The organism is Pedobacter sp. MR22-3, assembly GCF_026240075.1.
Classification (GTDB): Bacteria; Bacteroidota; Bacteroidia; order Sphingobacteriales; family Sphingobacteriaceae; genus Pedobacter.
In genome coordinates, this window is sequence record NZ_JAPIVF010000007.1 from 1 (window position 1) to 230,686 (window position 230,686).

Sequence of the window (230,686 nt, forward strand, 5' to 3'; positions counted from 1 at the left end):
AGTAACACTTCCACCACCTAAAAAAGTATTCTGGCTGAATATACCTCCCTGAGCACCTACACTCCAGGTTCTTAAAGGTTGTTTACCAAATCTACCAGAAGTAGTTGGTGTTGATTCTTGTGCAAATAATTGTGATGATAATCCCAATAATGCAACCAACATTGCTGATTTTGTAATTCTCGTATTCATTTCTCTATTTTATATTTGTTAAACAGTATTTTGATCCTACTGTTTTGTCACTAGTTAGAAAAAACCTTGCCAAAGTCGAAATAATACGTCAATCATCAAGCAGTCAGAAGATTAGAAGGTAAAATTAATTACACAAGAATGTTACATTAAGATTAAGTTTAGGTTATCGGATGTATAGTTTTGTATACAATTTAGCATTTAGCCAATTATTTGAAGATAGAAGATATGTGCTGCTGGAGGATTGTCTATAACCTTAATTTAGCAAAGAAATCCCAGAAAACAATTCCGGCAGAAATCACAATATTGAAAGAATGTTTGGTTCCAAACTGCGGAATTTCAATACACTCATCAATTTGAGCCATTACTTCATCACTTACACCATCTACTTCGTTGCCAAAAATTAAAGCATACTTTTTACTTGGATCTGGTTTAAAGGTATTCAGCATCGTACTGTTTTCAGCTTGTTCAATGGCAACAATTTCATATCCCAGTGTTTTAAGCTCCTCCACCGCAGAAACGGTATCCGGGTAATGAAGCCAGTCTACCGACTGTGTCGCTCCAAGTGCAGTTTTTTCAATTTCACGGTGTGGCGGTTGTGCGGTAATGCCACATAAAATTACTTTTTCTAAAGCAAAACCATCTGCCGTGCGAAATATGGAACCCACATTATGCATACTTCTTACATTATCTAAAACCACAACCACCGGCAATTTTTCCTGTGCCTTAAATGCCTCAACATCCGGGCGGTTTAATTCATCTAATTTTAATTTTCTCATGCTCATCTTTGCCGTGCAGAGGTAAATCATCTTTCACGGCATTATCTAAATATTGAATTTTAATTTAAAGTTTTAGCGGGCCGCTACCAATTTCACTGATATAGATTGCAGCTGGGTAACCGATCCGCTCTACATAAAAATCTGTAAGTTTTTTGGAAAAGTCTTCCTCAAAACCCCTTTCAAGAATTGCAATTGCACATCCACCGAAACCAGCACCAGTCATCCTGGCACCAAGCACATGTTCATCAGTTAAGCAGTAATCAACCACAGCATCCAGTTCCATACCGCTAACCTCATAAAGCGTTCTGAGCGATTGATGAGAGGCATACATCAAACGACCAAATTCTTTCAGATCGCCATGATTCAATGTTTTGACCGCCTGATGCACCCTGTCATTTTCTTTAACTACATGAGTGGCACGGTTCAATACTATTTCATCTTTAATTAAATGACTGTGCAAGGCAAATTTTTCTGCAGTCAGTTCACAAAGATAATGAAGGGTAATTTCCTCATTCAATAAATTTAAAGCCTTCTGACATTCCGCCACACGTTCATTGTATTTGGAGTCTGCAAGTTCCCTGGGTTTATTGGTATTGATAATGGCTAAAACATGGTTTCCTAAGTCCAGATCAACCATTTTATATTTCAACGTTTCACAGTCTAACACGATGGCTTGATCTTTTTCACCAAAGGCCACAGCAAACTGATCCATAATGCCGGAGTTTAAACCAATGAAATCGTTTTCTACGTGTTTGGCCATCTTCACCAGATCAAGCTTATCGTATCCCAGGTTGAAGTAGTCATTTAAAGTAAATGCGGTAGCCATTTCAATGGAAGCGGAAGAGGAAAGGCCAGAACCAATTGGAATATTTCCAAAAAAAAGAAAATCCAGTCCGGGAATTTCCTTGCCATCTTTAAGAAATTCATTGATAATACCTATCGGATAATTTGCCCAATGGCCTCCCTCTTTGTCCTGTACTTCAGCACTTTTAACAGTTATTTTTTCTTCAAAATTTAAACTCTTCAACCGGTAAGAATCTATTTCATTTGTTGATATAGCCAGCCAGGTTCCCATTGTGATGGCACAAGGCATCACTAAACCACCATTATAGTCAATATGTTCGCCAATTAAATTTACACGTCCGGGAGTAAAATAAACTGCATCTGCAATTTTGTTGTATTCTTCAGCAAATTTTTGTGCGAGTTCAATTTTCATTTGGCTAAAAATATTTATTAAAAGCGAGTAATAATGGTATGTTTGTTTCAGAAACAAAAGCCCTAAGTTACAATTTATGAGCGTTCAGCAAATATCAACTGGTAAATTTATTGATGGTGAGGAAGTATTCGCCATTGAACTCACCAACAGCAAAGGCACTTACGTGAAAATATTCAATTATGGTGCAATTATTAATCAATTCATCGTCGAAAATATCAATGGCGAAAAACAGGATATTGTGCTTGGATTTGATACGCTTGAGCAATACACTGATCCTGAATATTTAAAAGAATACCCTTACATAGGTGCTGTGATAGGAAGATATGCCAACCGGATTAAAGATGGTAAATTTACTGTTGGTGCCGAAAATTATCAGCTGGCCCTGAATACTGCTGACAGCACCCTGCATGGTGGTTTGGTAGGTTTTGATAGAAAAGTATGGGATATCATCGAGATTGAGGAAGACCAGAACGCAGTTACCCTGCAATATGAAAGTATAGATGGTGAGGAGCATTTCCCGGGAAATTTAGTTGTCGATTTAACCTTTCAATTAACTGAAAATAATGAATTGATTTTAAGTTACGAAGCTGAAACCGACGCTGCTACTCCGATAAACTTAACCCATCATGGTTATTTTAATCTGTCGCCAACAGGTGGAAATGTCAGTAAACATCAGCAGCAAATCTTCGCTTCAAATTGCCTGGAGCAGGATGAGGGTTATTCTGTAACCGGAAAATTGATCCCTGTTGCAGGTACACCCCTTGATTTTACGTCGATAAAAGAGATTGGCAAGGATTGGAACGAAAGCACCGGATATGATCAATCTTTCGTATTGGATAAAATTTATGGCGATCTCTCTCTAGCGAGCAAAACAACAGAAATGCAAAGCGGTTTAACTTTAAGTGTTTATACGACAGAACCCATTGCACATTTATATACCGGCAAGTATTTAGAGGTGAAAAACGGAAAGGGTGGAAGAGACTATGGAAGTTTTGAGGGCTTTTGTGTAGAAACCCAGCATCATCCCAACGCGGTAAACATTCCTTCATTTCCAAATACCATTCTGCAACCGGAGGATCTGTATACACAAACCACTATTTATAAAGTTTCATTAAACAAATAAAATATGTTTACCAAAGAAGATATTCACGCAGCAATATCCAGGATTAAAAGTGGATCAGATTTTCCTCAGTTTATTCAAGAGCTTAAGGAAATGGGGGTAATAAGGAATGATGTATATGTTTCAAACGGATTATCTGCTTACTTTGCCAGCGAAGAAGAGGTGTTACAGATTAGTCCTGAAGAATATCCTGATTTGGTGATTAGCTTAGAACCTTCTGTAGAAAAGTTGAAGCATGCGTTGAAGATCCATCAAATCGGAGAAACAGGTTTCATTTCGTTTTGTGAACATGCTGCAGATGCCGGCGTGGAAAAATGGATTACAGATTTGAAAGATATGACCTGCACCTATTATGATACAGCAGGGAATGAGCTGGTTAAAGAAAAAATATCCGCTACCTGATCATATGATTTCCAAAATGGCTGTATCATCAATTTGAAATGTAATACAGCCGCTTTTATCACTTGATATCTTCCTGTTAAATCCGCTCCAAAACTAACCTGATGGCCTGATCTACAATTTGGTTTGGCGTCTGACTAAACTCAAATTTAACCCTGCTGGCCAGGATCGCATTGATGGATAAAGCCTGATGTCCGAGGACTTTAGCCAGGGCATAAATTCCGGCAGTTTCCATCTCAAGGTTGGTAATGCGTTGCTGACCGTTATTAAAGCTGTTGATGAGTTTAATAAAATCCGGGACTGCATTTTTTGCTCTGACCATTCTCCCCTGTGGTGCGTAAAAACCGGGTGCAGTCATGGTGATGCCTTGAGGCAAACCTTTTCCGATTGTATTTAATAATGTTTTACTGGCAGATGTGAGGTATGGATTAACTTTCTTAAGATGACTAAAATGCAATTGAACTGCCGTCAGCAATTCGTTTTCTTCTGCTGATGGTTCGCTGAGGTAAAAATTCATTAAGGCATCCATACCCAGGCCATATGAAGAAGCCAAAATGGTTCCCATGGGAAGATCTGGCTGAACAGCCCCTGAAGTACCCACTCGGATAATATTAAGTGAGGTTAATTTTTCTTTAACCTGCCTGGTATTAAAATCGATATTCACCAGTGCATCCAATTCATTGAAAACAATATCAATATTATCTGTGCCGATACCTGTAGAAATGACCGTAATCCTCTTTTCTCCAACATAGCCCGTATGGGTAATGAATTCCCGTTTACCCTTTTTGTATTCTATGCGATCAAAGTATTTACTCACATCGCTCACGCGGTCAGGGTCACCCACGGTGATGATATTATCTGCTATATCACCCGGTAATAAATTTAAGTGGTATATGCTACCGTCAGGATTAATAATTAAGTCGCTTTCTGCAATTTTCATCATGTTTGGGTTTTAAATGGTTTGCAGGTATTTTAGTTTTATATTGTCTATCTTTTCAAATCTACCTAAAACCTGGTTTAAATGAGATTTTCTAACTTCAAATTTAAGGCTGCAACTGGTATCAAACTGTTGTGCTAAAATCTTCAGGTTTTCATCTTTTACCAGCTTCATAATGTCATTCATTTGCAGGTGATCAAAACAGACCTCATACACATCGTTTACAGTATTAGTTATAATTTTACTTTCCTTAACTACTTCTAAACAAGCGTTTTTATAAGCATTAATTAAACCTGGCACTCCTAATAATGTTCCGCCGAAATACCTGACTACCACCACTAAAATATTTGTCAGGTCTGCTGATAATAAACAGTTCAGAATCGGCCGGCCAGCTGTTCCCGATGGTTCGCCGTCATCATTGATTCTAAAGACTGAACGATCAGGCGTTAAACGATAAGCATAGCAGAAATGATTGGCTTTACCATGCTCTGCTTTAAGTTTTAAGATAATAGGCTTCACTTCATCTTCCGATCGGATTGGATAAGCATAAGCCAAAAATTTACTTCCCTTATCACGGAAAATACCCGCTGCAGTACCTTCTATCGTTTTATAAGCATCATCGAATAACATTTTGTGATAAAGTAATAAATATAACAGCCACTAAGGCCAAAAAGATGCCAATGTAATTTAATTTGCTCAACTTCTCCTTAAAGATGATAATTCCGATTAAGCTGCCCACTACAATTACCCCCATATTCATGGCCGCAAACACCGTAGATGGATTTTCAGATAATGCCTTATGTGCTTTCATGTAAAATAAAATGTTTCCAAAATTAAAGCAGCCTAAAATTAGTCCGCAGGCCAGGTTAACCAGTTGTAATTTGGTTTTTTTGGTGATGACCATAAAAAAGACCAGCAAAATTGATACAATAAAAGCCAATGCAAAAACAGTAAAAAGCGAAGTGGTGTATGGCAAGGCTTTGTAAAGTGCAATTTGTTTAAACAATACATCAATAACACCAAAACCAATAAAGACTGCAATAGGATAAACCCACTGTTTGGATTGTGCTTCCTGATCTGATTTACGGATAAAGGTTAAAATAATGGCCAGAAAACCAATTGCTAATCCAATAATTTTATATTCGTTAAATCCTTCTTTAAAAATAAAATAAGCAGCTAAAACAGGAATGAATAATGATAAGCGTTGCGCTATATCAGTTTTAACAATGCCTAGTTTTTTTACAGATGCAGCCAATACCAGAAAGATAGAGGGGAGCAGGATGGCAAGTGTAATATAAACAGGCCATGGTGCAGATGTGCCAAGCAAATGTACATCAGGCTTAAAAAATAAAAAACAAAGCGTTAAAGCTGTAAAATAGTTAACAGTTACCGCTTGAATGATATTAATCTGATACCGCTTAGCCAACTTTAACAATACAGCCACAGTAACGCTGCAAAGAACACTTAAAATGATGTATATCATTTAATTAAATTATTTATGTAAATAGAAAGTTGATCTTTTTGAATCTGAGTCTGCTCTACCAGGTTGCCGTTAATTGCGGGTGAAACTACACCTTCATGCCAGCTGTTGGATGAGGTGAAAATCCGTGCTTCATCCCAAAGTCCGGCTTCCAGAAACTGCCGGAGAATTTGCGCGCCACCTTCGATAATAACGGATTGGATATCCATCAGGTAAAGCTGAAAAGCTATTTTTTGTGCGAGGTAAAAATGCATATCTTCCATTTGGATGTAGTGAATATTTTCGACCACATCTGTTTTAACCTCATTAAAAATAATGGTTTTAGCTGCTGCGTTATAAACATTATTTGATAAAGGTATTTGCAGATTCTTATCAATTACCAAGCGGATCGGGTTTTTCCCTGGAAACTCCCTTGAAGTAAGTTGAGGATTATCCATTAATGCGGTTTGTTTGCCAATCAAAATGGCATCTTCTTCCGTTCGCCACTGATGTGCCAACCGTTTAGCTAAAGCACCACTAATCCATTTCTGGTGACCATCTTTAGTGGCAAAATAGCCATTGGCAGTTTCTGCCCATTTTAAAATGATATATGGTCTTTTTTGCTCGATTCTGGTGAAAAACCTGCGGTTGAAATAGCGGCATTCTTCTTCCAAAACCCCGCTGACAACTTCAATACCTGCATTTTTAAGTTTTTCAATTCCTTTGCCATCTACACCATCAAAAGGATCACGGTTGCCAATTACCACTTTTTTAAGCTGATGTTTTACGAAAAGATCAGCACACGGCGGTGTTTTCCCAAAATGTGCACAAGGTTCCAGGTTAACATATGCAGTTGCCTTTTTAAATAAATCTGCAGCTTCGTCTCCAAACCTTTCAATTACATTTCGCACGGCATTAGGCTCTGCATGGGCCTGACCATATTGCTGATGATAACCCTCGCCAATAATTTTTCCTTCAGCTACGATAACACAGCCTACCATGGGATTGGGGTTAACATGTCCAATGGCCTGGGCCGCTAACTCCAGGCATCTTTTAAGATAAAATGCATCGCTCATTGTGGCAAAAGTAGTAAAAATGATCGATCGATTAGATGAATGTAGAAATGTTATGGTTGCAATTCTGTAATTTTACGCCCAATGAAAATAGGAGCATTAGCAGCCCACTATAAAACTGAACTGGAATTGATGTATGGCGGGGAGGAGGCGGAAGCTTTATTCAGTTTATCTGCAGAACATGTATTGGGCTTATCGCCGGTAAAGTTACGCATGGCGAAGGATAGTACACTTCGTTTTGTTGAACAACAGAAGTTATTAAGCATCCTGAACGATTTAAAAATCGGCAAACCCATTCAGCATATTATTGGGCTGGCACATTTTTATGGCAGCGTATTAGAGGTGAACAAACATGTTTTGATTCCCAGGCCTGAAACGGAAGAATTGGTAGACTGGATTATCCGGGATCATGCCGGAATAAGTAGGCCAGATATCCATATATTGGATATCGGCACAGGTTCTGGCTGCATCCCTGTTTCCTTAAAAAAATACCTGCCTGATGCCGTGGTGACCTCCATAGACATTTCTCCTGAGGCCATTGCGGTTGCTGCAAGAAATGCCGAATCCATTGGTGTGCAGGTAACGTTTGTAATGGCTGATGCGTGTAACTATCATACAGAACAGAAATTTGATATCATCGTGAGCAATCCACCTTACATCAGGGAACTGGAAAAAAGCGAAATGCATGCAAACGTTTTGATGCATGAGCCACATCTGGCTTTATTTGTGACTGATGAAAGTCCTTTGGTTTTTTATGAAGCCATTGCCGAACTAGGTAAGAATAATCTCCAGCATAATGGCGCATTGTATTTTGAGATCAATGAATACCTGACTAAAGAAATGTTGAATATGTTAAACGACAAAGGGTTTACCAACATTGAGTTAAAAAAAGACATGCAGGGAAAAGACAGGATGATCAAGGCTAAGCTCTCGGATGAAATTGTGTAATTACTTCATGTAAATAATCGCGGTCAATATGCGTATAAATTTCGGTAGTGGTGATGCTGGAATGTCCAAGCATTTCCTGAACTGCCCTTAAATCTGCCCCGCCTTCTATTAAATGTGTTGCGAAAGAATGCCTTAAAGTATGTGGACTAATGGTTTTCTTCAATCCTATGGCTGCCGCCAGGCTTTTAATCAGGTTAAAAATGGAAATCCTGGACAGTTTAGCGCCAAAACGATTTAAAAAAATAAAGTCCTCGTTTCCTTTTTTAATCTTCATGTGCACCCTGATCTGATGCATATAAATATCGAGCAGTTTCAAGGCCACACCTCCGATAGGAACTAAACGTTCTTTGTTTCCTTTTCCAATCACTTTAATAAATTCAATTTGCGGGTAAAGATTGGAAATTTTCAGTTCTGTCAACTCCGTTACGCGTAAACCACAACCATATAACACTTCTATAATCGCCTTGTTACGCATACCTTCCGGCCGGGAGGCATCTATAGCATCTATCAGTTCATTGATTTCATGAATATTCAGCGTGTCAGGAAGTTTCCTGCTTAATTTTGGTGCATCAATTAACGTTGCCGGATTATGGGTAATCAGCTCTTCCATCATGAGGTAAGTAAAAAAAGCCTTTAACCCTGAAATCACACGTGCCTGTGTACTGGCCAGCATGCCTAAATCATTTAACCAGGATAAAAAAGCCTTTAAATCGGCCACTGTAACCTCATTTAAACCGGGTGCCTGGTGGATGGATTCATAATATTGGGTGAGTTTACTGATATCACCCAGATAGGCTTCCACTGAATTGCCTGAAAGCGATCTTTCTAGTTTTAAGTAAGACCTGAAACCTTTAATATATGAATCCCACACAGTGTATAAATTTAATGGATTTGAAAACAGAAATGATACTCCATTTTAAATCCAAAGATAGTATGAATTGCTGGAGTCGTCGTATTCAATATAATATAACGAATAATTTTATTAGGATTCCGTATAATTGCAATTCAATAAGTGTGGGAGATAAATAATATTAGCTTTACAAGCTCCACAAGATAATATCAGCATGAAAGTACAAATTATAAACGGTCCCAATTTAAATCTGTTGGGTGTTAGAGAACCTTCTATTTACGGTAATACCAGTATTGAAGATTATGTTCAGGAATTAAAAGCACAATATCCGCATATTGAGATAAATTATTATCAAAGCAACGTAGAAGGGGAATTAATTAATAAGCTTCATGAGATTGGATTTAGTTTTGATGGAATCATATTAAATGCCGGTGGCTACACACATACATCGGTTGCTCTGGCAGATGCTATTGCCGCTATTAAAACGCCAGTGGTTGAAGTACATATCTCTAACATTTATGCTCGCGAAGAGTACCGGCATATCTCTTTAACAGGGAAAAATTGCCAGGGTGTATTAACAGGTTTTGGAATGAATGGCTATCGTTTGGCTTTGGAAAGTTTAATCATTAAAAAATAGTTGCCTGTAATAAAAAGTTTTTTTCCTTTGATAACAACTTGAACTTTACCGATCTATAAATTTAACTGTTAATTCAAATTAGAGAATGATTTGATTTTTTTTATAAAAAAGGCCCATACCACACTATTATTATAAACTCCGGCGTGTTGTATGTATGGTTTCTGATGCAATTTTCGCTTGGTATTCGTTTTATTGATTGATTTGATAAAATGCCAGTGTCCTTTACTTACCGCTAAGGTAAATTTAGGCTTTCCGCTGAGCAGGAAGTGCCACCAGGCAATAAAATCAATACACATCCTGATCGCAATCCTGAAAATGGCATCAGTTGCAGGGAGGTTTTTCTGCATAATGATCAGGTTATTTCTAAAATTAAGATAGGTTTTAAATGGGTTTTCGGTTTGTAAGGTACCGCCACCTACATGGTAAACTTCAGCATCCGGACAATACATGATTTTATAACCCAGGTTTTTCAATCTCCAGCAAAGATCAATTTCTTCCATATGGGCAAAAAGGTCGGCATCCAACCCGCCGGTTTCTTTCCAATATTGACTTTTAATAAAAAAAGCAGCACCACTTGCCCAGAACACTTCTGAATGTTCATTGTATTGTCCGCTGTCAAATTCATAAACATTAAATAAACGACCACGACAAAAAGGATAGGCATAGATATCCAGGTAGCCACCAGCCGCACCGGCATATTCAAACTGCTCTTTATTCAGCTGCCATTTGATTTTAGGTTGTGCCGCCGCAATTTTAACATCGCTTTCCATTATAGAGATAACCGGCTTAATCCAATTGGCAGTGACTTCCACATCCGAGTTTAGGAGAATGTAATAATCAGCTGATACGCGCTCCAGTACCTTATTATAGCCACCTGCAAAACCATAATTAATATCATTCTTTAAAATTTCAACCGTGGGGAAATGCTCCTCTAAGAAAGAAATGGAATCATCTGTAGAAGCATTATCGCCAACAATAACCTGCAGGTTATCATATTCAGAGCGTAATACTCCAGGCAAAAATTTTTCCAGAAATGCTTTTCCATTCCAGTTTAAGATCACAACGGCTACAGCGGGATTCATTGACATTATTCAGGTTTAAATTTCCAGCGTTTGTGGCTCCAAAGCCAGTATTGAGGCTGTTCTTTAATAATATTTTCTAAAAATTTGAAATGCAGGTTTGTAATTTCATAATCTTTCATTGCTGAAGGATTTAAACACATAGGCAGCACTTTGACATGGTAGTAACCTTTTTTTACAACGGTTACCTTAAAAAAATAAATCGGTCTGTTTGTCGATTTTGCAATCTTTTCTACGCCCAGCAAAGCCGCGGTGGACTGATGTAGAAAATCTACGAAATACCTGGTTTCCTCTCTTGTAGGTGCCTGATCACTGGCAAAACATAAAAGGGTAGGTTCATTCTTATACGCAGCCATACCTCTTAAGGTTTGTCGCATCGCGATAAAAATATTGCCGTATTGTGTACGGATTTTGCTAAACCATGATTCAAATATTTTACTGCTCATGGGTTTATAAATCACCAGTGTTTTGGCAGATAGGTTTAGGCCCAGGGCGAGCGTTCCCAGTTCCCAGTTTCCATAATGACCGGTACAGGCCAGCACACTCTCACCAGCTTTGAAATGCTTTTCCAGATGTTCCAAACCTTCAAAAGTGACTCTTTTCAGGGTCTCCTTTTTTGAAATGGTAGTCATTTTTACAATTTCGAAAATGAGTTCAGATAAAAATCTAAAGAATTTTTTTTCAATTTCAATAATTTCAGATTCAGATTTTTCGGGAAATGATTGCCTTAAATTCCCGCGAACCACTTTTTTTCGATAGCCGATAAGGTAATAAAGCAGATAATATAGTAATCTTGCAAAAAAAAAGAGCAGGGGCAGAGGCAGCAGCGAAATCAGAAATAAAAAAAATACGCCTATATGCGCAAATCCTCTTTTAATCATTATTTTTAAAACGTTTCAGCTACAAACATAAATCTTCAAATGCAGAATACAGCTATACTTCCATTATTTTATCTTCCGCCGGTAGGCTATTTTAGTTTATTGCAAAAGGTGGGGCAGGATTTTTTAATTGAAAAAAACGAACACCTGGCGAAACAAACCTACCGTAACCGGGCCAGTATCTATTCGCCCAATGGTAAGCTGGATTTAACTGTTCCGATCATTAAAGGGGCTAAAAACCATACTAAAATGAAAGATGTACGCATCAGCTATGATTTTAAATGGCAGCGTTTACATTGGCTCAGTTTAGAAACCTGCTACCGGAGTTCTGCCTACTTTGAATTTTATGAGGATGAGCTGGCACGTTTCTATCATGAAAAATTTGATTTCCTGTTTGATTATAACCTGGAATTACTGGCCTGGTTAAATAAAAAATTGAAACTTCCTTTCGAACTCGAAGTAACATCAGATTATCAGGATGATATTCCTGCTGAACTGGATTACCGGGGCATGATGAATCCGAAGAAAGCTGAACTGCAGGCAAACAATAAGCCTTATTATCAGGTTTTTGAAGACAGGCATGAATTTTTGCCAAATTTAAGTATTGTAGACCTGCTGTTTAATCAGGGTCCGCAGGCCAAATTATATCTGTAATGGGAAAAAGTAAACCACGCAACCGGCATAAACATTATAATGTACCTGTTCCAGGCACCAGTCCGGGGCTGTATGAAATTGATGATAATGCGTTAAAACCTAAAATAACACTGCATACCTATCATGAGGGAACCTATAAAAAGGAAGAATTACCCCACATCAATAACATCGACCAGCTGGTTAAGAATAAAGATTTTTATTATTGGTTTGATATAAAAGGCCTGGGAGATCCGAATATTTTTGAAACACTTTTTGAAAAATTCGATATCAGCAGGTTGGTTTTAGAAGACATTACCAATTCTTACCAGCGGCCAAAGCTGGATGAGTATGATAATGATAAATACTTATTTGCAGTAAGCAGGCATTTATATTTAGGAGATGAAGATGTTTTATGCAATGACCAGGTCTCCTTTATTTTGTCAGAACGCACCCTGATCACCTTTCAGGAAACTTATGCAGATTGTTTCGAACCGGTAAGAAAACGATTGGAAGTGGGGAAGGGCAATATCCGGATTGGCGGCAGCAGCTACCTGATGTATGCCATCATGGATGTGATTGTAGATAACTATTTTACCTTACTTAATTTCTGGGGAGAAGAATTAGATGCCATTGAAGATCGGCTTTATGATCATCCTGATAGAAGAATCATGTACGATACGCAGGCCATCAAGCGATCGCTGATCACCATCAGAAAAGTAGCCTGGCCGGAACGGGATAAACTCAATGATATCATCCGGACCGATAGCGCCTTGATTTCTGATTTAACCAAGACCTATATGAAGGATGCCTACGACCATTGCATCCAGATCATTGATTTTATAGAGTCGCTGAAAGAGATTGCCTCTGCAAATATTGATATGAACTTATCCATCACCAGCAACAGGATGAATGAAATTATGAAGGTGCTCACCATTATCTCTTCCATTTTTATTCCCTTAACCTTTATTGCCGGTATTTATGGAATGAACTTTAGTCGCGAAGATCCGGTCACCGGGAAAATTCTGCCACACAATATGCCCGAACTGTATAGTCCGCATGGTTATTTATGGACCTGGATTGTAATGGGGGTGATTGCTTTGGCGCAAGTCATTTATTTTTGGCGTAAGGGCTGGTTTAAATAAAAACACTGCATCCAACGTTAATTAATAATTTGTAAAATCTGATCAGGTTAAACATTCTGATGCTGCATTTCATTTGAATAATGCTTGTGAGTGGACATCAAAAGTTGAAAACCATTCGCATGATCTCTGAAATGATGGGCAAAGAATAGGTTTTAAAAACTTTTTATTAGTAGCTTTAGAAAGTTTTAGGTTAGGTTATAAATGCAGTCATTCGAAATTGATAAAAGCGACGTACTAAAGGTTAAAAATGCAATTTTAGCTGGTGATGAAATCTTAAAGGCGGTTTTAGATGATTATCATGCCTCTGAAATTGCCATACTTTTTGAGCGTTTAGATCAATCTGAGCAGCAGCATATTATTAACCTCCTTCCGGCAGAAATTGCATCTGAGATTATCTCAGAAATGGATGAGGAATCTCACCCTGAGAATTTACTTTTTCAGCTTCATCCGGATAAGCGTACAGAAGTAATCGAAGAACTGGATTACGATGATGCCACAGACATTATCTCGCAACTGGAAGATCACGAGCAAAATGAAATTCTGGAAGATCTGCAGGATGAACATGCTTCGGAAATCAGAAACCTCTTAACTTACGATGAAAAAACGGCTGGTGGTTTAATGAACACCGAGCTGATCTGCGTAAACATTAACCTCACTAAAAAGGATGCAATCGATGAAATTATCCGCCAGAGTGAGGAGATGGAAGAATTTTATACCATTTATGTCGTAGATGATGAGGACATTTTCAGGGGGATTGTTTCTTTAAAAGATATTATTAAGGCCAGGCATAATGCTAAAATTACCGAACTGGTTAAAATAGATGCGGTTTATGTGCATCCCGATACTGATCAGGAAGAAGTAGCCAACCTGATTTCTCAATATAACCTTACCAGTATTCCGGTAATTGATGAACATCAGAAATTACTCGGTAGGATCACCTTCGATGATGTGATCGATGTTATGGAGGCAGAAAGTACGGAGGATATCTTAAAGATTTCAGGGGTATCAGAAGATGAGGAATTAAGCGGGAATTGGGTGGAAGCTGTAAAATCGCGCTTGCCCTGGCTGGTAATCAATTTGGGGACAGCATTTCTTGCTTCATCGGTTGTGCGGTATTTTGACCCGACCATTCAGCTCATTCCTTCACTTGCGGCCTATATGACCATCATTGCCGGTATGGGTGGAAACGCTGCCACACAGGCACTTGCCGTTACTGTAAGGCGTATCTCCCTTTATGACCTGACGGATAAACAAGCGTACAGAACGGTATTAAAAGAGTTTACCGTTGGTTTAATCAATGGTGCCGTAAATGGCTTAATTGTATTTGTATTTGCCGTTTTTTTTGATGGCAATCCGATGCTGGGGGTAGTGATCTTCCTTGCCATGACGGGTAACCTCCTTATTGCAGGTATAACAGGTGCCGGCATTCCGTTAATTTTAAAACGGGTGGGAATTGATCCGGCTATTGCATCTTCCATCATCATTACTACCTTTACCGATGTTTTTGGCTTCATGCTGATTTTAGGCCTGGCCAGTAAACTTTTATTATAGATGATCAATGAAACTCTGATCCAATGAAAACGACGAGACACAACCGAAGCAAATAAGAAATCCTCGAAATTTATAACCGGCCATTTCTGGATCTGGTTTATGAAGCAGCTACCATCCACCGGGAAAATTTACCTGCTGGTAGAAATGACATGAGCACTTTAGAACAAGCATTTTGCTTTATGACCGGTGCCAGTTCCATTTTTGCAGGAGACAAATTGCTAACTACACCTAATCCTGCTTTTATTGATGATATGGCGATGTTTGAACTCTTAGGGTTAAAAACACGTGATGCGTTACCCACAAAAAGTCTCGACAAATCGGTATTGATTTGTCGAGACTCACATCAACTATAATAAGAGTGAATTGCTTATACGGCTGTTACCCTTACCTCAATATTGCCTTTTACAGCTTTAGAGTATGGACAAGCACGGTGAGCCTTATCTGCAATAGACTGAGATTCTTCCAGCGTAATGCCCGGGATATGAACATCCAAATCAGCAGATAATGCAAAAGCATTCCCGTCCTTATTAAACGAAACCAACACCTTAACATTTGCTTCACTTACATCTACGCCCTCACGTTCCGCAACAGAACCCAATGCGCCCAGGTAACATGGTCCCCAGGCAGCTGCAAATAGTTCTTCCGGATTTGTAGCACCACCCTGGCCACCCATTTCCTTTGGCTTTCTTAATTCAAAATCTAAAATTCCATCACTTGATTTAACGTGACCATCTCTGCCGCCTGTAGCTGTAACTTCAGCTGTATATAATTTTTCCATGATAAAATATGTCTTTGTTTTTAAATCTAACAAAGCATTGCGGCCATTGTTTGAGCCGCTCAGAATGGGGTACGTCGTTGAAAAGATGCAAGACCTTCTTTTTCAGAAGGTTTACCACTGGAAGTGCGCTGCAAGGAAATTATATTTTAATCTTAAAGGTCAGCTTATAAATATCATAGGCCACTTTCTGTATCAGATCAAATTGTTCCGGAATCAGGTCCTGTCCCTGATGAATTTTAAAACCGGTATCTGCCATTCTGATCAGTGGTACATTATCTAAGGTACCCTTATTTTGCTCCAGGTTTTCAATCGCCATATCAAATAGGTATTCCGTATTATTTGACATTGGCTTCAGGGCATCGAAACTCTCAAAAGTAAAGGCATGTTCTTTATTGTATAAGGATAATGTAGCCACGTAGGAAGACAATAAATGGTTCAGCGTGGTAAACTGGTGCACCTCTTTAATAAAAAGCTGTTTACTTTTAGGTTCAGAAAACATGCGCTGAAAGAGTGAGGCCAGGTTTGCTGTACTCACATAAACCTCTTTTCTGGCTAATTTATAATCTGTTCTGCTGTAGTTTTTTTCAAAATACAAGCCAGCCACCTGTTCATAATAAGCCTTGTTTGCCTTGATGATATTCAACATGGCTTCTTTTAACTTTTCACGCTCCCAGGTAGGGAATAGGGAATAACTTGCCAAAAGGGCTATGCCCGAACCAATAAAGGTATCGTAAATGCGCTCCCTTGCGAGCGCAATAGAACCCATGCCAAGAAAATCAAATAAGATCAGGATATAGGGCGTCATAAACAACACACTCACTACATAGTTTTTCCTTTGGAAACTATAACTGCCGATCATACAGATCAGCAGGATAAAAAACAGGGTATGGCGGTCATCAATATAAGTCAGTACACCCATCCCTATAAAAGCGCCTACGGTAGTGCCAATTAAGCGCTGATAATTGCGCTCTTTTGTTAAACTAAAGCCAGGTTTGGAAATCACCAGAATGGTTAACAGAATCCAGTAACTATGCGAAAAATTCAGGATTTCAGCCACCACAAAGCCCAGGAGCATCACTACTGTAACCCTCAGCGAATGCCTGAAAGTGGAGGAGCTGTAAGTTAAGTTTTCTGTAAAAAGTTTAAAATCGAATTTCTGCCGGGTGATAAACTTTTCAGTATCTACCTCCGCTTTGCGGATATCCTGACTCGTTCTTACCTTAAAGTAACTGAAGATCGTTTTTACCCGGGCCAGAATATTTTCGATGTTTACCTCAATATTTTTAAGTGCAATGATGCCCAGTGTATTATATTCCTGGTTGACGTTATTCTTTTCCAGTTCATTGATCTTAATTTTAAGCCTTTCAATCTCAATTAACAACCTTTTAGAAAGCACTGGTTTCCCACCACTTTTCAGGGCAAAAGCAATATCATCCAGCGCATAGGAGATCCGTTTGATGGCCATCTCATAATCTTTTAAAATCCCGGCTTTATCAAATTGTTCATGCAAATGTTCGTAATTGTAATAAGTTGACATGACCTGTTCAAAAAGGTCAACCATATCTACAAAAACCAACAACAAAAACCGGCCTTCCGGACTTGAATCACGAACAATTTCCCTCGTCCTGAACAATAATTCACGAACGGCATCCTGTTTCTCATGAACAGAAACCTGCAATTGAAGCAGTTCTGCGTAGGTTTTATCGTAATTGGCATGCTGATGATAAAATTTTGCCTTTTCTCTTAAAAATTCGGCCACCTCAAAAATAGAATCACTTAAAGATTGCTGCACCAGGCGGAAAGGGCGAAGTCTGTAAAAAAAATAGCTTAGTCCGGTATACCAAAGGCTTCCCGCCAGCACCATGAAGGCATATTTGAGCACTTCCTGCCAGGGGCGAAGATCATCGATACTTAAGACAATAATCAACAGAACAGCTGTACCCACAGATGCTGCACGAATGCCATAAATGTAAAACATTGAAAATACAAAACTCGAGACAGCAAGCAGGAAAGCGACAAAATACTCACTTTTATTGGTGAGGCCGGTTAAAATAGAAAACACAAAAATTAAAACGGTTGTAACCAGCATGGCATTGCGCCGGTGTACCATTGGACCCGGACTATCCACAATGCTCACACACAAGGCACCTAAAGATAAAGTCATGCCATATTTCAGCATGGAAAATTGCGCCAGGATAAGTGAGGGCAGGAGCACGCCCATGGTAATGCGCAAACCATCGGCAAAATATGTACTCAATAAAAAATCCTGAATATTCCGGATGGGTTGCCTGATCTGCATGTTACAAAAATAACATTATCAACAGCTTTTTGTTGGCGGAAAATGAAGTTTTTTGAGGTTTTCGATACTGCATTCAGGCACTTTCAGAACCGACAACATTTTCCATATCTATAATGTAAAAATGGTCAGAATATGATTTATGAAGTGAACGGTCATGATGACATATTTATGTCAATCGCATTTATTCCAGCGCTTTCTTAATCAGATCCTGCGCCTTATGAAAATGATTTAAAGGCCCCTTACCATTTCCCGTTTTAACATCAGCACCTGCGCTGATGGCTTCCTGCACAAAACTTTTCGCCCTTTGAATAGATTCGGGCAGATCATGGCCTAGCGCAATAAAAGCAGCAATGGCGGCAGAGAGCGTGCAGCCTGTTCCATGGGTATTTGGTGTTTGGATTGCCATTGAGCGGAAGGTTTTTTCTGTACCATTCTGATCAAGATAAACATCATAAAGGTCTGGTCCTTTCATATGGCCTCCTTTAATTAACACGGCTTTACATCCCGTTTGAAGGATACGTCTGGCAGCCTGTATCATATCATCAATGGTGTGGATTTTTATGGCGGCTAAGATTTCAGCTTCATCGATATTTGGTGTAACCAAATGACTTAAAGGAAATAATTCCCTTTGAAGGACTTTAATGGCGTCATTTTCGATCAGCTGAAATCCACTGGTAGATACTATGACCGGATCCAGGATGACCGGAATTTTTGGATAAATGCTTAAAATTTCTGAAATGGCATATACTTGAGCTGCATCAGGAATAATCCCGATTTTAATAGCTGAAGGCTGAATATCTTCCAATACAGCGATGACTTGTCCCTGAACAATTTCTGCCGGAATGGAATGGACTGCCGAGACACCTACAGTATTCTGAACGGTAACCGTGGTAATCGCAGAAGTACCATAGCACCCAAGCGCACTGACTGTTTTGATATCTGCCTGTATTCCAGCACCGCCACCACTATCTGATCCGGCAATGGTAAGTATAGAAACATACTTATAGCGCATATCCATCAATCCCATTTTTTACAGTAAAAATTTCTCCTTTAAAGAATGGCTTAACCATGTTTACCGCCATCTTGCTCCGCTGCCCTGTCTGGCAGATGAATACCAGTTTCTGATCAGCCGGAAATGTTGAAAGATGTTCGTGAAGATGGTATAAGGAAATATTTATGCCCCCAATGTTAAATTCTTCGAATTCGTAATCTTCACGCACATCAACCAAAAAAACTTCTGCTGGTGTTGCAGCTTGCCAGTTTTTAAGGCGGTTTATCGAAATTTCATGTTTCTCTCCATCATCCGGATTATTTTCAGCCGCTAGCGGCATGGAGCTGTTTTGCTTTTGCGTAGCAATGTTAAAGATATTCACGCTGCAATCGAGTGCGTTCATGGTGAGCAACCTGCCAGACAATGTTTCACCAAAGCCGCAAATCACCTTAATTGCCTCATTGGCCATTAGGGTACCGACGATACCGGGCAGCATACCGATTACGCCCACTTCATTACAGTTTGGTACTTCCCCTTCAGCTGCAGGCTCTTCAAAAATATCCCGGTAATTTGGTCCCTGCTGATGATTGAATACAGAGACCTGTCCTTCAAACTTATAAATAGAACCAAAAACCAGGGGTTTATTTGCAGATACGCAGGTATCGTTCACCAGGTATCGTGTAGGGAAATTATCTGAACCATCAATAATCAGATCATGGGAACTGATTAGCTTTTGTGCATTAGCCGCTGTTAACCTTTCCTGGTAGGCAGTAATTTTTACCAAGGGATTAAGCTGCGTTAATTTTTCCCTGGCGGTTAGTGCTTTGGGTTTACCTACATCTGCAGCAGCATATAAAATTTGACGGTGCAAATTGGTTAATTCAACCACATCATGGTCTACAATGCCAATATTGCCCACGCCGGCAGCTACCAGATATTGTAAAACCGGGCATCCCAAACCACCCGCACCAATCATCAATACTTGCGCAGCCTTTAATTTTTCCTGTCCATCCATACCTAATTCAGGTAAAATCACCTGCCGCTGATATTGTTTCAGTTCCTCTTTCGTAAGCATATTTGTTAATTAAGCTAAGCAATTATCCCAATCTTTCCATACGGCTTCGTACCCTTGTGCAGTAATGAGGCGGGAAATTTCGGCTGGACTTCGTTCATCACTGATTTCAAACTGCTCGAGTGATTCTGGTGCAACGGTATAGCCGCCAGGATTGGTTTTTGAGCCGGCACTGATGGACGTAATGCCAAGTTTAATAATGTTGTTCCTGAACGCTGGCGATTCACGGGTAGAGATAGACAGTTCTACTTCTTCATTAAACAAACGGTAAGCACAGATCAGTTGTACCAGTTCCCGGTCGTTCATTTCTACCTTAGGCTCCAGTCCGCCGCTGTAAGGGCGGAGTCTTGGAAAAGAAAGGCTGTACTTACTTTGCCAGTATTTTTTTTCGAGATAGTTGAGGTGGAGTGCTGTAAAAAAGCAATCTGTACGCCAATCTTCAAGACCGATCAATACACCAAGTCCCATTTTATGAATGTTTGCTTTACCCAGGCGGTCTGGTGTTTCCACTCGGTATTTAAAATTTGATTTTTTCCCTTTAGGATGGTGCTTTTTATAATCTTCCTGGTGATAGGTTTCCTGGTAAACCAAAATCGTATTTAAACCAAAGGGGATAAGTTGCGCATAGTCTTCCTCATCCATGGGTTGTATTTCCATAGAAATGTGCGCAAAATGCGGGCGAATGAGTTGCAGTACTTTTTTAAAATAATCTACATGAACATTCACGTTATCTTCACCGGTAACCAGCAGCACATGTTCATAACCCATTTCTTTAATGGCTGCCACCTCCTGCATCACTTCCATCATGGAAAGTGTTTTACGTTTAACCTTATTGTCATAACTGAAACCACAATACGTACAGATATTGTTGCATTCATTCGATAAATATAGCGGCACATACATTTGCAATACTTTACCAAAACGTTTCTGGGTTAATTGCTGACTTATCTGTGCCATTTGCTCCAGGTATGGTGCAGCAGCGGGTGAAACCAATGCTTTAAAATCTTCCAGCGTTCTTTTGGACGAGGATAAAGCTTGTTCTACATCGGCCGGAGTTTTGGCATAAATACTGGCTTTGGTTTCATTCCAATTATACGTATTGAAAAGATCAGTAAAACTATTCATCTAAAAAAGCGGTTAGGGGACTGCTGGCGACAGCATGTGAAACAGGTAAGGCTAATTTGGCTTCGAAAGCCATACGTCCGGCCGCTACAGCCATTTTAAATGCGGCAGCCATTGATGTAGGGTTAGCAGAGACGGCAATGGCTGTATTAACCAATACTGCATCGGCGCCGATTTCCATTGCCCGGGCAGCGTCAGATGGTGAACCAATGCCGGCATCAACAATCACCGGGACATTGCTTTGGCTGATGATAATTTCTAAAAAGTCGATGGTTTTTAAACCTTTGTTACTTCCTATGGGCGATCCCAGCGGCATTACTGCAGCAGTACCGGCATCCTCAAGGCGCTTACACAAAACCGGGTCGGCATGAATATAGGGCAACACGATAAATCCTAACTTAGCCAGCTCTTCAGTTGCTTTTAAGGTCTCAATAGGGTCGGGCATCAGGTATTTAGGATCGGGATGAATTTCCAGTTTGATCCAGTTGGTTTCCAGTGCTTCACGTGCCAGTTGAGCGGCAAAAACAGCTTCTTTAGCATTTCGGACACCAGAAGTATTGGGCAATAAATTGATATGGGGATACTTTAAACGAATTAATAAATCGTCATTTTCGTTGTTTCTGACATCCACCCGTTTGAGGGCTACGGTAACCAGTTCTGAGCCAGATGCGAGTAAGGCTTCTTCCATTAATGCAGCAGAACTGAATTTTCCGGTGCCGGTAAACAATCGTGAACTGAAGGTTTTATCTGCAATTTTTAGCATTGTTTTATCATTAAGCTTCTTTTAAAAATGCATTGTTGATTTGTGCATACATTTCCAGCACCATAGTTGCAGGATCAATGGCATGGGTAATGGCTCCTGAAACGGCTACACCATACAGGCCTGTTTGAATAATGGCATTGATATCATCCAATTGAATACCACCAATGGCAATAACCGGTATTTGAATGTTGGCGTGTTTGATCTGTTTAATGATTTCGGTATAACCTTCCAAACCCAATATCGGACTAAGTTTTTGTTTGGTTGCCGTGAAACGGAAAGGCCCCAGACCAATATAATCTGCCTGTTCAGCAACACGCTGGATAACGTGTTCAAAAGTGTTTGCGGTACCGCCGATGATCATGTTTTCACCCACTATTTTTCTGGCTGTCCTTATCGGCATATCCTCTAAACCCAGGTGCAAACCGTATGCACCTGACTCTAGGGCAATTTCAGGATGATCGTTTACAATCAGTTTAGCACCATAATCATCGCATAACGCAACAGCATCTAAAGCATAAGGTAAGATCTCTGCCTTCGGTTGGTTCTTTACCCTTAATTGAACCCACTTTATACCCGCTTCAAGTGCGGTTCTTATTGCCGTAAGGTGTGTGCCTTTTTCAGGCTGCTGTGAAATGTAGTGCAATCGGTCAATCATTTCTGTTTAATTATTTAAGATTTTATTTAATTTTTTAAAATTCATGACTGCCTTTTCTGGCTTATTCCAAATGGCTCCAAGTGCGGCGGCACCGTCAAAATTCATTTTTCTTATTGTGGTCAGGTTGCTTTCGTTTATTCCGCCAAGTGCAATCACTTTAGGCGGAATGTTAGCTTTGGCTAACATAAAATCATCTTGCAGCTGACCCTGATAACCTGGCTTAGAAAGACTATTAAAAACCGGACTGAAAAAGACATATTCAAATGTTTTCATTAAAGGTATTTCAGCAAGTTGATGCACTGATGTACTTCTGATATGATCATTTTGCTGTAGATCATTCCAATTCTCAGCAGCTGCACAGGCCCGAAGCTTTTCGGGATAATGAAAACGTTTGATATTGAAATGATCTCTAAGCATATGGTGTTGATGAATAGCGATATTAGGATGGTATTCCTGATCAATGTCTTGAAGTAGTTGGATGCATTGGCTGATATTCCACTTCGGCTTTCTCAAATGAAAACGGGTTAATCCAGCTTTAAAAAGCTGGTTAATGGTCACGGCTTCATTAGCGATAACATCAGGGGCAGAGATCACCATCAAATCCATTACAAGTAAATTTCACTGCCTTTTTGTGTAAATTCTTTTGATTTTTCGGCCATGCCTTTGGTTAAAGCATCTGCTTCTTCCATGCCATTTTCCTTGGCATATTCCCTAACATCCTGGGTGATTTTCATCGAACAGAAATTAGGTCCGCACATGGAGCAGAAGTGTGCTATCTTAGCGCCATCAGCCGGCAGGGTTTCATCATGAAATTCTTTCGCCGTATCCGGATCGAGCGACAGGTTGAACTGGTCTTCCCATCTGAATTCAAAACGGGCTTTGCTCAGTGCATTATCCCGGTATTGGGCACCAGGATGACCTTTGGCCAAATCAGCGGCATGGGCTGCAATTTTATAAGTAATTACCCCATCTTTCACATCTTTTTTATTCGGTAAACCGAGGTGTTCTTTTGGCGTTACATAACATAACATGGCCGTACCGAACCAACCAATCATGGCAGCACCAATGGCAGAAGTAATGTGGTCATAGCCAGGTGCAATATCTGTGGTTAAGGGACCCAATGTATAAAATGGTGCTTCAGCACAATGCTGAAGTTGTTTTTCCATGTTCTCTTTAATCAGGTGCATGGGTACGTGTCCAGGACCTTCGATAATGGTTTGCACATCATGCTTCCAGGCAATTTTAGTCAGTTCACCTAAGGTTTCCAATTCGCCGAATTGTGCCGCATCATTTGCATCGGCAATACAGCCCGGCCGTAAACCATCGCCTAAAGAAAACGAAACATCATAGGCTTTCATGATTTCACAAATCTCTTCGAAATGGGTATACAAGAAATTTTCCTTATGATGCGCCAGGCACCATTTTGCCATGATGGATCCACCACGAGATACGATACCTGTAATTCTTTTGGCGGTTAGGGGTACGTAACGTAATAAAACACCGGCATGTATGGTAAAGTAATCCACACCTTGTTCGGCCTGTTCAATCAAGGTATCTTTGAACAATTCCCAGGTTAAGTCTTCTGCCTTCCCGTTCACTTTTTCAAGGGCCTGATAGATCGGTACAGTTCCGATCGGAACAGGGGAGTTGCGGATAATCCATTCGCGGGTTTCGTGGATATTTTTTCCGGTAGAAAGATCCATAATGGTATCTGCACCCCATCTGCAGGCCCAAACTGCTTTTTCTACTTCTTCTTCAATGCTGGAGGTCACCGCTGAATTACCAATATTGGCGTTAATCTTCACCAGGAAATTCCTGCCGATAATCATGGGTTCTATTTCCGGGTGATTGATGTTACTTGGAATTACTGCCCGTCCGGCAGCCACTTCCTGCCGTACAAATTCTGGTGTAATTAAACCTTTTGGTGTATTGGCACCAAAACTATGTCCCTGATGCTGATGATTCATCACATCATGCTGCGCCTTAAGTTGTTCTTTTAAAAGATCAATCCGCTGATTTTCACGAATGGCAATATACTCCATTTCAGGCGTAATGATTCCCTGTTTGGCATAATGCATTTGCGTAACATTCCGGCCTGCCTTTGCCCGGAAAGGTTTGGAAGTATGGTTAAACCTGAGGTGATCAAGGCTTTGGTCATTTAGCCTTTGTTGTCCGTACTGAGAAGAGATATGATCCAATTGTGCTACATCTCCACGGTTGGTGATCCACTTCTCACGTAATCTTGGCAAACCTTTTTTTACATCAATGGTTGCATTTACATCAGTATAAGGGCCACTGGTATCGTAAATGGTTACCGGTGCATTGGGCTCAGTTTCTCCGAAACGGCCATGCAGTTTGGTATCGCTTAAAGTGATTTCCCTCATCGCCACCTGGATATCGTGCAATTCGCCCTGTACAAAAACTTTTTTTGAGGCTGCAAAGGGTGTGGTTGTTAAAACCTGATCTTTTGGAATTTTTTCGTGTTTCATTTTTTGAGGTTTATGTTTAGCCACCTGGTGTAGCTTTGATAATGATGACATGATCGCCGGGACAGAGAAGATGGTTTTCCCAGTTGGTTTTAGGAATAATGGTCTGATTCACCGCCACAGCAATGCCAGTAGCCGGTTTATTTAAGACTATGGTTATTAAATCCTGCATGCTGCAAGCTTCGGCAACCTGATAATGTTGTTGATTTACGGTGATTTCCATTCTATATCTAAAAAAATCAACTTTTAGGAATGGCCCCGTATGGAGGAAAGAAAAAACAACATCATATGCATGAGTTGTCATCACTTTTCCCTTCGGCAGTACTAACTGCATCAGGTTCAAAGGGTATTATCTCAGTCCGCAAAGGACACCCCTAAAGTTGCGGTAAACTTATAGAAAAGTTTCTAGAATAGCCAAATTATTCCCTAAAGAAAAATAAACAGGCCATTTAAATTAACCCTAAACTACATTGGTATTCGTACTTAAAATAGCTCTTTCACCTTCCTGGGTGTAACTTTTCAGACCAATAAAAGTATTTGTATAGGGTATTGATTTTTAAGAAATTTTTATTAATATCGTAGCTTGCGGTGATGATATTGTGAAAGAATCTCGGCCTTTAAAGAAAAATACATATGAAATCTGAAAGAGAAAAGATGCTTGCAGGTGAGCATTACAACATCAATGATCCTGAATTGGTTGAAATCAGATATCAGGTAAGGGAGCTTGTAGATTTATTTAACAATACCAGTCCGAGAGATACCAAAACGAAAGAAAACCTGCAGCGAAAAATATTTGCACAGGTTGGAGATAACGTTCATATTGAAAAAGCAGTCAGAATTGATTACGGATGCCATACCAAAATTGGGAGCAATGTGTTCATCAATTTCAATTTTGTGCTATTGGACTGTTGCCCTGTAACCATCGGGAATAATGTTTTCATTGCCCCAAATGTTCAGATTTATACGGCAAGCCATCCCATTAATCCGGCAGACCGAAATCAACACATTGGTTTTGCAAAACCGGTTACCATAGGCAATGATGTTTGGATAGGAGGAGATTGCATATTGCTTCCTGGTGTAACCATTGGTGATGGTTGTTCCATTGGCGCAGGAAGTGTGGTAACTAAGAGTATCCCACCAAATTCTTTGGCAGTTGGTTCACCTTGCAAAGTGGTGAAGGAGTTGAGTTTTGATCATTAGGTGAGCGGTTAATGAGGATGAATTTAGTTTCCATTCATTCAATATCATTACTGAGTAGCGTCTGATTATCATGATATTCGAATTGAATTTAAACACGTTCAATTTTGCAGATGTAACAACATGCGGCTGCATTTCTCGCATGTAGGTAGTCGATTTCCAGATGTTGATCGAAGATTTCACCAATTAAATGATCAACATCTGCATCATCCACTAATTTTGTAAAAATCATTTGTTGATCTTTTGAATAGCCAATTAACGATAATGGAAAATTTTCTTTATCGGCCTTAATTTCTGGTGGAAATTGATGAATATTATCATAGGACTCAACATTTGTTTTGTGTATAAATATAGGTCCGGGTTGATTAAACACATTATCAATGGTAAATGGGCTATGGGTAAATAATAACCGGATATCTGTGTCAACAGCGAAAGGTTTTAAGGAAACGCGGCAAGGCCCGAAACCAGTAGCGAGCTGCTCAATCACTTCGTGACCAAAATTATCATTTAAGGTTTGTTTAATTTTATTTGCATAGGCCACAGAGAGGGGAACAATTTTAAATTTCATCATATTTATCATTTTAAATGCAAATAAATCAAGTTTTGAGTAGCCAAACAATCCGAAACTTGCTGACTTATTAAAATCATACCTTTATCATTTCCATTAATTTTAGGCGTATTTGGTCCAATTTTAATATTGATTTTCCTGATCTGATCAACTCAAAAAACTTCACTATTATTTGTAAATAATAATTTAATTTCTGTAAATTCACCTTCAATTAACACTCTCAAAACATGAAAAAAGTAAGATTACTTTCTCTGCTGCTTGCAGTAGGGATTGGATTGACCTATATCAGTATAGGTTCATGGGGCTGCAAAGGTCGGCCTTCCTTCTCCGGTAAAGACAGTACGAACACTTCAGTAACTGATTCCGGTCAAACAACATTAAGTCCTAATTTGCCTTATGATGTCACGATCGCACCAACAGACACGGTTCTGCAAACTCAGATCAGAGCAGATTTTGACCTTTTCTCCTGGGAATCATTTATCGCACTGAACTGGTCGCCGGATAGCACTGAAATAATTGGGGCAAATGGAGACAATGCCACGGTGTGGGAAACCTGGAAAGAAAATGCAGAGGTTTTTCTTCCCGATGGCAGCAAGCCCGCACCTTGGAATGCTACCTTGCAGCAGAAAAACAAAGTACTGGTACAAGTGGGCAAAACACCAACGGTATTGCTTACAGATGTCACTCAGCCCTTCTTAACCGGTCCGCTGATCGATCAGAACGGACAATATACCCGTTTTGAAATCGTGATGAATGAGAAGATGTTTGATTACATCGATAATAACGTGTTGTACAACTATCAGGGACAGCAAAAGTTTACTGATACCATTGCCTTTCCATCCGGTAATAATGAAAAGAAAGCACATGGTGCGATTATGGTTAAAGCCTCATGGAAAATTATGGGTAAAGGAGATGATACCACCCGTTTCCATAAAACAAGGGCTACTATCCATGTTAATGCGATTCCAAAACAAGGTGTAAAGGATACCACTTATACAGCATTGGTCGGGTTGGTCGGACTTCACATTGGTACCAAAAGCCAGAATAACCCACAATGGATTTGGTCTACCTTTGAGCAGGTAGATAATGCACCAACTTTTAATGCAGTGAAAGATGTACATTATAACTTCTACAATGCAGCAGCAGGCAATAACAATATGAACAATGCGCCAGCACATCCCTGGAATCCAAGTATCCCGGGGCAAACCCCAAGCCAGATTGTACGATTAACGCCCATATTCGAAGGTACTCAGGCATTAAACGATGCTTTTCACAAAAAACTCATTGCTGTTAATCCGAAAACCGTTTGGCAGTATTATGAGCTGGTGGGTACCCAATGGCCTGTTCATGCCAAGCAATCTGCTACAGGAGATCCTTTTCCGGTATATATGGCCAATTCAACACTTGAATCTTATATTCAGGGCGTAGTAAGAGAAGGGAAAATATCATATGTTCCGGGTGTAACTTCAAGTTGTATCGGTTGCCATAACGGCGCTACTTCGTGGTCTGGCCGTACATCAGATTTTACTTATCTGCTCAGAACGGCCTCCGCCTATAAACAGGCTGCCGGAAACAAAAAGAAATAACGCTCAAATTATAACGCTCATGAATTTAGAACAATTTGCGGCACTTTCTCAGGTGCTGACAGGCTATGGACAAGAAGCCATATTGCCAAAATTAGATACACAACATCAGGCTGCTGAATACCTTGCAACTTTATACACCCCCGGATTGGTGCCCGTAGCTACTTTACAGTTGCTTACCGATACCTGGAATACGATTTCAGCTATGCCGCAACCTACTTATGAAATGCAGGTAAAAGAGCAGATCATGGGAAATACAGAACTTGCACCTGTTGCCAAAAACATCATTTACATGTGGTTTTTGGGGATATGGTATGATTTAACTGTTCCACCCGGAACTTCACCAAATAAGGATTTCGTTGTTTCTGCACAGGCCTATCAGAATAGTTTAGTATGGGACACCATGGGCGCACATCCAATGGGTTACAGTGAGGGTGTTTTTGGCTATTGGAATACGCCACCCGTAATTCCGCCACTCCATCCTCCAATTCAATAAATCCATCTATTTACTTTAAACGAAATTTGAAATGAGCAATACAGCTAAACAATATGATGTCATCATTGTAGGCGGTGGCTGGGCAGGAAGTGCCATGGCATACCGATTGGGCGAAGCCGGAAAAAAAGTACTGATCCTGGAAGGAGGAATACCTTTGCAGAGCAATAACCGGGAAGATTTTATGGAAACCTTTTTCCTGGCCATGGCTAAAACACCCGAAGCACCCTATGTACAAAATTATAACTCACCGAGGCCATCCGTACTAGATATCAAACAAATTACTCATCCGCCAGCACCATCTGTAGATTGTACTCATGTAACAGAATCAATAGATACGGATGGGTATTTTATTCAGAAAGGTCCAATGCCTTTTGGAAGTACCTATGAGCGTTTGGCTGGCGGAACTTCCTGGCATTGGCTGGGTACCTGCCTGCGCCTGGTACCCAACGATTTTAAAATGTATACTGAATATGGAGTAGGGGTAGACTGGCCCATTACCTATGACGATCTTTCGGATTATTATGACCAGGCAGAATTGGAAATTGGTGTTTCGGCAGATGTGGAGGAGCAGACGGTACATGGCATAACTTTTAGTGAAGATTATGTGTATCCCATGAAACGAATCCCACCATCTGTTCTTGATCAGATACTGACAACAGAATTAAAAGATGTAGTTATAGATGGAAATGCATTAACCGTTACGGGTACACCAGCGGGTAGAAATGGCGAATCCAATATCATGAAGGATGGCACCATCTATAACAATGGTCGCCGTCTTTGCCAGGGCAATACCAATTGTACGCCAATATGCCCGATACAAGCCAAATACGATGCAACAATCACTTTGAGTAAAGCGTTGGAAACAGGCAATGTGGATATTATGTATCAAACCGTAGCCAGCAATATTCAGATTGATGCCACTACTAAGGAAGTTACCGGCATTGATTATATTCAATATGAAACCCGAACAGGTCCGGCAACCGGAAAAGGTACCGTAACCGGAACAAAATATGTGATTGCAGCGCATGCCATTGAGGCTGCAAAGTTATTGCTCATGTCTAACAAACAAATTAGTACAGGTATCGCTAATTCTAGTGGTCAGGTGGGTAAAAATTTAATGGATCATCCGGTAAAACTAAGCTGGGGCAGTATGCCAAAGCCTGTTTATCCTTTTAGAGGACCATTGTCTACCTCAGGTATTGAAACTACACGTGATGGTTCATTTCGTTCTGAGCGGGCGGCCTACCGGATTGAGATCGGGAATGAAGGCTGGAACTGGCCAACCGGGGCGCCATATACACAGGTACAGAATTATGTAGGTAAGATGGGACTGATGGGAACTGCGCTGCGGCAACAGATCATTACTGATTTTACCAAACAGTTTAGACTTGGTTTTTTGGTGGAGCAGATGCCTTCTGAAGAAAATTATATCATTCCTTCTCCAACCTGTTCAGATAATTTAGGATTGCCACGTCCGGAGATACACTATAACCTGGATGAATATACCCGTGCAGGTTTCAAAGCTGCGGCAGAGGCAACTGGTATTATTTTCGAGGCTCTTGACGCTACTGAAGACAATTCTACGCCTTTAGGGACGGGGGGATTTTTTCAGTATGATGGTGAAAATTACTATTCAGAAGGTGCCGGACACGTCATGGGTACACATCGCATGGGGAACGATCCGGCAACTTCCGTTACTGACGCTGACCTGAAATGTTGGGATCATGATAACCTTTATTTAGTAGGCTGTGGTTCTTTTCCAACAACGGCCACAGCGAATCCAACTTTAACCATGATGGCGCTGGCTTTTAAATCTGCAGATGCTTTACTTAAAAGTTTAGCTTAATGGATAACTTGTCTATTGTTGAGTATAGCTTAAACTGGCCTGGTGGAATGATGGGGTCTACACATGAATTGGTGATTAGTGAAGAATTTATTTTTGTGAGTGGACAAAACATGCACCGGATAGCCAAGTTTAATCATCAGGGTGAGCTGCTTCAGTATTATATGATGCCGGAAGGGAGCGGACCGCATGGTCTGCTCATTGATAAAAAAGGAAAGTTATGGGTTTCGCTTGAATTTATTGGCTTTGTGGTGCAATTGGATGAAAATGGTCAAATCGTTCAAGAAGTAGATGTTAAGTTGCATGCTTCAGGCGCAACACCCATTAATACCGCTCCCCACGGTATTGGGCTTGATGCCGATGGATCTACCATTTGGTTTACAGGCAAACGGACCAGTACGATTGGTAAGATCGATGTTAACAAACAGGTTACCCATTTTCAATTGGATACACTTGCTGCATTGCCAATTTTCCTATCTGCCGGACCTGATGGAGGAATATGGGGAACAGAATTATTTGGGAATAGTATCTTAAATATATCCGCCGCCGGACTTTTTCGTGAATTTAAAATTCCAACTTCAAACAGCAGGCCAATAGCCATTATTCCTGATCCTTTAGCACCTTACATGTGGTTTACAGAAGAAGCAGGACAAAAAATAGGAAAAATTGATATGGATGGAAACATTATAGAATATCCTGTTCCGGTATTACAAAAGAACGATATTCTTGCTTCATTAACTTTTGATCTGGAGGGAAATCTATGGGTGCAGGTTTATGTTGATCTGAACAATCCTTTTCCAGCCGGAAACGATTACCTGATTCGTTTTGATAAATCCATCAGGACATTACCTGATGCGGATCTCTCCGGGATTTCTTTTAATACCTTTAAAATTCCAGGTAAAATGACGATGATGCATCGAATCAGAACTGATGCAGCAGGTAATATCTGGTTTACAGAAATGATGACCGACAAATTGGGTAAGTTATCTTTCAGCGCACCGTTGCTTTCACATTAATTAAAATAAAACTTATTATTGATTAATCAGGGCTTCTGTTCTGATTAATCTGTTTGTTATTGTATACAGTTAAGATTAGATTTGTATAATAAATAATTGCCGTTTACTCATTTTTGTGTGTTAAGTGGTATGACTATGCAACATCTGACTTCGTAAGCGGCTTAGCGTTTCAATTCGCATTCCTAGATAAGAAGCCAAATACTTGGAAGGAATTCTGTAGTATAAATCCGGACAGGTATCAATCATGCGATTTAGCCGCTTAATGGCACTGTTCAGCCGGATTAAATAATTTCTTTCCTCGGCTTCATGGTAGTGTAACCATAATAATTTTCTGCAAATGGTAGTCATTTCCGGAAATTCAGATAGCAAGGTTCTAACCAGCGCATTCGTAATGACGATGACTTTACAATCTTCCAGGGTCTCTACAAACTGTGACTTGTTATTGATGATCTGTTTTGGGAAATGGGTAAGGCCAACAATCTGACCTTCTGTTACAATCCACATGGTCACATCTTTACCATTGTCACGGGCAAAACCACGTACAGCTCCGGATAAGATGTAATACATATTCGGGTACAAATCCAGCGGACTAATTAAATGCTTTCGTTTCTTAAAAGCCATTATCTTCGTTCCTGAAGTTATCTGAGCGGCCATGCTTTTGGGCACCTTACCATGTTGCTCTAAATATTTGATAAGTTGTTCTACTTCTTCTACAGGATTTGCGTTCATATATGACGTTACAACATTGACTATTGCAGAAATGATGCCGTTTTAATGCCTGATATTTTTAGCACCAACTTTCTGGCTGAAGGCAAAGGTAATATTACGCAGCAGAATTAAAAACAATACAGTGTAATGACTTATTTATTTTATACAATTACCATTTTATCACATTTTTTCAGATCTGTTAGGATCGCTAATAACTGATCATAAGTTATAAAAGATGAAAACTAATTCTCTGTTTCATTTTTTAAATGGCTTTCTCATTTATTTCAATAATTTAATGGTAACCAAATCAGGGTGATTCCGATAAAAATACTGTAATATTTCTATAAAAACCGGATGTGCTTCTTCAATTCTTGAAAATAAAGTCATTGATGATTGCAATTTCAAGTCATCAGGTGAACCCAGGATGGCGTAGGCACTCTTATTGGTGTGTTTTAAAAGGACTTTAGAAATTTCTATTAAACGCTGACCTAAAATGGGATGTTTCAAATAGGCTTCAGCTTCCTTTATATCTTTTATACCGTAATACCGAGCCATCTCGCTTCTCCCTAAACCTGAAAGCTGAGGAAAGATATACCACATCCAATGTGTGGTTTTTCTTCCGTTTGAAATTTCATTTAGTGCCAGGGCATAGTTGCTTTTCTGGGCTTCGAGAAATCGGTCTAAGTGAGCTTCTTCCATATCAAATATAGTAACCTTCCCTAGCTGCTATTGGTTTTCAGAAACAATTAAACATAATTACTGATTTATAAAGCAAAAAAAAATGGGCAATTCATCGCCCATTCTATTTAAATCTTAGCAATCCGGATTTTTAAAATTATCCTTCATTGATGTTCCTGTGAAGATATTCTTCCACATTAACTAAATCATTATCTACCTGTTCCTTAGCAGTCATAGAGTTATAGTGAAGAGAATCCTCATCAAACTGGCTAAGTAAAGTGATCTTCAATTCTTCTTCTCCCGTATTGGATTCAACAGTCTGGCTCTGGCCAACAATCGTACAAATACCTTCAATGCCATCATGTACAAAACTATATTTTATTTCGAATGTATTTTCATCGGTCATGGGTATCTCGGCGATTTCGGTATACTCACGTTCTTCTACCGTTTCTAACCCTTGCTTTAATAATTTGATGGCCTGTTGTCTTTTATCTTCTGTCATGATTCGTATTTCTTAATTTAAAAGGATTAACATAAAACAGCATACTTAGTTTTAAAAATATGATGGTAAAGGACGTTCAAGTATTTCATTTTACTGATGAAAGCAATTCTTTTCTGATGCATTTATTTTTTAAACTTTATTAATGTGTACAAGGTTATCATGGTATGAATCTGACCGAAAATACCACCATGCTCCCGGTAACTAAAAGGAAGCTTTATTATTATCAGCAACAAGATATTGATCATCTTTTCAGTAAACTCAGTGAAACTAATAACAGCAAAGCGCGGTTATTGTATCAGCTTTCAACCGGTGGTGGAAAAACAGTTATTTTCTCAGAAATTGCGAAACGCTTTATCCAGAACTATGGCAAGAAAGTTATTGTACTGACCCATAGAACTGAACTTTGCCGGCAAACTACTGCTGCTTTAAAAGCCAGCGGTGTGATGAATAAGGTGGTAAACAGCAGTGTAAAAAAGATATCGAGAAAAGATACATTCGAATGTTATGTAGCGATGGTTGAAACGTTAAAACACCGGATAGATGATGGATTAATCAATACGGGCGACGTAGGATTGGTCATTGTAGATGAAGCACATCATAATTCCTTTCATAAACTGCTGGGCAGGTTTGAAAATGCTGCTGTTATCGGGGTAACGGCAACACCTTTTTCTGCAAACGCTGACCTGCCAATGAATAAGTTTTATAATGAATTAATAATAGGGGAGCCCATTTCATCACTGATTGATCAGGGTTTTCTGGCCAAACCTAAAATTTATGGATACGATGTAGAATTGAATACACTCCGAACCGGTATTTCAGGTGATTTTACGGTGAGCACTTCTGATGAACTTTACGGTTCACAGGTGATGCTTGATCTGTTGCTCCATGCCTATGAATCTCATTCCTTAAAGAAAAAAACATTGATTTTTAATAATGGGATATTCACTTCTAAAAGGGTGTTGGAAACCTTTACCAAAGCTGGTTATCCTATCCGGCACCTGGATAATAAAACTTCTCCTGCAGAGCGTGTAGAAATATTAAAGTGGTATAAGAAAACAAAAAGTGCCATTTTAACTTCAGTTTCCATTTTGACTACTGGTTTTGACGAGCCAAGTATTCAATCTGTGATTTTGTACAGGGCTACTACCTCCATTACACTTTATCACCAGATGATTGGCAGGGGTGCCAGAAGGCTGAATGGCAAAAAAACATTTAACATTATCGACCTGGGTAACAATAACGAACGTTTCGGGGAATGGAATGCACCGATAGACTGGAAGCATGTGTTTGAAAATCCGGATATTTACCATGAAAGCCTGCATAAATCAGCCAGCGTCATTCATCAGATTTCGCCTGATCTGCGTGCTAAATTTCCCAATTCGCTAGAGGTAGCCTTTGATGTATTGGCCGCCTATCAAACGGCAATGGAATCAGACCAGAAAGCAAAAATTGTGATCCGCGATTCTATTCGTCAGCATGCCCTGATGTGTGTAGATAATAGTAATACGATAGCGGAAGCACATCTGTTATGCAGTGAGCTGGATAAGGAAATAGATTTCAGGGTAAAACAATATGGCAAGTGTTTAGGAAAAGTAACCAAAGATTATATGAAATGGCTGGGCGAGGATTACCGTAGCCGGTTAAATAAAATGGTGTCGAAACTGATGGGCAAACGTCAGTTGTTGCGAACTGCAGTTTAAGTTTTTCAGATGATTGTTTGCTATGATAGTAAAGGCTGGCAGGTAATTACCCAACGGGCCCACGGCCTTCTTGCCGGACAGATTTGTGCCAGGTGGAAACTCGCCAATCAGCCTGCGCGGTGGGTAGATACGTTGATTGCGACTACAGAACATGATGATGTGTTTAATGAATTTGAGCAAAACCCGCTTATTGATGCAAATGGGGCACCCATTAATTTTAAAATGGCCAGCTTTGATGAGGAAGCTTCAGCGAGATTGATAGATATGTCACTCACCAAAAGCAGGTTTATCGCCTTACTGATTTCCCGTCATATAGCCTTTACCCATGGTCATGATGTTCATGCCAAAGATTTTTTGAGCGAGCTGAAGAAAAATGAAGCGAAATGGATTAAAGAAGCTGGAACGACAAAGGCTGAAATAAACCAGGCATATGAGTTGCTGGAGTTTTGCGATGCCTTCTCTCTATTAATTTGCCAGGCGCAAATTCCACCTGAAAATCGGAAAATTGAAATTAGTAATGGTCCGGATGGCACAGTGTATACTTTCTATCAGCTAAAAGAAGCACTCATAGTAGAACCCTGGCCTTTCGATGTGGATCAGTTCCAGATTAATTATGAAATCAGAAATATCGCTGAACTGAAGTTCAGGAATGATGAAGCTTTCCGTAAGGCATTAAAAACTGCAAAAGTAGATACCAGAAACCTGATGCTCTCAAAAGCAAAATAACATATTGGTTTCGGACAGTTATAATAAATAGTCAATCAGCTTTAAAGGTTCTTGACTGAATCTGAAAATAGCTGGTTATTCTGATCGTTCGATATATTCATGATCCCCTTCAGCAGATATTTCATCATCCTGGCGGTGATTGCTTTGATCTCTGCCATCAATAATTTGCTTTCTTATATTTTCAAATTTTGAATCATTCCCCAAGAGGGTAATTAAATCATTAATTTCCTCACTGCTGGCATATATTTCTAGTCTGTTCATCGTTATTAAAATTGATTATTACTCATTATTAAGTATAATACATCATATTTTTGTTCATTATTTAAACATCAGGGCTACGTCTTTGTTCGGTATACAAAATAAAAAATCTAATGATTAGAGCTAAACGCTGTATAAATTATTTTAATTCAATATGCAAGCATAAATGAGATGATTGGAAATGAGATCCGTGTGGTTAAAACTTCGGAACATGCTGAAGTGCTAAAACTTTGGGAAAATTCTGTAAGGGCAAGTCATGATTTTATAACGGAAACCGATATTGAGGATTACCGGCTGCTAATATCAAATAGTTTATGGGGTATGGAAGTTTTTTGTGTGGAAAATGCCAACCAGATGCAGGGCTTTATTGCATTGGCTGATCGTAAAGTTCAATTGTTGTTTGTCCATCCTGATGTTTTCGGGCAGGGAATAGGAAAAAAATTGATGCATTTTGCCATTCAGCACTGGCAGGCCTGGATGGTGGATGTTAATGCTCAGAATAAACGGGCTGTTATGTTCTATTTAAGCTTAGGTTTTGAAATTCATGAAAAGTTTCCGGTTGATGGCGCAGGAAAACCCTATCCGGTATGGAGTTTAAAATTACCTGAACATATGGCAAATCACAATACCTGGAAAAGCTGGAAGAAGTGGCTTTATTTTAATTTTAAATCAACTGTATAGCTGAAATGTTTCCTTAAATTGCCATCTGAAAACATTTGTTATTGATCATCAGTCAATTTAATTTATTTATGAAGATTACATTATTCGTTGCTACATTCTTTCAGTTATTAACGACAAATTCAATCCACCACATTCAGCAGCAGGATGAGGTACAGGTACCTGTCATTTTAAGAAAAAATATCCCGAAAGGTTATGAGGTGCTGGCTTTCGAAAAAGGCGATTTAAACCGCGATGCCTATGCTGACGTCATTCTGGTGCTAAAAAAGAAAGGTGAAGAGAAAACTTCTGATGTTAATGACCATCCTGAGAAAAGACCGCTGCTGATTTTACTGGGGCAGGCCGATAAATCTTATACACTCGCAGCCAGAAGTGATAACAGTGTGTATTGTGTAGATTGTGGTGGGATGATGGGCGATCCATTTACAGGAATCAGTATTAAAAATGGCTATTTTTCTGTGGAACATTATGGCGGGAGCGGTCAACGCTGGACCAGAATTGTCACTTTCAAGTATTCACCTGCTGAGAAAAATTGGTTTCTATTTAAGGATGGGGGCGACCGTTTCCATGCCACGGCTCCGGAAGAAGTAAAAACAGAAGTTAGAACAGTTAAGAATTTCGGTAAAATTCCTTTTCAAAAGTTCGATATTTATAAACATGAGGATTAACCTAACCTTTAATAAAAATTCAACCAGCTAAAGTATGCTCGGAAAAATAATGGGCTGCGCTGTATTGGTATTAGCCACACATATCACTTTTGCCCAGGATGAATTCAATGTGGAAGTGCCGAAAGATATTATAATTCTAAATAGTACGAGGGATTATAAACTGGCCCTGTCAACCGCTAAAAAGGCTTCTGCTGCTTTACATAAGAAATTAGATTTAAGAGGTTTAATGCCCAATCATAAAATAGGCTTATCTATGAGTAAAGGTGATTGTATGGAAGATGCTGGTGGCGACGAAAATGGTTATCCATGTTATCCTGCACGTGGCGATGGTGCTGCCATTAACGATGATTATATCTCTGTGGAGTATTCCAATGCATACAAAGGATTTGCAAAAGGCTTTTATATTGTTGTTGCAGCCATTACAGATGTAAAGTCAATGGATATGAAAAATAAACTGTCAGTTATAAGGAAAAAATACCCTGATGCCTATGCAAAATGTACCTATATCTGGCGGGGATGTATGCATTAGCTGCATCACGGAGTGAAAACTAACCCTTCCAATTAAATATTTTCTTTTAAAAGGTTACTCACAATGTCGATTTTAATGTGCTATTGAATTATCATAGGGGCTGAATACAGCAATATGTATGCTGGTCAATGAATATTAATTTAGCAGATTCAATAATGAAAAGCTTTTTTTTATCCATTCAATAAGTATTTCTAATGATACATAGTTAAGCAGAATTGATTTACGAATCTCAAAGGTAAATATACCCTTTCTGGAATAAATCAGATGTTGGGCATCAAAATTGTACATTATGATGCTGTTAGAATTAAATCAACGGGACGATTTATATGAATAACGTGATGAATGGATTAGAGCCATTCATCAAATAAAACAGCTATCTGGATGGATAGCGCTATGATAGAACAAACCTTGCAAAGATGCAGGGTTTGTTCGTTTTAATGATAAGCGGTCAAATTACTGATTTATACAAATACCTTAACCATTAATTTTTATGGTCGCATAAGGCTTAAATATAAGAATTGATCTGTATCTCATCCATTAACTATACCTAATTTTGAAATTGAAAGGTATTAAAAAAGAAAATTTACCTGAAAAAGTTTGTCCGGTTTGCCAGCGGTCTTTTTCCTGGCGGAAAAAATGGGAAAGAAACTGGAATACGGTGATTTATTGCAGTAAAAAATGCGGGCAGGCGAAACGCTATTTAAAGTAAAACCGAATTTTGGTTACGGTGAAGCATGGTCCGAAATAAGAAAGAAGATAAAAAGAAGTAGTTTCAGAAATCAGCGATGTCATTCGGATCCTGTGGAAGGACTTGTGACAACATATCCCTTTTGGCAAGCAGCGCATTGACCAATAAAAAAGCGCTGCATCATTTGCAGCGCTTTCTATATATGTTATAGTGATTTTAACCAGGTTACCACCTCATCACGGGTTTTACCTGTTTTTTGTTGTAATCTTCCATAAAGTTCTTCATCTTTACCCTCCTCATGTTTCAAATCATCATCTGTAAGATCACCATATGCCTGTTTGACTTTTCCTTTGAGCTCATTCCAGGCTCCTTTTAATTCTAACTTGTCCATATCAATTGAGTTTATTTTATCTCTTAAACAAGCTAATTCAGCTAATGTTTTCGATAGCATTTCAATTCATATTCCTGTTTTCTCTATTTCCTGATTTTACTTTTCAAGCTGTTTTTTTGCGCTATTTAAAAAACTAAATATTAATTTTTTAGTTAATGTATCTAATTGTCTGCGGTTTTCCGATTTGAAAATACTTACAATTAATGTGGCAATGGGGATAAGTTGGTATCCATAATACAAACCATCTATCCTTAATTGATAGCATAGACGAAGAGAATCATGAACATATATAAAAATGGAGAATATTCCTTCTCCAATAACGACATTCGACAGGATTTTGAGTTGCTGATACGGGCAATGGATGCCTCCATATCCGGGATTATCATTACCAATAATTTAGAACCAGACAACCCGATTATCTATTGCAACCTTGCCTTCGAAAAAATAAGCGGTTACACACGCGCTGAAATTATTGGACATAACTGCAGGTTTTTACAACGGGAAGATCGTTCACAACAAGAAAGGGCATTAATTCGTGAAGCCGTTTCCAAAGGTAAAAGCTGTACAGTAGAAATTCGCAATTACAGAAAAAACGGAGATCTTTTTTGGAATGAGCTTTTTATCTCGCCGGTGGTGGATCATGATGGAAATGTTACCCATTATATTGGTGTTCAGAACGATGTTTCCTTAAGGAAAAAGGCTGAACAGGATTTAAGGCAGCAACAGGAATCGATGGAAAGACAGATCGCCGAACGTACGCGCAGCCTGCGTGAAAGTGAACTTTTCCTCTCCAGCATTATCCAAACGGTTCGCGAAAGCCTGCTGGTTTTAGATCCTGAATTTAATGTGGTAAGCGCCAACGATTACTTTATTAAAACCTTCAAAGTTACTAAAGAAGAAACTGTAGGTACCAATTTATATAAACTGGGTAATCACCAATGGGATATTCCTAAATTGAAGGAATTGCTTATTGATATCCTTCCGACTAATAATCCAGTAGAGGATTTTGAAGTTGAGCATGATTTTCCACACATTGGCCGCAAGCTGATGTTGCTCAATGCTTACCGGATTGAACTGGAAGGGCAATTTAAGGATCAGATTTTATTGGCGATAGAGGACATCACAGAGAAAAGAGAAATTGAACGACGTAAAGATGATTTCCTGTCAATTGCAAGTCATGAACTGAAAACCCCGTTAACAACCATTAAAGGATATGTTCAGGCCATGGAAAGGCTAATGCCGGAAGGTGCCGGAGAAAGGTTCCGGAATATGCTGGCCAAAACCTCACAATACCTGGATCGCCTGAATAATCTTATTGCGGAATTGCTGGACGTTTCCAGGATCCAGACGGGGAATATCGAATTGCATAAGCAGCCTTTCCAATTTGATAAGATGGTGAAAGAAGCGGTAGAAGCGATACAGTCAGCAGCTAGTAACCACGAAATTCAAATTACAGGAACTTCCGGCATTACAGTTTCTGCAGACGAATCCCATATTGTACAAGTACTGAATAATCTTTTATCAAATGCCATCAAGTATGCACCTGATGCTGAAAAAGTGCATGTCCACATTTCAAAAGTGAGTGAATTTGTTAAAGTATCCGTAACCGATAAAGGGATGGGCATCAGTCCGGAAGACCAGAAGAGAATTTTTGAGCGCTTTTTCAGGGCTGGCGATATTCAGCAACGTTTTCCGGGTATGGGTATCGGACTTTATATCTGCGAGCAGATTATCAAAAACCATAATGGTACACTTTGGGTTGAAAGTGAGAAGGGTAAGGGATCTACCTTTAGTTTTACTTTACCAATTAATACAACAAATGAGCATGGAAATGAGTGAGAATAAAACAATTTTAATTTGTGACGATGATGAAGGAATCCTGGATATGCTGGAAATGGTATTTGAAGATTCACCATACACGATAATTGCCGAACAAAATAGCTTAAATATAAAAGGAATTATTGAAAAACAATCGCCGGATTTGGTCGTGCTGGATTTATGGATGCCGGTTTTGTCTGGTGATCAGGTACTTAAGATGCTGCGCAAAAATCCGAAAACTGAAGAGATTCCGGTTATTATTATATCAGCCAGCAGAGAAGGAAAGCAGATTGCTGCCAATGCTGGTGCAACAGGTTATATTTCCAAACCCTTTGATTTTGAAGAATTGATGACGATGGTAAACCGTCTGATTAATTAATAATGAGGTAAATATCTACCTGAAAAATCTATTCAGAAGTATAAATAGGAAAAGAAATGGAAGGGGCTACGCCAGAAGAAAATGACCAGGCTAAATATTTGGAGAACGAGGAAAGGTTCAGGAATATCTTTTTGCTAACTTCAGCGGCTACAAAAATCATTGATGAAAATCTGGTGATTGTAGAAGTAAATGATGCCCTGACCGAACTGATGGGCTACACCAGGGAAGAGATTTGTGGTAAAAAAATTCTTGAATTTGCGTATAAGCCTTATATCCAGTCATGGGAAAACCTGCAGCATGAAATGTGGTCGCACGGTAAGCCCTTTTTTAAACTGGACGCCTGCCTGAAAAAAAAGAACGGCGATCTGGTTTGGGTGCATGTCACCACCATCCAATATCATCAGGGAAATAAAAAATATGCCTATTCTATTCTGGATGATTATACTTTCATGAAAAGTTATCAGCAAAGTGAAAAGCGCCTGAATATGTCCCTGCAGTACTCCCGGATGGCTGTTCTTGAATTAAATATGGAAGATGGTCAGCTGGTGCATTCTGAAGGTTTTAATGAAATTTTTGGTATTCACCCAAGTGTACCTATTCTGGATATGGTCATGCTGATCAACTGCTTTATGGAAGAATCAGCACTTGAGTTGAGCAATTTATTTAGACAAATGCCTGATGAAAATGCCATTGATTTTGTTGGCCAGGTGAACACGGCATCATCACGGATGAAGTGGATTCGGTTGCAGGGACGGATAGAGCCTGATGAAAATCATACTAAAAGACTTTTAGGAACCGTTCAGGATATCAGCAGGGAAAAACAGGCAGATCAGTATAAAGATGATTTTATCAGCATTGCCAGTCATGAACTTCGCACACCCATTACCATTCTGAGTGGAACACTGCAATTACTTGATCGCAACAAGCCTGACGGTGATTCAAAATTATCAGCCCTGATCGAGCAAGCCAATAAAAGCCTCAGGAAAGTAACGATTCTGATTGAAGATCTGCTAAATGCCAGCAAAATGAACGAAGGTCAGCTACACTTAAATAAGCAGATTTTTAATATTGTGGAGGCAGTTAACGAATGTTGTGCGCACATCAATCGTGAAGGCATTTATCAGATTATGGTTGAAGGAGATCTTGAAACAGCTATTTACGGAGACTCCGACAGGATTCAGCAGGTAATTATTAATTTCGTTAACAACGCGATCAAATATGCACCCAACGAGAAAATTATCCGGATCAGGGCTATAGATCAAGAAGATGCGGTAAGAATTTCAGTTATTGATTCCGGACCGGGGATTGATCAGGAAAAAGCAGCACATCTCTTTGACCGGTATTATCGGGTAGACGCAAAAGGAAGCCAATATTCAGGTCTGGGTTTAGGCCTTTATATTTCAGCACAAATTATTAAAAAACACGGTGGTGAAATAGGCGTTTCAAACAATAACGGTGCTGGAAGTGAGTTTTGGTTTGTTCTCCCCAAAACCGTTATACCATAAAAGGGATCATGTGTATAACAGAAAGTCCTGAAAACATTCATATGGCTTTATACGTTGTTTAGCTTAGTTTTAAATTTTAAAATAATATTGATAGAAAAATATGCTTCTGAATAAAACGATTCCTGCTGCCTATATTTTAAGAAAAATAAAACTCGAAGTGCTTTATGTCCTGATTATTGGCCTGCTGGTGAACTATCTCACTGCTGAATTTAAATACCTGATTCCCCAGATGCCCATTGCTATACCAACATTTATAGGTACGGCGATTTCAGTAATCCTTTCTTTCAAAATTAACCAGTCATACGACAGGTGGTGGGAAGCCAGAAAAGTATGGGGCAGCATTGTGAACGATAGCCGCAGCTTTGTATTGCAGCTCCAGTCGTTTATATCCAAATCAAAAAGTAACGAAATAAAAGAACTGGCATACAGGCATATTGCCTGGTGTTTTAGTTTAGGGCAAAGTTTAAGAGGCAACGATGCGCTTGAAAATCTGGATCGCTATATCAGCCAGAAAGACATTGATTCCATTAAGCAGCATAATAATAAACCGCTTGCTTTATTGCAGTTAAACACACTACAAATAGCAGCTTTGAGAGAAAGCGGTAATCTTGAATTGTTTAGTCATATACAGATTAACAATACATTGGTTAATTTTTCTAATTCGATGGGAATGGCTGAGCGGATAAAAACAACCGTTTTCCCAAAAACATATCGCTTATTTCTACATTTTTTCATCTATATCTTCGTGGTTACGCTTTCTATAGCCTTAAATAATATAGACAGTTTTTTCGAAATTCCTTTATTATTGGTGATATCATCGGCGTTTTTTCTGCTGGAAAAGTCTGCAACCCATCTTCAGGAACCATTTAACAATAAACCCACAGATACCGCTGTTACCACAATTGCCACCACCATAGAGATCAATATCAAGCAATTGCTGGAAGAAGATCATGTTCCTGAGCCGTTAGCACCACATGGTTATTACGCCATGTAGTGGAAATTGCCGATGATCAGGATATGGCATGCATATCCTATAATATACTAAGGATTCATCACCATAAAATCAGCCTGTTTCCATGAAGAAAATCGAGTACCGTTATTTTACAAACGTTATGACTACGTTTGTAAAATAAATAAGTATATTTGGTCTGTCTGAATAATTGCATCACCGTCAGGTTAACTACCTGTTGCGCAATTTCAATTTAGGTTAACCAAATATATTAATATGAAATTAGCATTCTTACAGATTGTTATGCAATCACCGGCTTCAAATGATGGCCAATTCCAATCCGAATACAATCCGGAAAAAATAATTCTTTTTTCTTTCCAGCCATACCGGATAAATCCCTCCATATCGTAATGCTCAACTACCATTAAGCCAGCATCAGCCGGAACAGAAAAGGATTGCCTAATTCAACTTAAACCTTGTTGAGGATGCAATGTCTTGAATTTCAGGCCGAAATCGCCATTAAGATCCCTTCAGAATAGAAATTCTAATCATTAATTTATATAAACCAAACAACTACTTTATGAAAGTCTTTATTTACGAAAGGACGTTTTTTAAATTGATTTTAACCGTTGTAATGACTTTTATTTCATTTGTTGCGTTCGCACAGATTGCTGTAAAAGGAAAAGTTTTAGATGAAAAGGGCTTGGGAATGCCTGATGTGAATGTGCTTTTGAAAGGTACAACTACTGTTGTCAAAACAGATGCAACAGGTAATTATAAAATTACGGTACCAAATGCTCAATCAACACTTGTTTTTTCTTATTTAAGTTATGTTACACAACAAATTGTGGTGAACCAGCGTACCACTATTAATGTTTCTTTAGCTGCCCAGGATAATACATTGGATCAGGTGGTTGTAGTGGGCTACGGTGCTCAAAAAAGAGCAACAATTACCGGTGCAGTAAGTGATATTAAATCTGATGCCCTGATGCGCACACCTGCGATAACTACCTCTGGTGCATTGGTTGGTAAAATTCAAGGGGTAAATACCCGTCAAACCGATGCCAGACCTGGTGGTACCACTAATTTACAGATCAGGAACCTGGGTTCGCCGCTTTATGTAATTGACGGCGTACCGTCAGATGCCGGACAGTTTAATAATCTCGGTCAAAATGATATTGAAAGTATTTCAATCCTAAAAGATGCATCAGCAGCTATTTACGGCCTTCGTGCTGCGAACGGCGTGGTATTGGTTACTACTAAAAAAGGAAGATCAAATCAACCCACTACCATTAGCGTATCTTCATATTACGGACTTCAGAATTTCACCCGAATGCCAAAGCCAGCCAATGCAGGCGATTACGTACGGGCCCTGGCAGAGTCTGATCAAAACCTGAACAGGACGTCTATCTGGACGCGCGAATTGCTTAATAAATGGCAGGCAGGAACTGAACCTGGCTTTCAAAGTTTTGACTATTATGACTTTATTATCCGGCCGAATGTTCCACAGCGATACCTTTCTGCCAATGCATCAGGCGGATCAAACAATACTAACTTTTTTATATCTGCCACGCACCTTAATCAGGAGGCTGTTATCAAAGATTTTAGTTTTAACCGTACCAATGTCCAGGCCAATTTAGACGCCGGTTTAGCCAAGGGATTGAAGATAGGAACGCAATTGGCTGCGAGACTGGAACGCCGCCACCAAACCGGTGTACCGGGTTATGATGATTATTTTAATCCATTACTCAGCCTGTATACCAATTGGCCTACGGAGCGGCCTTATGCAAATGATAACCCGAATTACATTAATGCCACACACAATATCAATGTAAACCCGGCAACTTATGCAGAAGATGTTTCTGGCTATGCTGATAGCGACTGGAGGGCTTTGAAATCCAACTTTTATGCGCAGTATAGTTTTCCGTTTGGTTTGATAGCCAAAGCCACATATTCTTACAACTATACTACGAATGTTGGAGAGAACTTTGAGTATACTTATAATGCCTACACTTATGATCCGGCTACAAACACCTATAATATTAATGGTGGCAATCAAAATCCATTCAGGAGAAAAGAGCGTAGAGAAATCGAAGAAAATTTCGGTCAGTTTCAGTTAAACTACGCAAAATCGTTCGGTGAACATTCATTTGATGTGGTCGCCGCCTATGAGCGCTACGATTCTACCGATGATTACATAGAACTGATCAGTAATCCACCTAATAATACGGTGCCTTTGATGTATTTTGCAGATCAGACTGCTTTAGGAAATACTTATGGCGTTTCGGCCAGGGCAGGTTATATCGCCCGTATCAATTATAACTATAAACAAAAGTATTTATTGGAGGCGCTGGGCCGGTATGACGGATCATTTCTATTCAGAAAAGACAGCAGATTTGGATTTTTCCCCGGCGTATCTGCAGGCTGGATCATTTCAAAGGAAAAATTTTTCAACCGAATCAAATTTGTAGATAACCTTAAACTTCGGGTTTCTTATGGTCAGACCGGTACAGACCGTCAACCTTACGGCAATACTGATGATCCGTTGATTGCACCATTCAGCTATTTGCAGGGTTATGATTATGCCAATGGTGGAGCCGTGTTTAACGGTTCACTGGTAACCGGTGTTTCACCAAGGGGATTGCCCATTACAAATTTATCCTGGATCACCAGTATATCTAAAAATATCGGGATCGATTTTGCTTTATTCAATAATAAATTAACAGGTTCATTTGATTTTTTTGAACGTAAGAGAACCGGACTTCCGGCTCCGCGATATGATATTTTACTGCCTAGCGAGGTAGGTTATGCTTTGCCAAACGATAACCTGAATTCAGACGCTAACCGTGGGATGGAAGGTATCCTGACGTACCGCAGTAAAATCAGGGAAGTAGAATATTCTATCGGTGTAAATGCCACACTTTCACGCTTGCGCACCCTCGATTATTATAAACCACGGTTCGGAAATTCCTGGGATGAATACCGGAACAGTGGTGTTGACCGATGGGCTGACGTTAATTTTGGTTATCATGTACTTGGTCGTTTCCATTCGCAGGATGAGATTGATAATTATGCGATCAATAACGACGGACAGGGAAACCGCACTTTATTGCCTGGTGACCTTAAATTTGAAGATACCAACGGCGATGGTATTATCAATTATATGGATCAGCGCCCGATTGGCTATGCACAAGGTGGTTTGCCCTATTTAAATGTAGGTATTAACGGAAGTGTAACCTGGAAAGGGATTACCCTGCAGTTTGATTTTGCAGGTGCCAGCATGCAGACTTTTCAGCGCGAATATGAATTGCAGATTCCGTTTCAGAACAATGGAAATTCACCAGCCTATCTGTTGAATGACCGCTGGCACCGTGCCGATCCATTTAATCCTAACAGTGAATGGATTTCAGGTACTTATCCCGCCTTAAGAAAAGATAACCCAGGCTTATCAAACTTTGCCTACCGCAATGATTTCTGGATCACCAATGTTCGGTATCTCCGTTTAAAAAACTTATTAGTAGGCTATTCGCTACCCAAAAAATGGATAGAAAGCATTGGGTTTAAAAATGTATTTGTTTATGCGAATGGAACCAACATCTTCTCTTTAGACAATTTGAAGGAATTTGAAATTGACCCGGAGATTTCTTCAACTAACGGAGTCATATACCCTCAGCAACGCTTGTTTAATTTCGGTTTTAACCTAACACTTTAAAATTTTGCAATGAAAAATATTAACATTTATATCGGCTTAATCATTTGTACCATCACATTTAACGCCTGCAAGAAAGATTTCCTGGAACGTGAACCACAGAGTATAGTGGTTGAAGATCAGGTTTATGGTGACCCAAAATTGATTGAAGGCGTGTTAGCCAATTTGTATAATCGCATTCCAACCGATGCTTCCTTAACCAATCGCTGGACCGAACATACGGCATATGATGATGCAGTATGGTCTGGAAGCGGAAATGCCGGGGATGAATACCGGAATAATATCATTTCATATCCGGTAGACAGATGGAGACTTTGGGATTATGGCTTTATCAGGGATGTAAACCTCGGCATTGAAGGCGTACAAAAAAGCACCAAATTAACAGCCCAGCAGAAAGCCCAGTTTAATGCCGAATTTCGCTTCCTTCGTGCGTATGATTATTTTGAGATGGTAAAAAGAATGGGCGGTGTACCCTTGGTCACTACCCCTCTGGTTTATGATTATAGTGGAGATGCCACCAATTTGCAGTTGCCACGAAGTAAAGAAGTAGATGTATATGATTTTATCGCTACTGAACTTGATGCCATTGTAAATCATATTGAAAATAATGGCAGCACCTCTCGCGCAAATAAATATGCCGTATTGGCCTTGAAATGCAGAGCGATGTTATATGCAGGTTCCCTGGCCAAATACAATAATCTGATGGCCAGTCCGATTACGCTGCCAGGCGGTGAGGTGGGGATTCCGGCACAACGCGCTGCTGATTTTTACAATAAAGCACTCGATGCTGCAAAGCAGGTAATAGCAGGGCCGTATTCCTTGTACAAATCGAATGCGGCAAATTTAGGTGAGAATTTTTATGAAGCACTTACCAAGAAAACCGGTAATCCGGAACTGATTTTAATCCAGGATTTTTTACAGTCTAAAGGATTTAAACATGGTTTCAGTTATGATAACATTGCCCGCTCATTAAGGGAAGATAACCTGGCTTCATCTGCAATTGCACCAACTTTAAATCTGGTAGAGAAGTACGAGTACCTGGATGGTACTGCCGGAAACCTGAAAACCCGGAACGCAGATAATAGCGATTATGTTTATTATACCAATACCCAGGATATTTTCGCGAATAAAGATGCCCGCTTATACGGAACCATCATTTATCCCGGAACAAGTTTCCGCAATACGCCGGTGAACATCCAGGCCGGAGTGGCATTGTGGAATGGAACTAGCTATCAGATTATTGAAGGAGATTTAGGTGCCAGGTATACGGATGGGAAACTCCTTACCGGCCTGGATGGACCTCAACGTTCTGCGCTTGACTTATCGAATACAGGCTTTTACCTGCGTAAATTTATAGACAATACGCCATTAGCCAGTACCCGTACGAGGGGTACGGATATTGCCTGGATCAGGTTCAGGTTAGGGGAGGTATACCTGAATGCCGCTGAAGCTGCTTTTGAACTTGGCCAAACGGCAAGCGCTTTAAGCTATATGAATACCTTGCGTGAAAGAGCTGGATTTGGCGCTAACAGTTTAAGCACGCTAACCATCGATCGCATTCGCAATGAGCGCAGGGTAGAATTGGCCTTTGAAGACCACCGTGTTTGGGATCTTGCCCGCTGGCGAATTGCAGATCAGGTATGGAATGGCAGTACAAATAGTCCTGATGCCATGCTTTATGCTTTGTACCCGTACCGGGTAGTACGTCCGGGTGATGCTGCCCGCCATGATAAATACATTTTTATTAAGCAGGTTGCACCACGCTTTAAAGCACCACGCTTTTATCAGATTGGAAATTACTATTCATCCATTGAACAAGCTGTACTTAATAATAACCCTAAAATTATTCGTAATCCATTTCATTAATCAACTACCATGAAAAAGATAAGTTATATCGTATTATTCTGCCTGATGGCATTTTTCTCCTGCAAAAAGGATAACTATGATGCGCCAACATCCAGACTAACAGGTCGTATCCTTTACCAGAATCAAACTGTCGGCGTTCGTTCTGATGGTGTTCAGCTTGAGCTCTGGCAGCATGGCTATTCACTTTTTACTAAAATTCCGGTTTTTGTAGCGCAGGATGGAACGTTTTCTGCGACATTGTTTGATGGTGATTATAAGCTGGTACGCTTGCGCGGAAATGGGCCGTGGTTGGATAATCCTGATTCAATTGCGGTTAAAGTAAGTGGAAATACCCAGGTTGATGTTCCGGTTGTGCCTCATTTTACTTTTGGTAATGTGTCTTTTAACAAATCAGGCAATACCGTTAGCGCAACATTTACAGTGCAGCAAGTTACACCCACAAGCGTACTGGAACGTGTTAACCTGTATCTGGGTACCACCATGATTGTTGATAATACGCGGCAGGATGCCAGTGCAGAAAAACTGGCCGCAGATATAGTAATCGGACAGTCAGGTACAATTACAGTGAACATCCCGGCGGCACTTGCATCCAGAAACTTTATGTATGCAAGACTGGCGGTAAAAACAAATGGGGTAGGTGAAGCTTTATTTTCTGCTCCGCAACGAATTGAGTTTAAATAAAGCTAACATATAACCTGCTAGCAAAAAGAAGCTGCAACAGGATTAATTCAGCTTAAATTGGTGATCCTGAGTCTGTCGGAATACCCTTAAGAGTATTTTTCACAAGTCCTTCGACAGACTTAGGATCACATTTTAAATGACATAAATTTTGTCATCAATACCGGAGAATCTTTTATGAGGTAGATTACAGCCAGGAAAATAATTGAAATCAATAGTCCTTAGTCCAGGGATAACTAAGATCCAGGCTGAACAATTTTAAATGTGCTGGCATCAGCGTTGGAAGCCACTTTAATCGCATTTTTTGACCGTACATCCAGTCGTTTAATCAAAAAGATGAGTTCGATGCTTGCTATAAAAATCAGTAAATAACCATATGTTTCCAATGATTCTTCAGATATGTTTTTTACATCCCGCATGTAGCCGTTTTCCATGGCTGCCATCCAGAATATTCTTCTACCATACAATCTTGAAAAGATATAGGTAGTCAAAACGCCTGATATCATGATGCCGAAAGCAAATAATGAGGTGTATACTTTCAGGTTATCCATTAGTTTTTTACGCCTGATGATGGCAAAATAAATGGGGAAAGGCAGAGACAGGATGACAATGGTTTGCCATGCGCCATCAAAATAATGCAGATCCAGGTAAGCATCCTGTTCGCGCACCAGCGAAATAAAGAGGAATTCAGCTATTAATAAGAGCAACGGCCTCCAGTTTTTATAAATCACAATGCCATAGGTTAGGATGATACCGGAAAAGAGGAGCAATATACTTTGTAATGCTTCCACAGCAGATGCTTCAGAAAATTTCATTCCCTGTTGTTCCCTCGTCACCTGCCACATCAGAAACTGTGCGACACCAACTATGGCGATTCCATAAATGATGAATTTTATGAACATCGTGATCAAACCAGAAAAACTTAATGTTTCAGATTTGAATTGATTTTTAGAATTATACGGAATGTGAATATCGGGCTGACTGATCATGATAAAAATTTGAATCAAAATTCTTTAAAAACTGATCCACCATCAAGGTCAATATGTAGTGGAAACTGGCCTTTTTGTATGAAAATGCTGTAGCTTTTAAAATATATTTTGATGTGGAAGACGGTTTTCCATTCGGTAAACCGAGGGTGATATTCCGGTATTTTTCTTAAAATACTTTCCAAAAAAGGAAGCATTAGCAAAATTCAATGCCTCTGCAACACTGGATATGTTGTGTGAATAATTGTTCAGCAAGATTTTCGCTTCACCAATTACGATCTCATCAATCAGTTCTCCCGCAGTTTTTCCTGTTACAGATTTGACCACCTGCGACAAATGTCTTGGGGTGATGAATAATTTACCCGCATAAAAGATTACCAGCCTCTCTTTTTTAAAATGTAAGGAAAGCAGATTGAGAAACTTAGTTGTCATTTCAGACTTACTATCTCTTTTTGGCAGCTCAAAATGCTCCCGGTTATTAAAGTTTAGCAATAAATCGTAAAGAATTTCAATAAAACTATTTCTGATAATGTCATTTCTATAGGGCATATCAGCAGCAATTTTTAACTTCTTTTCCAGCGCGATTACATCATGATACAGGTCTTGGTATTCTTCGCGCTTTAAAGAAAATTTATGAATAGCCTTACTTTGAAATATGGTATAATGCTGCGCTGCAGTGAGAAAAATGCCCGATTTAGACAGGTAATCTTTATTAAATGTGATCTTGATAAAGGAGAAGTCTGTATGATCCGTCACTTCATATACAGTATCAGGAAAAACAAAAAATACATCCTTCTCTTTTAATGTTTCATTTATAAAGTTGGTTTTAATATGAATACGTCCTTTTACGACCAGTATAAACGCAAAGGACAAGGCTCTGAAAGGTTGGTTATTACAAATGCCTTTAGAAAGCTGATCAATTCTGGAAACTTCCAATCCCTCACCATCATCTGGCTTGTAAATTAACCCTATTTTTTGAGGGATATTATGATTTGAAGTTCTTTGCATGAAGGGGTTGGTTGTTAATATAGCCTTAACCTGTTATTCAAAAAGCACATATCTTATCTTGATAATTTAGCCTGAACTATTTTCTTAAAAGTTGCCTGGAATATCTGATTTTTTTGACCTCAGCAAATGTAATATTCTACCTCATTTTTTGATTTATTTATTTAAAAAATGACTATCCGCTGATTAGAATTCAATCTTTTGATTAATAATATTTTTAATCAATTCACTGATAAACAGAGAATTGATTGTTTGTGATCGGCAATAAACTCATTTTTAACTGTTTTACTTTTTTGCATTAAAAGTCAGTAAGTCGAAAAGTCAATTCATCTGAATGTCACATTTTGCACATCCCACATTTTGACCAATAATTCCCACATTTCAACCTTTTTTCAGGTGTTAATCTGGATTAAAATTGCGTTATCAAATTGTTTCGAAATGATGTCTTCTGTTGAACATTAAATTCAGCAGTCAGTTCGTACAATCTATTAGAATAAGGTTTTCCAGAATACGTGAACAAAGCAATCATTACCACATAGCATGCGCAAAAAATTAAGAGATAGGATCGACGCATTTAAAGATGCTACCCTGATTAAAGAACAAGGGTTATATCCATATTTTAGGTCTATAGAATCCGCACAGGATACAGAGGTCATTATCAACGGGAAAAAGGTATTGATGTTTGGTTCAAACTCGTATTTAGGTTTAACCAATCATCCTAAAATTAAAGAAGCGGCCAAACGTGCCATTGATAAATATGGAACCGGATGCGCTGGTTCGAGATTTCTTAACGGCTCGCTTGATATTCATATCCAGCTGGAGAACAAACTGGCCGAATACGTATCTAAAGAAGCCGCCGTATTGTTCAGCACTGGTTTTCAGGTGAATTTAGGTGTGATTTCCTGCCTGCTGGAGCGGAATGATTACCTTATCCTGGATGAATATGACCATGCTTCTATTATTGACGGCAGCAGACTCTCTTTTTCAAGAACGATCAAATATGCCCATAATGATATGGATGATTTGCGGAGGAAACTTAGCAGGCTGCCGGAAGATGCGGCCAAACTAATCGTTTCTGATGGTATTTTCAGTATGGAGGGCGATCTGGTTAACCTGCCCGAACTCGTGAAAATTGCTGATGAGTTTGGTGCCAATGTGATGATGGATGATGCCCATAGTTTAGGCGTGATCGGTTTTAACGGGTCTGGTACAGCCTCCCACTTTAATCTGAGTGATGGTGTTGATCTGATTATGGGGACTTTCAGTAAATCACTGGCCTCATTGGGCGGTTTTATCGCAGGTGATGCACAAACCATTGAATACATTAAGCACCGTGCGCGCTCGCTGATGTTCAGCGCCAGCATGCCACCAGCTGCAGTAGCCAGTGTGATCGCTGCCCTGGATATCATAGAATCTGAACCGGAACGCATTGATAAGCTATGGGACAATACCAATTATGCAAAAAAATTACTGATGGAATCTGGCTTTGATATCGGCCACAGCAATAGTCCAATCCTGCCGATTTATATCAGGGACAATACCAAAACTTTTATGATCACCAATATCCTGCAGGAAAACGGTGTATTCGTAAACCCGGTGGTTTCTCCTGCAGTACCTTCTGATTCTTCTCTTATCAGGTTTTCACTGATGGCAACACACAGTTTCGAACAGATCGAAACCGCAGTTGAAAAAATCGAAGCTGCATTTAAGGCCGTAAACATTGAATTAGATGGTGTAAAATTATGAAAAAGGTCATCGAAGTTTCCACTAAAAAGCAACTGGCATCATTTATAGATTTCCCACATGATCTGTATGTGAATGATGTAAATTATGTTCCGGAACTGTTTATCGCACAACGTGATCTGCTTACACTAGGTAAACATCCTTTTTACGAGCATTCTCAAATTCAGCTGTTCCTGGCTTATGAAGATGACAGGATAGTGGGTAGGATAGCCGCCATCAATAATACCAGTCACAATAAAGTTTATGGTGGCAAGGATGGTTTTTTTGGGTTTTTTGATTGTATTAATGATCAGGAAGTAGCGGCTTTATTAGTCAGTGCTGCTGAAAAATGGTTAACGGAAAAGGGGTTAACCAAAGTTTTAGGACCAACGAATTTCTCTACCAATGAAACCTGTGGCTTACTAATAGAAGGTTTTGATGGGCCGCCGGTGGCCATGATGCCCTATAATGCCGCTTATTACCTGACGCTCTTAGCGGAGGTTGGCTTTATCAAACATGTGGATTTACGGGCATACCGCTATACCACAGGAAATTACAATGACCGTTCAGTTGGTTTAATCGATAAGATTGAGGAGCGCCTGAAACGTAATGACATTACCATCCGTAAAATCAATATGAAAAACTTCAACAGCGAGCGTGAGGCCTTGCGTGAAGTATACAATAAAGCCTGGGATAAGAATTTAGGTTTTGTACCCATGACCGATAAGGAATTTGATTATACCGCTAACGACCTGAAATTAATTCTTGATCCCGATTTCTGTGTAATGGCCGAGCAAAATGGCCAGATTGTAGGATTTGCATTAGCCATTCCTGACATCAACCAGATCCTGAGAAAAATTAAACGTGGACGCTTGTTTCCAACGGGTTTAATTAAACTCCTCACCGGGAAAAAGAAGATTGATGGCATCAGGATTTTATTACTGGGTGTAGTGGATGGCTATCGCAAAATGGGCATTGAGGCCTGTTTGTATGGGCACATTATTAAAAGTTTTTCAGCAAAAAACATGAAATATGCGGAGGCCAGCTGGACCCTTGATCATAATGAATTGATTAATAAGCCTATTGAAGCGATTGGCGGAAAGCTGTATCGCAAATACAGGATTCTGGAAAAAACAATATGAAAAAGCGGGTATTGATTACGGGTGCAACAGGCTTTGTAGGTTATCATTTAATTGAAGCGGCCCTGGCAGATCATCTGGAAGTTTACATTAACGTTCGGAAATCAAGTGTAGTGTCACATCTTAAAGAATTTGATATCAATTACGTAGAACTGGATTTTGAATCAATATACCAGTTAAGACAGAACATCGATGAATATAAATATGATTATATCATTCATGCAGCCGCCACAACCAAGGCAAAAAACCGGGAACACTATTTTCATATCAACGCCACATATACCAGGAACCTGGCTGTAGCTTCCTCCTTATCTACACATAAAATTGAAAAATTTGTGTTTTTAAGTAGCCTGGCTGCCCGCGGCCCCATCACCAATGATCAGCAAAACCGCGCCAATCCGGTAACCAATTACGGCAGGAGTAAAGCACTTGCCGAAACGTACCTGAATCAGATCCTGGGGTTGCCCTTAATTGTTTTCAGGCCTACTGCGGTATATGGCCCACGTGAAAAAGATATTTTCATCCTCATCAAAGGAATTAATTCAGGTTTTGAACTGCATGCAGGTGCACAGGAACAGCAACTGAGTTTTATTTACGTCACTGATTTAGCAAAGGTGATGATTAAATCACTGTTTTCTGAGTTAACCGATAAAACATACCACATCTCTGACGGGCAGGTCTACAGCAAATTTTCGCTTGCCGCTTACGTACGCAAGGCTTTAAATAAAAGGCCATTTGTACTTAAAGTGCCTATGCCGGTTATTAAAGGGCTTGCCTGGACACTGGAAAAGACCCTGGGCTTTTTTGACCAGGTGCCTGCACTCAACATGGATAAAATTAATGAAATCACCGCCCTGAACTGGACCTGTAATATAGATCAGATACAAAAAGACCTTGGCTTCGTACCCCATTACCAGCTCGAAAGCGGGCTGAATGAAACCATTGCCTGGTACAAGGAAAATAAATGGTTATAAATTAAAAGCTTAAATAAAAATAGAATGAAAGAAGATGTAAAATCAGCTGATGGCAAGCTTGGCATATTAATGCCAGGGCTCGGTGCAGTTGCAACCACCATGATTGCGGGGGTAGCGGCCATTAAGAAGGGCTTGTCTAAACCAATTGGTTCTTTAACCCAAATGGGAACCATCAGAATTGGTAAAAGAACGGAAAAAAAAGAACCAAAAATTAAAGATTTTGTGCCTTTGGCCAATCTCGAAAACCTGGTTTTCGGTGGCTGGGACGTATATGAGGATAATGTTTATGAAGCGGCACTAAATGCAAGGGTTTTAGATGCAAACCTGTTGCGTGATGTTCGTGAAGAATTGCAGGCCATCAAGCCAATGCGTGCCGCATTCGATCATAACTATGTGAAAAATTTAACAGGTACTTATGTTAAAGACGCTGCAACCAGATATGAACTGGCCCAGGAAGTGATGCAAGACATCAAAAACTTTAAGGCCACCAATAACTGTGACCGGATTGTTCTGGTATGGTGCGGATCTACTGAAATTTATTTTGAACCATCTGCTGTTCATGAATCGCTTGCTGCATTTGAGCAAGGATTGATCGATAATGATCCGTTAATTGCGCCTAGTATGATTTATGCTTATGCTGCACTGAAATTGGGTATCCCTTTCGCAAATGGAGCACCCAACTTAACCGTAGATATCCCGGCATTAATTGAACTGGCTAAAGAAACCCATACACCGATTGCGGGTAAGGATTTTAAAACCGGTCAGACTTTAATGAAAACCATTCTGGCACCGGGTTTAGCCGCACGTTCATTAGGGGTAAACGGTTGGTTCTCTGATAACATTTTAGGTAACCGCGATGGTTTGGTACTGGATGATCCGGATAACTTTAAAACCAAAGAAGTTTCTAAACTGGGCGTACTGGAAGATATTTTCAAACCAGAGGTTAATCCGGATTTATATGGTGATATGTACCACAAAATCAGAATCAATTACTATCCGCCCCATGGCGATAACAAAGAGAGCTGGGACAATATTGACATTTTCGGCTGGTTAGGTTACAAAATGCAGATTAAGATTAACTTTTTATGTCGTGATTCTATCCTGGCTGCACCAATTGTACTGGATTTGGCTTTATTTATCGATCTGGCGAAGAGGGCAAATATGTCTGGCGTTCAGGAATGGCTATCATTCTACCTGAAATCACCTCAAACCATTCCAGGTGTACCGGCAGAAAATGACATTTTCAAACAGTTAATGAAACTGCAGAATACCTTGCGCTACATCATGGGTGAAGACTTAATTACGCACCTGGGGCAGGATTATGAAGAAGAAGTTATAGAAACGGTATAGTGCTTATTCATAAAATGATATCAACCAGCCTGGGAATCGGGTACATTGGGAAGGGTGCCGGCACCTATGCGGCCATAGCCACTTGCCTTTGCTGGTACTTTTTCCAGGCTGGTTACCAATACCCTGGACTTAATGCCATCCTGATCACGATATTGATCACACTTCAGGGCATTCGAAGTGCGGATGTGGTAGAAGAAGTTTGGGGCAAAGACCATCAGCGCGTGGTGATAGATGAAGTGGCGGGAATGTGCATTACTTTACTCTGTGTTCCGGTAAGATGGGAATATACGCTTTTAGGATTAGTTCTCTTTCGCTTTTTTGATATCCTGAAGCCCTTGTATATCAGAAAGATGGAAGAACTGCCTGGTGGTTTGGGCGTAATGGCTGATGATGTACTTGCCGGTGTTTATGCCAATGTGATCCTGCAGCTGGTGATCATTTTTAAAATACTATAAGTGATGCTCCGGTTTTTTAAAGCCCAGGCTTCATCGCTAATGGCCTCTGCAGCAGATTTTTTAGTTACCCTGGCTGCAGTAAAGCTTTTTGGTTTATGGTACCTGGCCGGAAGTATTACCGGAACCCTTACTGGTGGTGTGATCAATTTCTACATCAATAGAAACTGGGTATTTCAGGCACATGCCAAAGCATTAAGGTGGCAGGTAGTCAAATATATCATCGTATGGACAGGGAATTTAGCATTGCTTACCTCAGGCGTTTATCTGCTTACACATTTTTATCACCTCAATTACATGCTCTCTAAATTGCTCGTATCAGTTACGGTTGGTATCAGCTACAATTATATCATGCAAAAACAGTTTATTTTTTCTGTTAAATGAAACGTCAGTTTAGTATTCCATTCTTTATCTGCTTATTTTCAATATTAAATATATTGGGTATAGTAAATGTTCTTGCGCAATCTACTACGGTTTCGGGGACTGTTCGTGATGCCGGTACCAAAGAAACTTTACCTTATGTATCAGTTTTTTTTAAAGATACCAAAATCGGCACACAAACCGATCTCAATGGAAATTTCACCATCAGTTCCAATCTGCCACAATCTGCCTTGAGTTTTAATTATGTAGGTTACAGTATATTAACTAAAAATATAACACCTTCCCTCAATCAGACCATTAATGTGGTTTTATCGCCCAGTGCCAATTCGCTGGATGAGGTAATGGTTGTGGGCGGGAAAAAAGTAAGGTATCGCAATAAAGATAATCCAGCGGTTGAATTGATCCGCCAGGTGATTGCACATAAGGATGAAAACAGAATTAAAAGTTATCAAACTGTAGCTTACCAGCAATATGAGAAAATGCTGTTCTCGGTTAGCAATGTTTCAGAGAAGTTTAAGAACAAGAAAATGTTCCGCAATTACCAGTTCTTATTTCAGGAACAGGATTCCACTTTGATAGGCGGTAAAAACCTGTTACCGATCTACATCCAGGAAAGTTTATCTGACCAATACCTGAGTAAAGATCCGCAGAAATCAAAAACAGTGGTGAAAGCACAGAAACAGGTGGAGTTTGATAACCGCTACATTGACAATAAAGGGATGAAAACCTACTTTGACCGGATGTATCAGGACATTGATATCTATCAGAATAATATCTCTGTGATGAGCAACGATTTTTTGAGTCCGATTGCAAATGGTTCCCCCAATTTTTACAAGTTCTTTATTACCGATACATTAAAGAACCAGAAGCCGCAAATGATTGAGCTATCCTTTACACCAAGAAATACAGGCGACATGCTGTTTGAGGGCAAGCTTTACGTAACCAATGATGGTCATTATGCCATTACAGGTGCAACGTTAGGGGTAAATAAAAATATCAACCTGAATTTTGTCAGGGCAATGAAAATCGACTTAAACTTCGAACCAAATGCCTTAGGAAAATATAACCTCTCTAAAAGTAATTTGCTGTCTGATTTTGGACTGGGAAAAGGCAAGGGCATAGGTTTTACAGGTGAGCGCACGGTTACCTATAAAAATTATCAGTTTGACACCACCTTACCAGATACGATCTTTCAGGGAAAAAATAAAGTCGTTCTGGCTGATGCGGCGAAAAAGAATGATTTATACTGGAAGCAAAACAGGCTGGATACCATATCTGCCAGCCAGTTAAAAATTTATAAGAATATTGACACGCTTCAAAACCTGCCATCGTTTAAGCGTACCATGAAAATTGTCACGCTGCTTTTTGCAGGATACCAGAACCTGGGGCCTTATGAAATCGGACCGGTAAATACCTTTTACAGTTTTAATAATGTTGAAGGGCTTCGCTTGCGTTTAGGCGGAAGAACCACTCCTGAATTAAGTAAACGATACTATTTCGAAAATTATGCGGCTTATGGGTTTAAGGATGAAAAATGGAAATTCTTTCTTTCCGGTACCTATTCCATCAATAATAAATCCATTTATGAGTTTCCACAACATTACATCAGGGCCAGTTTTCAGAGAGACACCAAAATTCCCGGCCAGGAACTTCAGTTTGTACAGGAAGATAACTTTTTGCTATCCTTTAAACGGGGTGTAAATGACATGTTGCTTTACAACGATTTTTACCGGGTAGATTATGTGAAAGAGTTTGAAAATCATTTTTCTTACACTTTAGGACTGAAGAAATGGAGTCAGACACCTGCCGGCGGATTGTTTTATCAAAATGACGCAAACCAACTCGTTAATCGCTTAACCACCAGCGAAGTATCGGTACAACTGCGTTATGCACCCAATGAGAAATTTTACCAGGGAAAGATCTACCGAATCCCCATCGCAGACCGTTATCCGGTTTTCAATTTAAGGTATACTGCAGGTTTAAAAGGTGTGCTGGGGGGCGAATATAATTACCATAACATGATGGGCAGTATTGATAAAAGATTTTACCTTTCTCAGCTGGGCTATAGTGATGTTACTTTTGAAGGCGGCTACATTGCCGGAAAAGTTCCTTTTCCACTATTGGATATTCACCGTGCCAATCAAACCTATGCTTACCAGCTCAATTCATATAACCTGATGAACTTCCTGGAGTTTGTCAGCGATCATTACGTGAGCATAAATATCGATCACAATTTCAATGGCTTTTTCTTTAATAAGATCCCTTTACTTAAAAAATTAAAATTAAGGGAAGTGTTTTCATTTAAAGCTTTGTATGGTGGTTTACGTGATGAAAATAATCCGGCTTTAACTCCGGGATTATATCGTTTGCCTGATTATGAAGATGGCTCTAAACGTACCTATGCCCTTGGCCATGATCCTTATATGGAAGGCAGCGTAGGGGTAGGGAATATCTTTAAATTACTACGGGTTGATCTGGTCAAGCGATTCAATTACCTTAATCATCCGGAGGTATCAGAATGGGGCATCAGGGCAAGGGTAAAATTCGATTTCTAAAAATTGATTATGAAAGCAAACTTAAGAGACAGTTTACAACTGGGCATTTATAAAGTCATTAATCCTTTTGTGAGGGGATTAATTAAAATAGGATTAACGCCCAATGCGGTAACCACTATCGGTTTAGTTTTAAATATCGGGGTTGCGGTTATTTTCGTGGTGGGTGCCGAAAAATCCAATCGCGGCGACATGTCATATGTGGGCTGGGGCGGCGCCCTGGTGCTTTTTGCGGGTTTGTTTGATATGCTTGATGGCCAGGTAGCCCGACTGGGAAACATGAGTTCAAAATTCGGTGCATTATATGATTCAGTATTGGACCGTTACAGTGAAATGATTATGTTCCTCGGCATCTGTTATTACCTGGTATCACATCACTATTTTCTGAGCTCTCTTTTTGCCTTTATTGCCTTAATTGGCTCTATGATGGTGAGTTATACCAGGGCCAGGGCAGAAGGATTAGGGATAGCATGCCAAGGTGGTTTAATGCAGCGGCCGGAGCGGGTGGTTACCATTGGTGTTTTTGCCATCGCCTGCGGTATCACCGGCCATTTTATTGGTGGAGCTTATAAGATCTATGTTCCGGGCATATCTTTTCATGTTTTCGAAACCATGTCGGTTTTCACCATTCCCATTACCATGATGGCCCTTCTAACCAATATCACGGCGATTAAGCGGTTGCAGGAAGCCAAAAAAGGATTGGAAGCACAGGAACTGGCTGAAAAGAAAAGCAGCCACAAAGCTGCAATGATTATTGGCCTTACCTTTTCACTGGTTCTAATTGGTGCGGGTGTTTTACCTGCAACAGCACAAAACCCTTCGCCTCTTAGCTTTCCTGTACCGAAGAATATCAGCAATCAGTTGTTTTACCTGCAACGCGACCCCAATACCAACACCATTATCTGCCAGTTAAATGTAGATAAAAACGGAGAAGTGGTGGATCAAAATCCGGTAAATGTGTTCTGGATGCGCTATGGAGACCAGGGCGAAAAAAAGGAACTGGGATATATCCAGCGGAAATTTGCATACGGCATACAGACCAAGAGCCTCGGGAAAGATCAGTTTGAACTTCGCTTTGTCTCACATAAAAACCTGCCGATGTACCTGAATAAATCAGCCGCCGATAAAAAATACCATGTTTTTGTAACCGTAAATAATAAGAAAGTTCAAATCGAAAGAATTTTCCTCAGAATAGAAGGCGGATCTTTCTGGCTGCCTAATGTAAAATATGTGGAAATTAAAGGTTTGGATGCAAATAACCCTTCAAAAGCATTAACAGAGCGGATTAAAATTTAGCATGATGAAAAAGAATTTTGTTTCAAATTCGCCGGCATCCATCCGGATGTTTAAAAGCGATTTTATGGAAAGCCTTTCGAAGGTAAAGTATTATGTGCCGCTAATTGTATATGTTCCGGTAATTGCTTACCTGTTTTACAGATCCTTCCGGGAAGTAAATATGCCGGTAATCATTTTCGCCGGCTGGTTTTTAGCTGGTTTGGCCATCTGGACCATTACTGAATATGTTTTGCACCGTTTCGTATTTCACTTTGAACCTGAAGCCGAATGGGGTAAAAAAATTCACTTTATTTTCCATGGTGTGCACCATGATTACCCCAACGATGCCAACAGACTGGTGATGCCACCTTCGGCAAGTATACCCATGGCACTTGGATTCTATTTTCTTTTCGATTGGGTATTACCGGATACCAGGGTGTATCCGTTTTTTTCGGGTTTCATATTGGGTTACCTGTTCTATGACATGGTGCATTATGCTTTACACCATGCCAACTTTAAAAGTGGCTTTTGGAAAAGGCTTAAACAGCATCACATGCTTCACCATTATTCAGATGCAACCAAAGGTTATGGTGTAAGCTGGACATTCTGGGATAATATTTTCCAATCTAATTTCAACAAAAAATAAGATGCAGGATGATATCGCCCGGGCAAATTCGTTTTTCACGGTTAAAACAATTTATACCACCACACTGATTTCTCTGGCTTACCTGTTACTATCGGTTGTGCTGGTGGGTTTTAAAGCAGATCAGCTCATCCTGATATTGATTTTTAATTCACTGTTTTACATCTCTGCAGGAACAAGGAAGTTTATTCTTGGCTTTTCCATCTTCGTGGTCTATTGGATTATTTTCGATTATATGAAAGCCTTTCCGAATTATATTTTCAATACGGTTCATATCGCAGATTTATACCACCTGGAAAAAAAACTTTTCGGCATTCATTTTCATGGACAAGAGCTCACGCCGAATGAGTACTGGAAACTAAATACCAGTTCCTTTCTGGATGTGCTTACCGGCCTTTTTTATCTGATGTGGGTTCCGGTCCCGCTGGCCTTTGCCACCTATTTGTTTTTTAAAAACCGGAAGCAGTTTGTGTATTTCTCCCTTACCTTTTTATGGGTAAATCTATTGGGTTTCGTGGTTTATTACGCTTTCCCGGCTGCACCGCCATGGTATGTACAGGAACATGGCTTTCAGTTTATTTCCCATACTGCCGGAAACACTGCCGGTCTTTCCCGTTTTGATCATTTTTTTAATATCCACCTGTTTCAGGGGATATACAGCAAAGGTTCAAATGTTTTTGCGGCCATGCCCTCCCTACATTCGTCTTATCCTTTGATAGTACTTTATTATGCCCTGAAAAACAAGTTGGGTGCCATCAATATTTTCTTTTTCATTTTGGTTATGGGCATCTGGTTTGCAGCAGTATACAACAGCCATCATTATGTATTGGATGTTTTTGGGGGGATGATTTGTGCCGTTGTAGCCATCCTCAGTTTCAATTATTTAGTAAAATATACCCGTTTTAAAGACTATACCAGGCAGTTCATTAACAAAATCAGCAATCTGGCTGTTCAGTAATTTGTAATAACAAAAATGCCGCTTTCGCGGCATCTCTAATTACTGAATTTCTATTTGCCTTGAAACGGCTTTAGCTTCTTCTTTTTTCGGAAGGGTGAGTTTCAGAATCCCGTCCGCATAATTGGCCTGAATCCTTTCAATATCGGCACTATCAGGCAAGGTAAATGCCCTGGTGAATGCTGAATAATTGAATTCCTTTCTGGTGTAGGATTTTTCGTGATGTTCAGTTTCTGCACTTTTTTCAGTAGAAATGGTTAACATGTCTCTTTCCACGCTTACCTTAAAATCTTCCTTTTTAAGTCCTGGTGCGGCCAGTTCAATCTGGTAGGCATCAGGAGTATCTGCAATGTTTACAGATGGCAGGTTGTTGGTGCGGCGTCCTGAAAAAAATGTGTCTTCCAAAATTGATTCGAACATGTCATTAAAGCCTGGCATTAATACATTGTTCTTTTTCTCTGGATTAAATTTAACCAATGTCATCGTTTTTTCCTCCTTTTAATGTTTAAATGGACTATAAATCAATTAATGGTAGTGCTGCTATACCTGCTAGCACATCAGGGGTTAATCAAGTGCTGTGCCAATGGACTTTTTGAGTAATTAAAGCCTGAATGACTGAAAAAATTTCATTTTTGCTGCAATTTTTTCAGAAAGTAACTGTAAAATTTTCAGCTTCTGAAAGTTGTCAATAAGTCCTATAGGCATCTGCTATGATCACGGCGAACCTGATCTAAAAAAAAATCCTTTCTGTTGAATTATTCAGAAAGGATTTTTTTTACTCACTATTACTTTCATCCGAAAGGGAAAGATTGTCATCATTTATCTTTCAGGCTGAACTGCCTGACACAATATACTGATATTTAAATACAAAATCGCCATGTAACGATTAAGATAGAATAGGATAGACCTTTTACCGGAATCGATTCATATGCCAACAGCGAGGTCAAAGCAAGCCCCGATGTAAAACATTAAAATCAAATTTACACAAATAATACACAATTGTATTGTGTACAATATATATTTGCATCGTAACGATCAATAATGAAAGACCTCTTAAAATTAGAAAATCAAATTTGCTTTCCGCTATATGCCTTTTCCAGGGAACTGACAAATCTCTACAGGCCTTTTCTGGAGGAAATGGATTTAACCTATCCACAATATCTGGTGATGTTAATCTTATGGGCGGAAAAACAGCAAACAGTTAATCAGCTGGGTGAAAAACTTTATCTGGACAGCGGTACGCTTACCCCATTACTTAAAAGAATGGAGCTAAAAGGAATGCTGATGAGAAAAAGAAGCCAGATTGATGAGCGCATGGTGATCATCTCACTGACGGATGCAGGCGAAAAAATGAAAGAAAAGGCCAGCTGCATTCCGGGTAAATTGGTGGAGACATTAGGCCTTTCAATAGATGAGCTTATCCAGTTAAAGAAAATCGTAAATAAAGCGATGAAAAGATAGGCCCGTGGGATAGCAGGCAAAGCATTTATTTACCTTCATAATCATTAAATAATAGAAATGACATTAACAGATCAGCAACAGATTAACAGCATATTTCAAAACCAGAAGAGTTTTTTTGCCACCCGTAAAACACAATCTGTAAGCTTCAGGATAGAACAGCTTAAACAGTTCAGGGCAGTTTTTGTAAAACATACCGATGCCATTTGTGATGCCTTGATGGAAGACCTGGGCAAAAACAGGAAGGAAGCAGAATATGCAGAGGTGCAGCTGGTATTGGATGAACTGGATTATTGTATTGCAAATATTGAAGAATGGGCACAGCCGGTTGAAGTACCTTCAAAGCCCCGTCCCGGCGGTGAAAATGTAGTCAGTAAACTTACCCGCCAGCCATTTGGCGTAACGTATATTATTGGCCCCTTCAATTATCCGGTGCAGTTAACGTTTAGTCCGCTAATTGGTGCATTGATGACCGGTAATACGGTTATCCTTAAGCCCTCAGAAAACACACCAACCGTATCAAAAGTCATAGCCTCGATGATTGCAGAAGCTTTTCAGCCGGAATATGTAGCGGTGGTACAGGGTGGAATCGAAGAAAATACACTGCTTTTAACTTTCCCTTTTGATTACATTTTCTTTACCGGAAGTGCAAATGTGGGAAAAATCATTATGGCTGCAGCGGCAAAACAACTGATTCCGTTAACCCTTGAACTGGGCGGGAAATCGCCTTGCATTGTTCACCGGGATGCAGACCTTGATCTGGCCGCTAAACGGATTTCGACAGGGAAGTGGGCCAATTGCGGACAAACCTGCGTTGCGCCAGATTATGTTTATGTACATGAAGAGGTGAAAGGAGCTTTGATCTCCAAAATCAAATCCTATCTGAAAGAAACTTATCAGGACCAAAGCTTAGGAAAAATCGGGAAAATTGTTTCCCGGAAACAGGTGGAAAATCTGGCCGGTTATATCGCCGCCGCTCCCGAAAAATTGGTTTATGGTGGTGGCTATGCGCTGGAAAGCCGATATTTTGAAGCCACCCTGATGGATGATGTCAATTGGGAAGATGCGGTGATGCAACAGGAAATATTTGGTCCGATTCTGCCTTTTCTCAGCTATTCCAACATTGATGAGGCATTAAATGAAATTAACGGCAGGCCCAAGCCACTTGCCCTATATGTTTTTTCAGAAAATCAGGCCTTTGCAGACGATGTCCTGAACCGTACCTCCAGCGGAGATGCAGAAATCAACAGCACACTCATTCATGTAGGTTCGCACTTTCTTCCATTTGGTGGCGTAGGTGCATCTGGTTTCGGCAAATATCATGGCAAATTCAGCTTTGAAACCTTCAGCCACTTAAGGGCTGTTTTACAGATAAAAAAATAAATTCACAACAATTTTATATTCAAAATGAAAGTTTTATATACAGCAGAAGCAACTGCAACAGGTGGCCGTAACGGACACATTAAAAGCGATAATGGTATTTTAGACGTTGAGGTGCGCATGCCAAAAGCACTGGGCGGTGCAGACGATAATTATACCAATCCGGAACAATTATTTGCCGGGGGTTATGCGGCGTGTTTTGATAGTGCATTGAATTTAATCATCAAACAAGGTAAAGTAGCTACGGGGGAAACCAGCGTGAAGGCAGAAGTAAGCATTGGCCAGATCGAAAACGGTGGTTTTGGCCTGGCAGTTAAGTTAGCCGTAAACATCCCGCAGGTAAGTATGGAAGAAGCGCAGGCTTTAGCAGATAAAGCACATCAGATCTGTCCGTATTCTAATGCTACACGCGGAAACATTGAAGTAAGCATTTCAGTTACCAATCATTAATCAGAATCATTAATAAATTAAAACCAATAAAAATGGGATTATTAGAATCATTACAGTGGAGATATGCCGCTAAAAAATACGATCCGTCGAAAAAAGTAAGCGAAGAAAATATAGATAAGATTGTGGAAGCCGCCAGATTGGCACCAACTTCCTCAGGACTGCAACAGTTCAGGGTTTTGGTGGTATCCAACCAGGAACTGAAAGAAAAACTAAGCCATAATGCTTTAAACCCTGAAGTGATGGTGGATTGTTCTCATGTTTTAGTATTTGCCGCATGGGATAATTATACCGAAGAACGTATCGATGCCATCTATGACCGTACCACAGATGAAAGGGGATTGCCGCGCGGAAGGTTTTCCAGTTATACAGACAAGATCAAAGGCATTTATTTAAATGATGAAGCAGCTGAAAAAAACTTCATCCATACAGCACATCAATCCTATATTGGTTTTGCCATGTCAATTGCGATGGCTGCTGAATTGCGGGTAGACAGTACACCTGCTGAAGGTTTCGACAGTGCATTGGTAGATGAAGTATTAGGCTTAAAGGAAAAAGGATTGCGCAGTGTCACACTGTTGTACCTAGGTTATCGTGACCAGGAAGGCGATTGGTTAGCCGGAATGAAGAAAGTACGAAATCCGAAATCAGAATTTGTCATCGAGTACCGTTAGTTATTTTTATTGGAGGGAATTTTTATTTTTCCCTCCAATTGGTATTTAAACTGCACATTCGTTAATAAACCGGTCTGATCCGGTTCAGATTTAACCTGTAAAAGGAAAGCTTTGAATATGCTGCCACGGTCCGCCCAGGTACTTCCAGAGGTCGAGACCGGTTGCCACCGCAGTAAAAGGTACAAAGTGATGCTGAATATCAGAAAGTAAGGCCCTGGCCGCTGCAGGTTGAACCTTATTCTGAATGGTGATGTGTGGCCTGAATTTTTGCCTGTCCTGCGGAATCAAATCAGCCTTAAACAGATCAGCAAGATACTGATGCAGCCGCATAATTTCATCGCTGTTAATTTCATAGGCAACGCCGTTGCCCAAATGCATCGGCTTAGTGATCTCCAGCTCAAAAGCTGAACCTTTCAATTCAGTAATTTTTCCAATGGTACTATTTTCATCAGGTAATTGATGAAAAAGTGTAAGGTGTGCATCCAGGTAATTAATCGCCGGTGGAAAATGCTTTTTGCGTTCCCGGTTAAAAAATGCCTGACTTTCAGCATCTAATTGCAGGGTTAAAATGCATACACCTGCCATTATTCATTTTCTCCCTGATCAGGAAGAAGATCCGGATGGCGGTATTCCATTTCATCAGCCAGCAAACCAAGCAGCTTTTCATCAAAACCTGAATCATTTTTACAGATATGAAGTACATGACAGCTATCGGGCTCGAATGAAGCGACCATGTTGCCTTCATAAAACACGGTATACTTACAGGTTTCCCCATCGCGGAAAGGATACTGAGCCACTTCAAATTCATAGGTGTGCTGGTCTGCTTCGTGTTTTATCTTGTATTTTTCCATAATTTCAGGATGCCATAAAAAGCCCTGCATGTAGGGCAGGGCTAATATTTACGCTCTTGATGTTTTTAAAAAGGAGATTTCGGATAATGCTTTCTGGATGCCGTCTCGTTGCCTGGTTAATAAACCGATATGATCGGCATGTGTTTCCGGATGCCCGATCAAAGCATCATATTTTTCAATGGCTGCTTTTTCACCGGTTTCAACTGCGCCTAAAACAGCCACATCTTCTTTGCTGCTCAAGGCTTCCTTAATGTCGATCCAGGTTCTGTGGATCGCACCTAAAATACCACCCTCATCATTATCTGAAGATCCGCCGTGTGCGGCCAGGTGCGCCTTAAGTTCCAGTTCATAAGCCTTACGTTCGGCAGCAAACTGAAGAAAGATGGCCTTTAAATCTGCACTTTCCGTTGTTTCAGCAGCAGATTCGTATCCTTCTTTTCCATCATTTATAATCGATACCAGGCCTTTAAGGTCACTGATGATTTCTTGATTATTTTCCATTTTTTATAATTTATAGTTATAGGAGAAACTGATCTCTTCCATAATAGTTTGCGAATTTTATAAATAGCTGCATGATAAAATATGAGGAGGGATATTTAAATTGGATGCAATTTTTGCTTTCTGATCAGATCTGGTATAAAGAGCCGGCAAAAAACATGCACCTTTCCTGTTGCGTTAAGCTTGTTTTTCGTGTTCTTCAATATATTTGGCAATGGCTTGCCTGCCGCTCGTACCCGCTGCCTTAGCATATTCCTTATACTTTTCAGCGCTGATGCCGGCTTGCTGTGCCGCATATGAAATATCATTCGGATCGTTAAGATCTACTTTAGCATCATCACGACCATCGTCTTTTCTAATCTTATCCATATCAAATAAACAATATTCTGGACCATAAGGTTTAGCATTATCGCCATTGGGCAGCTATTTTCTGGCTATGTAACCGAAAAGAATCGCGCCGCATGCAAAAAATCCATTTTATCCTGAACAAATGTTAAATTTTTACTGTTGAAATAATAAGTAAGCCGCCGGAGTGCAGCATACTTTCCGGATGGATAGGCCTGGCCAGGTATCGATCCGGATGTTTAACCGGTCACAAAAATTTAACAAAATATGCTTAATCAAGATCAAAAACCATTGGTAAACCCCTTAAATAGATACCCTCAACCACCCTTTGAAAAACAGCCGCAGGAAGTTCCCGGTCTGGCTTCTAAAATGAATCCTGTTCCGGATCATGGTGAAGAAAGTTATAAAGGTTCAGGAAGGCTCGCCGGCCGCAAGGCGCTGATCACCGGTGGTGATTCGGGCATAGGCCGGGCAGCAGCCATTGCCTATGCCAGAGAAGGAGCAGATGTAGTAATTAATTATCTACCCCAGGAACAATCTGATGCAGATGAAGTGCTGACATGGATAGCAAAAGCTGGCAGAAAGGGTTTTGGAATTCCTGGCGATATCACCAGTGAAGCCTTCTGTCAATCACTGGTGGCCGAAGCCGCGGAAAAATTAGGCGGAATAGATATTTTGGTGAACAATGCCGGGCACCAGCAAGCTGTTGATTCACTCCTGGATATCAGTACAGAACATTTTGATACCACCATGAAAACAAACGTGTACGCCCCGTTCTGGATCACTAAAGCGGCATTGCCGCTGCTGCCAGAAGGTGCAGTGATTATTGCCACCAGTTCGGTACAGGCCTATGATCCTTCAGAAAATTTATTCGATTATGCCCAAACCAAGGCCGCCAATGTAGCCTTTGTCAAGTCACTGGCCAAACAACTGGGGCCAAAAGGTATTCGTGTGAATGGTGTCGCACCCGGCCCCGTGTGGACGCCCTTACAAACCAGTGGCGGGCAGCCGCAGGATGCCATCGTCAATTTCGGTGAGGTGACGCCATTGGGCCGACCGGGTCAACCGGCAGAGCTGGCCGCTATCTATGTGCAACTTGCAGACAGCGATGCCAGTTATGCCACCGGACAAATTTATGGTGCAGCAGGCGGAAACGGACATCCGTAGTGGAAATTTAGTTATCTGGAAATAGGCCGTCTCATCAGTTATCATGTGACGGCCTATTTTTTTGCCCATCACTTTTCGTGTTCAGGCAACCACCGGGCAAAAGCACTTATCGCCCTTCGGTGCCGCCAAACCTGTTGGTATTTGTCTGGTGCTTTAAAGACCGTTTTCCCGAAGGATAGTCGAAGCAGTACCGGAGGAAACTCATCCTTAACTTTTATGTTATGAAAAATAAGTGTATTATAGGAGGGCTTTAAACGAGCGCGCCAAATGCAAAATAATTCAGGGATAGATTGAAAGTAAAAAAGGTCTTTAGCAAACTAAAGACCTTTAAATGTACCCCGGAAGGGACTCGAACCCCTGACCCTCGGTTTAGAAAACCGACGCTCTATCCAGCTGAGCTACCGAGGCTCATTTTTTAATGAGCTGCAAATATAGAAGTTCTATCTATAAAGCAAAAATATATTTTAAAGAATTTTCAATGATTTTAAATTCGCAGGAATAACCAATTCATAGCGAATTAATTAGCCTTATTGCAGGCCTTGCAAATTCCCGAAACAACCAGATTCATATCTTCAATTTTAAAGCCTTTTTCAATTTTTAATGACGGAATCTTCACCTCATCCAGGCAATAAACCTGTAAACACTTACTGCAGTTGAAATGCACATGCTCATCATGGTGGTCATGTTCCGAACAGGAATTGGAGCAGATGGCATAATTAGCCGTACCCTGATTATCTAAAACCCGGTGGATAATGCCTTTCTCTTCAAAAGTTTTTAAAATCCGGTAAAGGGTTACCCGGTCAATTTCCTTGCCCACCACATTTTCCAGATAAGGCTGAGAGGTGGCAGAATCACGGTGAGATAAAATATCTAAAACCTGTAAGCGTGCGCCTGTCCTTTTCAGTCCGTTTTTAACTAAAAGATCTTCATATTGCTGTGTTTCCTTCTGGTTCATAATGTAAAATTAACGAATTACTTTGGCATTCTTAATGGATACAGGCGGTTCATAAGTGGCGTTGGTATTGGCCAGCTTCAAAATTCCTTTTACCCGGATGGGTTTATCGGTAAAATCAACCGGATCACTGAGTTCCACCATAATCATGATGGGCACACCATTCTGCCCGCAAAAAAAGCACTGATTGATGGGTAGGGTAGCCAATAAAAACCTTTGTTGTTTTTTACCGCTTTTGACCGGAATCAGGTAACCAGTCAAATCAAAATCGGCATCCTTAAAACGATTGATGGTTGGTCCGTAAATCGGGAGGAGCTCATTTTTATCGTTCAGTTCAAATTTAACGCTACCAATCACATCCCAGTTTAGCGACCGCAGTTCATCACCCGGCCGGTGCGGTTTCTGTTGTGCCGAACAAAAATTTACATAAAAAAATAAAATAATTACAGTCAGCTTTCTCATGGGATTTGTTTAGCACCTAATAAAAAGAATTCAGAACGGTCATCTCCAGAATTATTGATCACAAATTTCCCTTTTATTTTAATCGGCCTATCTGTAAAAGGGATGGCTGATACCATTTTCACCTCAATCATGGAGGGAATATCTCCACTGCCGCAGAACGGGCAAGATTCTATAGGTACAATAGACAGCATAAACTCTGAAAATTTTGCGCCCACTTTAGTAGGGTAGATGTAGCCCGGCAGTTCAATCACTTTGTTATTTAAGGCCATCAGTTCAGGAGGGAAGATACTTACCCATTTTAAGTGCTCTACCTGCTTGTCATAACGCAAACCGATTAAATTCCAGGTGGGTGTACGCATATCTTTATGTACTTTTACCTGGGCACGAAGTCCAGCGCAGCTGAAAAAAAAGAAGGCAATCAACAATACGTATTTCATTATTTATCTTTTGAAAGGGTACTGGCAATATCAACCCTGTAGGTTTGTATCGCCGGAATAATTGCTGCAATAATGCCTATAGCCATACCTGCGCCTATGAGGTATAATTCATCAGCCACAAAATAGACACCAGTAAGCCGTGCCTGGGCAGATTCCTGGAAATGACCAATCATACTTAAAGCCACATGGCCGATGACTAAACCCACTATAGCTCCTGTTAAGGTAATCAGCAAGCCTTCCAGCATCACCAGAAAAAAGATTTTGGTTCTGGAAGCACCAAGGCAACGCATAATGGCCAGGTCGTATTTTTTCTCTTTCATGGAATTAAATAAGCTGATGAAAACACTCAATGCAGATATGGCCATAATCAGAATGGCAAACCATTTCAAGGTATCAATACCCACACCGATCAAAGAAAATAACCTGGCGCTTTCCATAGCCGGAGAAGCCGCCTGCATATTTGTACTCTGGTTTACCATTCTCGGAAATACCACTACCGACATGGGCGAACGGTACTGGATCAGCAAGGAAGTAATTTCACGGTTGTTAATTTCCTTTTCCTCTTCGCCATGATGCGCTTTTTCTTCTTCATGACTGGGTTCGTGCATTTTATAAACACTGCCAATATTGGTCAGGATAAGATTATCCGTTACGTTACCCTGGGGTGCCAAGATGCCGGTAACTTTATAGGCATGTTGTTTATGCTCATCGTCGGAATTAGATAAACCGTGCGCCCCGAAAAATTTATCACCAACCTTTAATTTTGATTCCTGTGCTACCGCACTGCCAATAGTGGCATCAAGATCTTTATTCCAGAAAGTCCCTTCAGCTATTTTTAAACCATATAAGCCTGTAAACGTAGAATCTGTGCCCACGATCCGGTAACCCTGATAATTATCACCAAGTGCCAGCGGAACGGCACGTTTTACCATCGGGTTATGCATCAGCTCCTGCGCATCTTTAGCCGGAATATTGCCTGTCGGAAAATCAATATGATAAATGCTGCTTAAAATGAGCTGCAGCGGACTGCCTTTCGCGCCTACCACCAAATCAATATCTTTAGAATTGCTTTCCAGTTTATTGCCGATTTGTGTGGAGGCCAGAAAAAGTATCGACAAAATACCTACTCCAAACGCCACCAGGATGATATTTAATACGGTAGTGAGCGCATTTCCGGATAAGTTTTTTGTACTTAGTTTTAATATGTTCATGATAATAGATATTCTTGACTTAGACGGTTTCTCACTCTGTTATCATGTGTAGCCACAATTAAAGCCGCGCGGCTTGATGCAGCCTGTTCTGTTAACAATGATATCACATGTTCAGCATTTTCGTCATCCAGGCTGGAGGTTGGTTCATCAGCAATCAGCACCGAGGGATGATTAACCAATGCCCTTGCGATAGAAACCCGCTGCAGCTGCCCCTGGCTTAACTCACTTGCAAAATTTTTGGCTTTGCCAGCCAGCCCCAGCGTATCCAGCAACATCAGAATCCGCTTTCCGTCCACAGGTAAACCTGCAAAGGAAGAAGCAATAGCAATATTATCATAGATGTTTAAAGTCTTGATCAGGTGTGGCCGCTGGAAAACAACACCTATTTTCTGCCCCCTGAACTGATCGGTTTTTTTAGGAGACAAAGCATACAGATTGGTACCATCAATTTGTACATGTCCGCTCTTTGGTTTCAATAAACCAGCCAGGATATGAAGTAAAGTTGTTTTTCCGCTACCAGACGATCCAAGTAACAACCATTGTTCCTGATCTTTAATTTCCCAGTCGGGAAACTGCATCGATGGTGCCTGGTGATATTGATGAACTAGAGATTGGATGCTGATCATAATTTGTGGCGTGAGATTAAACGGATATTTTTAATGGCATAACGGCGATAAATTTCCTGCCCGTCGTTGGTTGCGTGCCGGCAGGCGGGGTTCATCATGCAGATTGCGCTCAGGGCAGTGATAAATAAAACTTTAATCTTTCTGTTCATGGCTGCAAATATATTTTGTTTTCTTTTTAGAAGGATGTTAAATCGAAATTGATACAAAAAATTAATGTGTACAACTCTTGCTCAGTCTGATGTTCAGAAAATGCGCAAAGGCAATGGCGAAACCTCCGGCCGGAATCAGTATGGGTTCCAGCACATCTATTCCCGCAAAATGCCCGGTAAAGATGAATATAAAACCCATAATCAGGATCATAATGGGTAGTTTCCGGCGATGCGTATTCCTGTATGATTTACTTAAAGACCATATGCCTAAAACCATCGAAAATAAAATCATGGAGATTTCAATAATGGGATGCGCCAGAAATTCCAGTCCCCATAACGGCAATAAGGTTAAAATAAAAGGAAGCAGTGCACAATGTATGGCACAGGCAGTAGATGCGGTAATCCCGAGTTTATCGAGGTTTATAGCTTTGATCATTTTCATAAGTGATTACTGATACAAATATAAAAGCAATATTGTTGCATTATTAAAATTGTAGTTATATTTGCAACTTAATTGCATTATTATGATAAAGAGATTGCCTGTAACCGTATTAAGCGGTTTTTTGGGAAGTGGTAAAACCACCTTACTTAACGCCATTTTAAAAAATAAACAAGGATTGAAAGTCGCGGTGATTGTAAATGACATGAGCGAAATCAACATCGACGCGCAACTGGTTAATCGTGAAGGAAGTTTATCTAAAACAGAAGAAAAACTGGTGGAAATGAGCAATGGCTGCATCTGCTGTACCCTAAGGGAAGACCTGATGTTGGAGGTGGAAAAACTGGCCAGAGAAAACAGATTTGATTATTTACTGATTGAAAGCAGTGGCATATCCGAACCGATTCCGGTTGCACAAACTTTCTCTTTTGTGGATGAAGCATCAAATATCGATTTGGGCAGGTTCAGCTATCTGGACACCATGGTTACGGTGGTTGATGCATCTAATTTCTACCGGGATTTTGGTACCGCCGAAATATTGCTGGACAGAAACTGGGCCGATGATTCGGCAGATAAAAGAACCATTGTTAACCTGTTAACGGATCAGATTGAATTTGCAGATGTCATCCTGATCAACAAACTGGATCTGGTAACGACTCATGACGCCAATTTAATTGAAGCTTTAATTAAAAAATTAAACCCAAAGGCCAAAATTCATCGGACAGTTTTTAGTGAACTGGATCCGGCATGCGTTTTAAATACCAATCTGTTTAATTTCGAAGAGGCTTCTGCGGGTACGGCCTGGAAAAATGAACTGGATCAAGTTCATGTGCCTGAAACAGAAGAATATGGCATCAGTTCCACTGTTTTTACAGCAAAAAGGCCTTTCCATCCGGAACGATTCTGGAATTACCTCAACCAGGAGTTTCCGACGAATATTATCCGTTCAAAAGGTATTTTCTGGATAGCTGCCATGCGCAATGTGGCTATTAATTTCTCGCAGGCCGGCGGTTCGTTAAGAATAGAATATGCAGGTGCCTGGTGGGCAAGCATGAATGAAGCCGAAAGAAATAGTCATGATGATTACCTTGAAAATAAAGAAATGATTATTAGTAACTGGGATCCGATTTTTGGCGACAGGCAAACAGAGCTGGTTTTTATCGGACAGGAACTTGATATTGAGGCTTTAAAAAATGAATTGCAGAAATGTTTAATTACCGATTCAGAAATCGTGGCTTACCGAAATAATTTGCTTTTTGAAAATCCTTTTGAGCAGGTAATCTGACATATCGACTAAATTCTAAAAATAAAATTTGCTTAGTTTAAAATTAAATTTAGATTTGTCTAAATTTAATTTTAGATAAACTGAATTATGGAATTTATACTGTCGCTGCTCTTTACCCTTTTTTCTACATTGGTCTTTGGGCAAACCAGAACCATTAGTGGCCGCATTACCAGCGAAAAGATACCATTGGAAAACATAACCGTTAAAATACAGGGTGCCGGTCAGTCTACAACATCAAATCATTTGGGTCAGTACACACTTAATTATAAAGGAAACGAAGCGGTATTGGTTCAGTTTTCTGGTGTTGGATTTCAGTCTGAAATGGTGAGAGTATCAGTCAGCGGAAACAGCCTTCAGTACGACATCAACCTGAAAGCCCAGGCGGCTGATTTAAACGATGTGGTCATTACAGGCGTGAACAGGGCAACAGCATTGCGGAAAAGCCCGGTACCGATTGCTGTTTTATCCAAAAAAAACATGGATCAGCAGGTAAATACCAATTTAATAGATGCCATTGTTAAGGGAATTCCCGGCGTTACGGCAGTAACCACCGGGCCAAATGTTTCCAAGCCGTTCATTCGCGGATTGGGTTACAATCGTGTACTTACCTTGTATGACGGACTGAGGCAGGAAGGCCAGCAATGGGGAGACGAGCATGGTATAGAGGTGGACGAATATGGGATTTCGAGAGCAGAAGTGGTAAAAGGTCCGGCCAGTTTAACTTATGGATCTGATGCCCTGGCTGGGGTGATCAATATGATTCCATTGAACACTGCATTGGCAAATGAAAAATTGGTGGGTGATTTCACCACTAACTACCAAAGCAATAATGGGCTGGTTGCCGCCTCGCTGGGCCTGGCTTATCGAAAAGAAGACTGGAAATATACCTTCAGGGCCAGTGGAAAAACCGCACATAATTACCAGAACAAGGTTGACGGACTGGTTTACGGAACAGCTTTTAGAGAATATAATTTATCAGCAGGTGCAAGGGTAGATAAAAACTGGGGCTATTCCAAAACGGCAGTTACATATTATGACAACCTGATGGAAATTCCGGATGGGAGCAGGGATTCACTCAGCAGAAAATTTACCACACAGATACTTGATGATGGCGATGACATCAAGAACCGCCCGATAGTACCTGAAAGTGCATTAAATAGTTACACGATCAACCCTTTGCACCAGCATATCCAGCATTTCAGATTGTACAACACCAGTCAGTTCAAGCTTGGTACCGGTGATTTAAATGTGCTTATTGGTGGCCAGCAAAGTATTCGCCGTGAATATAATCATCCAACAATGTCTGGCCAGGCTGGTTTATATGTGGTGCTGAATACCTTTAATTATGATCTTAAATATAACCTGCCAGATTTTTCAGGCATTCAAAGCACTTTAGGCATAAATGGAATGCTCCAGGGCAACAGGAGTAAGGCGGCGACCGATTTTCCCATTCCGGATTATGACCTGTTTGATATCGGTGCCTTTTATTTTGCCCGTAAATCATTTGGAAAAATAGATATCTCAGGTGGCTTAAGGGTAGATCGGCGAAACATCAGCTGGAATAATTTTTATGTGGGTACGGATCCGCAGACTGGTTTTGGTAAAAAAGTTACCGACACTGATCCCAAAGGCGATTTACAATTCCCTGCATTCAGTAAGAATTATTATGGCCTGTCCGGAAGCCTTGGACTTACCTACAATGTATCAGAAAAACTATTAATCAAAGCCAATATTGCCCGTGGTTACCGCGCGCCGAATATTACCGAAATCGGCTCAAACGGACTTGATCCTGGCGCACACATTGTTTACCTGGGCAACAGAACATTTAAACCAGAATTTAACCTGCAACAGGATCTGGGTATCATTGCCTACCTTAAAGATGTTGATCTGAGCCTGGAAGTATTCAATAATGATATTCAGAATTACATTTACCAGTCGCGCTTAACAGATGATAATGGCAACCCGGTGGTGATTGTGCCCGGTAATTTAACGTATCAGTACCAGCAATCAAAGGCCAGGCTTTATGGTGCTGAGTTCAGCTTCAATCTTCATCCTTCACAGTTTAAATGGTTAAATTTTAATAATAGCCTGGCTTATGTGGTTGGTTTGAATAAAAATAAAACCTTGCTAGATCTTCACGGTCAGGATGCGAAGTATTTACCTTTTATTCCACCCCTGCAAATCCGTTCTGAACTGAAAGCAACTGCTCAGCATCCCATCGGTTTTTTAAACCAGCCTTATGTTAAGATAGATGCGGCTATTTTTGCTGATCAAAACAGGTTTTATGCATTGGATAATACCGAAACCTTTACCAAAGGCTATACCCTGATTAATCTGGGGATCGGCTCTACCATCAAATCCAAAAAGGAAAAAACACTGATGGATATTTTTATACAAGTGGATAACATATTCAATGTGGCTTATCAGTCACACCTGAACCGCCTTAAATATTTTGAATATTATAACGCCACGCCAGGTGGAAGATCAGGCATTTATAATATGGGCAGAAACATCAGCTTTAAAATGATTGTTCCGTTTTAACTGAACTTGAAATCAGCAGGGTGAATATGTTGTCGATTTTTCTATATTTATACCTTATGGAAGAATCATTAAGTGAACAGAGACTGGCTTTTTTAAGGCAATCTGTTGGAAAAGTCATGACCAATTCACCATCAAACTATATGAACTGGCTGGCTCCCGTATTGGTTAAAGCAGAAAGTGGTGTGTTGGTTTGCAGGTATACCATTCGAAAGGAAATGACAAATCCGTACCAGATTTTACATGGCGGTGTAACTGCCGGAATTATTGATGATTTAATTGGTGCAACAGTGTACACCATGGGCCTGAATGATCGGTATACCACAGTAAATAATTATATAGATTACTTTGCCCCGGCAGCAGAAGGCGATGAGATTGTGGCCGAAACAGCAGTTGTTAAACGGGGGAGAACCATTTTAAATTTACAATGTGAAGTGTTTTTACCTTCAAGAAAACGGCTGATTGCTAAAGGCTATTCCAATATGTTAAACATAGGTTAACTTATTCCTGCAGGCTTTGCGATTATTTATTAATTCCTTAAAACTGATGAAACATTCATTGTGATTTCTTGTTGTATCTTAACCAGAAATATAATGAGCCATGTTAGAAAATTATTCATCCCTGCAATTCATTGTGAGAGGCAAGATTTTTAAAGGATTTTGCATGCGCATTCAAGACGATTTTCATGAAACTTATGCTGTTGTTTTAGACGGTTACCATTCTTTTTGTATCTGGTTAGACCATAAAACAGAAAAATGGTGTGCTTCTAAACACATAGCAATTGAGCCCGATGCGATTGATGAAATTATCAACAGAATTTCAGTTCCGCCGCAAGTTTCTTAAATCCTGACCCGTAGTGCTCATCACATAAAAAATCTCTGACCCATACCGGATCAGGGATTTTTTATTTAATACCTTATTAAGATGGAGTGCTACGAGCTGAACTGATCAAAAAACAATTTAGCATTCATATGCAAATCATACTGTTACTTAACCAAAAAACAGGTAACAAATGCCAATCGCTGTACATACTCCAACCAAGTCAGCAAGTAACATTGATCCGATGGCGTAGCGCGTATTTTTAATCTGCACGGATCCAAAATAAACCGCAACAACATAAAAAGTAGTATCAGATGCACCCTGGAAAATACCGGATAACCGGCTTGCAAAAGAATCAGCACCATAGGTTTCCATGGTACTCACCATCATGCCCCTTGCAGCACCGCCACTCAAAGGCCTGATTAATGCGGTAGGAAGTCCCTCTACAAAACGTGTATCCGTTCCAAAATAAACAAAAACACTTTTAATGGCATTGATCACCACATCGAAAGTGCCGCTGGTACGCAGTAAACTGATGGCCACCAGCATGCCCACTAAATAGGGAATAATATTGATTGCCGTTTTAAATCCATCTTTCGCTCCCTCAATAAAAGCATCAAATACATCTATTTTTTTATATAAGGCTCCCAATACAATAACCAGGAAAATCAATAAAATTAAGCCGTTGCTTAATATACCGGAGAAAGACTGAATACCAGCGGCATCCAGTGACCTGATGTAAAGTACCAGGCTGGCGATAACGGCAGATAAACCGAAGATCCAGCCGATAACCACCGGTTGCAGGAGGTTAATTTTCTGTTTAAATGAAACAATAAGCATAGCCGCCATGGTACCTACAAAAGTTACAATGAGGCAGGGAATAAAAACATCAGTAGGATTAGAGGCATTTTGTGAAGCCCTGATGGCAATTACACTTACCGGAATTAAACTTAAACCAGCTGCATGCAGGCATAAAAACATAATCTGTGCGTTGGAAGCCGTATCCTTTTGCGGATTCAGTTCCTGCAAACTTTCCATCGCCTTCAATCCGAAAGGTGTTGCGGCATTATCAAGTCCCAGTAAATTGGCAGAAAAGTTCATGATCATGTGGCCCATGGAAGGATGTCCTTTTGGAATATCCGGAAATAGCTTAGAGAAAAATGGCCCAACAATTCTGGAGAGCAACCTGATGCCGCCTGCCTTTTCGGCAATACTCATCAAACCCATAAACAATGCCAGAATACCAATTAATTTAAGACAAAGTTCTACCGCAACCCAACAGGTTTGAATGATGCCATCCAATTTGAGTGGATTGGCAGCATCATCCGCTTTCCCAATCACCATCCAGCTGAAAATGTCAGTTTGCCCTAAAAAGAAACACTTTATACCAGCCACTACAATGGCAACGATAATGAATGCAGACCAGATCCTACTTAATGCCATTGGGTTTGTTTAGTTTATTTTAACGGGATGAAAATAACTTTTTTAAATGAAAGTATAAAAGGGAGTTTAGAGTTCTTAGTCGGGAGTAGTGAGTTCCAGGTGCATAAAAATCAAAAAGCCCATCATCTTTAATTTTTCAAGCAAGGATGATGGACTTATATTCGGTACTGATACTTCAACCCTGAACTAACTTACGGTTTATTGTCTGTTAACTCAAAGCCCCAGGTTTTGCCTTTTTCTGTAGCAGGGATTCCGCTGGTCATCCATACTGGTGCTTTCGCACCTTTTAGATAATGATCAAAGAATTGCTGCTCGCGGATCTGAATATCTTTACGGTTTTGACGCTGAACCAGGTTATGCGCTTCGCCATTGTAATTTAACATCCAAACAGGCTTGCCCAGGCGGCGTAAACCTGTAAACATCTCAATTCCCTGGTACCAGGGCACGGCTCCATCCGCATCATTCGCCATGACGACTACGGGTGTATTTACCTTTGGAAACATAAAAAGAGGTGAATTTTCGATGTATAATTCAGGTTTTTCCCAAAGTGTTGCCCCGATACGGCTTTGCGTTTTCTCGTACTGAAACTGGCGGTTCATCCCGGTTTCCCAACGGATTCCACCATAGGCTGAAGTCATATTCACTACCGGAGCACCTGCCCATGCCGCTGCATACATGTTATTTTGCGTAATCAGGTAAGCCACCTGGTAACCACCCCAGCTTTGTCCCTGGATACCAATTTTTGTACCATCAACCCAGCTGTTTTTCTTCAGGCTTTCTACACCGGAGTTAATGTATTCTACAGCTGATTGGCCAGGATGTCCATTATCGTAATTGATATCCGGTGCAAAAACCAGGTAGCCGTTGCTTACAAAAAAGGAGATATTCAATCGGGAAGGTGTAGGAGCAGGTGCCTGATAATTGTATAAACCATCTGTTAGCTTTTCATAAAAATAAGCAATCATCGGATACTTTTTATTCGGATCAAAATTTTCCGGTTTATATAAAATACCTTCTGCCTTAAACCCTTTAGGCGTTGTCCATTTAACCAGTTCCGCTGTACCCCAATTGTAGTTTTGCTGTTGAGGATTAGTATTGGTCAATTTTGTTTCGGTTTTAAAATCAGTAGTTACATAAACATTTGGCGATGCTACATAACTGGCCTTATCATAAATGTAAATTTCAGCATCCTTAGCTTTAGCCAAGTTAGAATATTTGAATTTATCCATTACAACTGGTTCAGGTGCCTTCACTGTACCCACATTGGTACGGTAAAAACCATTTTCTTTGGTTACATTATTAAAGGCGTTTAACCAGATCACTTCATTAGATTTTATAAATTTATTATCTGTATTTCTTTCCTGCCTGCTTTCTGGTAATACCCTTTCATAACGGAAAGTAATCTGATTGGCCCTGCCGAAACCTGCGGTAATGTTTTTAGGTTCCGATTTTCCATCAGGTGAAAACGACCAGAGGTCGTACCGGTCATTTAAGATAACAGCCTTGTCATCTGCGGTCCAGGTAGCTACGCCGTAAGCAGAAGGCAGATCAGGCACATCATTATCCTCATCCACAAATTTCACATTTAAACGTTCAGTAAGTGCGGTGGTTTTTGAAGTTAAGATGTTGTAAGTGTACCAGTTGCCACTTTTCCTATCGAAATACAATACATAATTTCCACCCGGAGAAGCCATGGCATAACCATTCAGTTCGGTAATTATTTTTTTACGCTGACCTGTTTTCGTATCAACAAGGTAATAATCTTTTGAAGTTGATCCACTCCATTGCGATTCAATTCTATGGCCATAATCTGTATAGGCCAGCACAGCATTGGCATTTCCTTCGGCCATCAGGTTCGCATCAGGTACTGTCAGGTCAGTTAAGGGAATCACTTTAGGATCGCTGCTAAACACATCAATAACGGATAAATAACTCTTTTTGCTATCGCGATCTGCATTTTTAAGCTGCATGGGCTGCAGGTAGTCATCCTTATAATTCCATACATCTACCTTAGCTACTTCAAAATCAACAATACTGGTATCTTTCGGACTTTTAACCGGAGCAATCCCGAAAAACAATTTTTTCCCGTCCTTGCTAAAGGTTACTTTTCCATCGCCATTAACCGTCCATTTGGCAGGGATGCCCGGCATATCGTAATCCACGATGATCTGCGCGGTATCCAGACTCAGGGAATTATAATAAACATTGTAATTTTTAATTTCCTGTTTTTCCGGACTTTGTTCGCCCACAAATGCCAGGTGCTCACTTTCCTCATCAAAAATGAAATTTTTAAAACTTCCTTTGCCTTTGATCAAAGTTTTTAAGGTTCCTTTTTCGGTATTCCATAAATAAACACCCTGCGGAGCAGTTTTATCCTTTTTAGATCCGCTGCAGCTGAAAACCAGTTGCTTGCCATCTTTACTAAAGGCATAATCGGTTACAAATTTATAGGTCTGATCAGTTCCTGTGCCCAGATTTTTAATTACCAGATCGGTTCCTTCTTCCGTTTTGCCCTTACCTGCGGGTTCATCGGCAGCAAAATCTATTGCGGCATCTTTGTTTTCTGCTGGTTTGTTAACTTTTTTAGCGGTATCAGGCTTTTCTGTCAGATAAGCCATCACTCCTGAACCTTCTTCAGGAAATTTAAAAGATTTGACACGGGCAATTTTGGTGATTGCATTGGTGGTCAGATTGGCGATCCCCAGTGAATCTTTTGGCATATCTTCTGGTTTTTTCTTTTTGATCTTGGCCTGACGGAGATCTTTATTAAAAGGGCGGATGCTAAATGCCGCAAATTTGGAATCATTGCTAAACTGTGCATTCATTCCCCTTGGTATCCCAAGTTTAGCATTGGTTTTAAGATTATTGATGAACAATTGGGCATCACCTTCCTGCTGTAAAACCCCATACATTGCCCACGTGCCATTATTTGATAATTGCTTACTTCCAATTGATTCCCAGGTATCATACACCTTATGATCTAAAGGTTTCTTTTGCGCGTAAGCAAAATTGACAACTAAAAAAAGTATAATAGATAGTCTTTTTTGCATTTTTTTTAATAGATTAATTTGTTGGTTTTGAATTCAAGCATCTAAAATTGGAAAATTCTGCCTCATTATGAAACATGTATGCCAAATATTACATTATCTCAATTTGGTGAAATAAAAAGAATGAGGTTTAATATTTTCTTTTGTAAAAAACTCATTACATTAGAGGCTTCAAAATGAAGTGTAATATTTAATTAATTATTATTTACCTGATGATTTGCACGGTTTAATCCGGCAAAATATAAAATGATTAAAACGCAACTTTTCTGTGTTATAGTTATTTTCAGATTCCGTACCTGTTATGTATAAAGCGAAGTCGTTTTTATCCCGGTTAGTTTACAACAAGTTTTTCTGGCAGTTTTTCCTGGCTATTTTTATGCTGGGTACCGCTATTTTTTTTATCCGTGCACAACATGTGGAAGTTTTACAAATCAGGGCGCAGTTAAATACAGCCGTGCCGGTTTATATTGCTATTGGCATACTACTTACTATTTTATACGTCGTTGCACAAGGACAAATGTACGTGTATAGTTTTAAAGCATTGAACGTGCCTATCCGTTTGCAAAATGCCATTATACTGTTTCTGAAGCGGAACCTGATCAGCATTTTTCTCCCGGCAGGAGGGTTTTCATCATTGGTATTTTTTACCAAAGGAATAGAAGAAGAGGGCATCTCTAAATCCAAAATCCACCTTTCTTCAACACTTTTCGCCTTCTGCGGCATTCTTTCAGTTGTTATCGTAGCTATACCTGTATTGGGGATCGCACTTTTAAGCACCAAACTCGGTTTGGTAGAAATTTTAAGTTTTGCCTTTCTGCTTTTACTGACGGTATTTTTATTTGTTGTGATATATTCCATATCTAAAAAAGGCTGGGCATATCAATGGCTTTCGAAGTTAAGACCATCTTTATCAACTGTATTGGATGATATGATCGATGAACGGATCAGCCGGAAACATTTCTGGCTAACCTTGTTCACCTCCATCGGAATAGAATTTATTGGCATTATACATCTTTATATCTGCATGCTTGCTTTGGGCTTTCATGCCAGTATACCTGCGGCCATCATCGGATATATTGTAATGGTTATTTTGCTGATTGCTTCTCCTTTTTTACGTGGCCTGGGTACCATAGAAGTTTCATTAACATTTATCCTGAGTCAGTTTGGCTTTCCGGTAATTGCTGCTGCTACCATTACCTTAATGTTCAGGTTCTTCGAATTCTGGCTTCCGCTGATCGGAGGTATCATCAGCTTCATTACCAGAAAAGACAGTATTGTTTTAAGAATCATGCCTGCATTTATTATCCTGATCTTGGGCGTGGTTAATATTATATCATCTATCAGTCCGGCGATACCAGCCCGACTTCGTTTAGTGAAGAATATTTTTCCGGAAGACCTGATTGTTACCAGTAATGCCATTGTTTTAATATTCGGGCTTATCCTGGTCATGATCAGCATTTTCTTACTCCAGGGTTCTAAACGTGCCTGGTACGTAGCCGTGTCATTAACATTGATTTCTGTTTTAGGACATTTATTTAAAGCTGCAGATTATGAAGAAGCCATTTTAGCTTTAGTGGCTTTTTTATCTCTTTTTTACACCCGTGCCAATTACAAGCTTAAAACACATTCCAAATTGATAAAGGTAGGTTATCCAATATTCCTATTTGCCATTTTAGCTGTTTTTGCCTACGGTGTCATTGGCTTTTATTTTATTGATAAGCGGCATTTTGGTGTGGAATTTCAATTTATAGATTCGGTTAAAGCCGTGTTGAAAGTCATATTTTTTATAGATGATAAAGCGCTGCATCCTTTAACCAGGTTCGGATCACATTTTGAACAATCCATTTACTGTGCAAGCGGGCTCGTAATCTTATTTATTGTGTTCGATTTGTTTAAACCTTATTTCTTTAAGCCATACAATTCTGAAGCGGATTTTGCAGATGCCGAAAGCCTACTGCAGCAGAAAGGTATATCGGCCCTGGATTACTTTAAAACTTACCCGGATAAGTTTATTTATTTCAATGAAGACCGGACGGCCTTTATCAGTTTTAAAATTACCCGTCATTTTGCTATGGTACTGGAAGATCCGGTTGCTGAATCAGTAGAACAGAAACTGGAGATGATTAAGAAATTTGAGGCGCGTTGTGAAGAAAATGGCCTTATTGCTGCTTATTATCGTGTTCCGGAAGAGTCGCTGCCTTTCTATAAATCCATAGGAAAGAAATCTATTCCGGTGGGCGAGGAGGCCATTTTAAACCTGGAAACCTTTACTATTGATGGAGGCAAAATGAAAACCACCCGAAGTGCCATTAACCGTTTGGGTGGAGAGGGTTTTATCTTTAAGGTTTATCACGGACCGCAAAAGGAGGGGCTGTTACAAAAATTACAAACTGTTTCTGATCACTGGCTCCGGGAACTGAATCAGAAAGAGGTAGCCTTTACACAGGGCATATTTGATAAGAACATTTTAAAAAATCAAACCATTTTAACCATCGAGGATCAGGAAGAAAAAATTTACGCCTTCTTAAACCTGGTTCCTGATTATGCCCCGGGAGAAGCCACCTATGATATGATCAGGAAAGAAACAGATGCCCCGAACGGCATTCTGGATATGCTGCTGGCTAAAACTTTTTTATATCTTAAGGAGCAAGGTTATTCCAGTGTAAACATGGGACTGGCACCATTATCAGGCATTGACGGGGTTGATGTAACGCAAAAAACCATTAAATACGCTTATGATCATTTAAAGATATTTGCCCAGTTTAAAGGTTTGCGCCGTTACAAAGAAAAATTTTATCCTACCTGGAAAAAGAAGTATTTGATTTACAGTCACCATTATCATTTATTACAGGTTCCGCGTGCACTAAAAAGAATTTCAGAAGGTAGCTAAATTTAGATTCCGGTTAAAATGGTAGCTACTACCTTGTGGATATCATTATCATATTTGTGCGACCCGGGTATTAAGGTTTTATTCAGGTTTTTACGGTCTTTCAGCAGTTTATAAAATTCGCTGTCTTCCTCCTTACCAAAAATGCAGTACGTTGTAGAAGTATGTTTATACAACTCAGGCAGGGTTTTGTATTTGGACTCTTTGCTTCCAAATCCTATTAAATCGCTTACCCTCACCACAAAATCAGTAGAAGATGAGGGCGACAGCAAAACAGATGACCTGAGCTTTTTAAACAACTCTTTCGGCAATCTGGGAATGCTGAAAGCAACCGCATCCGCACCAAAGGAATAACCCACCAAACTAAATTCTTCCTTACCATAGGCTTTTAGGTAGTGCTGAATAATTTCTGAAAAATCATGAGCCGTTTGATCAGGACTTTTCTGCGCCCAGAAATATTTCCGGCTATCCAGGCTTACCACTGAATAATTTTTCTGCACCATTTCATCTACGATTTTTTGAGAGAAACTGTTCATGCCACCATCTCCGCTAATGTAGAAAATCAATGTTTTGGCATTGCCTTTACCAGAGCCGCTTAATGGGTATTGAGATATATCCTGAGCGAAAATAAATGCAGGCATAAGCAGCAGGATCAATAATGAAAAATGGCGCATGGCTTGTTGATTACTTTTGAATGGGAAGCGCAGAAATAATTTTATCATAACTGCTTTCTTCATAATGGTGATTGCCTTCCAGGCTGTCCAGCTGAAAATTAGGAAGGGAAATATTTTTCAGGTGCTTTTCATTTTCAGCTTTACCATAAAAACAATATACCGGAATGGTGATTTCTTGTACTTCCAGATCAACCTTATAACGATAATGATCTGATGAAATATTGGTGAGGTCAAAAAGATGAACTGCAAAATCCGTTGTGGTATAAGGCGAGAGCATTTCTAAAGCCTTAATATGCTTTTTGGCGCGGTAAGGCAGTCGGTTATAAATGAAGGGAATCACATCTGCCCCAAAAGAATAACCACATAGGTAAACCTGGTGGGCATGATATTTAAAGGCATATTTTCTGATGAGTTGAAGCACATCCTGTTTAGTCTGTTCAGGTGTTTTCTGTTTCCAGAAATAACTCCTTGAATTAATGCCAATGGTTTGAAAACCATTTTCTGCAAACTTTAAGGATAAGCTATCTTCAAATTTCATCCAGCCACCATCTCCCGAAAAAAATATTAGCAGTCTTTTTGTAGGTAATTTTTGAGCGGGATACAGAAAAACAGGCAGGTTAAATTCTATGGTTTCAATTCCCTTATTTTCACTGATTCTATTGCGCTTAAATAGGGCACAGCTGCTTAAGATTAAACATACGATTAAAAGAAGCAGCTTATTTTTCATCCTATTAAATAAAAGTAAAACCAAACATGAAGGATAAGCCATGGGGGTTAATATCCATGGCATTGGTACTCATTTTATAACCTTTAAAGCCGATACCTACAAAAGTACTGGTGCTGGAACTCAGCGCATATTTCGCCCCAAAGCCCAGGTAAACATATACTCCCCGCTCTCGGTTACGTGAAATTTTGTCTGGTCTTTCATCATGTGCAATATGGTATTTGTTAAAGGATACACCAACAGAAGTTTCTGCAAATGGTTTTATTTTCTTAGAAGGGCTAAATTGATATTTCAGATTTGCATAAACAGGTATAAACCAGAGCTTATGTAAGGTATATCCGTTATCATGATGTATGCGGGTAGCGGAATATTCTACACCAAAACCTGGCTCCAAGCCATTTTCCAATAAATAATTCACTTTTAATGATGAGGCATAAAACAGATTGCCATGTGTAGACCTTAAAAGTTCAAATGCCGGTGAATAGGTAAATTTCGAAGTATCGATCATTTGGTTTTGCGCGAAGCCTATAAGAGGACTGAATAGCAGTAGCACAATAAATTTAGGCAATTTCATTTTGATTGCAGTATTTTTTTAATGGGATGAATATACGTAACGAAAATGTTATGTTAGAATTGAAGTCAAAAAAAAGCACCGTTTTTCAGGTGCCCTTTTTTTATTTTTTAGCTTGCTGCTGCTGGCGCATATAGTCATCCAGGCGCTGTTGAAATTTAGATTTTTTCTTTTTCTCATCTGCCGGCCTTGCTTTATTCTGCTGAATTAAAGCATGAATTTTATCATCATCAACCATTTTACGGATTAAGATCTGCTGACCGAAAGTCATTAAGTTAGCCAGGAAATAATAATAATTTAAACCCGCCGGATAACTATTCAAAACACCCAGGAAGATTACCGGCATGACATAACCAATGTATTTCATCTGGCCGGTGGCACCCGAGGTCTGGTTATTGAAATAAGTCATAATCAGCGTAGAGATGGTCATCAATACACACATCAAACTTAAGTGATCACCAATAAAAGGTAATTTTACACCAAATTTGATAAACTCATCATAAGTAGATAAATCTTTCATCCAGAGAAAGCTCTCACCACGCAATTCAAATAAATTCGGGAAGAAGAAGAAGAAAGCCATCACCAGTGGCAATTGTAAAACCATAGGTAAACAACCACCCAAAGGATTTACGCCTGCCTTTTTATATAGTTTTAAATATTCCTGTTGTACCAGGGTAGGATTATCTTCACCAACCTTTGCTTTAATTTCATCCATTTCAGGTTTTAAAATCCTCATTTTAGCCATCGAAAGATATGACTTGTAGGTAAGCGGAGATAAGGCCACTTTTAACAAGATGGTTAATACCAGGATGATTAAACCAAAGTTCCAGCCAAAATTATTCAGGAAATTAAATACCGGCAATACAATAAAACGGTTGATGTATTTTAAAGGCCAGTAACCTAAATCCACTTGTTTTTCCAGATCGTAACCCTGATCTTTTAAAGCAGAGAATTTATTTGTACCGAAATAAAATTCCATATCATATGCCTGATTTGCCGTATGGGCATATGGCAATTGCATATTGGCATCATAAAACTTCACCAAACCAGGTTCCGTTGGAATCTTTACTTCCAAACTGCCTTTTTCAAAAGGTTGCTTGGCAATCAGCGAAGCAGAGAAAAAGTGTTGTTTAAAAGAGAACCACTGGATTTTACCTTTGGTTAATTCTTCTTTCTCTTCCTTCGATACGCTGAGGTGGTCAACATCACCATCAACATATTTATAGTATGGAGCAGAATAGCGGTGTTCGCTTTCTATTGATTTTTCCTGCTGTAACAGGGTCGTCTGCCAGTTCAAACCGATGGTATTGCCTGCAATTACTTGTTGTAAACCCACCAGGTTAATTTTAAAATCGACCTTATTGCTTAAGCCTTTCAGGTTATATACATATTCTATATATGCATCAGAACCATAATCGGCACGCATAGTTACCGTATTTCCGGTTTTATTGGCGGTAAAATATAAATCATTGGTATTGATGATTTTTCCGGCAGCATTCAGATTTAAACCAAACTTATTCTGGTTGCCATCAAATAAAATAAGGGGCTTTCCGGTATAAGTTTTCTGCCCTTTCACCTGAACGGAAGAAATCCGTCCGCCTTTATTACTTAAAGTGATCAATAGATTTTCATTTTCCAATGTAGTAGTGGATGCCGTGCCGGTTAATGCAGTACCAAACGGACCTTTTAACGCAAGCGAATCTACAACGGGACTATTGGCAACTGCAGTTTTGGCGACAGTATCTTTAACAGCAGGCGCAACACCGGCTTTTTTCAAAGAATCTAAACGTTCGATTTCTTTGTTTTTTTTAATTTCAGCCTCGCTGGGCCTTAAAAAATAAAATGATCCTGCCAAAATGATCATGATCAGGAACAATCCTGTGAAGGTATTTCTATCCATTATACGTGTTTGTACTGCTTTTAATTCGTTTTCTTTTTCGCAAACTCCATCGCAGCGGCGACAAATTTAACAAAAAGTGGGTGAGGATTAGCAACTGTTGATTTTAATTCTGGGTGAAATTGTCCGCCCACAAAAAACGGATGATTTTTAAGTTCCACTATTTCGACTAAATTGGTTTGAGGATTAATTCCTGAAGCCATCATACCGGCATCTTCGTATTGCTTTAAATAGTCGTTATTAAACTCATAACGGTGGCGGTGGCGCTCATTAATATGTGCCTTACCATAAATGCCAAAAGCTTTGGTACCCTTTTTAATATCGCATGGGTAAGAGCCTAAACGCATGGTACCACCCATGTTTACGATGCTTTTCTGCTCTTCCATCATATTGATCACCGGGTTTTCAGCTTCAGGATCAATTTCTGTGGTATGTGCACCCTTCAGTCCTAAAACATTACGGCCATACTCAATCACTGCACATTGCATGCCCAAGCAAATGCCAAAGAAGGGCACCTGATGTTCACGTACATACTTAATGGTATCAATTTTACCTTCAATGCCTCGGCTTCCAAAACCAGGTGCCACCAAAACACCTTGTAAGTGCCCTAACTTTTCCTGTACATTATCAGGGAAAATGCTTTCTGAATGGATATATTCTACTCGTACTTTACATTCGTTCTTAGAGCCTGCATGTACGAAAGATTCGATAATTGATTTATAGGCATCAGGTAATTCCACATATTTACCCACCAAACCGATTTTAACTTCGGCTGTTGGATTTTTTAATCGTCCCAGGAAATCTTTCCAGCTTTCCATATCCGGATCATTCTTGGTTGGTAATTTTAATTTGGCTAAAACCGTTTTGTCTAACTGTTCCTTTAACATCAGCAATGGCACATCATAAATAGTGGATGCATCCATCGATTCGACTACGGCATTGATGTTAACGTTACAAAACAAGGCGATTTTTTTTCTCAGATCCTGACCCAGGTGATGCTCAGTTCTGCAAACGAGGATATCAGGCTGGATACCGTACTCTAATAAAGCTTTAACCGAGTGTTGAGTAGGTTTGGTTTTTAATTCACCTGCAGCGGCCAGGTATGGCACTAAGGTTAAGTGGATCACAATGGCATTTGAGCTTCCTTCTTCCCACTTAAACTGACGTACAGCTTCAATAAAAGGAAGTGATTCAATATCACCAACGGTACCACCAAGCTCGGTAATTACAATATCATAGTCGCCGCTATCCCCTAAAATACGCATATTGCGTTTAATTTCATCAGTGATATGCGGTACCACCTGAACCGTTTTACCTAGATATTCACCTTTTCGCTCTTTGCTGATCACATTTTGATAAATACGACCAGTTGTGATGTTATTGGCTTGAGAAGTTGGAACATTTAAGAAACGTTCGTAATGACCAAGATCCAGATCGGTTTCGGCACCATCCTCAGTAACAAAGCATTCGCCATGCTCATAAGGATTTAATGTTCCCGGATCGATATTAATGTACGGATCGAATTTTTGAATGGTTACACGGTAGCCACGTGCCTGTAAAAGTTTAGCTAAAGATGCGGAAATGATGCCCTTGCCCAATGAGGAAGTAACACCGCCCGTAACAAAAATATACTTAGTCATGTTTGTGATTTTTTACGGCAAATGGTAAATATTGCCGCTTTTTGTACGGGATACAAAGGTATGAAAATTCCTTGTTTTTACTGTTTTAATATTTAGATATTTTAAAAATGATAAAGCAATGTTTATCAGAAAATTAGCTGCTATTAAAGGTTTATTGCTTTTTTTGTGAAAAGCAAAACCGCTGTAAAGGTTGAATGTTAGTCCTTTTCCGCTAAATCTTTTTTGCGATCAGTTGCACTGAATGATAAATACTGCAACAAAAAAAAGTATATCGCTCCAACCAGGTTTAACTAACTTATGTTTAAGCTTTATACATCAGTTGCGGTAACACTAACATGATTTTTGGTAAATACTTTCTTTAATTTATCAATCCGTCTTTTATTTTCTTGCTGTAATAATGAGGGATATAAATTCATCAATATATTTAACATCATCATAATGAATGCCGGTAAGTACTTCCCCTTAAAAACCATAGATAAAGCAAAAATAGCCACAGCAATAAATGCAATTAAGTGATTGATTTCTGCAAGTGTCATTTCGTTACGCAAAATATTCAAATCATTTGGCTCAACTTTATTATTCATCCTAAGCTTAGGATTGAAGAATTTGAAGAAAGTATTTTTCACAGTCCATTTAATCAAACCAATTCCGATGAGTTTGTTGATTTTTTTGCTTTTAATAAAATTTAAATTTGTTAATTTTTCTTGATAGCGTGTTGTTTTGATCAGAAAGGCATTGATTATCATTCCAACAATCCATGAAATAAATACAATAGAAATACCGTTGGTTAGATGTCTGATCACTTTAATATAAGTGGGTTTTAAGAAAGTCGATTAACAACATTTATAGTAGATCTTCACTTTCTGCTCCTTTTCGCTCCAGGCAATATACACGTTGTTTTCTTTGCCTAAGCGATACTTGAAACCATTTAACCGGGATTTTTTGAGTTCCTCATATAAAGCCTTATCTGGCACATAGTTATCTGCCTTATCTTCAGGTAATACGGCAGGTTCCAGAAAATTGTCCTCCGCAAAAAAGTTATCAGCAATCGTTTTTAAAAAAGTCATCTGATCTTTTTCTTTAGAAAGATCCAGATTGGGATCAGTATCTCCAATTAGATCACTTCCCTTCAATTGAACATGATAAATTTCCTTCCCACCTGCTTTCTTAATGTTAAACACCAAAACCATGTTTTCAGGCTTTCTTCCGTTTAATTCAATTTTGAAGGTATCTTGTGCATTTAAATCAGAGAATGATTTGGTCATTTGCTGATTCACATTCTTAAAATTAACAGCATCGTCTTTAGCTTTGTTGCCCGGTTGGCAAGCCAAAAACAAGGTACTTATGGTTATCAGGAGCAATAATTTTCTCATTTCCGAAAATACAAATTTTAAGCTTCCGTTAAATACTTAAATCATGATTAGCTACTTATTTTATTTATTTAAAGCGATATCATTAAAATTGATATGATTTAATATTGCCGTTGAATGATACAAATATTTGCATGGTTTATGAAATTAAACATTAGCACATTACATTTATGCGGTCTTTTCCCAATGAACATTGGTCCATATGGGAAGTTACATCGAAATCAGATTCAAAAGAGTTATGACAGCACACAAAAAATACAATAATTTACAGGTTGAAATTGTAGATTATAAACCAGCCCATCAGGAAGCATTCAAATCATTAAATGAGGAATGGATTTCGACTCATTTTACAATGGAGGATTCTGACTACAAAGTGCTTGATCATCCACAAAGTTATATTTTAGATAAGGGTGGTTGTATTTTGGTGGCCGTTTACAACGGTGTGCCCTCAGGTGTTTGCGCTTTAATTAAAATGAGCGACGGGGAATATGATTTCGAACTGGCTAAAATGGCGGTTGCACCCACAGTTCAAGGCAAAAACATCGGGTTCCTTCTGGCTACTGCCATCATAGAACGGGCAAAATCTTTGCATGCATCAAAAATTTACCTGGAAAGCAATACGGTTTTGAAACCAGCAATAAATCTTTACCATAAACTCGGTTTCAAAAAAGTAGCTGGCAAACCCACACCTTATGCCCGGTGTAATATTCAGATGGAACTGGTGTTAAAATAATCGGAATAAGATTGTCCTTTTAAATCATGAAACCACTAATAAACCAGTGGATTAATTATTTTAACTTTAAGGCTTCAAGCAGATGATTTAATTTCAATAAGTCGTCTGGTGTATCTATCGCAACAGTTTCAAAATCAGTTACTTTTGTCTGAATATAAAAACCATTTTCAATCCAGCGCAATTGCTCCAGGCTTTCTGCAATTTCCAGAGATGATGGTGCTAATTTGGTAATGGCCGATAAAGCTTCTTTCCAGTAACCATAAATGCCAATGTGCTTATAAAACTGATGCTTTTCAGCCCAGACACCGGGTTCGCCGTTTCTGATAAAAGGAATCGGACTGCGGCTAAAATACATGGCCCTGCCGTTCACATCAATCACCACTTTGGGGCTGTTCGGGTTATAAATACTTTCCTGGCTTTGAATGGGTTTGATCAGGGTAGCCAATTGAACTTTTTCCTCCTGAAAACAACTCGCCAATAAATCGATTTGATCAGGCTCGATGAAAGGTTCATCACCCTGAATGTTAATCACGATATCAAAATGGGGGTATTGCTCACTCACTTCCGCACAGCGATCTGTTCCGCTCTGGTGTTGTGGCGATGTAAAAACAAATTCACCGCCAAACTTTTTTACTTCATCCGCAATCCGCTCATCATCAGTAGCGATAACCACCTTCGATAAGCTTTTTGCTTTTAAAGCCTGTTCATACACCCGCTGAATCATTGTTTTACCTGCTATATCAACTAATGGCTTCCCCGGGAACCGGGTAGAGGCATAACGTGCAGGAATGATGCCTATTACCCTCAAATCCATTAAAGGAGACTTTTCCTTTCCATTGTTCATATATCGTTTTTAAAAAATTGAAGCAGTGTTAAAGAATCTTTGCCTTCACACCAGGATTTAATTAAAATCTCAGCACATTAAAACATTCTTATACAACTTTGCTTTACCCTCTTGCCTTTAGCCTCCGTTCAGGGGGCCGGGTTAAAACAGCCCGTTTATTTCTGCTTCTATCGACTGGATTACCGTGCCCAGATCTTCAGGATTATTGGTGAAATCTAATTTGTCTTTGTCTAAAATTAAAAGTTTGCCTAAGTTGTAACCTTTAATCCAGGCTTCATATTTTTCATTCAGCTTGGATAGGTAATCAATCCGGATGCCTGCTTCATATTCACGACCGCGGCGTTGGATGTTATTAACCAAAGTAGGAACGGAAGCCCTTAAATAAACCAATAAATCAGGTGGTTTAATAAAGGAAGTGATGTTATCAAAAATGGCCCTGTAATTATCGTGGTCGCGGGTGGTCATTAATGCCATATCATGCAGGTTTTCTGCAAAAATATGCGCATCCTCATAAATAGTCCTGTCCTGAATTACATTGCGCTTATTTACCTCGATATCGGTAATCTGCTGAAAACGACTGTTCAGAAAATAAATCTGAAGGTTAAAACTCCAGCGCTTCATGTCGCTGTAAAAATCTTCCAGATAAGGATTGTTATCCACGGCTTCATACAGCGCCTCCCATCCGTAATTTTTGGCCAGTAAACCTGTGAGAGTTGTTTTTCCGGCACCGATATTTCCTACAATTGCAATGTGCATTTTTTATTATGTTTTGCGGTGAACGCGATGTGACGAGCGTTATGTACGCTAACCGCATGGCACCTAACGCCAGTTAAAAACTTTTAAAACCAATTAATTTACGAACTTCCCTGATGGTATGCTGTGCGCTTTCACGTGCTTTTAACGCACCATGTTTGGCTACCTGCCTAAGGTAAAGATCATCTTTGGATAGTGCCTCAATGCGTTCTCTGATGGGTGAATTAAAAACAATCATATCTTCTGCCAATTGCTTTTTCATGTCGCCATAACGGATCTGCATTTTATTATATAAACCATCAAAATGCTCCAGTGTATCAGCTGTAGAAACAATCTTCATTAAATCAAATAAATTCTGAATGGCTTCCGGCTTTTCCTGGTTTTCCTCTGTCGGGCCACTATCGCTCACCGCTCTGGCAACTTTTTTACGGATAACCTCCGGACTGTCTGACAGATAAATGCAATTTCCATCACCATCTGATTTACTCATTTTCCCTTTTCCTTCCAGGCCTGGTACTTTGACCAGGTTTTCGGCATAGTTGAAGGCAAAAGATTCAGGAAAAAAATCCGACTGGTACATTCTGTTGAAACGGTTGCCGAAGTTACGGGTCATTTCCAGATGCTGTTCCTGATCTTTACCTACCGGAACCTTGGTTGCGCGATGAATTAAAATATCAGCTGCCATTAAGGTGGGATAGGTTAATAAACCAGCATTTACATTATCCGGGTTCGATCTGATTTTTTCTTTGAAAGATGCACTGCGTTCCAGTTCGCCCAGGTAGGCATTCATATTCAGGTATAAATAAAGTTCTGAAACTTCAGGTACATCACTTTGCACATAAATGGTTGTTTCCTCCGGATTAATGCCACAGGCCAGGTATTCTACCAAAACGTGGCGTACATAACCATGTAAATCGCCAGGAGTGGGATGCGTGGTTAAAGAGTGAAGATCGGCAATAAAAAAATAGCAGTTATAATCATACTGCATTTTTACAAAATTGGTTACCGCACCAAAATAATTTCCTAAATGTAGCTTTCCTGTTGGCCTGATGCCACTCACCACGGTTTCTTTCATAATGGCACGAAATTAAAAATAAAAACCAAGCAATGTACAACTTCGGGTCAATTTTATATCCACAGGGTTTAATTATTTCAAATGCGCTATATGCCATTAAATCTCACCGGCATGATTAAAAATTAGCTTCTGCAATTGTAATTGTCTGGCTATTTTATATTTTTGATGCTTATGATTAAACTTTTAAGGCAATTTCACAGAATATGGTATCTTTTCTGGATTGTATTTTTCTTTGCCTTGTTTTATCCACTTTATTACCTGACTTCCAGAAATGAAAAGTATTATGGAATACTTAATTTTTGCCGGAAGATCAATAGTTTTTTATCCAGTTGCCTGTCAGGCATATTTTTTTCTTTTACCTACGAAGAAAAGCTTGATAAAAACCAAACCTATATTTACTGCGCCAACCACAGTTCCAACCTTGATATCATGATTTTCTGTATCATGGGGCAGGGGAAATATCATTTTATGGGAAAAGATGAATTGCTCAAAAACCCGGTACTGGGCATCTTTTTTAAAACAATTGATATCTCCGTGAACCGCGACAGTAAAATTTCAGCTTTCCGGGCATTTAAAAAGGCTGGTGAAAATTTAGAAAAAGGAATGAGCCTGGTGATCTTCCCGGAAGGTAAAATAGATGTGCATTATCCGCCTAAACTGGGCGAATTTAAAAACGGTCCCTTTCGTCTGGCCATTGACCAAAATATCCCATTGGTTCCGGTGAGCATTACCAATGTATGGAAAATTAACTGGGATGATGGTTCGCAGTATGGAAGTAAGCCCGGAATTTGCGATATTTACGTCCATAAACCCATTAACACCGCTGCTCTTGTGATAGATGATGCTGATGTTTTAAAAGAGCAGGTTTTTCATTTAATAGATAGTAAATTAGTAAAATGAATTTAGACGCCCAAACCATACACAAGATTGCAGATCTGGCCAGGATCCATATTGATGAAAAATCAGTGGATACCCTTATTCCGGAAATGAATAAGATTTTATCTTTCATGGAAAAATTAAATGAGCTGGATACCACTAACGTAAAACCATTGGTATACCTGAATGAATCTACCAATGTTTGGCGGGAAGATACTGTTAAACAGGAAATTTCTACTGCTAACGGATTAAAGAATGCGGCCAAGCATACTGATCAGTTTTTTATGGTTCCGAAAATTATAGAAAAATAAGGTTTAAAGTCATTTATAGAAGTTCGTTTCTGCAGGTGCTTCGTATTTTTTAATGCATCCTGTAACATCTTAGCCCTAAATCCTGTCTAAAAAAGAAAAAACATGGAGAAACCACTCATTACCATTAAAGAAATCGGGCGTAAGTATGTCATCGGATCTGAAGTTATCCATGCCCTGAAATCGGTTTCTCTGGATATCAATAAAGGGGAATTCGTAGCTTTAATGGGTCCATCCGGTTCTGGTAAATCTACCTTAATGAATATTCTGGGCTGTCTGGATACACCTTCAAGCGGCACTTATATTTTGAATGGAACCAATGTAAGTCAGATGACTGATGATGCATTGGCAGAAGTCAGAAATAAAGAAATAGGGTTTGTGTTTCAAACCTTTAATTTACTTCCCCGTTCTACTGCGTTAGACAATGTGGCCCTGCCACTCATTTATGCCGGCACCAGCAAGAAAGACCGCCAAAAAAGGGCAGCCAAAGCACTTGAAAATGTAAACCTGGGCAACCGGATGGACCATAAACCCAATGAATTATCAGGCGGTCAGCGCCAGCGTGTAGCCGTAGCCAGGGCACTGATTAATGATCCTTCCATTATTCTTGCGGATGAGCCTACTGGTAACCTGGATACCAAAACCTCTATTGAAATTATGGGCCTGCTGGAGGAAATTCACAGTAAAGGAAATACCATTATTTTAGTTACCCACGAAGAAGATATTGCGCAACATGCGCATAGAATAGTGCGTATGCGTGATGGTTTAATTGAAAATGATTACCTGAATACTGACGTTAAAAATGTTTCACCTCGTTTACAAGCCCTAAAAGACAGCGGCAGCGACTGGGAAAAAATTAATTAAACCCCTAAATCCCCTGAAGAGGACTTAGGACTCACAAAATAATTTCCCCTCAAAGGGGAGCAATGGTATGAAAATCTACACTAAAACCGGCGATAAGGGGCAAACCTCATTAATAGGTGGTACCCGGGTGCCTAAGTTCCATTTGCGCATTGAAAGTTATGGCACCGTGGATGAATTGAATTCTTACGTGGGATTAATCATGTGCCAGGATATTGATCCGCAACATAAATTATTGTTAAAAGAAATCCAGGATCGCTTGTTTACCATTGGATCCTCACTGGCTGCAGATCCTGAAAAATCAAAAATGAAAATTCCTGATTTGCATGACGCCGACATTGTATTGTTGGAAAATGAGATGGATGCCATGAACGAAATCTTACCCGCCCTGAAACATTTTGTGCTGCCAGGTGGAAATACTGTCGTTTCTTACTGCCATATTGCTAGGTGTGTATGCCGGAGGGCAGAAAGGTTAACAGTAGCACTTGCAGCAGACAGCTTTGTAGAAGAGCGTGTTACCGTATATTTAAACCGTTTAAGCGACTATTTGTTTGTTTTGGCACGAAAACTGAATATGGATTTTGCAGCGGAAGAAAATATTTGGATTCCCCGTGTTTAAAAGTGGAAAAATAAGTTTGTTTTGCTCAAAAATTTTAATATACTTTGCGCATTATAAAGAATAAGAATTTAATTGAATTGAAGATATGTATTGGACATTAGAATTAGCATCGCACTTGGAAGACGCACCATGGCCTGCAACTAAAGATGAATTAATTGATTATGGTATCCGTTCTGGTGCCCCTGTAGAAGTGATTGAGAATTTACAGGCACTGGAAGATGATGGTGAGCCTTATGAAACGATAGAGGAGATCTGGCCGGATTATCCGACTAAAGAAGACTTCTTCTTTAATGAAGACGAATACTAGGATTAAAAGAATATAAGCCGCTTCCTCATACGAAGCGGCTTTTTTTGTAGGTTTAGTTTTTTACGACTTATGTCTTCCTATCAAATCTGACCAGATTTTAGTCTCCTGATTCAAAAGATTAAGAATGCTTATACTATTGAAAAGCAAGTATTAGGGTTATGATCTTAAAAATTATTTACATTTTTTAAACAAAATTATAGCCACCGTGTTAATACATCAACATTTACTTAAAAAATTAACACTATGGGAAATTTATTGTATTTAGTCGCAGTCGTTTTGGTTATATTATGGGTCATCGGATTTTTATTCCACGGCTTCGGAGATGTAGGTAACATCATCCACGTTTTATTAGTCATCGCAGTAATTGCAATCTTGCTAAAAGTTATCGGCAGAGCAACCTAAGATACATGAAGAAATATTTACCTTTTTCTAATCAGTTAGATAAGATAAATTAAAGAAAGGCATTTCATTTTTATGGAATGCCTTTTTTGTAACTTTATTTTTTCAGTAACAGTTCCGCTAATTCCAGATCAATAGGGTAGGTGATTTTAATATTGTTTCGTTCGCCCTCTACAATATGAATTTCTTCATGAAGCAATTCGACCACACTGGCATCATCAGTAAAATGCGTAGAAAATTCCTGCTCATAAGCAGTCTTCAGTGTTCTTAAGCTAAAGGTTTGTGGTGTTTGTACCAGATAGATTTCATCTCGATTTAAAGCAGATGATTGATTGTTCCTGAGCATCCTCACACTGTCGCTTGATTTCACGGATGCGATAGCATTTCCATTTTCTTCAGCTTGTCTAAAACAGTGATCTATTAATGTTTTTGTAACTAAAGGACGTACAGCGTCGTGAATAGCAACAAAGCTTTCCTCCTTAATGTAATCAACTGCATTTTTAACAGAATAGAAACGTTCAGTGCCGCCATCGATGATCTCGTGTGGAATACGAAAGTTGAATTCTTCACAAAGCCTCCTCCAGTATGCCTGTTGTTCTTTGTTTAAAACCAGTAATATTTTAGGTTGTGTATCGCTCTGTGCAAAAGCTTTAATGGTATGCATCAGAACCGGGAGGTTCTTTAGCAGTAAAAATTGTTTCGGGGTTTCCGTCTGCATCCGATTGCCAGAACCGCCTGCTACAATAATAGCGTAGTATTTCATCTTTTAAGATATGAGATTATAGATATGAGATAGGAGACCTGATTAACTCAAATCTCATATCTCATTACTCAAATCTAGATAATTAGCATGGCATCGCCGTAGCTGTAAAATTTATATTTTTCTTTTACGGCCACCTCATAAGCGTTCATTACATTTTCATAACCACCAAATGCACTAACCATCATTAACAAAGTAGATTCCGGGGTGTGGAAATTGGTAATCATTGAATTGGCAATGCTGAAATCATAAGGCGGAAAAATAAACTTACTGGTCCAGTCATTAGCTGATTTTAAAGTCCGGTTAGCTGAAACAGCTGATTCAATGGCACGCATGGAAGTGGTCCCCACCGCACAGATTTTCCTTTTTTCTTCCAGGGCTTTATTTACGATGTTTGCATCTTTTGGCTCAATGATAAACTGTTCAGAATCCATTTTGTGCTTCGTTAAATCTTCCACCTCAACCGTTCTGAATGTACCAAGGCCAACATGCAAAGTAACTTCTGCAAACTCAACACCCTTAAGTTCAAGGCGTTTCATCAACTCGCGGCTAAAGTGTAAACCAGCGGTTGGCGCTGCTACAGCACCCTCATGTTTCGCGAAGATGGTTTGATAACGTTCTTTGTCTTCAGCAGTTGCTTTACGTTTAATGTATTTAGGTAGTGGTGTTTCACCTAAAATTTCTACGTTTCTTCTGAATTCTTCATCTGTTCCTTCAAACAAGAAACGAATGGTACGTCCGCGTGATGTAGTATTGTCTACTACTTCAGCTACTAATAAGTCGTCATCGCCAAAATAAAGTTTATTACCTACACGGATTTTACGTGCAGGATCAACCAATACATCCCACAAACGTAATTCTTTGTTCAATTCACGTAGTAAAAAAACCTCGATTGTAGCACCGGTTTTCTCTTTGTTTCCGTATAAACGGGCAGGGAAAACTTTGGTGTTATTTAATATCATAACGTCTTTGTCATCGAAATAACCGAGTACGTCTTTGAAAATTTTATGTTCAATTTTACCACTGTCTTTATGTAAGACCATTAAGCGGGCTTCATCGCGTTGTTCAGCCGGATTGTTGGCCACTAATGATTCTGGTAAGTTGAATTTGAATTGTGATAATTTCATTCTTGATGAATTTTTTGAGGTGCAAAAATACGAATTTAATTTTTCTTTTCCGTATTTTATCAAACGCAATTAAGTATATTATGTTTTGAGCAGCTATTATTTACTTTCAGCACTGATTTGGAAATCCTTTTAAACAAAATTCATTAGATTTGATATTCTGCTGTAACCTTTTATAGTCTATAGCATCTAACTAACAATTATGATTATTTTTAGGCTAATAGGTGAAAGTTTCCGTTTTGCATTTGATGCATTGCGCCAGAACAAGTTGCGTACCATGTTATCCCTGTTAGCGATAACCATTGGTATTTTTACCATCATCACTGTTTTTTCTGCAGTAGATACTTTTCGCGGCAAACTTCAGTCAAGCGTAGATAAACTGGGCTCCAATACCATCTTCATACAAAAATGGCCATGGAGTTTTGGCAACAATTACCCATGGTGGAAGTATATGAATCGCCCTCAGCCTTCATTACGTGATTTTGAAATGTTAAGAACACGCATGGAAAACGCCCAGGGAATTACCTTTGAAATATCAACAAGCGATAGAACCATCAAATACAGGAGCAGCTCTGTGGAAGGCATTACGGTATCAGCCGCTTCTCACGATTTTGACAAGACCTGGAATTTTGAACTGCAGGCTGGTCGCTATTTTACCGAAAGTGAGAGCAATAATGGTTCCCCGGTTTTATTAATGGGCGCGGATATTGCCGAAGGCTTATTTGGATCAGAAGATCCGATTGGGAAACAAGTGCAGATTTTAGGCCGTCGGCTAACCGTTATCGGGGTATTTAAAAAAGAGGGGGAAGATATGTTTGGAACGACCCTGGATAAAAATGTGAATGTTCCGGTAAACTTTGCCAAGGGGATCTTAGACATTCAGAATGAACGTTATAGTCCGCAGATTACCGTTCGTGGAAATGACCAGGTATCGCTTGAAGAAATTGAAAGCGAGCTTCAGGGCTTAATGCGGTCAATCCACCGGATCAGACCTGGCCAGCAAGATGATTTTGCGCTAAATAAGACGACTATTATTTCCAATCAATTAGATTCTATGTTTACCATGGTGAACTGGGCAGGATGGATCATTGGTGGTTTTTCTATTCTCGTTGGCGGATTTAGTATCGCGAACATCATGTTTGTATCGGTAAAAGAAAGAACAAATATCATCGGCATCCAGAAGTCTTTAGGTGCTAAGAATTATTTTATCTTACTGCAATTTATTTTTGAGTCGATAACACTTTGTATTCTCGGAGGTTTATTAGGCTTGATACTGGTATATCTGCTGGCCTTATTAATTGGTTTGGCTACAGGCTTTAATATCATTTTAGGATTAAACAATATTATTCTGGGTATCGGAATCTCCATCATCATTGGTACCATATCCGGATTCTGGCCGGCTTATTCGGCATCCAGGCTGGACCCGGTTGAAGCGATCAGAAGTTAGTTTACTGTTTTTATACCGCACTTATCTTCGTTCATAAACCTTATTGAAGTGGAAAGCCCGCAAGCCTGATCTTTCATCAGGTGCGGACTTGTAACGGAAAGGAGGGCTGCAAGATTCGATGAAATACCGGCTTCCATTTTCAAAAAGCTATGCTGTACCTCATGATTTTTTGCTGTTTATTATTAATGATGCTTTTTCGATATAAAACAAGAAACCCTGACTAAAATGAATTAATCAGGGTTTTGATATAATTTGCAATCAACTAAGATAGCTTAGGCCAATTTACCCAATGCTTCTTTAATTCTTCTTAAAGCTTCAACGAGGCTTTCATCAGATGCAGCATATGATAAGCGGATATAATTATTATTGCCAAATGAATCGCCGCCCACTGTTGCCACATGACCAACGTTTAGTAAATATAAGGCCAGGTCTGAAGAATCCTTAATTACATTTCCATCAGCATCTTTCTTTCCAAAAAAAGCACTGATTTCCGGAAAAAAGTAAAATGCGCCATCTGGAAGATTGGTTTTTACGCCGGGAATCTCATTTAACAGGTTGTATACCAATTCTCTTCTGCGCAGGAAAGCTTCTTTCATTTGCATTACACTTTCCAAACCCTGATCATAAGCTACGATGCCTGCACGTTGCGCAATGGAACAAGTACCCGAGGTAGTTTGTCCCTGTAATTTATCGTTGGCAGCTGCAATTTCTTTATTTGCAGCAATATAACCCAATCTCCAGCCCGTCATGGCAAAAGCCTTAGAGAAACCATTTACCACAATCACGCGGTCTTTAATGCTTTCAAACTGGGCAATTGATTCATGTTTATCTACAAAATTAATGTGTTCGTAAATCTCATCTGATAAAATATAGATTTCAGGATGCTGCTCAAAAACCTTCACCAATGCGGCCAGTTCATCTTTACTGTATACTGAACCGGTTGGATTGCAGGGTGATGAAAACATAAACAATTTAGATTTGGGCGTAATGGCTGCTTCTAATTGTTCAGGGGTTATTTTAAAATTACTTTCAATATCTGTATCAATAAAAACCGATTTTCCTTCGGCAAGTGTTACCATTTCTGAATAAGAAACCCAGTAAGGGGTAGGGATAATCACTTCATCTTCAGGATCAATCAATGTGAGGATCACGTTTGAAAGGGACTGTTTTGCACCCGTTGAAACTACAATCTGTGAGATATCATAATCCAGATTATTTTCTGTCTTCAGCTTCTTAACAATTGCCTGGCGCAGGTCAGGGTAACCTGGAACAGGGGAGTAGCGGGTGTAGTTTTCGTCTAATGCTTGTTTAGCGGCATTCTTTACATGATCTGGCGTGTTAAAATCGGGTTCACCAACACTTAAACTAATGATGTTAATGCCTTTGGATGCTAATTCGCGACCAAGTTTCGTCATTTTAAGGGTTGCAGATTCTGACAGATTGTTGATTCTTCTGGATAAGGTGCTCATGGTTAATTACTTTACAGGCAAATATATAAACCAAATATTATTCTGCACTAAAAATCACATCTTTTTATCATTTAATTTAAGTGATAAACGTATTTTTGTCAAAAAAAATCGTGACCATTAAGAAAAAAGCAATAGCCATTTCACTTGCAATGAGTGTATTATTAATGTTGGCTAAATTTGTAGCCTATTTCATTACAGGCTCTAACGCTATTTTAACAGATGCAGCCGAGAGTATTGTGAATGTAATAGCAGGTAGCTTTGCATTTTATAGTATTTATTTGAGCACTCAGCCCCGGGATGAAAATCATCCATATGGTCACGGTAAGGTAGAGTTCTTTTCAGCCTTTGTAGAAGGAATCTTAATCCTGATTGCAGGGGTAATCATTATCTTTAAATCTTCTTATAACCTGATTTATCCTCACCCAGTTGGCAAACTCCTGGAAGGTACGCTTATCATCGGTATTACGGGTTTAATTAATATGATTGTAGGCTTAAAACTGATCAGTATTGGTGAAAAAGAGCACTCTGTAACGCTTAAAGCGGATGGTAAACATTTATTAACCGATACCTATACCAGTGCGGCCATTGTAGCCGGCCTGATTTTGATTCAGCTGACCCATATTATCTGGCTGGATAGCTTGCTTTCGGTAATGGTTGGCTTTTATATTATCTATTCGGGCTATCAGCTTACCCGCGGCTCAGTTGGTGGACTGATGGATGAAAGTGATTTTACTTTGGTGGAAGAGGTTGTTGATGTTTTGCAGAAAAACAGGCACAATCCGTGGATTGACGTACATAACCTCCGCACCCAGCAATATGGTCCTGAGTTTCATATCGATTGTCACGTTACTTTGCCTTACTATTTCGACTTAAACCAGGTTCATCGTGAGATCTCACAAATAGATGAACTAATCAATAAAAACGGATTCAGAAAGGCTGAATTGTTTATTCATGCAGACCCTTGTTTACCCGAATGTTGCCACTATTGCCATATGAGCGAGTGTAAGGTGAGGGCAGAGGCTTTTAAGCACGAAATTGTATGGACACCTGAAATTGTAATTAAAAATAAAAAACACTTCGAAAATGAGTTACTTTAACGTCAGGGTATATGGTTTACTGATCAATCCACAAAACGAAGTCCTCGTGAGTGATGAAGAGGAGTATGGTGTTCGTTTCAGCAAATTCCCGGGCGGTGGACTGGAATTGGGTGAGGGTTTATTAGACGGACTTAAACGGGAATTTATGGAAGAATGTCAGGCAGAAATTGATATTATCCGTCATTTTTATACCACCGACTTTTATGAAAAATCTTCTTTTAATGATAGTCAGTTAATCAGCATTTATTATCTTGTTCAGGAAAAAGCACCATTGCAGCTCGCTTTTAAAACTAAAGTTTTTGATTTTGATTCGGAAGGTGAAATTCTACAGGCTTTTCGCTGGGTAAACATTGCAGATCTGATAATAAATGACATTACTTTTAAAACAGACCAGGTGGTTGCCCGGATGCTTAAAGATCAATTTGCAAAATAATCCAGACATTCAATTACTTACACTTAACCCAAAGGCATTTTACTGGTATCCATATAGAGCACACTCCAGCGCTGGCCATCTAAATCAATAAACCCGCAGCCGTACATCCAGCCATCTTTATAAGCGGGTTCGCCATAAACGGAACCTCCGGCTTCAATTACCTTTCTGGCGAGTTCATCTACTTCTTCAGGACTTTCGGCATCGATTGAAAATAAAACTTCTGCGCCATTCAGGTGGGCTGGAAGATCCACCCCGGCAAAACCCTCATAAGAAGATCTTTCAAAGAGCATAACTACCAGTTGACCATCACCTACCAGGAAAGAAGCGGAATCATCACGGACACCATAACTGGAATTGGGTGTAAAGCCAATATGCGTGAAAAAAGCTTTTGATTTATGCACATCTTTAACGGGCAAATTAATCCAGATTGATCTGATCATGGTATTTAGGCTTTAATAAATAATCTAACTGAGATGGAGGAAGCTGTATCATAAATTTAAAATATCATCATGAGCTTATGGAAGGATTTGTGAAAAATTACCATTAACGATGTTTCGACAAGATCAACATGATAAATCTTAATCTAAATTAAAAATTATGATACAGCTTTATTATATTTATTTCTTGGTCGCTTTCTTTTTATATTTTTTGCTCAATTCTTCCGGAGCTACCGTGCAATATGATTTGGTTAAAGCATCTTTTAACGTTTCCGGTTCAATAAATTTAATTTCAAAAATGGTCCAACCTTGTTTACCCCATCCAGCCTGGGCCGGATAAATGGCTGAAGGATCTAAATCAGAAAATTTATTCTGGTCTTTAGGCGTTAACCTGAATACTGCCTTTAAGTTTAAATTATCAATGGTGATAAAAATTTTATCGTCTACTTTGAATGAGTTTTTATTTGCGTTAGGTGCTTCAGCAACATTTTCAAATGATAGCGCAAGATCTCTGAAGGAATCTGGTGTCATATTATTGGGTTTAATTTAATCGATCAATAGAATGGTATTCGGATTTGATTAGGCAAACTTACATCAATTTTGATATTTTCATGGTATATAAAATTCATGTATAGCAGAATGATCTGCTTTTAATCTGTTTAAATCAACTTTTTACATTATACAAAACTTAAAGGGCAAATCTAAATTATAATTGATATAACTTTTGCGGAAATTGTTCGGCATGATTCAGGATCAGGTTTAAAATGTAACTATTTGACTGGTAAACAGCCAGGTCATTTTTAAGCGGATCGATACCATCTGAAAGGAAATTTTTATTTCTGAAATAGCCCATGCCATAAAATTTTCCTTTTTCAATGAGTAAACAACTCATTTCATCTTCTTCTCTGCCTTCATCTACCAAAACAAAACTGGGCTGCAGCTGCTGAATTTCTTCCAGTGCAGTATTTAACTTCTTATTATAAACAGATACAGTTTCTATGCTGCTACAAGCACCAAAACACTGACCATTTTCATGAGCCTTACACCTGCTAGCTGTTTTCTGCAGGTAACAAAGCCGGTCGCAAAGCTGATATTTTTCGATCATCAGGTTCAAAAAATTATAGCCATCCAATAAACTGTTAAAACTTTGTATGGCTTTGCGGTTTGGCTGATGTTTGTCAATTCCCAGGCGCAGGTAACCATTCTGATCTTCGAAAACACATAAATCATATTTATGCTCATAACGTTTCATGGCCCTGTTATTTTCTGGCCAGAGCCGTTTGATTTCGTTAGCCTCCAGGATTAAAGCCATTAATTCGGTACCACAACGTACATAATCAATGTGGTGAATATTCTTCAGAAAATCCTGCCTTTGCTTATTGGCCTTATTTCCTGAAAAATGACTGGCCACCCGTTTTTTAAGGTCTTTGGCTTTTCCTACATATACAATTTTTCCTTTAGCATCCTTAAAATAATACACACCTGGCTGATTGGGCAAACGTAAAAAAGAGGCTTTATTAAGGTTTGGTGGTAAAATCTGTTCCTTAGATGTTTTTTTAAGCATCTCACCAATCACGCCTTCCTGATCGTGATCCAGAAGCAGGTTAAAAAGAATGCTCGTGGCATCGGCATCACCCGCAGCACGGTGGCGGTTTTGAATGGGGATATTCAGGCTGCTGCACAGTTTACCTAAGCTGTAAGATGGTTTTCCGGGTATTAGTTTCCGGCTTAACCTTACCGTACATAATTTTCGGCACTGCAAATCAAAACCTGCTTTATCCAAATGATGTTTAAGAAAAGAGTAATCGAAATTCACATTATGGGCAACAAAAACCTTATCCTGTAACAACTGATAAATTTGCAAGGCAACATCTTCAAAAGCAGGTGCATCAGCCAGCATTTCAGCATCTATTCCCGTTAATGCTGTAATATAATCGGGGATAGGAATGCCAGGATTAATCAGTGTGCTGAATGATTCCACCACCTGATTGCCATCATGAATATTAATGGCAACTTCTGTAATCCCATTTGCTGACGCATGGCCACCAGTGGTTTCAATATCTACAACTGCGTATAACATTTAGGCTTGATTGAAATACAAATTTATACTAAAATAATTAGTATTCCAATGTTTGGGCTTTTTATTGCGCATAAAAAAAGCGGCTACACACTGTATAGCCGCCAGTATTTTATTTGTTGACTGTTAAAGTTTATTTAATAATTTACTCAGATTGGGCTTAATACCAATGGAAATGGGAACAGTATTGAAAGTTCTGTCCTGAATCTTTTTGAATCCATACATATAACCTGCCTCAACAAATAAATTTGCCCCGCCAATATTATATTCAATTCCTGCACCACCTTCGGCAATCCCTAAACTATTTGATCTGTTATTCATTTCTACCTGCAATGTTCCCGCATTCACCGCAGCCTGTGGGGTAAGAATAAAACCTCCGCCGGCACCTGCAAAACCATAAAAAGCCCACTTATCTACAATTTTACGATAACCCAGGGCTATATTTAACAGATAAGTAGTCGACCGGCCTTTCTGGATGGTATAGGTATATCCGGGGTCTGGTGTAATCTGATTAAAGGTAAAAGCATGCAAACTCACTTTAGGATAAAGAAAAAGTCCGCTATCACCCAAACCCAGATTGATTCCCAGTGAGGTGGAAAATTTAGGCTTAAAATAATCTGAGGTCTGGCCCATTGGAAAGGCAAAGCCAATACCACTCATGCTGTAAAGCTTGTCTGGTCTGCCCGTTTGTGCACTCGCATTCATAGATAATGCGGCACACAGCATTATGATCGGTGTTAAAAATCTGATTTTCATATATTAGTTATTTGTTAGTTTATTTACTTTTTGCAACATGTCTGTCATGTTAAACGGTTTTTCCAGGTAATCATCCGGGTGATACTGTTGCGAAGTGATATAATTTTCATCATATCGTGCTGATGCTAATATGACTGGTATGTTTTCAGTTTCCATATTTAAGCGGAGCTCTTTAAATACCGCACGGCCATCCATTCCGTTTAACATGATATCTAATATAATCAGATCGGGCTGGTATTCTTTAATCGTTTTAAATATATACCTGGGTGATAATAAAGGGTAAACATCATATTGTTCTGCCTCTAATGCAAGTTGAAAGACTTCCAAAATATCAGGATCATCATCTACAACTAAAATTCTTTTCAAAATGGGTAATCGGATTAATAAGTAACTGGACTATGCTAATACAATTTTTCGCTAAGAATGTTTTGGCAGGAAAAGAAAATAACAGCCAGGACTATTCCATATTGGGTGGATGAATAACACACAATATTCGGAATGATAAGCAGATTAAATAATCCTATACGAAAATAAATAAATTAACTATATTTAATATATTGAAATACAATATTTTATCTTTAAAACAACCTATATAATCAACAGGCTTTAATCAATTCATCTACTCCCATGAAAAACAAAATTAATCTTTTAAATATTTCCATTACCAATAAGGTAATTGAACTTCAGGAGCGCGGATATGACTGTGATTTCCTCTTACTTGCAAACGGAAGCTTACTCTGCATGCAAACCAATACCCATCACACCATTAACAGTGTATCTATCCGAATGCTGGAACATGGCTTCGACTTCTTTGGACAATGTTATAAAAATGTACATTCTATTGAAACCGGAAACGGTGAACGTGGCGTATTGCTTACGGAAACGATCTTATAAACAGTTATGATATCACCTGTCATTATTTCTTACATCAGATCATTCTGCTTCTAACCATTTAATGATAAAAACAAATAAGCATTCCTGTAAGTTTTGATAGATAGGGATTTATTTTTTAGGTGAAATTTTATATCTGTTTATTCTGGTAAAATTATTTTAGCTTTTCAGCTGATATAGAGTTACTTTATCCTATTGTCACAATATTTAAACAATTCAGCACTTCTTTAGAACCTGATTTTATTTCCTGTTTAAGTTTTATTAAATATATTTAAGCAAAAATGAAGTATACTTTTATTGCAAAAGGTGAGTAGTTAATTCTACTTATTTTCTGATCAGGAATAATCGCATTATCTCAGTATAAAAAAACATCAGCCGCATCAATTGTGTTAAACCTCTTGATGTATTTTAATAACATCATCCAAAGCGAAGCATCATTACATGAAAGAAATATTTGACCGGCTATCTGACGACTTTAGTAAACTCACTACTCAACGTTACAGTACCAGTTTTTCATTAGGCATTTATTTCCTGGGTAAGGAATTACGTCAGCCCATTTACTCCATTTATGGTTTTGTGCGCCTGGCCGATGAAATAGTAGACAGCTTTCATGATTTTGATAAAAAATATCTGTTGGATAAATTTAAACAGGATACTTTTGAAGCTATTGGGCTGGGAATCAGTTTAAATCCCATTTTAAATGCCTTTCAGAAAGTGGTGAATCAGTATCAGATTGATCATGAACTGATTTCACTCTTTTTAAACAGCATGGAAATGGATCTTCTGGAAAAAACCTATACACCAGAGTTGTACGGAACATACATTTTAGGCTCTGCTGAAGTGGTAGGCCTGATGTGCTTAAAGGTTTTTACAGGTGGTGATGAAATAGAATATCAGCAGCTAAAACCTTATGCAATGCAATTAGGCTCTGCATTTCAGAAAGTTAATTTCCTGCGGGATGTGAAAGCTGATTATCAAAGTTTAAACAGATGCTATTTCCCGGATGTAAACCTCAACAAGTTCTGTGACCTTGATAAAAGGGCCATTGAAAAAGAAATAGAAGCAGAATTTGCCAATGCGCTGATTGGAATTAAGATGCTGCCTGCAAATTCCAGAAATGGCGTTTATCTTTCCTACGTCTACTACAAAAAGTTATTTTCTAAAATTAAAGGTTTAAGTGCAGAGAAAATCATGATGGAACGGATCAGAATTTCGAACCATCTTAAAATCGGTTTAATGTTTGATTCCATGATCAGACATAAATTAAATGTGATTTAAAATTCATGAAAGAACAGGTTATTCTTGTCGATGCAAATGATTTTCCGGTAGGGGAAATGGAAAAACTGGAAGCCCATCAGAAAGGTGTACTTCACCGTGCTTTTTCTGTATTTATATTTAATACAAAAGGAGAGTTGCTTTTACAGCAGCGTGCCATAGAGAAGTACCATTCCGGAGGTTTATGGACCAATACCTGCTGCAGTCATCCACGGCCGGGCGAAGATAATCTTGATGCAGCCAACCGCCGACTTATGGAAGAAATGGGCCTGAAAGCCAGTTTAAATTATGGGTTTAATTTTATTTACCGTGCCGAATTTGAAAGTGGCTTAACAGAGTATGAGCTGGATCATGTTTTTTTTGGACAATCTGACCTGCTTCCGGTTATAAATCAGGATGAGGTGGAAAACTTCAGGTATATTAATTTAGAACTGCTCAAAGAAGAATTGATTCATCATCCCGACGCTTATACACCCTGGTTAAAAATATGCCTGGATAAGGTCATTGAGCATGTAGCAATAGAATATAAATAAAAACGGGCATACAGCCTAAGCCATATACCCGTATCTAAATTAACGCTCTCGGCAGCAAATATACGTTCAGAATCTGTATAATTCCAAATGATTTAATATTTCTTTTACTTTAAGATTATATAAGAAAATATTAAGATCAAGTTAATATGATGTAACCATTTATTAATTAATGAGTTATTAGATAAATAACAGTCATATTTTTTTTAGCTTAAGCTTCATTTTTTTTATCTTACTCAAAATAAACCCTACCAATTTTTTCATTACGGGTATAAATGGTCTATGATTAGATAATCTCTAAAGCTAAATGAGATTGGAGAAATGAGATCAATTCTCAACTTTTTCAAACTTAAATCTTTTCTTAATGTGATAGTTGAAATATCGCCCTTTAGATGTGGCTGCCTTAAATAATTTAAAAGTTCTTTCCGGAACATCCAGGTACTGATAAACCAATCCTGTTACAAATGTGATGGTGAGTAATTTTAATGCTGGCTGGTAGCTAAAATATTTGATTACGGACGATGGCATCATTAATCTTTTAATTAATCATTCGCGTGCAGCTCAGATTCCTCTTTAGCGGCCCTTATCTTTTCTTTCTTCAGGTCTATCCTGATGATGTTATATAAACTCATATATACATTAGCGATCCATACAATAGCGAAAAAAGAAACGATATAACCACGCCAGTCTGGATAAATTAAGGTATACTTGGTGATAACGAGGATGATCAGGGTAACGTAATGACTAAAACAATATTCGCAGGTAAATACATAGAAAAACTTTCTTTTCACCAGGCGATTACAGTTTTTAGAACGGTCAACGCAAAATTCCCTGGCCTCCCGGAATATTTCTTCTTTGGTAACGGTCCAGGCAATACAGGCAACCGGTAAAGCCAGTACGAAAAGGTAATAAATAGGTGATTCCATAAGGGGTAAATAGTTTCGCGGTAAACGATTTCAATAATAATAACCTGAAAATGGATTAAATGTTTAATGCGTGTATTAAACATTTTTATCCCTCCATTGTTAATCAGCTAATCAATATTAAAATATAATGGAAAGATCAGAAATATTAGACCTGCTGGAAGTAATCAATCAACAGGTGAGTTCTTCAGTTTTGGGTGGCCGGGACGACGATTATCAGGAACTGGAAAGTATGGGATTAATTACCATTAACAGGGATGCCGCACAATGGGCAGCGACCATAACACCTGCAGGAATTGCTTATCTGGGACACGATTAACTGGATGCGGGTGTATGAAATTAAACCGATTTATAGATTAAATCTTTTAGATTTGTGCTAAGTTTAGAAATCAGGCATATTGATAGATGCCGATTCTGCTTACACTTATGAACGATTTTCAACTCCGAACGGTTAATGTAACCAGATACGTTACGCCTCTGCGCGAAGGTGGCTCTATGCCGGCCATTGCTGAGGCAGATGACGGTTTTTTATATGTACTGAAATTTCGTGGTGCCGGACAAGGGCCACGTGCGCTGATTGCAGAACTGATTGGTGGTGAAATAGCCAGAATACTTGGCTTTCGGGTACCAGAACTGGTTTTTGCTCAGCTGGATGAGGCCTTTGGCCGCACAGAACCAGATGAAGAAATTCAGGATTTACTGAAGGCCAGTGTAGGTTTAAATCTGGCCTTACATTACCTTTCAGGTGCCATTACTTTTGATCCAACGGTAACTGTTGTTGATGCTAAGCTGGCTTCGCAAATTGTGTGGCTGGATTGTTTTCTTACGAACATGGACCGTACTTGCCGCAATACCAATATGTTGATGTGGCACAAAGAACTCTGGTTAATTGATCATGGTGCATCTCTATATTTTCACCATTCCTGGCAAAACTGGGAGGAGCAGGCCATCCGGCCGTTTTTCTTAATAAAGGATCATGTGTTGCTTCCATGGGCATCCGAACTGGAACTGGTTGATCAGGAATTTCACGCTATTCTTAACGCAGAGAAAATTGCCGCCATCATAGATTTAATTCCTGATGTGTGGCTGGAGGGGGAAACCAATTTCCCGACTAAAGAAGCCCATAGAAAAGCCTATGCTTACTTCCTGCAAACCCGTCTGAATAATTCGCAAATCTTTTTAAAAGAAGCACAGCATGCCAGAGAGATTCTTATTTGAGTATGCTGTGATCCGTGTGATGCCAAGGGTAGAACGCGAAGAATTTTTGAATGTGGGCATCATTTTGTTCTGCGCAAAGAAAAAGTTTTTAAAAAGCATCTTTTTTCTGGACGAACTTAAGATCAGGACATTTTGCGCAAAAATTGACTTTGAAGAATTATCTGCGAACCTAACTGCTTTCGAAAGAATCAGCGTGGGCGCAAAAGGATCAGGTCCAATCGGTGAATATGATCAGGCTTCCAGGTTTCGCTGGTTAACAGCCACCAGAAGTACAGTGGTTCAATGTTCAAAAGTTCATCCTGGCTTTTGTGTGGATGCGGAAGAAACCATGATCAGGTTACATCAGGAGCTGGTACTTTAATTTCCGCATTAATAAATCTATTATACCTAAGCACATTCCCTTGTCAAAAGAATATTTCAAAAACCTTCAGGATTTGCTCCTTATAGAGCGTGAAGAAGATTTACAATCGTATTTAAAACTTACTCAAAATACCTCAGCTGCAGACCGGAGAGCCCTCGGACTAACCTGGTACCCCATAGCCATCAGGAATACAGAAATTGGAAAAGGTGATTATTTATCAGTAGAACTGGAACGTACCAAGCATCAGGAGCTGTCTCATCAGTTCCGGTTTGGTGCTGCCGTGGTTATATTTTCCAATCATGATCCGAAAGCAGACCAGGTGGAAGGCATCGTCACCCATCAAAGCGGGAACAGGATGAAAGTTAGTTTTCGGATAGATGAACTGCCAGACTGGACGAGGGATGGTAAACTGGGTGTTGACTTACTTTTTGATAATAATAGCTATGATGAAATGCAACATGCATTGAAGCAGGCTACAAACCTTACAGATGAAACTGCTGAAAATAAGCTCATTAAAATCATCACGCTTGGTGAAAAACCTTCATTTGAACAGGAAGTAAAATTCACCATTCCAAACTTGCTTAACGCCTCGCAGCAACGTGCTGTACTTCAGATTATAGCTGCAGATCACCTGGCTATTGTTCATGGTCCGCCAGGAACAGGCAAAACCACTACCATTGTTCAGGCGATAAAGTCACTCTTCAAACACCATAATCAAAAAATTCTGGTCGTGGCCCCTAGCAACACGGCAGTAGATTTACTGACGGAAAAATTAGTACTTGAGGGTTTACATGTAATCCGCATAGGAAATCCGGCACGGGTTTCAGAAAAACTGCTGTCAGCAACTTTAGATCATCAAATGGCGGATCATCCGGAAATGAAAATGATCAAAGCGCTGAAAAAACAGGCTAATGAATATAAGAACATGGCACATAAGTACAAGCGCAGTTTTGGAAAGGCTGAGCGTGACCAACGAAAGGCACTTTTTGATGAAGCGCATAAAATTGGCAGAGAGGTAGAAAAGACCGAAGCCTACATGATGGATCAGCTGTTTAATAAAGCACAAGTCATTACAGCTACATTAGTAGGTGCCCATCACCATACAGTTCGACACCTTAAGTATGGTACCGTGGTGATTGACGAAGCAGGACAAGCACTAGAACCTGCCTGCTGGATTCCGATTTTAAAAGCCAAAAAATTAATTTTAGCAGGAGATCATTTTCAATTACCGCCAACCATAAAATCTACAGCGGCAGGAAGAAAAGGATTAAGTAATACTTTGCTGGAGAAGCTGGTAAGTCTTCACCCTGAATCTGTTGTGCTTTTAAATGAACAATACCGAATGAACAACAGCATTATGGGTTATTCATCAAAAGTATTTTACGAGGACCGTTTAACTGCACACCCGTCCGTTTCTGGCCAATTGCTTTTTGATGGTGACGAGCCGATAAAATTTATTGATACTGCGGGTTGCAGCTATGACGAAAAGCTGGAAGGCACCAGCACCATCAATCCGGATGAGGCTGCATTTTTGGTCAGACAACTGATTCATCTGCTCAGCCGATTGGAAACTGATTACACTATCGCAGATTTTCCAAGCATTGCGGTCATTTCTCCATATAAACAGCAGATCCAGGTTTTGAAAGAATTACTATCAACAGAAACATTATTTTTGAAATACCAGCATAAGATTGCGGTGAACACCATTGATAGTTTTCAGGGGCAGGAGCGTGATGTGGTATATATTAGTTTAACCAGGAGCAATACAGCAGGAAGTATCGGCTTTTTAGCTGATACCAGAAGAATGAATGTAGCCATGACGAGGGCCAAAAAGAAATTAATCGTGATTGGCGACAGCTCTACACTATCTAAGGCTAAATTTTATGCAGATTTTATAAATTATACCGAAAAACGCAATGCTTATTCCAGTGCATGGGAATTTATGGACTTATAAGAAGATTTATGCATAATGTCATTTTTTTATAGTCGTAAATTATTATTTTTGATCTAATTACGCTGGATTTCAATTCATTAGGATTTTATACATTGAGAGAAAGTAAGGTTGATTGTAATCCATTTGAATCCGCGTTCGGGGATTTAAATATCACAGCATCTAAATAATCTGTTTCAATGAATCAAGGCCTGAAAATTTAATTGTGGATGACAGCGAATTAATGCGAATGGTTATCAAAGGTTTTTTAAAGAAGTTTCTTTCTGGATTCGAAATTTCTGAAACGCCTGATTTACCAGAAACTTTTAACCTCCTTGCCAAAAAGGATTTCGATTTTGTTCTGTTGGATATCAACATGCCCAAAGGAGATAGTAATCCGGATACGGTAAGAGAAATTCTATCCATACAGCAGAATATTAAAGTCTGCATGCTTTCAGGCAATGATAAAAGCACACTCGAACAGGCTTACCGCAATGCCGGTGCTATCGGTTATATCCAAAAAGACAGCAATATAGCGACATCACTGAATGAAATGTTAACCAATAACTTCTAACTTTTGATCTTCCAGTTTTCCTGAAATGGAAGCACCGGCAATCAGCAGTTCATTGGTAATCATTTTGGTATATTCCGTAATTTCAGTTTTAAAATCCTTGACAGATGAGCCGGACCTGATTTCCTCCAGTCTTTTTTCCCACTGACCGGTAAGTTCTGCCTGTGCAATCTGCTTGTCTTTTACTACCTCGTAAACGGCTAATCCTTTGGTGGTAGGGACCAGGTTTCTTTTTTCACGTGTAATATAGGTTCGGGTAATAAGCGTTTCAATAATGGATGCCCGTGTTGCCGGCGTACCTAACCCACTGTCTTTCATTGCATAACGCAGCTCTTCATCTTCAATTTCTTTACCACAGGTCTCCAGCGCTTTAAGCAGAGATGCCTCATTGTACATAGACTTTGGTTTAGTCTGTTTTTCCAGTAAAGATTTTTCAGTGATGGGCAATTCTTCACCTACAGCTACCTTCGGCAGGGCCGCATTATCCTCATCCTTTTTATCATCGTCTGCTTCATTAAAAACAGTACGCCATCCTGCTGAACGTATAACTGTTCCATTGGCCAGAAAAGTTAATCCAGACTGAATGGTAATTTTAGTAATTTCTTTCAGACACTCCTGGTGAAAGGCCTCAATCATTCTGCCTACCACCATATCATAAACGGCCTGCCTGTCGCTACTTAATCCATAAGCTTCTACACCAGTAGGTAAAACCGCATGGTGATCAGTCACCTTCTTTGCATTTACACTTCGTTTATTGAGTTTAATGGTTTGTAAAAACTGTGCCTGTTTACCAAAATCCGGATGATTGGTGAATTTATCAATCAAATCCGGTACGCCTGCAAATACGTCATCTCCAATATATCTGGAACCAGTACGCGGATAAGAAACCAGTTTGCTTTCATATAAATTTTGTAATATGCCCAGTGTCTGATCGGCAGTATAACCTTTCTTTTTATTGGCTTCCTGTTGTAAACTGCTGAGGTCGTGCAGCAACGGGGGCGGTTCTTTTCTGGGTTTAGCCTCCACAGCCGTAATTTTTCCACCAGCAGGAAAGCCTGAGGGAACATCTTCCACAAGCGAAAATAATTTTTCAGCTTCTTCTTTCTCTTTATAATTGGTGGTTGAAACCGCTTTAAAAACCTGTTCATCCTTCACCAGCAGAATACTGATCTGATAGTAGGTTTGCGGCACAAAGTTTTTAATTTCCAGAAAGCGGGCACAAATCATGGCCAGAGTGGGTGTTTGTACCCTTCCTAAAGATAAAACCGTTCTGTTCCCGGCCGAAATACTGAGCGCCTGCGTGGCGTTCATGCCCACCAGCCAATCTGATTCGGAACGACAGTGTGCAGAATTAAACAATGTGTCATAATCCGTTCCGGGCTTTAAATTCCTGAATCCATCTTTAATGGCTTCATCAGTTTGTGAGGAAATCCAAAGCCTTTTAAAGGGCTTTTTACATTTCAGGTAATAGTAAATGTAACGGAAAATCAATTCGCCTTCGCGTCCGGCATCCGTTGCCACAATGATCTCAGTGGCCTCATCAAAAAGTTTTTTAATGGTATCCAGCTGTTTTCTTACCGCCGGATCTTCTACAAAACCATCTTTGGTTTTGATTTTGCGAATAGCCAGTTTAAATTTTGCCGGTAACATAGGCAAATGCTGCCTTCTCCAGCCAATAAAGCCATAATCCTGCGGTGGGGCCAGTTGTAATAAATGCCCAAAAGCCCAGGTAAAAGAATATCCTTTACCTTCAATGTATCCATCTTTTCTGGTAGTGGCCCCGAAAACTTTAGCAAGTTCACGACCAACAGAGGGCTTTTCTGCAATTACAATCTTCATGAATGGGGCTTATTTTTCAAACCCCAAATATCGCTAAAATAAGTCATCAGCAGCTTAATTTTTTACTCACACTGTAAAGTCTTGTGCACTAAACATTTTGCTGTTTTGCGTGTTAGGCCCATATATTTTTAGTAACAATTGTGAGCCTTATTAATCTTAGCATGTGAATGGAAAAACAGTATAACCTATTTAATCATGAAATTCAGGTCCATTTTGAACCAAGATTAGTCAGGGTATTTAGTGATGCTGCACTTTGGGCATTCCTGGAAAATGATACAGGTACACGATTTGAGATTTTAGTAAAAACCATTAAAGCAGATTACCTGACTCATTACGGGGAAGCATTAAAGATCAGCAACGATTCTCTGATTGTAGAGATTCTGGTTCACGTGTATTGTGATTATATCGGTTTAAGATTTAATCGTGTTGTGAAAATTAAATACATTCAAAATCTGGTTAATAAGTTATTGGAACGTGCTGAGGTAGTAGACTGCGGGGAACGGAATGTAGACAGTAATCGCTGGGTTTGGGATCTGCTTGCACGATATAAAACGGCGTTTATCAAAATACTACCCAAAAACTTAAACAGGAGAAAATTAAAATCTTAACGTAAGGCTAAAGTTCTTTTGCCAAATTCACCAGGAAGCCCTTTAGTTTTTCTAAAGAATCAATAATCTTTTGATTTTCCTTCACATCTGATTTATTGTGCTTTAAATGTTCCTTAGCGCCCTTTAAGGTAAAGCCTTTTTCATCCACTAAATTAAAGATGATTTTAAGGTTTTCAATATCTTCCGGCGTAAAAAGCCGATTGCCTTTCTTGTTTTTCTTGGGCTGAAGGATATCAAATTCCTTCTCGTAAAAGCGAATTTGAGAGGCGTTAACATTAAACATTTCAGTCACTTCGCCCATCGTATAATACATTTTATTAATGTCTCTTTCTTTGTACGGCATAACTTGTGCTTGATTGTTAAGGGTTTACATCGATTAATTAAAGCTTTCAAATGTAGCTCGATTTTTCCTGATTAACGCAATAAAATTTTAATTTTGTTCCTTCAACATTTAAAATAATGACAGCTAAAGAAATAAGACAAGCCTTCCTTCATTTTTTCGAACAGAAACAACATCATATTGTTCCGTCGGCACCCATAGTGGTTAAAAACGATCCTACCTTAATGTTTACCAACGCCGGGATGAACCAGTTTAAGGATTTGTTTTTGGGTGAGGCTGCCATTAAATATGCAAGAGTTACCGACACACAACGTTGTTTAAGGGTATCAGGAAAGCATAATGATCTGGAAGAAGTAGGGATTGATACCTATCACCACACCATGTTCGAAATGCTGGGCAACTGGAGTTTTGGCGATTATTTTAAAAAGGAAGCCATTGCCTGGAGCTGGGAATTATTAACTGAAGTTTATAAAATACCTAAAGCACAATTATATGTGACCTATTTTGAAGGTGATGAAAAGGAGGGTTTAGCAAAAGATCAGGAAGCTTACGACCTTTGGAAACAATACGTGGATGAAAGCCATATTTTACCCGGGAATAAGAAAGATAATTTCTGGGAAATGGGTGAAACCGGTCCCTGCGGACCATGTTCTGAAATTCATGTAGACTGCCGTACGGATGAAGAAAAAGCATTGGTTAGTGGCGCTACTTTGGTCAATGCCGATCATCCGCAGGTCATAGAAATCTGGAACAATGTATTCATGCAGTTTAACCGCCTGAAAGACGGTTCGTTGCAAAGCTTACCCGCAAAACATGTTGATACCGGAATGGGTTTCGAACGTTTGGTACGCGTTTTACAACAAAAAACTTCCAATTACGATACGGATGTTTTCCAGCCAATGATTCAGTTTATTGCGGAGAAATCAGGTATTCCATACGGTGCTGATGAAAAAACGGATATCGCCATGCGTGTAATGGCCGATCATATTCGTGCGATCTCATTTGTGATTGCCGATGGTCAGTTGCCATCCAATAACAAAGCGGGTTATGTGATCCGCAGGATTTTACGTCGTGCAGTTCGTTATGCCTACACCTTTTTAAATTTCAAAGAGCCATTTTTGAATCAACTGGTACCTCTGCTGGCTGAACAGTTTAAAGGTGTTTTTGATGAATTGGTTGCACAACAGGATTTTGTGCAAAAAGTGGTTTTGGAGGAGGAAGTTTCTTTTTTAAGGACTTTATCAGCAGGTATAAAAAGATTTATTGAATATATTAATCCCATACAAAAAATGGGTATCGTAAGTTTTCTCGGTCCAAACACTGAAAAATATCCTGTAGATGAAACAAAAGTAAAAAATCATGAATCGAAGGTTATTTCTGGATTATTTGCATTTGAACTTAATGATACTTACGGGTTTCCAATAGATTTAACAGAGCTGATGGCTAGAGAAATAAATTGGAGTGTCGATATGGAAGGCTTTAATAAGTACCTTGGTGAACAAAAAAATCGTTCTCGTGCAGCCACAGCCATTGATACTGGTGACTGGATAATTGTGAATGCCGATGATCAAAGTGAATTTGTGGGTTATGATGATCTGGAAATTGAAACGGAAATTTTAAAATACCGCAAGGTTAAAGCAAAAGGGAAGGAGCAATACCAGATTGTACTGCGCCAGACACCATTTTATGCTGAAAGTGGCGGTCAGGTAGGCGATACAGGCCGCTTAGAGGATCACAGCCGCCAATTTTGGGTAGACATTACAGATACTAAAAAAGAAAATGGGTCAACGGTGCATTTTGCAGATATCCTGCCTGATAACCTGGAAGGGAAATTCTGGGCAGTGGTAGATGAAGATAAACGTGTGCTCACTGAAGATAATCACTCCGCAACCCATTTATTGCATGCGGCTTTAAAGCAGGTTTTAGGTCAGCATGTGAACCAGAAAGGTTCATTGGTGAATGCCGATTACTTACGTTTCGATTTTTCTCATTTTGCTAAAGTAACCGATGAAGAACTGGCGCAGATTGAAGTGATTGTGAACCAGAAGATCCGGGCAAACATCAAACTGAAAGAACAAAGAAACGTACCTTATCAAGATGCCATTGAAAGTGGCGTTACAGCATTATTTGGTGAAAAATATGGTGATTTTGTTCGGATGATTACGTTTGATGACCATTTCTCCAAAGAACTTTGTGGTGGTACCCACGTAAAAGCAACCGGGCAAATCGGTTCATTTAAAATTGTTTCTGAAAGTGCAGTTGCAGCAGGTGTACGCCGGATTGAGGCCATTACTGCCGACAAAGCCGAACAATATTTTTTAGATCAGCGTAAAGAACTTGGCCATTTAAAGGCCTTATTAAATGGTTCAAAGGATTTATCTGCCGCTGTTCAGGCTTTGCTGGATGAAAATGCTAAGCTAAAAAAGGAAATAGAAAAAACCACTTTAGAGCGCGTTGGCAATTTAAAGAACGAAATTGTGCATCATGTGAGGGGCATAAACGGGGTAAACCTGATTGCCCGGCACCTGGATTTACAAAGTGCTGATGCGGTTAAAAATCTCGCCTTCTCACTAAAGGATATGGTTGATAATCTTTATTTGGTATTTACGACCGAAATTGACGGTAAGCCAGGTATTACGGTGATGTTATCTGATGGACTGGTAAAACAAGGCATGAATGCATCCAATATCGTTCGTGAATTAGGAAGGGAAATTCAGGGAGGAGGCGGTGGTCAGCCATTTTATGCTACTGCCGGTGGTAAAAACCCTGCAGGCTTAGCCTCGGTACTGGAAAAAGCAGAAAGTTTCATCCCACAAGGTTAATTTGCCTGCTGAACGAAGTATAAATTTTAATAAATCCATTTGCTGAAATTGCCTTAACCGATAAAATCGATTGAGGCAATTTTGTGTCTGATCTTACTTAAGAGAAAATTAATTCGTTGTTTCTCTTTGCCATGACGGCCCCTGAATAAACTACTGGAATAATTTATTAATGATATTTCCGCAAGGCACGAATCGCAATAAAGAGTCCGATCATAGTTAAAAATGCACTTAAGATAAAAGGTGCTCCCGGAAAATAGAGGGGAGTCCCGTCCTGAATAAAATAGACAAAGATATGGCTGGCCAGCCAAGGACCGATAATTGCTGCCAGGCTTTGCAAACTGGTGGTGATTCCCTGAATTTCGCCCTGCGCATTTTCAGGCACCTGGTTAGAAATAATACTTTGCATCGCTGGTCCGCCGATTCCGGCCAGGCAATATGGAATAATAAATAACATCATCATGGTTCCATTTTTGGCAAAAGCAAAACATACGAAACCTACTACATAAAGCATCAACCCAAAATAGATGGCTTTTCTGTTCCCGATTTTTGGAATGATAATCCGGATCAATCCACCCTGAACCAGCGCAACCATTATTCCAACCACTGCCAGCGAATAACCAATCATGGTTGGTGTCCATTGAAATTTTTCAATCACATAATATGACCAGTTTGATTGTACGGAATGACTGGCGATATAAAGGAGTAACAACGTAGCAAGCAGGCCTAAAATGGCAGGATATTTTGATGCATTGATAAATGAGCCTACAGGATTGGCACGTTTCCAAGAAAATTTTCTTCTTTTGTCTTTTGATAAAGATTCAGGCAAGATGAAATAACCATATAACCAGTTGATCAATGACAAGCCTGCCGCAACCATGAAAGGAACGCGTAAACCAAACTGACTAAGCAAACCGCCGCCTACTGATCCCAAAATAAAACCCAGGCCAAATGCCGCACCAACTAAACCAAAATTCTGTGCCTTTTTTTCAGGCGTAGAGATATCGGCAATGTAGGCCATTCCGGTTGTAAAACTCGCTCCGGTAATTCCGGCTATAATTCGTCCAATAAAAAACCAAAAAATAGATGGGGCGAAAGAGAGGAATAAATAATCGATTCCTAAACCAAACAAAGAAAAAAGCAATACAGGTCGCCTGCCATACTGATCACTCAAGCCGCCCAATATGGGAGAAAAGATGAATTGAGGTAGTGCAAAAGCCACCATTAAATAGCCGCCATAATCTGCAGCAACACTTGTACTTCCGCCGGTAAATTCTTTTATTAAATTTGGCAGCACCGGAATAATAATTCCGAATCCTGTACAATCAATCAAAAGCGTAATCATGATGAAGATCATCGCCGATTGTTTCTGCTTAGCCATAAGTTTGCGTTATATACAAAAATAGAATTTTGAAGTTAATCTTTTAAGTGTTATCATTTTAATGAGGAAAAATAAATTAAATGGCTTGTATAAAAAAAAACTTATTTAAATACGACTGTAAGAACACCAAAAAAAACTTTCATCTAAAAACCTTTAGCTACAGCCAAAACTTTTCCACAATGCCTTATTTCGGCATATTTTTGCTAAATTCGCAAGGTTATAAGAATAGCTTTTTGAAACATCGTTTTTGATAACGAGAATAATAATTTATGGCAGAAGATTTAGAAAATCAACAAAACGACAAAATCATCCAGATTAATATAGAGGAGCAGATGAAATCGGCCTACATTGACTATTCAATGTCGGTAATCGTATCAAGGGCTTTGCCTGATGTACGTGATGGATTGAAACCGGTACACCGCCGTGTTTTATATGGCATGCTTGATCTGGGCGTTACTAGTAATAAACCACATAAAAAATCTGCCCGTATTGTTGGTGAAGTGTTAGGTAAGTATCACCCACATGGTGATGCATCCGTATATTTCACCATGGTTCGTATGGCTCAGGACTGGAGTTTGCGTTACCCGATGGTTGACGGACAGGGAAACTTTGGTCATATTGATGGTGACTCACCAGCAGCAATGCGTTATACAGAGGCCCGTTTCTCTAAAATTGCAGAGGAAATGCTGGCTGACATCAATAAAGATACAGTAGATTTCCAGCTGAACTTTGATGATACCTTACAGGAGCCAACAGTATTACCTGCTAAAATCCCTAATTTACTGGTAAACGGATCTTCAGGTATTGCAGTAGGTATGGCCACGAACATGGCACCGCATAACTTAACTGAAGTAATAGATGGCGTTGTAGGCTATATTGACAATCATGATATCACGATTGAGGAGTTGATGAAGTTTGTTAAAGCCCCTGATTTTCCTACAGGCGGGATCATTTACGGCTATACCGGGGTAAAGGAAGCTTTCGAAACAGGTCGTGGACGTATCGTGATGCGTGCAAAAGCCGAAATTGAAAGCATTAAAGACCGTGAGGTGATCATCGTAACCGAGATTCCTTACCAGGTAAACAAAGCACAGATGATTGAGCGTACGGCTGAATTGGTTGGCGAGAAAAAACTGGAAGGTATTTCGAACATTAAAGATGAATCCAATAAAGATGGTATCCGGATTGTTTACGAAATTAAACGTGATGCCAATGCTTCAATCGTTTTAAATAACTTATATAAGTATACTGCACTACAAACTTCTTTCAGTGTAAACAACATTGCATTGGTAAAAGGTCGTCCGCAAATGTTAAATCTGAAAGATTTAATCGTACATTTTGTGGATCACAGACATGATGTGATTATTCGCCGTACCAAATATGAATTATCTGAGGCAGAAAAACGGGCACATATTTTAGAAGGTTATTTAATTGCTTTAGATCATTTAGATGAAGTAATTAAATTAATCCGTGCATCAGAAACTCCGGAAGAGGCTCGTTTGGGCTTGATGGAGAAATTTGGTTTAAGTGATCTTCAGGCACGTGCCATTCTGGATATGACGCTTCGTCGTTTAACAGGACTAGAGCGTGATAAAATCAAGGAAGAATATGCAGAATTAATGAAAACCATCGAGTATTTGAAATCTATCCTGGCTGATGAAGGTTTGCGGATGCAGATTATCAAAGATGAGCTGGCAGAAATTCAACAGAAATTTGGCGATGAGCGTAGAACAACGATTGTTCACTCTGCCGAAGATATGAGCATGGAAGATTTCATTGATGATGAAGAGGTAGTCATTACCATATCTCATGAAGGTTATGTAAAACGTACGCCTGCAACTGAATTCAGGGCGCAGGGTAGAGGTGGAAAAGGATCGAAAGGAAGCACATCCAGAAATGAAGATTTTATTGAACATATGCTGGTGGCCACCAACCACAATTACATGTTGTTCTTTACCGAAGCAGGTAGATGTTTCTGGCTGAGGGTTTACGAAATTCCGGAAGGTTCCAGAACCAGTAAGGGAAGGGCGATACAGAATATCATCAACATTCCGAAAGACGAGAAAATCAAGGCTTACATTAAGGTGAAAAACCTGAAGGATCAGGAATACCTGGAGAACAATTTTATTATTATGTGTACTAAAAAAGGTACCATTAAGAAAACTTCTCTTGAAGCTTATTCACGTCCGCGTGTAAATGGTATTAATGCCATCAATATTAATGACGGAGATGTATTGTTAGAAGCTTGTTTAACTAACGGACAGAGTGAAATTGTCATGGCTTTACGCTCTGGCAGAGCCATTCGTTTTAATGAAAGTACAGTTCGTCCGATGGGCAGAACAGCAACTGGTGTGCGTGGTGTAAGGCTTGCGCATGATAAAGATGAGGTTGTTGGCATGATTGCTGTAAACAATCCGGAAGTTACGGTGTTAGTAGTATCAGAAAAAGGATATGGAAAACGGACGGACATTGAAGATTACCGCGTAACCAATCGTGGTGGTAAAGGTGTAAAAACGATCAATGTTACCGAGAAAACCGGGCAATTAGTATCCATTAAAGACGTTACAGATAGCGAAGATCTGATGATCATTAACCGTTCAGGTATTGTAATCAGGATCCCTGTTTCAGCATTAAGGGTAATGGGACGTGCCACGCAAGGGGTACGATTAATCTCGCTGAAGGGTGATGATGAGATTGCATCAGTAACAAAGATCGATCATGAAGAGGATGAAGAAGAAACAGTTGATTTAGACAGCGTACTGGTTGTTGATGGTGAAGAACTGGAAGCTGACCCTGCTGCTGAAGAAACGGAAGAGGAGGAAGATGATGCCGATGAAACAACAGAAGAATAAGTTTAACTAAAATAAAAATTAGAATAAAAATTATGAAAAGAGTATTTCTAGGTATAATTTTAGCAGGAGCGGTAAGCGCTGCATTTGCTCAGAAAAGTGAGGTTAATGAAGCTAAAAAAGCATGGGGAATTTTTCAGTTAACAACACAAGGTGCAACACCTTTAGATAAAAAACTAGAATCAATTAAAACCGGTCTAGCCCATACAGATAAAGCCATTGCAGATGAAAAGTCTAAAGTAATGCCTGAAGCCTGGACATATCGTGCATTATTTGCTTCTTCAGCTGCCATTTTAGATACCGTGAATGCAGCTAATGCAGACGCGAATTTAAAAATCGCTCAGGATGCATTGGTAGAAGCTAAAAAGCTGGATACCAAAGGCTCAGAAAAAGAAAACATTACACTTGCAGAAACCAATGTGTCCAATGCGGTAAGAAATGCCGGTGTATTGGCATATAATAAAAAAGATTATAAAACGGCTTATGCTAAATTTGTTCAGGCTACTGTAATCAATCCTGCAGATACTTCTATGTACCTGAATGCGGGAATTGCTGCAAGAAATGTGGAAGATTATCCAGGCATGATTCAACAGTTTAAAAAGGTGATCTCTTTAAACTCTCCACAATCTAAAGATTTGTACAATGAATTGGTTGATGTCACGTTAAGAAAACAAAAGGATACTACCGCTGCGCTGGCTTTAATTGCTGAAGCAGTAGCCAAATATCCTGATAATGCTGATTTGATCAAAACCGAAACACAGATTTATATCGACAGGGGAGATGTAGCGAAATCTGAGCAGATGTTAAATACTTTAGCCACAAAAGAACCAAATAATGCCAGCTATCAGGTGTTATTGGGAAATATTTATTTCTCTCAAGCATTGAAACTTCAGGCAGACCGGAATAAAATTGACCAGAAGAAGGTGAAAGAATTTAATGAAATCACCACCAAAATGAATGGCTTACTGGATAAATCATTGCCATTTTATAAAAAGGCCTTGGAAATCGATCCGAAAAATGCCGGTGCTTTAGAAACGTTAAAAACCATTTATGCGTTTAGAAACGATACTAAAAACTATAATGATGTAAAGGCAAAATTAGATGCCTTGCCAAAGCAATAGTTGAAAGCTAAAATTTAAAAAATAGTCCTGATTTAAGTCAGGACTATTTTTTTTTGCTTAATTTTACCGAACTAGCATTTTTTATACCTATCAATATTTGATTACTATGCATAATGGTTTTAAGCTATTCACAGCAATTCTAGTTTCCGCCTCACTACATTCTTTTGCCCAGAAAAGTCAGATTCTCATTGCCCGAAATTCGGTTGGGAAACTTCAGGCTTCCATAGCCAATAAGGATGATGAGAAGAAACAACTTTCCATTGTTGCGGAAGGCTTAAAAGCTATTGAATCTGCAGAAAAGGATAATAAAACAAAAAACTGGGCAGAAACCTGGTCACTGAAATCATACCTGACATCTTATGCCGCAATTATTGATACCGATGCTGCCAATTCAGATAAATTTTACGAAGCCGCAAATGCTGCCATTAAACAGGCCAGAGGTTTAGATAAATATGAAGATAATTCTGGTCTGATTAAGGCTTCCAACCACAATATCCTGATCAAAAAACAGGAGCTGGGCAATGCTTCTTATTTTAATAATGATTTTAAGGAAGCTTATGATGATTTAAAAGAGGTTAGCGACAGTTTTCCTGCGGATACTACCTTGGCCTTAAATACAGCCATTTGTGCACTGAATATTCAAAATTATGATGAGGCGATTAACTATTTTAAAAGGGCTAAGGATAACGGCATTCGCAATGCATCAATGTTTCAAAAGCTGGCTCAGTTATATGCATCAAAATACGACAATGAAACAGCCATTAAAACCCTTGAAGAGGGGTTATTGAAAAATCCGTTTCATCATAATCTGACCAATGAGTATATCAATTTGCTTTTAGATACAGAAAATTACGCCAAAGCAACCAGTTTGATTGAAGGCAACCTTAAAGTTGAAAAGGCGAACAAACTGCTTTATTTCTTATATGGATACCTACAACAGGCCGGTGGAAATAATTCGACTGCAATCCTGGCTTATGACAAAGCGCTGGCTACAGATCAAAATTACTTTGATGCTTTGTATCAGTTAAGCCTGGCATATATCAATACGGCAAATGAAACTTTGAAAAAAAGTGACCCTGAAAAAGCAGCTAAGTATAATTCATTAATCAACCGTGCACAGTTTGCTTTGCAGCGGGCAAATGAAATTAATCCCAACGATAAAAAAACGGTTCAGCTATTGGCAGATATCTATTCCCGGAAAAAAGATACGGACAAAGTACAGGAACTAAACCGCAAACTTCAGGAATTATAATAGGACTCAAAACGCAACAAAGGAGGAAGCCTTTAAATATTAACTTAACATAATATTAATTATGAGACTAATATTATTACTTATTAGTTTGTCTGTTCGAACATCATCACTTCTTTAAACTAAACATACTTCAAGGTCTTTTATTAATACTTTAATAATCCTGGATTAATAGATAAAAAGATTTTTTTTATGATCTTTATGATAAACTAAAACCATTTATTATGAAAAAGATCATTTCAATCTGCATGCTGGTATTATGTATGGTTTCCTTAACCACTTACGCTACAACAGAAGTACCAAAACCAGTTAGCACTACTAAAGCTAAACTAACCACTTACAACATCCGTTTAGGCTACAGAAATCTTGATGGCAGCTTAACCACTTCAGTATCCACAGAATCGCCAGGATTTACTGCTTATAACCAGGAAAGTGGTGATGAGTATTATGGTGAAAATGGACCTTCTTCATTCGGAACATTTTTACCTTATCAATTGCCGGGAATAATGACTGGTTTACCTGAGGGAACCTATGAGTTCTCAGCTGAACGTGGCCAAGGAAACTGGACGGGTTATGGATCTGTCACCGTAACCTTATCTCCGGAAATGATTGGTGCCGATGGTTATGTAACCGTTTATGTTCCAATTGCCTGGGTAGAATAAAATTCCGTAATTAGTTTATCACTGAGCAGTCTTAATATTTAAAGCTGCTCAGTGATAAACATTCCGAAACTTTCCGTACGCAATCTTAGCAGATTTGTACAACCAAATACTTCATTTTTTGTTGTGCTAACATGTATGATCATTTCACCTTTCCTGAAGCTGATGCTTTACAGATAGCCTTATCCAGGCAACTTATTTTTAAACCTCTTCAAGCCATTCATACCATTGCGGGTGCTGATATTTCTTTTGATAAAGGCAGTTCAACCATGTATGCCGGAATAGTCATTTTAAGTTTCCCGGGAATGGTGATTCAATCATACGCACTCGAAACCTATGAAACTACTTTTCCTTATCAACCTGGATATTTGGGTTTTAAAGAAGTACCTGCGCTCTTAAAAGTATGGGATTTGATTCCGGTAAAACCTGATGTTGTGGTGCTTGATGGTAATGGCATTCTGCATCCCAGGCGAATGGGTGTTGCCTCGCATTTTGGCGTGATGACCAGTCAACCCACCATTGGCTGTGCCAAGAGTATTTTATATGGCGACAACCATTTACCGGAAAGATCTAAGTTCAGTACGGCAGAAATTAAAAGTCATGGTGAATTATTGGGCTATGCTTTAAGAACCAAAGACAATAACAAACCGGTTTATATCTCTGCAGGGCATTTAATTACCAATGAACAGGCTTTGGCCGTAATTAAAAAATGTATTGGAAATTACAGAATACCAGAACCAACCCGGTTGATTCATGATATTGTAAACGATTTCAGGACAGGTAAATTAAAGGCTGGCTATCATATTCAACACCAGCCCCTTACCCTGTTTTAAATCCAGTTGATGCCTTTTTTGAGCAACTGTAAAGTTTGATACTCTTCAGAGCCAGCTTCTGGCTGAATATTATATCCCCAATTGGCCTGTGGTGGTAAACTCATTAAAATCGATTCAATTCTGCCATTGGTTTCTAAACCAAATTTAGTTCCTGAATCATACACCAGGTTAAATTCCACATACCGGCTTCTTCGTTGATACTGCCATTCCTTTTGAATATCCGTAAATTCCTTATCACGGTTCCGTTCCAGCAACTCGGTATAGATAGGTAGAAAAGTTTCACCAATATTGGCAGAGAAATCTAAAATACCATTCCAGGATAAGTTTGTATTTTCGGGCTTTAGTCTATCGTAAAAAATGCCACCAATACCGCGTGTTTCTTCCCGGTGTTTGATAAAAAAATAATTGTCGGCCTGTTCTTTAAATTTTGGATAAAACTCAGGATTAAATTCATCACAGGCATTTTTCAATTTATGATGGAAAAACCGTGCATCATTTTCAAACACATAATGAGGTGTCAAATCTATTCCGCCACCAAACCAGCGGGTTTCTTCATTGAGTTCAAAATAACGGATATTCATATGGATAATGGGAACCAGCGGATGATTGGGATGAATCACAATGGAAACTCCTGTGGCAAAAAAATCATCTTCCGTTACTTTAAAAGCCTTTTTTATCGGTTCAGGTAATTTGCCGTGAACAGCCGAAAAGTTTACGCCACCTTTTTCAATGATAGAGCCATTTTGCATGATCCGGGTACGGCCACCTCCCCCACCATTTCGCTCCCATAATTCCTCTTCAAATTTTCCTTTGCCATCTGCCATCTCTAATCCTTTGCAAATTTCATCCTGAATCTGCCTATAACGCGATGCTACCTCTTCTTTAAATATCATGATCGTATTTACCTTTACTACAAACTTAAGGCTATTCAGTCAGTGATATTGATTTATCTGCAGATAGTACATTTTATTGACACAGTTATTCTTCCAGGTAATTCAAATCTTTGTCAAAGCTTTCTTTCAGAGATGCGACCGAAATCATCGCAACAATAGTAACTATTCCCATGACGATAAATCCTGCCGTCACAATACTGTATTGATGAACAAAAAACTCAAAAATCAAGGTAATGGGTATTAAAGCACCACGTACAAAATTGGGTGCGGTAGTGGTTACGGTAGAACGGATATTGGTACCAAACTGCTCAGCAGCAATGGTGACGAAAGTAGCCCAGTAACCCACCGCAAAGCCCATAACCAGACAAATGAGAATGAAGCTGCTTTCTGTTAGATTATTGCTGGTGAGGTAAATTAGAACAGCAACCACAGATAAGCTTTGAAAAATAAGCACTGTTTTTTTGCGTGATCTGAGCATCTGAGCCAGGAAACCACACACCACATCCCCTATGGCAATCCCAAAATAAGTATACATAATGCCCGTACCTGCATTCAGCACTTCTTTAGCCCCCAATGCCTTACCAATTTCTGGTGATTGTGTCACAAGGATCCCCACAATAAACCAAAGCGGTAAACCCAGGCAGATACAGGCCAGGTATTTCAGAAACCTTTTCCGGTTTGAAAACAACATGAAGAAATTTCCCTTTGAGACATGTGCAGATTGCTCTGCATGTTTAAACATTCCTGATTCAAATGTTCCGACACGAAGAAGCAGCAGTAATAAACCCATACCACCACCCACGAAATAAGAAGTTTGCCAGGTAAAGTGCTTACCAATAGTAGCGGCAGCGGCAGCCCCTAATAAGCCAATTCCGGCAACCACCATGGTGCCATATCCACGCTTTTCCTTATCCATGGTTTCAGTAACCAAAGTAATCCCGGCACCCAGTTCACCTGCCAGGCCAATACCTGCAACAAATCTGATCATGGCGTAGGTGTGCACATCTGTGGCAAAACCATTCGCAATGTTGGCCAGAGAATACATCAAGATGGAACCAAATAACACTTTAATCCGGCCAAATTTATCTCCGATAATGCCCCACAATAATCCACCGAGAAGCAAACCAAACATCTGCATATTGATGACATACTCGCCATCAGTTCGCATATGTTCTGGTGAAACACCAATATCTGAAAAGCTTTTTAGCCTGACTACTGAAAATAAAACGAGATCATAGATATCAACAAAATAACCCAGGGCGGCTACTATAACCAGGAAGATAACATTTCGGTTGTTTGATTTGGTTTGGGAATCCATTTAGCTATTTGGTTTAATTGCTGAAAGTACAAATTAGGCCAAATAAAAAAAACAGAAATTAAAAATAAAAGCCATCCGGTTTGGGATGGCTTTTATCTCTCCTACATTGGAGGTGTTTTTGATGTTGTATCCGGTGGTGTTGTTTTTGAAGTATCCGGAGGTGTAGTTGTTTTTGTTGTATCCATTGGAGTCGTTGTAGTTGAATCCATCTTTGTACTGTCTGAAGAACCAGCCATGTTTTTAGACGAATTGCATGCTGAAGTGGCAATCATGATCGTACCAGCAAAAGCAAGACTTAAGATTATTTTTTTCATAGTTTCTTATTGTTATCTGTAATCTCTAACAATGATGTTACCATTTGGTTTTATTTTTTGGCTCAAAATAGTTATATTTTTTTTCAAAAAACTGTATATCAATATATTAAATCAATTAAAATCTCGATTTTTTGAGTGTAAAACATACACTAATACATTTATTTTTATCGTAAAACGGTATCTAAAACAAGATTGTTACCTTCAAAATTACCTTCAAGGCAATAATTATTTTACTGATATTAAAATTGCTCCTGTCTGATGAATGCTGTTAAAATAAATAATTACAGCTGTTTAATCAAGCAAATAAAATATGACTAAAACATCACCTGAAAACTTTAAAAGGTGATAAAACTTTCTGATATTAGTGATATATGATAATTTCTCCAAACACCCTTAAATGGGTAATGCGCCTTTATCCACCATTGTTCTTTCAACGCATTTGGGTTCAGAAATTCGGAGATGACTTTAGAAGCTGTACGGTAAAAATTAATAAGAGTTTTCTGAATAAAAACTATAATGGCTCTATTTTTGGCGGAACCATTTACGCTGCTACAGATCCTTTTTACGCCTTGTTATTTGATCAGCTGATGCAACGCAAAGGATTTAAAGTCAGGGTATGGTTAAAAAGCGCCTCCATCCACTACCTGAAACCTGGCCGATCTCACTTATATTTCACCATTGAAATTACCGATGATATGCTTGCCGAAGCAGAACAGGCTTTAAGAACAGCAGGTAAGTTTGTAAAAGCCTACCCGATGGAAATTACCAATAAAAAAGGTGAGTTATGTGCCACCGTAATGAATGAAGTTTATATCCGAAACCTGCATCAGGGCGAATGGCCTACCGTTGCTTATTAATTGATGATATGCCGAGCATTAAAAGTTTGATTTTTCAGGGTGAGGGCGTTCAGCTCGACTTTAAAAAAACCATTACCAATACAGAAAAAATTGCAAAAAGCCTGGTTGCATTTGCAAACAACAGAGGGGGGCAACTTCTTATTGGTGTAGCCGATGATGGTCGCATTAAAGGAGTAAAGTCAGAAGAAGAGGAAAAATATATGATCTTAACTGCTGCACACCAGTTGTGTAAACCGGCAATAGAGCCCTCCTTTGAAGAAATCTATGTGGATGATAAGCTGGTTCTGGTGGTAAACATCCCCGAAAGCGATACCAAACCTCATTATGCTCTCGATGACCAGAAAAAGTGGTGGGCCTACATCCGCATTGATGATAAAAGTGTACTCGCCAGCAAGATCATTGTGGAGGTTTTAAAGAATAGCCATAAAGACAAGGGGGTGCTGATCTCCTATTCAGATAATGAAAAAAAACTGCTGGAATACTTGGACCGCAAAGAAAGAATTACCCTCAAAGAACTGAGTAAATTATTACGTTGTTCTTACCGGAAGGCACAAAAAATACTTGTCGACCTGATTATTACGAACGTGATTAAGATCCATACGACTGAAAAAGAAGAGTATTTTACGGCGGTGAAATCAGTGTAGTTTTGAACAGTTAATCTATCTCCGTCATTGCTGAGGTGGCTTTTTCAGCCAACTCAGCAATCTGTTTTCATGATAAAGATTGCTTCACGCCATCGCTCAGCCCTAAACTTCGGTTCGCCATGATGGTTTACGATGAATCGTTATTGCTTTTGAAGACTCACCTGAATTAAAATTTATTTTACCTGCTTTGATTGAGATTTAAAAACCCGACCTTTGCGAACGATGTTTTCTAAAATCTACGCCAAATACAAGCCATATTATAAAGAAAATCTGCTTTTAGCCCTGCCAATTGTGGGTTCACAAGTCGGACATACTTTGGTTCATATGGCTGATAGTGTAATTGTTGGTCATTTTACAGATACCACTCAGCTGGCATCCGTTTCATTGGTGAATAGTATTTTTATATTGATCATGGTAATTGGGTTAGGGATTTCCTATGGTTTAACGCCTTTAATTGCGCAGGAAAACGGCCGGCAAAATCATGAAGAATGTGGGAAGCTATTATCCAACAGTTTAATTATTAATATTGTTATAGGTATTTTCCTGTATGCTTTGGTTCATTTTGGTGTGTTATTGGTCATTGACCACTTAGACCAAACGCCTGCCGTTGTGGCCTATGCTAAACCTTATTTAGGCTTACTTTCAGCATCTATTGTACCTTTGCTGGTCTTTCAGACTTTTAAACAATTTGCAGAAGGTTTGGGATTTACCAAGCAGGCCATGTTTGTCTCCATTTGGGGAAACCTGTTAAATATTACCCTCGGAATCATTTTTGTAAAAGGCATGTTCGGCATTAAACCAATGGGTGTAAGTGGCGTTGGCTTAAGTACTTTAATTGACAGAAGTTTAATGGCTACAGTTATGGCTATTTATGTTTTAAGGTCAAAGCATTTTAAAAAATACCTGGTTAGCTTTAAAGCCACTTTCATTGATAAAATCAGAGCCGGAAAAATCATAAAAATCGGTGCGCCGGTGGCGATGCAATATTCTTTCGAAATCAGTGCATTCAGTGGTGCAGCTATTCTGATTGGTACCATCGGTGCCGTAGAACAGGCTGCACACCAGATTGCCATTGGTTTGGCCGCAATGACTTATATGATGGCCAGCGGGATAGCTTCTGCAGCCACCATTAAAACCGGAAACAACTTTGGTAAAAACAACTTTGCTGATTTACGTAAATCAGCCATAGCCAGTTATCATGTGATCCTACTTTTCATGTCATGCACCGCCATTATCTTTATGCTGGCCAACAACCTGATGCCTTTTATTTATACTAGTGATTTAAAAGTAGTGGCTATTGCCTCGCAATTACTGATCATTGCAGGCTTTTTTCAGCTGTTTGATGGTACGCAGGTAGTAGGCTTAGGTGTCCTGCGGGGAATTGGTGACGTCAATATGCCAACCTTCATTACTTTTCTGGCCTATTGGGTAGTGGGAATACCTGTGGGTTACCTCTTAGGCTTCTACTTTGGCTTAGGCGTAAATGGCATCTGGTACGGATTAACGTTAGGTTTATTAACAGCTTCTATCCTATTGTTCTTAAGATTTCAGAATAAAACCAAATCTCTGAGCATGAAACCAGAACCTTTCTCATCATAAGGATCATATTTAGATCAGCCGCCAGTTCAGGTTAGGCAGCTGATCTGTAAGATGTTTAGTATTATTTTCCACCTACATTCACCACGACACCAATAGTGAAGATAGAATTACCGGCCGACATGTATTTACGGCTTTTCAAGCCGATATTACTGCTGGTGGTATATTGAAGCTGAACCACCTTACTCAGTGCCATCCTGGTAAAAAAAATCGGTTCAAAGAAAATGTTATCTTCCTTAGGCTGCACCACACCATTCAGAAAAAAACGATCCATTCTCACATGGCTTATGCGCAATGCTGTTCCATAGTTAATGGGGAAATCTGTACCGAATAAGCGGAGATTATTCTTCTTTTTTGAACTATAATTGACCTGCAAAAAGGATTTTCTGTAATCAACCTCCTGCAGTTCACTGCTGATCAGTATATCGTTTTTATAATCCCTGTAGGTGATATCACTCCAGCCCTTTCCTACGCCACCATAAATTTCAATGATCCTGTTGTTGTCTGGCCCAAAAGTATCATAATAACCACCGCCAATTTCAATAAGCTTATGGCCAAAATCTTTGCTCCGGCGATCGTTGTTCATGGCAGAACCGCTAAAAAGTACCCCAATATGATTGGATACTGCATAGGCCCCGTTGATGCTGGCATTTCCTTTTAAGGAGATATGTCCGCCGCCACTAAATTCACCCTGTTTACTTAACATCGGGGTATTGGGCACATTCGGCATGTAGACAGAAGAACAACTGGCAGCAAAAAGCGCCAGTATTGGAAGGATAAAACGTAAATATGTAAGCATAGATCTTTTAATAAACAGATTTTTCAGGCAAAAATTGTGTTAAAGGTGAATATTCATAAAGTCCATTACCCTTTTAAATTCGTCGTGCAGTGCTGCTTTTAAGTGAATGGATTCGGAAGTAACGGGATGTGTAAATGTTAATTCTGATGCATGAAGAAGCATGGTGGACATATTCCACTGTTCCAGGAAAAATTTATTTTGTTTGTTACACCCATGGGTACGGTCGCCGATAATGGGGTGCAATATGTGACTGAAATGCCTTCTTAACTGATGCATTCTGCCGGTTTTAGGTGTTGCTTCCACCAGGGAATACCTGGAAGTGGCATGTTTTCCGAAAGGAACATTTACTTCAGCATGCTGCAAGGTTTTAAAAGAAGTAAAGGCATCCTGCATCGTTCCGTTTTCCTTCGCAAGTGGATAGTCAATATCCATGCTTTCTGGTGCAAAACCCCGCAGGATAGCCAGATATTTTTTAATCGTTTTTGTATTCATAAACTGCTGATGCATAGCAGTTTCAGTATTCTTATCAAAAGCAAACAATAAGATTCCGCTAGTTTTTCGGTCTAAACGATGCACCGGACTCACATGCCTGCCTACCTGGTCGCGAAGCATTTGTAAAGCAAATTCCGTAGCATCTCTGGCAATTGATGATTGGTGAACAAGCAAACCGTGTGGCTTGTTAATGGCAATTAAATGATCGTTTTCGTAAATAATCTCCAGCATATGGCCGCGAAGATAAATGATCTGGCGCGGATAATACAGCCCTGAAGAAGATTATCTTCCAAACTTGACAAATTTTTAGGGCTTTCCTTAGTGGTAAAGATCGAAAGCAACTTTGTATGTATTGCAATGTGCATCAACAATATCCCGGATAGCAGTAGAATATCCCCCGCCCATGCTGATTTGTAAAGGCAATCCCTTAGTTTTACAAGCCTGAATGACCATCCGATCCCTTTCTTTACAAGCCGCCTTGCTCAGTGAAATTTTGCCCAGCTTATCGGTTGATAATACATCTACCCCCGACAGGTAAAAAACAAAATCCGGCTTAGCCTGGTCAAAGGCTATTTGAAGGTGATTACGCAATAAATCTAAATATTCTTCATCTTCCACACCATCATCAAGCGGAACATCCAGATCAGACTGTTCTTTCCTGAAGGGGAAATTTTTATCACCATGCATGGAAAAAGTAAACACCCTGCTCTCTTTGCTAAAAATTTCTGCGGTGCCATTTCCCTGGTGTACATCTAAATCGATAATTAAGATACTTTTACTTAAATTATTATTCAATAGGTAATTAGCCGCTATAGCCTGATCATTTAATAAGCAAAATCCTTCACCCCAATTACTACCAGAATGATGAGTGCCACCTGCTACGTTAAAAGCAATTCCATTATGCATGGCATATCTGGCACCATCAATGGTACCTTGGGTAATCCTCAGTTCTCGTGCTAATAATTGTGCATTTAGCGGAAAACCTATTCTTCTCTGTTCTTTTGCAGGTAGCGTCAGGTCTCGGAGCTGCATCCAGTAGTCAGGATGATGGGTCCATAACACAATCTCTTCACTTACAGATTCTGGTTCAAAAAGATTCGCCGGGGTAATAATTCCTTCATGCAACAGTTGTTCCGGAATTAATTCATATTTCAACATCGGAAAACGGTGTCCTTCGGGTAAGGGATGTGCGTATAGATGATGATAAGCTATTTTGATCATCAGCTTAAAATCTCCTCTACATGTTTTTCAATGTTATTGCAGATGGTATCAACAGGTAAATCATTGGCATCTAAACCAAACGGATCTTCTATCTCTTCAGCTATGAGCTCTAAACTTGCTAATACATAGAGGATAAAGGGAACAATAAGTACCAGATAATAACCCAAACTAAACACCCAGCCAATGGGAATCGTCAGCACATAAATAAAGATAAATTTTTTGATGAAGGCACTGTATGAGAAAGGAATTGGTGTATTTTTGATCCTTTCACAGCCTCCGCAGATATCAGTAAACTGATTTACATCCTGGGTTAAAACAATCAATTGTTCCTGAGAGATCAGCCCTTCACGCACTAAATCATAAAGGCGGGTGATTAAACTGCTGGCAATCTGATTGGGAATATGCTGTCCGTCTTTTACTTCTATCAGAAAACTGTTTTTTCCAAAATATTTCTTCTCGCGGAGGTGTTCTTTCATGGCGAAGGCATATTTTGGGATGCCGTATTCAAAGAAACGTAAATGTTCATCCGGTAATTTCAATGCCTTAATTTTCATGGCAAAATTCCGGCTCACGTTAGTTAGTGTGCCCAGTAGTTTTCTGCCATCCCACCAGCGATCATAAGCGGTATTGGTGCGAAATACCAGCAACATAGAAATCACAAAGCCCAGCAGGCTATGCATCATACCAATATTGCTCACGTAGTCGCTTTTTGACAGTTTAAAAACGTTCAGTTCCAGGAATGCAATACCTGCAGAAACCATTGAAACACAAATCATCAGCGGCCAAAGCTTAATAAGTGTATCGCCTTTATGGAAATGAAATATAAAGGTAAACCAGTCTTTTGGATTGTAATTGATCATAATAAACGAACTATAATACAGTTTTGCACACCTTCAGCAAGGCCTCACCAGCCCGATAGATGTCTTCAAAGGAATTGTATAAAGGCACCGGGCTAAGCCTGATCACATCCGGCTCACGCCAGTCACCGAGTATGTGTTCGGCAACCAGTCCGTCAAATATGGCCTTTCCTTTTTCAGCGGCAATAATAGAAAGTTGCGCACCTCTTTCCAGTGGATTCGCTGGCGTAATGATCTTAAATTGCTCCTTTCCAATATTTTTATTAACCTCATTTATAATATATTCCAGATAACCCGTTAAATGAATACTTTTATTTCTTAACGGAGTTAAAAAACCAGCTTGCTCAAATATTTGCAGGGATGCGTGGTACAGGGCCATAGGCATTACCTGTGTACAGCTCACCTGCCACCCATCAGCACCAGCTTCAGGCATAAATCCCTTTTCCATTTTAAAACGTTTATCTTCCTGGTAGCCCCACCAGCCGGCAAAGCGATTGAGTTCCTGGTTTTGGAAATGCTTTTCATGAACAAATATACCGGCAATCCCTCCAGGACCAGAATTTTGATATTTGTAAGAACACCAGCAGGCAAAATCAACGCCCCAGTCATGAAGTTTTACAGGAACATTTCCCGCGGCATGTGCCAGGTCCCAGCCTACCACCGCACCGGCGGCATGGCCTGCCTTCGTAATTTTCTCCATATCATACCATTGACCAGTATAATAATTAATGCCACCAAACAATACCAATGCCGTTTCTTCAGCATTTTCATTGATCTTAGCGATGATGTCTTCTGTACGGAGTGTATCTTCACCTGCCCTTGGAAAAACCTCTATGATGACATCATCCGGATTTTGGCCATGAAACCTGACCTGGCTTTCCAAGGCATACTGATCAGAGGGGAAAGCGCCACCCTCCATAATAATCTTAACACGCCTGCCCTTGGGTTGATAAAAGCTCACCATCAGCAGGTGCAGATTTACGGTCAGCGTATTCATTGGGCAAACCTCAGCTGGTGAAGCACCAACCAAAGGGGCCATCAGATTTTTTAATTCTTTATGGTAATACATCCAGGGCTGATCCCCTTCAAACCAACCCTCTACTGCCAGATTTGCCCAGTTGGATAACTGCCTGCTCAATACCTGAAATGCTGCTTTAGGTTGCAGCCCTAACGAGTTTCCACACAGGTATATAAATTCTTGGTCATGATGTTTAGGAAATAAGAACTGCTGCCTGAAATCTTTTAATACATCAGCCTGGTCCTGCGCTTGAGCAAACGCTAAATTGTTTTCAAAATTCATTAGCCAATATTACAAAAAAAGCAGGTATTGTTTCCAATCCTGCTTTTTAAAAATAGTTTTTTATTTATAATTTAGAATTTCATCGTATCATGTTTTCCCATATCCGGCGTATCGCCGGTAACAACTGCTTTGAGTAGGCTAAACAGGACTACAATTTTTGAAGATGAGGCATCCCAGTATTCAGCCTCATCAGGTGTCACCTTAATTAAAATTAACCTGGGGTCTTCTACGCCATCAGGAAACCAGGCTTTCACAAAAGGCGAAAAGTAAGCTTCTTTCCTTACCTGGTCATCCACCAGCTCTGCTTTGCCTTTTACCGTTAAATAAGTGTTTTTTGATGGATCACTGTAAGCCAGTAACACATTATTTTCCTTCGAAATCTCTTTTGACTTTAACGAATACTCATTGGTGAAAAACCAAATGCTGCCATCTTCTTCAATCTTGGCCGTACCCATTGGTCTGCTGCCCAATTCGTCACTTGCAGAAAAAGTAGTGAACATACAGGTACGTACACTTTCTGCCATTTCTTTTAAAATCGATATGTTTTTCTCGTTTTTCATTGCTTTGGTATTTATTGAAAAACAGGATAGCCCTTAAAATGTTTGACTAACTACACCTTATTTGGCTTACTGACATAGGGATTACCCTTAACAAAAAAACGCCAGGGTAGTAAGGCATGTTCCTGTGCATAGGCAATACCTACACGCGGGCAGGCAACAATCTCTTCATCCATATAGCGGACCTGGTGATCTTCGATCCATATTTCATTGCCTGACAGGTCTTTCTGGTTAAAAGTACGATCGATGCCTAATGCTTTCGCAGCAGAACCCGGTCCTGATGAAACAGCAGGCCTGGAGACTGGCATCCCTCTTCTTTCTTCCATAAGTTCTTTCCCTATCAAGGGTTCAACAGCCCGGATCAACACCGCATGCGGATCATCTTTCAACGAACTTACGACATTAAAAAGATGGTGCATGCCATAACAAAGATACACATAGGCCACACCACCCTGGCTATACATCGTTTCTGTACGGTTGGTTCTTCTGCCGCCATAGGCATGTGATGCCTTGTCTTTGATGCCATAGTAGGCTTCTGTTTCTACGATAATGCCAGCACTGATCTGACCATCAATATGGGTATATAGAACTTTACCTAGCAAGTCTTTTGCCAAAGCAATTACGTCCTCATTCTGATAATATTCCGGCGTTAATTTCAATATGAATCTAAATTATCTGTTTAGCAAAACATGAATAACCTGCTCTAAATAAGCCTGGTCTATACTATCGAAATGATCAGAAAACTCGCTGTCTACATCCAGTACGCCAATAACCTGGTTATCTTTAATTAATGGCAATACGATTTCTGATTTAGATGCGGAAGCACAGGCAATATGCCCTGGAAATTCATCTACATCGGGTACGATTAAAGTTTTTTGTTGCAACCATGCTGATCCGCAAACCCCTTTTCCTTTTTTAATTCTGGTACAGGCCACTGGTCCCTGAAATGGCCCCAATACAAGTTCTTCATCTTTCACCAGGTAAAAACCCACCCAAAACCAGTTAAACTGTTCTTTCAGTGCTGCAGAAACATTAGCCATATTGGCTACAAAATCTGTTTCTCCAAACAATAAACCTTCTATTTGAGGAATAAGTGATTGGTATTGCTTTTCTTTTGGAATTGCCCTGTCTATTGTTAAATCTTCTGCCATGTACCAAAGTTAAACAGGATTTAATTCATTTTAATTTAATAATTTGATAATGACATTAAATTGAAGGTGATGATCCTGTTAAATTAATTAGTTTTGATGCCTTAAACACCTGATCACATGATTGCAGCTTTAACCATTACCAAATACCGCGGATTTAGTATTCCATTTGCATTTCTCGGTATGGCTATACTCCGGCTGCCGCTTTGGCTCAATCGAAATTGCAGGTTCTGGAAGTTAATGGGGAGTGGCAAAAACGCGCAGGTAGATCTTGCTGCGGATTACAGGCATTGGGCCATCATCACCACCTGGGATAATGTAGAACATTGCGATCAATTTTATGCCCGTTCTTTTCCGATAAAATGGTTTAGGTTTTTTGGATATGAAGAATTTACAATTTTATTAAAGCCTTTAAGTAGCCATGGTTTATGGTCAGGTAAAGAACCTTTTAAGTCTAATGTGAATCATAAAATTGATCAGGGTAGAATTGCCGTCATTACAAGGGCAAAGATTCGTTTTAGTAAATTAAAAGAGTTTAGGCAAAACATTAAAAGAGCTGCTGATCAAATGAGGAGATCAGAAGGTTTTATTCTATCAGCCGGTGTGGGAGAAAATCCTTTCCTGGATCAGGCCACCTTTTCCATTTGGGAAAATGCAGAAAGCATGAAAGATTATGCCTATAAATCATTTGACCATGCTGATATCATCAAACTTACCAGAGAAAGAAATTGGTATGCTGAAGACTTGTTTGCACGTTTTGAAATCCTGAAGATGGAAGGTGTTTTTAACGGAAAATCAGTACATGAATATCTGCCATTCCATCATTTAAATCATTAAACCAATTAAGTCCAATGAGAGTTATTGCAGAATTACCGCATCCAGAATGTAAGATCACCATCTTTTCAATGAACCAGAAATATATTGTAAAATTTGAACAAGGTACCTTTGAGCAAAGTTATAAACTGGCAGAAGTTGACCTGAGCGGTGGCGGCGTAAACGATGTATTTGAGATTTTAGATGAAGAATTTATCACTACCGTGATCAACCGGTTTAAGCTCATGAGAAGTGATTTTACTTCAGCTTATAACAGATATCAATTCTAATCAAATCACCATATTAACTCACTGAATTATAGCAGTTTATTTTTAGTTTCAGAATTTAATTTGGCTTTTTCGATATAAAATAATATAAATCTGAATTTTTATCTGTTTAAAGATATTAGGCTATGACACTTAACTCTTTGATTAATTTAAACTTATATACTTTAGCAGAATATAATTTGGATAGTTTATTTTGCCAAATAAATGAAATCCATGCCTTTTATTTGAACTAAAACATTAAACAAAAATTCGATTCATAATTGAACTTAGCTTGCTCATGCGTGAATCAATGCCCCTCCTACATTTTTTTTGTATAGGAGTAAATGCTCAAGATATGAATCGAATTCAGGTTGTAAGGCATAGAAAATGATTTAAGAAATCACGGTATCATGAACCACTACCCTATACCAGTTTGCAGAAAACTTTTCTATAGCGGCCAGGTGTACCGGATCTTCCTGGTAAGCATTATGATCTTCCATATTGTTAAAAGTGACCGTTAGCGAATAGGTAAAGGAGTTATCGGTAACAGGACGTATTGGGGTATTTGCCGCCAGGCCATAACTTAGCGTTTTTACATATTTACTTGCACGCAGGTGCTCAAAGAAATTTTTGAAATTTTCTCTTTCAGCTTTTGTTAATTGTGGCTTCAGCCAAAACATAACGAAATGCTGTATTGGACTGCTATTGGAAACTTGATGATCTGACATACTGTTCTTTTTTATTCCAAGGTAAAAAAAATAGGCTAAAAAAGAAAGCAGCTATAAGCTGAAACCCAATGCCCCCGTTTTTCTTACTGATTATCAATTTAACAAACAATTGGTCTTTAATCATGTTTATTAGCTATGGCATTTAAAGCAGCAATCATCGTAGGCGTAACAATAGGCCTGATCTCGTTTTTTGGAATTCGCAAGATCGTAAAAGATCAGCAGGTACCCGCAGTGCAGTAACTGACATCGATCATATCATCCTGAACCAGCAGAAAATAAAAAGCAAAAGATTACCTTTTTGTTAATTTTTATTCCCATCCGGTGGGAAAAATTCGGTATTACCATTTTTCTGATCAGGTTTGTCTTTGCTTTCAGCAATCATTTGATCCAATAAATCATCAAATTCATTACTTTCAGGTTCGCATCCTTATATTCACCATTAAAAAAAAGGATCAGTTAAATTGCATACCTACGAAATGTGTGTCGAAAGTCTTAACTAGATGACCGAGGAAACTATACTCATCCAAATCCCATCGAGTATAGAAAGCAAAAAAATTGAATGGGAAGAAATAGATTAATATGCTTCAAATCTCCAATCAATTTATTGCAGGAAATTTGAGGACAAAATTATACTTTTGAGAGGTCTGAAAAACAGGGGAGCTTACAGCCAGTCGGACAGGAATGCATTTCGGAATAAAACGCACCCTGTCCAATTGGGTGAAAAACCCTCATAATTTTAAGTTCCATTTAACTGGAGGTGTTGAAGTCGGTTTGTTATCTTTAATTTCTACTGCCATTAATTTTTAAAGATTTCAGCCAGTTTCTTTGAAAGATCTTCCCCGCGCAGGTCTTTTCCAACGATCTTTCCCTCCGGATTAACAAGAAAATTCGTAGGGATGGCTTTAACTTCATAGAGTACTCCGGCCTCATTTTCCCAGCCTTTTAAATCACCAACTTGTTTCCAAATCAATTTATCATCTTCAATAGCCTTTAGCCATTTGGCTTTATCTGCTGCTTTATCCATTGAAACGCCTAAAATTTCAAAACCTTTTGATTTGTATTGCTCATAGTTCTTCACCAGGTTTGGATTTTCCCGTCTGCAAGGTGCACACCATGAGGCCCAAAAATCTACAAGCACATATTTCCCGCGGTAGTCAGATAGCTTTACCATCTTTCCATCTACGTCAGGTTGAGAGAAATCCGTAGCCTCAACACCTTCCTGTGTTTTCTTTACAGTTGCAATTTTTGCTGCCACTTCTTTTCCGAGATAGGATAATCTTAAATCCTCGTTAAGACTTAAAAACGTTTTCTCCATGGCCAAAGCATCAAAATCCGGACCGAGCAATGAATTAAGTGCCATTACGGCCATATATTTATCCGGGTTCTTGCTAATATAAGACATCTTCGCTTCAAAAATTTCCCTTTCTACAGCTTTTGCACGTGTCTCTAAGGTCTGAATATATGCCTTATCCTGCTTTTTTGCTTCTGGTTGTGCATTATATTCTGCGTCTAACGATTTGTATTTATCGTATATCGGTTTCAAATAAGCCGTTACCTTATCATTTTCTGCATTAATTGCCGATCCTGTAATTACGGCCTTAGAAATAGAATCTTTAGCTGTAAGTATAATAGATTCATTAAACAACAATAAAGGCTTTATGTCATAACCAGACCTTTTTGCAGGATTATCCGGTGTAGCATCATGTTTCACCCTTACACGTGCTTCCGTTGGAGATTCCATTTTTCCGTTAAATTCGAATTTTCCGTTAACTATTTCTGTTGAATCTGTTGATATACGATCAGCATACTTAATCATTAAAAAAGCTTTCGCCGGAGCATTTAGTTTTCCTATTTGCCCCTTAATGGTGTATCCCGTTTGCGCCTTAAGGTAAAAAGGCACCATTCCTGTCAATAAACATAAAATTATCTTTCTCATTTTTTCATTTGTTAATGATGTACTACTATTTCTTATTCTCTTTTTTAGATTTCCCATGGCTACCTAGCAGGCGATTATATAAGGACTGGTCTTTTAAAACTTCAACTGCCTCATTTAGGCTTTCATTCGCTTCGTTACGTACGCGCAGCTGATAGTCAGACCCTTCATACAGCAGGGCGGCAATTTCCGACTTAAGTTCTACCGCAAGGCTCTCCCGGGCTGCGGTATCAGATTTCCCCGGCATATTTTTAATATGTTCCTTCGCTTGCTCCATAAACTTGTCAAGCACTGCATCATCTACTTTAAAATTCTTAATAAACGCTTGAAAATCGGGATACTTTTGTAATAAAGCAGTCCTGTTTTGCTGTACAAAATCAAATCCTACCTTAGTTGTCATTCCACTGTTCATGATTAAGGTCATCCAGTTGCTGTATAAATTTGTATCAATCGGCACAAAACGGTCTGGCATGATTCCCCCGCCACCATATACAGTTCTCTTGTTGTTTAAGGTATTAAACTTCAATGAATCCGGAAAATTGAAATGACCGGGTTCTTTTAGCTCGCCTGAAGCCAGTCTACGGTTAAAGTCTTCAAAATAGTCGGCTTTTCCTTTGGTGTAAGGTTTCTGGATGGATCTTCCAGAAGGTGTATAGTATCGGGCACCGGTTAGGCGTAGCACCGAACCATCTGTCATAACCAATGGCTTCTGCATAAGCCCTTTACCAAAACTACGGCGCCCGATAACTACTGCACGATCCCAATCCTGCAATGCGCCGGTTACAATCTCACTTGAGGAAGCCGTTGATTCGTCAATCAACACAACCAGGTCTCCGGTCATAAACTGCCCAAAGCCACCTGTGCCAAAATAATCCTTACCGCCATCATGACCAATGGTATAAAATACAGTACTTTCTTTCGGCAAAAATTCATCTGCTACACCGATTGCCGCTTCTACATATCCTCCACCATTACCCTGAAGGTCTAAAACCAGTTTTTTCATGCCTTTTGCTTTTAAAGCTTTAAGGGCAGCATCCATCTCCCTGCGTGTAGATTCACTAAATATCGCAAGCGAAATGTAACCAATTTCCTTGCTTACCATGTAACTGGCACGAATAGACAAGTCTGCAATTTGCTCACGCGTGACTTTAATCAGCATTGGTTTTGTAGCATTGCCACGCATCATTCCCAGACTTACCTGCTTACCTTTTTCGCCGCGGAGCAACAGCATTACTTGCTGATTTTTTAAACCTTTACCTAAGATCGGCTGACCATCAACACTGATGATTTGATCACCCTGACGCAATCCTGCTTTAAATGCAGGCCCATCCGGGTTTACAGCAGTGATAAAAGTACTGTCGCTAACCATCGCAAAAGTAATCCCTATTCCAGCAAAGCTACCCGACATAGATTGATTCATCTCCTCTGCTTCTTCCCTACTCATGTAACTCGAATGCGGATCAAGGTCGCTGATCATGGCCTTGATTGCTACGTCTACAATTTTCTCATCCTGAACAGGATCCACATAGTTATCCTGAATAAGCTTTAAGGCTTCCTGAAGCTTTACTTTTGGATTCATCTGCGCCTGCGCCTGTAACAGGCTTATCGAAGCGACTACTACTGCCAGTGCTATTTTATGTATCTTGTTCATTTGCTTATTTTTCTTTTCTTATGATTTCAATAGCCATTGATAACTCATCCATGAGCTGACTAGGGCTACCCGAATAGCCTTCGGAGCTATATCTTACTTCACCATTTTTCACAATGATCTTACGGGGAATCCCGGATGACTGGAACAAAGGAATCAGACTTCTAAATACCTTATTTTGCTCACCATTTTCACCGATAGCATCGTGTAATAAGTTAAACCGGAAACCCTGGCTTTTAACAAAGTCAACTGATTTCTTTTTGTAGTCACCAAATTGCATGGTGCCAATCATGTATACGGCAACCGACGGGTCCTTCGTATATTTATCGATCAGCAACTGCATTCCCGGAAAAGCCATAATACAAGGACGACACCAGGTAGCCCAAAAATCGATTACCACGATCTTGTCTTTCCAATCGCTGGAGTTAATCATTTTGCCTTCAGCATTCTCCAGGGAAAAAGGAATCAGCGGATGCTTTACCATATTTTCCATTACGTGAATGCGCATCGCATCCACAGCGTCTGAAGAATTTAATGAAGCAAGGTATTTATCATAATCTTGAGTGCTCTCGTTGTGCTCTGCTAAATAGATTGCTTTGAGGCGATCAAACATCAGCGGCGTTACAGCCATGTTTTTCACACTGGCCTCCAGTAAGGGTTTAATTTTATCTATCTGTTTTAATTGGTCAAGAAGATACAGATGGATCTCATTTAGTTCTGCACTGGCATAACGTTTCTGATCTGAAAGATATCCAATATATTCCAACCCTTCATCGTAAGCACCAGCAGCTTTACACAAGGACACATGGCTGAATATACGTTCGCTCAATTGCTGCGCTACATTGTTATTTATCAGGGAGTCATTGCCGCTAAAATCTTCTGCATAAGAACCATCATTTTTTAATTTAAACAGCACAGGCATAATCTTCCGGCTCAAAGGCAAAACAGCTTTCTTCTCAGCCTCAGAACCTATCATTTCCATCTTGGTTACATTGAAGCGGTAAACCTCATTTGCAGTTTTAAAATCGAAATCATTAAACAAGGCAAGAAATTTATCGTATGCTTTCTGCCTAAAATAAGCAGTTGCTAATCCACGGTATACCTCATAATAAATGTAAGCTTGTCCGTCCGGATTTTTGCGCCATTCCACGATTGGAAATTCTGCCAGAAATTGCTCTAAGGCTCCTGTCATTTTTGCTTTATCGGGTTCCTGTAAAGCCTGCTGATAGCGAATAAACCTTGCCATTTTACCTTTCGGGAAACGGCTTAGGATCTCCGATTTCAGTTGTTCAGACCGCAATTCGTCCTTAGCTATAAACTGATAATAGCGCTGAATGTTGGACAACTGATCCTCCTTAAGCTTTGCGCCCGGAATTTGTGATTCCTTTTTCAATAAAGCCTCGACGGTTGCAGCATCATTTTGGGGACTAGCAAATGGGCTTAATTCCTGTTCGGCCATATAGAGCAGTGCCTCTCCAAGGTAGTTACCTGGCACAACTTTCTTTTTAGGACTCAGAACCCGGCTAAAGAACCCCTTTCCGTTATTATTATCTTTCGCATCCGGATGGTCTGCGCTTCCCTGAAAAAATCTTAAGGCGAAAAAGGAAACGTCTGCAGGCAATAGCAAACTGCCCGTCCAGGCCCCGTTTACTTTTTTAAGCGTCAGCGGCTGCGCTTTCCATTGCGAAGCATTATGAAAAAGAAGTGCTACGGCCGATACTTCATCACTAAATTCAAGGTCGGTTCCTTTGGCACTATAATTTATAGATACGGGTTTACCTGCAGTAGGTGCAGCAGGGCTTAATGTTAAACCATTACCCTGTTGTGCATAAGTAAATATGGCAAACAGGGCTAATAAAGCAGTAAAAAGTGTTTTTTTCATTTATCTGGGACTTTGTTGTATTTCAGGATTGAGATTAAGCACAGCAGGGGCAATCGGGTATATAAATCTGTTGCTACCCGGACTTAAAGTATATTGCTGCCCCTGGAAGGTACGCACATAAGGCTTTGCGAACTCAGGGTCGAGGTTTAACCTGCGCTGATCGAACCAACGCAACCCCATTCCCATAAATTCCCTCCGGCGTTCGTTGATGACAGCCGGAAGAAGATCAGCAGGATTTGTGATCACCAGATCCTGGTAATCTGCGGCTTTTATCCTCGTTTTTCTGAGTTTGTTTAACCACTCCAGCGTTTTAGAGGTATTACCCGCCCGGGCATACACTTCTGCATTGATCAGCATCATTTCTGGTACAGACAGACCGGTCTGGCAAGAAAACTCGTTAAATTGCGGACGGATGTATGCAATGCCCGGCACATCATTACTGGTACCGGTAAACAGTTCCAACCTTGCATCTCCTGAAGGAAACAAGCTGAGGAGTTCTGGGTTCAGCTCAGACATAAACGTACCGGCAGAAATCTTCGATAAAAGAATTTCCGGATCATCCAATCTTCTTGGAAAGCTTACTGTATTACCAATATAATTTTCCAGCGTCTTGAGTGAGCTGTTTATCGCCAGGGCTTTATCAGCATATTCTCCTGCAAGCGTGAAGTTTCTCATATACAAATACGTTCTTGACAATAAGGCATATGCAGAAACTTTCGCGGCGTGGCCATTATTCGTTGCCGTAGCGGGCAATGACGGGATAGCCTCCTGAAGGTCTGATAAGATCTGCTTATAGACAATATCCAGGTTGCTCCGGTCTAACTTTAGGAACAGATCCGGGGTTTTCAATAAAGGAATCCCGACCTGGGTTTGAGCTTTCGACGGATCATAAACCTCGCCGTATTGATTCGCCAGCATCAGATACGCAAACGCCCTTTGAACTAAAGCGTCTGCATAGATTTGTTTCTTTTGCGTTTCAGTCCCTTTAAGACTAGACATTACACTGTAAATAACTTCATTACAAGTATATATGGTTTTATATAAATTGCCCCAGCCAATGTCTGTCTGGGTATCACCATAGTAATTTGATCCCCATACATAGGTGGCCTTAAATTCAGCGTTTAAAGAGTTTTGATGGTTTTCATCAGTAGTCGCCATGTCATCGTTGCTCACAAATGGAAGAATATAAGACTTCTCCATAGTGGACCTGTCATTCATGACGAATTGAAAATCATCTGTGTATTTTAAGGTACGCTGACCGAATTGTTCTACCTCAACATACTTTCTGCAAGATGAGCTGACTGTTAGGATAAACAATGCAACCCAGATTTGATAAGTTAATGCTTTCATTTTAAATATTTTGATACGTTTGTTAAAACGATGTGTTTACACTGATAAAAAATGCTTTCGCAGGAGCCAGGTTATTGTAATTGCTGCTGGCCAAATAACTTGGATCAACTCCGTATTTGTTCTTGCGCCAGATCAAACCCAAGTTTCTGACACTTGCATTGATTGAAGCCGACTTAAAAGGTGTCTTTTTCAACAGTTCATTCCTGAAAGAATAACCTAATGAGATCTGTTGAAGCCGAATATAGCTTCCACTCATGGTCAAAATATCTGAGTTTTTATACCTGTCTATACTATTGGATGAAATGTCTTTCAAGCCCGGAACATTGGTAAGTTTTTCATCACCAGGCTGACGCCAGCGTAAAGCCAGATCAGACTGCATGCCTATGGACCCCTGGTAAGGTGAATAATCCGGATAGCCTTCTACAGACGGTTTTCTCACCACGTTGCCCATCGAATAAGCAATTCTGACACCCAACGTAAACTGCTTATACCTAAAGTCGTTATTGAAACCGCCAAAATAAGGAGGCGTAGTCCTGCCCATGTATACCAGGTCATCCGCAGTTAATTTATTGTTTCCGATGTCAGTGCCGATGATGTCTCCATCTTTATTATAGATCTGTGACTGACCTTTGTCATCCAGTCCAGCCCATCTGTACGCATACATATAATCCATAGGTAAACCGACCGTAGGCGTAGAAGAACCGACCAGGTTGCTGGTCACAGCCTTTTTTAGCCTGTTGTCTGTAACTTCATTTGTATTATAAGAGAAATTAAAAACCGAATTCCATGAATAATCCCTTTGGCTAACTACATTCACCTGCATGCCTAATTCAAAACCATGACTTTTCATACTTGCACTGTTGAATTGCAAAGAAGTCCAGCCATAGGTTGAGTTGTAAGGAAAGGTATATAAAATGTCTGATGTGTTTTTATTATAAGCGTCGATGCTAAAGGACAGGCGGTTTTGTAGCAGGGCAAAATCCACCCCAAAGTTCAGGGACTTCACTTTCTCCCAGGAGATCTGGTTATTTGCAGGACTTGAAATCTGTGCAATCGTCTCATTTGTTTGGTTGTCGGTGCTGGTATTAATCACCACAACGTTACCTGATCCGGTAGGTAAAGTTCCGCCCACACCATAAGTTAACCTGAAATCCAAAGCATTCAGCCAACTAATGTCCTGAACGAAATTCTCCATTTTGGCATTCCATTTTATACCGGTAGACCAAAGTGGCTTTGCCCGCTGATTACGTGCAGCTCCCGTAATCGTAAAATCATCAAAGCGAACACTTCCCGATGCTACATATTTCCCTTTCAGAAAAGACAGTCCAACGTTCGAATAATAGGACAATGCCCTCTTAATACCCTTTTTCAACGGATTATCAGCATTAATTGTATTCGTGTAATCTTCAACTGTATTGTAGGGCACAGTTGGGTTAAAAGCCTTATCCTGATAAATATCCTCATTAAATCCGTAACGGTACTGCTCAGAAGACTGATAGCTGTTCTGCCGGATCTCTGCCCCTCCCAGGAAAGCAATGTTCAAAAAGTCTCCAATGTTCCGGTCTACATTTAGCTGAGACCTCAATGTATATTCCCAGGAATTATAATTGATAAGGCCCAGTTTTCCGCCATAAGGAATACCGTATACAAGCTTTCCTTCATCATTGATGGTTGTTGCAAAATTTAACAGATCACGAACGTCATAACTATCTGCCCGGTCCAGATTTTCCGTATCTTCGATATTACGCTGCAACATTCCGGATACGGAAAAGTTGACTCCATTAACAATTCTTGTGTCGACACCCATATTGAACCTTAAGCGGTTGGATTGCGTATTGTAATGCGTTTTATCCAACTCGTCCAAAGCAGAATATGTCCATGGTAGATAACCTTTATTTAAAAAGTCCTGCATGACTTCATCCCTATATTTGATGGATCTTGCAATGTTATTTCCATTGGCGTCGCGAAGTAACTGGTATGGCTTTAATCCTTTCATTCCATTCCCCATTGCGTTCTGCGCAGCTGGATTGTTTAGTGTGCGGGAGTAGTTATAATTCAACCCGAAAGTAAGGTTCACCCTGTCATTAAACAATTTATTGCTCAGATTGGAATTCACAAAGAAACTCTCTGCTTGATTTCCTTTAAATACAGGCACATCTTTAGTGTAGTTTGTCGATACATAATAACTGCTTTTATTGGCTCCACCTGATAAAGACAGGTTATATTGCTGGGAAACCGCCCTTTGCAGCAGGAGATCCCTGATCTGGCTCTTATTATCAATCTGTCCGAGCGCAGCCAGCGCAGCATCACGTTCTCCCACCGTTGCCGTTCCCCGGTCCACCTTAAACATCCACTCTAAGGCTTCGCTTTGTGGTGCGTTGTTATTAAAACTCATCCAGCTTGGCTTATCGGCCGGATCCAGGATAAATCCCAGCCCTTTTAGTTCACGTTCCAGATCGATATACTGCGCGCTGTTCATTGTCTTTATATTGTTCAGATCAGCGGGAGACGAAACACTAAGGTTGGTACTAAAATTAATTGAAGGGGGTGTATTTCTCCCTTTTTTAGTTTCAATCACAATTACCCCGTTAGCCGCCTTGGCACCCCATATTGATGAGGCTGCAGCATCCTTAAGGATCGTAATGCTTTCGATATCATCAGGGTTGAACCTGTTCAGTACTGCCCCTGCACTGGTACCATTTCCTGAAGAGACCTTCGATAACTCACCACGACTGTCCTCATTTTCCATTAAAGGGAATCCATCAATTACAATTAAAGGACTCTTTGGAGATAAATTGCCGAAGCTGTTATTGCCACGAATACTAATGCTATTGGTTCTAAGATCAACCTGAACGCCTGGTGCCATTCCCTCCAGTTTTTCAAGGATATTCACGGAAGGAACCTTTTTTATATCTTTAGCTTTAATCACCTCAAAAGCACCAGTCGCACGGTCCTTAGGTAATTTGGTATACCCGGTAGACACTACTTCCACTTCATCCAGTGTATTATTTTCACTGTAAAGTACGGCGTTTACTACATTACCTTTCCCCAACGTCATTTTTTGAGGTTGCATGCCCACATAGGTAAATACAATGGCGTCGGCTTTTTCAAGTAAACGCAAGGTGTAACTTCCATCACTGCTGCTAATTACCCCCACCCTTACTGACATTCCTTCGGGAAACACCGTTGCCCCAATCAGTGGCTTTCCATTTTGATCAGTAACTTTTCCAGTTATAATTCTGTAATTAGGCGCTGGTATCTTTTGTCTGGCAGCTTCTAACTGCTTTTCGTCTTCCCTTAAATCCCTGACAATGGTATAATAATTCTCCTGAACATACAGGAAAAGCAATTTATTGGGGTAAAGTATCGCCTTCAGTACGCTATCCACAGTTTTCGATTTTGCCAGGGGAAGTTTTAGGCTTACCATCTTGTTATCCACTAGGCCTGCCTGGTAAGAAAATTTAGTGCCATAAGTTTTCTGAACTTCAGAAAGTGCTTTCTGCAGGGTCATTTGCTCCTGCGCCAATGCAGAACGCATGGAGGTTACAATGAGCAGAAAGCCCAGCATAAATAGTAGTTTTGTTTTCATTTAGTTTGGTTTGGTTTAGTTTGTTGAGGTTAATCTATTTCATACGGTAAGGTCTATGTCTACTCATGCGTAATCAGGAGTTGATTTTTATTGATGATAACTTTTACATCAAATACTTTTTTAATTACAAAAAGGATGTCTTCTGCGCTACCTGAAGGGACTGCGCCCGAAAGTCGTTTACCTTTGAGATCATCAGCATGTATGGTCACCTCGTAACCATAGGTATCTTCGAGTATTTCGGCAATGTCGTTTATCGTATAGCCTTCCACATTGAGCTCTTTTTTTGTCCAGGACTCACTTGCAGCCGCAACTTTTTGTGTTTCTTTAAGAATCTGTTTGCCATCGTATACCAATACATCACCCGGCTTCATGATCCTGGAGAAAGCAAATGGTCCCTTCTTTTCAATTCTCAGGCCTCCAGTCAGCAAAGCGATCTCCGTACGACCTCGTCTATCTTTAATGTTAAACTTAGTACCCAATACAGTCAGCTCTAAACCGTTTACGTGAACCTTAAATGAGTCGGCCTGCTGAAATCTGTTTTTTAGCGCCACGTGCTTCACTGCAAATGCAGCTTCACCCTCCAGCCATATTTCCCTAGGTTTATCAGAACGCCAGTTGCGTACATAGTGAATCCGGCTATTACCGTTTAACATCACATCAGATGAATCTGGAAGTGTCACACTGCGCAATTCTCCGTAATCCGATCGGACCACCTGTTTTCCTTGCTGCATCAGTTCAGCGATAGTAAAATAAACGGCTAAGCCTGCAGCGATGGCGGACATCCATTTGCCTGCACGTTTAAGCGGCATCACATAAGAACGTTCCAAATGATCGTGTCTTGCAATCCTTTCGCTGATTTGTCCCCAGATGGATTCAGCACTATTTTGAGCAGTGTATATTTGCTGACGATGTAACATCAGTATCCAACTTTCCGCTTCTGCCATTTCTTTTTCCCTGTCGGGATATGCCGATAATACCTTTTGCCAAAGCATTTTACTGGCTTGGTCAGGATGCAAAACGTATTGTATGAAGTTTTCATCGTCAAAGAAATCCAGCGCACTATAGCTGCTGTAATCAGTTGCTTTCAAGTTATTCATGATTTATTAATGTTATATACACATAGAATTCACATTTTACCCCAAGCAACTCATTAATTTTTTGAGTGGAGTAAAAAAGCTGGTAAGTGCAGTTACTTTCTGGAAAGATTCAGCAGGTAAAGTATCAGTAAGTAATCAAACCTTGGCAGGTGTTGCTTTAGCGAATCAATCGCCCTGTAAAGTAGTTTGTAGGTTGCTTTTGTAGAAAGTTGCATCACATCCGCAATTTCATTAAAATCCATTTCCTCAAAATAACGAAGGTGAATAACCTCCCGCTGGCGAGGCGTCATTTTATCAAGTGCAATCGCAAGATTTTCCTGAATCTTCCTGGTTCGCTCAGCACTGATCATGCGATGATCATGGCCCAGTTCAATATTAAAGGCTATTTTTTCTTCTGTCGCAGGAAAAGCCATAATCTTTGGCAAATAATCCAATTTTCGGATTAAACGCCTTCTGAAAGCCTTATAAATATAATTTTTTACAGAATTTGTAGCATTGATTTTTTCTCTGTCAATCCAAAGCTTAACAAACAGATCCTGTATAATGTCCTCTATAAGATGATCGTCTGGTGTAAATTTATGACCATAATTAAAGAGCAATTCGTAATAAGCATCAAATATAAATTTCAACGCACGCTCATTACCGTACCGAAATTCATCCCATGCCTTTTGCTCACTGGTCATATTTTAGTTAGCTGTTTATAAAAAATAATCGGAAGCATATTCAAAGATGAAAAAATGTTTTGAGGAACAATTAAAAATCAAAAAATTGTTTGCAAACCAGCACGAATGACCTTGATAACTGCAACCATAGATGGATACGAAAGGGATAGGTCAGAAATGAAGCATCTGTTGGCTACAACTCTTCTAAATTCAGCATCTATCAAATCCTTTTTAATAAAGTGTCTACGGCTCCCAAAGTACGGGAGATCATACGACAACAAATTCTTTCACGGAAGATATGTGAGCAGAAAAGCAAGAATAATTGAAAAGTTAAGCGGAATACCGTTTGCAGAATTTGCGATTAAAAATATAGTCAAATCATTGAAGATGACAAACTCCGTATTGGCAATAAAAGAGTTCGCCAATAATGCCAATCTATTCGATAGTCTTGGGAAAGCCTATCTTACAAATAAGTAATACGAATTGGCATTAAATAGCTACGGGCAAGCCATAAGTCTCGGTGAGGCAACTGGAAATACAGGAAAAACGGCAGAGCAATTAAGAAAATTATAGGTAAATAAGTATTGTCTGGTTTCCATTCAAAGAAACTAAAAACTAATGTGAAGGTGCCGTATAAGCAACCTCGTCTTTAGTTGGTTTCCTGTGCCAATAAGAAGCAAGCAAGGAACCTGTGATATTCATTAAAGGACCGAATACTGCAGGAGCAAGTCCAACAGTGGCCATTTTGCCCATCTCTTTGGCTATGGCCGATGCTAACCCGCCGTTCTGCATGCCCACCTCAATAGCCATAGTTCTGCAGTCACGTTCCTCCATTTTAAATAACCTCCCTGACCAATAACCTAAAACATATCCGGTCAGATTATGAATCATTACCAGTAATATTAATTTGAACCCTATATCCAATAAACTGTTATGCCCTGCAGCTGTGATAATCATGATGATAAACGCAATCCCAGACATAGATATTAAAGGCATAATTTTTTCAACCCACTGTTGCTTATGCCGCAATAATCGATTAAATATTAAACCTAAAACAATCGGTACAATCACCATCTTGGCAATATCGAACATCATATTTTCAACATTGATGTCAATAAATGCTCCCGCAAGCATTTTCATCAGTAATGGCGTTATCAATGGTGCCAGTAATGTTGAAACGGCTGTGATCGTAACCGACAGGGCAAGATTGGCCTTTGCCAGGTATGATATCACATTTGAGGCCATTCCGTTAGGCGAACACCCAATTAAAATAATCCCAGCAGCAATCTCAGGCTTAAACCCGCTTATACTGGCCAAGGTCAACCCCAGTAAGGGCATGATTAAAAAATGACTGAAAACACCAATGAATACTCCTTTAGGCATTTTTAATACGTTTACAAAATCTTTAACATGCATAGATGTCCCCATGCCAAACATAATGATTTGGATCAAGGGAGTAATGAGCAATGCAAATTTAAAACCGTGATATGAGATAAAATAGTCAGGATAACTTAAAGATGTCGTCACTGCTGCACAGATCAGCAATGTAAAACTAAAGCCCTTTAATAAGGTAAAATTCCTGAAGCCAATCGCCAGGAATAAAAAGGCAACAATAATTTCCGGCACTGCTGTCCGAAAACCGGAACTAAAGCAAATGATCATGGCCATAATTAACAAGGAAGCCGCCATAACCAAAACGATCCTGGAAAGATTTGGTTTAAGGCCTTTACCGTCGATATGTTTACTGTTCCCGTGTTTTTCCATATATTTTTAGAAGACTGATGGCCACGCCACAAATTATCTTTTTTGAATACTGAGATTCTATTGATGCATGCAAGTGACATCCTTTAACATCATGGATACAAACGAAATAGACGCAACAATGTTGCCCTCAGATGTGGCATGGCAAAATTATCTTTTTAGCAAAAGAAATGAATAGTTATGGTTGGCACCGGAAATACCATTTACACGACATTTATTCAACCGCAACCAACCTCCGAAGCCAAAGGCCGGCAATAAGCACCTTGCCGGAAAGATGTGAAACAATCCATATCACACTCTGCCCCTTCTCCTGCTTTCCTGATACTCCGAAAGCAATTCACTCTTATAAAACTTATCCCCGGGAAGCTTCATCGGCTTCAATTGGCTTATGCAAAAGAGCCAGGAAAAGTTCCTGAAGTTAACAGATCGGGGATGGGGAGAATGCTAGCCGCATAAGACAGTTCTAAATAAGCGAAAGCAATATTTAAAAAAATGCTTTATATGACATGATAACCGCGAGGAATAAGGCTTGATAGAAGTTCCCCATTTTGATTCCTTTACAAGTGACATTCATTCTGTAGTTTATTTCTGTGATTTTTCCCCAATCAGCTATTGTATTTACAATGGGAATAACTCTCTTCGCATATTCAGTGGGCTCATAAGTAACCATAACAGGTGTGGCTCCCTCTTCCACTTTACGGACTATAACGCCATTTGTTTCCAAATCCTTCAACTCATTTGACAACACCCTGGCAGAAATACCCTCCACGGCCCGCTGTAATTCATTAAAGCGATTATATCCACTCGCGATTCCTACTACAATACGTAATTCCACTTACCTCCCAGAACATGAAGGGCATCCTCAATAGCCTTTAAACTTTGTGAACAAGCTAAACTTTTGAATTCGTTTTTATCGTTTTCACTTTCCATCTATTTTATGCAACTAACCTTTATGATAGTACTAACCTTTAGGTTACAACTTACTTTTTACGAGCGAATATACTTTTGCTTCATTAACTGAAGGCTGTTCTCCGTGTAATTGGTGAATGATTCGCATAGCTAGGAGACTGAAATTAATAACTGATAATACTTAATAAAATTAAAATGAATACCACAAAAAATGTACTCTTGATCAATGCACATTTAACCTACCCTAATCGGTCGGAGGGATTATTAAACCAGGTATTTCATCAAAAAGCAAAAGACTTTTTCCTGTCAAAGGATTTCGAAGTTTTAGAGACTAAAGTTGAGGATGGATATCATGATATCGAAGTAGAAAAACATCTGGCAGCAGATATCATCATTTTGCAGACCCCAATTAATTGGTTTAGTACACCTTGGATATATAAAAAATACGTGGATGAAGTTTTTGACGACGGATTCATTAAATCGACATTCTTTGAAAACGATGGAAGAACACGTCAGGATCCGACCAGACAATATGGAACAGGTGGAAAAATGATGGGAAAGAAATTTATGGTTAGTAGTACGTGGAATGCGCCACAGGAAAGTTTTGGAAATAGCGATCAGCTTTTGTATGAAGGTAGAAGTACAACTGATGCCTTAATAAATATTACAACGACTTATCGTTTTTGTGGGGTGGAAATTGTGCCGGATTACAATTGTTTTGATATTTACAAAGATGGCGACATCTCAGACACCTTAGAAAGGTATCCCGAACATTTAGAAAAAGTTTTTAATTTGTCTTAGTCACAATAATTTCGTTCTGCACATCAATAAAGTAATACTTAGATTGGGGATTATTCCATATATAGCCGATAATTTCACTGAACGTGGTTATACCTCATTTCATACTACTTTTAGTTTTAAAAAATGAATTTAAATCAATTCAATATCCCTAGATAAACCTACTTAATGGCTTGGATCCAGAACTAAACGAATTTCAGTGCCTTTATTTTTTTGAGGTAGCATTCCTGTTTAGTATTCCACTTTAAATATGAAAGTGAAAATTTAACCTATATTTATCTCGATTAATCTATTGCGTTTTTGAAAAATTACCTAAATAAACCTGTAACACAATTCCCATTTATTGAGGTGTTTAGGCTGGAAGAATTACTTGCCGGTACTTTCGATCATTATCAGCGCTTTAATTTCCATCTGTTGCTATGGAGTACGGAGATTGACGGAACTATCACTTTTAGTATTGACTTTACTGATTTTGAAATGCCTGGCCATCAGGCTGTCGTCATTTACCCATACCAGAATATTAAAATTGACCTGACTGATAAAAAGGGGTTTTTATTTTTAATTCATAATGATGTATTCTTTTGGATCAATCAGAAAATCGGTTCCGACTATCTCAATGGATATTTTATAAACCAACTGGTATCCTTTGATAGTAAAAGTGCCAGAACAATGGGAAAAATCGTTGATTTACTTTTGGCGGAGTACGGTACCGATAACAGGGCTTTAATGATGGAAAGCTATGTGTTTTCGCTTTTATTTCAGGTGTCATCTATTTTTGAGGAAAGCCCTGGGCCCAGAGATTATGTGGACTATCCTGTTTTCGGAAAACTGATGAGTTTGATAGAAACGCATTTTATTAAAGAAAAAGGAGCTGCCTTTTATATCAAACAGTTAAATATTTCAGCAAAAAAGCTAAATCAGATCTGCGATAGTATCACCAATAAAAATCTAAAATACCTGATTCAGGACCGCATTGTTATGGAAATCCGGAAGGAATTGCACCTCGGTAAAAAGACCGTGAAGGAAATAGCCTATGATCTGGGGTTTACTGAACCCGCTTACCTTACCCGTTTTACAAAAAAACATACAGGCCTGACCCCAAAAGAATTCTTAAAGCAGTAAAGTCCTTTTTTTTAGCTGGAAAGTGTAATTTTTTTCCTTTTCTGTCACGCTACATTTGTGCGGTAATTAAATAGAAATGGAAAAGTACAATTCAATACAAACTATTATAGTTTGCACACCGGCACCTCATTATATTGGACTATTATGAAAAAAAATGCTTTAGTTACCTATCTCAGAACAAAGCGTGTTCCGTTGATATTGTGTGGCATTCTGCTGATTGCAGGCACATTAGTTTTGACCTTTGCCTGGTCAGCAGGTCTGATTGGCGGACGTATTACTACCCGGACATTCCTAAAGGATACGCCCATTACATTCCCGGCAGGCTACCGTCGTGCTCATGGTAAAGGTATTTGTTTCGAAGGCACTTTCCGTGCCTCCGGTAAAGCTGTACCATTTTCTATTGCGAGCGTATTTGCCCAGCAGGAAGTTCCGGTTATAGGACGTTTTTCATTGGGTAGTCCCGATCCCTATGCCCCTGATAATTCCACCCGAACGGTCAGTATGGCCCTGATGCTTACCGCAGATGACGGAGAACAGTGGCGGATGAAATTGAACAATGAACCTTTTTTTGCCACCAGTGATGCAGAAGGTTTTCTCAAACAAATGGAGGCCTATAAGCCCAACCCGGCTACGGGCACTCCTGATCCAGCACGCGTGGCCGCTTTTTTGAAAGCATATCCGGAAGTAAAGAAATATGTCAAATGGGATGCTACTGCACCCTGGACCCGCAGTTTTGCCGGAGCACAGTACAACGTGATTAATTCATTCATTTTAATTGATAAAAATGGCAGGAAGCAGCCAATACGCTGGTCTATGCGGCCACACGCACCATTCACTTCGTGGAGTGTCAGCCAGCGTAAACAGGCCAGTCACGATTTCCTATTTGAGGATTTGAAACAGCGCCTTAAAAAGGGGCCGCTATACTGGGACCTTGTGCTGACTTTGGCCGAACCAGGCGATCCGGTAAATGATCCTTCACAGGTTTGGCCGGAAAGCCGCCGACAGATAGTAGCCGGCACATTGGCAGTATCCCATGTTTTTGACCAGACGAAGGGTGGTTGCAGGGATGTTAACTTTGACCCTACCCGTGTCCCAAAGGGAATTACCCTTTCGGATGATCCCGTTCTGGCAGCCCGGGCCGGCATTTATGCTCATTCGCACAGCGATCGTGTACGGGAGATCGGCTATGGTAAGGCTACGGATGCAGTAGGCAAACATCAAAATGATAATCCTAAAAACAAGTAAACATGTCTGGAAAGAAAAATATACCTTCGGCTCCGCCAGCGTACTTCAATATTACCGCGCGAATATTGCACTGGCTGATGGCAGCACTGATACTGGCCATGATATTTGTCGGCTTAGGTATGATGACCTCCTTAACCTGGAGGCCCTGGTTACTTGACCTCCATGTGCCTCTAGGTATAGCTATACTGCTGTTGGTCATTATTCGTTTTGTAAACAGGTTATGTTTCTCCGTACCCAAAATGCCTGCCAGCATGTCCAAATTTCAGTCAAAAGCAGCAGGAACCTTGCATTGGCTACTGTATGGTATGATGCTGGCTTTGCCACTGACAGGATGGGCACAATTGTCTGCCGGAGGTTTTTCGGTAAAGCTATTTCCGGGTATAAATCTTCCTCCAATCCTCCCGCATAGCCCATTTTTATATGCATTGTTGCATGACGCTCATCGTGTGATGGCCTGGGTACTTTTCTTTATGGTAGTGGGGCATCTTTCGGCAGCACTATTACATGCCTGGGTATATCGTGACGGGATATTTTCAAGTATCACATGGGGAAGAAAAATGATTATTAGATCTGAAGAACCTCCTTCCTGCGCGGCAGAATAATGAAAAAATATAGTAATAATTGGTTCAATCGAAAAGTCAATGTTTGTGTTGTAACTTTAGCCAACAATGTTAGGTCTTAGAAATAAGATTGTAGGTGATAACATTATCAAACCCAGCTTTACCATAAGCACACCACTAATGTATTGTCGCGGCATGGTAGTGTTCTACCACAATTGCAAAAAGAGTTCTTTAAACTTTTCTCAGTTGGTGGCGCATTGCATGATAAATGCTGTCTAAACGATCAGAAAAACTTATATCAATCTTTTCGCAGTTCCCATTAATTTTAAGGCCAGGGCAATCCTGCATTGTCTTGTTTGCGCTTTGAACACGCCAAAACCGGAAAACCAATGCCTATTTCCTATCCTGAAAGTCCAGTATCGATAGTTTAAAAAATGATGAAAACAATCCCCTCAATTCCTGTAAACCATACAGGTACAAGCATAACGAATTTTTTATCGTTAGTACTTATTCCCGGCCTTGCTGCATGGCTGTATCATTACCTGAAAGCGCTGTTTAACCAGGAAGCCATAAGCATTGATGCGAACATCTGGCCTTTGCTGCTGCTCTCCTTTACCTGCTGGCTCTTTGTGGTCAGTGCCGCTTACTTTTCCATTGAAGGCAATACCAACAGGTCGGGTAGCCGCGAAGGTGATGGCGGCACCGAAGGGCGATAAGTACTTTTGCCGGTGGTTGCCAGGGCAGTAAAGCCAAAAAAATGGGTACAAAAAAAGCGGTTATTAAAAATAACCGCTTCCTTTATTCATAATGCTATCTAGTTTTTAGGTTGCACACGACCAGATTTTCTGTCTTCGCCTCTGCCGATTAAATAACCGCCACCAGCACCAACTAAACCACCGATAATGGCACCTCTACCTTTTTTCTTATCAATCAAGGCACCACCCACGGCACCTGCCGCACCACCGATTACTGTACCTTTTGCGGCATCACTCCAGCCTTTTTTCTTTGCTGTAGGCTGAGTACCACCATAGGAGCTGGAGCTTCCACCTGAACTGCGGCCGGTACTTGCATATGACCTTGTTGATCTTGATGATCTGGCACCTGCAGCTCTTGCTGCAGCCAATTCTGCCTGATGTTTAGCTTCTTTTTCTGCTTCAACCTTGGCTACTTCAGCCCTTTTAAAACTATCCAAACGTAAACTGTCTTTCACGGCTTTTACCGCCAGTTGTTTTTCAGCTTCCTTTTGTTTTAATTCAGCTTCTTCTTTTGCCTTATTGTTACAAGCAAACATTACTGAACTTAATGCGATAACTACAAATATCTTTTTCATAACGTTTTCCTTTAAATGAATCTACTCTGGTACCCTAACCATACAAGCAGGTTTCATTGATGTGTGTGATTTAGTTAATTACCAGTACTTAAGAAAAAATGATGCCAAAAAATTTGCATACACCAATTTACTATACTAAATCAATATACCAGAAGCCAGAAACGGCAGGCTTGGCCTTTGATGCGTGGGCAGCATCATCTTTCTGCACTGGTGCAGGATAAGTTCTGAATACTTTATCTCCAAGGCTAAAACTGATTTTATGGTGAAAGATGGGTCCCTCAAAAGCAAAAGTGTGGAACTCCCCATTTTCTCCGCAAGGATCAACGGCTGGCGGAAGTGCATCAATTAAGCTACCGGTGATTACTGCTCCACAGATATTTCCAAGATTGCTTTGTGTACAAACAATGATGGTTTTATAGGTCAGCTGTAAGAATTCTGCAATCAACTCGCTTGTATTTCTCTTCCAGAGTGGAAAGATGGCGTGCAGGCCAACTTCCCTTAGCTTGCTTTCACGGTAAGTACGAAGGTCTTCCAGAAAGATATCGCCATAAATAGCATGTGTAATGCCTTCTCTTTTAAATTTTTTGAGGTGAATTGCCATGGTGGTATCGTAGGTTTCCATATCCGGCATCTCTCCTAAGCGAATTTGATACAGCGGAATACCAATGCTTTTTGCCTGGGCGATCAGCAAAGCTTCCCTCACCCCATGCATGGAAACCCGGTTATATTTTTCGGTTAGTGTAGTCACCAGGTAACGGATTTCGATGGAAGGATCCTGCAAAGCATAATGCAGGGCAAGTGTGCTGTCTTTACCACCACTCCAGTTAAAAATACAGACTTTCTTATCCACCGGCTAATATGGCGTTAAGCATATTCATTCCTGCTACGGCACCTTTCTCAATGGTGACCACATTTTGATAGCGACTTACATCAGGTATTTTAGGATCAATAATGTATTTAGTGGTACCGGCAGGAACAAAATCAATTAATCCGGCTGCTGGATAAACGGCCAGGGATGTTCCAATCAAGACAAAAATATCAGCCTGCCGGCAAATTTCGGCCGCAACTTCAATCATGGGTACAGGCTCGCCAAACCACACCACATGCGGACGCAGCTGAGCCCCATGCTCACAAAGTTCGCCCATTTTTATTTCAGCACCCCGAATGGGATACGTAAGGTGGGGTACCCGATCAGACTGAGACCTGGTGATCACGCCATGCAGATGCGTCACTTTGGTCGCACCTGCCCTTTCATGCAGATCATCGATATTTTGGGTAATGATTTCCACATCATAGTGGCGCTCCAAGGCAGCTAATGCCAAATGAGCGGCGTTAGGCTGTGCCGCAAGTACCTGACGCCTACGCTCATTATAAAATTGCTGTACCAGTTCAGGATTTCGCTTCCAGGCTTCGGGCGTGGCTACATCATATATGTTATATCCTTCCCATAGGCCATCACTATCCCGGAAGGTTTTTAATCCGCTTTCTGCACTGATCCCTGCCCCCGTTAACACGACTAATTTCATAAATAAATTTAAACTGGCTGATGAAGAAACACAGCACTGCTGAGGTTAATGAATTTACGGCTGATTTGTTCATTGGGAACAAACAAATCAGGATGAAACATACACGCTAAAGCCTCAATGCCTTCAACCAGGGTACCTATACTGGGTTGGGTGAACATATCAAAATCAGCAAGGTAAACCTGATTTCGTTTTACGGCTTCGAGGTTTTCCCATCCGTTTTTGGAGGTTAATAAATCCATTTCTTCTCGACTTCTATTGATATCAAAACCACATGGCGCAATAACCAAAACTTCAGGATTATATTTTAAGATCTTATCCCAGGGTGTTACAATAGAATCTCCCGCCGGGTTGGAAAGCATATCCACGCCACCTGCAGCTGCAATCTGAAATGGAATCCAATGTCCGCAATTGTACACAGGCTCAATCCATTCCATCAGCATCACCCTTTTCAGTGGTGCTCTGTTTGCCCTTAAGGTATCCAGAATGGCATCGGTTTTTTGCTGAAGATTAGCCAGGTAATGCAAAGCCACCTCTTCTTTACCAAGCGCTTTGGCAATGGTTATGGCACATTCATAAACGTCTTGCAGGTTGTTCGGTGATAATGGAACCAGCGCAGGTTGCTTGCTGAGTTTCATCACTGCTGTTTCTGTACAAATGGTATCGATATTACACACCTCACAGATATCCTGAGTGAACACAATATCTGGTGCAATGCTTGCTAACAGTTCATCATCTACCCAATACAAACTTTTGCCCTGGGCTTTGGACGCCGAAAAGATCCGGTCGATCTCGATACTGGTATAATTTTTACCTTCCAGGATGCATCGCACAATTTTGGGCTGATCAGCAGCTTCTTTCGGACACTCGAAGGTGACGCCGTAAAGATAGTCCTGTAAACCCATATCATAAATCATTTTAGTGGCAGCAGGTAAAAAAGAAACAACTTTCATGGTGCAGTATGTTTAGCGTTAGGATGATGATGGAATTGCTTTTTATGGTTGATCAAAATTCAAAAAGCGAAAAGTAAAGATAAAAAAAATCCTCTTCTGACCGGAATCAAAAGAGGATTTATCAATAAAAAAATAGGTTTAATTATAACTTTTGCGTTTGTAATCTTAGTACCGGGAATTTTGATTTTAATATTTCATAGGCACCAAAAAGAAGCACGCCATAGATTAATGTACCTTCTAAAAACCTGATTTCGAAAGGAATGGCTCTTTCTAAGCATAACCAAAAACCGGCAACATCTTGTGTATAGGATGGGTTTTTAAACCAAACACCAAAATCGGTGACGATCCAGTGAATTAAAGTAATGGCAAGGGTAGAACCTAGTAAGGATACCGCATTTATTTTACGTAATAATACACGGCCAACCAATACCATTAAAGCGAAGGCAATGTACGTCCAGTACCAACCTTCGTAAAGAAATCCATTACTGTATTGTTTAAAAATCGTATTCGCCAAAATGAAATCACTTAAAAATAAACTCAGCAATGGAAATTCAAATGCTTTTACATGGTCTTTAAAGTACGCACCGCCAAACAAAGCCACAGCGCCTATAGAAGAGAAGTTGGCAAACTGAAGTGCGTCAGAATTAAAGGTGATCAGCAAACGCAAGGCCGTAATGACCAATATCATGAGCAATAGGATAACGTTGCGGGGATTAAATTTTAAGTTAGACATTTCGTTTATGGTAAATTAACAATACAAAGTTATATTTTCTTACCGGATATTAAAAGTTACCCCGGTATTAAAGTTGAAACCTAAGGTGTTATAACCGATAATTTCATTGTATTTTTCGTTTAAGATGTTTTTGGCATCAAAGAAAATTTTCACCCTTCTTTTGGCTAAGGCATATTCGGCATAAGCGCTCAGTAATTTATAACCCGGTAAATGCTCTACCGCATAGGTGGCGAAATTTCCATCGGTACGGGTACCAAAATACCTGAAATTAGCATTTACATACAAGTTTGAAGTGGCCTGAATGCCTGTTGTTAGCCCAAAAGTATGTTTAGGTCTTCTGAACAAGAAGTCTTCAACTTTGCTGTTAATGCTATTGAACTCGTTCCCCTCTACATAGGAATAATAACCATTGATGTCAAGTTTCCAGACCTTCACGGCTGGTTCAATTTCAAAACCTTTAACCTTTTGACTTTCCTGGTTGATGTATTGAGCAGGCGTATAAATAATGGCATCAGTTAAGTCTCTTTTAAAGCCAGCTACACGTAAAGAAAATTGATCATCGGCAAAGCTGAAGTTTGCGCCTGCTTCGTAATTCTGTGATTTTTCAGGTTTCAGGTCTAAATTTGCGCTATACTGCCCGAACAGCATATTGAGCGTTGGAATTTTAAATGCCGTTGAAACGGTTCCAAATAATTTAATTTCTTTGATGATGTTGATGCTCGGGGTAATGGTATAGGTATAGTTTTCGCCATATTGTTCATGTTTATTGTAACGTCCGCCAACTTCCAGGTTAAAAACACTCAAATCATGTAAAAACAAAGAGCCATACGCGGCAAAAATGTGGGTTTCAGGGCGGTTGGCACCAGAAGTTAAATGCATTTCCCTGTTTTCTATTCCGGCCAACAGATTTAATTTCTCACCCAGCTTCTGGTTGTAAAATAAATCAATCAGGCTGATACTGCCTGAACCCATGCTGGTGTAAGGAAACCCACTAAAGCTGCTTAAAGTATTATTGGAGGTGTTCTGATAGCTGTAGTTCAGGTTAATTTTACCGGAGCCAAAATCGTATTTGGTATTCAGTCCGCCGCTGAAGTTTTTAAGGGTGGTGTTATTTGCGGCTAATCCATCAGCAAAAGCACCCTCGTCAATTTTGTAATTTCCTCTGTAATAACGTATAAATGGATTAACAGAGAAATGCTTATCCAGCTGAATACCAAAATTTGCACTTACCCCATCCGTTTTATAACCATCCTTGTCAAATTCAGTATTGTTTCCTGCAGGGTTAGCCGCTTCTGAGATGCCATCACTTTTTTGGTGTGTATAATTTACATTATAAGTAAACCCGTCAACGGCACCGTTTAAACCAATCGTTCCTTTATAGGTTTCATAACTTCCGGCACTGGCTACGCCATAAACCGTATTCCCTTTGGGGCCACCCTTTTTAGTTACAATATTGATGACTCCGGCAATGGCGTCAGAACCATAAATTGTAGACTGGCCACCTCTTAGAATTTCAATATGATCGATCTGATCAATGGAAAATAAACGTAAATCAAAGGCACCGCCGTTTCCTGAAGGATCATTCTGCACGATACCATCAATCAGCACCACCGCATAGGCACTTCCTGCCCCTCTGAAAAATACCGATTTGTTTAATCCCGGGTTACTTCCTGAACCGGCTACAATGACACCTGCCTGTTCGCTGATTAATTCAGGGAGTGATTTGCCATTGCTGCGGTCTAAAGTTTCGCGACTGATAATGCTGACCACTTTACCTGTTTGTGATTGTTTCTGATCGTTTTTAGTTGCAGAAATAACCACATCCTTTAGTTTTAAGGTGTCCTGGGCATTGGCTTGGCCAATACCAAATTGCACAAGGCCAATGCCTGCTGCAATTAAGAATTTTGTTTTGTTCATTTGATTGTGAGTTTTGCCCACAGCCAACAGATAGAAAAGGAAATGAAAATACGAAACCGTTAAGTACTCCAATCCTAGCTTCAATCCCCGAAAGCTATGAAATTATATACTTGTGGCAGGTCTTCTGACTTACTCCCGGTTATTTAGCCTTCCCATTCAGTTAAAAACAGTGGCATAGAATTAAAAACCGTTACAGAGCTTACAGCTGCGGGACAGTTGCAGAATTACACTGCATTCCCTTTTAATTCCGGCACAAAACGCCGGAAACCAAAAGCGCTGCAAAAGTAGTAAAATAAAGCTATTCGTAAAACAGTAAAATTGAGGCTGATTAATTCTTATAAGTGTTCAATGGTTAGTTCACTATTCGGCCATTAAAATCGATTTCGTTTCAGCTAATTTAGCTTTTTCTTCTTCGCTTACTGTTGGGAAATCAAGGTTCAGTTTTTTCAGCTTGTCTAAAATGATTTCACTGATGGCTAAGCGGGCAAACCATTTTTTATCAGCCGGAATAATATGCCAGGGCGCACTTTCCGTACTGGTTTCATTAATGGCTTCCTGGTAAGCAGACATGTAATCATCCCAGTGCCCTCTTTCTTTAATATCGCCGGATGAAAATTTCCAGTTCTTAGTCGGATCTTCGATCCTTTCGAGGAAGCGTTGTTTCTGCTCGGCTTTACCTACGTTTAAGAAAAATTTCAAGATGACTGTTCCGTTAGCACAAAGGTGTGACTCGAAATTACGGATACTTTCATAACGTTTTTTCCAGAAGTCTTTATTTACTTTTTTCACCTCTTCCATGCCAGGGATTTTCTCATTCAGGATATACTCCGGATGGACTTTACAAGCCAGTACATTTTCGTAATGAGAGCGGTTATGGATCCCAATCCTACCCCTTTCGGGCAAAGCCAGGTAATGCCGCCATAAAAAGTCATGCTCATATTCTTTAGCGGTAGGTACTTTAAAACTAAATACCTGGCAGCCCTGTGGATTTAGCCCGCTCATGACATGTGCAATGGCACTGTCTTTTCCTGCCGCATCCATGGCCTGAAAAATGATTAAAACGGAGTGTGTGCCGGCAGCATACAGTTTTTCCTGCAGGTGGCTGATTTCAATTTTAGTTTTAACCAGTTCATCTTTTGCCTTTTCTTTATTAAATGTGCCTGTATAATCGGTTTCTACCTTCTTTAAAGAAAATTTTTTATCTCCCTGTACAATTAGCGCTTTAAATTCGTTTTTCATTCTTATGTATGTTTAAGATAATTCAGTGTATCCATTTTTTTAAATATAGAACTAAAAAATAAGTAAATTAAAAACGTTAATTTGCATATAGAGTTTTTTATATTTAACGCCCATAGCATTTATCAAATACCATCTTAGCCAATATGTTTAAAGAGATAAAAAACAAGTACTTACGTTATTCTGCAATATTTGTATTCTTTATAATAATTTTCTTTTCTGCGCTTCAACTTAATTTTTTATGGCTATTTGGTTATTCTCCAAGTACAAAGGATATAAAAATGCCTACCCTGCGTGTAGGATCTGAACTGTATACCGCAGATGGTAAACTCATCGGCAGGTACTTTAAAGAAAACCGGACACCGGTAAATTTCAATGAAATAGCACCCAGTGTGATTAATGCCCTGGTGGCCACGGAAGATGTTCGCTTTTATAAGCATTGGGGGGTAGATGCACAGGCGGTTGGCCGTGCGGTGATCGGCTTAGGCGAAAAAGGTGGTGCCAGTACCATCACCCAGCAGCTGGCAAAAAATCTTTACCGCACCAGGTACAATAAATCGCAGGGGCTGCTTGCAAAAGTCCCGGTTGTCCGTACCGTGATCTTTAAATTGAAAGAATGGATGACTGCCGTTAAGATTGAATCGAATTACTCTAAAAATGATATCATCACCATGTATCTGAATACGGTTTCGTTCGGTAACAATGCTTATGGCATTAAAACTGCCAGCAGGATCTATTTTGATAAGGATGCCAAAGACCTGGGGGTTACGGATGCAGCCATGCTGGTGGGCATGCTGAAAGGGACCACCATGTATAACCCAACTAAAAATCCGGAACGGGCACTGGAACGGAGAAATGTAGTGTTAAGGCAAATGAACAAGTATAAATACTTAAGTAATGATAGCTTAACAGCATTGTCAAAGGAACCGGTTAAACTAAAGGCAGGTGAACTGGAAGATGGCAGTGATGGTGATTCATACCTGAGGGCCGCAGTAGCCAAATACCTGGAAAAATGGTGTACAGACAATGGATATGATTTATATGAGGATGGGTTAAAAATATATACTACCATTGATTCTAAGCTTCAAAAATATGCGGAAGAAGCTGTTGCAGAACAAATGAAAACCCTGCAACGCAGGTTTTATAGTGTTTGGGGAAATGAAGACCCATGGTATGACTCGGAAAAGAATAAAGTAGATTATCCGGAAAGGGCCATGAAAAACTTACCGGTATACAGCATGCTGATGAAGAAATTCTCCAGTCAGCCTGATTCGGTTAAGGCTTATTTCAACAAGAAAAAGCGCATGAAGATTTTCACCTACAAAGGTGATCGCGATACTTCCTTTTCAACTTTGGATTCGATCCGTTATTATGGAAAGATTTTAAATACCGGAATGATGACCATGGAGCCAGCCAGTGGGAAAATTAAAGTGTGGGTGGGTGGCATTGACCATAAATTCTTTAAGTATGATCATGTTAACCAGGCAAAACGCCAGGCCGGATCTACTTTTAAACCCTTTGCATACCTGACTGCTTTAGAGCAAGGCATGAGCCCGTGTGATAAATTTACTGATAAACCGGTTAAAATTAAATACCAGGATAAGGGAGAAACCAAATACTGGGAACCTAAAAATGCCGATTACAGTGTGACTTATCAAGACATGAGCCTGCGCTGGGCCATGGCCAGATCTGTGAATACCATTACGGCCCAGGTGACGGAAAAGGTGGGTTGGGACAATGTGGTTAAGTCTGCACATGAATGCGGCATTGACAGTCACCTGGAATCAGTTCCTTCAGTGAGCTTAGGTTCAAATGATGTAACCGTTTATGAAATGGTAAAGGCATACAGTACTTTTATGAATAAAGGGGTTAAAACTGATCCTATCCTGGTTGAAAAAATTACCGATCAGGATAATAATGTGATTGATGAGTTTAAGCCAAAAACAAAGCGTGTACTCACCGAAGAAATAGCCTGGTTAATGACGTATATGTTTCGTGGTGGTATGGAAGAGCCAAGAGGAACCTCTCAGGCCTTATGGGAGTGGCCAGATTTATTTAAAAAAAATAACCAGATTGGCGGTAAAACAGGTACTTCATCTGATTATGTAGATGCCTGGTATATGGGTTTAACAAAGGATTTGGTTACCGGCGTTTGGGTGGGTTGTGATGAAAGAACTGCACACTTTAAAAATGGAGAACAAGGCGAAGGATCAAGAACAGCCTTGCCAATCTTTGCTAAATTTATGGAAAAGGTATATTTAGATCCATCCAGTGGATATTCTTACGGACCATTTCCAAAAGCAACTGTAGAAATTACCAGAAGTTATAACTGTCCGAGCCCGCAATATGTAAGAGATACCACCTCAGTAGATACTGCCGCGGTAGATTCTACTCAATTTGATGTACCCGAAACAGCCGATCCTGTTAATCCGGTAACGCCAACTGAACAGGAAGTGAAAAAAGAAGAGAAGAAACAAGATCCGGATCCTGCCCAGCCTGTACAAACGGTTCCCTTAACCCGAAAAGAAGAACGTGAATTGAAAAGAAAACAGCGCCAGGAAGAAAGAGAAAAGAAAAAAAACGAGAATAATTAAGACCAGCCTTGTCTAATCAAGCCTGATAAATTGCTGAAATGTTAAATAAGAAATAATATTTTAAAGATTAACTATTTTTGATGCCGGAATTTTGATAGATCAATTTTCTGCATGTTAAACCGACATTCACTAAACATATATATGAAAAAAGGCTCTACTTTAATAAGGAGGTACCTTCCCCTGTTGTTCTTACTTGTAATTTCTTTTTCGGTTCAGGCACAGTATTTCGGGCAAAATAAAGTAAGATATAAAAAGCTTGATTTCAAGGTTTTGCAGACACCGCATTTTGAAATTTATTATTACATAAAAAATGAAGCCTTACTAAAGAAATTTTCTCAGGAGGCAGAAACCTGGTATAAGATGCATCAGGAAGTATTCAGGGATACTTTCTTAAAGAAAAATCCAATCATCCTGTATAACAATCATTCTGATTTTCAGCAAACGACTGCCCTTCAGGGTGAAATCGGCATTGGTACCGGTGGTGTGACAGAAGCACTTAAAAACAGGGTAATTATGCCGGTAATGGAACTAAACAGTCAAACACGACATGTATTGGGGCATGAACTGGTACACGCTTTTCAATACCATACGCTGTTGGAAAAAGATTCGATCAGTCTTGAAAATGTGGGTCAGACGCCGCTCTGGATGGTTGAAGGAATGGCAGAGTATCTTTCTATCGGGAAAAAGGACGCCTTTACTTCCATGTGGATGCGCGATGCCATGCTGAACCGGGATATCCCTTCATTGAAAGACCTAACCAATTCCAATAAATACTTTCCTTATCGGTATGGTCAGGCATTCTGGACGTATATTGGATCTCAATATGGTGACACGACCATTGTTCCCTTATTTAAGAATACGGCAAAATATGGCTATGAAAATGCCATTCGATATACTTTTGGTTATGATGACAAGACGCTATCCGGCTTATGGAAAAATGCGATTGATGCACACTATAAACCCATGTTAAAGGCAGATAGTTCACAGATCAAAATTACAGGAACTAAAATTATAGATAATAAAAATGCGGGAAATATGAACGTTGCGCCTGCCCTGAGCCCGGATGGGAAATATCTGGCTTTCATGTCTGAAAAAGATCTTTTTGGCATTGATCTGTTTTTGGCTGATGCCAAAACTGGAAGAATAATCAGGAAGCTCAGCAGCCAGATCAGTAACGGCCACATTGACGATTTTAATTTTATTGAATCTGCCGGTGCCTGGTCGCCAGACAGTAAGCAGTTTGCCTTCAGTATTTTCAGTCATGGCAGAAACCAGATGATGATTATTGATGTATCAAACGGAGCAACCACTTCCCAGACATCCATGCAGCAGGTGCAACAATTCGGCAATCTTACCTGGTCTCCAAATGGAAAGGATATTGCATTTTCAGGAATGGTAGAAGGACAGAGTGATATTTTCTCTTACAATTTAGATACGAAACAAATCACTCAGATAACCAATGATGTTTATTCTGATTACGCACCCAATTATTCTCCGGATGGTAAAAAGATTGTATTCTCTTCTGATCGGGCAGCCATTCAAAGCAATAATATCACGGCCGTAAACCCGATCAATTTAGCCATTTACGATATTGAAAATAAAACCGTCAGCAATTTAAATGTATTTCCTGGCGCCAATAACTTAAACGCACAATTTTCAGGAAATAGCCAGAATATCTATTTCTTATCCAACAGAGATGGCTTCAGAAACCTTTATAAATACAATTTCTCTGATAACAGCGTTGATCAGCTTACCGATTATTTTACAGGGATTAGCGGTATTACAGAATTCTCACCTGCAATTTCCGTTTCCACTACCGACGACATTGTATACAGCTATTACCGCTATCAGCGCTACACACTATACAATGCAAAGTTAAATAGCTTCAAACCTAAAAGAATAGGGAATCAGGATGAAAATTTTGATGCAGCCATACTGCCGCCTATGGAAAATATAGGTGTAAACATTGTAAACTCCAATTTAAACAATTTCGACAGGTTTGAAAAGGTGGTGGCAGATTCTTTAAAAACGGTAGCTTACAAACCAAAATTCAGGTTAGACTATCTGGCCAATAGTGGTGTTGGTGTTTCTTCAAGCCGTTTTGGCACCGGCGTTGCAGGTGGAATTGTGGGCATGTTCAGTGATATTTTAGGAACAAATCAAATCATTGCCAATATCTCTGTTAACGGGCAGATTTATGATGCCGGTGGTTTGGTAGGATACATTAACCAGAAAAGCAGAATTAACTGGGGTGCCGCCATTTCTCACATTCCTTATGTTTCAGGATTTAATTCCGTTAGCTATGAAAAACTACCGGCAGATAATAACACCACTGTTGATGCGGTAGCACAAAATACCGATATCATCAGAACTTTCGAAGATCAGGTACAGCTTTTTGCGGCATATCCATTCAGTAAAATTCATCGTTTTGAATTAGGTGGCGCATTTTCGCGTTACAGTTACAGGATTGACAGATACAGCAATTATTATAATACAGCAGGTAGCTATATTGGTGCTGACCGGAAAAGGATTTCCAATGAATTAGCTTCACAGGATTATGGTATTCCGTTTAATTCCTTTACGCTTTACCAATTGAATGCAGGCTTTGTTGGCGATAATTCTATTTTCGGTCTTACTGGTCCGTTAGATGGTTTCAGATACCGGGTAAGTGCAGAAAAATATTTTGGGACGTATAATTTTTCGGGCGTAACTGCAGATTTAAGAAAGTACTGGAGATTAAAACCAGTAACCATTGCGGCCAGAACTTATAATACCTTAAGAATTGGCAAAGATGCAGATCGACTTTATCCTATGTATGTGGGTTACCCCTATTTAGTAAGGGGCTACGAATCAAATTCGATTTATAAAACCACTTCCGCTCAATCTTCAGAATCTTTTGATATCAATCAGTTAACAGGTAGCAAAATTGCTGTTTTTAATTTCGAACTCCGGTTACCATTTACAGGACCTAAGAAATTAGCTGCAATACCATCTAAATTCCTTTTCAGCGATTTAAATCTATTCTTTGATGCCGGTTTAGCCTGGACAAATGATACGCAGGTAAAATTTAAAAGCGAACCCACATATGTAACGGAGACGTTAAAAGATGTTAATGGAAATCCGGTTTTAGATAGCAGTGGAAAACAACTTACATTTCAGTCAACCACTGAGCGGGTGCCTGTCATGAGCGTAGGGATCTCTTTACGGGTAAACGTTTTCGGGTATTTTGTACTTGAACCTTATTATGCCATTCCGTTCCAGCGTAAAGATGTAAAAGGCGGCGTATTTGGTTTAACCTTTGCCCCTGGTTGGTAATCTGTATCTGACCTCACTCAAAAGCGTTCCACTTCAATTGGAGCGCTTTTTTTGTGCAGGAAGGATTTGAATTTAAGATAAGCTGGTAAAGGCCAGGTTAATCTGATTGGTTACATTTCTATGCAACAATATGTTTTCAAAGTCTAAGCCTATCGTTAAATCTATCCAATCCGGATTGCAGGATCTGACCAAACGCTCTTTCTGCATTCTGGTGAACCGGCTTATGATTTTGAAACGTGCCAATGCTTGTGCTTCGCTTTTAAATTCTTCAAAGTATACCAAACGTGTTAACTGTTGCCCGTTATCAAAAAACAAATTTGGCATCTGTTTATAGAAATCCAATGTTTTAATTAAATCAGAACTCATGCCTACGTGCATGCTGGTGCGATTTCTGTCGGTAACGATGTAAACAAACTTTTTCATAATCTTCAAAATATTAATTAACTAAACTAATTAGTATACCTTCTTGCAATTCAAAATAATATTACTAACTTTATGAGCATAAAATTACTAACTATTTTAGTAATTCCAAATTTATTTCAAATTTTATTTTTATGTCGAATATTTCAAATAACTTAAAGTATCTCAGAAAGAAAAAGGGCCATACACAGCAGAATTTCGCTGATATTATGGAAATTAAGAGATCACTGATTGGGGCCTATGAGGAAGATAGAGCCGAGCCAAAATATGATTTGCTAAAAAAAATAGCAGAATATTTTGACTTAACCATTGATGAGTTTATTAACGAAAAGATAAGCGACAGCTGGAAACCTAAGCCTAAAAGTTCCGGATCTAATTTAAGGGTGTTGAGTATTTCGGTAGACCAGAATGACAGGGAGAACATTGAACTAGTACCTGTTAAGGCCAGTGCCGGTTACCTTAATGGCTTTTCTGATCCGCAATACATCAGCGATCTTCCAAAGTTTCAGTTACCCATACCTGCGCTTCGCCAGGGTACATTCAGGGCTTTTGAAATTATGGGCGACAGTATGTTACCCGTTCAGGCTGGTAGTGTAATTATTGGCGAATACCTGGACAACTGGAATGAGGTGAAAACTGGTGAAACCTATGTGATCATCAGCAAAAACGAAGGAGTAGTATATAAAAGAGCCGGAAATCGTTTCAAAGAAAATAAAGATTTGAAACTCATTTCTGATAATAAAGTATATGATGCCTACACGATAGCAGCAGACGATATCCTGGAAATCTGGAAGGCCAAAGCCTATATATCCACTTCCTTACCTGAACCTGCACCAGACCCAACCATGGAAACCTTAACCCAGATGATGGCACAAATGCAAAAATCTATTTCACAGCTGAATAAAAATTAACACTTTTTAACTTATGCCCGATTAAACTGTATGATGCTTTTCAGCTCTATTATACCAACACATAAATAATCAGAACATGAAAAAAGCAATTTTAACCATCGCAATAGCAGTAATGGGTTTTACTGCCGCATTTGCGCAAGACAGTACCAAAAAGATAAGAAGACAAATGCCTACAATGACTGCAGAACAAAGGGCAGAAAAGGTAACTTCCAGACTGGAAAAACAATTGGCGCTTACGCCTGATCAAAAAACTAAGGTGTATGCCGTAGAATTGGAAAACGCTAAAAAAATGGAGGCCTGGAGAAAATCCGATCATGGCGATAGGAAAGATAAAATGGCTGAACGTAAAACAGCAATGAGTGAACAAAAGGCAAAAATTGATGCCATCTTAACCGCAGATCAAAAAACCAAAATGGAAGCTTTCCGCACAGAGGCAAGAGAAAAAGGTGAAAAGATGCGTAAAGGATTTCGTCGCGGCGACCGCTCAGACAAAGCGCCTGTAGTATCCAATCCGCCTGTTCAAGGATAAAGGCAGCAAAATAATATTCGATAAAAAAAGTACGGAAATTCAATTCCGTACTTTTTTTGTGTCAAATTGAATGGTGAAAGCGAATATGAATGAACCTTTTTAATTTAAATAGCCACTTCTTTTTAAAAAATCTGCCCACACTTGGTATCCCGCAGGCAATAAATGTAAACCGTCCTTAGTTAATGCTGCCCTTAGATGCTGATTTTCATCAGTGAAATTTGGATAAAGGTCAACCACGGTAACGTTTTTTGATGTAAACTTTCTGATCTCTTCATTGAGATAAAGAATATGTTCATCCTTACCATAATGATTTTTAAATTTTTCAAATGAACTGTTTACCGGCAACAGGGTGTTGAAATAAATTTGTGTTTTTCTTGATCCCTTCCTGATGCTTGTAATCATCTTTTTATAATTTCTCAGAATGATGCTGTCGGGAATATTTCTGGAAATATCGTTTATCCCGATTAAAATAAAAATTTTAGCGGGCTTTCCGTCAATCACATCCTGCAGCCTTTCTAAAACACCGAATGTAATATCACCGGAGATGCCACGGTTTTTAGCTTGTGGTAAATCCAGTAGTTTTGCCCAGTCTGTTCCGGCTGTAATGCTGTTGCCTAAAAAAACAATATCCTTTTTTGACTTTGGATCATCTTTAAACTTTTTTACCAGTTCTACATATTTACCAGGCCGGTAAGTACTGTCCCAGGCAACAGTCTGGGCATTGGCAGCAACCGTTATGAAGAATAATAAACTGAACGCAGTAAAGCATTTACGGAATGGAAATAATTTCATGACAACCTTTTTTTCAAACTTAATTATTTTGCCTGAACTAACACATCCGGATAATCAGAAATAATACCATCAACATCCAGTGCTTTTAATTTTTGAATGTCTTCTGGTTTATTGGCTGTCCATGGGATAATTTTAACGCCATCAGCATGTGCTTTAGTCACCATTTCTGCAGTAACCATTTGCCATACCGGACTCAAAATAAAAGGTTTAAAGCCTAAATCTGCGATGTTTTCTTCGTAAGATTTTTTATTGGCTACGAGAAAGGATGTTTTGATTTTCGGGTATTTCTCGTGAATGATTTGAATGGTCCTTTTATCAAAAGACTGGATCACGACAAAAGGCGAAATTTTCTTCTTTTCAATCACATCCATCAATGATTTCACAAACACTTCAGGTGTTGGGTTGGTTAGGCCATCACCTTGCGGACTGCACTTGGTTTCGATATTATAAAAAAACTGCCGGCGTTTATTTTTCTTAATATCGTATTGTACTGAGTCAATTAAATCTGCCAGTAAAGGAATATAAGTTTTCACTTTCTGCTGTGTCGGAAACAAATCGTAGTATTTCGTCCCCAAATCAAACTGCTTTAATGCTGGATAATTCATCCCGAAGACCGGATATTTCTTTGCATCAGTGGCAGGGATATCTTGTCCATCAGGAGTAAGCATAAATGCGGGACTCAAATAATCATCATGCGTAACCACCACCTGTCCATCTTTCGTAATGTGTGTATCCATTTCCAAAGTGGTGATGCCTTTTATGTTCAACGTATTGATCATGGCCTTAATTGTATTTTCGGGCATCAGCCCTCTCCCGCCCCGATGTGCCTCTGCACTAAATGCCGGAAATGAGATGGTTTTTTGTCCGTAAGAATGTAGCGCAAAAAAGGATACTGCCGTAATTACGATTGCTGACCTAACTAATTTCATTTGCTGTGAATTAATGTTTATTGAATTGTTTAATGTTCTGATAATTTTACAAATGGTGATCAGGCAGTTACTTCCGCTTCGAATTGCTCTCCGAACCGGTCAGTGGCTACTACTTTCACTTTTTGCACTGTAGGATCAAAATGTGCCATAAATAAGTGATCTGTTGAACAAGCTTCCACAAAAGATCTTGGGTTAGGCAGTTTATCACCCTTGTATAACTTCACAGCCAGGGGATCAAATCCATCTTGTTGGGCCAGTGTACCCATTGCTTTCCCATCCAGAAAATATTCTACCTTCCATTCCGGATCATAATTCCATACGTTGGCTATCAACCTTTTCTGGTTGGTTAAAGTCTCCACATAAACAGCAAGCTGTTCTTTTCTATCACGACCAGTAGATTTATAATGCCATTTCAGTTTTGTTCCATCCACTTCATAAACACCATAACCACGGGGTGTTCCATCTTCACAGATTGGCCCCGTCCACCAGCCACCACAAACGGTACCATGGTTATGCTCGAAAACACCATTTTTAATTACATTTTTATTAAAGTGGGTATGGCCAGACATGATGTGAACATTTGGATAATCCTTAATTACGGCATAAAAATCATCATTGTTTTTTACAGCGTTATGTACCGGGATATGCAGGCAGATAATCAATAAGGCATCTTTTGGTACAAATTGCAAATCTTTAGCCAGCCAATCCAATTGTGTTGGGGTGATGTAGCCATCATAATTTCGCTCAGTACCTAAGTACCTGACATCATCCAGCACCACGTAATGTGCCTTGCCCCTGTTGAAAGAATAATAAGTAGGGCCGTAATGTGCTTGAAAAGTCCTGTCGGATGTTTCATCACCACCTTGTCTGTAATCCTGATCATGGTTGCCCAATGCCTGGAAAAAAGGAATCCCAATTTGTGCGATTGCTTCATCATAAGCCGGGAATAAATCAAAATTGTCCCAAACTAAATCACCAACCCCAATACCATGAACAGGTATTTTACCCATTCCCTGAACTACTTTTTTAGTATCAGGAACTGAAGTTTCCATCATTTGCTGCACATCATTTTTATTTTTAACCTGAGGATCAGCCCAGATAATGAAATTGTGCCTGTTATCATTTTGCTTCAGGGCCTTAAGGTCAAAATTCAATTTTCCGGCAGTATCCGGCTTATAATAATGCCTGGCAATACTGCTTTCTGTTTTAAACTCATAGCCAGCCGGCGTACTGATCCAGACAAAGCGGGCCAGATCATTCAATTTAATTTCGTAATGGCCGGTTTTGTCGGTTTGAACAACCTGGTACCCGTCTGAAATGACGGCACCAGCTACGGCTTTGCCTTTACTGGTAACGAAACCGCTTACCACGCCATCAACCGTAAAAAGGGAAGAAGGGAAAGATTTTAGACTAACAAAAAGGGTTGTGGTTAACAGGCTTGTTTTTTGGATGAAAGATCTTCTGTTCATAATAGGAGGATTTAAATTCATCAACCAAGCCACCAATAACGAATGGCTTGATTGAATATATTAATTAACGATAACTGTAAAACCAGTGGCCTGTTGAATTTCTGAAAGTTGTGAGGTCGACTTTAGTTCGACATTTTTGGCTACTCTTCCGGTGCTCCATAAGCCGGTTGTGGCATCATAAATACCACCGAGCATGGTAAAGTTACTGGTAGCCGGAAATGCGTACTTACTGGTGTTGGTACCACCGCCGTAAAAGTTGACACGTTTTCTATTCTGGATGACACTGTATTTATCGGTATTGGTGATGCGGTAACCTACCTCGGGTGGTCCGGCTGTATAGACGCTTCCACCCCCACCAAACATGACCACATCTAATGGAACCGAACTTGCACTTACCGTTGTGCCATCAAACACAGCAATACCTGCAACGTTACCACTGTTCGCCAGTAAATTAGTGGTAGCTGTACCAAAATCATCTCCGTTTAATGTAGAATAGGCTTTGGCGGCAATCCAGACAGCATTGCTGATGTCAGTTGATGCGGAGCCCCAAATTTTCTTATTGCTTCCGCCAACGTAACAAAACTGCCCCTTTTTAACTGAACCGGTGGTGATGTTAAACTTATACGTCCGCACGCCGCCCATTGCCCATCCTAAGGTTGGTGCAGCCGTAATCCCGGCATTATTAGACGTTACAATTGACATCGGCGTAACGGCGAAATTTATATCCCTGGTGGCTTTAAACTGTATATATTCATTGTTGGCATCAGATCCATCGGGATCCGTCAGGTATCCGGTCACTACCAATGGCGATACTTTGATGACATCCAGTTCGTAAATATCTTCTAAAGTTCTTGGCCATAACTGCAAACCGTCTGAATTTCTGAAAACAATTCCGGTAAAATCAGCAAAAGGAACCATGGCAGATTTAGCCAGCTGGGCAGTAGCTTCGGTATGAATGGTCGCTTTTCCAAAACCATCATTAATCACTTTGTTTCCTGAAAAGGTATCACCGGTAACCGGCTCGGGTGCTGTTACACCTTTGCTGATCGTGATCAGCGTGCTTTCGTAAAAATCAGGACGGCTGATCAGTGTGGCGGTATTCACTGCCTGCGTTCTTACACTTCTGCCTGAGGAGATTTTTTTAATTTCACCTGCATTAACGCCGGTAAGCTGCAAAATCCCATCAACCCTTTTCATGGTGCTTCCGTCTATTTTAACATGAACAGAATCACCAGGAACATAATTTGCAGAGGCTGTACCAATATTAATGGCGATTCCCCTTAAAGAATCAATACCACTTCCGGTAATCCGGCTATTTTGAACAATCAATAATCCTGCAGGAATATTTCCGCTGGCCTGATCGGAAATGACCACACCCCTGATGCTGCTTGCACCCGATAAGTTGGTGGTATTTAATTGTATTTCTGTATTCTTATAAAGTTTGCGTAAATCAAAGTTTGCAATAAAGGGACTTGGATTCACCGATACATAATCACTGTCGCGCTTGCAGCTCATGAAAGTGCTCCCCAAAAGAAGAAGCGCAGTCATGTAATATATTATTTTTTTCATCTTATTTAAGAATTAAGGTTTTTGCCACCAAACGAGTGTATTGATATCATCAACGCCCTGAGCGGCAACGGCATTTCGATAAGAAGTTGGATTGGTAGATTGTGTTACCAGCGGATAATTTAACCTTGCCGGCATTTTTCCACCGTTGGCCAGACCTGTACCCACCTGTAAAAAAGGATGTTTTGTTCTGCGATATTCCAGCCATTGCTGAAAATCAACCATAAACAGGGCATAATATTTCTGAATGTGGATCAACTGCATCTTACTTGGTGCGTTGCGCACCTGATTTTCCAATGGCAGAGCATTGCTCCAGGCAATATCGGCAGCATTAACATAACTGATCACCTCCGGACTGCTCGCACTGGTAAATCTTTCAGGCATCCAGTAATTTACGGCATCAGCTATTCCTTTTAAATAATAGGCTTCACCCGTGCCGCTAATCCAGCCTTTTGCTGCTGCTTCGGCTAAAATAAAATCAACCTCGGCACAATTCATAATGATTCCCGTATAGCGGTCCGTTTGTAAGGTGTATGGAGCATTGGTGGCATCAGAATAAAAATAAGATTGTTTTTTGATTGAATTACCTGCATCATACCCACTGGGTACGCCGACATATCCATCTGGTCCGGGTGCAATTCCAAACCTGCTTACATTATTTTTACCCAGTTGGGGATTAATGCGCGGATCGGCCCAAGCACTCAGGTTGCTCAGGAAAAAATCGGTAATGGCCGGTGTTCTGAAATCGACGGCCCTTACATTGATCATAAATGGAGAAGAATAAACTGCTGTACTGCTATTGGTTCCGTTCCATAGAATTTTTGCCGTATGGCTATTATTTTCCATAACCGGATAATTGGCCTTATTGGTATCTGCAATTTCCTTGATTTTAGCAATTACCCGGGCACTTACATCAGATTTTCCTGAAATGCGAAGCAGTAACCTTAAGTAAAGTGAGTTGCCAAATCTGCGCCATTTATTGATATCGCCCTGATAAACCGGATCTGCATTGGCTGAAATCGTTGTGCCTGTGGCTAACAGTTTATTGGCCTCTTCCAATTTATCTAACAAATCCAGGTAAATGTCTTTTTGTTTATCAAAAGCAGGTTCTATTATGCCTTCTTTACCCTTATTGGCTTCAGAATAAGGCACATCACCATAAACATCTGTCAACAGCTGGAAAACCCAGGCCTGTGTGATTAAAGATATCCCTTTATAGGATGCATTCAGAGATTCAGGACGGTTTGCAATGGTATAAATATCCCTCAGGTTGGTTAATTCCAGATACCAATTGTTCCAGGTGTAATCTGCCCAGTTCCGGCGAACATCATACCTGAAAACTTTTCCTTCAGCATCACTGATATCGACCGTAACCTGCATCAACTCATTGTTGAAATTCCGGTTACGCACCATATTGGTTGATAATACATTAACGAGCGCGGGCGCCAGTAACTGCCCTGCTGTAGTATTGGTACGACCGATCGGATCGGTATTGACCTCATTAAAATCTTTCTTGCAGGAAAGGGCTGATAAACAGAGTGCTGATAATAATATATAACTGGTTATTTTATTTTTTGTCTTCATTATCTATAATTTTATAAACCCACCACTAAACGTACACCATAACTTCTGGTAGAAGGCAACTGACCTGTTTCAAAGCCCTGCACAATGTCGCTACCGGATAATGTGCCGAATTCCGGGTCAAATGCCGGCCATGGCGACCATATAAATAAATTTCTGCCGTAAGCACCAATGGTAAGTCTGGTAAAACCGATTCTTTTTAAGAAAGCCGGACCAAAGGCATAGGTGATATTTGCTTCCCTGAATTTCAGGTAGTCGGTTCTGAATACACTGCCTTCGGCCTGATCTGAACCATAAAGTGAGGTATAGAAACTTTCCAGGTTGGTGGCCACCACATCATTCTTGCGGTAAGTACCATCTGCATTTTGCACTACCCCATCACCCACAACGCCATTATAACGTCCGGGTAAGGTAAGGTCTAATTTCCCCAGGGAAGCCATTCGTGAAAATGTTAAAGAGTGGGCTACTGCGCCTAACTGAGCATCAAACAAACCATTGATACTGAAATGATCATAAGTAAAGGTAGAGCCAAAACTAAACCTGAATTTAGGCATGGTATTTCCCAGGTAAATGAGATCAGAAGTACTGATTTTGGCATTACCTGTAGCAGAATCATAAATAATTTGTCCATCCGGCGATCTCATGTAGCCTCGTCCGTATAAATCACCCATGCTGCCGCCTACATTTGCAACGATTTGTCCGCCGCCTAATGCACCTGTGCGCAGCACTACTGAACTATCAGCCAGTTCTTCAATCCGGTTTCGGTTAGCTGTAAACGTTCCGGTAAGTTCCCATTTAAATTTCCTGGTTTGAACAGGTGTACCATTTACCGCAATTTCAATTCCCTTATTCTGCACGCGGCCGACATTGAAAACGGCCACATTATAACCTGTAGACCGGTCGATAATCCGGTTTAAAATCTGGTTTTTGGTATTGCCCAGATAAGTGGCAAAATCAAAATTAAGTCGGTTTTTAAATAAGCGTAATTCCGTACCCAATTCAATAGTGTTTGTTTTCAGTGGTTTCAAATTCGGATTCGGCAACACATTGGGGTTGGTCATGGCATTATCGGGATATATACCATTTGAAGCCAGACCATAATTATAAGCCGTACGATATGGTGTGGTACCACCACTTCCCACCTGAGAAACCGATACCCTTAATTTAAAGAAGCTGATCACTTTGGGAAGAGATAACAAATCGGACACGATTAATGAGGTACTGGCCGATGGATAGAAAAAACCCACGTTATCTGTTCTGGATGGCGTGGCTAAAGTACTGCTCCAATCCTGACGGCCTGTCAAATCTAAATACAGGTAATTTTTGAAACTGAAAGATAGTGCTGCATAAAAACTGTTTATCCTGTATTTTGCTGTATCGGGTACAGAAACCAGCGGGCTCAAATTGTTATCCAGTTGGTAAATTCCCGGTACCACCAATCCATCTGCACGCAGTTCAGATTTTTTATATTCATTACGCATCTGGCTGCCACCTGCATTGGCATTCAGGTGCAGATTGTTACTGATTTTTTTATCGTACCGCAACAGGAAGTCAAAATTGGTTTCATAGGAGTTAATGTCCTGTACGCGGTAAGATCCCTGGGCAAACTTATTTCCGGCCGCATCCCAGGGGCGTTGCGTTTCGCGGATATCTTTATTGTAATCAATTGAACCCCTTAATAATAAACTCAATTCTTTTGAAATCTTATAAGTAGCCTGAATATTACTCAAAATTCCGTTTCTCCGCTGCTTATTGATGTATTGCTCGGAGATGGCATAAGGACTTTCAGGATTGGTCGTGGTAATATTTACAAATTGTACATTTTCCTTCCCGGGTGCCCAGTAATCCCTGTACCAATCTGTATTCACGTTGGGTTGGGCAAACATAAACCAATACATCAACGACTGGTTTCCATAACCGGTTGCGGGCAGATTATCACTGTGCCTGTTGTTATAAGCGGCTTTAAACGATACACTAAATTTTTTATTGACATCCGTATTGGCCGAATACGAAACTGAAGTGCGATCCAGGCCGGTGTTGGGTACAATCCACTCATTGTTACCATGGCTGGCGGAGAACCTCATCCCTACACCTTTATATGATCCATCCAGGCTCAGGGAATTTAACGACTCAAAACCCGTTTGAAAAAAGGCATCTACCGGGTTTTGATAGGCCATCCATGGTGTGCGGGTGGTGCCCCGGGTCTTGGTAGCCGGGTCATATTGGTAAAAACTGGCGCCTGTGCCAAATGGTGCACCCCAGCTTGAACTGGTTCCATTGGTGCTGGGCCCATCTTCTGTTGCACCGTAAGAAAAGTAAGGTACACCAAACTGACCCTGACCAAACTGATTTTGCGCTGCAGGGCTGTTATTCACCTGCTCCCAGGTACTATTTGACGTAAAGGTAATGTTCAACTTCTTATTGGCCCTGCCTGATTTGGTGGTGATAATGATGGCACCATTTGCACCACGCTGCCCGTATAATGCCGAAGCGCCCGGACCTTTCAAAACGGTAACGCTTTCAATATCATCAGGATTAAGGTCATTGAGTGCCGAACCAAAATCGGCCGGCATCACATCACCTGATGTTCCATAAACACCTCCGGATGAACCTGCTGTACGTCTGGCAGAACTGCTGGCTACTACCCCATCAATTACAATTAACGCTTCATTGTCTCCGGTAAGGTTATTTTCACCACGTAAAATAATTTTATTAGAAGCTGCCGGACCACTGTTACGCACCAAATTTAAACCAGCTACTTTTCCAGAGAGTGATTCTGTCCAGTTGCTGGAAACGGCATTTGTCAAGGAAGTACTATCCACCTGCGTAACCGAGTAACCCAATGCCTTTTCATCACGTTTGATCCCTAAGGCTGTAACCACCACTTCATTCAGGTTACTGGCTGACGAAGCTAAACGGATGACTACATTATTTTCGTTGTTGTTAAAAACGCGGCTGACAGCGGTGTAACCGACCATGTTATAGACTACCTTGGTGCCTTTAGCAACATTAATAACGTAGTTTCCTTTTTCATTGGTCACCCCTAAAACCTTTCTGTTATCATCCGTTATGGTAGTACCTATTAGAATCTGTCCGTCATCATCATCCAGAACCGTTCCTTTTACAATGATGTTGGCAGGGTTAATTTGAGCAGACGCATGGCTAAAGCAGATCAGTTGTAAAACCATGATAGCAGCAAACAGTCTACATCCTGAATGAAAGCGGTTCCTCTTTTTTTCGAATTTGAGACCATTATTCGGATTACATTCCTTAAAATTTGCAAGACATTGCGGCAGGTAAAATTTTCGAGTAAATTTTTTAATCATATTCGTTATATTCGGTTAGTAAGTATCATCTAATTCGATTTACCCCTTCCCAATTCAGGAGCAAAGTAAGCCTGTTCACGTTAAAAATATGTTAACTGCAGATTAAGGTATACCAATAGGTCTTGATTAATTTCGAATAGTTTTATTTTGATTACATTATATTTCGAAATATTATCTTTAACGTAAAACGAAAGTAATAACGAATAACAGTAATTACAAACATTGACTGTCAATAACTACCGAAATCGAATGGAATTTTGCATTAAAAAATATCGATCAGTAGAAAAAAGAAAGGTGGTAATCAGAAGAGAAACTAAAAATATCGATGCACAGGCATCTTTAAGGAACAATTGTAGGATTAAATTGTAGACTATTGGAAATTTACAGGCATGATCTACCTGTTCAAATTAATTCAATAATATTAAGTAACATTTTAATGATATAAAATATCGAAACATAAAGAAACCCAATTTAGTTAACCATTATAACTTAATATATACTTATTGTAAAGTTTTCTTAAAGAATAAGTTCTCTCTAAAACAACCAGCAGGATAATTGGTAAAACGACCCAGGTAAAAATCTGGAGCACATAAAAAATATAGGCAACTAATCCTATTAACCTGAAAGCCTCCAGGTAACAGATCCATCTTCTCTGTTCCAGTAAAGCGCCAATATTGATTAAAGTGATTAAAACGAAGACCAGGATAGCCCATTTGTCTAGAGCACTTAAATAAGGGAAAAACATCGTGGCAAGCGTTAGAGTGGCAACCACCGCAACCAACTGCATATTGAGGTATTTTTTAAATTTAAAAGTAGATCGTTTCTTTTGTTTATCCTGGAAATAGCGGGCTTCCAGAACCGGCCTGATATTTTGATCCATCAATGCCGGACTTCCGAATAAGGCATTCCATTTTGCTTTAAAGCCATGTGCCAGCCGATAAGCTGCTGCTATTTCGAGGTAATAATGAAAATGCTGCCACAGAAAACTATAGCTTTTAATGGGGTGCGTTAATCCGTATTGAGGTGGTTCTTCTTCCTGCTGAAAAGTACCAAAAAGCTTATCCCAGAAAACAAAAACATCACCATAATTTTTATCCAGATATTTTTCATCAGAAGCATGGTGAACACCATGGAGCGAGGGCGTGATCAACACCTTTTCCAGCCAGCTGATTTTTCCGATGAGTTGTGTATGGGTGAAAAAGGAATAAGCACCATGTGCAAGCAGAATGGTAATGATCATCGACGGCTGAAAGCCAGTCAGTGGCAGGGCGCACCAGAAAACATTCCTGAAAATGGCCTGAATGGTGGTAATCCGGGCGGCAGCCGTAAAATTAAATTCCTCACTTTGATGATGTACAATATGTGCAGCCCAGAGAAAGTTAATTTCATGCCCTAAACGGTGATACCAGTACCAGACAAAATCTGTAGCCAGTAATAAAAGCAGCCATACGTACCATTTATTAGGAATCTGAAATAAAGCATAATGCTGATAAACCCATTCATATACCTGGTAAAAGCTGGCTGCAATAAATAAATTCAATAACCGCTCGGCGATACCTACACTGAAATTAGCAACGGAACTTTCATACTTAAATACCTCTTTCCGCTTTCTTTGCTGCGCAACTTTATACTCAATGAACACAAAAACAAAAAAAGCAGGAATGGCAAATGCGAGGTAGTTTACAGTCATGATGATTACATTTCTTGAATATCAATACCGCAAACATATAAATAATCTACTAATTATATAGATTATATAGTTTACTATTTTAAATTAGTTGCCATTCTATTCGTTTAATATTTATTGTTTCTATTAATTTGCAGAAATCAGTTTATATAAAAACATTCATATGGCAGCAGAAAAAAAAGTCGGACAAACCAATATCCTATCCATTGACATCGGCGGAACAAGTATCAAAACAGTTTTACTGGACGAAGATGGAAATATGCTGTCAGAATATATGAAAAGTAAAACGCCTGCAGGTGCAACACCAAAAGATATTGTTTCCGGTATACAGGATCTGATTAAACCCATTCCTAAAACTTATAACCGCGTTTCTATCGGATTTCCGGGATATGTAAAGAACGGGATGGTGAAGACCGCACCAAACCTGGCTAAAAATAAATGGGCAGATGTAGACCTGGCCCAACGCGTAGCTGATGCTTTAAATCAGCCGGTAAGATTGGTAAATGATGCTGATCAGCAGGGATTGGGCGTAGTAGAAGGCAAGGGTTTTGAAATTGTGTTTACTGTAGGTACCGGATTTGGAACCGCATTGCTGTTTGACGGCGAACTGCTACCGCACCTGGAACTGGCGCACTTCCCGATCAACAAAGATGAAGACTACGACGATTACATCGGCAATAAGGCTTTTGAAGACATTGGTTCAGAACGATGGAACAAACGTTTAAAGAAAATCATCGAAATCTATAAAACTGTTTTTAATTACGATGCGCTTTATATTGGTGGCGGAAATTCAAAACAGATTGATTTTAAACTGGACAGCAACATTACATTGGTAACAAACAGAGATGGTATTAAAGGTGGTGCAAAACTTTGGAAACTAGCTGATAAGTACAATATTTTTACTGTTCATCCAAAAGTGTAAAACTTACACTATGTACTGTTGTTAATTATTACAATCTTTTAACATCAAAATCAACTATATTCATTTGTAAGTTCTAATTTTGAATACTATAAAAAATTAAAAATGTCAGATAACGAGTCAAAAAAATACAAATTGGGGATGATCGGTTTAGGAACCATGGGCCGCAACCTTTTATTAAACATGGCAGATAAGGGTTTCGCCGTAACCGGTTATGATAAGGATCAGAAAATGATTTCCAAGCTGGAAGAAGAAGGGCAGAAACACGAGCTAAAGGGTTTCAATGATATTGAAGCCTTTATTAACAGCTTGCAATCGCCAAGAACACTGATTCTGCTGGTACCCGCCGGCCCCATAGTAGATAGCGTTATTACAGAATTAAAACCCTTGCTCAGTAAAGGTGACATCATCATTGATAGCGGTAACTCACATTTTACCGATACCAACCGCAGGGTTTCTGAATTGGAAAAAGATGGTTTGCATTTCTTCGGAATGGGAATCTCCGGTGGAGAAGAAGGTGCCCGTTTCGGTCCGAGCATGATGCCGGGTGGCGATAAAAAAGCCTACGATGTGGTGAAGGAAGTTTTCGATGCAGTTGCGGCTAAAGTTGGCGCTGATCCATGTGTTACCTATATAGGTCCCGGAGCATCAGGTCACTTTGTCAAAATGGTGCACAACGGCATTGAATATGCCATTATGGAACTCATTGCAGAAGTATATGGCGTCTTGAAAAATGGCCTCAATTACTCTAATGAAGAAATTTACAAGGTCTTTAAAAAATGGAATGAAGGCAGGCTGCAGTCTTTCCTGCTGGAAATTACAGCTGAAATCTTCTTGTTTAAAGATACCGATACCCAAAACGACCTGCTGGATCAGATTAAGGATGAAGCCCGTTCTAAAGGTACAGGAAAATGGACTTCAGAAGTTTCAATGGAATTACAATTACCTATCCCGACCATTAATGAGGCCGTTTCTAACCGCGATTTATCTAAATTTAAAAAATTAAGGGTATCACTGGAAGAGGCTTTTGGCAAAAAAGAAAGCCAGATTAATCTTACCGTTGATGAATTGGAAGATGCTTTTTATTTCTCTATGATCAGCGCTTATGCACAAGGCATGCATTTATTGGTTCAGGCCTCTACAGAATATGAGTATGATTTACAGTTACAGGAAATCGCTAAAATCTGGCGTGGTGGATGTATCATCAGGGCTAAGTTTCTGGAAGATATTTATCAGGCCTATGATAAAGATAACGCACTTGAACATTTATTCGGCGATGGCGGAATCCAGAACATCATTAAAGATACACTGACAGGAACCCGTAAAACCATTTCAGCATGCATCAACGCAGGTATTGGTATCCCGGCATTTGCCTCAACACTGACTTATTTTGATACCATTACAACGGCAAGGATGCCTTCTAACCTTATACAGGCACAACGGGACTTTTTTGGCGCACATACTTTCGAGCGTATTGATCAGGAAGGTGTTTTCCATGCCGACTGGAATAAATTATCATAAATTTTAATTACAAGAAGTCAAACATAAAATGAAGACTAAAGCCGCATTAAGCCCAACGATATTTGTCATATTTGGTGGTACAGGTGATTTAAATAAAAGAAAATTAGCTCCTGCCTTATATAATTTATTTATAGAAGGTTACATGCCTGAAAAGTTTGCCATTATTGGTACCGGCAGAACTGAATTTACAGATGATAGCTATAAAGCTGCTCTGGAAGATGCAGTAAATGAATTTTCTCGCTCCGGAAAGGTAAAAAAAGACAAATGGGATAACTTTGGAAATACCATCCACTACTGCCCTACTGATTTTGCTCAACCAAAGACTTTTGAAAACTTAAAGGATGCCGTTGAAAAATACCAAAAGGAATACGGACCAGATACACAGATTATTTTCTACCTGGCTGTAGCACCTAATTTCTTTCCGGTTATTGCAGAATATCTGCACAAATATAAGCTGACGGAAGATGAAGACAATAGCCGGATTGTGATCGAAAAACCATTTGGTCATGATTTAGAATCTGCAAAAGAGTTAAATGCGCTATTAAGAACTATTTTTACCGAAAAACAGATCTATCGCATCGATCACTACCTTGGGAAAGAAACTGTTCAGAATATGATGGCTTTCCGTTTTGCCAATTCTTTATTTGAACCGCTTTGGAACAGGACATACATTGACCATGTACAGATTTCTGTAACCGAACAATTAGGTGTTCAGGATCGTGGTGGTTATTATGAAGGTTCGGGAGCGCTGCGTGATATGATTCAGAATCATTTATTACAATTGCTTTGTTTAATTGGAATGGAAGCACCGATCAACTTTGATGCGGATGAAATCAGAAACCGTAAGGTAGAAGTTTTAAAAGCCATGCGTCCGTTCTCTGCTGAAGATATCCGTTTTCATACCGTTCGGGGCCAATACAGCAAAGGCTGGGTAGAAGGAAAAGAGGTACCTGGTTACCGCCAGGAAAAAGGTGTAGATCCACATTCTAATACAGAAACTTTCGCCGCAGTAAAATTCCACATTGACAACTGGAGATGGCAGGGCATTCCGTTCTATTTAAGAACCGGAAAACGCTTAAATCAAACCTCTTCATTGATTACCATTCAATTCAGGGATGTACCCCATCAGATCTTTTCTTCGGGTGTAACCGAAAACTGGCAGCAAAACCGCCTGGTGATCAGCATTCAGCCAGAGATGAGCATCAGGTTACAGGTTCAGGCAAAAAGGCCTGGTTTGGATATGGTTTTAAATCCGGTTGATATGGTGTTTGACTATAAAGGCACTTATGATGGCGACACCCCCGAGGCTTACGAAACCTTGCTTTTGGATGCCATGATGGGTGACCAAACCCTATTTATGCGTGGCGATCAGGTAGAAGCGGCATGGGAATTGGTGATGCCGATTTTAAATACCTGGGAAAGTAAAAAATCAATTAATTTCCCTAATTATCCGGCAGACAGCTGGGGACCTGAAGAAGCCGAGGCCTTAATTGCCCGCGATGGTTTCCACTGGTTTAACCTGCCCTTAAAGAATAAAGAATAATATTTTTATCTCGTCCTTGCCAGGTATGATGCCTTTGTACATTGAATAGCATCATACCTCGCAAGGACGTCTATTTTAAAATAATGAACCTACTGATATACAAAACCCTCGAAGAATTAAATCAGGATTTAGCAGATTACGTGATCAAAATCGCCGAAATGTCAATTGAAGAAAACGATCGCTTTAATTTTGTTTTAACCGGTGGAAGTTCGCCGAAGGCACTTTACCACCTTCTGGCTACGGAATGTGAACATCGAATTGACTGGGAGAAGGTTTATTTCTTTTTTGGTGATGAGCGAAATGTTCCTTCAACAGATGAAAATTACAACGGCCTGATGGCAAAGAAGACTTTGCTTGATCCACTTGGAATTAAGGAAGACCATATTTTTTATGTAAATACCACACTGGCACCTGAAAAGGCAGCCATTGAATATAAAAAATCAATTGACAAGCACTTTAACGGAGAAGATCCGGCATTCGACCTTATCCTTTTAGGAATGGGTGATGATGCGCATACGGCATCCATTTTCCCTCATACCACTTTAGTAAAAGATCAGGAAGTTGATGTGGCCGCCGTGTTTGTTGAAAAATTAAATACCTACCGCATCAGTTTCACTGCTCCTTTAATTAATAAGGCAGATAATGTGGCTTTCTTGGTTTTTGGAGAAAATAAGGCAGAAGCTTTAAAACATGTGATTAATGATGAGGAGAAAAATTTCGATCTGTATCCTTCACAGTTAATTGATCCGATTGATGGGAAACTGACCTGGTTTACCGACGAAGCTGCAACCAGATTACTGGAAGAGTAATAACCATTTAATACTATTAACCCATAAGGTTTTGAAGACCTTATGGGTTGGTTAATTTATACTGGGCGTAAGTTGAACTTAAAGCGCCGGCTTTAAATTCTCTTCAATTAATAACTTAATAATTCCATCGGCCATTCCCACCTTTGGAACATAGAGTTGCTTGATACCTGTCCATTTCATCAGCGTTAAATAAATCTCACTCGCCGGGATAATCACATCAGCACGGTCAGGATTAAGGTGCAGGGTATTAATTCTTTCCTTTAAGGAATAACTGGTGAGTTTATTATAAAGCGCATTCAGCTTTTGCAGTGAAAGTGGTGCATGGTCTTTCTCCTCGCTCATCCTGAAAAGCTTATTGATATTGCCGCCGGTGCCAATTCCGGCAAGATGCTTATGGCCCTTGGTATGTTCTTTCACCCATTCCTTCATTTCTTCCCAGGTTTCTTCCTTATCCTGATTATCCAGCATTCGGATGGTACCAATATCAAAAGATCTGGAGATCTGCGGTGTTCCCTTCACAAAAACAGAAAGTTCTGTACTACCCCCGCCCACATCAATATACAGATACGTTTTGCTGTCATCAAGATCTGCCTCAATGTGGTTGGCGTAAATAATATTGGCCTCCCGCTGCCCTTCTATAATCTCCAGGTTAATTTCAGTTTTTTCCTTGATCCATTTAACAATTTCTGCACCGTTTTTGGCCTCGCGCATAGCTGAAGTAGCGCATGCCAGGTATTCAGATACGTGATAAACATCCATCAGGTTTTTGAAAGCTGCCATGGTTTTGATTAGGTCTCCGGTTTTTTTTTCTGAAATCTGTTTATCCAGAAAGGCGTCATCACCTAAACGAAGTGGCACACGGATTAAAGTGTTTTTTTTGTATTTGAATTCGCCATCGTGTTTGCTGATATCAGCAATGAGTAGCCTTACCGCGTTAGAACCGATATCTATAGCTGCGTATCTTAACATTATGATTGGTGCTTGGTTTTTAAGTAGTTATAAGTATCAACTTGCGCCCTGATTTTTTTACTTAATCTGTTTTTATGATACTTGTTATTGTTTAATGCATTAATCTGACGTGCCTTGGTATTGTCCTGTAGTTGCAAATCAATAATATCCTGAATTTCTTGTTTCACATCAGGATCCAAAACCGGAAAGCCAACTTCTACCCGATGCTCGAAATTCCTGCTCATCAGGTCGGCAGATGATAAATACATATCATTTTTACCGTTGTTACTGAAAATATATACGCGGGCATGTTCCAGAAATTTATCAATGATGCTAATGGCCGTAATGTTTTCGCTAAAGCCTTTCACCCCTGGTACCAGACAGCAAATTCCGCGGATAATCAGTTGTATTTTTACGCCTGCATTGCTGGCATCGTAAAGTTTGGAAATAATGCCCTCATCAGCCAGGCTGTTCACCTTGAGCATGATGTATGCAATTTTTCCGGCCTTTGCATTTCTGATCTCCCGGTTAATAAAATTCACCAGTTTAGATCTGCTTTCCATTGGAGATACAATTAAATGTTTATACCCCTTTATTACCGTGCGTTTGCTTAAAGCGTCAAACAACTTAACCAGATCATTGGTAATTTCTTTACGCGCAGTGAAAATACTGTGGTCGCAATACAATCCGGCTGTTTTTTCATTGAAATTACCCGTTGCCAGATTGGCGTAATAAACCGGTTTTTCTTTTTCAATCCTTTTCACCAGACAGATTTTAGAATGCACTTTATAATCTGTTAAGCCATAGTTCACCTTAACGCCCTCTTCCATTAAACGGGTTGTCCAGAAAATATTGGCCTGTTCATCAAAACGGGCTTTTAATTCCAGTAATACCGATACGGCCTTTCCGTTTTTTGCGGCATTGATCAGCGCATTAATTACTTTTGAATTTTCAGCCAGGCGGTATAAAGTAATCTGAATTTCGGTAACCTTGGGATCTATAGCCGCTTCACGGAGGAAAAGAATAATGTAGTCATAAGACTGGTATGGAAGATTAACCAGGTAATCGCGTTGCGCAACTTTATTGAACATACTCTGTGTGCGATGCAATTCATGCACCTTAAGCGGGACATTAGGCGCATATTCCAGTTCCTTTTTTCCCACATTGGGGAAAGCAATAAAATCCCCGAACTTATGGTACCTGTTGCCGGGAATCAAACTTTCGGCTTCCAGCTTCAGCTTATTCACCAGAACCGTCAGCATATTGAGTGGCATGGCCGAATCATAGAGCAAGCGCATAGGTTTACCCTTTTTCCTTTTTTCCAGGCTACTTTTTAAATCTTCAATAAATTTATCGTTAATGTTTTTGTCGATATCCAATTCGGCATCCCTGGTGAGCTGAATGGAATAAGCCTCCAGGTTATCATACGTAAATACATAAAAAATATCATCCAGGCAGTACCTGATGATGTCCTCAGCCAGAATAATAAATTTCAGATCGTTGGTTTCAGGCAGTACCAGAAACCGGGGTAAATTAGGCGGAATCTCAATTAGGGCATACTTCTCTCTGATCTTGGTATCTTTTTTGGAAAGCTTGACAAAGAAATACAGATACCGGTCTTTCAGTTCCGGGAAAGGTTTGTCCATATCCAGCATAATGGGAACCACGTTCGACAGGATTTTATCACGAAAGTGATTCTTTACAAATTCACCCCGGCTTACGTTTAGCTGGGTATCGTTTAAGATAAAGATTCTGTTTTGTGCGAGCTCATTGATCAAAGTTGCCTGAAAAAGCTGATCGAATTTCCGCTCCTGTTTCACCACAATATTTTTGATTTCATTCAGGATTTTACGCGGATTAAAACCCAGAAGTGCTTTAGCTTTATCATTCAGATTGGTTAAGCGGGTCATTGTAGCTACCCTTACCCGGTAAAATTCTTCCAGATTGGATGAAAAGATGGATAAAAACTTTATTCTTTCGATAAGCGGCACAGTTTCATCGGCAGCTTCCTGTAATACGCGGTCATTAAAGTAAAGCCAGCTAATTTCACGATTTAAAAATGGTATCTTCTTCTTGCTCATTTAAAAAAATAAAAATCCCTGCCGAAACAGGGATGTTCAAAACTGCATATTAATTTGTTAAGTCCATGTTAATTCACACACAGGTTAACGTTAATTCATTATTTTTTTACCGGAGCCTTTACCACTTTTTTAACTACAGGTTCAACCTTCTCTTTTGCCTCACTTACTACATCTTTAGCCGTAACGGTTGCTTTTCTTGTTGATTTTTTAACGGTGCCTGCTGCCTGCTCTGTAGCTTCAGCAACCGCTTCTTTAGCCGATTCAATTTTTGGCTGAACAACTTTCGCTATATTCTTTACCGTAGGTTTCACTGCTTTAACTGGTTTAGCAATGGCCTTTTCTGCTTTTTCCTCAGTAGCGATGGCTGCAACCTTAACACTTTGTACCACTGGTTTGGCTTTGGCGACAGCTTTTTTAACCACTTTCGCTACACTTTTTTCTGCTTTATTTGCTGCCTTTGTTACCGGTGTCTTAATTTCGGCTGCTGTTTCTTTAGATGAATGAAGGATGCCATCAATTTTATGCCCAACATCGGCTTTAATTACCGTGAATTTTTTGGTTAATTTTTTTGCCACACGTTTGCTTGCTTTGGCCACTTCGGTACTAATCTCTGATGCATCATGGCCGAGGCTCATAATCACCTCTAAAAATTGAGCGGTTAACGATTGTTCTAATTGTTTCTTTGCATCTTTTTTAGTTACTTTTTGAGACTTTGCTTTAGTGGTTTTCATATTATTTTTCGTTTTTTTGTGAAACCGATTTATTTCTTTTTAAATCTACTAATTTTTTACTTTAAAGCTAAAACCATGCCTTCTTTTGATATTGTAAGTAAAGTTGATGCGCAGACTCTTGACAACGCCATTAACAATGCTAAAAAAGAAATATTGAACCGTTTTGATTTCAACGGTTCAAAAAGTACTGTCGATCTGGATAAAAAAACGAATATTGTAACCATTGTGACCGAAGATGATATGCGTCTAAAAGCGATAGAAGGTTCAATTATTTCCAGGATGATGAAGCAGAATCTTGACCCTAAAAGTATGGATTTTGGTAAGGAAACCATCGCTTCCGGCAATATGATCCGAAAAGAAATTACCATTAAGGAAGGCTTAGATAAGGAAGCCGCCAAAAAGGTAGTGGCGAAGATTAAAGCTAGTGGCTTAAAGGTACAGCCATCCATCATGGATGATCAGGTTAGGGTTACAGCAAAAAAGATAGATGACCTCCAGGCCGTAATTAGTTTATGCAGGTCTGAAGATTTCGATCAGCCTTTACAGTTTATCAATATGAGGAACTAATTTTAAACTGAGTACGTTTTCCGCTAATATCTGCGGGATAAATTGTGCTGATTAACGATCGTCATCGCGAAGCTGAAGCAATCTTACCCGAAGAGACCGTAAAAAAGATTGCTTCGTTAGCTGAAAAGCCTTCCTCAGGAATGACGACGATTAAAGGTATCTTCGTACAGTATGGCTCTAGCCGACTGATTCTTTATTAAAATCTTTTTTGAAAGAGATTGCTTCACGCCATTGCCAGGCCAACTGCTCTAGTCCGGAAGAGGATCTATCGAGTGTGATCATTTTTGTAAGAACGTTCCGCTACCGATCCTGTACCAGCATAGCAAACCTTTTCCTGCAACGCTTGTTAAGTTAAATATCAAAAACAAATAGATTAACATGAAAAAGATATTTATTTTATCAACGATAGTTGCAGCGTCCATGAGTTTTCAGGCTTGCCAAACCGCAGACAAGAAATCTTCTACCACAAAAGACAGCGTTAGCGGTGATACCACTATGGTTAATGGGAATCATGTTGCCGGATCGGAAGTGGTAGAATCCGGTATTGATGAGGCTGGTGCGAATTTCTTGAGAAAAGCCGCAGTGGGTGGTATTATGGAAGTGGAGGCCGCCAAAATTGCACAAAAAAATGCTTCAAGCCAGGAGGTAAAGGATTTCGCTGCAAAAATGCTGGAAGACCACACTAAAGCCAATAAAGAACTAAAAGAATTTGCGGTTAAGAAAAAAGTAATCACACCTGATGCCTTACCTGCAGATGATCAGATTCATCTTGATGAGATGAAAAAAATTAAAGGTGCAGCATTTGATAAACATTATATGGGCATGATGGTTACCGATCATGAGAAAACCATTGCCTTATTTAAAGAAGGTATTTCCAATAAAGATTCTGGCCTGAAAACCTGGGCAACTAAAACACTGGCCACTATTGAACAACATGATGAGATGGCTAAAAAGATTGCCTTAGGTTTAAAATAACATTTGCCAAATGGCATGTATCAGAAAAATCCCAATTTACATGGGATTTTTTTTTATTTATAAAGTTTGCAAAAAATCATTTTTAGCATAATTTATGTGAAAGAAAAAAATTAAAATTATCTTTCACCGTTTAAATCAAAAAAACACAAATGAATAAGAATAGAATTTTTAATGTGCTGTTAACCGGTGCATTTGTTATTGCGGTTCCTTTATTTGCCAGTGCGCAGAAGGCAAACTGGCAAAATCTTGATCTGAAAACCGATTCAACATTTGGAATCAGTACAGAGAAAGCGTATAAAGAATTGCTTAAAGGTAAAAAATCAACTAAAGTTATTGTTGCCGTAAATGATGGTGGTGTTGATGCAATGCATGAAGATCTAAAGCGCATCATGTGGGTAAATGCCAAAGAGATTGCCGGAAATGGTAAGGATGATGATAAGAATGGCTACATAGATGATATTCATGGCTGGAACTTTATCGGAGGTCCGAAAGAGTCTGTGAATTTTGAGACATTGGAACTCACCCGTTTAGTTCGCCGTGATCAGGCACGTTTTGCCAATACCACCGATGCTAACGTTGCAGAAAAAGATAAAAAAGACTGGGAAGCCTTTAAATCCATGAGGGCTGATCTGGAAAAACAACTGGCTGAAGCAAAACAAGGCCTGGCAGGGATTTCTGGTTTCAAAAATGCTTTGGACGGAGTGGTGAAGAAAATTGGCAAGGAAAACCCAACTGCCGAAGATTTCAAAAACTTCAAGCCTGCCAATGATATTGAAACACGTATCCAGGGAGTGATGCTACAGCAACTGGCAAGCGGCAGCTTTAAAGATTTTTATGAGAACCAGATTCAGGAAGGTGTGGATTATTACACCCGTCAGGCTAAATACAACCTGAATTTAGATTACAACCCAAGAGCGATTGTAGGCGATAATCCCGATAACCCTAAAGAAAAGTTCTATGGTAATAATGATGTAACCGGACCTGATGCCATGCACGGATCACACGTGGCCGGTATTATTGCGGCTGACAGAACCAATAATATCGGGATCATAGGTGTTGCCGATAATGTAGCCATTATGGGCGTAAGATGTACACCCAATGGTGATGAGCGTGATAAAGATGTAGCCAATGGGATCCGCTATGCAGTAGATAATGGTGCCAAGGTGATCAACATGAGTTTCGGCAAAGCTTATAGCTGGGATAAAGCTATTGTAAATGATGCGATGAAATATGCGGCTTCAAAAGATGTGTTGATTGTACAGGCTGCAGGTAATGAAAATAAAGACATCGATACGGAGAACAACTTCCCTAACCACAAGGATTTAGATGAGAAAACCATTGCCTCATGGATAACGGTTGGTGCATCTGGCCCGAAGGATGATGAAACATTAAAAGCAAGTTTCTCTAATTTTGGTAAAACGCAGGTGGATGTGTTTGCACCCGGCGTTAAAATCCATTCTACCGTTCCCGGGTCTAAATACAAGGATTTGGACGGAACCAGTATGGCCTCTCCTGTGGTTGCTGGTTTAGCCGGATTAATCCGTTCTTACTATCCAAAATTATCTGCTGCGCAGGTAAAGGAAATCATTGTAAAATCAGTAACGAAGGTTAACCACAATGTATCATACAAAAAAAGTGATGATGAAAATGCAGAAAATGTTTCTGTCCCTTTCTCCGATCTATGTATCAGTGGCGGTGTAGTAAATGCTTATGAAGCACTTAAATTAGCGGCAACATATAGTGGAAAATCATCTGCAAAATAAGTTCATTGCATAATAAAAGGGGCGGATTTTCTATTGAAATCCGCCCCTTTTTTATTGAAGTTGCCCAATCAGAGCGGCACAACCATCAGTTACATTTAAGTGGAAGCCAGAATTTTATCAGGCGTAATCGGTAAGTTTCTGATTCTTTTCCCGGTGGCATTGAATACGGCATTGGCCACAGCGGCAGAAAAACCAATCAGTGCAATTTCACCCATTCCCTTAGCTCCCATCGGATTAATGTAAGGATCAGGTTTGTTTATAAAATGAACTTCAATTTCGGGAATATCTGCATTCACCGGCACATGATAGTCTGCAAAGTTATTGTTAATATACCTTCCATAGCGGTGATCAATAACGGATTCTTCAGTTAAAGCCATTCCAACCCCACCCACAGCACCGCCCACCATTTGGCTACGGGCTGTTTTCGGACTTACAATGGTTCCGGAATCGCCAACAGACACAATTTTATCCACTTTCACTACTCCGGTTAAGCCATGTACTTTTACTTTAACGAAATGAATGGAGAATGAATACATCGAATAAGCTTCCCTTTCTTTTCCTGCCTGGCTTTGCTTGGTCATTTCAACAGATGGCAGATTATTCTTTTTCAATACCTCCACAAAATTTGAGGTGGCATCCATATTCGCGTTAGCAGCTAACTCCGCTATAGTAGATTTCAAGGCTACACAAACATCATTCACGGCTGAACCTACAGTAGAAAGCGTAGCAGAACCACCCTGACTTGGTGCGGGAGGCAGAGAAGAGTCGCCCAGTTCAAAAGTAATTCTATCGGCCGGAATATTCATTAATTTACTGGCAATCAATGTCATGCCGGTTCCTGTACCAGGCCCGATATCGCTGGTTGCGCTTTGCAGTACCAAGGAACCATCAGCTTTTAAAATTCCTTTCACGCTGGCTCTTCCCCTGTTAGCGTTAAAAACGCCTATACTTACACCATAACCTGTTTTCCATTGGCCTTCAATCAGGCTTCCAGGTTTATTTTTTCTTTCGTTCCAGCCAATTTTCTGTGCACCGATGCGATAGGCTTCCTTAATATTTTTATCGGAGAAGGGCAGATTTCTTTGCTGATCCCGCTCCGGATCATTTTTAATTCTGAATTCCAGCGGGTCCATATCCAGTGCATGTGCCATTTCATCTATTGCACTCTCCAATGCAAATGCACCTGTGGCTTCTCCAGGTCCGCGCATCCAGATGGGCACACCCAAATCCACCGGCACAACCGTGTACTGGGTATTCACATTATCGCACTGATACATAAATTTCGCCATATTCACCACCCCTTCAGTGAAATTCTCGTAAACGGAAGTTTCACCAAAAGCACGGTGTGTAATTCCTGTGAGCGTTCCGTCTTTTTTAGCCCCCAGACCGATCGTTTGAATGGCTGCAGGGCGATTCCCTACCATCGTAAACATCTGCATTCTGGTCAGCATCAGTTTAACAGGCTTCCCAATATGTTTGGAGGCCATTATGGTTGCGATTTCTACCGGCCAGGTCCTCAATGCCATACCGAAGCCCCCACCTACAAATTCTGAATTCACCCGGATATTTTCATTAGGGATTTTAAAAACGTTGGCAATGGTTCCCTGAGTGGCCTTTACGCCCTGGGTTTTCGCATAAACGGTCAACTGATTGTTTGGTCGCCAATCGGCAATCATGCCATGCAATTCCATCGGGTTATGCGTTTCGATAGGCAAATGATATTTTTCCTCAATTTTAACTTCAGCAGTTTTATAGGCATCCTCTACACCACGTTTATAATCAGGCTGTCCCTGCAGTTTTTTGGCTTTAGCATCAGCCACAGCTTTATCAAAATCAGTATTAAATTGTTCTTTTGTATAGGTTGCCTCAACCAGTGATGCGGCGTAAGTAGCTCTTTCAAAAGTATTGGCAACCACCATGGCAATAGGTTGTCCGTTATAAAAGATTTTATCTGTATAAAAGATCTTCAGCGGAGAACCGCCATCTTGCTCATAACCTGGTGCCGATGGCTTATTTAAATGAGAAAGTACTGCCATTACCCCTGGGGCCTTCTCAGCAGCTTTTGTATTAAGCGTTGTGATCTTACCCTTGGTGATCGTACTGGTGACAAGTACACCATAGGTGAGCCCTGGAAGCGCGTACTCTGCAAAATATTTAGCTTTTCCCGTTACTTTGAATATTCCGTCAACACGGTCATTTTCATCTTTCAAAATTCTTTTTTCCATGATTAAGCCTTTGATGTTGCTACGGTTAACGCTTCTATAATTGAATTGGGTGCCATCCTGATTTTGAAATCATTTTCACCAAAGCCTTTTGCATCTTTCATCGCCAGTTTTGCGGCTTCTTCAAAATTGGTAACAGAAGCTTCCTTCCCTTTAAGGAAGTTTTCTGATGCTGTTAAACGCCAGGGTTTATGTGCCACTCCGCCCATTGAAAGCCTCACTTCAGTAATTTTATGATCGGCTGAAATTTCTAATGCCGCTGCAACTGAAACCAGTGCAAAGGCGTATGATGCCCGGTCTCTCACCTTCAGGTAGTGGAAATTTTTAGCCAGTTGGTTAACTGGAATCTCCAATCTGATGATCATTTCATCAGCCTTTAAGTTATTGTCCAGCTGTGGCGTATCTCCTGCCAGGCGATGAAAATCTTTAAATAATATTTTACGCTCTCCTTTCGGATTAGCCAGTACAACTATCGCATCTAAAGCAATTAGTGCCACGCACATATCACTTGGATGAACAGCAATGCATTTTTCTGATGTTCCAAAAATAGCATGCATCCTGTTGAAACCACCTATAGCCCCACAGCCCGAACCCGGCTGGCGTTTATTGCAGGGCATTTCAGTATCATAGAAATAGCCACAGCGGGTTCGCTGCATCATGTTTCCGCCAACAGTGGCCACATTACGCAACTGAGCAGATGCACCTGCATTTAATGCCATGGCCAGCAAGGGAAGTTTTTCTTTGATTAGCGGATGCTCCGCAACAGCCGTATTAGAGGCCAGTGCACCAATAATAATGGTATCACCCACCAGTTCGATTTGTTTCAACGGTACATGGTTAATATCGATCAGTTTTTCTGGTGTAGCTACTCCACGTTTCATCAGATCAATGAGATTGGTACCACCAGCCAGGAACTTCGCATTTTTATCCTTTGATATTAAGCTCAGTGCAGATTTTGAAGTCGTTGTTCTTAAGTATTGAAAGTTAATCATATTTTATTTCCTCCTTTCGATACTTCAACAATGGCATCAACAATATTAGGGTAAGCACCACACCTGCAAATATTTCCACTCATATATTCACTGATTTCTGAACGTGAATTTGTATGTCCTTCATTTACGCAGGCCACCGCCGACATAATCTGCCCGGGCGTACAATAGCCGCACTGGAAACCATCATGTTTAATAAAAGCAGCCTGCATCGGATGAAGTTCATCGCCATTGGCCAGGCCTTCGATGGTGGTGATTTCTTTACCTTCATTCATCACCGCAAGGCTTAAGCACGAATTGACCCGTTCTCCGTCAACATGCACCGTACAGGCTCCGCACTGGCCATGATCACAACCCTTCTTGGTACCGGTGAGATGTAGTTCTTCACGAAGATAATCCAGCAATGTAACCCGGGGCTCCACAGAAGCCTGGTAAGTTTGATTATTTACCGTAAGATTTAAGGGAATTCTTTCAAAAAGTTCGGCAAAACGTTCATCAGCCTGGCCTTCTGCCGCTTTTAAAGCTATTGTTGGAGTAAGGGCCACGGCAGTGATCAGTGAGCTTTTTTTAAGAAAATCCCTCCTGCTGTCGCCCTGATTATTTTTCGAATCAGATGAGTGCATAAAATATGTTTTGTAAAAATGGTGCAGTTTTAAATATCGGGAATATTAATCTTAAAATTACCCTCATCAGGAATTTAGAATAATTCTATCCGGTAATATTTATGTTTCGATGTGTCTTTGAATGTTCTGATCTTAATCCTGTTAAATATTAGATTGAAATCAACAGCCTTTCACCTAATGCTTAAAATTCAGAAAAAACTATTTGTTAAATGATTTCATAAAATCTGATACCATTTTCTATTTTTACCCAATGGAAGAGATGAAAGCACTGCCTGATTTATCTGCAGCAGAACAACGCGTATTAGGTTCACTGATTGAAAAAAGCAGAACCACTCCTGATTATTATCCCATGACATTAAACAGCCTGACTGCGGCCTGTAACCAAAAAAGCGCCAGAAACCCTGTGGTGAATTATGATGAAGAAACCATTACGCTGACCTTGAATTCACTTAAAATAAAAGGTTTAATTTCTACTGTAACAGGAGGTTCAAGCAGAACAATTAAATATAAACATAACCTTGGAATTGTATATCCGCTGGTGCCCGCTGCGCTTTCTATCCTGTGCCTGTTGATGCTGCGCGGACCACTGACGCCTGGGGAAATAAACAGCAATGCTGCCAGGCTTTATGAATTTGACAGTATTGAGGAAGTTTTGGAGCAGTTACAAAAACTCTCTGAAGAAACGCAGCCATTTGTTAAACAACTGCCTAAAAGAACCGGTCAGAAAGAAGCACGGTTTGCACATTTACTGGGAGACCAAGCCGAACCCCAGGAGACTGAACAGGCAGCTCCTCAAGCAACAATTTTCCAGTCCAATGAAGAACTGGAAAATCGTATTTCAAAACTAGAGCAAGAACTCGAAGAATTAAAAGAACTGGTTAACCTTTTAATGGATAAATAATTATCCTTCGTATTTTTTGAAAATTGTACTCGCCACATGACCACCGAAACCAAAGGTATTGTTAAGTACATAGTTGATCTCTTTTTTAATGGGTTCTGCAAGAACAATATTCAGACCCTGGGGGATTTTCTCATCCAGTTTTTCGGTATTGATTGTTGGCGGAATGATTCCATCCCTGATGGCCAATATACTGATCAGGCTCTCAACGGCACCTGCTGCACCCAGTAAATGGCCTGTCATTGATTTGGTGGCACCGATGATCACAGGTAAATTTCCGAATACTGTTTTTACCGCATTTAATTCACTAAGATCACCCAAACCTGTGGATGTGGCATGAGCATTAATATAATCAATCTTATCCGCTGTGATGCCTGCATCATGTAAAGCTTTTTTCATGCCCAATGAAGCACCTAAACCATCGGGAGGTGTTCCGGTTAAATGGTAAGCATCGGCGGCCATTCCTCCGCCTACAATTTCAGCATAAATATGAGCACCACGATTGATGGCATGATCCAGCTCTTCCAGAATTAATGCTCCGGCACCTTCTCCCATTACAAAACCATCGCGTGTTTCGTCAAATGGTCTTGATGCCGTTTCAGGACTGTCATTTCTTTTAGAAAGTGCCTGTGCGGCGTTAAAACCACCAACAGAAGCTTCAGTTATAGCTGCTTCTGAACCTCCGGCAACCATGATATTGGCTTTACCTAAGCGAATCGTATCAAAAGCACTGATAATAGCCGTATTGGAGGAGGCGCAAGCCGAAACCGTGCAATAATTTGGCCCACGGAGTTTATGACGGATAGAAACCACCCCTGCAGCAATATCAACAATCATCTTCGGGATAAAGTACGGATTAAATCTTGGTGTCTTATCGCCCTGGTGAAATTCGGCCAGCTGTTGCTCGAAGGTAGAAATCCCTCCATTTCCGGTAGCCCAGATAACCCCGACTTCTGCAAGCTGATCATCTGTCATGATGGTAAAATCCAACCCTGCATCGGCAATGGCCTGATCAGTTGAGGCAACTGCATACTGCGTAAATAAATCGTACTTTTTAATTTCCTTCTTCTCAATAAATGAAGTGGCGTCAAAGTCCTTTACCTCAGCAGCAAAATGGGTTTTAAACTTGCTGGTGTCAAACTTAGTGATCGGACCCACTCCGCTTTTGCCAGCTAAAATATTTTTCCAAAAGCTATCTATCGTATTTCCAAGTGGGGTTATGGCCCCTAATCCAGTTACAACTACTCGTTTCATTCTATTTTTTTTAATTTTCTCCTGTGTACAGGTAAGGCATCAATCTAAAATTTCAATGCAATGGTTTTTACTTAACGCCGCAAAGGTGCCAATTCCTGTGCTTATTTATGGTATGTAAAGCGTAAAACTTCTTAACCGCCTGAAGCAACTGATCTTTTAGTCTCCAATCATATTTTTCTACTCGTATTCATTACATCTAAAGCCGCTAAAGGTGATTGCCTGAACAACTCATAAATTTTGCAGTATCTCCAACACGAATTTCAAACTCATCTTTTTCCAGCGCACTTATAAACGCATCAGCAACTATAGCGGGTTTGATGCCACCGTAACGATCCTAAACGGTACAGATCATGAATACTGCTGTTATTAGTTTGAATTTTGTAACTTTGCCCCATGAGTACAATTGAAAGCCTTGAACAATTCTATCAGAATAAATTTGATTTCCTCCCTGATAATCTGCAGAAAGATATGGGCCATTTCAATGTCTTTAAACTGGAAGACTGCCTTGGGGATGATAAACCACCCATGAATTACAGTCGGAGAGATTTTTATAAAATAGCATTGAACAGGGGGCATAACATTTATCATTATGCTGATAAAAGCGTAGAGATTAACGGCACGGCTTTAATGTTTTTTAATCCGCAGGTACCTTACACCTGGGAGCTCGCAAGCGGAAACATTGCTGACGTACGTGGCTACTTCTGCATTTTTACCGAGGCTTTTTTTAACGAAAAAATGCGTGGCCACATTGGAGATTTACCCATGTTCGCTTTGGGTGGAAAGCCGGCTTATGTATTAGACCAGCAACAGGATCAACTGATTTCATCTGTTTTTGAGAAAATGCTGGAAGAGATCAACAGTGATTATATCTACAAATATGACCTGTTGAGAAATTATACCACCGAAATCACACACTTTGCACTTAAAAGCAATCCTTCAGAAGCCTTATATAAACATCCCGATGCCAACTCACGGATTACGGCTGTTTTTACCGAACTTCTGGAGCGGCAGTTTCCGATTGAAAATACTTCGCAGCGGCTTACCATGCGTTCTGCAAAAGACTATGCCAGGCAACTTTCTGTTCATGTGAATCACCTGAACAGGGCAATTAAGGAAACTACCGGACGTACAACCACACACTATATTTCAGAGCGTTTACTTAGCGAAGCAAAGGCATTACTTAAACATACCGACTGGAATATCGCCGAAATAGGCTATTGCCTTGGGTTTGAAGAACCTACTCATTTTAATAACTTTTTCAAAAAATTAACCAACCATACCCCTACATCCTTCCGGATTGTTTGAATTTCGTAATCATCAGTTTGAATCCTGTAATACCATCATGTCATTCTTGCTGTAATTTTGTCTTAACAAAAAGGATAAAATTATGGGAATTAAAAAAGTTTGGTTTGTAACAGGTGCATCTAAAGGATTAGGACTAAGTTTAGTGAACCAGTTATTAAAGGCGGGTCAATCCGTTGCGGCAACTTCCAGAAATGTTAACGACCTGATTGCTGCAGTACACTCAAATGCTGAAAAATTTCTCCCGTTATCAGTAAATCTGGGAGATGAGCAAAGTGTTGAACAGGCTATAAAAGCTACGGTTAAACACTTTGGAAGAATTGACATTGTCATCAACAATGCCGGCTATGGCATTGGCGGCAGTATTGAAGAACTTACGGATGAAGAAACCAGAAACAGCTTTGATATAAATGTTTTCGGAACCTTAAATGTCATCAGAAAAGTAAGTCCTTATCTAAGAGCGCAACGATCCGGTCATATTATTAATATTGCTTCCGTTGCAGGTATTGCGGGTGCCACCGGCTGGGCAGTGTATTCGGCAGCAAAAGCAGCGGTAATTGCTCTTTCAGAAGTATTGGCTGAAGACCTGAAAGCATTCTGTGTAAAAGTTACCGTTGTAGCACCAGGTGCTTTCAGAACAAGTTTTCTCACATCCGATTCACTGGTATTGACAAAAAATCCGATTGCCGACTATGAAGATGTTCGTGCCGTGCATTCCAGATATTTAAAAATGGATGGTGAACAGGTCGGTGATCCTGAAAAAGCCGCTGCAGCAATGATATCACTGGCAAGTATGCCAACCCCGCCTATTCATTTACTTTTAGGGAATGATGCTTTGCAACGGGCAACTACAAAAACTGACGCACTGATAAAAGAATATCAGGATTGGAAGGCAATAACAATTTCAACTGATTTTGATTAATCAGCAACCATCACCATTTATAAAAATTCAAACACAAAACTCATGGAAAATAAAAAAGTATGGTTTGTTACAGGTGCTTCAAAAGGACTTGGACTTACATTAGTAAAAAAATTATTAAGCCGCGGTGAACACGTTGCTGCAACTTCCAGAAACATAGCTGATCTGGAAAAGGCTGTCGGAAATCATGAACACTTTCTGCCACTTTCAGTTAACCTGATTCAAGAAAGCAGCGTGGAGGAAGCCATAAGCCAGACCATTAGCAAATTCGGACAACTGGATGTAGTGGTTAACAATGCCGGCTATGGAATGCTTGGCGCATTGGAAGAGTTAAGCGACCAGGAAGCCCGTGAGAATTTTGATGTAAATGTTTTCGGCTCTTTAAATGTGATCAGAAAGGCATTGCCACAATTAAGAAAACAAAAATCAGGGCATATATTCAACATCTCCTCTATTGGTGGCTTCTCAGGCAATTTTCCTGGTTTTGGAATTTACTGTGCGACTAAATTTGCCGTGTCAGGATTTACAGAATCACTTGCGGCAGAGGTTAAATCATTAGGCATTAAAGCCACGGTGGTTGAACCGGGTTATTTCAGGACCGAGTTCCTGACATCAGGCTCACTGGCAGTTCCGGCAAATCCGATTGATGCTTATAAGGAAGTTCGTGAATCGCAAGCTGCGCACCAAAATGACATCAATAACCAGCAACCCGGCAACCCGTCCAAAGCCTGCGAGGTAATCATTGCAGCTGCAGATAGCGAAAACCCACCTCTACATTTATTTTTAGGCCCCGATGCTTATGCCGTTGCAAATACCAAGATTGCCGACCTACAGAAAGATATGGAAGACTGGTATTCGCTGGCAACCGCAACTAATTTTGATGAGTTCAAAGTATAAACCAACACCATTTTAATTCATGATCAGGAAGGGACAGTCATATCGCTTCCTGATTTTTTAAACTTTCTTAATTTAAGTTTGCCAGCTTGCTTTTTAATTCCGCTTCTGTAAATGTCTGTTCGCAGAAACGCCTGACTTTTTGATTTACAAATAAAGTTGCGGGTATGGCACCTGACCATTTTTCATCAATCCTTTTGATATACTGTTGCTGATCTGGCTCATTTAGAAGGAAAACTTCTGCCTGAATATTATTTTTTTGCACAAATGGAATTACCGCTCTTTCTAATTTTGATTTAAAATCCAGACTGACCAGGAGTACCTGCACTGGTTTCTTTAAATTGGCCAGCCGCAACTTTTCAAAGTGAGGCAATTCATCAACACAAGGTGCGCACCAGGTCGCCCAGAAATTAATGACATAAGTGGTATCCTTTCCGTTGCTGAGGCGTTTATCTAAATCATCTAATGTCAGCAACTTTACCTGAGCATCAGCTGAATAGGTGATGATTAATAAACAAAAGATAATAATAATGCGCATGTTTTGTATTAAGCTATTGGAGCCAGGTTATTCACATGGCGTAATCAGAATTGATTAAGACAACATTTAGTTTACTGAGCCTGATTTCACCAGAACTCTTTGATAAGCCGGTAAATTTAAATCATCTACAATTACCCCACGGTTTGTACTCGCGTGTACAAAAAAGCCATTATTTAAATACACGCCAACATGATCAACATTATTTCCGCCAAAGGAGAAAAACACCAAATCACCTTCCTTTAAATTGTCAACGCTTTTATGTTTAATTACACTGGCCTGGTCTCGCGATACCCGTGGCAGCGTTACCCCGTAGATTTCTTTCTCCAGTAAAAATGCAAAACCTGAACAATCAATACCACTTTTATCCAACCCGCCAAAACGATATTTTACGCCTGTCCAATCGGTTATAAATCTATAGAGTTGCTTACTTTTTAAATTGGCCATCGCATCGGCAGCTTTTGATGCTTTGGTATCACTTTTAACGGTATATTTTCTCGAGCCGCAAGCTGTTATGATTAAGGAGAACATTAAAATTAACCAGAAAGAGTACTTCGTTTTCATCATATCGTTGTTATCTGCTATTCGACAAGTAAACGCTAAACATGCAAAATTTAGTCTGTAGTTTCTACTAACTTAATTTTTTATCAGCCTTTGTATCTCATCCAGTTTCAACAAAGCCTCTACCGGTGTTAATGCATTTACATCCAAATTATTGAGTGTATCTCTGATTTTAACCAGAACAGGATCGTCAATCGCGAACATTTGTAACTGATAAGCCTGGTTCTGTACTTTTTTAATACTGTCTTTAATGCTCTGTCCCTCTGTCCTATCGATTTCTAATTTCTTTAAAATCTCATTTGCCCGGCCAATTAATTTAGGAGGCATCCCAGCCATTTTAGCTACGTGAATACCGAAACTATGCTCACTTCCCCCTGGAATTAACTTCCTCAAAAAGATCACCTTATTAGTCATTTCCTTTACAGAAACATTAAAGTTTTTAATGCGTGGCATGGTATTCGCCAGCTCATTTAATTCATGATAATGGGTGGCAAAAAGCGTTTTTGGCCTCGCTGTTGGGTGTTGATGTAAAAATTCCGCAATGGCCCAGGCGATGGAAATTCCATCATACGTACTGGTTCCACGCCCGATTTCATCCAGCAAAATTAAACTGTCGTCCGAAATATTATTCAGGATACTTGCGGTTTCATTCATTTCCACCATGAATGTACTTTCGCCCGAAGAAATATTATCAGAAGCACCCACACGGGTGAAAATTTTATCAACGATTCCTACCTCCGCATCTTTTGCAGGCACAAATGAACCCATTTGTGCCATTAACACAATTAATGCCGTTTGACGGAGAATTGCTGATTTACCGGCCATATTGGGACCGGTAATCATGATGATTTGCTGTGAATCTGTATCCAGGTAAACATCATTGGTAATATATTCCTGTCCAACAGGAAGTTGCTTCTCAATCACCGGGTGGCGTCCACCTTTAATATCCAGCACTTTATGATCAGTTACCTTCGGCTTATTATAATGATTTTTTTCAGCCAGCTGGGCGAAGCATAACAAACAATCTAATTGCGCAATCAGAAATGAATCGAGTTGAATAGGTTTTATATAACCCGCAGTTTCGTACATCAATTCATTATATAAGCGAATTTCAATCGCCTGAATCTTTTCTTCGGCTCCCAGAATCTGATCTTCATATTCCTTCAGTTCAGGCGTAATGTAACGTTCAGCATTAACCAGGGTTTGTTTACGGATCCAGCCTTCCGGAACTTTATCTTTGTGCGTGTGAGTAACTTCCAGGTAGTAACCAAAAACGTTATTGAAGGCAATTTTCAGAGATGGGATTCCCGTCGCTTCGGCCTCACGTTTTTGAATCTGAACCAGGTAATCCTTACCGCCAAAAGCAATTTTGCGCAAACGGTCGAGGTCTTCATCTATTCCATCCGCAATCACATTGCCCTTAATTAAAACAGCAGGAGGTTCTGGCTGTAACTCTTTTTCAATACGATCACGAATGGCCAGGCAAGGGTTTAACTGATCAGCAATTTTAATTAGAAAAGGATTTTTTGAATCTGCAGCAAGCTTTTTAACAGATTCGATATGGTAAAGTGCCCTTTTTAAGGCTACCAGTTCTCTTGGTCCGACACGCTGTAAACCTACTTTGGAAATCAGCCGTTCCAAATCACCAATTTGTTTGATGTGGGTAAGAAATTCTTCCTGCAATACTGTATTGGCCACGAAGTAATCCACCATCCCCAGGCGTTCCTGAATAGGTTTCAGTTCTTTCAGGGGCATAATGATCCATTTCTGCAATAAACGGGCGCCCATTGGCGTGCAGGTATGATCAAGGATATCAAATAAAGTTACTGCATTGTCGTTTGGTGAATTTACCAGTTCCAGGTTACGAATGGTAAACCTGTCCAGCCACATATAGCGGTCTTCTTCGATCCTGCTGATGGAAGTGATGTGCTGCAGGTTACGGTGTTCTGTTTCACCCAGGTAATGGAGTACGACACCAGCGGCCACAATGCCGCTTTGAAGCCTGTCTACACCAAACCCCTTTAAGGAAGTAACATCGAAATGCTTCATTAAAGTTTCATTCCCGTAATCAGCAGTAAAAGGCCAGTCGTCTAAACCGAAAGTGTAAAAACGGTCTCCAAAGTTCTCGGTGAATATTTGCCTTTTAGATTTTTGAAAAATGACCTCAGTGGGTTTAAAACCCTGCAAAAGCTTATCAATATAATCGCTGTTACCCTGCGCGATTAAAAATTCACCCGTAGAAATATCCAGAAATGAAACACCCAGTTGTGTCTTATCAAAGAAAACACAGGCCAGGAAATTATTTGATTTCTGATTTACAATATTATCACCATAAGCTACCCCGGGCGTAACCAATTCAGTTACACCACGCTTAACAATGGTTTTTGTCGTTTTAGGATCTTCCAACTGATCGCAGATGGCCACCCGCTGACCAGCCCTGACCAATTTAGACAAATAGTTATCCAGAGAATGGTGCGGGAAACCGGCAAGTTCGAGCGCGCCACCATTTGGTCCGGTACCTCTCCTGGTTAAAACAATGCCTAAGATCTGAGCAGTTTTTATGGCATCCTCGCCAAAGGTTTCGTAAAAATCTCCAACCCTGAACAATAATAATGCACCTGGATACTTCGCTTTAATGGCGTTGTATTGTTGCATTAACGGGGTTTCTTTATTCGTGTCTTTAGCCAAAACTGAAATTAATTTGCAAAAGCCATAAAGATAGCATGATTCTGCAATGCAAGGGTGTTTTGTTGAAAAATTGAATAAATGTTTGGAATGTTTAAACGGAAAATATGTAGTATGCCATTATGATGTAGAAACTAAAGCGATGATCACTGAAAGGATTAAAAAAGTAAATCTGAAAACCAACCTGTTACAATTATACGGAAGCTATTTAAAACGTTTTGTTGTGCCGTTTGTTAGAACAATATGATTTAACCTAAAATTAACATTATGACAATTCAACTGAACACCGACAAAAACTTAACCATACACCAGGAATACGAAGAAAAAATTAAAGGTGCCATTACTGATGGTTTAGGCCGTTTTGATGATTTACTTACCCGGATCGAAGTACACTTGTCTGATGAAAACGGAAGTAAAGACGGATTAGATGATAAGCGTTGTCTCCTTGAAGCGAAAATAGTTGGTAAAGAACCCATCGCAGTAACCAATCTCGGTAACACTTATGATTTAGCACTTAACGGGGCTATCAGTAAATTAAAAAGTAAGCTGGAAACCATCGCTGGAAAGCTGAAAGCACACTAACATATAAAAGGCAATTTATTTGCCTTTTTTTATGCCTTAACTTTTTCAAGTTCATTAATATACTGCAGAAACATTTTTAATGCTTTTATCCTGTCTTCTGTTACTTCAAACTGCAATTTATGATATAAGTAATCTTTCAAATCAAAGTTTGATATTTCTGGTAAATCGCTTAAAACGTCATCCCGATGTTCCAGACCAAATTTTAGTGCTGCATTAAATTCAGTTTTAAATTCTGCTGAAATTTCCTTGTTGGCTACCCAGGCTGCATACATAAAAGGCAAACCGGTAAAATTTTTCCACTCTTCGCCCATATCATAGGCAAAAGCGTAATGGCCCTTCTTTCCAAAAGTTCTGTCGCCAATCAACACCAGGGCATCTGTTTTAACGGATTGATCTGTAACAAATTCAACCTCTTTCTTCCAGTGAAATTTCAGCAAAACCTTCGCCAGGTTATTGGAAGTTCTGGAATGTACATCCATCTTTAGTGTTTTGATTTCATGTACCGGAACATCACTGAAAATAAATACAGAATTTACGGCACCATCACTTCCGATGCAATAGTCAGCAACAATGTTGGCATGAGGTACCAATGGAATTGCAGCGACTGGCATTAAACCGATATCTACCTGACCACTAATTACTTTAGCAGCACAATCTGAAGGGATATCTAAACTTAAATCGATTTTATTGATGATATCCGAATGTTCTAATCCGTATATAAAAGCTTTTGTGTTGGTATAGGCAACAGCCGATATTTTAATTTTATTCAAAGTAATATGTTAATGTTTTTGCCAAGCATTTAGCAAGTTATCCAATGACCAAATCATCCAGATGAATGGCGTTATTAAACTCAAGAACTGAAAATTTTCCATCCTCAAAGCCCATTTTGTATAAAATGGTATTCTGATGAGGAAATTCGGTCATTTGACTTAAAGGCCTTCCAAGCAATAAGCATAAAAAAACACGCATCGCACGACCATGCATACAAAGCAAAACTGTTTTTTCGGCGGGACGGCTGGATAGGATTTCCATAGGGTGCTTAAGCCGATCATATACATCCTGAACACTTTCACCACCTTCAAAATGCGCCGTATAATCACCATTTTCCCATGTTCCAAGCATATTTCGAAAAGCTTCACGGGCGGTCTCGCTGTTGGGCTGACCTTCCCAAATGCCCCAGGCCAGTTCATCCAGTCCCGAAAGTTTTTCCCATGGCAAACCTGAATCAATAAATTTTTGTACGGTTTGCCAGGTACGTTTCAAATCAGAGGTGTATATTTTATCAAAAGAAATGTTTTTATATTGCTGATAGAAAGCTTCTGCCTGTGCCCGGCCCATATCATTCAGATCAGAATTTATACCCCTGCCTTGTACTATTCCCTGCTTGTTAAGTTCCGTTTCACCGTGTCTGATGATATAAATTTGCTTCATTTACTAATTGAATTAAAGAATGGCAGAATTTTAAACCGCGAAATATTCACACATTCAAAACTCATTCATTCAAAATTAATTTACTACAGGTAACTTATAATATTGCGGTTTCTTTTCCTCTTCAAAAACAACATGTTCGAAATCGGTAACCACGTTATATAACGTATCGCGTTCTACCGCTTTCCGCCCTACCTGTTTAATCAGGTTAACCAGCTCTTTGGTACTCATTGCCGGGGTTTGTTCTTCTGCTCCGGCCATAGAATAGATTTTAGTGGTATCATCTAGGGTACCATCAATGTCATCCACCCCATAATTAAGTGATAATTGAGCAGTTTCCCTGCTGATCATGGCCCAGTAAGCTTTGATATGATCGAAGTTATCCAGGTAAATCCGGGCAATGGCATAATTTCTTAAATCCTCAATTACAGAAGATTCAGGCACATTGCTCATCTGATTGTGCTGGTTCCTGAATTTCAGCGGAATGAAGGTTTGAAAACCACCTGTTTTATCCTGCAATTCACGAAGTTTCTCCATATGGTCAACCCGGTGTTCAAACTTTTCAATGTGTCCATAAAGCATGGTGGCGTTACTTCTCATGCCTAATTTATGCCATTCTTCATGTATCGAGAGCCACTGTTCTCCGGTACATTTATCTTTGGCAATCTGCTCACGGATTTCAGGATGAAAGATCTCGGCGCCGCCGCCTGGCATAGACTGTAAGCCAGCATCTTTCATCATTTTCATGCCGGTGGCATAATCTATTTTCGCTTTCTTAAAAATATAATGATATTCAACCGGCGTTAAAGCTTTGACATGTAAATCCGGACGGTGTGTTCTAATCGCTGTAAATAAGGCCGAATAAAAGGCAACATCATATTGCGGTAAAACGCCGCCCACAATATGCACTTCGGTTACTGGCTCGTCATCATATTTTTTTACGATATCGAGCATTTGCTCCATCGTTAACGCCCAGCCTTCTTCCTTTTGCTTAATTAATCGCGAATAAGAACAGAATTTGCAATCGTAAACACAAAGATTAGTGGGTTCCAAATGGAAATTGCGGTTAAAATAGGTTTTATCGCCATGCCTTTCCTCGCGGATAAAATTGGCTAAAACACCAAGATAACCCAATTCTGCATGTTCGTAAAGGTAAACGCCTTCATCGAACGTAATTCGTTCCTGGTGAAGTACTTTATGTGCTATGTTTTGTAATTCAGTTGATAATGAAGTATCAGCTAATATTTTTTCAACTTGTTCAGTTGTATTCATTCCTGATTATTTTGAACAAAAATACAATATTGAGGCGATTTGAAAATCATTTTCTTGTAACAAACGGACATTACTGGTTTAATAACTCCTTAGTTCATCAGTCATTTGTCAGGGTGCTTAAACCAAACGCCTAAATTTTAATTCAAAAATGAAAGAAGATTTGCATTTTACTGAGTTCTGACTAATAAACCAATAATTAATGAACCATTGAACCAATAAAAAAAGCACCTCCTTTCGGAAGTGCTCTCAATTTATGTTTTTCGCAGGTAATTAGTGTTTAATTTGTTGCCGGTGAAAAGGTTAAAACAATGTTCGCTGTTTTGCCACCAAATTCGATTGGTGATTTCATCACCATATTACCTTTTGAAAGTTGTGTCAGCACCAAACGATAACCTTCTGTTACATTTTTAGCTTTATCGCCTTCAAATATTTTTTTGAATTGAAATGTTTCTTCTGAAGGTGTTGCAGACCAGAAAATGGTTTGCATTACCTGACCACAGGTACTTGATGCTGGTAGCGTGTAAGAACCATTTCCACTATTGGTTAATTTCCAGGTACTTCCCTGAAAACATTTGTAAGATTTTTCTCCGAACAAACCCTGGACAGCCTGATCAGGAAGACCTTCCAGCGATACATTGTTTAACACCCATGTACCGGTAATGGTACCTCTACCGCCATTGATACCTGTTGAAGCATTTTTTGTGGAAGAACAACTTTGTAACATCATCAAAGTAGAACATGCTATCGCAATAGCTATAAATAATCTTTTCATTTTAGTTTTTTTAAATTTGTGAAAACAGATACATAAATCCTGCCAAAACAATTATCAAGTTTAATTTAGCGTTAAATTGTTAAATTGCCTCACGGTTAAAGTACCCTAATAAAAATCATGATGAAACCAGAAACCCTTGCTATTCACGCTTCTAATCTTCTTAAAAATTCAACTGGAGATGTTACGCCACCCATCAATCTTTCTACTACTTTTTTTCGTGATGAAAACGGCGGCTATCCGGGTGGTCATATGTATAGCCGGGTAAGTAATCCAAACCGGTCTGCTTTAGAAAACACTGTGGCTAAGTTAGAATATGGTGAAGATGCAGCTGCTTTTTCTTCGGGAAATTACTGTGGTATGGCCTTATTTCAGGCTTTAAAACCGGGCAGTCACATTATTGCACCGGATGATATGTATTGGGGCATTAAAAAACAACTGCTGACCATTTATCATGAGATTCTGGAATTTGATTTTGTTGATCAAACTGATTTGGATCTCATTCAATCCGCTATTAAACCAAACACAAGAATGATCTGGATGGAAACACCATCCAATCCATTACTGAAGGTTACAGATATTGCAGAAATTTCAAAAATAGCAAAAGCAAATCACCTGACACTGGTTTGCGATAGTACTTTTGCCTCTCCGGTTTTACAAAATCCGATTTTATTAGGGGCTGATATCGTAATGCATAGCAGTACAAAGTACCTTGGCGGACATAGTGATATTCTGGGTGGCATTTTGGTTACAGGCAGGAAAGATGAATTATGGGAGAGAATCAAAAACATCCAGCAAACGGGTGGTGCCGTTCCCTCTCCTTTTGATTGTTATTTATTATGCCGAAGCATCAAAACCCTGGCATATCGCATGAAGGGGCATTGCGAAAACGGAAAGAAAGTGGCAGATTATCTGGTTAGTCACCCAAGAGTAGAAGCGGTTTATTTTCCGGGATTAGAGACTCATCCGCAACATCAAATTGCTAAGAAACAAATGAAAGACTTTGGCGGCATGATGTCTTTTTTAGTTAAGGGCGACGTGGACGCAACCAGTAAAGTAGTGAATAAAGTGAAATTATTTGCGCAAGCTACCAGTCTGGGCGGTGTGGAAAGCTTAATCGAGCACCGCTACTCTGTTGAAGGACCAGACAGTAAAACACCAAAAAATCTGTTAAGAATTTCTGTTGGATTGGAGCATGTTGACGATATTATCGCCGATTTAGCACAGGCGCTGGCCTAAATTCTACAGTTCTATAAGGTTTAAAACCTTATAGAACTAAAAACCTATTTTGGGTTACAAACAGTAACCAACTTCTTCGCATAGTCTGCATTTAAAGGCTCATTGGTTTGTGCTAAACGTTGAGAACCTGTATTTGCAGGGCAGGCGATATCACCAGCTGCATCATAAACCAATTTTGTTCCTGAAGCAAGCAATTCTTTTGGCACATATACCTGTACGCGTGTGGTAGAATAGCCCGAAGGAAAATAACGCACATAATATCCATCAGGATGTTTGGTCCAGATACCGCTGGGCACATCTGCTCTTTGCGGGGCCATACCGGCAATAATTGCATACCGTTCCAAATCAGCATAGGTATAATTTCCTGAAGAAACGAGCTGGCGAATATTGTTTTCAGCTTCAAAAACTGCCTTTAAACCAGATGGCAACTGGTCTTTGGCTTTTTCCATTACATCAAAGGGCAGCACACCTAATGCGCCGCCTTCTAACATGGTGATCTGTTTTGGCGTCAATAATTTTAATGCGGTAACTTTTACCTGCCCGCTGTAACTTGCAAATTTAGTGCGTGCTATGATGGTCCATAATAAAGCCTGAATATCATGTTGTTCTACTTCAGGGTGCTTTTCTGCACTTTTAATGATCGCAATCACAACATCTTCTTTTGAGCCCAATACCGGAGCAAACATATAGCCATCTCCTTTTGACGGGGCGAAGGTACCAGCCATCAAGTAATAACTTTTATTCGTCATTTCATAAAGTCCTTCACAAAGCAGGTATCCTCCTTCCGGATTCTTTGGTAAGAGATATAGTGGTTGTGCCTTGAGTGTGGCCTTAAAATCTGGCATCATTTCTCCCTCGCGGTTTACGTCTTCAAAACTTGTGGTAATGGCACCGGGTTGTTTCAGAAATTTATCCACACCTAAAGCCTTAGCCCCCTGTGCAGTTCCAACTTTTAATAATTTGTCTTTTAATCCGCCGAATTGTGCGTTAACTGTGGTAAAACTTGCCATGGTCAGTGAAAGGGCCAGACAAATCATTTTAGCGTTTTTCATATAGATGAGATAGGTTATACAAACATAAAATTTTAATGTTAAATAAACTTACCTGAACAATCGTTTTATGATTACAACATGTAATTGGATTTATTTAATAAAAAATCAGAATTAAATTTTGTTGTTTTAAAATTATTTCAGACATTTGAAATATTATTTGGTAAATCACTAAATAAAAGTCAATCTGAATCGGATTGATTTATAAAGAAGTGGCGAGAGACTGGCTCCGTGACCCACTGGCAACCCTCAGAAAGAGAAGGTGCCAATTCCTGACCGGATAACATGGAGTTAACCGGTGATATAAATTTAAACTGATGAATACTTTAAATCTTCTATCTCACGACGGCACTAGTCTGAAACAACAAACAGCAAATGTTTCCATTAAACTGTTGGTGTGCTGCAATGTGATGTATATGTCCCGTATGTGCTGTTGCATACGGTAATTTAAAAATCTTCCTCTCTTGTTTCTTTTCAAATTGGAAGGTCCCGGTTAACCGGGATACGCCCTGCAGGATAATTTACTTTTCTGATTTGTCCGCTCATTCCACTCATTACTTTAACCTTAATTATTAGAAAATTATGTCAACATCATATAAATTTGAAACGCTTCAGTTGCATGCTGGTCAGGAAGTAGACCCTACAACAGGTTCCAGAGCGGTTCCCATTTATCAGACCACCTCTTATGGATTTAAGAATGCGGAACATGGTGCTAACCTGTTTGCTTTAAAAGAGTTTGGAAACATCTATACCCGGCTGATGAACCCTACAACTGATGTTTTTGAAAAAAGAATCGCCGCTTTGGAAGGTGGTGTAGCCGCACTGGCGGTAGCATCAGGCCAGGCGGCACAATTTATCGCCCTGCATAATATCTTAGCGGCCGGAGATCAGATTGTTTCGTCATCACATCTATATGGCGGAACCTACAACCAGTTTAAGGTTGCATTTAAACGTCTGGGCATTCACGTTGATTTTGCAAACCCGGATGTTCCTGAAGAGTTTGAACAAAAAATCACAGAGAAAACCAAAGCCATTTACCTGGAAACCATTGGCAATCCGGCCTTCAGCATTCCTGATTTTGAAAAAATTGCGGCCATTGCCAAAACACATGATATTCCTTTTATTGTAGACAATACTTTTGGTGCAGGTGGATATTTATTTAAACCACTGGAGCATGGAGCAAACATTGTAGTAGAATCTGCTACTAAATGGATCGGCGGTCATGGTACCAGCATTGGCGGTGTGATCATTGATGGTGGAAATTACAACTGGGGCAATGGAAAATTTCCGCAGTTTACAGCGCCATCAGAAGGTTACCACGGATTAGTTTTTAACGATGTTTTTGGTATCGGAGGTCCGTTTGGTAACATCCAGTTTATTATTCGCGCCCGGGTAGAAGGCTTAAGGGATCTGGGACCTGCCCTGTCTCCTTTTAATTCTTTCCTCTTATTACAGGGATTAGAAACATTATCACTCCGCGTTCAACGTCATGTAGACAATGCACTTGAGCTGGCTACCTGGCTGGAAAATCATCCTTTGGTTAAAGAAGTACATTATCCTGGTTTATCCAGTAGTCCATACCATAACCTGGCCAAGAAATACTTAAGCAACGGCTTTGGTGGCGTTTTATCTTTCGAATTGAACGGAAGCAAGGAAAATGCCTCTCAGCTTATAGATAGTTTGAAACTGGTTTCTCATTTAGCTAATGTAGGTGATGCTAAAACTTTAATTATCCAGCCTTCAGCCACCACACACCAGCAATTAAGTGATGAAGCCCAACTGGCGGCCGGCGTTAAACCAAATGCACTAAGGGTTTCCGTAGGTATAGAGCATATTGATGATATTAAAGCAGATTTTGAACAGGCTTTTGCGGCTATTGGATCAAAAATCAGTCAGGAATCCCTGTAAGCTTAGTACCTATTCATTTTACAACATTACAATTTTACCATGAGCACTGCATCAACATATCATTATACCAAGCCATTTAAGCTGGAAAACGGGAAAAAAATTCGGAATCTGCAAATCGCCTATCAAACATATGGTAAACTAAATGCCAATAAAGACAATGTGATCTGGGTATGTCACGCGCTGACAGCCAATGCTGATGTATTTGAATGGTGGGAAGGTTTGTTCGGACAAAACGCACTGTTTAACCCAGAAGATCATTATATTGTTTGCGCCAATGTTTTAGGCTCGAATTATGGAACAACCAATCCGTTAAGCATTAATCCGGTAACCGGCCAGCCTTACTATTTATCTTTTCCACCATTTACCATCCGCGATTTTGTTGCCGCACATCAGTTGCTGGCCAGGCATTTAGGCATCGATTCCATTAAATTACTGATTGGTGGTTCATTGGGCGGACAACAGGCTGTGGAATGGGGAATTATCGAACCTTCCAGAATTGAAAATCTGATTTTAGTGGCCACCAACGCGGTACATTCGCCCTGGGGCATTGCCTTTAATGAAAGTCAGCGACTGGCCATTACCACAGACAGGACTTTCTTTGCCAACCAGCCCGATGGCGGCAGTAAAGGTTTAAAAACCGCCAGAAGTATTGCACTCCTGAGTTACAGAACCTACCATGCTTATGGCAGTACACAGGTGGAAAGTGTAAATGATAAAACGGATCATTTCCGGGCCTCCTCCTATCAGAATTATCAGGGTGAGAAGCTGATTAAACGCTTCAACGCTTACAGTTACTATTATTTGACCAAAGCTATGGACAGCCACAATGTAGGACGCAACAGAAAGAGTATTGCTGAAGCTCTAAAATTAATTAAAGCAAATACCTTAGTTATTGGTATCGAAAATGACTTTCTTTTTCCGGTGTCAGAGCAAAAATACCTGGCAGATCAGATCAATGATGCAACATTCGCGGTGATTCATTCTGAATATGGTCATGATGGTTTTTTAATTGAAACCAATGCCTTAACCAACATCATCGGCAACTTTATCAGAGAAAGCAGGGATAAGAAAATTATTAAGCTACAGCATACGGCCTGATAAAGTAGAGGGTAAAAGATTGAATAAAAGCCAGGCTAAACGAATTAAAAAATATTAATCAGACACGAAAACACTGAATCACGTAAATAAGGAATCTAATTCTGTGAAAATCTGTGTTTCCGTATCAAATAGAAGTTCACAAAAAAATAGTAGCGAAAAGCGCTTTGAGCACAAGTCCTGATACTTGATAATCGCTACCTAATACACTATAAAACACCATGAGTAAAAATTTAAAAATCGGTTTATTTGGCTTCGGAGTGGTAGGCCAGGGATTATTAGATATTATCCAGAGTCAGAACCTTAACCTGGAAATCATAAAAATCGCTATAAAAAATCCAAAGAAAAAACGTACGCTCGATCAACATTTATTTACGACAGACCGCCATGAGATTCTGAATAATTCAGAAATCAATACAGTAGTGGAACTGATTAATGATGCTGATGCCGCTTATGAAATTGTAACCACTGCTTTAAAAAACGGCAAAAATGTTGTCTCTGCCAATAAAAAGATGATTGCCAATCATTTAAAAGAGCTGGTTGAATTACAGCAGAAGTATGGTACATCATTACTTTATGAAGGTGCGGTTTGCGGTAGTATTCCAATCATCAGGAATCTGGAAGAATATTATGACAATGAGCTTTTTCATGCCTTAAGTGGCATCTTTAATGGTTCATCCAATTACATCTTATCGAAGATTTTTAATGAAAATCAAAGTTACAACGCAGCCTTAAAAGAAGCGCAAGACCTGGGCTTTGCAGAAACCGATCCGATTTTAGATGTAGGTGGTTACGATCCCAAATATAAACTGGCGATTGCCACAGCCCATGCTTACGGCTTGTTTGTGAATCCGGATGCTATTTTAAATATTGGTATTCAAAACCTTTCTGCTAACGACATCAAATATGCCCGTGAAAAGAATTTCAAAATTAAGCTGGTTCCTACTGCACGGAAAGTAAATACCAAGGATATCGTGACTTACGTATTGCCTAAGCTTGTTGCCAAAGATGATTTCCTGTATAATGTTGAAAATGAATACAATGCCGTAACGGTTCAGGCGGCATTTGCAGACAAACAATTCTTCTTCGGAAAAGGTGCCGGTGGTCATCCTACCGGTGCGGCCGTACTCTCAGATATTGCAGCTTTACGATATGATTATCGTTATGAGTATAAAAAATATCATTCAGAAAACGGTGTTAAACACACTGAAGATATTTTGCTGGAGGTTTATTTGCGTTATGCGGATGAAGACTTAGTGACCTTACTGGGTTTCGATGAAATTAGCGAACGCTATGCAGCCAGTAACTATAAATATGTGATCGGCACAGTTAAGTTAGAACAGCTGATTAAAAACCGTGATTTACTTTTGGAAAAAGACGTTTTTGTTGCCTATACCGGCAGACAGATCTACAAACAGGAGCAGGTTGCGGAAAATGTTTTCGCGGAAGAGCTGGCTTCCCTGTAAATTTTAAGGTTAATTTTTTTTTATTTGTTTTGTTGTTAAGCATTAAGGCTGGAGCGATTCCGGCCTTTTTGTTCATTTAAGCGGTTTACCCCCTTTTGAATTAGCATATTCTTCTTCATGATTAACGGCCAGGAAGAGACTAACCCCGCCCGGCCATTTCTGTGAGTTTTTTAGCCAAATCTTTTCCCAGGTAACTGTCGATAATCAAATGAACGATATACAGAATCGGGGTCATTAAAATGGCTACAATAAACTTGTAAGTATAATTTACCAGTCCGATGGCAGCAACCATTTTCCAGCTGTAGTGATATTGTGGATTGAGATAAAAAGCAATAAAGATGACCACAAAGCTATCGATGAGCTGGGAAACCAGTGTTGAACCTGTTGCCCGCAACCATAAAGCCTTTTCTCCGGTTACCCTCTTAATACGATGAAAAATTAAAACATCAGCCAGCTGCCCCACAATAAAGGCAATGATAGAGCCTACAATAATCCACATCCCCTGACCGAATATCCCTGCAAAAGCGTTGTTCATATTTAAATCTTCCCCGTTGATGTTTTGGTGTACCCAGAAATCTGCCGCACTTAAATGCATGGAACCCCAAACCACTAAAAAGGCAAATGCAATGAGGATAGAAGTAAGTATGGAAAGAAAGCGAACCTGCTTTACACCAAAATACTCGTTAATAATATCGGTCATGATAAAAATAATCGGCCAGGTTAACACACCAGCCGACATCACAAAAGACAGGTTTTTAACGCCTAATAAATTGATGTCAAACTTTTTAATCCCTAAAGTTTCCTCTACGCTAAATAATTTTACCCCAATAAACTCTGATAATATCGCATTCGCGACAAAAAAACATCCCAACACGAGAAATAGCCGGCTTTCTTTGGTTTTAAAAGTCATAGTGCATAAATCTAAAAATAATTCAAATCAGAATTACTGTACTTCGTGTTAATTTTTTTAACCATTTATCTTTTTACAATCATTCGACCTCAAAAATAGGTTAAATGCATAAATCTGACAATCTTTGCGCCTCGGAAAAACTATTCATGATTATGGCTCAGCAAAAAAAAATCTACCTTATCTTAATTCTGGGTTCCCTGGCAGCGCTTGGCCCTTTTTCTATTGACATGTATTTGCCTGGATTTGTAGATATCGCAAAAGACTTAAAAACAAATGAATCGTCGGTAGCCCTATCATTATCAGCATTTTTTATTGGTATTTCTGCCGGTCAGTTACTTTATGGGCCACTTCTTGATAAATTTGGAAGGAAGAAACCACTCTATTTCGGTTTAGCACTTTATATCGTTTCTTCATTTTTATGCCTTGCCGTAACTGATGTAAATCAACTTATTGTTTTACGTTTCGTTCAGGCTATTGGCAGTTGCGCCACCGCTGTAGCCTCCATTGCCATGGTCCGCGATTTATTTACCGTTGAAGAAAGCCCGAAAGTTTTTGCTTCTTTAATGCTTGTTATTGCGGTTTCGCCCATGCTGGCCCCTACTGCAGGTGGTTATTTAATTTCCACACTCAGCTGGAAATATGTATTCGTTTTTTTGGGTTTTATGGCGATTCTGATGCTGCTGGCTTCCATATTCAAATTACCGGAAAGCTATAAACCAGATCCGAATTACTCGCTGAAGCCAAAACCGATTTTAAATAGCTTCCTCATGGTACTGAAAGAACCGCAGTTTTCTACCTATGCCTTCATCAGCTCCATAACTTTTTCTGGTTTGTTTGCTTACGTATCATCATCACCAACGGTTTTTATGAAAATTTATGAGGTAAGCAAAACGGGCTATGGATGGATTTTTGCCTTGCTTTCAGTAGCCTTTATCGGTTCCAGCCAGTTAAATAGTTTAATTTTAAAATGGTTTAGCAGTAAAAAGATTGTCACCTGGGCATTAATGGCGCAATGTGTATTTAGTTTAATCTTCCTGGTTTTTGCCTTGAATGACTGGTTAAACTTATCTCTGACACTGGGCTTCATCGCTTTGTTCCTTTCCTGCTTAGGTTTCATTAATCCAAATGCAGCAGCGTTGGCACTGGCTCCATTTAGCAAAAATGCGGGTAGTGCTTCGGCCCTGATGGGGGCCTTTCAAATGGGACTTGGTGCTTTGGCATCAGTGGTGGTGAGTTTATTTAGTGAACATTCTGTTGTGCCCATGCCATTGGTCATGACGGTAGCTGCATTCATCGCCATGCTTTGTTTATGGATTGGAAGAAGTTTGATTAAAAGTGAGGTTGCCGCGTCAGCAGATGCGGCGGTTATGGCACATTAATCCTGCTGATTCAGGCAGGGTCATGCAAAAGAGCAGGCATCAATATCCGCCAACAACACATTGATTTCAAATCATTTAAACAATACCTCCAACGGCTTAAGCTAAAATAGAACTGCTTTTTTAAGCTTTTTTTGCTATTTTCGCTTATCACATGTTAAATATACAATCAAAACTCCCTGGCGTTGGGACAACCATTTTTTCGGTCATGTCGCAGCTTGCGACAGCGCATCAGGCCATCAACTTATCACAAGGTTTTCCTGATTATCCTTGCGATCCAAAACTTGTAGCATTGGTTAACCAGGCCATGAAAGATGGATTTAACCAATATGCACCCATGCCTGGTAATCATTTCCTAAATGAAACCATTGCACAAAAAGTAGAAAGCTTATATCAGGTAAAATATCATCCGGAGACTGAAATAACGGTTACAGCAGGTGGTACTCAGGCTATCTTTACTGCACTGGCGGCCATCATTAATTCGGGAGATGAAGTCATTATCTTCGAACCAGCTTATGATTGTTATGCCCCAACCGTCAGGCTTTTAGGTGGATTAGTTAAGACTTATGAATTGGCTCCTCCGCATTATGGAATCGACTGGGACATGGTTAAAAAACTGTTCACGTCGAGTACACGGATGATCATTTTAAATTCTCCTCAAAACCCCACGGGCAGTATTCTATCTGATGAAGACATGAAATCGCTGATCAAGCTGATCAGTGGAACAGATATCTTAATTCTGAGCGATGAGGTTTACGAACACCTGATTTACGATGAAGAAAAACACAATAGTGTGATGCTTTACCCTGAATTACGGGAAAGAAGCTTTATAGTGGCCTCTTTCGGAAAGCTTTTGCATGCAACCGGATGGAAGCTGGGCTATTGCCTTGCTCCGGCCTTATTGATGAAGGAATTTAGAAAAGTACACCAATTTAATGTTTTCAGCGTTAATAGTGCCATGCAACAAGCCATTGCAACCTATATCCGTGAACCTGGCAGCTATACTGAAATCGGCCGTTTTTTTGAAGAAAAGCGTAATTATTTTAGGGGATTATTAGCTGAAAGCCGTTTTGAACTGCTCCCTTGTAAAGGTTCATATTTTCAATGTGTAAGTTATGATCAGATCAGCGATGAAAAGGACACTGATTTTAGCATCAGGCTCATTAAAGAATTTGGCGTGGCCAGTATTCCGGTTTCGGCCTTTTATCAAAAAGCAACTGACCATAAAATTATCCGCTTCTGTTTTGCTAAAGAAAATGAAACCCTTGCTTTAGCGGCAGAAAAATTAATGAATGTTTAACATTTGCAAACCTAACATATGGAAGCACCTACCTACACGCAAATAGAAAACCTGAAAGTAACCATTTTTCAAGCGTACCTTTTTTGGGAAAATATAGAAAAAAACCTGGTTAACCTGGCACTTCGCCTATCTATGGGTGTTCGGGAAAAAACAGACCTGATTATTCTACCAGAAATGTTTAACAGTGGTTTCAGCATGAATGCCGAAACTTTGGCTGAAGAAATGGGTGGTCCGACGATGCAATGGATGCAGAAAACAGCTGCACTATACAATTGCGTGGTTACCGGCAGTTTGATTATCAAAGATAATGGCCGTTATTATAACCGCTTAATCTGGATGAATAGAGATGGCGAACACCAGCATTATGACAAACGCCATTTATTTGGCATGGGTGATGAAGATGAAAATTTCAGTTCCGGTGAAAACAAACTGATTGTCGAGCTGAAGGGCTGGAAAATCAGGCTGGCGGTATGCTATGATTTGCGATTTCCGGTTTGGTTACGCAATGTAAATGAAGAATATGATATCCTGCTTTTAGTAGCCAGCTGGCCCGACCGGCGTTCTGCACACTGGAAAGCACTGATTCCTGCCCGGGCCATCGAAAATCAGAGTTACGTAATTGGCGTAAACCGTGTAGGACATGATGGTAACCAGGTTTATCATGGTGGCCATTCGATGGTCATTGATCCATATGGCAATACTGTTTATTATAAGCCGGAAGATGAAGACATGTATACCGTTACCATCAATTACGAAGAACTGGCCAAAATCAGGCGTCAGTTTCCTTTTTTAAGAGATGCAGATCAATTCACTATCCTATAAAAACAACCTCTAATATAGCATCATGTTTAACCGACGTAAATTTATAAAAGCTTCTGCCCTTTCTGCAGGCTTACTGGCCATCGATAAAACCAGTATGGCCAATGCCATTCCTTCACAACCTGCAAAGGCAAAAAACCTGCCCATTGTGATCTCTACCTGGGATTTTGGTATTGCAGCC

The 230,686-nt window shown here is 39.7% G+C and carries 221 protein-coding genes, 1 tRNA gene, 1 pseudogene and 3 riboswitches (1 of these 226 cut by a window edge); of the genes and pseudogenes, 105 read left to right on the plus strand and 118 right to left on the minus strand.

Going from position 1 to position 230,686, the window contains the following annotated elements:
- From OQ267_RS17830 to OQ267_RS17840, 3 genes and pseudogenes are all read right to left on the minus strand, one after another.
- A pseudogene (locus tag OQ267_RS17830) lies at positions 1–189 on the minus strand (OmpA family protein); the annotation flags it as partial.
- A gap of 245 nt (positions 190–434) precedes the next feature.
- A complete protein-coding gene (locus OQ267_RS17835; protein WP_265818290.1) occupies positions 435–965 on the minus strand; it encodes an RNA methyltransferase in 531 nt (176 codons plus the stop codon).
- 64 nt (positions 966–1,029) lie between these two features.
- A complete protein-coding gene (locus tag OQ267_RS17840) occupies positions 1,030–2,181 on the minus strand; it encodes a galactokinase (protein ID WP_265837287.1) in 1,152 nt (383 codons plus the stop codon).
- Between the two features lie 76 nt (positions 2,182–2,257).
- Here OQ267_RS17840 and OQ267_RS17845 point away from each other — a divergent pair, with 76 nt between their 5' ends.
- Positions 2,258–3,304, plus strand: coding sequence for an aldose epimerase family protein (locus tag OQ267_RS17845; RefSeq protein WP_265837288.1), 1,047 nt, complete (start codon positions 2,258–2,260; stop codon positions 3,302–3,304).
- Between the two features lie 3 nt (positions 3,305–3,307).
- Positions 3,308–3,703 (plus strand): DUF1398 domain-containing protein, encoded by a 396-nt coding sequence (locus tag OQ267_RS17850; protein ID WP_265837289.1) that lies wholly within the window; start codon positions 3,308–3,310, stop codon positions 3,701–3,703.
- Positions 3,704–3,779: 76 nt separating this feature from the next.
- Here OQ267_RS17850 and OQ267_RS17855 read toward each other — a convergent pair whose 3' ends face one another.
- Genes OQ267_RS17855 through ribD form a run of 4 tightly spaced genes read right to left on the minus strand, consistent with a single transcriptional unit; the run spans position 3,780 to position 7,172 of the window.
- Entirely contained in the window at positions 3,780–4,640 is an 861-nt protein-coding gene (locus tag OQ267_RS17855) for a nucleoside phosphorylase (RefSeq protein WP_265837581.1), read from the minus strand.
- A 12-nt stretch (positions 4,641–4,652) separates the two neighbouring features.
- A complete protein-coding gene (locus OQ267_RS17860; RefSeq protein WP_265837290.1) occupies positions 4,653–5,267 on the minus strand; it encodes an IMPACT family protein in 615 nt (204 codons plus the stop codon).
- Entirely contained in the window at positions 5,254–6,120 is an 867-nt protein-coding gene (locus OQ267_RS17865; RefSeq protein ID WP_265837291.1) for a DMT family transporter, read from the minus strand. The genes OQ267_RS17860 and OQ267_RS17865 overlap by 14 nt, the downstream gene beginning before the upstream one ends.
- Positions 6,117–7,172, minus strand: a complete 1,056-nt coding sequence (ribD, locus tag OQ267_RS17870) for a bifunctional diaminohydroxyphosphoribosylaminopyrimidine deaminase/5-amino-6-(5-phosphoribosylamino)uracil reductase RibD (RefSeq protein WP_088301813.1) — start codon at positions 7,170–7,172, stop codon at positions 6,117–6,119. Before ribD ends, OQ267_RS17865 begins: the two co-directional genes overlap by 4 nt.
- Positions 7,173–7,253: 81 nt before the next feature.
- Between ribD and prmC the strand changes: the two genes are divergently transcribed.
- Positions 7,254–8,117 (plus strand): peptide chain release factor N(5)-glutamine methyltransferase, encoded by an 864-nt coding sequence (gene prmC / locus OQ267_RS17875; RefSeq protein WP_088301812.1) that lies wholly within the window; start codon positions 7,254–7,256, stop codon positions 8,115–8,117.
- Here prmC and xerD read toward each other — a convergent pair.
- Positions 8,092–8,988 (minus strand): site-specific tyrosine recombinase XerD, encoded by an 897-nt coding sequence (gene xerD / locus OQ267_RS17880; RefSeq protein WP_265817896.1) that lies wholly within the window; start codon positions 8,986–8,988, stop codon positions 8,092–8,094. The two genes, prmC and xerD, sit on opposite strands and share 26 nt — an antisense overlap.
- 193 nt (positions 8,989–9,181) lie before the next feature.
- Here xerD and aroQ point away from each other — a divergent pair, with 193 nt between their 5' ends.
- Positions 9,182–9,604, plus strand: a complete 423-nt coding sequence (gene aroQ, locus OQ267_RS17885; protein ID WP_265837292.1) for a type II 3-dehydroquinate dehydratase — start codon at positions 9,182–9,184, stop codon at positions 9,602–9,604.
- Between the two features lie 68 nt (positions 9,605–9,672).
- On the opposite strand, the gene OQ267_RS17890 is transcribed toward aroQ, so the two are convergent.
- A complete protein-coding gene (locus tag OQ267_RS17890) occupies positions 9,673–10,686 on the minus strand; it encodes a glycosyltransferase family 2 protein (protein ID WP_416348672.1) in 1,014 nt (337 codons plus the stop codon).
- 5 nt (positions 10,687–10,691) lie between these two features.
- Positions 10,692–11,564 (minus strand): lysophospholipid acyltransferase family protein, encoded by an 873-nt coding sequence (locus tag OQ267_RS17895; RefSeq protein ID WP_265837294.1) that lies wholly within the window; start codon positions 11,562–11,564, stop codon positions 10,692–10,694.
- Between the two features lie 39 nt (positions 11,565–11,603).
- Between OQ267_RS17895 and OQ267_RS17900 the strand changes: the two genes are divergently transcribed.
- From OQ267_RS17900 to OQ267_RS17915, 4 genes are all read left to right on the plus strand, one after another.
- Entirely contained in the window at positions 11,604–12,215 is a 612-nt protein-coding gene (locus OQ267_RS17900; RefSeq protein WP_088301808.1) for a WbqC family protein, read from the plus strand.
- Positions 12,215–13,336 (plus strand): magnesium/cobalt transporter CorA, encoded by a 1,122-nt coding sequence (gene corA / locus OQ267_RS17905; RefSeq protein ID WP_172406524.1) that lies wholly within the window; start codon positions 12,215–12,217, stop codon positions 13,334–13,336. Before OQ267_RS17900 ends, corA begins: the two co-directional genes overlap by 1 nt.
- Before the next feature lie 201 nt (positions 13,337–13,537).
- Positions 13,538–14,887 (plus strand): magnesium transporter, encoded by a 1,350-nt coding sequence (gene mgtE, locus OQ267_RS17910; protein WP_088301807.1) that lies wholly within the window; start codon positions 13,538–13,540, stop codon positions 14,885–14,887.
- 113 nt (positions 14,888–15,000) lie between these two features.
- The gene (locus tag OQ267_RS17915; protein ID WP_265837582.1) at positions 15,001–15,240 is read left to right on the plus strand and encodes a hypothetical protein; all 240 of its coding nucleotides are present in this window, start codon (positions 15,001–15,003) and stop codon (positions 15,238–15,240) included.
- A 14-nt stretch (positions 15,241–15,254) separates the two neighbouring features.
- Here the strand turns inward: OQ267_RS17915 and OQ267_RS17920 are convergent, their stop codons facing one another.
- The 10 genes from OQ267_RS17920 to thiS form a co-directional block, all read right to left on the minus strand.
- Positions 15,255–15,665, minus strand: a complete 411-nt coding sequence (locus OQ267_RS17920; RefSeq protein WP_029285029.1) for an organic hydroperoxide resistance protein — start codon at positions 15,663–15,665, stop codon at positions 15,255–15,257.
- A 139-nt stretch (positions 15,666–15,804) separates the two neighbouring features.
- Positions 15,805–17,964, minus strand: a complete 2,160-nt coding sequence (locus OQ267_RS17925) for an FUSC family protein (RefSeq protein WP_265837295.1) — start codon at positions 17,962–17,964, stop codon at positions 15,805–15,807.
- 181 nt (positions 17,965–18,145) lie between these two features.
- On the minus strand, positions 18,146–18,982 hold the full coding sequence (thiD, locus tag OQ267_RS17930) for a bifunctional hydroxymethylpyrimidine kinase/phosphomethylpyrimidine kinase (RefSeq protein WP_265837296.1): 837 nt from the start codon (positions 18,980–18,982) through the stop codon (positions 18,146–18,148).
- Positions 18,966–20,030, minus strand: a complete 1,065-nt coding sequence (gene moeB / locus OQ267_RS17935; protein WP_265837298.1) for a HesA/MoeB/ThiF family protein — start codon at positions 20,028–20,030, stop codon at positions 18,966–18,968. The genes thiD and moeB overlap by 17 nt, the downstream gene beginning before the upstream one ends.
- A gap of 9 nt (positions 20,031–20,039) precedes the next feature.
- Positions 20,040–21,152, minus strand: coding sequence for a 2-iminoacetate synthase ThiH (gene thiH / locus OQ267_RS17940; RefSeq protein WP_265837300.1), 1,113 nt, complete (start codon positions 21,150–21,152; stop codon positions 20,040–20,042).
- A complete protein-coding gene (locus OQ267_RS17945; protein WP_265837302.1) occupies positions 21,145–21,912 on the minus strand; it encodes a thiazole synthase in 768 nt (255 codons plus the stop codon). The genes thiH and OQ267_RS17945 overlap by 8 nt, the downstream gene beginning before the upstream one ends.
- Positions 21,913–21,922: 10 nt before the next feature.
- Positions 21,923–22,567 carry a thiamine phosphate synthase gene (locus tag OQ267_RS17950; protein ID WP_088301801.1) on the minus strand — a complete coding sequence of 215 codons (645 nt, stop codon included), beginning with the start codon at positions 22,565–22,567 and terminating at the stop codon, positions 21,923–21,925.
- A gap of 6 nt (positions 22,568–22,573) precedes the next feature.
- Positions 22,574–23,173: a thiamine phosphate synthase gene (locus OQ267_RS17955; protein WP_265837303.1), complete on the minus strand. Its 600-nt coding sequence runs from the start codon at positions 23,171–23,173 to the stop codon at positions 22,574–22,576.
- The gene (gene thiC, locus OQ267_RS17960) at positions 23,173–25,056 is read right to left on the minus strand and encodes a phosphomethylpyrimidine synthase ThiC (protein ID WP_265837304.1); all 1,884 of its coding nucleotides are present in this window, start codon (positions 25,054–25,056) and stop codon (positions 23,173–23,175) included. The genes OQ267_RS17955 and thiC overlap by 1 nt, the downstream gene beginning before the upstream one ends.
- Before the next feature lie 16 nt (positions 25,057–25,072).
- Entirely contained in the window at positions 25,073–25,387 is a 315-nt protein-coding gene (thiS, locus tag OQ267_RS17965) for a sulfur carrier protein ThiS (protein ID WP_265817910.1), read from the minus strand.
- Positions 25,347–25,439: riboswitch (TPP riboswitch) on the minus strand. (Overlaps the previous gene by 41 nt.)
- Before the next feature lie 247 nt (positions 25,440–25,686).
- Here thiS and OQ267_RS17970 point away from each other — a divergent pair.
- Entirely contained in the window at positions 25,687–26,253 is a 567-nt protein-coding gene (locus OQ267_RS17970) for a sugar O-acetyltransferase (protein ID WP_265837305.1), read from the plus strand.
- 88 nt (positions 26,254–26,341) lie between these two features.
- Here the strand turns inward: OQ267_RS17970 and OQ267_RS17975 are convergent, their stop codons facing one another.
- Positions 26,342–26,821 carry a DUF1203 domain-containing protein gene (locus OQ267_RS17975; RefSeq protein WP_265837306.1) on the minus strand — a complete coding sequence of 160 codons (480 nt, stop codon included), beginning with the start codon at positions 26,819–26,821 and terminating at the stop codon, positions 26,342–26,344.
- Between the two features lie 224 nt (positions 26,822–27,045).
- Between OQ267_RS17975 and OQ267_RS17980 the strand changes: the two genes are divergently transcribed.
- Genes OQ267_RS17980 through OQ267_RS17995 form a run of 4 tightly spaced genes read left to right on the plus strand, consistent with a single transcriptional unit; the run spans position 27,046 to position 31,756 of the window.
- Complete coding sequence (locus OQ267_RS17980; RefSeq protein ID WP_265837307.1) at positions 27,046–28,404, plus strand: hypothetical protein; 1,359 nt, start codon at positions 27,046–27,048, stop codon at positions 28,402–28,404.
- A 19-nt stretch (positions 28,405–28,423) separates the two neighbouring features.
- Complete coding sequence (locus OQ267_RS17985; protein WP_088301797.1) at positions 28,424–28,897, plus strand: hypothetical protein; 474 nt, start codon at positions 28,424–28,426, stop codon at positions 28,895–28,897.
- A 31-nt stretch (positions 28,898–28,928) separates the two neighbouring features.
- Positions 28,929–30,743, plus strand: a complete 1,815-nt coding sequence (locus OQ267_RS17990; RefSeq protein WP_265837308.1) for a GMC family oxidoreductase — start codon at positions 28,929–28,931, stop codon at positions 30,741–30,743.
- Entirely contained in the window at positions 30,743–31,756 is a 1,014-nt protein-coding gene (locus tag OQ267_RS17995; protein ID WP_265837309.1) for a hypothetical protein, read from the plus strand. The genes OQ267_RS17990 and OQ267_RS17995 overlap by 1 nt, the downstream gene beginning before the upstream one ends.
- Positions 31,757–31,876: 120 nt before the next feature.
- Here the strand turns inward: OQ267_RS17995 and OQ267_RS18000 are convergent, their stop codons facing one another.
- The 3 genes from OQ267_RS18000 to OQ267_RS18010 all read right to left on the minus strand — a co-directional run bounded on the left by OQ267_RS18000 (position 31,877) and on the right by OQ267_RS18010 (position 33,644).
- The gene (locus tag OQ267_RS18000) at positions 31,877–32,485 is read right to left on the minus strand and encodes a Crp/Fnr family transcriptional regulator (RefSeq protein ID WP_265837310.1); all 609 of its coding nucleotides are present in this window, start codon (positions 32,483–32,485) and stop codon (positions 31,877–31,879) included.
- A gap of 258 nt (positions 32,486–32,743) precedes the next feature.
- The gene (locus OQ267_RS18005) at positions 32,744–33,163 is read right to left on the minus strand and encodes a DUF1810 domain-containing protein (protein ID WP_265837311.1); all 420 of its coding nucleotides are present in this window, start codon (positions 33,161–33,163) and stop codon (positions 32,744–32,746) included.
- Positions 33,164–33,299: 136 nt separating this feature from the next.
- On the minus strand, positions 33,300–33,644 hold the full coding sequence (locus tag OQ267_RS18010) for a hypothetical protein (RefSeq protein ID WP_265837312.1): 345 nt from the start codon (positions 33,642–33,644) through the stop codon (positions 33,300–33,302).
- Positions 33,645–33,808: 164 nt separating this feature from the next.
- Here OQ267_RS18010 and OQ267_RS18015 point away from each other — a divergent pair, with 164 nt between their 5' ends.
- The gene (locus OQ267_RS18015) at positions 33,809–35,344 is read left to right on the plus strand and encodes a DEAD/DEAH box helicase (protein WP_265837313.1); all 1,536 of its coding nucleotides are present in this window, start codon (positions 33,809–33,811) and stop codon (positions 35,342–35,344) included.
- 9 nt (positions 35,345–35,353) lie between these two features.
- On the plus strand, positions 35,354–36,070 hold the full coding sequence (locus OQ267_RS18020) for a DUF3891 family protein (RefSeq protein WP_265837314.1): 717 nt from the start codon (positions 35,354–35,356) through the stop codon (positions 36,068–36,070).
- A gap of 75 nt (positions 36,071–36,145) precedes the next feature.
- On the opposite strand, the gene OQ267_RS18025 is transcribed toward OQ267_RS18020, so the two are convergent.
- Positions 36,146–36,331 (minus strand): hypothetical protein, encoded by a 186-nt coding sequence (locus OQ267_RS18025; protein WP_265837315.1) that lies wholly within the window; start codon positions 36,329–36,331, stop codon positions 36,146–36,148.
- Between the two features lie 168 nt (positions 36,332–36,499).
- Between OQ267_RS18025 and OQ267_RS18030 the strand changes: the two genes are divergently transcribed.
- From OQ267_RS18030 to OQ267_RS22500, 4 genes are all read left to right on the plus strand, one after another.
- Positions 36,500–37,009, plus strand: coding sequence for a GNAT family N-acetyltransferase (locus OQ267_RS18030; RefSeq protein WP_265837316.1), 510 nt, complete (start codon positions 36,500–36,502; stop codon positions 37,007–37,009).
- 68 nt (positions 37,010–37,077) lie between these two features.
- On the plus strand, positions 37,078–37,674 hold the full coding sequence (locus tag OQ267_RS18035) for a hypothetical protein (protein ID WP_088301787.1): 597 nt from the start codon (positions 37,078–37,080) through the stop codon (positions 37,672–37,674).
- A gap of 34 nt (positions 37,675–37,708) precedes the next feature.
- Positions 37,709–38,203, plus strand: coding sequence for a hypothetical protein (locus OQ267_RS18040; protein ID WP_265817922.1), 495 nt, complete (start codon positions 37,709–37,711; stop codon positions 38,201–38,203).
- A gap of 559 nt (positions 38,204–38,762) precedes the next feature.
- A complete protein-coding gene (locus OQ267_RS22500) occupies positions 38,763–38,912 on the plus strand; it encodes a DUF2256 domain-containing protein (RefSeq protein WP_265837583.1) in 150 nt (49 codons plus the stop codon).
- Positions 38,913–39,096: 184 nt separating this feature from the next.
- On the opposite strand, the gene OQ267_RS18050 is transcribed toward OQ267_RS22500, so the two are convergent.
- Positions 39,097–39,282: a CsbD family protein gene (locus OQ267_RS18050; RefSeq protein ID WP_029286197.1), complete on the minus strand. Its 186-nt coding sequence runs from the start codon at positions 39,280–39,282 to the stop codon at positions 39,097–39,099.
- A gap of 279 nt (positions 39,283–39,561) precedes the next feature.
- Here OQ267_RS18050 and OQ267_RS18055 point away from each other — a divergent pair, with 279 nt between their 5' ends.
- From OQ267_RS18055 to OQ267_RS18085, 7 genes are all read left to right on the plus strand, one after another.
- Positions 39,562–41,121 (plus strand): ATP-binding protein, encoded by a 1,560-nt coding sequence (locus OQ267_RS18055; RefSeq protein ID WP_265837317.1) that lies wholly within the window; start codon positions 39,562–39,564, stop codon positions 41,119–41,121.
- Positions 41,114–41,479, plus strand: a complete 366-nt coding sequence (locus OQ267_RS18060) for a response regulator (protein WP_088301836.1) — start codon at positions 41,114–41,116, stop codon at positions 41,477–41,479. Before OQ267_RS18055 ends, OQ267_RS18060 begins: the two co-directional genes overlap by 8 nt.
- 56 nt (positions 41,480–41,535) lie before the next feature.
- Entirely contained in the window at positions 41,536–42,984 is a 1,449-nt protein-coding gene (locus OQ267_RS18065; protein ID WP_265837318.1) for a PAS domain-containing sensor histidine kinase, read from the plus strand.
- A gap of 100 nt (positions 42,985–43,084) precedes the next feature.
- Positions 43,085–43,978, plus strand: a complete 894-nt coding sequence (locus OQ267_RS18070; RefSeq protein WP_088301781.1) for a bestrophin family protein — start codon at positions 43,085–43,087, stop codon at positions 43,976–43,978.
- Between the two features lie 535 nt (positions 43,979–44,513).
- Positions 44,514–47,645: a SusC/RagA family TonB-linked outer membrane protein gene (locus OQ267_RS18075; protein ID WP_265837319.1), complete on the plus strand. Its 3,132-nt coding sequence runs from the start codon at positions 44,514–44,516 to the stop codon at positions 47,643–47,645.
- A 9-nt stretch (positions 47,646–47,654) separates the two neighbouring features.
- Positions 47,655–49,508 (plus strand): RagB/SusD family nutrient uptake outer membrane protein, encoded by a 1,854-nt coding sequence (locus OQ267_RS18080; protein WP_265837320.1) that lies wholly within the window; start codon positions 47,655–47,657, stop codon positions 49,506–49,508.
- 9 nt (positions 49,509–49,517) lie between these two features.
- Positions 49,518–50,189: a DUF3823 domain-containing protein gene (locus OQ267_RS18085; protein ID WP_265837321.1), complete on the plus strand. Its 672-nt coding sequence runs from the start codon at positions 49,518–49,520 to the stop codon at positions 50,187–50,189.
- Positions 50,190–50,422: 233 nt separating this feature from the next.
- Here OQ267_RS18085 and OQ267_RS18090 read toward each other — a convergent pair whose 3' ends face one another.
- Both OQ267_RS18090 and OQ267_RS18095 read right to left on the minus strand, forming a co-directional pair.
- Positions 50,423–51,175: a hypothetical protein gene (locus OQ267_RS18090; protein ID WP_265837322.1), complete on the minus strand. Its 753-nt coding sequence runs from the start codon at positions 51,173–51,175 to the stop codon at positions 50,423–50,425.
- Between the two features lie 96 nt (positions 51,176–51,271).
- Positions 51,272–52,180, minus strand: coding sequence for an AraC family transcriptional regulator (locus tag OQ267_RS18095; protein ID WP_265817928.1), 909 nt, complete (start codon positions 52,178–52,180; stop codon positions 51,272–51,274).
- A 537-nt stretch (positions 52,181–52,717) separates the two neighbouring features.
- Here OQ267_RS18095 and spt point away from each other — a divergent pair.
- The 10 genes from spt to OQ267_RS18145 are packed head-to-tail and all read left to right on the plus strand — an operon-like array spanning position 52,718 to position 63,623.
- Positions 52,718–53,923, plus strand: coding sequence for a serine palmitoyltransferase (spt, locus tag OQ267_RS18100; protein ID WP_088301775.1), 1,206 nt, complete (start codon positions 52,718–52,720; stop codon positions 53,921–53,923).
- Positions 53,920–55,041: a hypothetical protein gene (locus OQ267_RS18105; protein ID WP_265837323.1), complete on the plus strand. Its 1,122-nt coding sequence runs from the start codon at positions 53,920–53,922 to the stop codon at positions 55,039–55,041. Before spt ends, OQ267_RS18105 begins: the two co-directional genes overlap by 4 nt.
- Positions 55,038–56,012: an NAD-dependent epimerase/dehydratase family protein gene (locus OQ267_RS18110; protein WP_265837325.1), complete on the plus strand. Its 975-nt coding sequence runs from the start codon at positions 55,038–55,040 to the stop codon at positions 56,010–56,012. Before OQ267_RS18105 ends, OQ267_RS18110 begins: the two co-directional genes overlap by 4 nt.
- Before the next feature lie 24 nt (positions 56,013–56,036).
- Positions 56,037–57,362 carry an inositol-3-phosphate synthase gene (locus OQ267_RS18115; RefSeq protein ID WP_088301772.1) on the plus strand — a complete coding sequence of 442 codons (1,326 nt, stop codon included), beginning with the start codon at positions 56,037–56,039 and terminating at the stop codon, positions 57,360–57,362.
- Positions 57,363–57,376: 14 nt separating this feature from the next.
- Positions 57,377–57,817 carry a phosphatidylglycerophosphatase A gene (locus OQ267_RS18120; protein ID WP_265837326.1) on the plus strand — a complete coding sequence of 147 codons (441 nt, stop codon included), beginning with the start codon at positions 57,377–57,379 and terminating at the stop codon, positions 57,815–57,817.
- 3 nt (positions 57,818–57,820) lie between these two features.
- Positions 57,821–58,198 carry a GtrA family protein gene (locus OQ267_RS18125; protein WP_265837327.1) on the plus strand — a complete coding sequence of 126 codons (378 nt, stop codon included), beginning with the start codon at positions 57,821–57,823 and terminating at the stop codon, positions 58,196–58,198.
- On the plus strand, positions 58,195–60,750 hold the full coding sequence (locus OQ267_RS18130) for a DUF5686 and carboxypeptidase-like regulatory domain-containing protein (RefSeq protein WP_265837329.1): 2,556 nt from the start codon (positions 58,195–58,197) through the stop codon (positions 60,748–60,750). Before OQ267_RS18125 ends, OQ267_RS18130 begins: the two co-directional genes overlap by 4 nt.
- A 9-nt stretch (positions 60,751–60,759) precedes the next feature.
- Positions 60,760–62,043 carry a DUF4833 domain-containing protein gene (locus OQ267_RS18135; RefSeq protein WP_265837332.1) on the plus strand — a complete coding sequence of 428 codons (1,284 nt, stop codon included), beginning with the start codon at positions 60,760–60,762 and terminating at the stop codon, positions 62,041–62,043.
- Between the two features lie 4 nt (positions 62,044–62,047).
- Complete coding sequence (locus OQ267_RS18140) at positions 62,048–62,668, plus strand: sterol desaturase family protein (protein WP_265837333.1); 621 nt, start codon at positions 62,048–62,050, stop codon at positions 62,666–62,668.
- Position 62,669: 1 nt separating this feature from the next.
- Positions 62,670–63,623, plus strand: a complete 954-nt coding sequence (locus OQ267_RS18145; protein WP_265837335.1) for a phosphatase PAP2 family protein — start codon at positions 62,670–62,672, stop codon at positions 63,621–63,623.
- A 39-nt stretch (positions 63,624–63,662) separates the two neighbouring features.
- Here OQ267_RS18145 and OQ267_RS18150 read toward each other — a convergent pair whose 3' ends face one another.
- On the minus strand, positions 63,663–64,103 hold the full coding sequence (locus OQ267_RS18150) for an Hsp20/alpha crystallin family protein (protein ID WP_265837336.1): 441 nt from the start codon (positions 64,101–64,103) through the stop codon (positions 63,663–63,665).
- A 558-nt stretch (positions 64,104–64,661) separates the two neighbouring features.
- On the opposite strand from OQ267_RS18150, the gene OQ267_RS18155 reads away from it, so the two are divergent.
- The 4 genes from OQ267_RS18155 to OQ267_RS18170 are packed head-to-tail and all read left to right on the plus strand — an operon-like array spanning position 64,662 to position 67,579.
- Positions 64,662–65,081, plus strand: a complete 420-nt coding sequence (locus tag OQ267_RS18155; protein ID WP_265837338.1) for a MarR family winged helix-turn-helix transcriptional regulator — start codon at positions 64,662–64,664, stop codon at positions 65,079–65,081.
- Positions 65,082–65,138: 57 nt separating this feature from the next.
- Positions 65,139–66,461, plus strand: a complete 1,323-nt coding sequence (locus OQ267_RS18160; protein WP_265837339.1) for an aldehyde dehydrogenase family protein — start codon at positions 65,139–65,141, stop codon at positions 66,459–66,461.
- A 24-nt stretch (positions 66,462–66,485) separates the two neighbouring features.
- On the plus strand, positions 66,486–66,908 hold the full coding sequence (locus tag OQ267_RS18165; protein WP_088301763.1) for an organic hydroperoxide resistance protein: 423 nt from the start codon (positions 66,486–66,488) through the stop codon (positions 66,906–66,908).
- A 32-nt stretch (positions 66,909–66,940) separates the two neighbouring features.
- Positions 66,941–67,579 carry a nitroreductase family protein gene (locus OQ267_RS18170; RefSeq protein WP_265817939.1) on the plus strand — a complete coding sequence of 213 codons (639 nt, stop codon included), beginning with the start codon at positions 66,941–66,943 and terminating at the stop codon, positions 67,577–67,579.
- A 90-nt stretch (positions 67,580–67,669) separates the two neighbouring features.
- Here the strand turns inward: OQ267_RS18170 and OQ267_RS18175 are convergent, their stop codons facing one another.
- From OQ267_RS18175 to OQ267_RS18190, 4 genes are all read right to left on the minus strand, one after another.
- On the minus strand, positions 67,670–68,164 hold the full coding sequence (locus OQ267_RS18175; RefSeq protein ID WP_265837341.1) for a 2'-5' RNA ligase family protein: 495 nt from the start codon (positions 68,162–68,164) through the stop codon (positions 67,670–67,672).
- Positions 68,164–68,430: a hypothetical protein gene (locus OQ267_RS18180; protein ID WP_265837342.1), complete on the minus strand. Its 267-nt coding sequence runs from the start codon at positions 68,428–68,430 to the stop codon at positions 68,164–68,166. The genes OQ267_RS18175 and OQ267_RS18180 overlap by 1 nt, the downstream gene beginning before the upstream one ends.
- Positions 68,431–68,478: 48 nt before the next feature.
- A complete protein-coding gene (locus tag OQ267_RS18185) occupies positions 68,479–68,931 on the minus strand; it encodes a ferritin-like domain-containing protein (RefSeq protein ID WP_265817942.1) in 453 nt (150 codons plus the stop codon).
- Between the two features lie 174 nt (positions 68,932–69,105).
- Positions 69,106–69,297: a hypothetical protein gene (locus OQ267_RS18190; RefSeq protein ID WP_088301758.1), complete on the minus strand. Its 192-nt coding sequence runs from the start codon at positions 69,295–69,297 to the stop codon at positions 69,106–69,108.
- A gap of 243 nt (positions 69,298–69,540) precedes the next feature.
- Here OQ267_RS18190 and OQ267_RS18195 point away from each other — a divergent pair, with 243 nt between their 5' ends.
- The gene (locus OQ267_RS18195) at positions 69,541–70,440 is read left to right on the plus strand and encodes an SDR family oxidoreductase (RefSeq protein WP_265837343.1); all 900 of its coding nucleotides are present in this window, start codon (positions 69,541–69,543) and stop codon (positions 70,438–70,440) included.
- Between the two features lie 334 nt (positions 70,441–70,774).
- Here the strand turns inward: OQ267_RS18195 and OQ267_RS18200 are convergent.
- The 8 genes from OQ267_RS18200 to OQ267_RS18235 all read right to left on the minus strand — a co-directional run bounded on the left by OQ267_RS18200 (position 70,775) and on the right by OQ267_RS18235 (position 74,719).
- Positions 70,775–70,848 (minus strand) — tRNA-Arg (locus OQ267_RS18200).
- 109 nt (positions 70,849–70,957) lie between these two features.
- The gene (locus OQ267_RS18205) at positions 70,958–71,395 is read right to left on the minus strand and encodes a Fur family transcriptional regulator (RefSeq protein WP_088301665.1); all 438 of its coding nucleotides are present in this window, start codon (positions 71,393–71,395) and stop codon (positions 70,958–70,960) included.
- Positions 71,396–71,404: 9 nt separating this feature from the next.
- Complete coding sequence (locus OQ267_RS18210) at positions 71,405–71,854, minus strand: hypothetical protein (RefSeq protein ID WP_265837344.1); 450 nt, start codon at positions 71,852–71,854, stop codon at positions 71,405–71,407.
- Positions 71,851–72,291 carry a hypothetical protein gene (locus OQ267_RS18215; RefSeq protein ID WP_088301666.1) on the minus strand — a complete coding sequence of 147 codons (441 nt, stop codon included), beginning with the start codon at positions 72,289–72,291 and terminating at the stop codon, positions 71,851–71,853. The genes OQ267_RS18210 and OQ267_RS18215 overlap by 4 nt, the downstream gene beginning before the upstream one ends.
- Positions 72,291–73,502 (minus strand): ABC transporter permease, encoded by a 1,212-nt coding sequence (locus OQ267_RS18220; RefSeq protein ID WP_265837346.1) that lies wholly within the window; start codon positions 73,500–73,502, stop codon positions 72,291–72,293. The genes OQ267_RS18215 and OQ267_RS18220 overlap by 1 nt, the downstream gene beginning before the upstream one ends.
- Positions 73,499–74,128, minus strand: a complete 630-nt coding sequence (locus OQ267_RS18225; protein WP_265818043.1) for an ABC transporter ATP-binding protein — start codon at positions 74,126–74,128, stop codon at positions 73,499–73,501. Before OQ267_RS18225 ends, OQ267_RS18220 begins: the two co-directional genes overlap by 4 nt.
- Complete coding sequence (locus OQ267_RS18230) at positions 74,125–74,277, minus strand: hypothetical protein (RefSeq protein ID WP_172406514.1); 153 nt, start codon at positions 74,275–74,277, stop codon at positions 74,125–74,127. Before OQ267_RS18230 ends, OQ267_RS18225 begins: the two co-directional genes overlap by 4 nt.
- A gap of 61 nt (positions 74,278–74,338) precedes the next feature.
- Positions 74,339–74,719, minus strand: coding sequence for a MerC domain-containing protein (locus tag OQ267_RS18235; protein WP_088301669.1), 381 nt, complete (start codon positions 74,717–74,719; stop codon positions 74,339–74,341).
- Positions 74,720–74,801: 82 nt separating this feature from the next.
- On the opposite strand from OQ267_RS18235, the gene OQ267_RS18240 reads away from it, so the two are divergent.
- The 4 genes from OQ267_RS18240 to OQ267_RS18255 all read left to right on the plus strand — a co-directional run bounded on the left by OQ267_RS18240 (position 74,802) and on the right by OQ267_RS18255 (position 79,382).
- The gene (locus OQ267_RS18240) at positions 74,802–76,001 is read left to right on the plus strand and encodes a GTP-binding protein (protein WP_265837348.1); all 1,200 of its coding nucleotides are present in this window, start codon (positions 74,802–74,804) and stop codon (positions 75,999–76,001) included.
- A gap of 87 nt (positions 76,002–76,088) precedes the next feature.
- Entirely contained in the window at positions 76,089–78,542 is a 2,454-nt protein-coding gene (locus OQ267_RS18245) for a TonB-dependent receptor (protein ID WP_265837350.1), read from the plus strand.
- Positions 78,543–78,598: 56 nt separating this feature from the next.
- Entirely contained in the window at positions 78,599–79,039 is a 441-nt protein-coding gene (locus tag OQ267_RS18250; RefSeq protein ID WP_265818047.1) for a PaaI family thioesterase, read from the plus strand.
- Between the two features lie 100 nt (positions 79,040–79,139).
- Positions 79,140–79,382 carry a hypothetical protein gene (locus tag OQ267_RS18255; RefSeq protein ID WP_088301672.1) on the plus strand — a complete coding sequence of 81 codons (243 nt, stop codon included), beginning with the start codon at positions 79,140–79,142 and terminating at the stop codon, positions 79,380–79,382.
- 147 nt (positions 79,383–79,529) lie between these two features.
- Here the strand turns inward: OQ267_RS18255 and OQ267_RS18260 are convergent, their stop codons facing one another.
- Together OQ267_RS18260 and OQ267_RS18265 are read right to left on the minus strand one after the other, a co-directional pair.
- Positions 79,530–80,801 carry a nucleoside recognition domain-containing protein gene (locus OQ267_RS18260; RefSeq protein WP_088301673.1) on the minus strand — a complete coding sequence of 424 codons (1,272 nt, stop codon included), beginning with the start codon at positions 80,799–80,801 and terminating at the stop codon, positions 79,530–79,532.
- Between the two features lie 191 nt (positions 80,802–80,992).
- On the minus strand, positions 80,993–83,851 hold the full coding sequence (locus OQ267_RS18265) for a prolyl oligopeptidase family serine peptidase (protein ID WP_265837352.1): 2,859 nt from the start codon (positions 83,849–83,851) through the stop codon (positions 80,993–80,995).
- Between the two features lie 298 nt (positions 83,852–84,149).
- On the opposite strand from OQ267_RS18265, the gene OQ267_RS18270 reads away from it, so the two are divergent.
- Positions 84,150–86,738 (plus strand): phosphatidylglycerol lysyltransferase domain-containing protein, encoded by a 2,589-nt coding sequence (locus tag OQ267_RS18270; RefSeq protein WP_265837354.1) that lies wholly within the window; start codon positions 84,150–84,152, stop codon positions 86,736–86,738.
- 2 nt (positions 86,739–86,740) lie between these two features.
- On the opposite strand, the gene OQ267_RS18275 is transcribed toward OQ267_RS18270, so the two are convergent.
- From OQ267_RS18275 to OQ267_RS18305, 7 genes are all read right to left on the minus strand, one after another.
- Positions 86,741–87,457 carry an AcvB/VirJ family lysyl-phosphatidylglycerol hydrolase gene (locus tag OQ267_RS18275; protein ID WP_265837356.1) on the minus strand — a complete coding sequence of 239 codons (717 nt, stop codon included), beginning with the start codon at positions 87,455–87,457 and terminating at the stop codon, positions 86,741–86,743.
- Positions 87,420–88,136 (minus strand): AcvB/VirJ family lysyl-phosphatidylglycerol hydrolase, encoded by a 717-nt coding sequence (locus OQ267_RS18280; RefSeq protein ID WP_265818052.1) that lies wholly within the window; start codon positions 88,134–88,136, stop codon positions 87,420–87,422. The genes OQ267_RS18275 and OQ267_RS18280 overlap by 38 nt, the downstream gene beginning before the upstream one ends.
- Before the next feature lie 4 nt (positions 88,137–88,140).
- A complete protein-coding gene (locus OQ267_RS18285) occupies positions 88,141–88,707 on the minus strand; it encodes an outer membrane beta-barrel protein (RefSeq protein WP_088301678.1) in 567 nt (188 codons plus the stop codon).
- A 100-nt stretch (positions 88,708–88,807) separates the two neighbouring features.
- Positions 88,808–90,604 carry a membrane protein insertase YidC gene (gene yidC / locus OQ267_RS18290; protein ID WP_265837357.1) on the minus strand — a complete coding sequence of 599 codons (1,797 nt, stop codon included), beginning with the start codon at positions 90,602–90,604 and terminating at the stop codon, positions 88,808–88,810.
- Positions 90,605–90,624: 20 nt separating this feature from the next.
- Positions 90,625–92,241, minus strand: a complete 1,617-nt coding sequence (locus tag OQ267_RS18295) for a CTP synthase (RefSeq protein WP_088301680.1) — start codon at positions 92,239–92,241, stop codon at positions 90,625–90,627.
- Between the two features lie 308 nt (positions 92,242–92,549).
- The gene (locus OQ267_RS18300; protein WP_265837359.1) at positions 92,550–93,044 is read right to left on the minus strand and encodes a hypothetical protein; all 495 of its coding nucleotides are present in this window, start codon (positions 93,042–93,044) and stop codon (positions 92,550–92,552) included.
- Positions 93,045–93,074: 30 nt separating this feature from the next.
- Complete coding sequence (locus tag OQ267_RS18305) at positions 93,075–93,614, minus strand: hypothetical protein (protein WP_265818054.1); 540 nt, start codon at positions 93,612–93,614, stop codon at positions 93,075–93,077.
- A 235-nt stretch (positions 93,615–93,849) separates the two neighbouring features.
- Here OQ267_RS18305 and OQ267_RS18310 point away from each other — a divergent pair, with 235 nt between their 5' ends.
- Positions 93,850–94,344 carry a GNAT family N-acetyltransferase gene (locus tag OQ267_RS18310; protein ID WP_265837361.1) on the plus strand — a complete coding sequence of 165 codons (495 nt, stop codon included), beginning with the start codon at positions 93,850–93,852 and terminating at the stop codon, positions 94,342–94,344.
- Positions 94,345–94,399: 55 nt separating this feature from the next.
- Here the strand turns inward: OQ267_RS18310 and kdsB are convergent, their stop codons facing one another.
- The 3 genes from kdsB to trpS form a co-directional block, all read right to left on the minus strand.
- Positions 94,400–95,152: a 3-deoxy-manno-octulosonate cytidylyltransferase gene (kdsB, locus tag OQ267_RS18315; protein WP_265837586.1), complete on the minus strand. Its 753-nt coding sequence runs from the start codon at positions 95,150–95,152 to the stop codon at positions 94,400–94,402.
- 177 nt (positions 95,153–95,329) lie between these two features.
- On the minus strand, positions 95,330–95,944 hold the full coding sequence (locus tag OQ267_RS18320) for a deoxynucleoside kinase (protein WP_025144984.1): 615 nt from the start codon (positions 95,942–95,944) through the stop codon (positions 95,330–95,332).
- A 73-nt stretch (positions 95,945–96,017) separates the two neighbouring features.
- Positions 96,018–97,016: a tryptophan--tRNA ligase gene (gene trpS / locus OQ267_RS18325; protein ID WP_088301684.1), complete on the minus strand. Its 999-nt coding sequence runs from the start codon at positions 97,014–97,016 to the stop codon at positions 96,018–96,020.
- A 171-nt stretch (positions 97,017–97,187) separates the two neighbouring features.
- Between trpS and OQ267_RS18330 the strand changes: the two genes are divergently transcribed.
- From OQ267_RS18330 to OQ267_RS22505, 6 genes are all read left to right on the plus strand, one after another.
- Positions 97,188–97,916, plus strand: a complete 729-nt coding sequence (locus tag OQ267_RS18330) for a lysophospholipid acyltransferase family protein (RefSeq protein WP_088301685.1) — start codon at positions 97,188–97,190, stop codon at positions 97,914–97,916.
- A complete protein-coding gene (gene gatC, locus OQ267_RS18335) occupies positions 97,913–98,203 on the plus strand; it encodes an Asp-tRNA(Asn)/Glu-tRNA(Gln) amidotransferase subunit GatC (protein ID WP_265837363.1) in 291 nt (96 codons plus the stop codon). Before OQ267_RS18330 ends, gatC begins: the two co-directional genes overlap by 4 nt.
- Positions 98,204–98,305: 102 nt before the next feature.
- Complete coding sequence (locus tag OQ267_RS18340) at positions 98,306–99,064, plus strand: ABC transporter ATP-binding protein (protein ID WP_088301687.1); 759 nt, start codon at positions 98,306–98,308, stop codon at positions 99,062–99,064.
- Between the two features lie 67 nt (positions 99,065–99,131).
- Positions 99,132–99,680: a cob(I)yrinic acid a,c-diamide adenosyltransferase gene (locus OQ267_RS18345; protein WP_265837364.1), complete on the plus strand. Its 549-nt coding sequence runs from the start codon at positions 99,132–99,134 to the stop codon at positions 99,678–99,680.
- An 85-nt stretch (positions 99,681–99,765) separates the two neighbouring features.
- Positions 99,766–99,987: a DUF2795 domain-containing protein gene (locus OQ267_RS18350; protein WP_010603503.1), complete on the plus strand. Its 222-nt coding sequence runs from the start codon at positions 99,766–99,768 to the stop codon at positions 99,985–99,987.
- A 243-nt stretch (positions 99,988–100,230) separates the two neighbouring features.
- Positions 100,231–100,389, plus strand: coding sequence for a lmo0937 family membrane protein (locus OQ267_RS22505; protein WP_010603502.1), 159 nt, complete (start codon positions 100,231–100,233; stop codon positions 100,387–100,389).
- Positions 100,390–100,483: 94 nt separating this feature from the next.
- On the opposite strand, the gene OQ267_RS18360 is transcribed toward OQ267_RS22505, so the two are convergent.
- Entirely contained in the window at positions 100,484–101,149 is a 666-nt protein-coding gene (locus tag OQ267_RS18360) for a 2-C-methyl-D-erythritol 4-phosphate cytidylyltransferase (protein WP_265837365.1), read from the minus strand.
- Between the two features lie 74 nt (positions 101,150–101,223).
- Positions 101,224–102,273 (minus strand): tRNA preQ1(34) S-adenosylmethionine ribosyltransferase-isomerase QueA, encoded by a 1,050-nt coding sequence (gene queA, locus OQ267_RS18365; RefSeq protein ID WP_088301690.1) that lies wholly within the window; start codon positions 102,271–102,273, stop codon positions 101,224–101,226.
- Between the two features lie 199 nt (positions 102,274–102,472).
- Here queA and OQ267_RS18370 point away from each other — a divergent pair, with 199 nt between their 5' ends.
- The gene (locus OQ267_RS18370; RefSeq protein WP_265837366.1) at positions 102,473–103,717 is read left to right on the plus strand and encodes an ABC transporter permease; all 1,245 of its coding nucleotides are present in this window, start codon (positions 102,473–102,475) and stop codon (positions 103,715–103,717) included.
- Between the two features lie 272 nt (positions 103,718–103,989).
- Here OQ267_RS18370 and OQ267_RS18375 read toward each other — a convergent pair whose 3' ends face one another.
- A complete protein-coding gene (locus tag OQ267_RS18375; RefSeq protein ID WP_265837367.1) occupies positions 103,990–105,186 on the minus strand; it encodes a pyridoxal phosphate-dependent aminotransferase in 1,197 nt (398 codons plus the stop codon).
- A 110-nt stretch (positions 105,187–105,296) separates the two neighbouring features.
- Between OQ267_RS18375 and OQ267_RS18380 the strand changes: the two genes are divergently transcribed.
- Both OQ267_RS18380 and OQ267_RS18385 read left to right on the plus strand, forming a co-directional pair.
- Entirely contained in the window at positions 105,297–106,283 is a 987-nt protein-coding gene (locus OQ267_RS18380) for a cation diffusion facilitator family transporter (RefSeq protein WP_265837588.1), read from the plus strand.
- Positions 106,270–106,716 (plus strand): NUDIX domain-containing protein, encoded by a 447-nt coding sequence (locus OQ267_RS18385; RefSeq protein WP_265837369.1) that lies wholly within the window; start codon positions 106,270–106,272, stop codon positions 106,714–106,716. The genes OQ267_RS18380 and OQ267_RS18385 overlap by 14 nt, the downstream gene beginning before the upstream one ends.
- A 23-nt stretch (positions 106,717–106,739) precedes the next feature.
- Here the strand turns inward: OQ267_RS18385 and OQ267_RS18390 are convergent, their stop codons facing one another.
- From OQ267_RS18390 to OQ267_RS18410, 5 genes are all read right to left on the minus strand, one after another.
- Entirely contained in the window at positions 106,740–107,156 is a 417-nt protein-coding gene (locus OQ267_RS18390; RefSeq protein WP_265818063.1) for a VOC family protein, read from the minus strand.
- A 177-nt stretch (positions 107,157–107,333) separates the two neighbouring features.
- Positions 107,334–107,684 (minus strand): MmcQ/YjbR family DNA-binding protein, encoded by a 351-nt coding sequence (locus OQ267_RS18395; protein WP_088301694.1) that lies wholly within the window; start codon positions 107,682–107,684, stop codon positions 107,334–107,336.
- Positions 107,685–107,859: 175 nt separating this feature from the next.
- The gene (locus OQ267_RS18400; RefSeq protein WP_265837371.1) at positions 107,860–109,233 is read right to left on the minus strand and encodes an exonuclease domain-containing protein; all 1,374 of its coding nucleotides are present in this window, start codon (positions 109,231–109,233) and stop codon (positions 107,860–107,862) included.
- A gap of 123 nt (positions 109,234–109,356) precedes the next feature.
- A complete protein-coding gene (locus OQ267_RS18405) occupies positions 109,357–109,986 on the minus strand; it encodes an autotransporter outer membrane beta-barrel domain-containing protein (RefSeq protein ID WP_088301696.1) in 630 nt (209 codons plus the stop codon).
- A gap of 3 nt (positions 109,987–109,989) precedes the next feature.
- Positions 109,990–110,352 (minus strand): response regulator, encoded by a 363-nt coding sequence (locus OQ267_RS18410; protein ID WP_172406519.1) that lies wholly within the window; start codon positions 110,350–110,352, stop codon positions 109,990–109,992.
- Positions 110,353–110,613: 261 nt separating this feature from the next.
- Between OQ267_RS18410 and OQ267_RS18415 the strand changes: the two genes are divergently transcribed.
- The 3 genes from OQ267_RS18415 to idi all read left to right on the plus strand — a co-directional run bounded on the left by OQ267_RS18415 (position 110,614) and on the right by idi (position 112,685).
- Positions 110,614–110,880 carry a hypothetical protein gene (locus OQ267_RS18415; protein WP_088301698.1) on the plus strand — a complete coding sequence of 89 codons (267 nt, stop codon included), beginning with the start codon at positions 110,614–110,616 and terminating at the stop codon, positions 110,878–110,880.
- 438 nt (positions 110,881–111,318) lie between these two features.
- A complete protein-coding gene (locus OQ267_RS18420; RefSeq protein ID WP_265837372.1) occupies positions 111,319–112,155 on the plus strand; it encodes a phytoene/squalene synthase family protein in 837 nt (278 codons plus the stop codon).
- A 5-nt stretch (positions 112,156–112,160) separates the two neighbouring features.
- Entirely contained in the window at positions 112,161–112,685 is a 525-nt protein-coding gene (idi, locus tag OQ267_RS18425; RefSeq protein ID WP_265837374.1) for an isopentenyl-diphosphate Delta-isomerase, read from the plus strand.
- Positions 112,686–113,009: 324 nt separating this feature from the next.
- Here the strand turns inward: idi and OQ267_RS18430 are convergent, their stop codons facing one another.
- Together OQ267_RS18430 and OQ267_RS18435 are read right to left on the minus strand one after the other, a co-directional pair.
- On the minus strand, positions 113,010–113,213 hold the full coding sequence (locus OQ267_RS18430) for a KTSC domain-containing protein (protein ID WP_265837375.1): 204 nt from the start codon (positions 113,211–113,213) through the stop codon (positions 113,010–113,012).
- An 11-nt stretch (positions 113,214–113,224) separates the two neighbouring features.
- Positions 113,225–113,608, minus strand: a complete 384-nt coding sequence (locus OQ267_RS18435) for a hypothetical protein (RefSeq protein ID WP_265837377.1) — start codon at positions 113,606–113,608, stop codon at positions 113,225–113,227.
- 127 nt (positions 113,609–113,735) lie between these two features.
- Here OQ267_RS18435 and OQ267_RS18440 point away from each other — a divergent pair, with 127 nt between their 5' ends.
- The 5 genes from OQ267_RS18440 (at position 113,736) to OQ267_RS18460 (ending at position 117,688) form a co-directional block, all read left to right on the plus strand.
- The gene (locus OQ267_RS18440; protein ID WP_265818066.1) at positions 113,736–113,924 is read left to right on the plus strand and encodes a hypothetical protein; all 189 of its coding nucleotides are present in this window, start codon (positions 113,736–113,738) and stop codon (positions 113,922–113,924) included.
- A gap of 107 nt (positions 113,925–114,031) precedes the next feature.
- The gene (locus OQ267_RS18445) at positions 114,032–114,823 is read left to right on the plus strand and encodes a HipA family kinase (protein ID WP_265837378.1); all 792 of its coding nucleotides are present in this window, start codon (positions 114,032–114,034) and stop codon (positions 114,821–114,823) included.
- Positions 114,801–115,184 (plus strand): DUF3037 domain-containing protein, encoded by a 384-nt coding sequence (locus tag OQ267_RS18450; RefSeq protein ID WP_265837379.1) that lies wholly within the window; start codon positions 114,801–114,803, stop codon positions 115,182–115,184. The genes OQ267_RS18445 and OQ267_RS18450 overlap by 23 nt, the downstream gene beginning before the upstream one ends.
- A gap of 40 nt (positions 115,185–115,224) precedes the next feature.
- Positions 115,225–117,138 (plus strand): AAA domain-containing protein, encoded by a 1,914-nt coding sequence (locus OQ267_RS18455; protein ID WP_265837381.1) that lies wholly within the window; start codon positions 115,225–115,227, stop codon positions 117,136–117,138.
- 202 nt (positions 117,139–117,340) lie between these two features.
- Positions 117,341–117,688, plus strand: coding sequence for a response regulator (locus tag OQ267_RS18460; protein WP_265837382.1), 348 nt, complete (start codon positions 117,341–117,343; stop codon positions 117,686–117,688).
- Here the strand turns inward: OQ267_RS18460 and topB are convergent.
- Entirely contained in the window at positions 117,671–119,524 is a 1,854-nt protein-coding gene (topB, locus tag OQ267_RS18465; protein ID WP_265837383.1) for a DNA topoisomerase III, read from the minus strand. The two genes, OQ267_RS18460 and topB, sit on opposite strands and share 18 nt — an antisense overlap.
- A gap of 167 nt (positions 119,525–119,691) precedes the next feature.
- On the opposite strand from topB, the gene OQ267_RS18470 reads away from it, so the two are divergent.
- Positions 119,692–120,132, plus strand: coding sequence for a hypothetical protein (locus OQ267_RS18470; RefSeq protein WP_265837385.1), 441 nt, complete (start codon positions 119,692–119,694; stop codon positions 120,130–120,132).
- 7 nt (positions 120,133–120,139) lie between these two features.
- On the opposite strand, the gene OQ267_RS18475 is transcribed toward OQ267_RS18470, so the two are convergent.
- Positions 120,140–120,475 (minus strand): MerR family transcriptional regulator, encoded by a 336-nt coding sequence (locus OQ267_RS18475; protein ID WP_088301709.1) that lies wholly within the window; start codon positions 120,473–120,475, stop codon positions 120,140–120,142.
- 116 nt (positions 120,476–120,591) lie between these two features.
- Here OQ267_RS18475 and alaS point away from each other — a divergent pair, with 116 nt between their 5' ends.
- A complete protein-coding gene (gene alaS, locus OQ267_RS18480) occupies positions 120,592–123,294 on the plus strand; it encodes an alanine--tRNA ligase (RefSeq protein ID WP_265837386.1) in 2,703 nt (900 codons plus the stop codon).
- Positions 123,295–123,460: 166 nt separating this feature from the next.
- On the opposite strand, the gene OQ267_RS18485 is transcribed toward alaS, so the two are convergent.
- Positions 123,461–124,672: a TCR/Tet family MFS transporter gene (locus OQ267_RS18485; protein ID WP_265818072.1), complete on the minus strand. Its 1,212-nt coding sequence runs from the start codon at positions 124,670–124,672 to the stop codon at positions 123,461–123,463.
- Between the two features lie 269 nt (positions 124,673–124,941).
- Here OQ267_RS18485 and gyrA point away from each other — a divergent pair, with 269 nt between their 5' ends.
- The 5 genes from gyrA to OQ267_RS18510 all read left to right on the plus strand — a co-directional run bounded on the left by gyrA (position 124,942) and on the right by OQ267_RS18510 (position 131,383).
- Positions 124,942–127,524, plus strand: a complete 2,583-nt coding sequence (gene gyrA, locus OQ267_RS18490; RefSeq protein ID WP_265837388.1) for a DNA gyrase subunit A — start codon at positions 124,942–124,944, stop codon at positions 127,522–127,524.
- Between the two features lie 32 nt (positions 127,525–127,556).
- On the plus strand, positions 127,557–128,642 hold the full coding sequence (locus OQ267_RS18495) for a tetratricopeptide repeat protein (protein WP_088301713.1): 1,086 nt from the start codon (positions 127,557–127,559) through the stop codon (positions 128,640–128,642).
- A gap of 106 nt (positions 128,643–128,748) precedes the next feature.
- Entirely contained in the window at positions 128,749–129,894 is a 1,146-nt protein-coding gene (locus OQ267_RS18500; RefSeq protein WP_088301714.1) for a tetratricopeptide repeat protein, read from the plus strand.
- 221 nt (positions 129,895–130,115) lie between these two features.
- Complete coding sequence (locus OQ267_RS18505) at positions 130,116–130,553, plus strand: hypothetical protein (protein WP_265837390.1); 438 nt, start codon at positions 130,116–130,118, stop codon at positions 130,551–130,553.
- A 131-nt stretch (positions 130,554–130,684) separates the two neighbouring features.
- On the plus strand, positions 130,685–131,383 hold the full coding sequence (locus OQ267_RS18510) for an endonuclease V (RefSeq protein ID WP_088301723.1): 699 nt from the start codon (positions 130,685–130,687) through the stop codon (positions 131,381–131,383).
- Here OQ267_RS18510 and hemF read toward each other — a convergent pair.
- From hemF to OQ267_RS18525, 3 genes are all read right to left on the minus strand, one after another.
- The gene (gene hemF / locus OQ267_RS18515) at positions 131,380–132,276 is read right to left on the minus strand and encodes an oxygen-dependent coproporphyrinogen oxidase (RefSeq protein WP_088301724.1); all 897 of its coding nucleotides are present in this window, start codon (positions 132,274–132,276) and stop codon (positions 131,380–131,382) included. The genes OQ267_RS18510 and hemF overlap by 4 nt on opposite strands.
- A gap of 85 nt (positions 132,277–132,361) precedes the next feature.
- On the minus strand, positions 132,362–133,594 hold the full coding sequence (locus OQ267_RS18520) for an MFS transporter (protein WP_265837392.1): 1,233 nt from the start codon (positions 133,592–133,594) through the stop codon (positions 132,362–132,364).
- A gap of 101 nt (positions 133,595–133,695) precedes the next feature.
- Positions 133,696–133,908 (minus strand): coproporphyrinogen III oxidase, encoded by a 213-nt coding sequence (locus tag OQ267_RS18525; RefSeq protein ID WP_265837394.1) that lies wholly within the window; start codon positions 133,906–133,908, stop codon positions 133,696–133,698.
- Between the two features lie 371 nt (positions 133,909–134,279).
- Between OQ267_RS18525 and OQ267_RS18530 the strand changes: the two genes are divergently transcribed.
- From OQ267_RS18530 to OQ267_RS18540, 3 genes are all read left to right on the plus strand, one after another.
- On the plus strand, positions 134,280–134,765 hold the full coding sequence (locus tag OQ267_RS18530; RefSeq protein WP_265818078.1) for a PaaI family thioesterase: 486 nt from the start codon (positions 134,280–134,282) through the stop codon (positions 134,763–134,765).
- A gap of 8 nt (positions 134,766–134,773) precedes the next feature.
- Positions 134,774–135,409, plus strand: coding sequence for a helix-turn-helix domain-containing protein (locus tag OQ267_RS18535; RefSeq protein ID WP_265818079.1), 636 nt, complete (start codon positions 134,774–134,776; stop codon positions 135,407–135,409).
- Between the two features lie 222 nt (positions 135,410–135,631).
- Complete coding sequence (locus OQ267_RS18540; protein ID WP_265837590.1) at positions 135,632–137,008, plus strand: MATE family efflux transporter; 1,377 nt, start codon at positions 135,632–135,634, stop codon at positions 137,006–137,008.
- A 61-nt stretch (positions 137,009–137,069) separates the two neighbouring features.
- Here the strand turns inward: OQ267_RS18540 and OQ267_RS18545 are convergent, their stop codons facing one another.
- The 8 genes from OQ267_RS18545 to OQ267_RS18580 all read right to left on the minus strand — a co-directional run bounded on the left by OQ267_RS18545 (position 137,070) and on the right by OQ267_RS18580 (position 143,382).
- The gene (locus OQ267_RS18545; RefSeq protein ID WP_265837395.1) at positions 137,070–137,804 is read right to left on the minus strand and encodes a hypothetical protein; all 735 of its coding nucleotides are present in this window, start codon (positions 137,802–137,804) and stop codon (positions 137,070–137,072) included.
- A gap of 39 nt (positions 137,805–137,843) precedes the next feature.
- Positions 137,844–138,527, minus strand: coding sequence for a pseudouridine synthase (locus OQ267_RS18550; protein WP_265837396.1), 684 nt, complete (start codon positions 138,525–138,527; stop codon positions 137,844–137,846).
- Positions 138,528–138,614: 87 nt separating this feature from the next.
- On the minus strand, positions 138,615–139,517 hold the full coding sequence (locus OQ267_RS18555) for a histone deacetylase (protein WP_265837398.1): 903 nt from the start codon (positions 139,515–139,517) through the stop codon (positions 138,615–138,617).
- A complete protein-coding gene (locus OQ267_RS18560; RefSeq protein WP_265837400.1) occupies positions 139,517–140,377 on the minus strand; it encodes a bestrophin family protein in 861 nt (286 codons plus the stop codon). The genes OQ267_RS18555 and OQ267_RS18560 overlap by 1 nt, the downstream gene beginning before the upstream one ends.
- Before the next feature lie 10 nt (positions 140,378–140,387).
- Positions 140,388–141,674 carry a kynureninase gene (gene kynU, locus OQ267_RS18565; RefSeq protein WP_265837401.1) on the minus strand — a complete coding sequence of 429 codons (1,287 nt, stop codon included), beginning with the start codon at positions 141,672–141,674 and terminating at the stop codon, positions 140,388–140,390.
- A gap of 71 nt (positions 141,675–141,745) precedes the next feature.
- Positions 141,746–142,234, minus strand: a complete 489-nt coding sequence (locus tag OQ267_RS18570) for a pyridoxamine 5'-phosphate oxidase family protein (RefSeq protein WP_265837403.1) — start codon at positions 142,232–142,234, stop codon at positions 141,746–141,748.
- A 50-nt stretch (positions 142,235–142,284) separates the two neighbouring features.
- Entirely contained in the window at positions 142,285–142,890 is a 606-nt protein-coding gene (locus tag OQ267_RS18575; protein WP_265837405.1) for a DNA-3-methyladenine glycosylase, read from the minus strand.
- A 12-nt stretch (positions 142,891–142,902) separates the two neighbouring features.
- Complete coding sequence (locus tag OQ267_RS18580) at positions 142,903–143,382, minus strand: GAF domain-containing protein (RefSeq protein ID WP_265837406.1); 480 nt, start codon at positions 143,380–143,382, stop codon at positions 142,903–142,905.
- Between the two features lie 117 nt (positions 143,383–143,499).
- On the opposite strand from OQ267_RS18580, the gene OQ267_RS18585 reads away from it, so the two are divergent.
- Together OQ267_RS18585 and OQ267_RS18590 are read left to right on the plus strand one after the other, a co-directional pair.
- Positions 143,500–144,216, plus strand: coding sequence for a DUF3291 domain-containing protein (locus tag OQ267_RS18585; protein ID WP_265837407.1), 717 nt, complete (start codon positions 143,500–143,502; stop codon positions 144,214–144,216).
- A 14-nt stretch (positions 144,217–144,230) separates the two neighbouring features.
- Positions 144,231–144,482 (plus strand): hypothetical protein, encoded by a 252-nt coding sequence (locus tag OQ267_RS18590; protein WP_088301739.1) that lies wholly within the window; start codon positions 144,231–144,233, stop codon positions 144,480–144,482.
- A gap of 368 nt (positions 144,483–144,850) precedes the next feature.
- Here OQ267_RS18590 and OQ267_RS18595 read toward each other — a convergent pair whose 3' ends face one another.
- The 10 genes from OQ267_RS18595 to OQ267_RS18640 form a co-directional block, all read right to left on the minus strand.
- Entirely contained in the window at positions 144,851–145,186 is a 336-nt protein-coding gene (locus OQ267_RS18595) for a Dabb family protein (RefSeq protein ID WP_265837410.1), read from the minus strand.
- A gap of 796 nt (positions 145,187–145,982) precedes the next feature.
- Positions 145,983–147,122: a TlpA disulfide reductase family protein gene (locus OQ267_RS18600; RefSeq protein ID WP_265837412.1), complete on the minus strand. Its 1,140-nt coding sequence runs from the start codon at positions 147,120–147,122 to the stop codon at positions 145,983–145,985.
- Positions 147,123–147,147: 25 nt separating this feature from the next.
- Positions 147,148–148,770 (minus strand): S41 family peptidase, encoded by a 1,623-nt coding sequence (locus tag OQ267_RS18605; RefSeq protein WP_265837414.1) that lies wholly within the window; start codon positions 148,768–148,770, stop codon positions 147,148–147,150.
- 4 nt (positions 148,771–148,774) lie between these two features.
- Positions 148,775–150,649, minus strand: coding sequence for a TlpA family protein disulfide reductase (locus OQ267_RS18610; RefSeq protein ID WP_265837416.1), 1,875 nt, complete (start codon positions 150,647–150,649; stop codon positions 148,775–148,777).
- On the minus strand, positions 150,650–151,999 hold the full coding sequence (locus tag OQ267_RS18615) for a RagB/SusD family nutrient uptake outer membrane protein (RefSeq protein WP_265837418.1): 1,350 nt from the start codon (positions 151,997–151,999) through the stop codon (positions 150,650–150,652). It lies immediately after the preceding gene.
- Positions 152,000–152,021: 22 nt separating this feature from the next.
- On the minus strand, positions 152,022–155,588 hold the full coding sequence (locus OQ267_RS18620) for a SusC/RagA family TonB-linked outer membrane protein (protein WP_265837420.1): 3,567 nt from the start codon (positions 155,586–155,588) through the stop codon (positions 152,022–152,024).
- Positions 155,589–155,647: 59 nt separating this feature from the next.
- Entirely contained in the window at positions 155,648–156,685 is a 1,038-nt protein-coding gene (locus tag OQ267_RS18625) for a FecR family protein (protein WP_265837421.1), read from the minus strand.
- Positions 156,686–156,777: 92 nt separating this feature from the next.
- Complete coding sequence (locus OQ267_RS18630) at positions 156,778–157,368, minus strand: RNA polymerase sigma factor (RefSeq protein WP_265837423.1); 591 nt, start codon at positions 157,366–157,368, stop codon at positions 156,778–156,780.
- A gap of 594 nt (positions 157,369–157,962) precedes the next feature.
- Positions 157,963–159,111: a bile acid:sodium symporter family protein gene (locus OQ267_RS18635; protein ID WP_265837424.1), complete on the minus strand. Its 1,149-nt coding sequence runs from the start codon at positions 159,109–159,111 to the stop codon at positions 157,963–157,965.
- A gap of 481 nt (positions 159,112–159,592) precedes the next feature.
- The gene (locus OQ267_RS18640) at positions 159,593–159,943 is read right to left on the minus strand and encodes a winged helix-turn-helix transcriptional regulator (protein WP_265837425.1); all 351 of its coding nucleotides are present in this window, start codon (positions 159,941–159,943) and stop codon (positions 159,593–159,595) included.
- Between the two features lie 269 nt (positions 159,944–160,212).
- Between OQ267_RS18640 and OQ267_RS18645 the strand changes: the two genes are divergently transcribed.
- The 5 genes from OQ267_RS18645 to OQ267_RS18665 all read left to right on the plus strand — a co-directional run bounded on the left by OQ267_RS18645 (position 160,213) and on the right by OQ267_RS18665 (position 164,458).
- On the plus strand, positions 160,213–160,818 hold the full coding sequence (locus OQ267_RS18645) for an NAD(P)H-dependent oxidoreductase (RefSeq protein WP_265837427.1): 606 nt from the start codon (positions 160,213–160,215) through the stop codon (positions 160,816–160,818).
- Positions 160,819–161,115: 297 nt separating this feature from the next.
- A complete protein-coding gene (locus tag OQ267_RS18650; RefSeq protein WP_265837428.1) occupies positions 161,116–161,937 on the plus strand; it encodes a helix-turn-helix domain-containing protein in 822 nt (273 codons plus the stop codon).
- Positions 161,938–162,081: 144 nt separating this feature from the next.
- Positions 162,082–163,182 carry a catalase family peroxidase gene (locus tag OQ267_RS18655; protein ID WP_265837429.1) on the plus strand — a complete coding sequence of 367 codons (1,101 nt, stop codon included), beginning with the start codon at positions 162,082–162,084 and terminating at the stop codon, positions 163,180–163,182.
- Positions 163,183–163,184: 2 nt separating this feature from the next.
- Positions 163,185–163,784 carry a cytochrome b gene (locus OQ267_RS18660; RefSeq protein ID WP_265837430.1) on the plus strand — a complete coding sequence of 200 codons (600 nt, stop codon included), beginning with the start codon at positions 163,185–163,187 and terminating at the stop codon, positions 163,782–163,784.
- Between the two features lie 392 nt (positions 163,785–164,176).
- Positions 164,177–164,458, plus strand: a complete 282-nt coding sequence (locus OQ267_RS18665; protein WP_265837431.1) for a hypothetical protein — start codon at positions 164,177–164,179, stop codon at positions 164,456–164,458.
- 98 nt (positions 164,459–164,556) lie between these two features.
- Here the strand turns inward: OQ267_RS18665 and OQ267_RS18670 are convergent, their stop codons facing one another.
- The 7 genes from OQ267_RS18670 to OQ267_RS18700 all read right to left on the minus strand — a co-directional run bounded on the left by OQ267_RS18670 (position 164,557) and on the right by OQ267_RS18700 (position 171,437).
- The gene (locus tag OQ267_RS18670) at positions 164,557–165,072 is read right to left on the minus strand and encodes a YMGG-like glycine zipper-containing protein (RefSeq protein ID WP_265818023.1); all 516 of its coding nucleotides are present in this window, start codon (positions 165,070–165,072) and stop codon (positions 164,557–164,559) included.
- Between the two features lie 130 nt (positions 165,073–165,202).
- On the minus strand, positions 165,203–165,922 hold the full coding sequence (locus OQ267_RS18675) for a diphthine--ammonia ligase (protein ID WP_265837433.1): 720 nt from the start codon (positions 165,920–165,922) through the stop codon (positions 165,203–165,205).
- A complete protein-coding gene (locus OQ267_RS18680; protein ID WP_265837435.1) occupies positions 165,915–166,598 on the minus strand; it encodes an SIR2 family NAD-dependent protein deacylase in 684 nt (227 codons plus the stop codon). The genes OQ267_RS18675 and OQ267_RS18680 overlap by 8 nt, the downstream gene beginning before the upstream one ends.
- Positions 166,599–166,606: 8 nt before the next feature.
- The gene (locus OQ267_RS18685; protein WP_265837436.1) at positions 166,607–167,548 is read right to left on the minus strand and encodes an ABC transporter substrate-binding protein; all 942 of its coding nucleotides are present in this window, start codon (positions 167,546–167,548) and stop codon (positions 166,607–166,609) included.
- 142 nt (positions 167,549–167,690) lie between these two features.
- Positions 167,691–168,281, minus strand: a complete 591-nt coding sequence (locus OQ267_RS18690) for a DUF6580 family putative transport protein (protein ID WP_265837438.1) — start codon at positions 168,279–168,281, stop codon at positions 167,691–167,693.
- Between the two features lie 39 nt (positions 168,282–168,320).
- On the minus strand, positions 168,321–170,198 hold the full coding sequence (locus OQ267_RS18695; RefSeq protein WP_265837439.1) for a TonB-dependent receptor plug domain-containing protein: 1,878 nt from the start codon (positions 170,196–170,198) through the stop codon (positions 168,321–168,323).
- A gap of 96 nt (positions 170,199–170,294) precedes the next feature.
- A riboswitch (cobalamin riboswitch) is annotated at positions 170,295–170,485 on the minus strand.
- 73 nt (positions 170,486–170,558) lie between these two features.
- Positions 170,559–171,437, minus strand: a complete 879-nt coding sequence (locus OQ267_RS18700) for a polyphosphate kinase 2 family protein (protein ID WP_265837440.1) — start codon at positions 171,435–171,437, stop codon at positions 170,559–170,561.
- Positions 171,438–171,580: 143 nt separating this feature from the next.
- Here OQ267_RS18700 and OQ267_RS18705 point away from each other — a divergent pair, with 143 nt between their 5' ends.
- Positions 171,581–174,028 carry a transglycosylase domain-containing protein gene (locus OQ267_RS18705; RefSeq protein WP_265837442.1) on the plus strand — a complete coding sequence of 816 codons (2,448 nt, stop codon included), beginning with the start codon at positions 171,581–171,583 and terminating at the stop codon, positions 174,026–174,028.
- Positions 174,029–174,169: 141 nt separating this feature from the next.
- Entirely contained in the window at positions 174,170–177,343 is a 3,174-nt protein-coding gene (locus tag OQ267_RS18710) for a peptidase MA family metallohydrolase (RefSeq protein WP_265837445.1), read from the plus strand.
- 72 nt (positions 177,344–177,415) lie between these two features.
- On the opposite strand, the gene OQ267_RS18715 is transcribed toward OQ267_RS18710, so the two are convergent.
- Entirely contained in the window at positions 177,416–177,766 is a 351-nt protein-coding gene (locus OQ267_RS18715) for a GIY-YIG nuclease family protein (RefSeq protein WP_029285173.1), read from the minus strand.
- A gap of 131 nt (positions 177,767–177,897) precedes the next feature.
- Between OQ267_RS18715 and OQ267_RS18720 the strand changes: the two genes are divergently transcribed.
- Positions 177,898–178,674: an XRE family transcriptional regulator gene (locus tag OQ267_RS18720; protein WP_265837447.1), complete on the plus strand. Its 777-nt coding sequence runs from the start codon at positions 177,898–177,900 to the stop codon at positions 178,672–178,674.
- A gap of 76 nt (positions 178,675–178,750) precedes the next feature.
- Positions 178,751–179,203: a hypothetical protein gene (locus tag OQ267_RS18725; RefSeq protein ID WP_265837449.1), complete on the plus strand. Its 453-nt coding sequence runs from the start codon at positions 178,751–178,753 to the stop codon at positions 179,201–179,203.
- Positions 179,204–179,302: 99 nt separating this feature from the next.
- Here OQ267_RS18725 and OQ267_RS18730 read toward each other — a convergent pair whose 3' ends face one another.
- The 7 genes from OQ267_RS18730 to OQ267_RS18760 all read right to left on the minus strand — a co-directional run bounded on the left by OQ267_RS18730 (position 179,303) and on the right by OQ267_RS18760 (position 190,556).
- Entirely contained in the window at positions 179,303–179,995 is a 693-nt protein-coding gene (locus tag OQ267_RS18730; protein ID WP_265837451.1) for a GDSL-type esterase/lipase family protein, read from the minus strand.
- 23 nt (positions 179,996–180,018) lie between these two features.
- Positions 180,019–180,924, minus strand: coding sequence for a glycerophosphodiester phosphodiesterase family protein (locus OQ267_RS18735; RefSeq protein ID WP_265837453.1), 906 nt, complete (start codon positions 180,922–180,924; stop codon positions 180,019–180,021).
- A gap of 59 nt (positions 180,925–180,983) precedes the next feature.
- On the minus strand, positions 180,984–182,393 hold the full coding sequence (locus tag OQ267_RS18740) for a calcineurin-like phosphoesterase C-terminal domain-containing protein (RefSeq protein ID WP_088301631.1): 1,410 nt from the start codon (positions 182,391–182,393) through the stop codon (positions 180,984–180,986).
- Positions 182,394–182,453: 60 nt separating this feature from the next.
- Complete coding sequence (locus OQ267_RS18745; RefSeq protein WP_265837455.1) at positions 182,454–183,962, minus strand: DUF5689 domain-containing protein; 1,509 nt, start codon at positions 183,960–183,962, stop codon at positions 182,454–182,456.
- Between the two features lie 12 nt (positions 183,963–183,974).
- Positions 183,975–185,543, minus strand: coding sequence for a SusD/RagB family nutrient-binding outer membrane lipoprotein (locus OQ267_RS18750; protein WP_088301629.1), 1,569 nt, complete (start codon positions 185,541–185,543; stop codon positions 183,975–183,977).
- Between the two features lie 11 nt (positions 185,544–185,554).
- Positions 185,555–188,728, minus strand: a complete 3,174-nt coding sequence (locus OQ267_RS18755) for a SusC/RagA family TonB-linked outer membrane protein (RefSeq protein ID WP_265837457.1) — start codon at positions 188,726–188,728, stop codon at positions 185,555–185,557.
- Positions 188,729–189,341: 613 nt separating this feature from the next.
- On the minus strand, positions 189,342–190,556 hold the full coding sequence (locus tag OQ267_RS18760; protein WP_265837458.1) for a sterol desaturase family protein: 1,215 nt from the start codon (positions 190,554–190,556) through the stop codon (positions 189,342–189,344).
- A 160-nt stretch (positions 190,557–190,716) separates the two neighbouring features.
- Between OQ267_RS18760 and OQ267_RS18765 the strand changes: the two genes are divergently transcribed.
- The 4 genes from OQ267_RS18765 (at position 190,717) to pgl (ending at position 195,345) form a co-directional block, all read left to right on the plus strand.
- The gene (locus OQ267_RS18765; protein WP_088301627.1) at positions 190,717–191,475 is read left to right on the plus strand and encodes an ROK family protein; all 759 of its coding nucleotides are present in this window, start codon (positions 190,717–190,719) and stop codon (positions 191,473–191,475) included.
- Positions 191,476–191,577: 102 nt separating this feature from the next.
- Positions 191,578–192,993, plus strand: coding sequence for an NADP-dependent phosphogluconate dehydrogenase (gene gndA / locus OQ267_RS18770; RefSeq protein ID WP_088301626.1), 1,416 nt, complete (start codon positions 191,578–191,580; stop codon positions 192,991–192,993).
- Positions 192,994–193,021: 28 nt separating this feature from the next.
- Positions 193,022–194,536 (plus strand): glucose-6-phosphate dehydrogenase, encoded by a 1,515-nt coding sequence (gene zwf, locus OQ267_RS18775; RefSeq protein ID WP_088301625.1) that lies wholly within the window; start codon positions 193,022–193,024, stop codon positions 194,534–194,536.
- 83 nt (positions 194,537–194,619) lie between these two features.
- Positions 194,620–195,345 (plus strand): 6-phosphogluconolactonase, encoded by a 726-nt coding sequence (gene pgl, locus OQ267_RS18780; RefSeq protein ID WP_088301624.1) that lies wholly within the window; start codon positions 194,620–194,622, stop codon positions 195,343–195,345.
- A gap of 78 nt (positions 195,346–195,423) precedes the next feature.
- Here the strand turns inward: pgl and OQ267_RS18785 are convergent, their stop codons facing one another.
- The 3 genes from OQ267_RS18785 to OQ267_RS18795 form a co-directional block, all read right to left on the minus strand.
- Complete coding sequence (locus tag OQ267_RS18785; RefSeq protein ID WP_088301623.1) at positions 195,424–196,314, minus strand: exopolyphosphatase; 891 nt, start codon at positions 196,312–196,314, stop codon at positions 195,424–195,426.
- Complete coding sequence (ppk1, locus tag OQ267_RS18790) at positions 196,314–198,374, minus strand: polyphosphate kinase 1 (protein ID WP_265818008.1); 2,061 nt, start codon at positions 198,372–198,374, stop codon at positions 196,314–196,316. Before ppk1 ends, OQ267_RS18785 begins: the two co-directional genes overlap by 1 nt.
- Before the next feature lie 98 nt (positions 198,375–198,472).
- Positions 198,473–199,105: a hypothetical protein gene (locus OQ267_RS18795; protein WP_265818007.1), complete on the minus strand. Its 633-nt coding sequence runs from the start codon at positions 199,103–199,105 to the stop codon at positions 198,473–198,475.
- 75 nt (positions 199,106–199,180) lie between these two features.
- Between OQ267_RS18795 and OQ267_RS18800 the strand changes: the two genes are divergently transcribed.
- The 3 genes from OQ267_RS18800 (at position 199,181) to OQ267_RS18810 (ending at position 202,410) form a co-directional block, all read left to right on the plus strand.
- Positions 199,181–199,672, plus strand: a complete 492-nt coding sequence (locus tag OQ267_RS18800; RefSeq protein ID WP_088301825.1) for a YajQ family cyclic di-GMP-binding protein — start codon at positions 199,181–199,183, stop codon at positions 199,670–199,672.
- Positions 199,673–200,050: 378 nt separating this feature from the next.
- Complete coding sequence (locus OQ267_RS18805; protein ID WP_265837460.1) at positions 200,051–200,647, plus strand: DUF4142 domain-containing protein; 597 nt, start codon at positions 200,051–200,053, stop codon at positions 200,645–200,647.
- A gap of 149 nt (positions 200,648–200,796) precedes the next feature.
- Positions 200,797–202,410: a S8 family peptidase gene (locus OQ267_RS18810; protein ID WP_265837461.1), complete on the plus strand. Its 1,614-nt coding sequence runs from the start codon at positions 200,797–200,799 to the stop codon at positions 202,408–202,410.
- A gap of 95 nt (positions 202,411–202,505) precedes the next feature.
- On the opposite strand, the gene OQ267_RS18815 is transcribed toward OQ267_RS18810, so the two are convergent.
- The 3 genes from OQ267_RS18815 to OQ267_RS18825 are packed head-to-tail and all read right to left on the minus strand — an operon-like array spanning position 202,506 to position 206,244.
- On the minus strand, positions 202,506–204,635 hold the full coding sequence (locus OQ267_RS18815) for a xanthine dehydrogenase family protein molybdopterin-binding subunit (protein ID WP_265837462.1): 2,130 nt from the start codon (positions 204,633–204,635) through the stop codon (positions 202,506–202,508).
- A 2-nt stretch (positions 204,636–204,637) separates the two neighbouring features.
- Positions 204,638–205,624, minus strand: a complete 987-nt coding sequence (locus OQ267_RS18820; protein ID WP_265837464.1) for an FAD binding domain-containing protein — start codon at positions 205,622–205,624, stop codon at positions 204,638–204,640.
- Positions 205,621–206,244: a (2Fe-2S)-binding protein gene (locus OQ267_RS18825; RefSeq protein ID WP_265837466.1), complete on the minus strand. Its 624-nt coding sequence runs from the start codon at positions 206,242–206,244 to the stop codon at positions 205,621–205,623. Before OQ267_RS18825 ends, OQ267_RS18820 begins: the two co-directional genes overlap by 4 nt.
- A 250-nt stretch (positions 206,245–206,494) precedes the next feature.
- On the opposite strand from OQ267_RS18825, the gene OQ267_RS18830 reads away from it, so the two are divergent.
- A complete protein-coding gene (locus OQ267_RS18830; protein ID WP_265837468.1) occupies positions 206,495–207,145 on the plus strand; it encodes a YceH family protein in 651 nt (216 codons plus the stop codon).
- Here OQ267_RS18830 and fabF read toward each other — a convergent pair whose 3' ends face one another.
- Positions 207,146–208,396: a beta-ketoacyl-ACP synthase II gene (gene fabF, locus OQ267_RS18835; protein WP_265837469.1), complete on the minus strand. Its 1,251-nt coding sequence runs from the start codon at positions 208,394–208,396 to the stop codon at positions 207,146–207,148.
- A gap of 393 nt (positions 208,397–208,789) precedes the next feature.
- On the opposite strand from fabF, the gene OQ267_RS18840 reads away from it, so the two are divergent.
- The 3 genes from OQ267_RS18840 to OQ267_RS18850 all read left to right on the plus strand — a co-directional run bounded on the left by OQ267_RS18840 (position 208,790) and on the right by OQ267_RS18850 (position 211,514).
- The gene (locus OQ267_RS18840) at positions 208,790–209,701 is read left to right on the plus strand and encodes a helix-turn-helix domain-containing protein (RefSeq protein WP_265818000.1); all 912 of its coding nucleotides are present in this window, start codon (positions 208,790–208,792) and stop codon (positions 209,699–209,701) included.
- An 82-nt stretch (positions 209,702–209,783) separates the two neighbouring features.
- Positions 209,784–210,620: an SDR family NAD(P)-dependent oxidoreductase gene (locus OQ267_RS18845; protein ID WP_265837470.1), complete on the plus strand. Its 837-nt coding sequence runs from the start codon at positions 209,784–209,786 to the stop codon at positions 210,618–210,620.
- A 42-nt stretch (positions 210,621–210,662) separates the two neighbouring features.
- Positions 210,663–211,514: an SDR family oxidoreductase gene (locus OQ267_RS18850; RefSeq protein WP_265837472.1), complete on the plus strand. Its 852-nt coding sequence runs from the start codon at positions 210,663–210,665 to the stop codon at positions 211,512–211,514.
- A gap of 67 nt (positions 211,515–211,581) precedes the next feature.
- On the opposite strand, the gene OQ267_RS18855 is transcribed toward OQ267_RS18850, so the two are convergent.
- The 3 genes from OQ267_RS18855 to mutS all read right to left on the minus strand — a co-directional run bounded on the left by OQ267_RS18855 (position 211,582) and on the right by mutS (position 215,262).
- The gene (locus tag OQ267_RS18855) at positions 211,582–212,049 is read right to left on the minus strand and encodes a TlpA disulfide reductase family protein (RefSeq protein WP_265837473.1); all 468 of its coding nucleotides are present in this window, start codon (positions 212,047–212,049) and stop codon (positions 211,582–211,584) included.
- 66 nt (positions 212,050–212,115) lie between these two features.
- On the minus strand, positions 212,116–212,613 hold the full coding sequence (locus tag OQ267_RS18860) for a C40 family peptidase (protein WP_265837475.1): 498 nt from the start codon (positions 212,611–212,613) through the stop codon (positions 212,116–212,118).
- 69 nt (positions 212,614–212,682) lie between these two features.
- The gene (gene mutS / locus OQ267_RS18865; RefSeq protein ID WP_265837476.1) at positions 212,683–215,262 is read right to left on the minus strand and encodes a DNA mismatch repair protein MutS; all 2,580 of its coding nucleotides are present in this window, start codon (positions 215,260–215,262) and stop codon (positions 212,683–212,685) included.
- Positions 215,263–215,559: 297 nt separating this feature from the next.
- On the opposite strand from mutS, the gene OQ267_RS18870 reads away from it, so the two are divergent.
- Positions 215,560–215,874: an HPF/RaiA family ribosome-associated protein gene (locus tag OQ267_RS18870; RefSeq protein WP_088301606.1), complete on the plus strand. Its 315-nt coding sequence runs from the start codon at positions 215,560–215,562 to the stop codon at positions 215,872–215,874.
- A gap of 29 nt (positions 215,875–215,903) precedes the next feature.
- On the opposite strand, the gene OQ267_RS18875 is transcribed toward OQ267_RS18870, so the two are convergent.
- The 4 genes from OQ267_RS18875 to OQ267_RS18890 form a co-directional block, all read right to left on the minus strand.
- Positions 215,904–216,644: a menaquinone biosynthetic enzyme MqnA/MqnD family protein gene (locus OQ267_RS18875; RefSeq protein ID WP_265837478.1), complete on the minus strand. Its 741-nt coding sequence runs from the start codon at positions 216,642–216,644 to the stop codon at positions 215,904–215,906.
- 37 nt (positions 216,645–216,681) lie between these two features.
- Positions 216,682–217,305 (minus strand): histidine phosphatase family protein, encoded by a 624-nt coding sequence (locus OQ267_RS18880; protein ID WP_265837479.1) that lies wholly within the window; start codon positions 217,303–217,305, stop codon positions 216,682–216,684.
- A 75-nt stretch (positions 217,306–217,380) separates the two neighbouring features.
- Positions 217,381–218,574, minus strand: a complete 1,194-nt coding sequence (gene mqnE / locus OQ267_RS18885; protein WP_265817994.1) for an aminofutalosine synthase MqnE — start codon at positions 218,572–218,574, stop codon at positions 217,381–217,383.
- A 277-nt stretch (positions 218,575–218,851) separates the two neighbouring features.
- Positions 218,852–219,346: a lipocalin family protein gene (locus tag OQ267_RS18890; protein ID WP_253249023.1), complete on the minus strand. Its 495-nt coding sequence runs from the start codon at positions 219,344–219,346 to the stop codon at positions 218,852–218,854.
- 120 nt (positions 219,347–219,466) lie between these two features.
- Here OQ267_RS18890 and OQ267_RS18895 point away from each other — a divergent pair, with 120 nt between their 5' ends.
- Complete coding sequence (locus OQ267_RS18895; RefSeq protein ID WP_265837592.1) at positions 219,467–220,582, plus strand: trans-sulfuration enzyme family protein; 1,116 nt, start codon at positions 219,467–219,469, stop codon at positions 220,580–220,582.
- Positions 220,583–220,626: 44 nt separating this feature from the next.
- Here OQ267_RS18895 and OQ267_RS18900 read toward each other — a convergent pair whose 3' ends face one another.
- Positions 220,627–221,634 (minus strand): hypothetical protein, encoded by a 1,008-nt coding sequence (locus tag OQ267_RS18900; protein ID WP_265837481.1) that lies wholly within the window; start codon positions 221,632–221,634, stop codon positions 220,627–220,629.
- A gap of 196 nt (positions 221,635–221,830) precedes the next feature.
- Positions 221,831–221,941: riboswitch (SAM riboswitch) on the plus strand.
- Positions 221,942–222,213: 272 nt separating this feature from the next.
- Here OQ267_RS18900 and OQ267_RS18905 point away from each other — a divergent pair.
- The 3 genes from OQ267_RS18905 to OQ267_RS18915 all read left to right on the plus strand — a co-directional run bounded on the left by OQ267_RS18905 (position 222,214) and on the right by OQ267_RS18915 (position 226,100).
- On the plus strand, positions 222,214–223,539 hold the full coding sequence (locus OQ267_RS18905; RefSeq protein ID WP_265837483.1) for an O-acetylhomoserine aminocarboxypropyltransferase/cysteine synthase family protein: 1,326 nt from the start codon (positions 222,214–222,216) through the stop codon (positions 223,537–223,539).
- A 39-nt stretch (positions 223,540–223,578) separates the two neighbouring features.
- On the plus strand, positions 223,579–224,637 hold the full coding sequence (locus OQ267_RS18910; RefSeq protein WP_088301598.1) for a homoserine O-acetyltransferase family protein: 1,059 nt from the start codon (positions 223,579–223,581) through the stop codon (positions 224,635–224,637).
- A gap of 218 nt (positions 224,638–224,855) precedes the next feature.
- Positions 224,856–226,100 carry a homoserine dehydrogenase gene (locus tag OQ267_RS18915; protein ID WP_265837485.1) on the plus strand — a complete coding sequence of 415 codons (1,245 nt, stop codon included), beginning with the start codon at positions 224,856–224,858 and terminating at the stop codon, positions 226,098–226,100.
- 139 nt (positions 226,101–226,239) lie between these two features.
- On the opposite strand, the gene OQ267_RS18920 is transcribed toward OQ267_RS18915, so the two are convergent.
- The gene (locus tag OQ267_RS18920; RefSeq protein WP_088301596.1) at positions 226,240–227,010 is read right to left on the minus strand and encodes a queuosine precursor transporter; all 771 of its coding nucleotides are present in this window, start codon (positions 227,008–227,010) and stop codon (positions 226,240–226,242) included.
- Between the two features lie 152 nt (positions 227,011–227,162).
- On the opposite strand from OQ267_RS18920, the gene OQ267_RS18925 reads away from it, so the two are divergent.
- The 4 genes from OQ267_RS18925 to OQ267_RS18940 form a co-directional block, all read left to right on the plus strand.
- Positions 227,163–228,389: a multidrug effflux MFS transporter gene (locus tag OQ267_RS18925; RefSeq protein ID WP_265837486.1), complete on the plus strand. Its 1,227-nt coding sequence runs from the start codon at positions 227,163–227,165 to the stop codon at positions 228,387–228,389.
- 151 nt (positions 228,390–228,540) lie between these two features.
- Positions 228,541–229,686, plus strand: a complete 1,146-nt coding sequence (locus OQ267_RS18930) for a methionine aminotransferase (protein ID WP_265837487.1) — start codon at positions 228,541–228,543, stop codon at positions 229,684–229,686.
- Positions 229,687–229,704: 18 nt separating this feature from the next.
- The gene (locus tag OQ267_RS18935; RefSeq protein WP_265837490.1) at positions 229,705–230,508 is read left to right on the plus strand and encodes a nitrilase family protein; all 804 of its coding nucleotides are present in this window, start codon (positions 229,705–229,707) and stop codon (positions 230,506–230,508) included.
- A gap of 22 nt (positions 230,509–230,530) precedes the next feature.
- Positions 230,531–230,686, plus strand: partial view of a N(4)-(beta-N-acetylglucosaminyl)-L-asparaginase gene (locus OQ267_RS18940; RefSeq protein ID WP_265837492.1) — the 5' end (the start) only. Its footprint extends 879 nt past the window's final position; 156 of the gene's 1,035 nt are visible here — the first part of the coding sequence; its start codon is at positions 230,531–230,533; its stop codon lies off the right edge, out of view.

What these genes read in the sequence shown, in the direction of transcription:
- OQ267_RS17835 (WP_265818290.1), bottom strand. Translation starts at nt 965, where the DNA reads ATGAGAAAATTAAAATTAGATGAATTAAACCGCCCGGATGTTGAGGCA.
- OQ267_RS17840 (WP_265837287.1), bottom strand. Translation starts at nt 2,181, where the DNA reads ATGAAAATTGAACTCGCACAAAAATTTGCTGAAGAATACAACAAAATT.
- OQ267_RS17845 (WP_265837288.1), top strand. Translation starts at nt 2,258, where the DNA reads ATGAGCGTTCAGCAAATATCAACTGGTAAATTTATTGATGGTGAGGAA.
- OQ267_RS17850 (WP_265837289.1), top strand. Translation starts at nt 3,308, where the DNA reads ATGTTTACCAAAGAAGATATTCACGCAGCAATATCCAGGATTAAAAGT.
- OQ267_RS17855 (WP_265837581.1), bottom strand. Translation starts at nt 4,640, where the DNA reads ATGAAAATTGCAGAAAGCGACTTAATTATTAATCCTGACGGTAGCATA.
- OQ267_RS17860 (WP_265837290.1), bottom strand. Translation starts at nt 5,267, where the DNA reads ATGTTATTCGATGATGCTTATAAAACGATAGAAGGTACTGCAGCGGGT.
- OQ267_RS17865 (WP_265837291.1), bottom strand. Translation starts at nt 6,120, where the DNA reads ATGATATACATCATTTTAAGTGTTCTTTGCAGCGTTACTGTGGCTGTA.
- ribD (WP_088301813.1), bottom strand. Translation starts at nt 7,172, where the DNA reads ATGAGCGATGCATTTTATCTTAAAAGATGCCTGGAGTTAGCGGCCCAG.
- prmC (WP_088301812.1), top strand. Translation starts at nt 7,254, where the DNA reads ATGAAAATAGGAGCATTAGCAGCCCACTATAAAACTGAACTGGAATTG.
- aroQ (WP_265837292.1), top strand. Translation starts at nt 9,182, where the DNA reads ATGAAAGTACAAATTATAAACGGTCCCAATTTAAATCTGTTGGGTGTT.
- OQ267_RS17890 (WP_416348672.1), bottom strand. Translation starts at nt 10,686, where the DNA reads ATGAATCCCGCTGTAGCCGTTGTGATCTTAAACTGGAATGGAAAAGCA.
- OQ267_RS17895 (WP_265837294.1), bottom strand. Translation starts at nt 11,564, where the DNA reads ATGATTAAAAGAGGATTTGCGCATATAGGCGTATTTTTTTTATTTCTG.
- OQ267_RS17900 (WP_088301808.1), top strand. Translation starts at nt 11,604, where the DNA reads ATGCAGAATACAGCTATACTTCCATTATTTTATCTTCCGCCGGTAGGC.
- corA (WP_172406524.1), top strand. Translation starts at nt 12,215, where the DNA reads ATGGGAAAAAGTAAACCACGCAACCGGCATAAACATTATAATGTACCT.
- mgtE (WP_088301807.1), top strand. Translation starts at nt 13,538, where the DNA reads ATGCAGTCATTCGAAATTGATAAAAGCGACGTACTAAAGGTTAAAAAT.
- OQ267_RS17920 (WP_029285029.1), bottom strand. Translation starts at nt 15,665, where the DNA reads ATGGAAAAATTATATACAGCTGAAGTTACAGCTACAGGCGGCAGAGAT.
- OQ267_RS17925 (WP_265837295.1), bottom strand. Translation starts at nt 17,964, where the DNA reads ATGCAGATCAGGCAACCCATCCGGAATATTCAGGATTTTTTATTGAGT.
- thiD (WP_265837296.1), bottom strand. Translation starts at nt 18,982, where the DNA reads ATGGATATGCGCTATAAGTATGTTTCTATACTTACCATTGCCGGATCA.
- moeB (WP_265837298.1), bottom strand. Translation starts at nt 20,030, where the DNA reads ATGCTTACGAAAGAGGAACTGAAACAATATCAGCGGCAGGTGATTTTA.
- thiH (WP_265837300.1), bottom strand. Translation starts at nt 21,152, where the DNA reads ATGAATAGTTTTACTGATCTTTTCAATACGTATAATTGGAATGAAACC.
- OQ267_RS17945 (WP_265837302.1), bottom strand. Translation starts at nt 21,912, where the DNA reads ATGCTAAAAATTGCAGATAAAACCTTCAGTTCACGATTGTTTACCGGC.
- OQ267_RS17950 (WP_088301801.1), bottom strand. Translation starts at nt 22,567, where the DNA reads ATGATTGACCGATTGCACTACATTTCACAGCAGCCTGAAAAAGGCACA.
- OQ267_RS17955 (WP_265837303.1), bottom strand. Translation starts at nt 23,173, where the DNA reads ATGGATTTGATGGTGATCTCTGCCCCTGATGTTATCGCTAATGAAGCC.
- thiC (WP_265837304.1), bottom strand. Translation starts at nt 25,056, where the DNA reads ATGAAACACGAAAAAATTCCAAAAGATCAGGTTTTAACAACCACACCC.
- thiS (WP_265817910.1), bottom strand. Translation starts at nt 25,387, where the DNA reads ATGCAGTTAGTACTGCCGAAGGGAAAAGTGATGACAACTCATGCATAT.
- OQ267_RS17970 (WP_265837305.1), top strand. Translation starts at nt 25,687, where the DNA reads ATGAAATCTGAAAGAGAAAAGATGCTTGCAGGTGAGCATTACAACATC.
- OQ267_RS17975 (WP_265837306.1), bottom strand. Translation starts at nt 26,821, where the DNA reads ATGATGAAATTTAAAATTGTTCCCCTCTCTGTGGCCTATGCAAATAAA.
- OQ267_RS17980 (WP_265837307.1), top strand. Translation starts at nt 27,046, where the DNA reads ATGAAAAAAGTAAGATTACTTTCTCTGCTGCTTGCAGTAGGGATTGGA.
- OQ267_RS17985 (WP_088301797.1), top strand. Translation starts at nt 28,424, where the DNA reads ATGAATTTAGAACAATTTGCGGCACTTTCTCAGGTGCTGACAGGCTAT.
- OQ267_RS17990 (WP_265837308.1), top strand. Translation starts at nt 28,929, where the DNA reads ATGAGCAATACAGCTAAACAATATGATGTCATCATTGTAGGCGGTGGC.
- OQ267_RS17995 (WP_265837309.1), top strand. Translation starts at nt 30,743, where the DNA reads ATGGATAACTTGTCTATTGTTGAGTATAGCTTAAACTGGCCTGGTGGA.
- OQ267_RS18000 (WP_265837310.1), bottom strand. Translation starts at nt 32,485, where the DNA reads ATGAACGCAAATCCTGTAGAAGAAGTAGAACAACTTATCAAATATTTA.
- OQ267_RS18005 (WP_265837311.1), bottom strand. Translation starts at nt 33,163, where the DNA reads ATGGAAGAAGCTCACTTAGACCGATTTCTCGAAGCCCAGAAAAGCAAC.
- OQ267_RS18010 (WP_265837312.1), bottom strand. Translation starts at nt 33,644, where the DNA reads ATGACAGAAGATAAAAGACAACAGGCCATCAAATTATTAAAGCAAGGG.
- OQ267_RS18015 (WP_265837313.1), top strand. Translation starts at nt 33,809, where the DNA reads ATGAATCTGACCGAAAATACCACCATGCTCCCGGTAACTAAAAGGAAG.
- OQ267_RS18020 (WP_265837314.1), top strand. Translation starts at nt 35,354, where the DNA reads ATGATTGTTTGCTATGATAGTAAAGGCTGGCAGGTAATTACCCAACGG.
- OQ267_RS18025 (WP_265837315.1), bottom strand. Translation starts at nt 36,331, where the DNA reads ATGAACAGACTAGAAATATATGCCAGCAGTGAGGAAATTAATGATTTA.
- OQ267_RS18030 (WP_265837316.1), top strand. Translation starts at nt 36,500, where the DNA reads ATGATTGGAAATGAGATCCGTGTGGTTAAAACTTCGGAACATGCTGAA.
- OQ267_RS18035 (WP_088301787.1), top strand. Translation starts at nt 37,078, where the DNA reads ATGAAGATTACATTATTCGTTGCTACATTCTTTCAGTTATTAACGACA.
- OQ267_RS18040 (WP_265817922.1), top strand. Translation starts at nt 37,709, where the DNA reads ATGCTCGGAAAAATAATGGGCTGCGCTGTATTGGTATTAGCCACACAT.
- OQ267_RS18050 (WP_029286197.1), bottom strand. Translation starts at nt 39,282, where the DNA reads ATGGACAAGTTAGAATTAAAAGGAGCCTGGAATGAGCTCAAAGGAAAA.
- OQ267_RS18055 (WP_265837317.1), top strand. Translation starts at nt 39,562, where the DNA reads ATGAACATATATAAAAATGGAGAATATTCCTTCTCCAATAACGACATT.
- OQ267_RS18060 (WP_088301836.1), top strand. Translation starts at nt 41,114, where the DNA reads ATGAGTGAGAATAAAACAATTTTAATTTGTGACGATGATGAAGGAATC.
- OQ267_RS18065 (WP_265837318.1), top strand. Translation starts at nt 41,536, where the DNA reads ATGGAAGGGGCTACGCCAGAAGAAAATGACCAGGCTAAATATTTGGAG.
- OQ267_RS18070 (WP_088301781.1), top strand. Translation starts at nt 43,085, where the DNA reads ATGCTTCTGAATAAAACGATTCCTGCTGCCTATATTTTAAGAAAAATA.
- OQ267_RS18075 (WP_265837319.1), top strand. Translation starts at nt 44,514, where the DNA reads ATGAAAGTCTTTATTTACGAAAGGACGTTTTTTAAATTGATTTTAACC.
- OQ267_RS18080 (WP_265837320.1), top strand. Translation starts at nt 47,655, where the DNA reads ATGAAAAATATTAACATTTATATCGGCTTAATCATTTGTACCATCACA.
- OQ267_RS18085 (WP_265837321.1), top strand. Translation starts at nt 49,518, where the DNA reads ATGAAAAAGATAAGTTATATCGTATTATTCTGCCTGATGGCATTTTTC.
- OQ267_RS18090 (WP_265837322.1), bottom strand. Translation starts at nt 51,175, where the DNA reads ATGATCAGTCAGCCCGATATTCACATTCCGTATAATTCTAAAAATCAA.
- OQ267_RS18095 (WP_265817928.1), bottom strand. Translation starts at nt 52,180, where the DNA reads ATGCAAAGAACTTCAAATCATAATATCCCTCAAAAAATAGGGTTAATT.
- spt (WP_088301775.1), top strand. Translation starts at nt 52,718, where the DNA reads ATGCGCAAAAAATTAAGAGATAGGATCGACGCATTTAAAGATGCTACC.
- OQ267_RS18105 (WP_265837323.1), top strand. Translation starts at nt 53,920, where the DNA reads ATGAAAAAGGTCATCGAAGTTTCCACTAAAAAGCAACTGGCATCATTT.
- OQ267_RS18110 (WP_265837325.1), top strand. Translation starts at nt 55,038, where the DNA reads ATGAAAAAGCGGGTATTGATTACGGGTGCAACAGGCTTTGTAGGTTAT.
- OQ267_RS18115 (WP_088301772.1), top strand. Translation starts at nt 56,037, where the DNA reads ATGAAAGAAGATGTAAAATCAGCTGATGGCAAGCTTGGCATATTAATG.
- OQ267_RS18120 (WP_265837326.1), top strand. Translation starts at nt 57,377, where the DNA reads ATGATATCAACCAGCCTGGGAATCGGGTACATTGGGAAGGGTGCCGGC.
- OQ267_RS18125 (WP_265837327.1), top strand. Translation starts at nt 57,821, where the DNA reads ATGCTCCGGTTTTTTAAAGCCCAGGCTTCATCGCTAATGGCCTCTGCA.
- OQ267_RS18130 (WP_265837329.1), top strand. Translation starts at nt 58,195, where the DNA reads ATGAAACGTCAGTTTAGTATTCCATTCTTTATCTGCTTATTTTCAATA.
- OQ267_RS18135 (WP_265837332.1), top strand. Translation starts at nt 60,760, where the DNA reads ATGAAAGCAAACTTAAGAGACAGTTTACAACTGGGCATTTATAAAGTC.
- OQ267_RS18140 (WP_265837333.1), top strand. Translation starts at nt 62,048, where the DNA reads ATGAAAAAGAATTTTGTTTCAAATTCGCCGGCATCCATCCGGATGTTT.
- OQ267_RS18145 (WP_265837335.1), top strand. Translation starts at nt 62,670, where the DNA reads ATGCAGGATGATATCGCCCGGGCAAATTCGTTTTTCACGGTTAAAACA.
- OQ267_RS18150 (WP_265837336.1), bottom strand. Translation starts at nt 64,103, where the DNA reads ATGACATTGGTTAAATTTAATCCAGAGAAAAAGAACAATGTATTAATG.
- OQ267_RS18155 (WP_265837338.1), top strand. Translation starts at nt 64,662, where the DNA reads ATGAAAGACCTCTTAAAATTAGAAAATCAAATTTGCTTTCCGCTATAT.
- OQ267_RS18160 (WP_265837339.1), top strand. Translation starts at nt 65,139, where the DNA reads ATGACATTAACAGATCAGCAACAGATTAACAGCATATTTCAAAACCAG.
- OQ267_RS18165 (WP_088301763.1), top strand. Translation starts at nt 66,486, where the DNA reads ATGAAAGTTTTATATACAGCAGAAGCAACTGCAACAGGTGGCCGTAAC.
- OQ267_RS18170 (WP_265817939.1), top strand. Translation starts at nt 66,941, where the DNA reads ATGGGATTATTAGAATCATTACAGTGGAGATATGCCGCTAAAAAATAC.
- OQ267_RS18175 (WP_265837341.1), bottom strand. Translation starts at nt 68,164, where the DNA reads ATGGCAGGTGTATGCATTTTAACCCTGCAATTAGATGCTGAAAGTCAG.
- OQ267_RS18180 (WP_265837342.1), bottom strand. Translation starts at nt 68,430, where the DNA reads ATGGAAAAATACAAGATAAAACACGAAGCAGACCAGCACACCTATGAA.
- OQ267_RS18185 (WP_265817942.1), bottom strand. Translation starts at nt 68,931, where the DNA reads ATGGAAAATAATCAAGAAATCATCAGTGACCTTAAAGGCCTGGTATCG.
- OQ267_RS18190 (WP_088301758.1), bottom strand. Translation starts at nt 69,297, where the DNA reads ATGGATAAGATTAGAAAAGACGATGGTCGTGATGATGCTAAAGTAGAT.
- OQ267_RS18195 (WP_265837343.1), top strand. Translation starts at nt 69,541, where the DNA reads ATGCTTAATCAAGATCAAAAACCATTGGTAAACCCCTTAAATAGATAC.
- OQ267_RS18205 (WP_088301665.1), bottom strand. Translation starts at nt 71,395, where the DNA reads ATGAACCAGAAGGAAACACAGCAATATGAAGATCTTTTAGTTAAAAAC.
- OQ267_RS18210 (WP_265837344.1), bottom strand. Translation starts at nt 71,854, where the DNA reads ATGAGAAAGCTGACTGTAATTATTTTATTTTTTTATGTAAATTTTTGT.
- OQ267_RS18215 (WP_088301666.1), bottom strand. Translation starts at nt 72,291, where the DNA reads ATGAAATACGTATTGTTGATTGCCTTCTTTTTTTTCAGCTGCGCTGGA.
- OQ267_RS18220 (WP_265837346.1), bottom strand. Translation starts at nt 73,502, where the DNA reads ATGAACATATTAAAACTAAGTACAAAAAACTTATCCGGAAATGCGCTC.
- OQ267_RS18225 (WP_265818043.1), bottom strand. Translation starts at nt 74,128, where the DNA reads ATGATCAGCATCCAATCTCTAGTTCATCAATATCACCAGGCACCATCG.
- OQ267_RS18230 (WP_172406514.1), bottom strand. Translation starts at nt 74,277, where the DNA reads ATGAACAGAAAGATTAAAGTTTTATTTATCACTGCCCTGAGCGCAATC.
- OQ267_RS18235 (WP_088301669.1), bottom strand. Translation starts at nt 74,719, where the DNA reads ATGAAAATGATCAAAGCTATAAACCTCGATAAACTCGGGATTACCGCA.
- OQ267_RS18240 (WP_265837348.1), top strand. Translation starts at nt 74,802, where the DNA reads ATGATAAAGAGATTGCCTGTAACCGTATTAAGCGGTTTTTTGGGAAGT.
- OQ267_RS18245 (WP_265837350.1), top strand. Translation starts at nt 76,089, where the DNA reads ATGGAATTTATACTGTCGCTGCTCTTTACCCTTTTTTCTACATTGGTC.
- OQ267_RS18250 (WP_265818047.1), top strand. Translation starts at nt 78,599, where the DNA reads ATGGAAGAATCATTAAGTGAACAGAGACTGGCTTTTTTAAGGCAATCT.
- OQ267_RS18255 (WP_088301672.1), top strand. Translation starts at nt 79,140, where the DNA reads ATGTTAGAAAATTATTCATCCCTGCAATTCATTGTGAGAGGCAAGATT.
- OQ267_RS18260 (WP_088301673.1), bottom strand. Translation starts at nt 80,801, where the DNA reads ATGGCATTAAGTAGGATCTGGTCTGCATTCATTATCGTTGCCATTGTA.
- OQ267_RS18265 (WP_265837352.1), bottom strand. Translation starts at nt 83,851, where the DNA reads ATGCAAAAAAGACTATCTATTATACTTTTTTTAGTTGTCAATTTTGCT.
- OQ267_RS18270 (WP_265837354.1), top strand. Translation starts at nt 84,150, where the DNA reads ATGTATAAAGCGAAGTCGTTTTTATCCCGGTTAGTTTACAACAAGTTT.
- OQ267_RS18275 (WP_265837356.1), bottom strand. Translation starts at nt 87,457, where the DNA reads ATGATAAAATTATTTCTGCGCTTCCCATTCAAAAGTAATCAACAAGCC.
- OQ267_RS18280 (WP_265818052.1), bottom strand. Translation starts at nt 88,136, where the DNA reads ATGAAAAATAAGCTGCTTCTTTTAATCGTATGTTTAATCTTAAGCAGC.
- OQ267_RS18285 (WP_088301678.1), bottom strand. Translation starts at nt 88,707, where the DNA reads ATGAAATTGCCTAAATTTATTGTGCTACTGCTATTCAGTCCTCTTATA.
- yidC (WP_265837357.1), bottom strand. Translation starts at nt 90,604, where the DNA reads ATGGATAGAAATACCTTCACAGGATTGTTCCTGATCATGATCATTTTG.
- OQ267_RS18295 (WP_088301680.1), bottom strand. Translation starts at nt 92,241, where the DNA reads ATGACTAAGTATATTTTTGTTACGGGCGGTGTTACTTCCTCATTGGGC.
- OQ267_RS18305 (WP_265818054.1), bottom strand. Translation starts at nt 93,614, where the DNA reads ATGAGAAAATTATTGCTCCTGATAACCATAAGTACCTTGTTTTTGGCT.
- OQ267_RS18310 (WP_265837361.1), top strand. Translation starts at nt 93,850, where the DNA reads ATGACAGCACACAAAAAATACAATAATTTACAGGTTGAAATTGTAGAT.
- OQ267_RS18320 (WP_025144984.1), bottom strand. Translation starts at nt 95,944, where the DNA reads ATGCACATTGCAATTGTAGGAAATATCGGTGCCGGAAAAACAACTCTC.
- trpS (WP_088301684.1), bottom strand. Translation starts at nt 97,016, where the DNA reads ATGAAAGAAACCGTGGTGAGTGGCATCAGGCCAACAGGAAAGCTACAT.
- OQ267_RS18330 (WP_088301685.1), top strand. Translation starts at nt 97,188, where the DNA reads ATGATTAAACTTTTAAGGCAATTTCACAGAATATGGTATCTTTTCTGG.
- gatC (WP_265837363.1), top strand. Translation starts at nt 97,913, where the DNA reads ATGAATTTAGACGCCCAAACCATACACAAGATTGCAGATCTGGCCAGG.
- OQ267_RS18340 (WP_088301687.1), top strand. Translation starts at nt 98,306, where the DNA reads ATGGAGAAACCACTCATTACCATTAAAGAAATCGGGCGTAAGTATGTC.
- OQ267_RS18345 (WP_265837364.1), top strand. Translation starts at nt 99,132, where the DNA reads ATGAAAATCTACACTAAAACCGGCGATAAGGGGCAAACCTCATTAATA.
- OQ267_RS18350 (WP_010603503.1), top strand. Translation starts at nt 99,766, where the DNA reads ATGTATTGGACATTAGAATTAGCATCGCACTTGGAAGACGCACCATGG.
- OQ267_RS22505 (WP_010603502.1), top strand. Translation starts at nt 100,231, where the DNA reads ATGGGAAATTTATTGTATTTAGTCGCAGTCGTTTTGGTTATATTATGG.
- OQ267_RS18360 (WP_265837365.1), bottom strand. Translation starts at nt 101,149, where the DNA reads ATGAAATACTACGCTATTATTGTAGCAGGCGGTTCTGGCAATCGGATG.
- queA (WP_088301690.1), bottom strand. Translation starts at nt 102,273, where the DNA reads ATGAAATTATCACAATTCAAATTCAACTTACCAGAATCATTAGTGGCC.
- OQ267_RS18370 (WP_265837366.1), top strand. Translation starts at nt 102,473, where the DNA reads ATGATTATTTTTAGGCTAATAGGTGAAAGTTTCCGTTTTGCATTTGAT.
- OQ267_RS18375 (WP_265837367.1), bottom strand. Translation starts at nt 105,186, where the DNA reads ATGAGCACCTTATCCAGAAGAATCAACAATCTGTCAGAATCTGCAACC.
- OQ267_RS18385 (WP_265837369.1), top strand. Translation starts at nt 106,270, where the DNA reads ATGAGTTACTTTAACGTCAGGGTATATGGTTTACTGATCAATCCACAA.
- OQ267_RS18390 (WP_265818063.1), bottom strand. Translation starts at nt 107,156, where the DNA reads ATGATCAGATCAATCTGGATTAATTTGCCCGTTAAAGATGTGCATAAA.
- OQ267_RS18395 (WP_088301694.1), bottom strand. Translation starts at nt 107,684, where the DNA reads ATGACACCAGATTCCTTCAGAGATCTTGCGCTATCATTTGAAAATGTT.
- OQ267_RS18400 (WP_265837371.1), bottom strand. Translation starts at nt 109,233, where the DNA reads ATGTTATACGCAGTTGTAGATATTGAAACCACTGGTGGCCATGCGTCA.
- OQ267_RS18405 (WP_088301696.1), bottom strand. Translation starts at nt 109,986, where the DNA reads ATGAAAATCAGATTTTTAACACCGATCATAATGCTGTGTGCCGCATTA.
- OQ267_RS18415 (WP_088301698.1), top strand. Translation starts at nt 110,614, where the DNA reads ATGAAAAACAAAATTAATCTTTTAAATATTTCCATTACCAATAAGGTA.
- OQ267_RS18420 (WP_265837372.1), top strand. Translation starts at nt 111,319, where the DNA reads ATGAAAGAAATATTTGACCGGCTATCTGACGACTTTAGTAAACTCACT.
- idi (WP_265837374.1), top strand. Translation starts at nt 112,161, where the DNA reads ATGAAAGAACAGGTTATTCTTGTCGATGCAAATGATTTTCCGGTAGGG.
- OQ267_RS18430 (WP_265837375.1), bottom strand. Translation starts at nt 113,213, where the DNA reads ATGATGCCATCGTCCGTAATCAAATATTTTAGCTACCAGCCAGCATTA.
- OQ267_RS18435 (WP_265837377.1), bottom strand. Translation starts at nt 113,608, where the DNA reads ATGGAATCACCTATTTATTACCTTTTCGTACTGGCTTTACCGGTTGCC.
- OQ267_RS18440 (WP_265818066.1), top strand. Translation starts at nt 113,736, where the DNA reads ATGGAAAGATCAGAAATATTAGACCTGCTGGAAGTAATCAATCAACAG.
- OQ267_RS18445 (WP_265837378.1), top strand. Translation starts at nt 114,032, where the DNA reads ATGAACGATTTTCAACTCCGAACGGTTAATGTAACCAGATACGTTACG.
- OQ267_RS18450 (WP_265837379.1), top strand. Translation starts at nt 114,801, where the DNA reads ATGCCAGAGAGATTCTTATTTGAGTATGCTGTGATCCGTGTGATGCCA.
- topB (WP_265837383.1), bottom strand. Translation starts at nt 119,524, where the DNA reads ATGAAGATTGTAATTGCAGAAAAGCCCTCTGTTGGTCGTGAACTTGCT.
- OQ267_RS18470 (WP_265837385.1), top strand. Translation starts at nt 119,692, where the DNA reads ATGGAAAAACAGTATAACCTATTTAATCATGAAATTCAGGTCCATTTT.
- OQ267_RS18475 (WP_088301709.1), bottom strand. Translation starts at nt 120,475, where the DNA reads ATGCCGTACAAAGAAAGAGACATTAATAAAATGTATTATACGATGGGC.
- alaS (WP_265837386.1), top strand. Translation starts at nt 120,592, where the DNA reads ATGACAGCTAAAGAAATAAGACAAGCCTTCCTTCATTTTTTCGAACAG.
- OQ267_RS18485 (WP_265818072.1), bottom strand. Translation starts at nt 124,672, where the DNA reads ATGGCTAAGCAGAAACAATCGGCGATGATCTTCATCATGATTACGCTT.
- gyrA (WP_265837388.1), top strand. Translation starts at nt 124,942, where the DNA reads ATGGCAGAAGATTTAGAAAATCAACAAAACGACAAAATCATCCAGATT.
- OQ267_RS18495 (WP_088301713.1), top strand. Translation starts at nt 127,557, where the DNA reads ATGAAAAGAGTATTTCTAGGTATAATTTTAGCAGGAGCGGTAAGCGCT.
- OQ267_RS18500 (WP_088301714.1), top strand. Translation starts at nt 128,749, where the DNA reads ATGCATAATGGTTTTAAGCTATTCACAGCAATTCTAGTTTCCGCCTCA.
- OQ267_RS18505 (WP_265837390.1), top strand. Translation starts at nt 130,116, where the DNA reads ATGAAAAAGATCATTTCAATCTGCATGCTGGTATTATGTATGGTTTCC.
- OQ267_RS18510 (WP_088301723.1), top strand. Translation starts at nt 130,685, where the DNA reads ATGTATGATCATTTCACCTTTCCTGAAGCTGATGCTTTACAGATAGCC.
- hemF (WP_088301724.1), bottom strand. Translation starts at nt 132,276, where the DNA reads ATGATATTTAAAGAAGAGGTAGCATCGCGTTATAGGCAGATTCAGGAT.
- OQ267_RS18520 (WP_265837392.1), bottom strand. Translation starts at nt 133,594, where the DNA reads ATGGATTCCCAAACCAAATCAAACAACCGAAATGTTATCTTCCTGGTT.
- OQ267_RS18525 (WP_265837394.1), bottom strand. Translation starts at nt 133,908, where the DNA reads ATGAAAAAAATAATCTTAAGTCTTGCTTTTGCTGGTACGATCATGATT.
- OQ267_RS18530 (WP_265818078.1), top strand. Translation starts at nt 134,280, where the DNA reads ATGATAATTTCTCCAAACACCCTTAAATGGGTAATGCGCCTTTATCCA.
- OQ267_RS18535 (WP_265818079.1), top strand. Translation starts at nt 134,774, where the DNA reads ATGCCGAGCATTAAAAGTTTGATTTTTCAGGGTGAGGGCGTTCAGCTC.
- OQ267_RS18540 (WP_265837590.1), top strand. Translation starts at nt 135,632, where the DNA reads ATGTTTTCTAAAATCTACGCCAAATACAAGCCATATTATAAAGAAAAT.
- OQ267_RS18545 (WP_265837395.1), bottom strand. Translation starts at nt 137,804, where the DNA reads ATGCTTACATATTTACGTTTTATCCTTCCAATACTGGCGCTTTTTGCT.
- OQ267_RS18550 (WP_265837396.1), bottom strand. Translation starts at nt 138,527, where the DNA reads ATGCTGGAGATTATTTACGAAAACGATCATTTAATTGCCATTAACAAG.
- OQ267_RS18555 (WP_265837398.1), bottom strand. Translation starts at nt 139,517, where the DNA reads ATGATCAAAATAGCTTATCATCATCTATACGCACATCCCTTACCCGAA.
- OQ267_RS18560 (WP_265837400.1), bottom strand. Translation starts at nt 140,377, where the DNA reads ATGATCAATTACAATCCAAAAGACTGGTTTACCTTTATATTTCATTTC.
- kynU (WP_265837401.1), bottom strand. Translation starts at nt 141,674, where the DNA reads ATGAATTTTGAAAACAATTTAGCGTTTGCTCAAGCGCAGGACCAGGCT.
- OQ267_RS18570 (WP_265837403.1), bottom strand. Translation starts at nt 142,234, where the DNA reads ATGAAAAACGAGAAAAACATATCGATTTTAAAAGAAATGGCAGAAAGT.
- OQ267_RS18580 (WP_265837406.1), bottom strand. Translation starts at nt 143,382, where the DNA reads ATGGCAGAAGATTTAACAATAGACAGGGCAATTCCAAAAGAAAAGCAA.
- OQ267_RS18585 (WP_265837407.1), top strand. Translation starts at nt 143,500, where the DNA reads ATGATTGCAGCTTTAACCATTACCAAATACCGCGGATTTAGTATTCCA.
- OQ267_RS18590 (WP_088301739.1), top strand. Translation starts at nt 144,231, where the DNA reads ATGAGAGTTATTGCAGAATTACCGCATCCAGAATGTAAGATCACCATC.
- OQ267_RS18595 (WP_265837410.1), bottom strand. Translation starts at nt 145,186, where the DNA reads ATGTCAGATCATCAAGTTTCCAATAGCAGTCCAATACAGCATTTCGTT.
- OQ267_RS18600 (WP_265837412.1), bottom strand. Translation starts at nt 147,122, where the DNA reads ATGAGAAAGATAATTTTATGTTTATTGACAGGAATGGTGCCTTTTTAC.
- OQ267_RS18605 (WP_265837414.1), bottom strand. Translation starts at nt 148,770, where the DNA reads ATGAACAAGATACATAAAATAGCACTGGCAGTAGTAGTCGCTTCGATA.
- OQ267_RS18610 (WP_265837416.1), bottom strand. Translation starts at nt 150,649, where the DNA reads ATGAAAAAAACACTTTTTACTGCTTTATTAGCCCTGTTTGCCATATTT.
- OQ267_RS18615 (WP_265837418.1), bottom strand. Translation starts at nt 151,999, where the DNA reads ATGAAAGCATTAACTTATCAAATCTGGGTTGCATTGTTTATCCTAACA.
- OQ267_RS18620 (WP_265837420.1), bottom strand. Translation starts at nt 155,588, where the DNA reads ATGAAAACAAAACTACTATTTATGCTGGGCTTTCTGCTCATTGTAACC.
- OQ267_RS18625 (WP_265837421.1), bottom strand. Translation starts at nt 156,685, where the DNA reads ATGAATAACTTGAAAGCAACTGATTACAGCAGCTATAGTGCGCTGGAT.
- OQ267_RS18630 (WP_265837423.1), bottom strand. Translation starts at nt 157,368, where the DNA reads ATGACCAGTGAGCAAAAGGCATGGGATGAATTTCGGTACGGTAATGAG.
- OQ267_RS18635 (WP_265837424.1), bottom strand. Translation starts at nt 159,111, where the DNA reads ATGGAAAAACACGGGAACAGTAAACATATCGACGGTAAAGGCCTTAAA.
- OQ267_RS18645 (WP_265837427.1), top strand. Translation starts at nt 160,213, where the DNA reads ATGAATACCACAAAAAATGTACTCTTGATCAATGCACATTTAACCTAC.
- OQ267_RS18655 (WP_265837429.1), top strand. Translation starts at nt 162,082, where the DNA reads ATGAAAAAAAATGCTTTAGTTACCTATCTCAGAACAAAGCGTGTTCCG.
- OQ267_RS18660 (WP_265837430.1), top strand. Translation starts at nt 163,185, where the DNA reads ATGTCTGGAAAGAAAAATATACCTTCGGCTCCGCCAGCGTACTTCAAT.
- OQ267_RS18665 (WP_265837431.1), top strand. Translation starts at nt 164,177, where the DNA reads ATGATGAAAACAATCCCCTCAATTCCTGTAAACCATACAGGTACAAGC.
- OQ267_RS18670 (WP_265818023.1), bottom strand. Translation starts at nt 165,072, where the DNA reads ATGAAAAAGATATTTGTAGTTATCGCATTAAGTTCAGTAATGTTTGCT.
- OQ267_RS18680 (WP_265837435.1), bottom strand. Translation starts at nt 166,598, where the DNA reads ATGAAATTAGTCGTGTTAACGGGGGCAGGGATCAGTGCAGAAAGCGGA.
- OQ267_RS18685 (WP_265837436.1), bottom strand. Translation starts at nt 167,548, where the DNA reads ATGAAAGTTGTTTCTTTTTTACCTGCTGCCACTAAAATGATTTATGAT.
- OQ267_RS18690 (WP_265837438.1), bottom strand. Translation starts at nt 168,281, where the DNA reads ATGTCTAACTTAAAATTTAATCCCCGCAACGTTATCCTATTGCTCATG.
- OQ267_RS18695 (WP_265837439.1), bottom strand. Translation starts at nt 170,198, where the DNA reads ATGAACAAAACAAAATTCTTAATTGCAGCAGGCATTGGCCTTGTGCAA.
- OQ267_RS18700 (WP_265837440.1), bottom strand. Translation starts at nt 171,437, where the DNA reads ATGAAAAACGAATTTAAAGCGCTAATTGTACAGGGAGATAAAAAATTT.
- OQ267_RS18705 (WP_265837442.1), top strand. Translation starts at nt 171,581, where the DNA reads ATGTTTAAAGAGATAAAAAACAAGTACTTACGTTATTCTGCAATATTT.
- OQ267_RS18710 (WP_265837445.1), top strand. Translation starts at nt 174,170, where the DNA reads ATGAAAAAAGGCTCTACTTTAATAAGGAGGTACCTTCCCCTGTTGTTC.
- OQ267_RS18715 (WP_029285173.1), bottom strand. Translation starts at nt 177,766, where the DNA reads ATGAAAAAGTTTGTTTACATCGTTACCGACAGAAATCGCACCAGCATG.
- OQ267_RS18720 (WP_265837447.1), top strand. Translation starts at nt 177,898, where the DNA reads ATGTCGAATATTTCAAATAACTTAAAGTATCTCAGAAAGAAAAAGGGC.
- OQ267_RS18725 (WP_265837449.1), top strand. Translation starts at nt 178,751, where the DNA reads ATGAAAAAAGCAATTTTAACCATCGCAATAGCAGTAATGGGTTTTACT.
- OQ267_RS18730 (WP_265837451.1), bottom strand. Translation starts at nt 179,995, where the DNA reads ATGAAATTATTTCCATTCCGTAAATGCTTTACTGCGTTCAGTTTATTA.
- OQ267_RS18735 (WP_265837453.1), bottom strand. Translation starts at nt 180,924, where the DNA reads ATGAAATTAGTTAGGTCAGCAATCGTAATTACGGCAGTATCCTTTTTT.
- OQ267_RS18740 (WP_088301631.1), bottom strand. Translation starts at nt 182,393, where the DNA reads ATGAACAGAAGATCTTTCATCCAAAAAACAAGCCTGTTAACCACAACC.
- OQ267_RS18745 (WP_265837455.1), bottom strand. Translation starts at nt 183,962, where the DNA reads ATGAAAAAAATAATATATTACATGACTGCGCTTCTTCTTTTGGGGAGC.
- OQ267_RS18750 (WP_088301629.1), bottom strand. Translation starts at nt 185,543, where the DNA reads ATGAAGACAAAAAATAAAATAACCAGTTATATATTATTATCAGCACTC.
- OQ267_RS18755 (WP_265837457.1), bottom strand. Translation starts at nt 188,728, where the DNA reads ATGGTTTTACAACTGATCTGCTTTAGCCATGCGTCTGCTCAAATTAAC.
- OQ267_RS18760 (WP_265837458.1), bottom strand. Translation starts at nt 190,556, where the DNA reads ATGACTGTAAACTACCTCGCATTTGCCATTCCTGCTTTTTTTGTTTTT.
- OQ267_RS18765 (WP_088301627.1), top strand. Translation starts at nt 190,717, where the DNA reads ATGGCAGCAGAAAAAAAAGTCGGACAAACCAATATCCTATCCATTGAC.
- gndA (WP_088301626.1), top strand. Translation starts at nt 191,578, where the DNA reads ATGTCAGATAACGAGTCAAAAAAATACAAATTGGGGATGATCGGTTTA.
- zwf (WP_088301625.1), top strand. Translation starts at nt 193,022, where the DNA reads ATGAAGACTAAAGCCGCATTAAGCCCAACGATATTTGTCATATTTGGT.
- pgl (WP_088301624.1), top strand. Translation starts at nt 194,620, where the DNA reads ATGAACCTACTGATATACAAAACCCTCGAAGAATTAAATCAGGATTTA.
- OQ267_RS18785 (WP_088301623.1), bottom strand. Translation starts at nt 196,314, where the DNA reads ATGTTAAGATACGCAGCTATAGATATCGGTTCTAACGCGGTAAGGCTA.
- ppk1 (WP_265818008.1), bottom strand. Translation starts at nt 198,374, where the DNA reads ATGAGCAAGAAGAAGATACCATTTTTAAATCGTGAAATTAGCTGGCTT.
- OQ267_RS18795 (WP_265818007.1), bottom strand. Translation starts at nt 199,105, where the DNA reads ATGAAAACCACTAAAGCAAAGTCTCAAAAAGTAACTAAAAAAGATGCA.
- OQ267_RS18800 (WP_088301825.1), top strand. Translation starts at nt 199,181, where the DNA reads ATGCCTTCTTTTGATATTGTAAGTAAAGTTGATGCGCAGACTCTTGAC.
- OQ267_RS18805 (WP_265837460.1), top strand. Translation starts at nt 200,051, where the DNA reads ATGAAAAAGATATTTATTTTATCAACGATAGTTGCAGCGTCCATGAGT.
- OQ267_RS18810 (WP_265837461.1), top strand. Translation starts at nt 200,797, where the DNA reads ATGAATAAGAATAGAATTTTTAATGTGCTGTTAACCGGTGCATTTGTT.
- OQ267_RS18815 (WP_265837462.1), bottom strand. Translation starts at nt 204,635, where the DNA reads ATGGAAAAAAGAATTTTGAAAGATGAAAATGACCGTGTTGACGGAATA.
- OQ267_RS18820 (WP_265837464.1), bottom strand. Translation starts at nt 205,624, where the DNA reads ATGATTAACTTTCAATACTTAAGAACAACGACTTCAAAATCTGCACTG.
- OQ267_RS18825 (WP_265837466.1), bottom strand. Translation starts at nt 206,244, where the DNA reads ATGCACTCATCTGATTCGAAAAATAATCAGGGCGACAGCAGGAGGGAT.
- OQ267_RS18830 (WP_265837468.1), top strand. Translation starts at nt 206,495, where the DNA reads ATGGAAGAGATGAAAGCACTGCCTGATTTATCTGCAGCAGAACAACGC.
- fabF (WP_265837469.1), bottom strand. Translation starts at nt 208,396, where the DNA reads ATGAAACGAGTAGTTGTAACTGGATTAGGGGCCATAACCCCACTTGGA.
- OQ267_RS18840 (WP_265818000.1), top strand. Translation starts at nt 208,790, where the DNA reads ATGAGTACAATTGAAAGCCTTGAACAATTCTATCAGAATAAATTTGAT.
- OQ267_RS18845 (WP_265837470.1), top strand. Translation starts at nt 209,784, where the DNA reads ATGGGAATTAAAAAAGTTTGGTTTGTAACAGGTGCATCTAAAGGATTA.
- OQ267_RS18850 (WP_265837472.1), top strand. Translation starts at nt 210,663, where the DNA reads ATGGAAAATAAAAAAGTATGGTTTGTTACAGGTGCTTCAAAAGGACTT.
- OQ267_RS18855 (WP_265837473.1), bottom strand. Translation starts at nt 212,049, where the DNA reads ATGCGCATTATTATTATCTTTTGTTTATTAATCATCACCTATTCAGCT.
- OQ267_RS18860 (WP_265837475.1), bottom strand. Translation starts at nt 212,613, where the DNA reads ATGATGAAAACGAAGTACTCTTTCTGGTTAATTTTAATGTTCTCCTTA.
- mutS (WP_265837476.1), bottom strand. Translation starts at nt 215,262, where the DNA reads ATGCAACAATACAACGCCATTAAAGCGAAGTATCCAGGTGCATTATTA.
- OQ267_RS18870 (WP_088301606.1), top strand. Translation starts at nt 215,560, where the DNA reads ATGACAATTCAACTGAACACCGACAAAAACTTAACCATACACCAGGAA.
- OQ267_RS18880 (WP_265837479.1), bottom strand. Translation starts at nt 217,305, where the DNA reads ATGAAGCAAATTTATATCATCAGACACGGTGAAACGGAACTTAACAAG.
- mqnE (WP_265817994.1), bottom strand. Translation starts at nt 218,574, where the DNA reads ATGAATACAACTGAACAAGTTGAAAAAATATTAGCTGATACTTCATTA.
- OQ267_RS18890 (WP_253249023.1), bottom strand. Translation starts at nt 219,346, where the DNA reads ATGAAAAGATTATTTATAGCTATTGCGATAGCATGTTCTACTTTGATG.
- OQ267_RS18895 (WP_265837592.1), top strand. Translation starts at nt 219,467, where the DNA reads ATGAAACCAGAAACCCTTGCTATTCACGCTTCTAATCTTCTTAAAAAT.
- OQ267_RS18900 (WP_265837481.1), bottom strand. Translation starts at nt 221,634, where the DNA reads ATGAAAAACGCTAAAATGATTTGTCTGGCCCTTTCACTGACCATGGCA.
- OQ267_RS18905 (WP_265837483.1), top strand. Translation starts at nt 222,214, where the DNA reads ATGTCAACATCATATAAATTTGAAACGCTTCAGTTGCATGCTGGTCAG.
- OQ267_RS18910 (WP_088301598.1), top strand. Translation starts at nt 223,579, where the DNA reads ATGAGCACTGCATCAACATATCATTATACCAAGCCATTTAAGCTGGAA.
- OQ267_RS18915 (WP_265837485.1), top strand. Translation starts at nt 224,856, where the DNA reads ATGAGTAAAAATTTAAAAATCGGTTTATTTGGCTTCGGAGTGGTAGGC.
- OQ267_RS18920 (WP_088301596.1), bottom strand. Translation starts at nt 227,010, where the DNA reads ATGACTTTTAAAACCAAAGAAAGCCGGCTATTTCTCGTGTTGGGATGT.
- OQ267_RS18925 (WP_265837486.1), top strand. Translation starts at nt 227,163, where the DNA reads ATGGCTCAGCAAAAAAAAATCTACCTTATCTTAATTCTGGGTTCCCTG.
- OQ267_RS18930 (WP_265837487.1), top strand. Translation starts at nt 228,541, where the DNA reads ATGTTAAATATACAATCAAAACTCCCTGGCGTTGGGACAACCATTTTT.
- OQ267_RS18935 (WP_265837490.1), top strand. Translation starts at nt 229,705, where the DNA reads ATGGAAGCACCTACCTACACGCAAATAGAAAACCTGAAAGTAACCATT.